Genomic DNA, 230,686 nt, shown 5'->3' with positions numbered 1-230,686 from the left:
TTATCAAAAGTAAAATTACCTGTTTTTGCAGTTAGTTTAGGAGCTGTAGAGTCAATTCTTTCTTATCCAGCAAAAATGTCACATGCAGCACTGTCGCAAGAAGCTCGTGATGAAAGAGGAATCTCTAATTCATTACTTCGGTTATCAGTCGGTCTTGAAAATGTTAACGATTTAATATCCGATTTTGAAAATGCCCTTTCTTATGTAGAAGAACCTGTAAATGCATAGAGAAAAAGAAGATATGAGATTAGGTTTTCATATCTTCTTTTTCTGCGTTTTAGTTATATTCATTTGAATTTCTTCTTTTCTTATAGTCCATAAAAAAATAAAAGTATATCATCTATTTCTAAATAATGGATTAATTGATATATTAAGAAATAAAAAGGGGTGAAAATAATGGATATTTGTTCAGATATTTTAATCGTTATCGATTTACAAAATGGCGTATGTTATAGCGAGGAGCATTTATTTGATTTACAGAACTTACTAACAAAAGTAAATAAAAGAATTTATTCATACAGAAAATTAAATAAACCAATCCTTTTTGTTCAACATTGTGATGATGATTTAGTACCCGAGAAAGAACTTTGGGCTATTCATACCGATTTAGATGTTCAAGAACAAGATTTTTTTGTAAGAAAAACACATGCAAATTCATTTTATAAAACAAACTTAAAAGAAATTTTAGATCAATTATCTGTAAATTGCATTGAATTTTGTGGCGCCCAAACAGAGTACTGTATGGATGCTACGATTAAGTTTGCCCACGGACTAGGATACGAAAACTTTATGGTACAGAAAACAACCTCTACGTTGAATAATCCTTTTATGTCCGCAAAAGAGACAATTGATTTTTATGAGAACATATGGAATCACAGGTTTTTAACGTTGCTAAAAGATGAATTTTAGAATAAATGACTAATGACTTGATCATCCTAAGATTTATCAGCTGTAAGCAAATATTTCATTATCACCATAAAGAAGCGAATTACATTCAGCTTCTTTTCTTTTAACCTGTTTTATATTCTATATATATCATTATAATTCCTTTGTCATATTATTTTAAAAATTTCGTATATTCATTTGAAAGAATAAGAAAATCATGATAAAATTGTGTTACAAATATATCTATATCTTTCAATTTTTAAAACGCATCGAAATTTTCACCCAAAAATGTCATTTTACAAAAACATGCTAATTTACCTATTTTATTTACATCAGGGTCTCTTTTCTTACAATTTCTTTACTTTAGGACTTTTTTTCTGCAACAACTATTTTCTTTTCTTTAAATTTTTGGTATGTATAGTATGGTATAATAGCTCACACGGAGGTGGAAAAGAACATGTTAGAAACCTTTCAAAAAGAATTAGAACTATATGAAAGTAATGCAGAATTATTAAAAGTGCTAGCTCATCCTGTTCGTTTATGTATCGTAAAAGGATTAATCGAGCGCGGTCCAAGCAACGTTTCTACAATGTATACTGGCTTAAACATGCCACAATCTACAATTTCACAGCATTTAGCAAAATTAAAAAGCGCTAAAATCGTTTCTAGTGAAAGAAAAGGATTGGAAATTTATTACAAAGTAGAGAATGAAACAATCATTCAACTCGTTCGCGTATTATTAGGTTAGGGACTAATAATCGAAGAAAAAGAACGTATTCTATATTTTTCATCTCATATCTTTAATATAAATATATATCATGAGAGGAAATATATAATACTACATAAGTCGTATTAAAAAACAAGACACAGTATATACTGTGTCTTGTTTTTTATATTGTTACATACCGATCCAAATGTAAATGTTGCATATCTTTTGTATGTATAACAACATCAAATGCACTCCCTACTCCTCCATTCAAAATCATAGAACGAACGGCTCGATTTTGTTTTTGCGTTTCAGAAAAAGGATTCATATCTTGATGGCTCGTAAGCTGTTCTAATATCCCTGCAGCTAACAAGAACTCAGATTGTTTCTTATGCCATACTGCACTCATTCCTTGCATACTAAACATCTCCTTTAGCTCGTCCCAATGAATATGAGTAGTAAGATCCATTTCACCTGGATGCGCTAGTGGGTTACGTATTAGCTTATGCTGATAATACCCTCGCAAACTTCCTTCACGGTGTGCTGGATGCATCCATTCTTCTTTTGTGTATCCGTAATCAACTGTAATACATATACCTTTTTGAAACCATTTCGCAATTTCTTTTATATACTCCTCCATCACAATTGGTACTTCAAAACGTTGCCCTTCAGCAATATGAATATTATATTTTAATAAATAGCGACCAATTCTTTTATCTAACGGCCTACATACTTCTGAAAGGTTTCCTTCCTCTGTATATGTAATACGTACTTCATACAACATACCATTTCTTTTCTCAATTATTTCAACAGGAAATGCATCAAACAACTCATTCGAAAAAAGAATTCCCTCGAAAGAATCTCCCATTTCACTATAGGAGGTATAGTACGATACATTAGAAAATGAGCCAAGGTGCTCCTGCTGTAATTTTCTATGAAAGGGGCTCACTTCAATCATTGAATAGTTTAAATCAATAAAGGTTTTTGGAGATACTTGCTTCCATTCTTGTAAAACATCATAGGCAAACTTCCCTGTTCCTCCGCCAATTTCACAAATATTCGGAGCAACTTCACCATTTTCAACAAGACGAATAAAAAGTTTAGCAAAAGTTTTTGCAAACACAGAGGATACGTTGCTACTTGTAAAAAAATCCCCTTGTCTTCCAATCTTTTCACGTTCTTTCATATAATATCCATGACCTTCTGTATACAATACAAGGTTCATATACGTACTATATGAAATTGAATAATCCTTTTCTTTCCCCATCCATTCTCTTAAAATGAGCTCCATTCCCATAATGACTCCTTATTGTAAAAACGGATTATTTTCTTTTTCAAAGCCAATGCTTGTTTCTGGACCATGTCCACATAAAACCGCTGTTTCATCTGGTAATACAAATAATTTCTCTTCAATACTTCCAATTAATTCAGCGAAACTTCCACCAGGTAAATCTGTTCTTCCAATGCTCATTTGGAACAATACATCTCCTGAGAATACAGCATTCGCCTCTTTACTATAATAAGAAATACTTCCTGGAGAATGTCCTGGTGTCTCAAAAATTTCAAAATTAAATGATCCAATTGTTAATGTACCTTCTGCATCAATAATATGATCCGCTGGTTTTGCTGTAATACTGCGGTTCATCATAAAAATTTGAGAGCCGTTTACAGTTGCATCTCCTAACCAATCTGCTTCTTCTTTATGTACGTACACAGGAATATGAAAAGCGTCTCTTACCGCATCAACAGCACCGATATGATCAAAGTGAGCATGTGTTAATAAAACAGCCAATGGTTTTAATTGTTCTTCTTGTACATATGTAACGAGCTTTTCACCTTCATGACCAGGGTCAAAGATAATGCACTCTTTTTGATCGTTCATTAAAATATAAGCATTTGTTTGTAATGGGCCTAACGGCATTTGTATCCATTTCATATGAAAATCTCCTCCAGTTATTAAACTTACTTTTAATGATACAACATTTCTTTCTCTGAGGAAAAGAAAGGATGCTATCTCGACAATCATTTTTAAAACATGTACAATATAAAAGAGTAAATATTCCAAAAACTCATAATAAGAAATGGGTAGACAGAGGAGGATATTGTATGGGCCTTGTTATTATTTTTACACTTGTCACTCTGTTAGCTGTATTTGCTACGCTTAGAACACTTCGTGAAAAAAACTTTTTCGCGAGCGGCTTTGCAATTGCAACTGTACTCGTTTTCGGATGGTTTACAATCATGACTGTTCTATATAACGGGTATCCACCAGCAGCTTAATTCGTTTACACTTTATTCTTCATCGAGATTTCACACAAAAAGAGGAAGGGCTCCCCCTTCCTCTTTTCATATTTCACAACTTATATCATCTTCGCTTCGTATTTGTGCTTTTTTACAAGCCAAGCTCCTCCGATAACACCTGCATCATTACCAAGTGTTGCAATAGCTAACTTCGTGCTCTTTACAGCACGTGAGAAAGCATATTGCTCGAAATAGCGTTGAATTGGTTCTAATAGCGCATCTCCAGCTTTAGACACGCCTCCACCAATAACAATTTTCTCTGGGTTCAATGTACTAGAAAGGTTCGCTACAGCTAATCCTAAATAAGAGGCTACTTTTTCTACTACTTCACCTGCTAATTCATCACCTTGTCCAAGTGCTTCAAAGACATCTTTTGATGTAATACGTCCTTCTTCAGCTAACATAGAACGCAACATGCTCTCTTTATTAGTCTCTTGTATTTTTTGCATAGCAACACGTACAATACCTGTCGCAGATGCTACTGTTTCTAAGCAACCAGACTTTCCGCAATTACATGGGAAAGCATTTTCTGTAACGACTGTAATATGTCCAATCTCACCAGCAGCACCACTCACGCCGTGTACAATCTCACCATTGGCGATTACACCACCACCAACGCCCGTACCAAGTGTCATACAGATTAAATCTTTTGCACCTTCACCAGCACCTTTCCACATTTCACCAAGCGCTGCTAAGTTTGCATCATTATCAATAACAACAGGTAATCCTGTTTCTACTTCTAATAAATCTTTTAGCGGATAGTTTTTCCATCCTAAATTAACCGCTTCATAAATCATTCCAGACGCCACATGTACAGGACCAGGAGCTCCCATACCAATACCAATTAACTTGCTCTTCAATTCGCCTAATTCTTCTAGCTTTTTATCAATTGCTTTCGCAACATCAAGTGTAATATGTTTTCCTTGCTCACCTGTATTCGTAGGGATTTCCCACTTATGTAAAATTTCACCGTATACATTAATAAATGCTAATTTAATCGTTGTACCACCAAGGTCAACACCAACTAACCATTTCTCTTCCATGTTGCTTACCTACCTTTATCTAATTCTTATTTAGCTCTTTTTGAATTTCTTGCTTCAATAAAAATAAAGCTGTTTGATAGTCTTGTGGATCGATTAGCTGTGATTGATTTAATTCACGCAATTCATCTTGCATTAATTGTAAATCAGCAATTCGATCTCCCGTATAAATAATCGTACCAAATTTCTTTAGCAATTGCTGAATATCATAAATAGATACCATTTCATCACCCTCTATGCTCACTTACTATAAAAAATTATAATAAGAAAACGTTCACATATTTTATTATAATCAAGAAGAAAAAGTCTCGTCAATTTTTATTTGTCTATACAAGCTTATTTGTAAGCATTGTTCCTTTTTCTGTAATAATTTTTTCTATATTTTTATCAAATGGCTCTACCGGAATGTGTTTTACCATTTGAAAATCATACGCTAATGATAGCGTTTTCCCTTTATAATGCACGAGATAACGATCATAATAGCCACCGCCGTACCCAATTCGCTCTCCTCGTTCTGTATAAGCTACGCCTGGGACAATTTGAAGATCAATTTCATCCATATTCACTTCTTCCGTAAGCCCGGGAATCGGTTCACGTAAATTCATATACACCGTTTCTAATTGATCAAAATTATTAATTTGCCGGAAAGACATCGTTCTTGTTCCTTTATTACACTTAGGAACTACAACTTTCTTTCCTTCTTCCCAAGCTTTTTCGATAATAGGATATGTATTCACTTCATTTTCCATTGAAAGAGTAATTCCAATTGTTTTAGCTTCAACCCACTCTTTTTCCGCATACAACGAAAATGCAATCTGTTCTGATAAAGTTGTATACTGTTCTTCTGATAAAGAATTCATGTGTTCTATTATTTGTTTACGCAAACGTACTTTCTCTGCTTTCACACACTCTCCCCCTTACAGTGACACTTTACTCTATGCTGATAGTGTATCACTTTTAACATAGGAATCGAATAAAAAAAAGAAACAGTAGGAAAATATTCCTACTGCTTACTTTGTTTCACGGTGTAACGTAGACTTCTTGTCACGCTTGCAATACTTTTTAAGCTCGATACGCTCAGCGTTGTTACGTTTATTTTTCTTTGAGATATAGTTACGATCTCCGCATTCTGTACATGCTAGAGTAATATTCACACGCATTCTTATTTCCCTCCAGTACTAATAACTTAAATCAGACTATACTATAATACCACTTTTAAAATAAAAATTCTACACCTTTTGATATTGTCTAATTTTTTCTATAAGATTTTTCATGTTTTCCCTTGCTATTACTGGGTTTCTAGCATGTGAATACACCAAAAATTTTGGTTGTTTTGTGTCAGAAACGATATAAGACCACTCTTTTTCAGTATATTTGAACTGTACTCCTTCAAATATACCTTCTCCCTTCCTTTCTATATCATCCAATAATTTCCTCATAATTTCCCCTTTTTCATTCCATGAACATACCACTTCATCATAAAGTAAATAGAGCGGAGGTGATTGCTCCACTATGCTGAGAAACGTTTTTCCTTGCAATGCTATTAGCTCAAATAATTTTCCAATCCGATATAAAATATCTCGCTTCCACCTTACTTGAAACGCCTTTCTTTCATCCTGCGTATAAAATAGAAGATAACATTCCCCTAACTTCAAAGACATTGGGTAAATATTTCCTGTCGATTCGAGTAAGAAATCTGGAATATCTACCTCTTCCAAATCTGTACCTTGGTAAATATTACTATGTTTATCGTATAACTCGAAATGATTTCCTTGCTCAGAAAATATAAGAGCCATATTCGCTTTACTTGATTTCATCAAAGCTTTCACATGATCTTTTTGTTCGCTTGCATAAATCCATGTAACTGTACAACCAAGTCTTTGCAGAAAGAGCATAAGTAAATGTTGCAACGTATCATTTCTCTTATTAATAAGAAGATGAAACTTCTGCATCTGTATTTTCTCGATATCAATATGCTCCAATATAACTTCTATATACTCATTCATAGAAACATGAACCAGCTTATTACGCCCCATTTCTTTCTCCATCACGTAATAAAACAATTCGGACATATATACTTGTTCTATCTCTTTTTGCTGCTTATACGTTAACGGCATGCCAGCTTGACCGTATAACTTTATAACAATCTCATTCTCATTCTCCACTTGAATGAAAACACCACCTGCACATTGCAAATGATGAACACTATATTGAAAAAGTGACTCGTTCATTTCTTTACATTCCATCGTATGAATCCCTATACCATGAATAGCATGTAAAAATAAATTTTTATAAGAGGTTGTTTCTATATTTTCTTGACTTCCAATTAATATACTTTCTCCTTTTTTAAAAAGAGAACCATACGCCATCGCAATCTTCACGATAAACTGGGGAGTAATTTCAACATTCCCTCTTCCTACAATGCGGCTTTTTTGTAACCACCCTGCACTCATTTCACTCTCTTGAATACCAGCCGCTCCTACTATCGAATGACTATCAATCGCCTTATAAGGCCATACTTTTCCTTTTTGCTTAATTACCGTACTTCTCCCGATATGACAGTGATCCGCTACAACGCTTTTTTGAAACAGTGTAACATCATCTTCAACTATTGTACGCTCTCCTATTGTCGTTTCTAATAGTTCACAATACTTCCCAATGTGGGCATTCGCAAAAACAATACTTTTTTGAAGATGAGAATAACTTGAAACGATACTATTTTTCCCAATAATAGAATATGGCTCAATTACAGCTCCTGTACCAATCTTTACTCCTTCTCCAATAAAAGAGGGGCCATGAATTTTCGTCCCTTTACCAATCGTCACCCCTTCTCCCATCCATACCATCGGTAATACTTCCGTATAAGGAATAGGTACTTGTAACTTTTTCGTTAACAAATCAAATTGTGCTTGTCGATATTGATTAAATGTGCCGATATCTAACCAATAACCTTCTGACAAATATGCGAATAATACATTTTTGTTTGCCAATAACGGAAACACATCATGACTGAAATCACAAAATTGTCTAGGCGGTATGTAAGAAAAGATTTCTGGCTCCATAATATATATGCCTGTATTCACAACATTAGATACTACCTCATTCCAGCCCGGCTTTTCTATATATCGTGTAACCTCCTGGTCTTTATTTATTACAACCAATCCAAATGAGAGCGGATTTTCTACTTCTTTCACAAACATTGTTACCATTCTTTTCTTTTGTTCATGAAACCTAATTCCTTCTGATAATTGAAAGTCAGTTAATGCATCCCCGCTTATCACAACAAATGTTTCATCTAAAAATTGTTCTGCTTGTTTAATACTCCCTGCTGTGCCAAGCGGAGGAGAGTCTTCAAAATAATACAAGTTAACTCCCCATTTACTACCGTCACCAAAATATTGCTTAATGGTCGTACTCATATATTGAACAGTAATTGCAATTTCACGAATACCATGCTGGCGTAATAACTCAATATTATATTCTAAAACTGGTTTTTCTAATAATGGTAACATCGGCTTTGGAGTATTACATGTTAATGGTCTAAGGCGTCTTCCTTTTCCTCCAGCTAAAATAACCCCCTTCATATACTTCAGCCTCCACTTATATAATGTTCAGTAACTTCATATACCATATGTATATTCCCTATCCCACATGAACTAGCAGCATAAACTTGATTAGTTAAACAAATCCTCATTTAGAAGACCATATAATTAAATTTCTCACCTATAAAAACGTACATTTCAAACAACAAGAAAGCGCTTACTATTAATTGTTAAATAATACTTATTAACGACCAACATATATACTAATTTTCCCATTACATTATGATACATCTTATCATCATAAACTAAAGGAAACAACGAGCTTTTTTTGTCATGTTTTGACTAAAAAAAGTAGGTGATTTCCCATCACCTACTTTAATTCCTACTCATTCAATAAATAATGCTTTCCTTTTACTAAATAAAAGACATTTTCAGCAATATTTGTAATATGATCTGCTACACGCTCAATATATCTCGCGACAAATGATAATTGTGTAATTTGCGTAATTGCTTCTGGTTGTTCTGGAACCGAAGATATAAACTCACGAATTGCTTTTCCATATATTTCATCAACGGAATCATCCATTTCAGCAATTTGTTTCGCAAAAGTTAAATTTTCTTGTTCATATGCTTCTAACGCTAAATGCAACATCTCATTTGCAACCGCAAACATTTCATCCAGGTTGTGCAAACTAACAGCCACTTCTTTTTCCCCAAGACGAATTGTAGCCTTTGCAATATTAACAGCATGATCTGCAATACGCTCTAAATCTGTCGCTGTTTTAATTGAAATAAAAATCCTTCTTAAGTCACTTGCTACAGGTTGCTGCTTCGTAATGAGCATAAGCGCAAGATCGTTTATTTCCTCTTCTAAATTATCCATGCGGTAATCACCATCAATGACCTCTAACGCTTTCTCTACATCCCTTGTATGCAGACCTTCCATAGCAATCAATAAAGCCGCATTTGCTAATTCTCCAAGCTCGATCACCTTTTGCTGTAACGCTTTTAAATCACCTTGAAACTGTTCTCTTACCATTTTTCTTCCCCCTCAATATTATGTGCCATTATATAAAAGTGAAACTTTAATCAACCCTCATCAATCGGGATTTGATAGGCAGCAAGATCCCCTCCCTAACTTCTTTGCTTTCGCTAAATTTTAAGGTGGGGGTCTTACTGCCCGCAAATAGCGGGGTAAATCTCCTACATAGCCTCTTGCGCTTGTAATAAACCTTAAGATAAGGAGAAGTATTAGTTCTCTATTAACAGTAAGATAAAATAAGAAATGCCCTCTGTTAAGAGGGCATTTGCTCTTAGCTTTGAAACGATATCAACCAAAGCGACCTGTAATATAATCTTCTGTACGCTTATCTGAAGGAGTCGTAAATAATTTGTTTGTATCTGTATACTCCACAACTTCCCCGCTTAAGAAGAAAGCTGTTTTGTCTGAAATACGCGCTGCTTGTTGCATATTATGCGTTACGATAACAATACTAAAATCTTTCTTTAGCTCTTGAATTAATTCTTCTACTTTTAATGTTGAAATTGGGTCTAATGCCGATGTTGGCTCATCCATTAAAATAACGTCTGGCTCAATAGCTAAGCAGCGTGCGATGCATAGACGCTGTTGCTGTCCACCAGATAAACCGTATGCATTATCGTGCAAACGATCTTTTAACTCATCCCAAATCGCTGCTCCACGTAAACTTTTTTCAACAATTTCATCTAATGTCTTTTTGTCACGAATACCATGGATTTTTGGACCGTATGCTACATTCTCATAAATAGATTTTGGAAATGGATTTGGCTTTTGGAACACCATTCCTACATGCGTTCTTAATTCTTCAACTGGATATGATTTATCAAATATATTGCGTTCTCTATATTCAATTACACCTGTAGTTCGAACAATCGGTACTAATTCTACCATGCGATTTAATGTTTTTAAGTAAGTTGATTTACCACAGCCACTTGGACCGATAATGGCTGTAACTTCATTCTCATGAATACTTAAATTAATATCTTTTAAAGCATGGTCTTCCCCATACCATAAATTTAAGTTTTTCGTATCAAATACTACCTTCTTTGGCGCAGTCTCGATTTTCTCTTCGTTTTTCACCTGTACATTTACTACTGTTGCTACCATTTGAATTCCCCTTTCATCCACTTCCAACTTATTTTCGATTTCGTAACCATAAAACAAATATATTAATAAATAGCAACAAACCTAACAAAACAATCATCCCAGCTGCTGCTACATACTGAAATTCTTCTTGTGGCCTACTCATCCAATTAAAAATTTGAATTGGTAGAACTGTAAATCTATCAAACATACTAAATGGAACATAATTTGCAAACGCAAGTGCCCCAATAACTAATAGTGGTGCAGCTTCTCCAATTGCTCTTGATATCGCTAACGTACAGCCCGTTATAATCCCTGGGAAAGCATATGGCAATACAATTTGATACATCGTTTGCCACTTCGTAGCACCTAATCCGTAAGAACCCTCTAATAATACACTTGGTACTGATCGAATTGCTTCTTGACTCGCCACAACAACTGTTGGTAAAACGAGTAAACTCATCGTCAGCGCTGCTGCAACTATACTCTCTCCTAAATGAAGAGCATATACAAAAATAGTTAAACCAAGCAATCCAAATACAACGGATGGTACTCCTGCTAACGTTTGATTATTAATCTCTATTATTTTTTTAAATAGAGATTCCTTCGCATATTGCTCTAAATAAAGTGCTGTTCCAACTCCAAATATAAAAGAAACAGGTATAACAATACTCATAAATAATATTGTCCCTGACAAAGCTGCAGCAATACCAGCTTCTTTCGGATTACGTGAAGCGAAATTTGTAAAGAAATCTATTGAAAGATAACTTATACCTTTTTCAACAATTTGAAACAGTAACAAAAACAAAATTACGATTGAAAATAAAATTGCTATATAAAATAACAATTTGTAAATTCGATCTTTTAAAAAGCGTGATGCCATGTTTTTTTGTATTTTTTTATGATTCAACATTCGCATATTATGTCATCCTCCTAAAACGGCGCATAATAGACTGCGAAATGATGTTCATAATAAAGGTAAACAAAAATAACGTTGCACCTACAGCATACATGCTGTAATACGTAATCGTTCCATGCGGAGCATCACCTAAACTTACTTGCACAATATAGGCTGTTAACGTTTGAATTGAATGTGTCGGATCAAGCGATACATTTGGTGTGGATCCTGCTGCAATTACAACAATCATCGTTTCACCAATTGCACGAGAAGCCGCTAATATAATTGCTGCCATAATCCCTGTAAAAGCGGACGGAAACACCACTTGTTTTACCATTTCAAACCGCGTCGCTCCGAGTGCTAATGAAGCTTCTTTCGTCCCTTTCGCCACAGCTCTCATCGCGTCTTCAGATAGAGATGCAACGGTAGGCATCATCATAAATCCGATAACGATTCCTGGACTAATCGCATTAAAAAACTGTAAATCTGGTATAAGCCTTTGTAAAAGCGGCGTAACAATTGTTAATGCAAAAAAACCATATACAATTGTCGGGATACCTGCTAATAGCTCTAACATCGGCTTTAATATTTTCCGTGCACTATTTGAAGCATATTCGCTTAAAAATACGGCACACGCTAAACCGATAGGAATTGCTACAAACATAGCAATTGCAGTTATAAGGAACGTTCCACATATGAGTGGTAATATACCGAATTTAGGGTCTTCAAAAAATGGTAACCATTCTTTCTCCGTCAAAAAGGAGTATAATGATATTTTTTGAAAAAACATGATTGTTTCATTAGAGAGCGTAAAAACAATTCCAAGTGTCGTCACAATAGAAACGCTAGCAATTATTTTTAGTAATAAAGGCACTATTCGATTGATTCGCTGCGTTTTTTTTCTTTGTTTTGTATTTCTTTCAATCAAATGTTGTACAGAAAATGTAATTTGACTTTTGTCATTATGAGCCAAAGATGAAAACCCCTTTCCACCCTGACATTACCTTTTTATTTCTGTTAACATACGCAGCTGTTCATTGTATTTTTCTTTTCGTAATTTTACATACCCGACCTCTTCAGCGAGGTTACCGACATGCTGAATCATAAACTCAACATAGTTTGCTACATTCATTTTATTTCGGATAGATGCATTATTCACATAAGCAAGTAGCGGCCTAGATAACGGCTTATACTTACCTGATTGAATGGTCTCTTTCGTCGGAAATACACCATTTACTTTTATTGCTTTCACCTTATCTCGATTAGCCATATAATAAGCATATCCTACAAAAGCAATGGCATGTTTATCATTCATTACCCCTTGCATAATAACTTGATCATCTTCAGACAAAGAGACTTTTTTTATAATGCGATGATTTTGTAAGATGACATTTTGAAAATAATCATACGTACCAGAGTCTACGCCTGGTGCATAAAACTTCACTTGTTCACGTGGCCATGTTGAATGAATTTGTGACCATCGCTTCTCTCTTCCATCTTCACTCCAAAGTAGTCGTAACTCGTCTACTGACATATCGTCTACCCATGTATTATGGCGATTCACAACAATCGTAAGACCGTCGTTAGCAACCTCAAAAGGTGTGAACTGAATAGAGTTTTTCTTCATTTCATTTTTCTCGACTTGTTTCATTACTCTCGAAGCATTATTTATATCTACTTCTCCTTTACTGAAACGATTAAATCCTCCCCCAGTTCCAGAAATACTGATGGAAATTTTCACGTCTGGATGCACCTTTGTATATTCCTCCGCTACTGCTTCTATAATAGGAAAAACCGTTGAGGATCCATCAACTCTCACTTCTCCCGTATCATTTAAAGCAAATGCAGTAGACATTTCAAAACAGAGGAACCATATTGATAATACGAAAATCTTAATCGGTGTACGCATCCATTTCACGTGTTCTTCCTCCTAGAAGTAACCGGAAATAACAGGATTACAGATATAAGAATACTGCTAAACTATTAATTCGGTTTTAATTGTTTGTAAAAGTTTTGTAAAGTTCCACAAAAATCAACATACGATACAATTTTAATTCAGTAGTAGCTATTCATTTCCTCTGATGATTTCCCTATAAAATATTTATCCCCTATCCCACCATATACAAGTATCATTTATAGGGCCGCGTTTTTTCAATGTTGTATACTTGTCCACATTTATTACACGATATGCATAAACCATAAAAAAAAGCACACTATCTTTTCATATAGTGTGCTTTTTTACAACTTTTTTATTCATCATCTTGATCTTTGTTTTTATTGTCTTTATCATCTTTTGGAGCTTCACCATTTACTTCTTTGTTTTTCAAATCAAAGTAAGCGTCCATAATTTCACGACCAATATATCCATTAATACCAGTCTTATCATCATGTACCCATGGAACGACAACAGAGAATGCTACTTCTGGATCTTCAAGTGGCGCATAACCTACTAATGTTAAGTTATATGTTTCCACACGTTCACCTTTTGCATTTCTACCAATCTCTTTATCTCCACCATACACAGTTTGAGCTGTACCAGTTTTCCCAGCAGCTTTATATTTTGCACCTGTAAAGTACTTTGTAGCTGTACCACCTGAATCATTATACACTTGTCTAAATCCTTCTTGAACGCGTTTAATTTGCGATTCCGGCATATCAATACGATTTAATACTTTCGGTTCCATAGATTGAACAACTTTCCCAACTTCATCTGGTTTCACTGCCGGTTGACGAATTTCTTTTACAACTTGTGGTTGCATACGATATCCGCCATTGGCAATCGTCGAAATATATTGCGCTAATTGAAGCGGTGTATACGTATCATACTGTCCAATTGATAAATCTAGTAAGAAACCTGGTTGACTACTTCTACCCATCTGACCAGCAGATTCATTCGGTAAATCAATTCCTGTTTTTACACCAAGTCCAAACTGTCCGAAATAATAACGCATCGTATCAAATGCTTTTTGAGGTATATCTAACGTACCACCTCTCACATACTGAACACCGGCGATATTCATCGCTGTTTTAAACATATAAACGTTAGAAGACATTTTTAAAGCTGTAAGGTCATTAATATATCCCATCGTTTTCCAAGACGACTTCGTAGGTGTACCTTTTAATTTAATTGGTTCATCCAATTGTACTGCCCCTGGTTGAATCGCACCAGTTTGATATCCAGTAAGTACTGTTGCACCTTTTACAGTTGATCCCATCGGATAAGAACTTGTCATGGTACCTAATGCAAAGTCATTTACTTTCGTTTGGCCATCTTCGTTAACTAATTGTTTCCCCGCCATAGATAAAACTTCACCATTTTTTGGGTTCATCATTACAACAAATGCGCGATCTAAAAGAGGTTCGCTTCCTTTAAACCTCATTAAATTCTTCGCAAGAATATCTTCCACGCGCTTTTGTAATTCCATATCAATTGTTAAGTTCAGGTCATTACCACTTTGTCCTTTTGATACATTAATCGTTTCTAAAATATTACCGTTTTTATCTGTAACATTTCTAACTTCTGCTTTCGTACCGTGCAGACTATCTTCATACTGTTGTTCAAGATAACTTTTTCCTACTCGGTCATTTCGATTGTAATCACGAACAAGATAGTAATCTAGTCTTTCTCTCGGTAAGCCTTCATCAGATGTCGACACCCCACCAAGTACACTTCGGAATAAATCATCGTACGTATATTTTCGCTCCCAATCAACATTCGTATCTACACCTGGTAATGCTGCTAGGTTTTCACTAATAATCGAATATTCCTTTTCTGTAGCATCCTTTTTAATAACTTGAGGTGTCATTGCATATCCGCCGTCCATCTTACTCTTAATCGCTAGTATTTCTAGATCTTTTGCGGATAATTGATTAATCTCTTCTTCTGTTACACGACTTCGCTGACGCTCGTCTAATTCTTTATCATCAATTTTTTTATCTTTAAACTCTTGACGATCTTTATTCGTAATTTTTTCTTTAGCTTCCTCTTTATGCATAGCAAGCCAATAATCTTTTTTATCGCGATCTGTTAATTTATCTGTCGGTACTTCAATCAAATCTGCTAGCTTTTTCGCTGTTTCTAAGCGATCCTCTGCAGTTGATCCCTTCATTTTTGTAAATGTAATAGTACGAATGGCTGCATTATCTACTACAGGTCGCCCATAACGGTCAAATATTTTCCCACGCGGTACAGGATTACTTATCGTTGAGTTTTCTTTCTTCTCCACTTCATTCTTATATTCTTCACCGCGAACAATTTGTACATATCCGAGCCTTACAATAACCGCGGAGAACATTAAAAACACGCAGAAAAACAACACGTTTAATCGAAAAGGAACGTGGGTCTTTTTCTTATTTTGCTTCTGCTTCTTGCTCATACAAACCCCCTCTACCAACAGCTATGTAATGTGAAAGGGACACCCTCATACAGGTGTCCTCACTGCTGTCTTACATCTTTTTCTATTCTAGCATAAAACAAACGAGAAGTTAACCTTCTGGTTCAGTTTGGTTTTGCGCGTTCTCTTGCGTTACAACACTTGTTTTACTCGCATTTCCCTCATCATATTTGACATTTTTAACTGCAAAATAAATAAGAAAATGTCCAGCACCTAAAATACATAATAAGTAAGGTAAACTTTTTTCAGGTGGAAAGAATAGTACAGCACATAAAAAACTTAAAATGGAACAGATTCTTCCGGCGTTTAACCATAACTCCCGAACAACGACATATTCCACACGCCATTCTCTCGCATTTTTCGCTCTACCAATTACGTCATATGTCATTGATCCGTACGGAACAAGTAAAATAGGATATGCAATCGCAATACATGCCGCATAAATAAGTAATTTCGTGTATGTAACATTGAAAATAACTAAAAAGACGACAGCATATAAAATAATGCCCCCAAGTAAAATTGCTTTTTTTCGCCACTCCTTCTTTAACATACGAGCAACTAAGTAATAACATACAAAGGATACAGCAGAGTTCACTAAACTGTATTTCCCTAATGCGAACTCACTATTAGTTGCTAAATAAACATATACTGAAATGACAAAAATAAACGTCCCTTCTCTCAATCCTTGGAAAAAATGAGCTCGTGTAATCTTTCCCCAATTTTTATCAATCCGTCGTTCTTTCAATACTTGCACGATTTCATAACGCCCTTCACATTCTCTTTTAGATAAAAAGAAGCTTAAGACGACAGCAATTGCAAATAGAACTAATGAAAGAAAGAATATAACAGTATAGCCACTCCATTTCTCCATACGTGAAATTGTGTATCCTGCTGCTATTGGTCCAATCATCCCAGAGAAGGATGTAAGAAGTCCAAGAAACCCATTAAAGAAATCTCTTGTTTCTGGTTCTGTAATTTCAAATGTCAATAAGTTAAAAGCCAACCAGTAAAAACCGTATCCTACTCCTAAAAGAGCCCCCATTAATAGAATATACTGAGAAGCACTTTTCCCTGCTACTAAGACAACGATAAAAAAAATTGCGAGCGTTCCTACCCCTATTCGTAATAAAATCGAGCGATCGATACGTTTCGCTAATTTCCCCCCTACAAGAAATGTGAGAGGCTGTAATACCACGCTGGCTAAATTATACAAGCCAAGATTCACATAATTTTGTGTTTGTTTCCATAAATAAATATTTACAAACGTATTCGATAAAGAAATTGCGAGCGTGTATAAACCTCCTATAAGGAGCAATAACACTAAATCCCGATTCACTTCAACGTCACCAATTATATGTTTCCATTTCATACACAACTCTCCTTTACTTCATGTTCTAGTCTTCCAAAGACAAGCCCAATTATGTAAAAGGAAAGCATAGAAAAAAGCTAGGGGCTCTCCCCTAGCTTTTTCTATATTTGTTACAATTATTTTGCTTCTTGGTAACGTTTTTCAGCAGCGTTCCAATCTACAACGTTCCAGAATGCACCGATGTAGTCTGGACGACGGTTTTGGTAGTTTAAGTAGTAAGCATGCTCCCAAACATCTAAACCGATAACTGGCGTTTTACCTTCAGTTAAAGGAGAATCTTGGTTTGGAGTGCTTGTTACTTCTAACTCACCATTGTTTACTACTAACCAAGCCCAACCAGAACCGAAGCGAGTTGCGCCAGCTTTTGCGAATTCTTCTTTGAATGCATCGAAGCTACCGAATTTTGCTTCAATTGCAGTTGCAAGTTCACCTACAGGTTGTCCTCCGCCGTTTGGAGATAGGATTGTCCAGAAGAATGTATGGTTAGCATGTCCGCCACCATTGTTACGTACTGCTGTACGGATTGCTTCTGGTACTTCGTTTAAGTTTGCAACTAATTCTTCTACGCTTTTGTCAGCTAATTCTGCATGACCTTCTAAAGCAGCGTTTAAGTTTGTAATGTACGTGTTGTGATGTTTTGTATGATGGATGTTCATTGTTTCTTTGTCAAAGTGAGGCTCTAAAGCATCATACGCATAAGGTAAATTTGGTAATTCGTGTTTTGCCATTGTTATATTCCTCCCAGTTTATGTATTGCCACTTAAGTGACATACAACTTCATTCTACCCTAATTGCCATAGGGTGCAAACAAATAAATCACATTGTCTTGCTATCATTAAAGTAGCAAAATTCCCACTTCTTTTCAATTAAAATGCTCATATATTCCGTAAAAAAAGCTTCCTTCTACAAGGAAGCTTCCTGCTAACATAATAAACATGTGAAATGGATATGGACCCTGTAGGACTCGAACCTACGACCGGACGGTTATGAGCCGTCTGCTCTAACCAGCTGAGCTAAGGGTCCACAATTATGTATGTAACAACATATCAAATAAAGGAATTCCTATCGGATATGCTCTTTAAGAAATGTAAGATAAATTTACCATATAGAAAAGAAAAGTGTCAATTGTATTTTTCTTATTTAAAAGAAGAAAGTTAATAAAAGAAATTTAGTTATCTCCACTATATGTAAATATAATATATCTTGAGATTCTCTAGATTACTACGTTACAATGATTTTATACATACATAAAGGAAGTGAATCTATGTCCATATTTACCCAATTCGTAAAAAGCATATACTCGCCTAAAGATATGGCGCTATTCCGTTTTCAAAAAATCGGTAAAACCATTTTGTATATTATGCTACTTTGCTTAATTACTACTATTCCAAGAACTTTTTTGTACGGTAGTTTTATCCAAGATGGTGTAAGCATGGTAAATCAAGTCATCGATAAAGATTTACCTGATTTTAAAATTGAAAATGGCGAACTAAAAGCCGATATTGATCAACCTATTGAAAAAGAAGAAGGAAATGCACTTTTCGTATTTGATCCAAATTCAACAGACCTAGAAAAATATCAAAATAAAACAGGTTTATTTGTTTTAAAAGATAAAGTAGTCTCTATGGGAAATGGTCAAATACAAACATATTCTTATAACGATTTGTTAGGTGCATCTCTTGAGAAAAAAGATCTACAAGAATTTATTTCTTTATTCGATAATATTTATCCGATTTTATTATTTGTTATTGGATTCTTAGTGTACCTATTCCAATTATTCATTACTTTTGTAGGCGTGACTTTACTTGCGTTCATCGGTTCTGCTATGAGCGGTCAACGTAAACTATCCTATAAACAAGTTTGGACACTAACTGCATACAGCTACACAATTCCAACAATCTTCTTTATGATTATGGACGCATGTAAAATTGTCGTACCTGGATCAACATTCATCTATATCGCAGTTGTTTTAATTGTTCTGTACTTAACGATTAAAGAAGTTCCAAAACCGAAAGAAAAATAAGAACGAAAAAAATGCCTAAATAGGCATTTTTTTTTTTGGACAAGCATATATTCCTAGCAAAGGAGTGAAGAATATGAAAAGATTAGGTATATTCCTATTCGTGCTTGTTCTCGGTTATATATTTTATTACGATATAAAAATCGGTACTTTACCGATGTTAAGTTCATATAAAAAAACAACTGCTGCTCAAACGATTAAAAAAGAAAACACAGACAGTCAACAAAATAAAGAGAACAAAACAGAAAAAGAAACAGATGTATCTTATAAAACAATTGAAGTAAAAACTGGTGAGACAGTTCTTTCTATTACAGAACAAATTAACAAGAAAAAAATTCCTTCCATAGAAAAAGTCATTGACGACTTTAAACAATTAAATAAAAGTACATCTGCTACAAAAATACAAATTGGAAAGTCTTATAAATTCCCCTTATATCAATAAGCTATCACTTAATCCTTGTCAATTACATAAAGGCGCTGATACAATAGTAAAAGTGAAACCGAGTACTTCGGTTTCTATAGCCCTATATCACGTATACTATCATTGATATGAGGGACTAAATAAGAAACTTCTTTTATAAGGAGAGCGATCTATTCGTGAATGAAATGACTCATCGTACAAAAACACGTCCAGTTAAAGTCGGTAATTTAACAATCGGCGGTAATAATGAATTAATTATACAAAGTATGACAACAACAAAAACACATGATGTTGAAGCAACAGTTGCTGAAATTAAGCGTTTAGAAGAAGCCGGCTGTCAAGTCGTCCGCGTTGCCGTTCCAGATGAACGCGCAGCAGATGCTATTGCTGATATAAAAAAACAAATCAACATTCCACTTGTTGCTGATATTCATTTTGATTATCGCCTTGCTTTAAAAGCAATTGAAGGTGGCATTGATAAAGTACGTATCAATCCAGGTAACATTGGTCGTCGCCATAAAGTAGAAGCTGTTGTAAATGCAGCAAAAGAGCGCGGTATTCCAATCCGTATTGGTGTAAACGCTGGTTCATTAGAGCGTCACATTTTAGAAAAGTACGGGTACCCAACTGCAGATGGTATGGTTGAGAGTGCGCTACATCATATTAAAATTTTAGAGGACTTAGATTTTCACGATATTATCGTATCTATGAAAGCCTCTGATGTTAACTTAGCAATTGAAGCATACGAGAAAGCTGCTCGTGCTTTTGATTATCCATTACATTTAGGTATTACAGAGTCCGGAACATTGTTTGCCGGAACTGTAAAAAGTGCTGCTGGTCTTGGAGCAATCTTAAATAAAGGCATCGGAAATACACTACGTATTTCATTAAGTGCTGATCCAGTTGAAGAAGTAAAAGTTGCTCGTGAACTATTAAAATCATTCGGTCTTGCGTCTAACGCAGCAACACTTATCTCTTGTCCAACTTGTGGTCGTATTGAAATTGATTTAATTAGCATCGCTAACGAAGTGGAAGAATACATCTCTACACTTCAAGTACCAATTAAAGTTGCAGTACTTGGTTGCGCTGTAAATGGTCCTGGTGAAGCTCGTGAAGCTGATATCGGTATTGCCGGTGCACGTGGAGAGGGATTATTATTCCGTAAAGGGCAAGTCGTTCGTAAAGTACCAGAAGAAACAATGGTAGAAGAACTGAAAAAAGAGATCGACGTAATTGCTGCTGAAATGGCTGCTGAGCGAGAAAAAGAAAAAGAGACACAAGAACAATAAAAAGAAGGTTGCCACAATATTTGTGAGCAACCTTCTTTTCTACGTAAAAAAGCTCGTCAGTTTAACCGACGAGCTTTTACTTTGCACATTTTGGACAACGACCATATATTTCAAACTTATGACCCGTTACTTCATAACCGGTAAAATCTTTATTCATAAAATCCATTGGGCAGGAAGTAATCTCTTTCGTTCCCCCACAATCCAAACAAATAAAATGATGATGATGTTCCATAATAGAACAAGTAAAACGAAAATGTTTTTCACCATTTAATTCCGTTTGTTCTAAAACACCAATCTCAGCAAAAACTGTTAAGTTACGATAAATCGTATCAAAACTAAGCCCTGGATAATCGTCCTTCATATGCTCTAAAACGTCTTTCGCAGTTAAATAACGATTATGTGCTGCAAATAATCTGAGCATCTCTTCTCTTTTTCCAGTATGTTTGTATCCTTTTTCTTTCATTAGGCGTAAAGCTTCTGTTAGATTCATACCTATCCCTACTTTATGCAGTTTTTTTCTTCTTCCATAAAATCGCACCGATTAAAATAAGAACTGCTATCATAACAATTGTACCACCTGGCGCTAGATCAAGTTGATACGAAGCAAACATTCCACCAATTACTGCAATTTCACCGAATAAAATGGAAAAGAAAATTGTTTGTTTAAATCCTTTAGCAATACGAATACTTGCTGCAACTGGTAACGTCATTAATGATGATACAAGAAGAACCCCCACTACACGCATTGATACTGCAATGACAAGAGCAACTAATATAATGAAAATAAAGTGAATCCATTTCGCTCTTAAACCAGTTGATACTGCGTATTCCTCATCAAATGATAATAGAAACAGCTCTTTATATAATAAAATAATTGTCGCAACAACAACAATTGCTACAATACCAATAATAATTAAATCTGTACTTGTTACAGCACTGACACTACCAAATAAATAACTAAATAAGTCTGTGTTAAATCCATTTGCAAGTGAAATGAAAATAACTCCAACCCCCATCCCTGCCGAAAGGATAATTGGAATTGCTAATTCTTGATAGTGCTTATATACAGTTCGTAACTTTTCGATTAGTAGCGCTCCACCAATCGAGAAAATCATCCCCATATATAAGGGGTTTAAAAACCCACCTGTAAAAATGGTTTTTTCAAGTAATAAACTTGCTGCAATACCCGATAACGTCACGTGACTTAATGCATCCGCAATAAGAGATAAACGACGAATAACAACAAACACACCAATTAGCGGTGCAACAAGTCCAATTAAAATACCTGCGTATAAAGAATTACGTAAAAAGTCATATTGTAAAAAATCTTGTATCATTATATCCTCCCGTGATGCTCATGTTCGTGTTCTAAACGATGAACATGATGTCCATATAAGACGGACATTTCTGCATCTTCTAACTCTCGGAACTTCTCTACATTTCCATGGAAATGTAGATGTTGGTTTAGGCATGCAACATGTGTTACTTTTTCAGTAACAGCTCCCATATCATGAGTAACAAGAATTAATGTGATCCCGAGCCTTTTGTTTAAATCCTCTAATATTTCGTAAAAACTTTCCACATTTTTTACATCGATTCCAACAGTAGGCTCGTCCAAAATAAGCAATTCAGGATCACTAACGAGCGCACGAGCAATAAATACACGCTGTTGCTGTCCACCAGAAAGCTCTCCAATGTTACGACCTTGAAACTCACTCATCCCTACATCAGCAATTGCTTTTTCTACCTTTTTCTTATCCTCTTTTGTGAAAAAGCGAAAAAGCCCTTTTTTCGAAACAAGTCCCATTGACACAACTTCAGAAACAGTTGCTGGAAAACCAGAATTGAAACTATTTGCCTTTTGGGATACATAACCAACTTTGTTCCATTCCTTAAACTTCTTACTATCAACGCCAAACACGCGAATGCTTCCTTCTTTTGGCTTTAAAACACCTAATAAACACTTAAGTAGAGTTGATTTACCTGAACCATTCGGTCCCACTAAACCTAAAAAAGCTCCCTTCGGAACTTGCAAATTAATATTTTCTAACACATTCCGATCTTCGTATCGGAATGTTAAACCTTCAATTTCTAATATATTATTCATAGCATCTCACCTATTTTAATTCAGAATGATTCCGATTTATATCTATTTGAATTATAGTACAGCTTATTATAGTTGTAAACCAATCTGCCTAAAATATATCTATTTTTTCAAGAAACCCTACTATTATAACAAAAAGCAGAGAAAAATTCTCTGCTTTCGAAAAATATTCCTATAAACTTTTTAGTGAATAGCCGATTTAAACTTACCACCATTTGTCTCTTGCGTGCTCATAATCGTAACAAACGCATTTTCATCAATTTCATGCACAATTGATTTTAACTTCGTCACTTCTAGACGCGTTACAACTGCATAAATAACTTCTTTTTCTTTATCCGTGTAACCACCTTTCGCTACAAGCTTTGTAGTTCCACGGCCAAGACGATGCAAAATCGCGTTTGATACTTCCTCATATTGATCAGATACAATTAAAACCGCCTTCGTTTCATCTAGCCCTTGAATTACTGTATCGATTGTTTTAAATGCGATATAGTACGTCATAACAGAATACATCGCTTGTTCCACACCAAACACAAATGCTGCCCATGCAAAAATAAATAAGTTCACAAACATTACGAATTCACCAACAGAGAACGGTAATTTCTTCGTTAATAAAATCCCCATAATTTCAGTTCCATCTAGCGATCCACCATGACGAATTACAAGTCCTACACCAAGACCTAAAATAAGACCACCAAACACTGTCGCTAAAATAGGTTCTGTTGTAAATGGTGGTACCGCATGTAACGTTGACTCAATGAAAGCTAACGCTACAATACCAAATGTCGAAGATAACATAAATGTTTTTCCAATTTGCTTATAACCGGAATACATAAATGGGATATTGAGAACAACGACTAAAGTAGAAAAACTTAACCACCAAATGTTAGGAGTAAGATAATCTAATATAAGAGAAATACCAATAATTCCACCATCAATAATTTTATTTGGCATTAAAAATAGTTCAATTGCTACCGCCGCGCATGCTGCTCCAAAAATAATCATAACTAAACGATAAATGAGATGAATAACACTTTCTTTTCGATGTTGCTTTTGCTCCATAAGTCCTCCCTTTACTCTTTTTCTGTAGTTTTGTCCTTATATTATAACATACGCTTCTTTTCCTCATGAAAAAAGAAACTCCATACGAATATGTACAAGCTATATGCTCATATATTTCGATAGAAGAACGCGTGAAGGAGGATAATAAGATGAACCTCATTAAACAAATTGTTAATAAAAAATTAAATCATATTTCTACAAAAGAGTTATTAAAATATAGCAAAGAATATGAAGTTCCCATTACAGCCGCACAAGCTGATCAAATCGTTTTACTTATGAAGGGTAAAAATATTAATATCTACGATAACAACGAGCGACTAGAGCTCTTAAAACAAATCGCAAAAGTAACTTCCCCTGCCACTGCCCAACAAGTAAATACATTATTTCAGCAACTACTAAAATAAGGAGGGGATTTCCCCCTCCTTATTGCGCTTTAATTTTTTCAAGAAGCCCTTCATCAAAAGTGCCGTTTTTCAGCATTTCGATTTCCAATTTGTATGGTGGCTTCTTATCTTTTTTATCTTCCCCTACATACGGTGTTTCAAGAATTTTTGGTACATGCATTAACTGTGGATGATGTACAATGTGATGCAATGCTTTATACCCAATGTGACCAAATCCAATGTTTTCATGACGGTCTTTTCCTGCTCCGCGTACATTTTTACTATCATTAATATGAAGTACTTGTAAACGATCTATACCAACGATCTTATCAAATTCGTTTAATACGCCGTCAAAGTCATTTACAATATCATATCCTGCATCATGCGTATGACATGTATCAAAGCATACAGATAGCTTTTCATTATATTTTACACCATCAATAATTTTTGCAATTTCTTCAAAGCTACGACCGCATTCTGTTCCTTTTCCTGCCATCGTCTCTAACGCAATGTTAACCGTCTGTTCTGGCGTTAATACTTCATTAAGCCCTTTAATAATTTGTTGAATACCAGCATCTGCTCCAGCACCAACGTGCGCTCCTGGGTGAAGAACAATTTGTTTCGCTACACCTAATGCCGATGTTCTTTCAATTTCCATGCGAAGAAAGTCTACTCCTAATTGGAATGTTTCTGGCTTCGTCGTATTCCCAACATTAATAATATAAGGGGCATGGACGATAATTTCCTCAATTCCGTTCAGCTCCATATGTTTTCTTCCTGCTTCTATGTTCAATTCTTCAATTGGTTTTCTTCGTGTATTTTGCGGTGCACCTGTATAAATCATAAACGTTGTTGCACCGTATGAAACAGCCTCTTCACTTGCTGCTAATAACATTTTCTTACCACTCATGGAAACATGAGATCCAATCTTTAACATACAATCACCTCTTCAATATACAATAGATATAATGATAGCATAATTTGTAGAAATATGTAGTGAATTGTTTGTTCACAAAAGATGCACTACACAAATTTATATGACTATTTATACAGACTATACTTTCCATTTAAATTAGCTGGATTAAGTGAAACTTTAATCAATACTTTTCTATCCATATTGATTACACCTCCCACAAATAGCGGGATAAAAAAAAGATAAGGGAAACCCCTTATCTTTTTTTATTGCCATATTTTTTCTTCACTTTGTCACGTTCTGTTGCAAGTTTACGTTTATAGTTTGGTTTTACTTTTTTTGGTTTTTTAATAACTTTCGTTGCCATAACATCAAGTTCGTCATTTGGTTTTTTACGGCTCTTACGACGACGACGCTCACCTAAATCGGCCCACTCATCTCCGCGTAAATCTACATGCTTGAACTCAATATGACGTTGTTTTTCTAAACTATCTAACGCTTCTTCGTTTGCTGGATCATATATCGTCACTGCAATACCAGAATGCCCCGCACGTGCTGTTCTTCCAACGCGGTGAACGAAGAAATCTAAATCTGATGGTAGCTCATAGTTAATAACATGGCTAATCCCTTCAATATCAATACCACGTGCTGCTAAATCAGTCGCAACAATATATTGGAATTCAAGGTCACGAATTTGTTTCATCATTTTTTTACGATCACGTGGTGATAAATCCCCGTGAATTCGTCCAACTTTTAAGCCACGTTCCATTAATCCATCAGCAACTTGGTCTGCCATCTTTTTCGTATTCGTGAAAACAACTGCTAAATACGGTTTAAATTGAAGTAGCATTTTATGCACTAAATCAATTTTATTACGATGTTTAGAAGGCACTAAATAGTGTTCAATGTTTCCAGCTGCAACTTGTTTTGGATTGATATGAATATGCTCTGGATTCTCCATATACTTCTTCAGAAACGGTTTTAGTTTTTGAGGAATTGTTGCAGAGAAAACTAACATTTGCAAGTTTTTAGGCATGCGTGCTGCAATTTTATCTACATCATGAATGAATCCCATATCAAGCATTAAGTCTGCTTCATCGACAATAATCGTATTTGCTTTATGAACAAATAATGCTTGCTCTTCTACTAAATCTTTAATACGTCCTGGTGTTCCAACTACGATATGAGGTTGTTTTTTCAACTTTTCAATTGAGCGTTGTTTATCAGTTCCACCAATTAAACAACGTGCTGTAATCATTTGGTCTTCCGCACAAAACTTTGTTAACTTCACGATTTCTTCGTAAATTTGTTGTGCTAACTCACGAGTAGGCGCTGTAATAACAAGTTGTACTTCTTCACGACTTGCATTAATTCTGTTTAATGTAGGAAGTAAGTATGCATGTGTTTTCCCAGAACCTGTTTGGGATTGTCCAATTACACTTACACCTTTTTTCACGACCGGGAAAATTTTCTGCTGAATTCCTGTCGGCTCTGTAAAGCGTAGTTCACGAACTGCATCTATTAAAAATGGTTTAAAATCATACTGTGTAAAAGTTTGTTGTGTCATAAGTTACACCTTCTTTCTAAAATTTCTACTGCGCGCACAAATCAGTCAAGTCTACATTATATCGAAATCTACAAGTAAAATCCATCTTTAGTTTAGGTTTTCACTTCAAAAACTAACCTTCTTCCCTTTTATTGCATATTGTATGTGTATATACCTAACTGAAGAAAGGAGGATTTCTCACATGTTTCCGAAATCCCCTACAAGGCAAATGTATCCGAATCCAGGGCAGCAACCTTATACACCATATCCAATTCCACAACTACCACCAATGGCACAAAAAAAGAAAGGTTTTCTTGCTAAGCTTTTTAAAAAACACGATCCAACCGAGCCTTTTATGCAAATGGTTCCACCTTACCGACAAATGGAAGGGCAACTGATGATGCATCAGCAACCACCACCGCCGCCACAATATCAACAGCAATATCAGCAGCAATACCAGCAACAATATCAGCAGCAACATCCACAATATCAACCATACATGCAGCAACATCCTGAGCAAATGATACCGCCTCAAATGTATGAATCAAATGAAACGCGCGGCGGCGCAACTACAGCTGCCGCAACAGCAAGCAGTGGCATCGGCAGTTTCTTTTCGAACTTAATTTCGAATCCTACTAATATGATAAACAACATCGAAAAAGTATCCCAAGTCGTTCAATCTGTAGGTCCTGTCGTCGAACAGTATGGTCCTATTATGCGTAGTCTACCAAGCATTGTTAAAATCCTCACCTCTGGAAAAAGTACGGAAGAAAATCAAACGGAAAATGTAACAGAGCCAGTTGAGGTAGAAAGTCCGCCTCCTGCACCTCAAAAAAAGAAACGAAAACGAAAGAAAATAGTGATTGAACCTGTAATAGAAAAAGAGTTACCGAAAGAACCAGTTCAACAAACAGCAACAAAACCAAAACTATATGTGTAACAATCCTTTGTTTTCTATCCACTCCTCCTTTATAATGTAAAAGACTATGCACAAAAGTATCCCTTGTTTAGAAGGAGAGGATTACTCATATGAAAATTGTTAAAATTTCCCCTCGTGGTTATTGCTACGGTGTTGTCGATGCAATGGTAATTGCACGTAACGCTGCATTAGATAAATCATTGCCGAGACCCATTTATATTTTAGGTATGATTGTTCACAATAAACATGTTACAGACGCTTTTGAAGAAGATGGAATCATCACATTAGACGGTCCAAGTCGCTTAGAAATTTTAGATAAAATTGATTCTGGTACTGTTATTTTCACAGCACACGGTGTTTCTCCAGAAGTTAAACAACGCGCAAAAGAAAAAGGTTTAACAACAATCGATGCCACTTGCCCAGATGTTACCAAGACGCATGACCTTATCGAAGCTAAGAAAGCGGAAGGGTATCATGTCATTTATATCGGTAAAAAAAATCATCCAGAGCCAGAAGGCGCAGTTGGTATTGCACCTGACATCGTTCACCTTATCGAAAGAGCCGATGATTTAAAAACATTAGAAATTCCAACAGATAAAATTTTAGTAACGAATCAAACAACGATGAGTCAATGGGATGTTCAACATTTAATGGAGGACATTCAAAAAAAATTCCCAACAGCAGAATTCCATAAAGAAATTTGTTTAGCTACTCAAGTTCGCCAAGAAGCTGTCGCTAAACAAGCTGATGTTGCAGACTTAACAATTGTTGTTGGTGATCCGAAAAGTAACAATTCAAATCGCTTAGCACAAGTATCACAAGAAATCGCGGGTACAAAAGCATATCGAGTTGCTGATGTAAGCGAAATTCAATTAGAGTGGCTACAAGGTGTAGAAAACGTAGCTGTTACAGCAGGTGCTTCTACTCCAACGCCGATTACAAAAGAAGTTATCGCGTTCTTAGAGCAATATGACCCAATGAATCCAACAACGTGGGAGAGAGTTAGAAAAGTACCACTTCAAAAGATATTACCTCGCGTAAAGGTGAAGAAAGAACAATAATAAAAACCGTTGCCCTAATGGAGCAACGGTTTTTATTTTTCTTATACAAATGTGAATGGATCTGTATGTAACTGCGAAGCATGAATTTGAACATTTAATTTCTTTGCATCCACTTTTTCTTGCAGTTGCTTTTGTACACCTTGTTTCATTACTTTTTCAACATTATGTCCTGGGTCAACTATATTTAAACCGAGCATCATCGCATCATGAGCAACATGATAGTACATGTCACCAGTTACATATACATCTGCTCCTTTAAATTTCGCTTGGTTTATATATTTATTACCATCTCCACCAAGTACAGCTACTTTACGCACTTTATCATCTAACTTACCGACAACTCTTGCCCCATTCACGTCTAATGATTGTTTCACATGTTCTGCAAATTGACCAAGCGTCATTTCTTCTTGTAAGTATCCTATTTTCCCCAGGCCTAACGTTTCACCTTTATTATCAAGCGGGTACACATCGTATGCTACTTCTTCATATGGATGTGCCGTTACCATTGCTTTAATCACTTTCCGCTGTAATGAAACTGGAATAATCGTTTCGATTCGTACTTCTTCTACACGTTCTAACTGTCCAGTTTCCCCGATATAAGGGTTTGTCCCCTCTTGAGGTACAAATGTGCCTGTACCCTCGCTACTAAACGTACAGTGGCTATAATTGCCGATATGACCAGCACCTGCGTCTCCTAATGCTTTCCTTACTTCTTCTGCATGAGTGACTGGCACAAACACAACAACTTTTTTCATTTCTTCTGCATATGTCGGTGCTAGAACTTCTGTATTTTGCAATCCTAACGCCTCAGCAAGTAAATCATTTACCCCGCCCTTAGCAACATCCACATTTGTATGCGCTGCATAGATTGCAATATCATTTTTAATACACTTTTCAATAATTTTCCCATACGCCTTATCTGTATGAATTGCTTTTAACGGGTTAAAAATTAAAGGATGATGAGCAATAATGACATTTGCCCCTAATTGAATTGCTTCATCCACAACTTCTTCCGTTACATCTAACGCAATCAATACGTGCTGCACGGGTTTATTAAGCGCTCCAATCTGCAGGCCAATCTTATCTCCTTCCATCGCCAAATGCTTCGGATACATACTTTCAAATAAAGAAATAATTTCATGGCCGTTTGGAATTTTACTCATGATAAAACCTCCCCTATCATTTTCATTTTCGCTTCTACTTCCCCACGCTTCGCTTTTGTTTCTTCAGAATCAGCCGCACGTTCCAACTGTTTTAAAATATTTTGGAAGTTTTTTAATTCTCCTTCCCATTTTTCAACGAAAGCCTCACTTTTTTCTTTTATTAAAAATGGTCCCATAAACAATTCAGCTTGTTTATTTTCAGAGTAAGGCGCTACAACATTTCCTCGCTCCCCTACTAAAATTTCGTAAATTTTCCCATCTTCTTTTACGATTTTTTCATGGATAAGCTCCCAACCATTCTCAATAAACCATTCACGAATATGATGCGCTGCAATATTCGGCTGTAAAATTAAACGTGTTACACCTTCTAATTTTTCTTTACCACTTTCTAAAATGTCACGAATTAACGCTCCGCCCATTCCAGCAACCGTAATTACATCTACTTCTCCTGGCGCTATAACAGCTAATCCATTCCCTTTACGCACATCTACTTTATCTTGTAAACCACTTTCAGCTACAGTTGCTTGCGCAGAGCGAAATGGTCCATCTACAACCTCTCCTGCAACTGCTTTTGTAGCAATATTATTTATAATTGTATAACACGGTAAATACGCATGATCCGATCCAATATCAGCAACTGTAGATCCTACTGGTATTTCACGTACAACTTCTTCTAATCGTTTTGAAAGCTTTACTTCATTCATGTATTTCCATTACTCCTTCTCTTGTCAGTCTGTCTCCATGATAATGAATTTATAGTAGTTGTTGCAAGCCCATAACAACAATTCACCGCTCTATCATTCATCGTATTTTAGAAAATATAGAAAAACAAGCCCTTTGCATAAGCAAAAGGCTTGTCATACGGAACTTTATTTTTTCTTCGATAACCAATCAGCTACTTTAGCGGCTTGATCAGCTGGAACTATATTGGCAGGCATATTGCCTTTTCCTTTCGAAAGAATTTCTTTAATTTCATCCTTTGAAAGTTTCCCACCAATTTTTTGTAAGTTAGGTCCAACTGCCCCTTGTAACTGATCACCATGGCAGCTCGTACAGCTTTGCTTCACAATATCCTCTGGCTTTGATGCTGTTTGTGCTGGCTTCCCGCCATTTTTTGCATCAGCTAACTCTTTAGATTTATTTAGCCCCTGAAATGAAAATACAAACATAACGATAATACCCAATGCTGCAATAAGAGCGAACGGAATCAGCGGATTACGTTTCATATCTCTTCTCCCCCCTCTATACCCCTAAATAGTTAGATGATTCAGTCATTTCCATTGTACTTGAAAACGCTCTATCAGAAAAGAGTAAACTACCACTTGTTAAAAATATTCCATAAATTCAGTTTATTGTTTTTTATTGTCATATCGCTTATTATTTCGATAATTATTAACGTTTCTCATCATATTTTTCGCTTTTCTACATATATTTTTGTATATAATAAACAAAATTAATCGAAAAATCGAAAAATGAGCATTTGCAAATCAAAAGACAATTCTGTAAAATAAATTACAAGAAATTGTAATCGTTGCCGATAGCTAAATTTTAACAAAAATTAACAAAATAAAAAAGTTTACTTCACAAAGGTGAAGTAAACTTAAAAAATAACCTATTCTAAGAAATCCTTAAGACGCTTACTACGGCTTGGATGTCTTAATTTGCGAAGTGCTTTTGCTTCAATTTGACGAATACGCTCTCTCGTTACGCCGAATACTTTCCCAACTTCTTCAAGCGTACGAGTTCGTCCATCATCTAAACCGAAACGAAGACGTAGAACATTTTCTTCACGATCTGTTAGCGTATCTAACACATCTTCTAATTGTTCTTTTAGCAATTCATAGGCCGCATGGTCCGCAGGCGATGTTGCTTCTTGGTCTTCAATAAAGTCACCTAAATGGGAGTCATCTTCTTCACCAATTGGTGTTTCAAGAGAAACTGGCTCCTGTGCAATTTTTAAGATTTCACGTACTTTTTCTGGAGCAAGATCCATTTCTTCACCAATCTCTTCAGGAGACGGTTCACGACCTAAATCTTGTAATAATTGACGTTGTACACGAATTAACTTATTAATCGTTTCAACCATATGAACTGGAATACGAATTGTTCGTGCTTGGTCTGCAATGGCACGTGTAATAGCTTGGCGAATCCACCAAGTTGCATACGTACTAAATTTGAAACCTTTACGATAATCGAACTTTTCAACAGCTTTAATTAGACCCATATTACCTTCTTGAATTAAGTCTAAGAAAAGCATACCACGGCCTACATAGCGCTTTGCAATACTTACTACAAGACGTAAGTTTGCTTCTGCAAGACGACGTTTCGCTTCTTCATCGCCTTCTTCAATACGCGTTGCAAGTCGAATTTCTTCTTCTGCAGATAGTAAGTCTACACGACCAATTTCTTTTAAATACATACGAACAGGATCGTTGATTTTAACCCCAGGTGGTACACTTAAATCATTGAGGTCAAACTCTTCTTCTGTTTTTGTAATTTGGCGATTATTAGGGCCTTCTTCGTTGTCATTATCACCAACTAAATCAATGCCTTGTTCACCTAAATATTCATAGTATTCATCCATTTGATCGGATTCAATTTCAAATCCATTCATGCGTTCTGCAATCTCTTCATATGTAAGAACGCCACGTTTTTTTCCGAGCTCAGTGAGTTGTTCTTTCACTTGCTCAAGGGTCATTTCAGTTTCAATTTGTTTAGAACGAGCTGGTTTGTCAGCCATCTGTTCCCCTCCTTACGCGAGATACAAACATTCATTATACTAAAACTTTATCAAAAAAGCTATTTTCTCGCTTTTTGATTTTGTAAATATGCTACATAATATTTAGCAGCCTCTACAGGATCTGTTTTTTCCATTTGTTTCACTTTAAAGATGATCTCCATCTTTTCAAGTTTTTCCTGATGCCGTCTAAGCGTCTCCAAATGGCCTTGCAACACTTCTTCTGTGTATTCTGGATTAATAAATTCATCCGTCGAAATATCAGTGATAATATTTTTCAACTTTTCATCAGAGAGCCAACTTAAAAATGTTCCGACTGAAGGTTCATTTCCCTTTTCATAATATGCGTATAGTTCATATAAAATCCCTTTATGTTCTTCTGTATGAAAATCTTCTATATGGGATTCCATACGAACAGCTACTTCTGCACTTTGCAACATATGGTAAATAATTTCTCTTTCCGCTCTTTCAAAACCTGTTAACTTCGGTTTTGTTTGAACGACTTGAGACGGTTTAGCAACCTGCTTTATTTGTTTTTGCTGTACCTTTTGTTCTTTGCGATATTGGTGCAATTGGTTCAAAAGTGTTTCCATTGAATACGAAAATTCTTGCGATAATGACTTCAAATATGACTCTGCCTGCATCGCATCTTGTAACAACGATAACTCTTTTAAAACACTCTTCACATATTCTTCTTTGCCAGACTCATCTTGCAAATTTTTCCCTAAACGCAAATAATTTATTTTAAAACCAACAAAACTCACACTTGATTTCACAAGATTTTCAAAAGCAGTAGTCCCATATTGTTGCACATATTCATCAGGATCAAGCTTATCTGGCAAGGATGTGACTTTCACTTGGCAACCAACTTTTAGCAATAATTGCCCTGCTTTCATCGTCGCTTCTCGCCCTGCTTTATCACCATCATAGCAAAGAACAACAGTTTCAACGTTACGTCGCAGAAGTTTTGCTTGTTCTTCAGTTAAAGCTGTTCCCATTGTCGCAACAGCTTCTTCCACACCACTTTTTACCGCAGCTAGTACATCGGCATATCCTTCAAAAAGAACCACTTGCCCACGCTTTCTAATAAACGGTCTTGCTTGGTGGAAGTTATACAACAATTTACTTTTGTGAAAAATCGGTGTTTCAGGGCTATTTAAATATTTCGGAGTGTCATCTCCTAACGCCCTTCCACTAAACGCTATCACCTTACCTTGTAACGTATAGATCGGGAACATAACTCTTCCACGGAAGCGATCATAATGACTACCATCCTTCTCACTTCTTATTAGAAGGCCAGCTTGTTCCATACTAGACAGCGATAAACCTCTTTTTTGTAAAATTTTCGTCGCTGCATCCCAAGTAGGTGATGCATAACCAATTTCAAACTTCTCAATCATCTCTTTCGTAATACCACGGTTTAATAAATATGAAAGTGCTTCATTTCCCTCTTCCGTATTTACTAATAAATGATGATAATACTTTTTCAATAATTCATGAGCTTGTTGCATGATGACAGTGTCATCAGATATGTCTTCTTGTTGTCCTTGCCCTGATGTATACTCTGCAACCGCAATTCCATTTCTTTCGCCTAGCTTTTGAACAGCCTCGGTAAAAGCCAGTCCTTCCATTTTCATTAGAAAGGAAAATACATTTCCACCTTCTCCACATCCGAAGCAATGAAAAATTTGCTTATCAGATGAAACAGAGAATGAAGGAGAATTCTCACCATGAAATGGACAAAGGCCGAAATAGTTACGCCCCTGTTTTCTAAGTTGAACGTATTCACCAATGACTTCTACAATATCGGATGATGTCCGAATCTGTTCAACAACTTCTTCGGGAATTCTGTTCCCCATAACTCCATCTCCGTGTCGTATTTTGTATTCGATATAAATTAAAAAATTCCTTTATAATTCGACAATATTTTTCTAAACTTGTTAGAAAGTGTTGCCGATTACATTGTATAAACGATTTTAAACCTTTCCTATAGGTCCTTTATCTGCATAAATCGCATATACATACTTGCTATATAAAATTGTATACATTTGCTCATCTGTTACAAATGTATCTCTTAGAAACAATACATACACACCTTTTTATAAGAAGAGTAGCAAGCCACATATACTGTTTGATCTTGAGATTTGTAACTTTTTCATGTTGATCCATATAACGATCAACTCCATTTTGTTCAGTATCTACAAAGATCCAATTGCCTTGCTATTTCCTTAAAGGATGAGCATATGATGCGACAAACAAAATTCCGACATGAAATTCCGCTCCAACTTGCACAATTTCAGCCTTCACGGGATATACATCTACACCAACTAATATGTTGTCAATGCTTTGCATATTTCTGTATTCTACATCCCTTCTGTGAATCCTTCCATAATGTGCGTTTTCTTGTATAGATTTTGTCGATTTAACGTAATTACATGTCTTTTTCGTAAATCCTATCCCTAGTTTATTCTGAAAAATTAAAGTCTAAACGTAAAATATAGGTTTTTATCACAATTTTTTATTATAATATATTTTCTTCAACTACGCTACATATCCCTTTATTTTTTCATCTTACATTTCAGGATGACAAACTCACACCTTGAATATACTAAAAGACAAAGGAGTATAAGTATAACCATTACACTACAATCTATTACAAAATCCATAGGTACCATATTTCACACGAGCGAAAAAAGCACATTCACCTTTGGTAAATGTGCTAAAACATTTTTTGGTTTTGCACTGCATTCACAATAATATTTGCTGTTTCTTCAATTGCTTTATTCGATACATCGATTACTTGACAATTTATTTTACTAATTACTTCCTCAAAGTGATCAATTTCTTCTTGAATACGATTAATATTTGCATATGTTGCTCCATCACTTAATCCAAGTGATTTTAATCGTTCTTTTCGAATATGATTTAACTTATCTGGCGTAATTTTCAAACCGAAACATTTTTCTTTTGCCACTTGATATAGTTCTTCAGGTGGATCAACTTCTGGCACGAGTGGTACATTCGCAACTTTCAAGCGTTTATTATGAGCTAAATATTGGGAAAGTGGTGTTTTTGATGTACGCGAAACACCAATCAACACGATATCCGCTTTTAAAATACCTCGTGCATCTCTGCCGTCATCATACTTCACAGCAAACTCAATCGCTTCAATCTTTTTAAAGTATTCTTCATCTAACCTACGGACAACGCCTGGCTCATATCTCGGCACTTGCCCCGTAATTTCTTCAATTTGATCAATAAGAGGGCCGATAATATCGTATGCCTCTACCCCTTCTTTTGCAGCCTCTGTTACTAAATATTTGCGCATATCAGGCTTAACTAACGTAAAACATATAAGTGCTTGATTACTCTTAGCAATCGAAATCACTTCTTTTAGTGTCCCTGTATCTTCTACATATGGTACACGTCTAATATCAGGAGCAAACGGGAATTGCCCCATTGCTGCTCGAACAACCAAATCAGCCGTTTCCCCTACAGAGTCAGATACGACATATACGATTTTATTATCCATTACATTACCTCACTTTAAACAAATTACACTTATTCGTTATTTACTAAATTTACAAACGCACGTGTAATATTTGTTTTTGTAATTCGCCCAATCACTTCTAAACCTTGTTTCGTATCTTTTACAACTGGCATTGCATCAATCTGTCTTTCTATTAATTCCATCGCAATATCATATAAAGAATCCTCTCTACGACACATCGCAATGTTTGGCATCCTTGTCATGATAATATTAACCGGAAGAGAGGTTAAATCCTGCTTTCCTAAGCTCGCTCTTAATAAATCTTTACGAGACACAACACCAACTAATAGAGTCATCTGATCTACAACGAACAATGTACCAACGTCCTCTAAAAACATCGTACAAATTGCATCGTATACGGAAACATTTTTATCAATTACAACCGGTCTAGATTGATAATCTTGTACTTTAATTTTCTTAACAGCTTCAGATAATAGCTGCCCCCCAGTTTTACCCGTATAAAAATAACCTACGCGTGGACGTGCTTCTAAATAACCAGCCATCGTTAAAATTGCTAAGTCTGGTCTTAGCGTCGCACGTGTTAGACCCAATTGCGCTGCAATTGATTCCCCTGTAATAGGACCGTGATCTTTTACAATCTGAATGATATGTTCTTGCCGTTTATTCAGCTCTATGATAATCACCACCTTTAATGCACAACGAAAAAAGTTATACTATCTCTTAAATATTATATACTAAATATGCTATTCGAAAAAGAAAGTATGTAAAAAGGACCGTATACGGCCCAAAATTATATTTGAAACTTATCAAGTTGTTCTAAAAAACGTCTTGATTTCAAATAAATTCCGCAATATTCATCATAATATGTATTCAATACTAAACGCATTTGTTTTTTTGTGCTATCCTTTACCGATACATTTCCGAGCCTATGTAAATCGAAATGGAAGAAAAGACGTAATAATTTATGAACAGCTTCTCCTACCGGTATACGATACGGGTCTTGCTCTGCATGACGTGAGCACAGAAAACCGCCTTCCCTAACGGAGAAGGCGACAAAGTCTGTTTCTTGATGACAAATCGCACATGTATCAAAGTACGGGCGCATCCCTAATACCGGAAGCATTTTCGTTTGATAAATTAATGATAATACTTCTGGATCAACACCCTCACACATATAATGCAACGTTTGATATAACATTTCAAATAAATACGGATTATGTTTTTTATCTTCTGTTGCTTTATCAGTTAATTCAACAATAAATGATGCATAAGCAGTTAAAAATATGTCCTCGCGAATTTCTTTCATAGTTGAAATAATCTCGCCTTGTTGCAATGTTCCAAGCCCAGATCCCATTTGAATAAGAAACTGGCCATGTGTCATTAATTGCGACACAGATGCTAATCGGCTTTTCGGTTTTTTTGCCCCTCTTGCCATTGCACTTACCTTACCAAGTTCTCTTGAGAATATTGTAACAATCTTGTTCGTTTCTCCGTAATCTGTCGTACGGATAACGATGCCCTCAACTTTTTGAAACATGTTCGTCACCATCCAAGGTTTGAACAAAACGGGTCAAGAAATTGGAGAGTCTAGATGCGCTAGCTCCTCTTCATGTTGATCCATCTCATCGTTTACGTCTTTTTCCATTTCTTTCAAAAGCAAGTACGTTTCAATGCTTCCTGTTTTGGAGAAAAACTTCCAGGTAAAATCTAGCATAAGAATCCACCTTTCTCAATAAGCGTAGCCTATAAACCAATTTCCTTTGTTGTTATTAAATTGACCCATTTTGTCCATTTTCATGTGAGAAAAATTTTTCCTAATTTATCAAAGTTCATAAAAACCAATAATCAGTGGATGAACCAACCATCCACTGATTACAGCTTGACTCTATTTTAGTACTCATCCTCGCGGAAACCTAGGTCACGAAGCTGAGACATTTTATTACGCCAATCTTTTTGCACTTTTACCCATACTTCTAAAAATACTTTAGAACCAAGTAGCGCTTCAATATCAAAACGAGCTCGCTTACCAACTTCTTTTAACATTTTCCCTTGTTTTCCGATGATGATTCCTTTTTGTGATGCACGTTCAACAACAATCGTTGCATTTATATAAACTGCCCCGCCCTCACGCTTTTGAATCGCATCGATAACAACAGCCACAGAATGCGGCACTTCTTCACGTGTTAAATGTAGTACTTTCTCACGAATAAGCTCTGCAATAATAAATCTCTCCGGATGATCCGTTACTTGATTATCTGGATAGTATTGTGGTCCTTCTGGTAAATACTTTTTAATTGTTCCAATTAAAGCGTCCACATTATTACCGTCTAACGCAGAAATTGGTACAATTTCTGCAAACTCATGTAGTTTACGATATTGATCAATTAACTCTAGTAATTGCTCTGGATGAAGTTGGTCAATTTTATTAATTACTAAAAATACTGGTTGTTTCGTTTCTTTTAACTTCTCGATGATGAATTCTTCACCACGACCAAAGCCTTCGACAGCATTAACCATAAACAGAACGATATCAACTTCTTTTAATGTCGTTTGCGCCATCTTCACCATGAAGTCGCCTAGTTTATGTTTAGGTTTATGTATTCCTGGTGTATCAATGAAAATAACTTGTGCATCATTTTCTGTATATACACCTTGAATTTTATTACGAGTCGTTTGTGGCTTATCACTCATAATAGCAATTTTCTGGCCGATAATACGATTTAAAAATGTAGATTTCCCAACATTCGGTCTGCCAATAATAGAGACAAAACCTGATTTATAACCTTTTCTATTCATGTAAATCCTCCGCTAAAAATGCTCCTGGTAACAATTCTCCGACTGTCGTCTCTTGAACGTCACCATGTAAATTTGTTAAGTATACTTTCGTATCCTGTTTACATAATTCTACCATAACTTGTCGACATGCTCCACAAGGAGGTACTGGGCGCTTTGTATCTGCTACAACCGCAATGGCTACAAATTCTTTATCTCCTTCAGAAACCGCCTTAAATAAAGCTGTTCTTTCAGCACAATTACATAAGCCATATGATGCATTCTCAACATTACATCCACGATATACTTTTCCATCGCGCGTTAATAGTGCTGCACCTACTTGAAATTTAGAATATGGTACGTACGCTTGTTTACGCGCTTCGATTGCTTCTAGAATTAATTGTTTACTATTCATATTCCCGCATCCTTCCTGTTCACAGCTATGAAGAGGTACACTCTCTCATTAAAGCCCCTTACGGCACTTCCAAAGCTTAATAAAAGCTTCGGAATGCAACTATACCATATACGGTAAAAAGATAATAGCACCAATTATAACAGCTATAATTGCAAACAATAAAACCGCTCCTGCCGCAACATCCTTTGCAATTTTTGCAAATGGATGAATATCTGCAGTCGCTAAATCTACTGTTTTTTCCACAGCCGTATTTACCATTTCTAAACTCATTACACTCCCTATTACAATAAGTAATATCATCCACTCTGTTCTCGTAATATGGAAATAAAAGCCGCAGCATATAACAATGACTGCGGCTAAATAATGGATTTTCATATTTCGCTCATGACGAAAACAAAAGAATATACCAGCTATAGCATATCCAAAACTATCTATAAGTTTTCCTTTTTTCATCGTCCTAATCCAAAAGCTTCTAAAATTTCTTTTTGTCTTCCGAACATTTCTTTTTCATCTTCTTCTGTCATGTGATCATAACCAAGTAAATGTAAAAAGCCATGTAATGCCAAAAATCCAAGTTCACGATCGAAAGAATGTCCGTACTCTTCAGCTTGCTCTTTCGCCCTTGGAATAGAGATAATAAGATCACCTAACATGCGTGGCATCTCTGCACCAACAATCTCCATTTCTCCTTCTCCCATTTCTTCCATCGCAAAGGATATTACATCTGTAGGTTGATCTTTATCTCGGTAATCACGATTAATTTCTCTAATGCGCTCATTATCTACAAATGTCACCGATACCTCCGCACCATCCTCGATATTTTCCATTTGAGCTGCTTTTTCTAACACTTCACGAATTAAACTCATATACGCTTCTTTTACTTCTTCTGTTTCATCAATAAAATCAATTAACAAACTCATTCTTTCTCCTTTTCTTCCGGAAGTTCCGGATATGTAATACGCGAATGGAAAATACCATTTAACGTTTCACACAACGTTTTTCCAACGATTTGTAGTTCCTTAAACGTCAAATCACATTCACTAAATTGACCGTCTTGTAGTCGATCTTTAATAATACTTTGCACCAAATTATTAATTTGTTCTGGCGTTGGGTGATTCATAGAACGTACCGCAGCTTCTACACTATCAGCAATACCAACAATTGCCGATTCTTTCGAAGTTGCTTTTGAACCTGGATAACGGAACATCTCTTCTGTATATTTTTCTTTATCTTCTTTAATAGCTTTATAATAAAAATATTTCAGTAACGTTGTACCGTGATGTTGCCCAGCGATATCAATAATTTCTTGTGGAATATGATATTCTTCGAGCATTCTTACTCCATCCGTTACGTGAGCAATTATAATATCTTTACTCGTTACAGGATCTAATTTATCATGCGGGTTTTCAATTCCCATTTGGTTTTCAATAAAAAATTGCGGTTGTACTGTTTTTCCTACATCATGATAATATGCCCCTACACGCGCTAATACACCATTTGCCCCGACTGCTTCACAAGCAGCCTCAGAAAGATTCGCTACCATTACACTATGATGATATGTCCCTGGCGCTTCTAACAAAATTCTGCGTAAAAGCGGATGATTTGGACTTGATAGTTCCATAAGCTTCATGCTTGATACGATTCCAAGTCCACTTTCTAAATATGGTAAAATCCCCATAGCCAAAACGGATGATATAATCCCTGAAAGTGAAGCCATTAATAATTGCGTACCAATTTCAAGAGGCGAAAAATTCCCATTACGTAATAATAAGAGCGCCGCCAATACGACTACATTTAATACAGAAACGAGTATACCAGCTTGTAAAATCATTGTACGACGATTTTTTTCTCGCAAGAAAATACTAACCGATAATGAACTTAACAATACGTAAATCCCTACACTATAATTTAATGTACTCGTTACTCCTTCATTAAACATAATACTTCCGCATACAGAAAAAATCATACTCGTTAAAAAGACAAATCGATCACCAATCATTAGTTTTACAAGTATTGTTCCCATCGCAACTGGGACAACATATGCAATCCCCGCGTATTCAAGTTTTTGAAACAAACTAATGATTTTCATTAAGACGATTGTGATAGACAAAATTGTAATATACGCTAAAACATACGGTCTATCTTCTCTTTTTCTCTTTAAAAATAATTCAAATTGTTTATGCATAAAGTATAGTAACACACCAATGAGTACCGCTAATCCAACATAAGGTTGAAAGCCGTTCCCTTTTTCTAACAAACCAACTAATTTCAACTGATTATACACATCACTTGAAATTGTTTCACCTTCTCTAACAAGAACTTGTCCTTGAAGAATATAAACAGGTGGAACTAAATCTTCCTCTGCTTTTCTCTTCTCTTTCGTTAAGATCGGGTCATAAAAATAGTTTGCTGAAATTGCATATCTTCCTAGCGCCTTAATTGACTCTTTTAAACCATTATCAACATTAACACTATTCATCTCACTTACATATCGTTCTTTCGCATCTTTCAATTCGTCCATTTTAATATGCTCAGTCATGATACTATTAATCGCTGTGACCGCAGCATCTTTCGCTAATACTAATTGGCTCGAATCTGCATTAATCAAACTTAGTAAGTTTGAATCAGATAATTCTTTCGTTAAGTCAGCGGGTAGTTTCTTTTTTAACTTCTCCACTTTCTCAGCATCAGTCATCTTTTTTTGATCATCCGGTCCAACAGCTTTAATCTCTTGCACCACTTCATCCACTTTAGCAAAGACGTCATTCACAATATCAACTTTGTTTTGTTTATACTCACTTTTATATGTATATTGATCTTCAACTTTTGTAGCGGCTTCTTTTTTCTTTTTATCCGTTGTAACTTTATCTTCAATTTTTATAGGAGAATGGATTGTCTTTTTCGCAATAGAATACATATTAACATCTAATTGCTCTGGTTTTACATTATTCATAAGCGCAAAAAACAGCACTGCTCCTAATACAACGTAAGAAATCCAACTTAGTTTTTTCGAATGTTGTAAATTACGAAACCACTTAGAAATTTCTTGAGATCTTGACATGATTTCAATACCTTCTCCTCTCCAGAAATAAAGTGAAACTATTTATAGCTTTCATTTCTTCTACCAAACGATACTTTGAGGCAACATTTTATACACTAGTACCTATAGTTTATTTTCCTTATCTTTCATGATAGTAAAAAATATGACGTTCGCCAACCTTATCATACAAAAAGAAATGATCCTGACAAATAGGATCATTCCATTTTATCATATGCCTCAATAATACGTTGCACCAATGGATGTCTCACAACGTCCGTTTGTTCTAATGTAATAAATGACAGACCTGATACACCAGATAAAATATTAGCAGCTATAGATAGCCCTGATTTTACCCCTTTTGGCAAGTCTACTTGTGAAGGGTCCCCTGTAATAACCATTTTAGAACTAAAACCTAATCTTGTTAAAAACATTTTTATTTGAGCACCCGTTGTATTTTGAGCCTCATCTAAAATAACAAATGAATCATCAAGCGTACGCCCCCTCATATAAGCAAGTGGCGCGATTTCAATTACTCCTCGCTCCATCATACGCTGCGTATATTCTTGTCCAAGAATATCATGTAAGGCATCATATAATGGGCGTAAGTATGGATCTACCTTCTCTTTCAAATCCCCTGGTAAAAAACCTAAATTTTCTCCAGCTTCTACAGCAGGTCTTGTTAAAATAATTTTCTTTACATACCCTTGTTTTAAAGCCCTCACAGCCATTACTACAGCTAAGTATGTTTTTCCAGTTCCTGCAGGCCCTATCCCAAAGACAATATCATTCTTCTTCATCGCATGAATATATCGTCTTTGCCCCATTGTTTTTACACGAATGGATTTACCTTTTGCAGTCTTGAAAATTTCTTCTTCATATAACTCTTCAAATTGAGCAATTTTCCCTTGTTGTGCAAGCTGAATTGCATACGCAACATCTCTCTCTGAAATTGATATACTTTTACGAATTACAACAAGTAATTGCTGTAAGATTTTTTCTACGAGTGTCACCGTTTCAACTGCCCCAGATACATGAACAGTTTCTCCTCTAGTTACGATCGATACATTCAGTTCTCGTTCAATTACTTTTAAATGTGCATCATTGACTCCAAAAAGAGCGATTGCTTCGTTAGTATTTTCCAATTGTTGGTTCATTTCTACTAATTGTTCTGCCATTACTCAGTCTCCTTGAATATCGGATTCGGATATTGGTTGTGGCTCTGCAATATTTTCAACCACAGTATAATGCAATGTGACCTTTAGTTGACCCGCCTCAACCTCTTTACTCAAAATCTTATCACTTACAATCATAGCATGTTCATCCAATTTTTTCTTTAGTTCTTTTTCGGCCATCTCTTTCGCTACTTTCAGCGCTTGCTTTTCTGTATATTCTCGATTCGCTTCTTCCTCTTCTCTCACAACATCTTTTTCATATGCAATCGGCAGTGTAAAACCAAATAATTTCACATCATGCTTTACACTTTCAGTACGAGAGCGTTTATACTTATCATGCTGAAATCCCCATATTTTTATTTTCATATCCCCAAATTTAAGAAAATGTTCATTGTATACATTACCAGTATACACTTGGAATTGCGTCTTTAACGGGACATCCACCTTAGATGTATACCACGTTTCTCCATACACAATACCTTTCGCTGAAACAATCGTCGGACTTTCCTCATTACCATATATTCCTGATACGAGAATCTGCCCTTTTTCTACATGATCATTTTTCAGTACAACCGGCTTTCCAACTTCTACGAACGTCTTTGTAATAATCGCTTCTTTTTTTGCTACTAAATTTTGCGGCCTTTGTTCCTTTTCTTTCTTCGGTTCGTTTTTTTCAACAATTTTAAAATGATACGTCGTTCCTCTTACTTCTAGTCCCGCCCAAGTAATGGCATTAATATTATCTGTCAAATGGCGTTGTACATCTTCTACATTCGGCATTTGAAATTGTAGTTTCCCTTTTTTAATACCCATTTTATCCAATTCTTTCATCAATATATATTCCGTTTCAGGTTTTGCTCCTGTAATTTCAATTTTCCAAACCATATTTGACATTGCAATCACACCAAAAAAGAAAATTAAAAAACCAATTAAAAATCCACTATTTTTAATTAAACGCTTATTCCAAAAAGGAAAACCATAACGTCCAATAAAATATAATTTACATTCATTTTTTCTATAAATTGGTTTTATTTTTTTCACATCGCGTAACAACATACAAAAAACTAACGTTTCATCAGCTATCTTTTTAACATCCCAAACTAATAAATTCCTCCGTACACATTCATTAACAAACCGTTCCGCTCCTCTACCTTCAATTCGCACTTTTACATATCCAAGCCACTTTATAAACCATTTATTTTTCATTTACCACCTTCACTACCTTTCTAAAAGTAGATATACTACTTTTTATTTGAAACATTAAAATAGCTCGTACTAAAATGAAACCGAGTAAAACTGTAATCAGTCTCTATCAACGGAACTTTTACAGGATAAAGAAGAAAAACTTCACAAATGGAAGTTTCACTTCAATCACCTTTTTTTTCATTTTCTAAAAATGTTACTTGCTCAATTATCCCTTCGAGCAAAAGCTCTTCTGGAAGAATCGTTTTAATAACAAAGGATTGTCCTTTAATTAATAATTGACCGTGTTTTAAAAGCAATCGTACTTCTTTATCTGAAAACACTAATAACCCCCGATGATTTTCTATATAAATATGTATTTGCCCAACAAGAGTAATCCGAGGTAGATCCATTAATACATCCACTGGTAGGTCTACTTGTTTTGTCAACCAATTTTTCATTTGTTCTAATTTCTTCATCTCGAAAGACCCCCTCTCATCCCATATATATGTATTTCTTCACAAGTGCCTATCGTGTTATAACGACTTCACTAACATAACTATATTCTGTAAGAGTTCATATCATGTTAATTAAAACAGTCGCTATATGAAATCATATTTGTCAGGACAATGATGGATCAAAGGATGTTACCTTTAATAATAGAAGTATTAATACAAGAATATGCGCCCCTACAGGATATCAGTACAAGTTACATTAAGAAATTGAGCCTAGCGAGAAGTTAGAAACTTGAAAAAAACTGTTACAATTCGTTCTGGATGTGACATACTGACCATAGAATAAGTAGTTGTCATTTATTGGACAAATGAGATAAAGTGAAACTTTAATCCCCCCTCACCAATCGGGCTGCCCGTTAATGAGGGATAAAATCAAAAAAAAGAAAATTTCTCCACTCTGAATGTTACGTTGTAAGTAAGAATATTTTATAGATGGTTGTTATATGAATTTCAAAAAATATTAGGGTTCATTAAAAAATGAATTAATAAACGAGGAAATACGAAAGTAAATTGGCTTTAGTCAAGAAATTTCGAATGTTATAAAACAAATTATCGACAGTAATATCCGGCCATTTTATGCAACTGATGCAAAATCTAAAATAGTTAGAATCTCTTTCGTTACCTTTGAGGATTATGCTGAAGAGCAAGCTATAAAACTTCAATCTGATTTTCAGAAGGTTCGGTACTTAGCTTTTATTTGCGAAAGAAGTTTTAGTCAAGGAAGTAAGAATAGGTGTAGAATCGGAATTATACAAGGAAATAATAAATTGAAACTTTAACTAGAGGGGTTTCTATCACTTATAGAAACCCTTTTTAAACAATATAGCGTTTCTCCTTAATAAGAACAATAAAAAAACGTCTCATACGAAATGAGACGTTTTTTTACGCTAATAGCTGGATAACCAGCTTATTCACAAGTGATCCGTCTGTTTTACCTTTTACTTTCGGCATAACAGCAGTCATCACCTTACCCATATCTGCTTTAGAAGTCGCACCAACTTCAGAAATAACTTGCTTGATTACATCAACTAGTTCTTCTTCAGTTAATTGCTCTGGCAAATATGCGCTTAAAATCTGAATTTCACTTTGCAGTTTATTAACAAGGTCTTCACGACCAGCTTTTTTAAATTCAAGGAGGGAGTCCTTATACTGTTTTACTTCACGAGCTAAAACTGTTATTTCCTCTTCTTCAGTAAGAGTATGTTGCAGTTTAATACCTTCATTTTGTAAAGCAGCCTTAACCATACGAATAACGGTTAATTTTTCTTTTTGTTTATTCTTCATCGCTTGTTTCATATCATCGTTTAAACGACCGAGAAGACTCATAACTTACACCCTCTCTTAGAATTTACGCTTTCTTGCCGCTTCAGATTTCTTCTTACGTTTTACACTTGGTTTTTCATAAAACTCGCGCTTTCTTGCTTCAGCAAGTGTACCAGTTTTAGAAACCGATCTTTTAAAACGGCGAAGTGCATCCTCCAAAGACTCGTTTTTACGAACGACTGTTTTTGACATTCTCTTTCCCTCCCTCCGAAACATCACACTTACATACTAACTTCAGCATGCAAAAAGAAACACTTCTTCAGCATGTCTTTTACGATTATAATACATTTTATCACTTCAGGTCAACTATTTGGCAGAATAAAAGAAGAATAGAAGCATTTCCTTTTCAAAAGTTATGCAAATAGCTAGTATCCTTTACTGATGAAGACAACTATATTTTTATCATTTCATCTTTTTTCATACAGGGATGCATGAAACGCCTCCCCACCTTATAGTACTTAACCGCTTCAAACAAAGAAAGCATGCAAACCGTTTCCGGTTGCACGCTCTTTTTATGCGCTAGCTGATTCTTTTTTTACATCATCTTCAAGAACACGAACAAATTGCGCTTCGTTATATGGATAACCAGCTTTCGTAATTTTCACTTTCACTAGCTTACCAATTAATTCTTCTGATCCTTCAAATACAATTTTCAAGTAGTTATCTGTATAACCTACATATAAGCCTTCACGGTCGCCCTCTTTAAATTGCTCTTCCGGAATGATTTCAAGCACTTCACCTTCAAACGCTGATGCGTACTCTTTCGCTAATTGATTAGATAGCTCAATTAAACGATGAACACGATCGTTCTTCACATCTTCAGGAACTTGATCTTCCATGCGTGCTGCAGGTGTTCCTGTACGTTTTGAGTAAGGGAACACATGTAACTCAGAGAAGCGGTTCTCTTTAATGAAATTGTATGTTTCCATGAATTCTTCTTCTGTTTCACCTGGGAAACCAACGATTACGTCAGATGTAATCGCAAGGCCTGGTAACGCTTCTTTCAAACGATCTAAACGCTCTTGGAAGAACTCCATCGTATATTTACGACGCATACGTTTTAATACAGTATTAGAACCAGATTGCAACGGAATATGCAAGTGGCGTACAACTACTTCAGATTTATCTAACACTTCAATTACTTCATCTGAAATTTGACTCGCTTCAATAGAAGAAATACGAAGACGTTTTAATCCGTCTACTTCCGCTTCCATATCACGAAGTAATCCAGCTAAGTTATAATCTTTTATGTCTTCGCCGTATCCACCTGTATGAATACCCGTTAATACGATTTCTTTATAGCCTGCATCCACTAATTGTTGTGCTTGTTTAATAACTTCTTTTCCATCACGAGAACGCATTAAACCACGCGCCCAAGGAATGATACAGAATGTACAGAAGTTATTGCAACCCTCTTGTATTTTTAAAGACGCACGTGTACGATCCGTGAAATAAGGTACATCAAGTTCTTCGTACACACGTGTTTTCATAATATTACGGACAGCATTAATTGGTTGACGCTCTTTACGGAATTCTTCGATGTAACCTAACATCTTTTCACGATCCTGTGTACCAACTACAATATCTACACCCGGAATCGCCATAATTTCAGCTGGAGATGTTTGTGCATAACATCCCGTTACGCAAATAACTGCATCTGGATTTTGACGCACAGCACGTCTGATTACTTGACGGCTTTTTTTGTCCCCAGTATTCGTTACTGTACATGTGTTAATAACATATACATCAGCTTTCTTTTCATATTCTGTTCTTTCATAACCACCTTGTTTAAACAATTGCCAAATGGCTTCTGTTTCATAGTGGTTTACTTTACAACCTAACGTATGGAACGCAACAGTTGACATTGATCATCACCCCATCAATTCAAAATGATACGAAGCAGCACTTAACGCGTATAACGGCGCCGTTTCTGTTCTTAAAATTCTTGGTCCTAAACTACATGGTACAAATTTATGTTCACGAAGCGCTGTAATCTCTTCCTCAGCTAAACCGCCTTCTGGGCCAAATACAATCAATAGCTTTTGACCTGGTTTCATTGTCGTTAAAGCTTTCGCAAAATTAGATTTCTCACCTTGTTTTGCTTCCTCTTCGTAAGCAACAAGGCAAACATCATACTCACCACTCATTGAAAGCAATTGCTTAAATGATGCCGGAGCATGTACTTCTGGAATTTCACTTCTATGTGATTGTTCCGCAGCTTCTTTCACAATTTTTCTTAAACGCTCAACTTTTTTATCAGCTTTTTTCGCATCCCATTTTACGATAGAGCGAGATGCTTGAAATGGTAAGAATGCAGCTGCCCCAAGCTCAGTTCCTTTTTGAAAAATTAACTCTAGCTTGTCTCCTTTTGGCAGTCCACTTGCAATCGTCACGAAAACAGGAAGTTCACTTGACGCCTCTACCCATTCTACAATAGCCGTATTAATAAATTCACTGGTAATTTCATCAATTGAACATACTGCTGTTTTTCCGTTTACACAGCAATAAATATGATCACCAGCTGACATACGCATCACTCTTGCGATATGATGTACGTCATCACCTACAATGCGAATACTTGTCTCATTTACATATTTCTCTTCTACAAAATAACGTTGCATATAATCACCTTAGTAGAGTTTCGTTCCTTTCGTAAGTCAACACTTACGAAAAGAACGAAACGTTATCATTTTTCATATAACAAACGGCAAGTCTCTCACCTTATAGTGAGAGACTCCCCTTTTCATTATAGACTAAAATCTATATTACGCATTTCGTGCAATAATTGCTACCCAATCTTCCATTCGTAACACTTCTTCAATTGTAAATCCAGCTTGTTCTAACGCCTCAGAAATTACTTTTTCCTTCGCAGCAATAATGCCCGATGTAATAAATAATCCACCTGACTTCACAACTCTTGCTGCATCTTCAGGGAATAATAGAATAATTTCTGCTAATAAGTTAGCTACGATTAAATCAACAGGACCTTCAATGCCTTCTAAAAGACTATTTTGTCCAACAGACACGATATCATCTGTTTTATTTAAACGTACATTCATTTCTGCACTTTCAACCGCAACCGGATCTAAATCATATGCTTGAACAGAAGACGCACCTAATTTTGCAGCCGCAATACTAAGTACACCAGAACCTGTTCCTACATCAATAATAGTGTCACCTGGCTGTACTGTTTTTTCTAAAGCACGGATACACATCGTTGTTGTTGGATGAGTTCCTGTACCAAACGCCATACCCGGGTCTAATTCAATGATTTTTTCATCAGGAGAAGATGGTGTATATTCTTCCCAAGTCGGTACGATTGTGAATGTATCAGAAATTTGTACTGGATGGTAATATTTTTTCCAAGCAGTAGCCCAATCTTCTTCATTGACTTCGTTAACGGTAATATTTCCAGTACCAATTTCGATGTCGTAAGATGGAAGCACATCAATAGATGATTTTACACCTGCAATCGTTTCATGTAAAGAATCCGTTTGCGGGAAATACGCTTTTATTAATACACCTTCCGCCGGATATTCATCTGGGTTCAATGCATAAATTTCACCATATTGTTGCTCGCGCTCTTTCGTTAACTCCGCTGGATCCTCAATCGCAACTCCACTAGCACCAGCTTCATGTAAAATATGAGAGACAGCTTCTACTGCTTCTTCTGTTGTATGAATACTAATTTCTGACCATTTCACAATTTACCAACTCCATTTTTTATTTCCATTATTCCCCTTTGAAAGCACGTTTAAGCTTTCCGAATAAACTATCATCCTGCTCTTCTTGTCCTGCAAATTCACGTAATAAATCTTTTTGCTGCGAAGTCAATTTCGTCGGTACAACAACACGAACGACTACATATTGATCTCCTTGGCCGTATCCACGTACGTTCGGAGCACCTTTTCCTTTTAAGCGGAATTCTGTTCCAGTTTGTGTTCCTGCTGGAATTTTCAGCTTCACTTTACCATGAACAGTAGGAACTTCCACTTCATCACCAAGCGCCATTTGCGCAAATGTTAATGGCATTTCGCAAATAATGTGATCTCCTTCACGCTCGAAGAATTCATGATTTCTTACATGAACGACAACATATAAGTCTCCTGCTGGTCCGCCATTTACGCCGGCTTCACCTTTTCCAGACACACGAATTTGTTGACCATTATCGATACCCGCTGGAATTTTAACATTGATTTTTTTACGTTTACGAACTTTACCTGAACCGTGACATGTCGTACATTTTTCTTTAATAATTTGTCCAGTTCCTGAACAATGACCACAAGCTTGACGATTTACGATACGACCAAACGGTGTGTTTTGTTCTACACTCACTTGACCAGAGCCTGAACAATGTTTACATGTTTCTTTTGAAGTTCCTGGTTTTGCTCCACTACCTTTACAAGTATCACATGGATCTTCTACTGGAATTTCCACATTTAATTCCTTACCAAAAATAGCTTCTTCAAAATCTAAAGTGACTTGATATTGTAAGTCAGCACCTTGGCGCGGAGCATTTGGATCACGACGTCTGCCGCCGCCACCGCCAAAGAAAGAACTAAATATATCTTCAAAACCGAAGCCACCGCCGAAGTCTCCTCCGCCGCCAAATCCACCGAATCCTTGATTTGCACCAGCATGACCAAATTGATCGTACTGTGCACGCTTTTGATCATCACTTAACACTTCGTATGCTTCTTGTACTTCTTTAAACTTTTCAATTGCATTTTCTTCTTTGCTTACGTCTGGATGGTATTTTTTAGCCAAACGACGATACGCTTTTTTAATTTCATCTGTTGAAGCGCCCTTGCTAAGTCCAAGGACCTCATAATAGTCTCGTTTACTCATAAATTTACAACCCCCGAATCTTTCACATAAACGTAATTTTAACACCGAAAGAAAGTGCTTTGCAACAAAGTTTCCTCACTTACAGTATGCAAAGCGAAAAACTTAAGATCCTCACACATCGCTTCTCATTCGTGAAAAAAGCCAAAGTCAAGGCACGCTTGACTTTGACTTTTTGTCATCTTACTTATTATGTTTACAGTTGAATTACTTGTCTTCTTTTACTTCTTCAAACTCAGCGTCAACTACATTGTCTTTCTTTGCGCCAGCATCTTGTGCACCTTGCGCACCTTCTGCTTGACCAGCAGCTGCTTGAGCCTGCTCGTATAATTTAACAGTTAATTGTTGTACGATTTCTTGTAAGGCATCTTTTTTCGCACGAATTTCTTCAAGCTCGTTTTTCTCAATTGCAGCTTGTAATGCTTCTTTCGCTTCTGTTGCTTTTGCAACTTCAGCTGCATCTACTTTACCTTCTAAATCTTTTACAACTTTGTCTGTTTGGAATACAAGTTGGTCAGCTTCGTTACGAAGTTCAACTTCTTCCTTACGTTTTTGGTCAGCGTCAGCATTTGCTTCCGCTTCTTGTACCATACGTTCTACTTCTTCATCAGAAAGACCTGAAGAAGATTGGATTGTAATAGCTTGCTCTTTGCTTGTTCCTAAGTCTTTCGCACGTACGTTAACGATACCGTTCGCATCAATATCGAATGTTACTTCGATTTGTGGAATACCACGTGGTGCTGGTGGAAGGTCAGTTAATTGGAAACGACCTAACGTTTTGTTGTCAGCCGACATTGGACGCTCACCTTGTAATACGTGAATGTCTACTGCTGGTTGATTATCAGCAGCTGTCGAGAATACTTGTGACTTACTTGTTGGAATTGTAGTGTTACGCTCGATTAATTTCGTGAACACGCCACCCATAGTTTCAATACCTAAAGAAAGTGGAGTTACGTCTAATAATAGAACGCCTTCTACATCACCAGTAAGTACGCCACCTTGAACTGCAGCACCTAATGCTACAACTTCATCAGGGTTTACACCTTTATATGGCTCTTTACCAGTTTCACGTTTAATAGCTTCTTGTACAGCTGGGATACGAGTAGATCCACCAACAAGAATAACTTTATCTAATTCGCTTGGAGCAAAACCAGCGTCTTTTAATGCACGACGAGTTGGCTCTAATGTTCTTTCAACAAGACCTGCTGAAAGCTCTTCGAATTTCGCTCTTGTTAACGTTAATTCTAAGTGTAATGGACCAGCAGCTCCAGCACTAATGAATGGTAATGAAATTTGAGTTTGTGTTACACCAGAAAGATCTTTTTTCGCTTTTTCAGCTGCATCTTTCAAGCGTTGAAGCGCCATTTTATCTTGGCTTAAATCAATGTTATTTTCTTTTTTGAACTCAGCTACTAAGTGATCGATGATAACTTGGTCAAAGTCATCGCCACCAAGACGGTTGTCACCAGCAGTTGAAATAACTTCGAATGTACCGTCTGCTAACTCAAGGATAGATACGTCAAATGTACCGCCACCTAAGTCATATACTAAGATTTTTTGTTCTTCGTCTTGTTTTTCTAAACCGTAAGCAAGTGCTGCTGCTGTTGGCTCGTTAATGATACGCTCAACTTCTAAACCAGCGATACGACCAGCATCTTTCGTTGCTTGACGCTCTGCATCGTTGAAGTATGCAGGTACTGTAATAACAGCTTTCGTTACTGTTTCACCTAAGTATGCTTCAGCAGAAGCTTTTAAGTTTTGTAAAATGATTGCAGAAATTTCTTGAGGTGTATACTCTTTACCTTCAACTTCTACTTTGTAGTCTGTACCCATATGACGTTTAACAGACATGATTGTATTTGGGTTTGTAATTGCTTGGCGCTTTGCAACTTCCCCAACTTGACGTTCTTCATTTTTGAAAGCTACAACAGAAGGTGTTGTACGGTTTCCTTCTGGATTTGGGATAACCTTTGGTTCTCCACCTTCCATAACAGCTACACAAGAGTTTGTTGTACCTAAGTCAATACCGATAATTTTACTCATGGCGAATCCTCCTAGTTTTATGTAAATTATTGATTTACTTTTACCATTGATGGGCGAATCACACGGTCTTTTAGTTTATAACCTTTTTGGAATTCTTCCACAACCGCGTTTGATTCAAATTCACTATCTTCCACTTGCATAATAGCTTGGTGTTCATTAGGATCAAACTGTTTACCAACAGCTTCAATCACTTCCACACCTTCTTTAGTCAGCGCTTCTAACAATTGACGATGCACCATTTCCATACCTTGTAACAAGGATTTCGTTTGCTCATCAGTCGCTTCCACTTGCATTGCTCTTTCAAAATTATCAAGAGCTGGCAAGATGTCTGAAACTAGACTTTGTGCTCTATATTTTTCAGCAGCCTGTTTATCCATTTGGACACGGCGCTTATAATTTTCAAAATCAGCTTGTAGACGTAATGTGCGACCTTCCGTTTCCGTTAGTTTCGCTTGTAGCTCATCTACTTTTTCTTGTAAAAGAGCAGCCTCACTTTTTTCTTCTACAGTTTCTTCACTGTTTTCTGGCGTGACAGCTTCTTCAACTTGCGCTTCTTTTACTTCTTCTACCACTTGTTCGTTACGCTCTTCCACAATATTCACCTCCTTAAAAGGTATTAGGTATCATGCATAGCATGATTACCTAAGCATTATATATTACACACAGCAATGAAAATTTCATCACTTGAGCGAATGTATTACTCTCATTTACTTTTTAAGTCCATCAGTAAATTGTCTCGTAAATAACTGTAACAAACTAATTACACGAGAATATTGCATTCTCGTAGGACCTAAAATAGCAATTGTTCCAAGTTGCTCTTCGCCGATCGAATATGTTGCAGAAATTAAACTACAATCCTCCATAGCCGTCGAAGAGTTTTCCCTACCAATTTTCACTTGAATCCCGACTTGTTTATGACGCAAAATGTCATAAAATTCGGCTTCATTATCAATCATGGTAAGTAAAGATCTAACCTTTTGAATGTCATGGAACTCTGGCTGCGAAAGCATATTTGCTTTTCCTCCAAAGTATATCTTTTCCGATAACGGAACTTGAAATGTACCATCCAACATTTTTATTGCACTATCGTAATTATGAACATACCCACGTAAAACTGTAACAATCTCCTTAAAGATTTTATTATGAAGTTCTTCCATCGGTACGCCAGATAGCTTTTCATTTAAAATATTAACCATTTTTTCTAAATCTGATAAATCAACAGATTCCGGAACGGTAATCGTTTTACTTTGTACATGCCCTGTATCGGTTACAATAATAGCGACAGCAGTTTGACGATCAAGCGGCACAATTTGTACATTTTTAAGTTTATTTGTACTTAACTTCGGTCCAAGAACAATGGCCGTATAATTCGTAAGTTCTGATAAAATTTGAGCAGATTGTTGTGCAATTTTTTCCGCTTCAAAAATTCTTTCAGCAAATAAATCTTTAATTTGTACAATTTCAGCGTTCGGTAAGTTTTGCGGCGCTAAAAGATGGTCTACATAAAATCGGTAGCCTTTCTCAGAAGGAACACGTCCAGAAGAACTGTGCGTTTTTTCAATAAAACCTAATTCTTCTAAGTCCGCCATTTCATTTCGAATAGTAGCTGAACTAAATGTAATTTCATCTTTTTTAGCCAACGTTCTAGACCCAACGGGCTGCGCTGATCCAATAAAGTCATCAATAATTGTTTGTAAAATTAAGAGCTGACGTTCCGTAAGCATCTCATCATCACCTCTGTTAGCACTCTTTGTCTTTGAGTGCTAAATCTATTAATAACTTACCAAAATTGACATTCAATTGTCAACGGAAACGTCACGAAATAATGAAACTTTTTCACGCCTATGGAACATTTAATTAGTCAATCAAAAATGATTGGAATACTTCATTCCCTAATAATTTTCCTTTTCGCGTTAAACGCACATGTCCATCTTCCTCTTCAAGCAATCCCTGCTCTTGGTTGCTTTGTAACTGCTTCGCGAAAACTTGATCCATCTCTACATTAAATTTATTGCGGAACGCCGTTTTAGAAACACCTTTTGTTTTTCGAAGCCCTAAGAACAGCTCTTCTTCCATTCTTTCTTTCTCCGTCACTTTGTGAACATCTAAATACGGAAATCCTGTTTCATCAATTTTATTAAAATATTGCTTCAGCGGACCTACATTTTGAATACGTTCCCCGTTCACATAACTATGAGCTCCAGCTCCAAATCCATAATACTCTTCATTATTCCAGTATGTGAGATTATGTCTACTTTTATTGTCACCTTTTGAGAAATTACTAATTTCATACTGGTTATAACCGTGTTTCTCCATTTCATCCATTACTATTTCATACATTTTCGCTTCATGGTCTTCACCCGGAAGACGCAATTTCCCTTTGTTCATTAAGTTATAAAACACTGTTTTAGGTTCCACAATTAATGAGTATGCAGAGAAATGTTGTACACCAAGCGTAAAAGCAATATCTAATGTTTCTTTTACATCTTCTATCGTCTGTCCTGGCAAAGCATAAATAATATCTACATTAATATTTTTAAATCCTACTTCCTGTGCTTCTCGAATCGCGAGGAATGCATCTTCCCTCGTATGCTTGCGCCCGATTTTCTCAAGCAGTTCATCACGGAACGTTTGCACACCAAAACTAATTCGATTCACTCCACCTTCTAGCAGTACATTCAACTTCTCTTTCGGCAGATCTCCTGGATTCGCTTCAAATGTTAATTCACAATTTGGGGCGAACGGACGCAAATGACGATTAATAATCTCGAGTAATTTTTTTGTCTGTTCCATATTTAACGCTGTCGGAGTTCCCCCGCCCACAAAAATCGTTTTTATACTATCAAACGGAACTTTTTGAACCGTATTTATTATTTCCTTCTCTAAATAATCTAAATATTGATCAACCGGTTGGCGTTCAATAAACACTTTATTAAAATCACAATAGTGACAAATGTGCTGACAAAACGGAATATGAATATATGCAGCTTGTACCAAATATAACTCCTACCTTTCTAAAAAGAAAACCTCCGCACTCCGGAGGGTTCTCTACTTCTCTAACGTATTACGAATTTGTTCCATTCGCATTTTTCCCCAATCATACATCATTTCAACGATCGGTAAAAGCGACATGCCTAGTTCCGTCATATAATACTCAACGCGAGGAGGAATTTCGGGATATACTGTCCGATCAACAATTCCATCTTCCATTAACTCTTTTAATTGGTTCGACAAAACTTTATGAGAAATGCTTGGGAATAACCGTTGTAATTCACTGAAACGATGTGGTCCTTCCACACCAAGGTGCCACAGTATCACAACTTTCCACTTTCCACTAATAATAGAAAGCGTCAATTCCTTTTCACAATTAAAATTACCATTTTGTATTTTATCTTGAATATCTTTTCGAATATTTTCGGACATTAACAATCTCCTAACTCTATATGAACTAAAAAGCTCTCTCATTATTGTAAATGAGAGCTGCTCAGATGTCTAAAAAGTAATTATACAGAAAAAAGAAGCCGCACAAACGACTTCTTTTTTATTTCAAATATTAGTTGTCATCCATTTTCAGTACAGCCATAAATGCCTCTTGCGGTACTTCTACAGAACCAACAGACTTCATACGTTTTTTACCTTCTTTTTGCTTATCAAGAAGTTTACGCTTACGAGAAATGTCACCGCCGTAACATTTTGCAAGTACGTTTTTACGCATCGCTTTAATTGTAGAACGTGCTACAACTTTATTTCCGATAGTCGCCTGAATTGGCACTTCAAATTGTTGTCTCGGAATTAATTCTTTTAATTTCTCTACGATTACTTTACCACGGTCATACGCTGAATCACGGTGTACGATAAATGATAAAGCATCCACTTGTTCATTATTTAAAAGAATATCCATTTTCACAAGTTTAGATGGTTTATAGCCAATTAACTCGTAGTCAAACGATGCATACCCTTTCGTATTTGATTTCAATTGATCGAAGAAGTCATATACGATTTCTGATAACGGGATTTCATATGTTAATGTAACACGCGTTTCATCTAAATATTGCATATCAATAAACGTTCCACGTTTACCTTGGCAAATCTCCATTACAGCTCCAACATAGTCATTCGGAACCATAATTGAAGCCTTCACAAACGGCTCTTCTACACGATCGATAGACTGTGGATCTGGCATATTAGATGGGTTATCAACAATAACATCTTCACCGTTAGTTAAATAAACTTTATAAATAACGCTTGGCGCTGTTGTAATTAAGTCAATCTTAAATTCACGTTCAATACGTTCTTGAATGATTTCCATGTGAAGAAGCCCTAAGAAACCACAACGGAAACCAAATCCTAGCGCTTGAGATGTTTCTGGTTCAAACTCAAGAGCAGAATCGTTTAACTCTAATTTTTCTAATGCATCACGTAAATCGTTATAACGAGCAGAGTCAATTGGATACAGACCACAGAATACCATCGGGTTTAACTTACGGTAACCTGCTAACGGCTCTGCAGCTGGACGTTTCGCATGTGTAATCGTATCACCAACACGTGTGTCACCAACATTTTTAATCGATGCTGCTAAGAAACCTACATCACCTACTGTTAACTCGTCACGTTGCGTAGTTTTCGGTGTAAATACACCTACTTCTGTTACTTCAAATTCTTTACCCGTTGCCATCATACGTACTTTATCGCCAACTTTTACTGTTCCATTTACAACACGGATATAAGCAATTACACCGCGGTACGGATCATATAAAGAGTCGAAAATCATACATTGTAATGGCTCTTCTGAATCACCCGACGGAGCTGGTACTTTTTCAACAATTTGTTCTAAAATTTCTTCAATACCAATTCCAGCTTTCGCAGAAGCAAGTACCGCTTCTGATGCATCTAAACCAATTACATCTTCTACCTCTTGACGTACACGTTCTGGATCCGCACTTGGTAAGTCGATTTTATTAATAACTGGTAAAATTTCCAAATTGTTATCAAGCGCTAAGTATACGTTTGCTAACGTTTGCGCTTCAATACCTTGCGCTGCATCTACTACAAGAATCGCGCCTTCACAAGCCGCTAAACTACGAGATACTTCGTACGTAAAGTCGACATGTCCTGGTGTATCAATTAAATGAAGAATATACTCTTCACCATCTTTTGCTTTATAGTTTAATTGTACTGCGTTTAATTTGATTGTAATACCACGCTCACGCTCTAAATCCATAGAGTCAAGCAACTGAGCTTTCATTTCGCGTTGTGTTAACGCGTTTGTTTTCTCTAAAATACGGTCTGCTAACGTTGATTTTCCGTGGTCAATATGAGCAATAATAGAGAAATTACGAATTTTGGACTGTCTTTTTGCTCTTTCTTCTTTATTCATCTATGTTCTCAACTCCTAATAGTCTCGCCAATATACACTAGCACTGATTATATCAATAGAGCAACAAAGATTCAATGAAAACTCGTGCTGCTTACGATACAAATCATTCTATCTATATCTTATGCGAATAAACCATAAGAGACAAACCCTTTTCAAATTTTAAAACGGCTGTCTTACAAATCAGTAAAACAACCGCCTCCCATGTTACTCTTAGCTAAAAATTCCTTTTATTTTCCCAACAACTATATCCGTCCCGAACTTCGTCATTTCATAAGCTACACTTGCTACCGCCATCCCAATTCCTTCTACAACATTAAAACTTCTTAAACGTTCTAATTGCTGTTGTTTTTCTGAGGCCGAAAACGAGCTACCCAAAATTTCTGATTCAGCACCTGTACTTTCTGTCCCTGTCATATGAGCTATTTGTTCATATGACAATTGCTGATAGCCTTTCATACTTTTCAAACCATGATTAGCAAGTGCCACTCCTGCTATCATCATAAGTAAACATAAAGCTACACTACATATACACAAAAGCGCAAAGCGACTCAAACCATAATCATCTGTTCCCCTCAATGTGTATATGCTCCCGTATTATCTTGATCAATTTGATGATGTAGCGCTGCATTTAAACCACTCGCTATTACATTCGCCATATCCTCAATAAAAGTATCTACTTCTTTTGGGGTTACCATTAAATTATGACCAAGAGGAGATAGCACTTCATAAATCAGCCTTCTTTTTTCTTCTTCTTCCAACGTACCAACAGCACCTAAAAACATATTTCTGCTCTTTTCATCCGGCATATCTTCTTCTGTTAATTTTTTCTTTTCTCCAAATGAAAATCCCGCTGGTAACAAAGATCGTGAAGGTTTATTTCCTTCTTTCATCTCTCGACCAAAATGTTTCAAAATAAAATCAATCGTATCACTTGTAATCGAAACAGCATCGACCACAGTCGGAACACCAATTGCGATAACAGGGATACCTAATGTGTCTTTACTTAGTTCTTTACGTTTATTCCCAACCCCTGATCCAGGATGGATTCCAGTATCAGAAATTTGTATCGTGCTATTTACTCGTTCAATAGAACGAGCAGCTAATGCATCAATTGCAATTACAAAGTCCGGGTTCGTCTTCTCAATAATTCCATAAATAACATCGCTCGTTTCGATTCCTGTAATCCCCATTACCCCCGGCCGAATTGCACTAACAGGCCTAAATCCTTCTTCTACACTTTCAGGCTGCAATTGAAACAAATGTCTCGTTACTAATACATTTTCTACAACTATCGGTCCAAGAGCATCTGGTGTTACATTCCAATTCCCAAGACCTACAATTAAACAGCTTGCTTCTTTTGTAACTCCAACCTCTTCTAAGAAACAAGAAAATTCTTTTGCAAAAATACGCTCCACTTTTTGTTGAAGTTCTGTATCTTGCTGACGTATCCCTTGTACTTCAAGTGTTAAATAATTTCCAGGTTTTTTCCCCATCGCTTCAGAGGCAGCTTCATCAATCGTTACTTTTGTAATTATAGTACCTTCTTCTTCTCTCTCTTTTACAATAACTCCCTGTATCCCTTTTTGTTCTTCTTGGCTTTCTTGCAACATTTGATGAGCTTCTACAGCAAGGTCAGTTCTAATGCTATATTTACTTAAATCTAATGGTTCTTTCATCGTATCTCCTCCGTAATTCATAGTAAATATCGTTAGATTTCCCAAAGTTATATAAGGTCATTCTTTCCTTTACGTGAAATTTCATGGATATACTATTGCAATTCTCTTCACCGTTTGATAGAATATCACTTGTTCTATGTAAGAATCGAGTCATTCGATTGCACCAGGGAGGTGAAAAGTATGGCAAACATCAAATCTGCTATCAAACGCGCTAAACTTAGCGAAGAGCGTCGTGCACATAACGCTTCTATCAAGTCTGACATGCGTTCTGCTGTTAAAACTGTAGAAGCTTTAGTTACTAATAACGATCTTGAAAATGCTAAAGAAGCTTTCAAAACTGCTTCTAAAAAACTTGACAAAGCAGCTCGTAAAGGTCTTATCCACCAAAACGCTGCAGCTCGTCAAAAATCTCGCTTAGCGAAACAAGTAAACGCGTAAGGCGTTTAAAAAACGATCCATTTGGATCGTTTTTTTATATACAAAAAAGTTCATGCACTAAGTGCATGAACTTTTTTGTGTCATCACATATGATTTAATCGCATTAAGAAAAATTCGAGCACAAGCTTCTTATCCATCTTTCCCGTCTTCATACTATAATCAGCTTCCGCTAATTCTATAATCACTTTTTTTAATTCTTCAAAAGAGAAAAACTTCGTTTGATTCATTGCTAACTTTACACGATACGGATGTACACCAATATGAGACGCAATTTGATTTTGTCCATAACCACGTTGCTGTAGCTCTTTCACTTGATACAACAAGCGGAATTGACTCACTAATAACGCAAGCAATTTAATCGGCTCTTCCTGCTGCGTAAATAATCCATCCAAAATTTGCATTGCACCTGCAATATCTTTTTTCACCACTTTTTCTGTCAAAGCAAATACATTTTGCTCAACTGATTTTGGCACAAGCTCTGCAACAAGTTTCGTCGTAATCTCTCCGCCCATACCAACGTATAACGTTAACTTGTCCATTTCCTTCGCCAACATCGTTACATTACTTCCCACAAGCTCTAGCAACAAACTAACAGCCGCGTTATCAATATGCACATGCACTTCATCTGCACGAGCAACAATCCACTTCTGAACATCCTGTACTTGCATCGCATTCGCTTCTACTACATCTGCTGTTTTCTTTAATAGTTTTGTAATTTTTTTTCGCTCATCAAGTTTTTCGTAAGGCGCAACAAAAACAAGAATAGAAAATGGAGAAGGTTCACCAATGTATTCTTCTAAAATTTTTATATTTTGCTCTAACTTTTCTTTTTGCGAAGTCAAAAATAGCGGTGATTTTATTAACAGTACTTTTCGTTCTCCGAAGAAAGGAAGCGTACGCGCATCCTCAACCACATCTTCTAAATACGCTTCTTCTAAATCGTATGTCACAACATTAAACTCTCGATCTTCTTCTTCAAGTGCTTCTGTCGTAATAAGCTTTATCGTTTCATTTATAAAAAAAGCTTCCGTTCCATATATTAAATATAACGGAGCAAACTGTTTCTTTTTAATTTTTTTATGTATATCACTCATACTTTTTCCTACTCCCTAACTTGGCAATATATATTTATACTAATGCCCTAGCTTTTGTTTTACAAGTACAAAGGAACAGGCTTTATAACCCGTCCCTTTATTTATATTAAACGCCACGCAATAAGCCCCGGGTTTCTTATTGGTGTGCGGTAATCACCTTCCCTTTATTATTCGCAATAAAAATTTGAGTATAAGTGCCAACTGTTAACATGCTTGGAAACGAAAAACTCACATTACTTCATGATTTACAAGTAACAAAAAAGCTCGTTTTCTCTTCATATGGAAATTGTAGATTTTTTTCTGACAATATTTTATACTAAAGTGGAATGTTGGGGAGGGATTCTAAATGAATGATTTTGAACAAAACGTTCAAAGTAAACGCAATGACGCTATTGATTCAGGGGTAGGATTTATCGTCTCATTTGGTTTTTTCGCAACACTTTTCATCATTGCAACTGTTATTAAATTTATCGGTTCTTAAAGACTGCCACTTCATGGCAGTCTTCTCTTTTTCATCTATTATGTGTTTTATCATATGTGATTTTACTTTTAAAGGTTCCATTTTCCCCTTTAAAAACATAGGAAATAGCACCTTGCTTGTCCGTGCGCCATATCGCACTCCCCATCTTCTCAAAACGCTCTATCACTTCTTTATGCGGGTGTCCATACCTATTCTGCTTACCAACAGATATAATCGCTACACGAGGCTGTATGACGTTCAAAAAAGGCTCTATAGATGACGTATTACTCCCATGATGAGCAACTTTTAAAACATCCACTTGTAAATCTGGATATGCCTCTACTAAAATCTTTTCCCCTTCTTCTTCCAAATCGCCTGTAAATAGCCACTTCAACCCTCCAAATTTTGCCCATATTACAATTGAAGCGTTATTTTCGCTTTTTTCTTTTCCTTTTGGAGCTAAAACGAAAAATTCCGCTTCATTTACACTCCAACTCTCCCCTTCCCCCACTTCAGTTATTTTCATTTCCTTTTCTAATGCCCGTTTCTTGACTACTTTTTCTAATACTGCATCTTTTCCCTTTCGGCCAAATACCACTTCTTTTACAGGTATATATGATAATAATTCTTGCGCAGCACCTATATGATCTGCATCTCCATGCGTTACGATTAATTTATCAATTGTTTTAATACCTTCTTTTTGTAAAAAGGGTATTAAAACATCATTTCCAACAGAAAATTCATGCTTTTTTTGTTGCCATTCTTCCTTATTTACACGAAGCGTTCCACCTGTATCAATAAGATAAATCCCTTTATCATACGGAAGGCGAATTAATATTGCATCACCTTGTCCAACATCAATAAATGTTACACTTCCGCTGCCTCTAAAATATGGATATATATAATGACATGTGCTAATAAAAAGAAATACACTCGCAACTATACAAACTATTTTTTTCGGCGCTCTCCGTTCCCAAACCATCAATATACTGACAATACTGGCGCAATATACAGCTACAAGATTGAAGGGCGTTTCCCCGAAGATAAGCTGGGTAAATGGTAAACTTTCACAATAACTTAGAAAATCATTAGACATACTCAAGCCTATTGATAATACATCGGCAAATCCTTTTGCGAGAAACGGGACAATTGGCATACACAGTAAAATAATAATGCTACATGGTAATACAATGATAGATAAAAACGGAACGTATAAGAGATTGAGGAGAATGCTATATGGAGAAAAATAACCAAAGTGATATAACAAAATCGGAGTACTAACGAGCTGTGAAATGATAGAAATATAAATAGAATTTCGGATTATTCCGTTGCTACTCTCTAACAATAACGGAGCAGACAAAAGTAAAGCGAAGCTACCTACAAAAGAAAACTGAAATCCAATATTAAAAACAAGATAAGGGTCATATATAAGCATGCATATAGCTGTTACACTTAAAGCATCTAAACTAGATAAACGAATCGAGCACATAAAAGCAATCAACATCAAAACTCCTGTTATAGAAGCTCTTATAACAGAGGGTGACGCCCCTGCTAAAACCATATACAAAGGAATACAAACGATAAGGCAAATTGTTGCTACCTCCCTTGTCACACCGCTTCTTAGCAAAATAAAATATACTATCACCATTAACATTACAATGTGTGAACCTGAAATTGCTAACAAATGTACAAGACCAAATTGTTGATATTGCTCTTCCACTTCAAACGTCATTTGTTGTCTATCACCAAATAGTAATGCATTCATAAAAGCACCTGATTGCTCTGGAAACATTTCTGTAACTTTCGAGATTGCTTGTTGCCTCAAAAGAAGAATCCATTGCGTGAGCGACAGTGATGTTTTATAGCATTCAGAAATATATGTAGCCTCAAATGTGAAATGAATATGTTGTTTGTATAAATAATCACGGTAATTAAAACCATGAAAATTCCGAGCTGTTTCCGGTTCTTTCCTCTCACCCTCGAATACACATGATATCCCTGCGTATAATTGTTGCATTTTTTTCTTTTCCAAGACTGATTTGATTCTATAACTTAACTGCACTATATTTTTATTCTGATCTTCAAATTGAAAAGATAGGCGATCCCCATTAACAAGCGGTGCATTTTGTATAACCCCTCTTGTAACTCCATAGGACTCCCCTAGAGGCTTATTCCACGTTTGAACATAGGAAGTGTACATGGCGCTACTAAAGCACGCTACAATACAAAAAATGAAGGTTTTACGCGAAGTGCGATATAAACAGAAGAAAACATTTAAAAAGAGGCAAAAAACTATCAATAAAAGTGACGAGGAAAAGGCAATTGCAACCCCTATTATAAATGAGATTGCAACATACCCCCATTGTTCCTGCAACTTATACTCACTCCTTATAGCATCATTTTTGCTTTCGTGAATACATGCTGTAATTCTTCCATTGATAAATTATCTTTTTCTAAAGACGCAAATAATTCTTTCAACTCTGTATAACGTTTTTGCTCCTCTAATGCAGCAATATCATATTCTAGCGGAACGTGCTTCACTGTTACGTTCGCTTGTTCAAATAACTCTATGGCGTATGGATGATTTTTATAATCCTGCGCATAATAAACCGCTGTAATACCACTTTGAATAATTGCCTTACAACATTGTAAACAAGGGAAATGCGTAACGTAAATTTCTGCTTCCTCTGTTTTCGCACCAAACTTGGCACATTGTAATAAAGCATTCATTTCGGCATGAATTGTCCGAACACAATGATTATCGATTACGTAACAACCATCATCTATACAATGTACGCCACCTTTAATTGAACCATTATACCCACCAGCAATAATTCGTTTATCGCGAACGATCGTCGCTCCTACCGCAAGCCTTGTACATGTACTACGCAAAGATAGTAGATGGCTTTGCGTCATAAAATATTGATCCCATGAAATTCGTTCCATATTTTTCACCTACTTTTTTGTCTACTTGTAGTGTAGCGAAAGAAGAAAAACTTCGTCAATCTTTTACGGAATAATAATTTGATCTTTTATCTTTTCAAGAGACTTCGCACCAATCCCATCAATCTCTAATAAATCTTCTATTTTCTGAAACGGACCATGTTCTTCTCGATATTTCAAAATACTTTCTGCCTTTCGAGAGCCAATCCCTGTAATTTTTTCTAGTTGTTCTTTCGCCGCTGTATTTATTCGAATCTTACCATCTTCCTTAGAAGAAGTAAGCACCCCTTGTTCTGACTCATTTTTACTCGGTATATAAAGAAGCATTTGATCTTGTACAATTTGTGCTAAATTCACTTTTTTCATATCTACTTCTGATAAAAAACCACCAGCCTTTTGAACCGCATCCTTTACGCGATCTCCTTCCTTCATTTCATATACCCCTTCTTTACTGACCGCTCCTTTCACATCAATTATAATTGTTCTTTTCTGTTCCTTTGTATCCGATATTTTCGGTTTACCCTTTTTTTCTATCTCCTTCTCTTGTACATTCATTGTAATAGGCATTCGTTCTACACTCTGATTCGTTTTCCAAAAAACAAGAAAAAGTAAAGTTCCAATAATAGCTACTAAACCTAACCACTTTTTCGGAAAATCCCACATCATTTTACACCTCTAATCATAAATTTATAACATCATTCATATTGTTTAGGAGAAAGCTGTTACGAAGGAGGGATGAAACTTTGAACATAGGAATTATAGGGACAGGAAACATGGGGAATATACTAATCGATGCATTTTTAGAAACCCGTGCTGTCAAACCTTCGTGCCTTACAATCATTAATCGGACGCCTGCAAAAGCATATCATATAAAAGAAAAATACCCTTCTGTTCATATAGCAAAAACAATCCCGGAAGTAATCGAACAATCACAACTTATTTTTATTTGTGTCAAGCCGATAGATATATACCCTATCCTAAAAAAATACGCTGAACATTTTTCTGATGAAACGTGCTTAGTTTCTATTACAAGTCCAATATCTCCATCACAATTAGAGACTCTCGTACCTTGCCACGTCGCGCGTATCATTCCAAGTATCACAAATCGCGCGCTCTCTGGCGCCTCACTATTTACATTTGGAGATAATTGCTCTGAAGAATGGCAACAAAAACTACTTCGTCTATTCAAAAACATTTCTACACCTCTTGTAATAAAAGAAGATATAACGCGCGTTTCATCTGATATAGCAAGTTGCGGTCCTGCTTTCTTTAGTTATTTACTACAACGCTTCATTAACGCTGCTGTAGATAAAACAAATATTACACACGAAGAGGCTACTACTTTAGTAAGTGAAATGGTCGTGGGGATGGGGAAATTACTTGAAAAAGAAATCTTCACATTACCTACCTTACAAGAAAAGGTTTGCGTGAAAGGCGGCGTTACTGGGGAAGGCATTCGGGTTTTAGAAGAGCACGTTGGAGATATGTTCCATAAGTTAATCGAGCGAACACATGAAAAATTTGATGAAGATTTAGAATGCGTTGATCAGCAATTCAATAAACACACATAATAAATACGTCATTTTCATTCCAAATCCTTTTTATAAATACTTACTTTTTTACAATACATTTTCACTTCAACTACTATTCCCACACTTTACGCATACAATCTTCAGATTATGCTAGAACTAAAAATACATTTTCTTTATAAAACAAAAGCAACCTTCTCGGTTGCTTTTGTTTTATCCGTTTTTCTTCGCCATGAAGAAAATACGCTCTGTTTGTTCTGTAACTTCAAGTCGCTCAAAATCACCTGTTACACGAAGCACTGTAAAACCTGCTTCTTCAAGCCATTTCGTTAACTCTTCCACTTGATATGCACGTTGCACGTGACATTCGTCAAACCGATGGTACACATCTTCTTCCGGATCTTGAACAAAGAATGTTAAATCATGCTCTACACTATTTGATTCTTCACCAGGGAAGCAATTCCAAATAAGAGATATTTCTTCTCCATTCACTGTATACGTTTCATTTTGAAATACATGATGTATTTTATATAAAGAATGTACATCAAATAAAAACAAACCATCTTGACGTAAATGATGAAATACTCTTCTAAATGTTTCTTGTACTCCATCTTCTTGCAATACATAATTTAATGAATCACAAAAGATGGTTACACAATCAAACTCACCTGGAACATCAAGCTCTCGCATGTCTTGTTGATAAAAAGGAATAAAGTATCCCTCTCCTCCTAGTTTTTGCTGAGCGACTGTTAACATTTCTTCTGAAAGATCGACACCTATTAAATCGTAACCCTTTTGCACAAGCGGCAGGGTTACATTACCTGTACCGCATGCTACATCAAGAATTTTTGCCTCTTTCATATCTGCCTGCTGTAAACTTTCCTCTGTAAATTCCACCCATTTATCATAAGGGACATCATTCATTAGTTCGTCGTACAACAATGCAAATTGTTCGTATTTCATTGGCCTAACTCTTCTGTAATATCTTCACGTGGCACATCGCCCCATAGACGCTCTAAATTATAGTGATTACGCTCATCTTTATGGAATACATGAGCAACTACATCTCCAAGATCAACTAATACCCAACGTGCTTCGTCAAACCCTTCCATACGTTGTACGTCGATTTGGAACTCATGTGCTTTTGATTTAATTTCACGTGCAATTGCTTGCACTTGTTTGTCTGAATTCCCGTGACAAATAATGAAATAATCTGCAATTGGTGAAATACCTTGCATATTTAGGACAACCATATCTTCTGCTCTCTTATCATCAGCTGCTTTTGCCGCTAATACTAATAAATCTTTATCGTTCATTTACTCATTTCCTCCTTGATAACTGCATTGTATGTTTGGAATGTTAATGGATAAATCGTCTGATCTTTTTCCATTAAAAATTGAATTGTTCTCTTTAACGCAAATAATAAAGCTTGATTTATATCCGCATATGCGAGTTTACGAGCCTCTTCCACTCCTGGAAACTTTCGCCCAGGTTCAATGTAATCAGCTACATAAATCACTTTATCTAACATCGTCATATTCTCATGACCACTTGTATGATATGTAATAGCTTGCAAAATTTCAGAATCCGTAATGCCTACTTCTTTTTCTACTAAGTATGCCCCAACAGGTGCATGCCATAACTCTTTGTTATAGCAAAGTAAATCTTTCGGCAAATCTTCACGTTTAATAATCTCTTCCATCTCTGAAATTGCTCTACATTTCGCATAATCATGGAATATAGCTGCCATCTCTGCTTTTTTTTCGTCCACACCGTATAACTTAGCAAGCTCAATCGCTGTCTCCATTACACCAATTGTGTGTATATAACGTTTTTCATGCATTTGTTGTTTGACAATATGCAGTGCATTCTCACGATTCATACAACCCATTCCTCTCGATATATACCTGTACTTTTTCGGGAAGTAAATATTTACACGTTTTCTTCTCCTTATATCTCTCACGTAATAAGGATGAAGAAACTGCAAATTCCGGAATTTCCACTGTAGTAATCTTATATGGTGTATGCAATGTATACCCAGGTCTTGCAACTCCAACAAACGTTACAAGATTAAGTAAAGCTTCAATGTTATACCACTTCGGTAAATACTCAACCATATCCCCACCAATAATAAAGTGAAACTGCACATCCGGATACTTCTTCGTCAATTGTAACATAGTGTCATACGTATAAGATGGGCCCTTCCTACTTAGCTCTTCTAAACAAATAGAAAAGTGCTCTTCTGCCTCAGTCGCGAGCTCTAACATATGTAAACGACTTTCTACACTTGTAATATTCCGCCCTTGTTTATGTGGCGGAATCTGGTTTGGCAAGAACCATACTTCTTCCAAGTTCAAAGCGTGATATACTTCATTTGCAATTAGCAAATGTCCATAGTGAGGCGGATCAAATGTACCGCCAATGATGCCAATTTTTCTCAAAAGAAACGCCCCTTCCTTTTACATACAGCAACTCTCCTCGGTTAGGAATGAAGAGAGTTGCTATTAATAAAAGTTCAATTGGTTTCGCTCTCTACATCATTACGCATAAACGATAAAAATAGCGCATGCTAGTCTTTTTATCGAGGAAGCTTAATTTGTTTATTTTCTCTTGATTCTTTGTATAAAACGATTGTGCTTCCAATTACTTGAACGATTTCAGCACGTGCACCTTTTGCAAGTTCTTCCGCAACCTCACGGCGATCAAATTCACAGTTTTGTAATACACTTACTTTAAATAACTCACGAGCTTCTAAAGTATCTGCGATTTGTTTAATCATATTTTCATTTACTCCGCCTTTTCCTACTTGAAAAATTGGTGTTAAATGATGTGCTTGTGCACGTAAAAATCTTTTTTGTTTTCCTGTTAACATATATGTTAGCCTCCAAGCTTTTCTATAACTAATTGTTTCATTCTCTCGATATTTGGCGTGCGTCCTGTCCACATTTCAAATGCAAGTGCTCCTTGATAAACAAACATATCAATACCATTTTGAATGATTGCACCTTGCTCTTTTGCCTCACATAAAATTTTCGTTTCAAATGGATTATAAATTATATCTGATACAATCGTTCCTTTTTTTAACGAACAAATTTGTAATGGCGTATGTTCTACGTGTGGATGCATACCTATCGTTGTCGTCTGAATGATAATATCATAATTTCCTTGTTCTTCTGTCGCTTTTTCTAATGACAAAGCAACAGAATTAACATCGGCCGTACGTGCAGCAATAAGTTCCTTTGCCTTATCTACTGTACGATTGGCTACATCAATCTCTTTTACACCTACATCAGCAAGAGAAAAATAAATAGCTCGGCTAGCACCACCTGAACCAAGTAACAAAATACGTTTCCCTTGAAGTGGTTCATTACTAATTGACTGCAGCGCTCGAACAAAACCAATCCCGTCTGTGTTATAGCCAATTAATCTTCCATCCTTATGAACCACTGTATTTACTGCACCGATTTTCCTTGCCAATGGGTCAATCTCATCCAAATACTCCATAATAGCAACCTTGTGCGGAGTTGTTACATTAAATCCTGAAATACCTAATGCTTTTAAACCTCTTACTGCTTCCCCTAGCAATTCCTCTTCAACAAGGAACGCATGATAATGGGCATCCATATTCAAGTGTTCAAATGCATCGTTATGCATAACGGGTGATAATGAATGTCCAATTGGATTTCCGATTACACCATATAATTGTTTCATAAATCCCTCTCCATATTAAATTAAAGATTTACGTAGTGAAACACTTACTCCTTTTGGTACGTGTGCAACAATTTTTGCTCCTGGTTCGTTCACAGTAACCCATCCTAATCCAGAGAATACAACATCTGTTTTAGGTTCACGAATATTAAATTCGTATTTCACTAGCTCAGGCATATTTGCTAATTCTTCTGGCGTTGGTGGGCTTAGTAAATCCCCAGCATGATTTTTATATAATTCATCTGCTTTCTCAAGCTTTGTACGATGGATTGTTAAGCGATTCGAGAAGTGACAAGTAAATGCACGACGACCACCACTTACATAATCAAAACGTGCCAATCCACTAAAGAATAACGTTTGTTCTTCATTTAATTGGAATACCATCGGCTTAATTTCTTTTGTTGGTGTAATAAGCTTTAAGCTTTGCTTTCCAACATAATGAGCCATTTGGTGGTGGTTAATAATACCTGGCGTATCATATAAAGAAGACTCTTCGTCCAATGGAATATCAATTAAATCCAGTGTTGTTCCTGGGAAATGAGATGTTGTAATTACATTTTCAGTCTCATCACTAAATTCTTTAATCATACGATTAATAAATGTCGATTTCCCTACATTCGTACATCCAACAACATAAACATCTTTGCCGCCGCGATAATACTCAATAGCATCTGCTAGTTCAGCAATTCCTTGTCCCTTCGCTGCACTAATTAAAAAGACATCTTCTGGTTTTAATCCTAGCTGCTTTGCACTATAGCGCATCCAATGTTTTACTTTATCATGTTTTACTGACTTTGGAATTAAATCAGCTTTATTTCCAACAAGTAATACTTTATTATTCCCTACGAAACGATGTAAGCCAGGTAACCAGCTACCATTAAAATCAAAAATATCTACAATTTTGACTACTAATGCATCTGATTTTCCAATTCCATTTAAAATGCGTAGGAAGTCATCATCTGTTAACGATACATCTTGAATTTCATTGTAATGCTTCAAGCGAAAACAACGTTGACAAATGACTTGTTCTTTCTCTAAAGATGAGGCAGGAGCATACCCCACTTCGTTTTTATTTTCTGTTTGAATTTCTACACCGCAACCAATACATTTAATTGTTTCAGTCAAACTTTATTCCTCCCAGTTAATTAAACCTTTTTTCTTCATATTTTTCATAATTCTTCGTTCAATTTTTCGATTAAAGCGCGTTACTAATCCGTCCGTTTGTGCTACCGGTACAACTAAAATTGTATGAAGGCCTACTCGGTTTCCACCAAGCACGTCAGTCAGTAACTGATCTCCAATTACTACAACTTCATCTGGCTGCAAACGCATCTCTTGTATCGCACGCTTAAATGCGCGAACAAATGGTTTACGTGCACTATGAATAAATGGAATACCTAATGGATCAGCAAAATCTTTCACACGTTGCTCATTATTATTTGAAACGACCGTTACTTGAATGCCTTGCTCTTTCATTTCCAAGAACCATTTTTCAAGTTGCGGCGTTGCATTGGGACGATCCCATTCAATTAAAGTGTTATCTAAGTCAGTAATAACGCCTTTAATCCCACGTTTTTTTAAATCTTCTGGTTGAACATGATATACATTTTTCACATATTCATTTGGTAAAAATAGTTTCAATTTCTTTCACCTCTTTGAGGATTTTTCATAAAATTTTTCGACAACATTTTTCGATATATAACCTGTGGATAAAATTGTACACATTTTCCACATTAATTTTTCAGTTAATTTGGAATTTACTAACAAACTATACACACTTTATCCACCTAGGTATGTGGATAACCACTCGTTTGTGACTGTCATATTTTTTTGGTACATTAAATGCATCAACGAATCAATCCTTATATTATTAGGAGGTGACTCACCTTGAAAACAAAACATATGGAACAGTTATCCACTGAGTTACTCACTGAGTCTTATTATAAAGCAAAAGAACTAAAATTAAATCCCGACTTCATTTTACTTATAAAACAAGAAATCATTAGACGCTCATTAGAGGACAAGCTTGTCAAATCATCTTGATTACATATAAAGTGAAAGTTTAATCAGCCCTTACCAATCAAACAGTTAAAGGATAAATTATTAGATGCCCTGTAAAAAGAGCCATCCTACGATGGCTCTCGAATAAACAAGTACTCCCATCTAGGGGATTTCATCATTAAGTATCTTTGCCCATAACTCTTACTTACGGTTATAAAAGCTTTTCTTTATTTATGAGCTAAGCGAGTAGCTATTTTTTCACCAAGACGAAGCTCTTGTCCACTCTTTAATTCCTGCACTACTTCTATCATATCTTTTTCAAACAATAACACAACTGTTGAACCAAATGTAAAGTATGCCATTTCTTCACCTTTTTGAACAGTGTCTCTCTCATGCAAAAGCTCAATACTATTAACAAACATAGCACCTACTTTTACAAGAGCCATATGCTCGCCATCACTGCTTACTTCTGTAACAGAACGATAATTTTTTGACAGTGGTTCTTTCCCGTATTCCATACCAGCTGCATTTACCGGATATGATTTTCTACCGAGTACAAATCTTTCAGTCACAGAACCAGAAAGCGGACTATGAATGCGATGATAATGACTTGGACTCAAATAAATTACCATATATGTACCGCCTGCATATCGCGTTGCACGTTCTTCATTACCTAGCATATCCACGATTGAATAGCGCTTTCCTTTAATATCAAATGTTTTTGTATCCTCAATAGGACCATGATCTGCAAAAACACCATCAACAGGACTAACGATACTCGATGCATCTGTATCAATACTACGCTTTCCTTCTTTTAGCTTACGCGTAAATAATTCATGCAATGTTCTATATTCCTTCAAACCCTTTTCCATCTCATCTTGATTAATTTGAAAAACTTTCGCGTACGATGGAATAATGATAGAGCTCAAACGAGATTGTGCAAATTTACGTAATATATAAGAAGTAAAGCGACCATTTGTAAGTTCTATCATAAGTCGATATAATGTACGTCGCAAATTGCGAAACCCCCTAATCAGTCTATAACTTTAGTTTTCCCTTCTTTTCTTTCTATATCATATGTAAAATTGGTTCTTATTCCCACATATCATATAAAGCAGCCTTATTATATATACAGAAAACTAAGTATGGTATTATTCTTAAATTATTTAGCACCTTCTAATATTACAGATAGAATCCGTCATTTTCAACAGTGAACATGTATTTCTTCTTAGCATAACGCGTTTTCTTTTCTTATTTACAATAAGAAAAGCAGCCCATTTTAAATATGGCTGCTTCTAATACACTTTACTCTTTCGCTTTTTTCTCTTTCTCTGCCCTTACAAACTCGTGGAACATTTTCATTAAAGCACGCTTTTCAATCCGTGATACGTAGCTTCTAGAAATACCAAGCGCCTTAGCGATTTCCCGCTGTGTTTTCTCCTTATCTAGCCCAAGTCCAAAACGTTTCACAATCACTTCTTTTTCTCTTTCGTCTAAAATATCGATATACTCTTTAATTTTTTCTAACTCCATACTAAGTTGAATCATATCAATTACATCTTCAGACTCTGATTTTAATATATCAATAAGCGATATTTCATTGCCCTCTTTATCTTGCCCGATCGGATCATGAAGTGAAACATCTTTTTTCGTTTTCTTTAGTACACGTAAATGCATCAAAATTTCATTTTCAATACAGCGTGCTGCATACGTCGCAAGCTTCGTTCCCTTTCCTGCAGAATAGCTCTCGATCGCTTTAATGAGCCCGATCGTACCAATTGAAATTAAATCTTCTGCATCTTCTCCTGTGTTCTCAAATTTTTTAACGATATGAGCTACAAGCCGTAAATTATGTTCAATTAAAAGATTTCTCGCTTGAGCATCACCTTGCTCCATTAACTCTAAGTACTTTCTCTCATCATCTGATGATAACGGCTGCGGGAACGCATTGTTCTTCACATAAGAAACAAAGACAAACACTTCTCGAACCATATATCCAATTGCGGCGAATAGACTCAAACCTTTCACCTCCGCCAAAATAGTGGTCTTTATTATGTGTATGTGGGCGTGAGGTTGTTTGTGTCTGTACAGTTTATTTATAAAACTCAACACTTCTAACATTTAAAATATTTTATCGTTATATTATAATTAAATAAAATTGTTATTTATATATGAATATGCTATTAAAGGGGACACTATTCATGATTACATTAGAACGATTATTAAATGTAACAATTTATTTAGGGGTATTTTTACTTTTCATTTCGTTCATTACTTTTGTTATTAAAAGAGGGCCTGATTTATTATTTTTTCAATTTGGAATTTCTTTATTTTTTGGAGCTCAAATTATAACTGGAATAAAATTTTTTCATAACTATGGTTTCTCCTTTCACTCAAAACTAGAACTACTTATCTTTATTTTCTATGTAATTGGAATTATTACATGTATACTATTATTCTTTCACTTTCAAAATCCGTATCGAATTTTTTTATTAATCTGTAGTTGTTTATTTTTAACTGGATCCAATTATTACTTTAAAGAAACATTAAATTTTAGTAAAAAAATTCCAAAGCAAAACAAAACTTTTTTAAGTACACAAGAAGACTCTTTTCCAAAAGAAGTTCGTAAATTTTCAGAGGATTACAACAACATAATAAGAAATGATTTTTATGAAATACCGATGATTCCTACTGAATTACAGATTACAAGCAAAAAAGATTCTTCCCATAGTACATCTTACTTAGTTGAACTTCATAATAGCGAAAATGAAATTACTGATGACTCTGTACAATTAACTCCATCAGACCGTTTTTATGTGCTGTTAAATAAACAAAAAACAAAAATATCAAAAATAGTATATGAAGGGCAGAATTTTTTCACATTTACAGTCACACTAAAGGCTCTTAATTTACAGCAAGAACCAGAAATTCATAATATGTTTTTAGAAATAGATAAACGTAGAGCGATGAATCTTCTTAATTTTGAAATTAAAGCCCATACTAAAGAATGGAAAGTAATATTTAAAAGTGATAGTTCTCATTCCAATCTTCCTATCACATTTACTTTTGAAAAACGAACAGGCAAAGTATAAAAATAAAAAGAGTTATTTTCTTTGAAAAATAACTCTTTTTATTTTACTTACTCCAAATCTTTCTCCCTGCTTGGGCATCAATATAACGAATTTCCCGCCTACAATTAAAAGGTTCTTTATGTTTTTCATCTGTCGTTTGTTTGTAAAGTAGTTTGTATTTCGTTTCCTCTGCATCATGATCTAAAAACCATTCTAATTTAACTCGGATAGCCTCTCTGTATATTTCTAACGCTTTTTCTTTAGTTACTTTTGGTGTTATTTCATATGTGAGCAATTCTTTTATAAAGTTGCTAGACTCCCCCGAGTAGTGCATAACAGCACCATTTTCTGCATTGATGTTAATCATAAATTGGTTATACTCTGCCGGAATATCATTTATATATACAGAAAAGATAAATCTTTCAATCCCATCTTCTGCTTCTTCACGTTCCTCCCAAAGACGCAGATATTGTGTGATATCTGGAATAACTCGTTCTAAAAATTGAAGTGCTTTTTGTAAACATTCCTCTCTAGACAGTATTTGCTTTACTTCTTTATCATCTGTCAGTTTTATAAAACCAGTTAATTCATTGGTTAATTTATCAATTTTAACGCTAACTAAATTATTATATTTCAACATCGGTAAATGCTTTTTAAAGAATTCATTCATTAAATATGGATCCTTTTCTTCTTTCTGTTTTTGTAATTCCTCTTTCGGAACAAATTTCATCCTTATTTCATCATCATTTTCTGTCTCATCTACTTTTGTAAAACCTTCTTTATTCCAGTCAAATAATTCGAATACGTCACCTCGTTCGTTACCTTTTTTCGATTTTTCAACAGCTACAGCCGAAGGTAATTTATAATGATCTAGTCCAAATAAATCTTTACCTGTACTTGCATCAATAAACGCATGACTAAGCTCTGGTTCATATACAAGCTGGTACCCTTTTACTTCTTCCCCGCTTTTATACTCACATGAAGAGTATGTTAAATCTACAAATACAAGTCTCATATCTTGTCTAGCTTTCAAATTTTCTAAAACGATATTCTCCTCAACAATTTCACTTGGCCATAACGGTTTTTTCTCTATAGCTTTTTGTCCATTGTAATGAAAATGCACAACATTACCTGAAGGGTGCACTCGCACAACGCACCCTGTATTCGGCAATGGATAGCTATTCACTTCTTGCATATAATTTACTTCTTTCCAACCGCGCCTGTCGTCCTTAACCGTTACATATGTATAGAATTCATATCCTTCTTTTGTATATTTTTTCAAGAACGCATTTGCAATCTCTCTTGCCTTCTTCTCCTCTATCGCTTCCTTGCCACTTGAAAAAGAATTTTCATCATCTATCCTAAATTCAATTAAATTACCAGTATGTCTATTTAATGTAATTTGTATCTGTTTCTCCTCATCATCTTTATGTGCCCACCACAATAAATGATACGGGTCATCAACCCCTTCTTGATCATCTACAACAAGCCTATAATCACCTGGAATATCAATAATATGAGCCACTCGCTCTTTTCTCTCTTTATCTTTTTGATTCATTATTCCCCTCCTCAATCTTACAATTTAAGGTAATTATAACAAAGAAAACTAAAATTTATTAACAAAAAAGACTAGAGATATCTCTAGTCTTCTACTTCGTTTCACGATGTAACGTTACTCGCTTTAACCGTGGACAATATTTTTTTAATTCGATGCGTTCTGGATTGTTTCGTTTATTTTTTTTAGAAATGTAATTACGATCACCGCACTCCGTACAAGCTAATGTAATATTTACACGCATATTTAATTCTCCTTTCTTTCAAAAATCGCAACTAAAACGTAATGATTACGATTTGTATATTATAAAACTTCATTCTATTTGTCAATTGCAAAAACAAGAAGATTCCATTTAGAATCCCCTTGTTTTTATAGTTAAATAAATTTTCTCCCGCATTAACGGGCAGTAAGACCCCCACTGATTAAAAGTTTCACTTTATTAAAACGATTCGTATGTAACAAACTCACTAATCGGCTTTCGATATCCTCGTGGGCGAGTTTTAGTCGTATCACTTTTTCCTATCGTAATCATTAAAACAGGTACTATATGCTCCGGCATATTCAATTCACTTTGTACTGCTTTTTCATCGAAACCAATCATTGGACATGTATCATAGCCATAATATTTAGCTGCGTACATAAAAGTCATCGCGCTTAACGAAGCATTTCTAATCGCTTCATCCTCCATGAAACGCTCTCCTTTTCCTTCATATAAACCTTTCGTTTGCCTAATTGTATCTTCATATTCACATTCATCAATCATTTTTAAAACTTTCATACCGAAGTAAATATTTTCAACATTTTGGTATGCTTTTTTATCACCACAAACGAGCACTACCGCTGATGCACTCGATATTTTATATTGACCAAAAGCTAATTCTTTTAATCTTTCTTTTCGCTCTTGATCACGAATTACAACATAATGTGTGTGCTGCAAATTATAGCAAGATGGAGAAAGCTTAGTTAACTCAAATATTTTTTTAAAATCCTCATCAGGGATTTCTATACCTTGTATAAATTTCATTGCAGAACGTCTAGCAATTGCTAATTCTTCAAAGTTCACCATATATCCTCCTCGATAACTGTAAATTTAAATATACATTAATTTATACAAATAGATAAATCAAATAAAAACACTTTAAATCCGAATAATAATTATGATTAACAGCAAAAAAGACAAAAAGCTGAAACAATTAGTTCATACGAAATTCACACGAATCTATTACTATAGAAACTGTACATAGTGAACTTATTAACAATCACGTTTATTTATATAAAATCTTACTCGAAAGGAGTTGAAAGTATGAAAACTAAATATCGCTTTATGATCTCATCATTTGCTGCTTGCGCTTATATGATTTGGTATTTAGTATAATAACGACCTCACTTGCAAATAGGAAAAGGTGTGTATATAAATGGAATATAATCAATCAACAGTTAACTACTGGAAAGCTTTTGTATTACCATATACATTTGCTTTAGAAGAGTTAAAAACTAAATTTGAAATTATGAACCGGGAAGCTCAATTTCTAGAGGATTACAACCCGTTTGAACATATAAAAACAAGACTAAAACAACCTGAAAGTATTATTAAAAAACTAGAGCGCAAAAACTTATTACCAACAGTTGAAAATGCTCAAACACATTTACAAGATATTATTGGTATTCGTATTACATGTTGCTTCGTAGAAGATATCTATCATTTGAAAGAAGTCATTCAAAAACGCGAAGATATGGAAGTCATAGAAGTAAAAGATTATATCGCTAACCCAAAACGAAACGGATATAAAAGTTTACACATGATCATTAAATACCCTTTGTCACTAAATTCTGGTACAAAAGATGTATTTGCAGAAATTCAGTTACGTACACTGGCAATGGACTTTTGGGCAAGTTTAGAACACAAACTTTATTATAAATATGAAGGAAAAATACCGGAGTATTTAAAAGATGAACTACATGATGCAGCAATGAAAGCTGAAGATCTGGATAATAAAATGGCCACAATTCGTCAAGATATTGATGATATTGAGGCATGTTCAAATCAAATTATGCTACCACTATAAAAAAAGGTTCTCGCCAATGAGAACCTTTTTTATATCATTTTTTGGAAGTACGACTCCACACTTATTAAAGTTTCACGTTATTTTTTCTCTATTGTTCGAACCTCTTCAATCTTCCATTTACCCTCTTCTTTTCCAAGGGCATACTGTACTTTCTTTTGAAAAGTAATACTGTCGTCTACTTCCTTTTCTTTCGTTTCAACAATAACATACCCTACTTTACTAACATTCATATCTATATGTTCCAATTCAATTTTCTTATTTCCCTTTTGAAATGCGGCTTCTTTTTGTGTTTTTAAGTCTTCAGCACTAGGCATCTTCTTTGAAAATAACTCCATATGTTCTGCAAGATTTTTTTCATTGGTCGTTCGCACAAATGTATGAATAATATCTTGAATAGATTTCTCTTCTTCTTTTGTTATTTGTACCTTTTCCTCAGTTTTTTTAGTAGTAGATTTTTGTGCTACATTATTCTCTTCTTGTTGACATCCAACTAGTAATACTACAAATGCTAGAAGGAATCTTAATTTCGCAAATATTTTTTTCATATTTCCAACTCCTAAAAAGAAAAGCGAGGCAGTTCGCCTCACTTTCGCTCTTAATTAGCGTCTTCCTTTATTCGGATCACCACCGCCAACAATATCAAAGACACGTTTCGCTATATTTGTATTCTCTTGAACGCCAGAGAACAAGTATTTACCTGGACCAAATGCATACACATTCACATCTTCCCCTGTATGTCCACCTGTTGTCCAGCCTGTAACCGAGCGCTTATTGAAAATATCTTCAATTGCATTATCAATCTTTGTTACATCTTTTGACGGAGCTATATCATTTACAGCTTGAATTTCTTCTGGAGTTAATTGTAAATCAATATACTTTTTCAATGTTTCTTCTACATTTGCACCTTTTGCAATCTCATTTGCCATAAAGTCTGGTGTGCGTTTTGCAGCTTTAATTGGATCTACTTTAAAGTTATACTCGCCATTGGCACCTAAAGATAAGCCACCAGTAGCATGATCTGCCGTTGCAACAACTAACGTATTTTTATCTTTTTTCGCAAACTCAATCGCTGCTTTGAAAGCTTTTTCGAAGTCTTCCATTTCACTCATTGCACCAACAATATCATTATCATGTCCAGCCCAGTCGATTTGACTTCCTTCCACCATTAAGAAGAAACCATTTTTATTTTTGTTCAAACGCTCAATTGCTGCATTAGTCATTTCTTCTAATGAAGGTGTTTTCTCATTGCGGTCAATCATTTTATCTAATCCACCTGGTGCAAATAAACCAAGAATTTGATCATTTTTATCATTTAACAATTGATCTCGATCCGTTACATAGCTATAACCAGATTTCTTAAACTCTTCTGTAAGATTACGATCTTTTCTAACAAAGTTCTTTACGCCGCCGCCAAGCATAACATCTACCTTATGCTTCCCTTTAATTTTCTCATCAAAATAATCATTTGCAATTGCATCCATATTTTTACGGCTAATGTCATGCGCACCGAAAGCAGCTGGTGTTGCATGTGTAATTTCAGAAGTTGCAACGAGTCCCGTTGATTTCCCTTTTTCTTTCGCTTGCTCAAGAACTGTTTTCACTTCCGCTTTATCATTATCAACTGCAATTGCAGCATTATATGTTTTAATTCCTGCTGACATAGCTGTTGCTGCCGATGCAGAGTCTGTAATATTTTCATGTTCATCTTCTGGGTATGTTTTTTGTGTTCCTACAAGATGCTTATCAAATTCTGTAGATTCCATTTCAAAGGTTTTTGGATTATCTTTCATATAACGGTGAGCCGTCATATATGAAGGACCCATACCATCCCCAATTAATACGATAACATTTTTAATCTTTGCATTGCTTCCGTTCTCATCTGCATTAACCTCACTAGAACGAGTAAAATTCCATGTTGCTACCGAAGTAACTGCTAATGATGCCACAACTGCAAATGGCCATGCTTTTTTCACAAACTTTTTCACTGTCTTATCCCCCTAATTAGGTTATTCATTTCCCACTATCAAATTTAATGGAAGACTATTAAGAGAAAATTAGCTGTATGTAAATTTTTTGTTAACTTATGTAAATATCAGTTATAATTTGTATAAGTTTGTCTTTTTGTATCAATCATTCCGCCCTTTACAATTTAAATATAAACAAGTTGGATTTCATTTAACGTAAATCTCTTTTTTTACATTTTGACTCTATGTTTATGAAAATAAATAGAAATGCGGTGAGCCTTTATGAAAATAGTAAAGCTAAATGAATCTTTTATTTTTGAATTACTTAATCTTTGCAAATCTGTTGGATGGTTACACGATGAAATTTTTATGAAAAAACAATTCGAAATGTATCTTTCTATCGGCACACTTGTAGGTTACATTCATGAAAACAAACTCATTGCGACTGGAGGAGTATTTCCCTTTACAAGTAACTTCGCTTCCATTGGTATGTTAATCGTTCACCCTAATTTTCAAGGACGCGGAATAGGGCGCATGTTGCTAAATCATTGCTTGGAACAAATTCATCCAAAACAACCCATTGCACTTATTGCGACAAAAGCTGGCGAACCTCTATACACATCATGCGGATTTCAAACAGCAACAACGATTCATCGTTTTGAAAAGCAAACTATTAAGACGTACCCTTCTCACTTACAACAAGTACAAGAAGAAGACCTTATATCTGTTACTTCTCTGGATCAAATTGCAACTGGTATGAATCGTTCTCTACTTTACTCTTTGCTATTACCAAGGGCCGTACACTCTTTTAAAATTGAAAGAAATAACTGTATAGAAGCTTTTTCATTATGCATACAAAAGGGCAATATATTATGTATCAATCCACTTATCGCCAAGCAAGAAGAAGATGCTATCCAATTATTAAAAAAGATATGTGAATGTTGGAATGGTATAGTACGAATTGATGTTCCACACTCACAATTTACATTTCGTCAATTTCTTCAAACAGAAAATTTCCAAGAAACGCTCCTTTCACCTCTTATGATAAAAAATGGTAGCCAACTTCCTGGAAATCGTAATATGCTATTTGCTATGATAGATACAGCGTTATGTTAGAAAGGAGACACCTAATTGAAGCGATTTAGCTATTTTATGGTAGGTTGTCTTACTCTTACACTATTAGTAGGATGTAGTGCAGCAGAAAAGCCAGTAGAACAAGTAAAACAAGTTAAAAATACAATTACAGCGAAACTAGCTACCGAGGAAAAAATGGTAGAAATAGATGGTCAAACCATTTACTTTAAAAAGATTGGTAATGAAAAACCACCTTTACTTATGATTCATGGCTTTGGAGGGTCATCAGATGGTTTTCAAAAGATTTACTCCGATTTAGCAAAAGATCATACAATTATTTCTGTAGATGCTTTAGGATTCGGGCGCTCATCTAAGCCAATGGATTTTTATTATTCTTTTCCAACTCATGCAAATTTGTATTATAAATTAATGAAAAAACTAGGGTATGATTCATTCGCAATACTGGGGCATTCCATGGGGGGAGAAATTTCTCTAAATTTAACATATTTATATCCTGAAGCAGTTACTCACCTTATTTTAACTGATGCTACAGGTGGCCCTCATACATTCGTTAATAAACAAGGCTCACCAAAACCACAATTGTCGACTGATTTAAATGCCGTTTCTTCTATTACAGATTATGATGAAAGCAAAGTGAAATTCAAACGTAATGATGAAGAGCATTATAATAAAATGAAATTATGGCCTAGACGTCTTAAAATTAATGCAAATGAAATAAAACAGCCAACTTTAATTATATGGGGCAGAAATGATAGTAGCGTTTCCTGGAAAGAAGGAGAAACGTATCATCAATTCTTAAAAAATAGCACTTTACATATTATTGAAAAAGGTTATCATGCACCATTTCGCCAAGAACCACAAGAATTTGTCGGGTATGTAAAAGATTTCTTTAAGAACAATCCGATTAAAGTTGAAAAATAACATAAACGGGTATCTCAAAATGAGATACCCGTTTTCATATATTAAGCAGCTTGCTTTTGGCGTTTTGGAGTTTTTGATCCTAATACTTTCGGGATAACGAAGCCATCCATTCCAAATTTCCCAGCGTTCATACCGGAAACAAGAACAAACATAGATAAGATAACCATCTCAGGGTTCACACCAATTGACCCACTAAACATATAGGAAAAGTTCATTACAAGACCAAAAAAGACCGCTGTTTTTGTTAAACAGCCTACAATTAAACCAATTCCGACTAAAATTTCTCCCCATGTTACAAGTGTATTAAACAAATCTACATTTGGAATTGCAAATTCTTGTAAGAATGATGCCCACCAAGATTGAACAGCCGGTTGTGCACCTTTAGATTTTTCAATTGCCCCTTGCAAATAACCTGTTGCATCGAATCCTTTTCCTTGTAGTTTACCGATTCCAGCCATTAACCATGTGTAACCAAGATATACTCGAATTACTGCTAATGCAAAAGAAACTGCTTTGTTTTCTCTTAAAAATTGAATAACCATATCTTCCTCCTAAAGTTGTAATTAAGTTAGTTACAGATAATATAATAACATTAGTTACTTATTTTTCAAACGTTAATTATGAATAATCTGTGACATGCGTATGAAACATTAAAAACTAACGTTTATATAGTAACTTTTATTACCTGTAAAAACTTGAACATATCATACCACAAGTGATAACCATTTTCATTGAAAAAAATGTAAAAAAAATGTGAGTTAAATGTGAAACACGTTTATTCGAATATAGAATAAACGTGTTTCACACTAATTATAGAATCGAAATGTATGTGTCTCCTCATCAATTAAACTCGCTTCTTGAAACGCTTCTTCTAACGTTTTCCCATGGTTAATAACCCCATAAAATAAGCGTATAGTAAACATAAGTGCTGCATTTCCATCTACATAATCAATCGATCCAATATATGATTTCGCACCACTATGTAAAAAAGATTTTGCTAGATTTTGCTCCCCTAACGTACACCCGCTATTTACAATATGTGTATTATGCAATTTTGCATATTTATAAATTTCTTCTGTACCAAAATACCCTCTCGGTTCATCTTGTTCATATACTTCTTCGCCTAACTCTTCTATGACAAACTTCCCTTCTTCACCATGAAAGCAAAAAATAATATAATTAATATTGTTAAATAAGTTCTTTCCAGAAAGAACTTCCACAAAATCTTTCGGTCTACCAATCCAATATGTCACAACCCTTGCACCAAAATATTCAAGAGATGCTCGAATTGATTGCGCTTCTAAATCCGAATTAAAACCAACTACTAATGCAATATTCAACATACAACCCCCATCCTATAATCAGCCCTTATCAATCAGAATTTTATGGGATAAATCCATTTCATATATGCCCGTTTCTTTCAAAAAATCTGATCTAGTTAAAACGACTTTCTGTAAATATTGCCTATATGCTGTAATTGTTCCATCGTGAGATACAATGCAAATTCTTTCAGCACCCAGTTCATAACACCAAAGAAGAAATTCATCTACTATTTGCTGAAAACTATTCTCTGAAATAGTGTTTATACCTTCCTTCCATAACTGATTATTTGAGCTTTTCTCTATCGAAAAATGCGGAAATAACTTTGTTATCATTCCCTGATCTACTATATAATCGCACGGTAATGTTTTCGCTCCTTCTCGATAAGGAAAAATACGTGGGGATACATATGGATGGACTAGTTTTTGACAAGCAACTTTCGCACTCCATATTGTCGCCGTTTGCAAAGTTCTAAGTGTAGGACTAACAATTAATATATCCGCTTCTTGTAATGATATATCACGTTGAAGTAATTTAGCTTGAGCCTTTCCTACTCTCGTCAATGGTGGGTCAAACACTTGTAAACTTTCTGGTAAATCCGTTGTATGTTCACCTTCACCATGCCGAACAAAAACGATTTTCATATTCAGCCTCCTCTTACTATAAAATCCTCACACATATTTCTTCCCTATTGCATTCTTTATTCCTGCTGTATAAAAACCGATATGTAAAAAACATTTGACACTAATATTTGTAAAATATTACAATATTACATGTAAAATACTTTTTACACCGAAAGGAGAATTACATATATGAAATGGATAATTGTCTTTATTGGAATGATTGTATGGGGATATATAAACGGCTTCTTTAGTAGTGATCAAACTGCTAATCCCTGGATTACAGATGATGAACGTGAAACAAAAATTAAACAAAAAGCAATTACGGCAAGCTGGTCCGGTGTTTTTATGTTTTGTACCATTAGCCTCTTAAATAAATGGTTAGGTTTAAGCACAAACGATAAATCACCGTACTTACCAGACCCTATCGCAGCTATTTTAAAGGAAAATGTAGAGTTACAAGTTTTACTCATGCTATTTGTTATGTATGGAATATTTTACTTACATTATCGAAGAAAATTAAGTGCCTAACTTCTAACTCATGATTATCCTCCTAAATGGTTATAGTAATTAGGACGAAATGAAAGGAGCGATAGAAAAATGAGTAACTCGAATGAATTTTTAGATACACTACATGAAAAACAAGCAAAAGATGAACAAAATAGAAAGCGCCAAGGGAACGGAAACCCAGCGAAAAAAAAGCCAAATAAAACGCATAAATAACAATAAAAAACTGCCTAAAATGATCTTTTAGGCAGTTTTTTATTGTTATTTCACCGAGATGACATTTTCCCAATTCCATTTCTCATAATACCACGCTGGTACATCTATATTTTCAATCCACTTCTTTTCCTGTTTCCCATCTTTATGAGCAAGCCATACATCCGCTTTCTTACGGTCTGAACGTATCCAAATTAATTGATTACTCTTCTTCATGAAGATCGGGTGGTAATCCCCTTGCTTGTTCTTTTTCTTTGTGATTTGATGCTGTGCATTACTTGTACTATCGACCTCATACAAAGATGGTAGTGGCCTTTTTTCTGGTGGAGTTTCTATCCCTGCCTCCTTTGCTCGTGAAACGATAATTACTCTATCGTTCTTCCATACAAAATCCCAATCAACATATCCTTTCGGCGTAAATATGTTCTGCTGAAGTGCTGGCAATTCCTTTACTTTTAAATGCTTATTTTCTAATGCAACTCTTCCGCTCCCTTCAATATAAGCTAATATATTTTTTGATGGTGCCCATTGAAACCATTGTGCGTTTAGTAACATTTGATCTACTTTTTCAAACCGACTGCCATCTGCACGAACTAAGCAAAGCGTATTACTATCAGCTGACCATGAAGCTGTCGGTACTGCTAAAAATGAAATCCACTTTTGATCTGGTGACCACTTAAAGCCACTTGCTACTAGCGCTAGGAAATCATCATGTTCATTTGGCAATGCATACAAATGCTTCATTTTGTGAGGATTCATATGTGCATCTTTTTGCACTTCATATAGCTGAGCCCCTGTCCATCCTGTTGGAAGTAAGTGCGCTTCAGAGGATACAAGAAAGTTCTTTCCATCGGGGTACCATGCATAATCCCCTACACCAGCCGATACATTTTCAAAATCTGCATTCTTTTTTTCTACATCAAATGTATTTAATGTACCTGTAAATATAAATGCAATTATATTTTCTGTTGGTGACCATTGATAATTCGATGCTTCTGAGTGAAACGGCGTAACTTTCTTTCCATCTTTCAGCCGATATAACTCAAGAATATTTTGTTTCTTCCCTTTTACATATGCCAGCCATTCTCCATCATGTGACCACTTTGGCCCTGTTATGTTCTCTCCTTTTGTAAGTTGTTTTTCTTTCCCCTCAACTTTAATCCAAAGGTTATGATGACGAATAAAAGCAACTTTCACACTATTATTTTCTGCGCTAGTAATAGTGATAGAACACAAAAACATAAACAACACTACACTACCACTTACTATTAGCCTTTTCATACCATCACTCCATTTCCCTCATAGCATTCCTCACTTTCTTCCTACAATATGTGAAAAATATCGATTCGACATAATCAGAAAAAATTTCCCAAGAAATTTTCAATTCATAGAGGATTGGTATGAATTATGTCGAAAGTATAGTTTAGCCAACATTTATATTTATAAGTTATAACTAAAATGTAAGATTTAATTTCTGAATATTGGCACTTTTTATTAGGGGGAGTATCAATGAAAAAAACTACATCTACACTATTAAGCATGGCGCTTGTCTTTTCTAGTTTTGGAGCTTTAAGCGCTCATGCTGAATCACTACAAAAGGAGAAGCAATTTAGTCCACAATTAAAAACAACGATTGAACAGTGGGGAGAACATAAAATTGCTCAAAATGTTGAAACGAAAACAACAAAAGAAATATCAGTAATTGTAGAATTGCAACATGCACCTCTCGCTGCTCAAAGTAATATTCAGCATGCTCCAGATTTACAAAATAGTAATGCTCAGTCTTATCATGCTGAGCTAAAAAAAGCACAAGAAGATACGACTAAGAAAATAAAAGAAAAAGCACCTGGTGCAAAAATTAAAGAAGTGTATAATACGTTATTTTCCGGATTCTCTATTTCAGTTCCTGGAGATCAAATTACCTCTCTTGCCTCTTTACCTGAAGTAAAAGCAGTCTATCCGAACTTAACATATAAATTGCATGAAACATCAAAAAGTACTACTAACGAAGAAGCACCAAATATCGGTGGACCGACAATCGGTGCACCTGAAGCGTGGAATTTAAAAGATCCATCTGGCAAACCGCTTGATGGAAAAGGCATGAAAGTAGCCATTATCGACTCTGGCGTAGACTATACACACCCTGACTTAAAGGCAAATTATATCGGTGGATATGACACGGTTGATGAAGATAGCGATCCAATGGATGGTAACGTACATGGTACTCATGTAGCTGGAATTATTGCGGGTAATGGAAAAATTAAAGGCGTTGCTCCAAACGCTTCTATTCTAGCCTATCGTGTAATGAATGACGGTGGAACTGGTACAACAGATGATATTATCCAAGGGATTGAGCGAGCGATTCAAGATGGTGCGGATGTGTTAAACCTCTCCCTTGGGCAAGATTTAAATGTACCTGATCAGCCTGTAACATTAACGTTAGAACGAGCAGCGAAACTTGGTGTTACTACTGTCGTTTCAAATGGAAATGACGGACCAAAACCTTGGTCTGTTGATGCTCCCGGTAACGCAAGTAGTGTCATTTCTGTTGGAGCATCTACGGTTTCTATCCCGTTTCCAACATTCCAAGTAGCTGGTTCCAGCAAAACATATCAAGGGTTACCGTTATCAAAATCCGATTTTCCAATAGGAAATGATTCCCCTCTTGTATATGTTGGTTATGGCAATCCAAGTGATTATGCAAAACAAGATGTGAAAGGGAAATTCGCACTTATTTTACAAGGTACTTCTAGTACATTAGTAAAAGCAGAACAAGCGAAGCAAGCTGGGGCACTTGGTGTGTTATTAATCTCTAACGAAAAAGAAATTAATATGATGCCGGAATATTTTTCACGTGAACATCTGGCTATCCCGGTAATGCAATTATCAAATACAAATGGGGAAGAATTAAAAACTTTAATCACAAAACGAAAGAAAAATATAAAAATTGGACAACCAAAGCAAACAGAACTTATCGGTAACTTTAGTTCAAGAGGACCATCACAAGGAAGTTGGCTAATAAAGCCTGATGTTGTTGCACCTGGAGTACAAATTACTAGTACAGTACCGCGAGGCGGCTATGAATCGCATAACGGAACAAGTATGGCTGCTCCGCAAGTAGCTGGAGCGGTTGCCCTCTTGCGTCAAATGCATCCGGATTGGACGACAGAACAATTGAAAGCGGCTCTTGCTAACAATGCAAAAATATTACATGATGTCAATGAAAATACATACCCTGTTATGGCACAAGGATCTGGTTTAATTAACATTCCGAAAGCAGCTCAAACAAATGTATTAGTAAAACCTAACAATGTCAGCTTTGGTCTTATTAAGCCAAATAGCGGAAAAGTAAAACTGACGCAAAATGTTACATTACAAAACCTTTCTAGTAAAAAGAAAAGTTTTTCAACTCGTGTGGAATTACTAGATGCCAACACAAAAACAAAAGTAAAAGCTTCTGTCCCTTCATCGATTAGCATACAACCGAATAGTAGTACCGAAAAACCATTTACTATCACGGTAGATAGCTCACTACCACAAGGTGTGTATACTGGAAATGTATATGTAAAAGAACAAGGGGCAAAAGAAGAAATTCGAATTCCATTCACATTTAGTATCGATCCTAAAGATTATAAACGTATCGATGGACTTGAAATTATTAATTCTACTTTTAGCCCAAATGGCGACCACGTACTAGATGATAATCTCATCAACTACTATTTAGTTGCGCCTGTGGATGATGTAACATTACATGCAAATTTAGTTACGAAAGAACGTGTAACGTATCAAGGGATTATCCATCAAGCTAAAAATGCAACTCCTGGATACAAACCTTTCAAATGGAATGGTACAAAAGCAGATGGCACTCCTTTAGCTGACGGGCTATATCAAATCGAAGCAGTTGCTTCTAATTCTGGTGGAGAAACAAAACAAACAGCTGCTGTATTTCTTGATCGAACTGCACCTAAGTTAACACACGAAGTTGACCAAGAAAATCTCGTAATTAGAGGAAAAGTTGATGATATTCTACTAGATTGGATGTCAGAATCTGGTTGGATAGCACCCGGTATTCCAGTGAGAATGCAATATGAAATTAACGGAAATGGTGTATGGGAACAGGCATTCCTGAACCCTTGGGAGAAAAGCTATGACATTTATTTCGATCGCACTCAATTACACGAAGAAAAAAATACTATTCACATTGTAGCAACTGATGCAGCTGGCAATACCTCTAATTTAACTGTTAATTTAGAAGTGAAATAAAGTGAAGCCTTAATCAGTAGAGATTTTGTTCATCCCCACTGATTATTAGCCTTCACCAATCGGGGGTTACGGGCAGTTATTCTCCCACCGAATTTTGAGGTAGGAATTTTACTGCTCATTAACACGGGATAAAAAAATTTTGTTGACAATTTTTTTAATATAGTTTTATAATACGAAACATAGTTTAGTTTAACGAATTATATATCGGCTTTGAAGGAATGCTAGTAGCGACTTATATCACTGTCCCAGAGAACTGATGGTTGGTGCGAATCAGTACATATACAAGCGTGAATTACAATTCTGGAGCTTCTTTCCCGTAATGCTTTTTATGCATGAAGAGAAAGACGGATCTTTCCGTTATCGTAAAGTGAGTGGTAAACAATTAGTTGTTTACAAATAGGGTGGTACCGCGATTTTTATCGTCCCTATCGGATTTTCCGATAGGGACTTTTTTGCATCCATCCTCTTACACAATTTCATATATACGCGTTGAAAGAATCGCAGTAGTATCTTATATCCCTGTTACAGAGAGCTAATGGTCGGTGGAAATTAGCACATATATAAGTATGAATTACAATTCTGGAGCTTCTTTTTCGTAGTGCTTTTATGCATGAAGGAAAAGACGGAATTTTTCCGTTATCATTAATTGAGATGTAAGTATATTTTCACTTACAAATAGGGTGGTACCGCGATTCTTTCGCCCCTATCGGATTTTCCGATAGGGGCTTTTTCTATTTATCACAGAAACATATGTTAAATAATTCCGAATCTTATGATAAAATTTTATAAGCGCTTACAAAAAATGAAAGGGGGTGATACAAGCTATACGAAATCGATATTCAATTTTATTGAAAAAAAGGAGGATGTCTAAATGACAAAGAAAACAGAAATTCCATCGCATTTAAAACCATTTGTATCCGCACAACATTATGATCAATACACACCGGTGAATCACGCTGTGTGGCGTTACATTATGAGACAAAATCATAGCTTCTTAAAAGACGTTGCTCATCCAGCCTATGTGAACGGACTACAATCATCTGGTATTAATATAGATGCAATTCCAAAAGTAGAAGAAATGAATGAGTGTTTGGCACCAAGCGGCTGGGGCGCTGTAACAATTGACGGACTTATTCCTGGCGTAGCATTCTTCGATTTTCAAGGACACGGATTACTACCGATTGCAACAGATATCCGGAAAGTAGAAAATATCGAGTACACACCAGCTCCAGATATCGTACATGAAGCCGCAGGACACGCACCGATTTTACTTGATCCTACATATGCAAAATATGTGAAACGTTTTGGGCAAATTGGTGCAAAAGCTTTCTCTACAAAAGAAGAACATGATGCATTTGAAGCTGTTCGTACATTAACGATAGTAAAAGAAAGCCCTACTTCTACTCCTGATGAAGTTAAGGCTGCTGAAAATGCTGTAATTGAAAAACAAAAGTTAGTTTCTGGTTTATCGGAAGCTGAACAAATTTCACGTCTTTTCTGGTGGACAGTAGAATATGGATTGATCGGAAATATAGATGATCCAAAGATATATGGTGCTGGTCTCCTTTCTTCTGTTGGCGAAAGCAAACATTGCTTAACAGACGCTGTAGAAAAGGTTCCATTTTCTATCGAAGCATGTACAGGGACAACTTATGACGTAACAAAAATGCAACCACAACTATTTGTTTGTGAATCCTTTGAAGAATTAACAGATGCGCTTGAAACATTTTCTAAAACAATGGCCTTTAAAACAGGTGGAAAAGAAGGTTTAGAAAAAGCAATTCGCTCTGAGAACTATGCAACAGCTGAGCTAAATAGTGGATTACAAATTACAGGTACATTTAGCGAGACAATTGAAAACGATGCAGGTGAATTAATTTACATGCGAACAAATTCGCCAACGGCATTAGCGCTTCATAATAAACAGTTAGCGAATCATTCTACTTCTGTACACAGTGACGGATTTGGAACACCGATTGGATTACTTACTGAAAATATTGCATTAGAAAATTGTACAGACGAACAACTACAATCATTAGGAATTAAAATTGGAACTATCGCTGAGTTTACTTTTGCAAGTGGTATTCATGTAAAAGGAACAGTAACAGATATTGTGAAAAATGATAAGAAAATTGCTCTTATTTCCTTTATCGATTGCACAGTTACTTATAACGCCCGCGTTTTATTTGATGCTTCATGGGGCGCATTTGATATGGCTGTTGGCTCACAAATCACTTCAGTATTCCCAGGTGCCGCAGATGCAGCAGCATTTTTCCCAATGGATGAAGAAGTTCAAGAAATTCCTGCTCCGCTTGTACTGAATGAACTCGAGCGTATGTATCAAACAGTTCGAGATATTCGAAGTGAGGGGATTTTACACGACGCGCATATCGATCAATTAGTAGCAATCCAAGAAGTATTAAATAAATTTTATGCGAAAGAATGGTTGCTGCGCCTTGAAGTATTAGAGTTACTTTTAGAGCATAACAAAGGGCATGAAACATCTGCAGCATTACTACATCAACTTTCTACTTTCACAACTGACGAAGCTGTAACACGCCTTATTAACAATGGTCTTGCGTTACTTCCAATAAAGGATGTGAAAAATGATGCTAAGATTAACTGAAGAAGAAGTTCACGAGGAATTATTGAAGGTAGATAAATGGATGGTAAAAGATGAGAAATGGATTGAACGAAAATATATGTTTTCCGACTACTTAAAAGGAGTCGAATTTGTCTCTGAAGCCGCCAAACTATCAGAAGAACATAATCACCATCCATTTATCCTTATCCAGTATAAAGCAGTTATTATTACTTTGTCATCTTGGAATGCAAAAGGGTTAACGAAACTAGATTTTGAGCTTGCAAAACAATTTGATGAACTATTTTTACAAAACGAAAATGCAATTATAAGAAAATAAAAAAGAGAAGCCTTTTTAGGCTTCTCCTTTTATTTGGAAATGGATACAATGTCCAAATGGATCCTCGACTTGTAATATTCCATCTTTGTACGTAGCAATCTTACCAATATTTTTTAAGCTTTCACATACTTGCTCTTTTTGTTTTTCATCCGCTAATACAATTGTGAAATATTTCAAACCAACAGAACCTGGCATTTGCGGTGGTACCCCTTCACCTTGCCATGTATTTAAACCGATATGGTGATGATAGCCACCTGCTGATACGAACAACGCTCCATTACGAGCTGGGATTGTTACTTCAAAACCAAGACCATCAACATAGAAACGTTTCGCTTCCTCTAAATCAGCTACATGGAAATGAATATGCCCCATCACAGTACCAGCTGGAAATCCACTCCATGTACTTCCTTGCTGCAATAATTCTTCACCAGCTAACGGGTTACTAACAAATGGGAGCTCTCCATTCTCATCACGCCAAACTTCTTTTTGTCGATCATGATAAATTTCAATCCCGTTTCCATCTGGATCAGCTAAATAAAGAGCTTCACTAAAGTAATGATCGGCCCCGCCATGTAGTGGATATACCATTTCTACAAGATGACGAAGAACATTCGCTAAATCCTGCCTACTTGGTAATAAAATTGCGTAATGATATAACCCTGTTCTTCCTCTTTGCTTCGGAAAAGCTTCTTTCTTTTCTTCAATGATAAGAAGTGGTTCATCATTTTCATTCCCAAATGTAACGACTGCTTTTTCTTCTTTTAGCACCTTCATACTTAGTACTTCCGTATAAAACTCTAGTGATTTCTTTACATTAGATACGTATAAATGAACAACATCCAGTGTTGTATCGGGATGAAGTTGAAAACTCATCTTGTTAGCCCCCCATTTAAATTAGTTCTTCTTTGACATTTTTTCTTTTAAGAAATTATCTACAAAACCATCAGCTTTTGCAACAAATAAGTATGCACCCATTGCTAATAATGCAAGTTCTAATTCGAAACCAGGATTTTTTCCATCTCCCAATAAACCAGCTGACCATTTCACTTTTACGATTGCTCCAACCATAACAAGTGCAAATAATAATCCAATATATCTTACACCTAAACCTAGAATTAATAATAGGCCTCCAACTAATTCAAATGTTGCTACACCGTATGCAAGTCCTCCTGGTAAACCAATGCTTGTAAACCACCCTGCAATATTGTCAATTCCTGATTGGAATTTTGTTAAACCGTGCATGAAGAATGTTACCCCTAACACGATACGAATAATTAAGTTACCAATATGTTGATTCATTTCTTTCTCTCCTTTATAGTTTTCTTATACAAAACTTTTATTCACATTACAAAACATACACTAATTTTTTTTATTCGTCAATTCATTTTCACTGGGAAAAAATATATTTTTTTTGCTATGATACAAATAGTTGTTTACAAAAAGGAGCTTGATTTTATGAATATTGGTTCTGCAATACGTGAAATTCGTCAACGTAGAGGCATAACAATCGCACAAATTTGTGAGGGAACAGGTCTTTCTAAAGGATTTATGAGTCAGGTTGAAAATAATAAAACATCACCATCTATCTCAACTTTAGAAACGATCTCCAATTTTTTAAACGTTCCCCTTCCCTATTTATTGTTAGAGCAAAAAGATCGATTAAAAATTGTCAAAAAAGAAGAACGGAAATACAGTGTATACGGCAAAGATGAGCAAAGAATTGAACATGTTGCGGAGCAAGGGGGCCTTCGCCTATCTTTAGTAGAAATCCCTACTGGATTCCCGAAAGAAAACTCACCAAATGCCCATGAAGGGGAAGAATGTCACCTTGTATTACGCGGAAAACTAGAAGTTCAGCACGGTGAAGATATTGCAATTGTAGAAGAAGGTGATTCTTTCTCATGGAATGCATGCGTTCCTCATATTGTTCGTAATATAGGAGAAGAAACTGCATTACTACTCATCTCTAGTTATGCGGAAAATCGAAAACGTGTTTACTAAATAATAAAAAAGAAGCCTGCTAAACAGGCTTCTTTTTTATCCCCTTATAATTCCATAACTTGTCCCCACTAGTACAGTCTTTTCGTGTTGATTGCGATAAACTGACTCGATTGAAACTTTTTTATAGCCTTCCATTTGCTCAACATTTGTTAAAGTTAATTCACAAGTGATTGTATCTCCTGTGAAAACTGGTCTAATAAACTCACTTACTAATTCTCTTGCTATGTAATGTAATTCTTCGCCTACTTTCGTTCCAATGCTAGCAGTCAATAAACCATGGACCATTAATCTTCCATTTTCATCATATTCCACATGGTGTCTACCTTTATCTCCGGTAATATTTGCAAATTCAAACACCTCTTCCTCAGTAAATCTTCTTTCATATTTAAATACATCCCCAACTTTTATACTCATTTTTATCCCCCTAATAATAAACAGAATTTTCTTTTATTTTATCATAAAATGTGCCTCAATCCATTCTCTATTATCAAATCCTCAAAATTACCTCGCTAAACTTTTACTTTTCATTCATTTATCGGTGACCATCTCTTTTCGCGACTTGATATCCATAATACGCACATGTTCCATTTCTCGATAGCTCTCTAACTTCAAATCCACAGCTTCTATAAAAATCAAAATTGTTCGCAGAAGTATGTGCAAACCAGTCACCATGTGGTAGCTTTTGCAAACAAAGAGCGACAAGTTTCTTACCTAATCCCTTCCCTCTATATTCACATTTCACAACTAAATTTACTATGTTCGCGACCATGATTCCATCAGAAATGACTCTAACCATGGCAATCATCTCTTCTTCATCCCAAATTGTGAATGCCCATGTTGAATTTTCAAATGCTATCGTGAATTTTTCAATTTGCCAAGAAGGGATATTATCATTGCTCCAACCGGCATCTTCGAATAAAGTCTTAATTGCATATGCAGGTACACCATTCGTCCCCTCACGAATAATAAGTCCATTATGATAAATGTACATGTAATCCCCCCTTTATTTTTATATACCATTCTTCAAAAAATGCAATTAACCTTTTTTCATCCAACGCGCCTAATGGAATAAACGAGAACATCCATCCCATGAAATGAAGTTGTTTTCTCATAACTAAGCCCCGTTTTTCTAGCAACAAAGATTGAGGCGGGGTGGTCCGGATTAATAAGAGAAATCAATTTATTCATTCGTAACGCTTGGAAGCCATAGTCTCGAAATGCTGCCGCTGCTTCTCTCGCATAGCCTTTTCCCCAATACTGAGGTAATAACCAATAACCAATTTCAATTTCCTCTTTTCCATCTATCTGCTGCTTTACTAATCCTGCATGACCAATCCGTATCCCCGTTTCCTTTTCAATTAATACAAATAAACCGAGGCCGTTTTTATAGCTAGGAATTACCCACTCTTCCAAACTTTTTTTACATTGCATATATGTTTTTAAATTCCCATTTCCAATATAGCGCATTACTTTTTCGTTTCCCCATAGTGAAGCGTAGAACTGTAAATCATCCATTGTATATTTACGAATTTGTAAACGGTCTGTATGAAACATTCCTTCACTCCTTTCTACTAATTTCTTCTTAATTTCACAATCATATTTTGTATGCACAATAAGTGTTACCATTTATTATAAATGAATCAACCACATAACACAGAATATTCAATCTTATAGAAACAAAAAAAGCAGTAGACAAATATTGTCCACTGCATCCATATCATAACTAGCATAAAGAAAACTACAATTGAGGGGGGTGTAGGATTTTCAAATATACTAGATACTTATCCCGTTCTAACGGGCGGTAAACTTTCCAATTGTTTCAAGTGAAAAGTTTACCGCACATAAGAACTTCCTTCGTTCATTAAGATAGTATTGCTAAATAATCATATACACGCTTAGATTTCTCTCCACCCATTCGTGCATGTTGAAGAAGAGAAATACCATGAGGACCAGATGCGCGCAATGCTTCTGGTTGAGCTACTAAAATAGCTTGTACAACTTCTAATTCACCAAGCATAGCTGCTGCAAAAATATCCATCCGAGCACCCTTTTCTAGTAAATAAAGAGCAATATCTTTACGACCTACATGTGCCGATGCGCCTAACGCACTTTCCCAATCTGATCCACCCCAATTATAAGAGGCGTGAAGTAAGCTTGGTGATTCAACCAATAGCTCTTGTACTTTCTCTAAATCCCCGTGAGCTGCCATAACAAATTCTCTTACTAATTCAATGGTAATACGCTCTTCTGTTTGCATCGCTCTTCTCCCCTTTTAGAAATTCGTTTCGGTGTAAAAAAAGGCTTGTCACTTCCCTGAAAAATATCTACATCTATGCCAAATACATGTTGAAACATTTCATGGCATAGTACTTCTTCTGGTATACCATCATACTGAATTTTTCCTCGCTTTAATACAAGTAAACGATCGCTATATTGAGCAGCTTGGTTAATGTCATGTAAAACCATTATAATTGTCATTCCAAACTCCTCATTTAATCGTTTCACAAGTTCCATTACTTCCAACTGGTGAACGATATCTAAAAAGGTTGTTGGTTCATCCAATAATAAGACATTTGTACGTTGCGCTAGCGTCATCGCAATCCAAGCACGTTGCCGTTCCCCTCCTGATAAAGAATGTAAAAGACGATATTCATACCCTTCAAGATTTGTAACAGATAATGCCCAATCAACAATTTCTTCATCTTCTTTATTTAAGTGGCTACTCCATGATTTATGTGGACCTCTTCCGAACTCAATTAGTTCTTTCACTGTTAAATCTAATTGATGATCATGCATTTGTGGTAACATTGCTAATTGCTTCGCTACATCAGCACTCTTCATCATATGAATATTTTTCCCATCTAAAATGATGTCCCCTTCGCTTTGTTTCAGTAGCCTTGCTATTAAACGAAGCAAAGTAGATTTTCCCGATCCATTCGGACCAATTAAACTAACGATTTCTCCAGCCTTAATATGTACATTCATATTTTGCATTTGAAATCTTTCAGAGTGTGCGTAAAACACTTTGTTAACGGAAATCACTTTGTTTTCCTCCTCTATGAATTAAATATAAGAAGAACGGACCACCTAAGAAGGACAGTAAAATACCAACAGGCAATTCGATTGGGTCAAACCAACTTCGAGCTATTGCATCCGCAAAAACAAGTAATACCCCGCCGCCAAGGCATGATAAAGGTAGCAAATATCTATAATCATTTCCAACTAATAAACGTAGCATATGTGGTACGACAAGACCGACAAATCCAATAAGACCAGACACACTTACTGCAATTCCAGCTAATAATGTACTTACTACGATTAAATAAAACCGACTTTTTTCCACGTTATGTCCTAATAACTTTGCCATTTCATCTCCAAGCATTAACACTCGAATATGCTTAATACCAAAGAAAGCTAATATAATGGCGAATATTGCATAATAAATAATCATATTTAAATGTGCCCAACTTACACCACCAATACCACCCGCTAGCCACGGTAACACCGATTGTACTTTGTCACTATGTAATAACATTAATGCTGACGTTGCTGCACCAATTAATGCATTGATCGACACCCCTACTAAGACGATTCTTGAAGGTGGTGCCCCTTTTTGCCATGATAAAGCATAAATAACCATCGCTGTTATGAAAGCTCCTAAAAACGCCCCTAGTGGTAAAAAAGCTAGATGCTGTGGGAATAAAATCATGATGACAATTGCTACAAGGCCTGCCCCAGATGAAACTCCGATAATACCAGGATCTGCAAGAGGGTTTCTCATAACTCCTTGTAGCAGTGTACCAGATGCAGCTAAACATGTTCCTACTATAAACCCAATGAGCACTCTCGGTATGCGAAGATCCCATACAATTCGATGAACTGTCGAACCTTCATCTTGTATACCCGTTAGAATATCTCGTACAGAAAAGGATAAACTTCCTGCGAAAAGACCGTAAAAGAGACCTAGGATTGTTAATACAACTAAAGTAACTGCTATTATCCATCTTTTTTTCGCAAAAGGATGTTCCTTTTCTCTTACTACTTCACTACTTTCCATAGTATCATTTCCTTACATCTTGTATACTTTTATACATAAAGTCCATCGCTTCTGTAACTTTTGTACCAGGATTAGATCCAAATAAATCAGGTGGCAAAATAACTACGCGGTTTTGTTTTACTGCCTCTAAATTTTTCCACGCTTCATTTTTCATCATTTCGCCTTCGAATGCTTTTTTCACACTTTTTGGATCTCCGTGTGTAATTAAATAAATCACATCTGGATTCGCCTCAATAATACGTTCTACACTTAGCTGTGCATATTGCGGATATTCTTTCGTTTCTGGAAAATCAGAAGCAATATTTTTTCCGCCTGTTTTTTCTAAAATATCACCTGATAAAGATGTTGGTAATGCCGCTAAATAAGTTCCTGGTGCGCCATACACTAGCAATGCTTTCGCATCGCTCTTTTTCTCATATTTCTTCATTTGATCATTCATTTTTTGATTAATTTCTTTTGCTTTATCTTCTTTCTTCATTACCGTTCCATATAATTCAATATTTTTTTGAATATCTTGTACAGAATTCGCAGAAGAAATGATAACTTGCGTTCCTTGTCCTTCAACCGTTGGCACATTCTTTTGGAATCCATTGTTAGCAACAAGTACATCGGGCTTTAAACTAGCAATTTGCTCAAAATTCGGTTGATGTGCATTCCCAATTACTTGTGCTTTCTTTAGCTCATCTGGAAGAGTTAATTTCGTATCCGGGCGACCTACTATTTTTCCACCTAAAGCATGAATAATATCCATATCCCCCATACTTAATGTTGCAAAACTTTCTGGCACTTTATCGAATGTTACCTTTCTTCCTGATAGGTCGGTAATTTCGATTTTCTCTTTTCCTTTTTCTGTTTTGGTTGCAGACGCTTTTTCGTCCCCTTTGGCACTGCAACCTATTAACAAGAAAAAAATAGATAAAATCGCTGTAAATAGCGTAATAGATTTTTTCATTCCTTCACCTCTAATTGATAATGATAATCATTAACTACTATTCTACTTTAATTGATAAGGATTATCATTGTCAACACGAAACGCATATATTTTCCTACAAAAAAACAAAAAGCGCGACAAAAAGATTTTTTCTTTTCGCTGCGCTCTAGTTAACAATATTATTCACATTCATTTTCCTCTAGCTGGTCACGCATCACTTTCACACGCTGAAAGAAAAAGAACGATAAGCTTAAAAATATAACGATGCTCCCCATCATAACAAAAAATTGGATTGTCTCTTTTGCTCCACTCGGAATCAATAAGCCAACCATTAACAATGTACTTACAGCGAGAAGCATTTGTCCAAACCGAGTATAATCTTCTATTTTTCCTTTTAATTCTTTCATTATATTCTCACTCCTCCATTTCACTGTATCATATTCTATGAAACTGAAAGACCAGTAAATACAGCCATTCTGGGAGATGTTTTCCAATAAAAAAAGAGCCGCTTTTACTGCGGCTCTTTTTTTATCATTATTCACCTTTATATGCTTCCATATAAATTTCTTTCAGCTCTGAAATAAGCGGTAACTTTGGATTAGCAGTTGTACATTGATCTTCAAAAGCTCTTTCTGCTAATACTCCAACAACCTCTTCAAATTGCTCTTTATCGACTCCTTGTCCCGCAATACTCATATTAATATTTAAGCTTTTTCCAAGCTCAATAATTGCTTGGACGAGTGATTCCACTCCTTCTGCTGCCGAACTTGCTGGAAGCCCGAGCATTCTCGCTATATGTGCATATCTTTCATCTGCCACAAAGTGCTCATATTTTGGGAACAATGCGTGTTTTCTTGGCTTAATAGCATTATAGCGGACTACGTGCGGCATTAGAATGGCATTTGCGCGTCCGTGCGGAATATGGAATTCTGGTCCAATCTTATGTGCTAAGCTGTGATTAATACCGAGGAAAGCATTTGCAAATGCCATCCCTGCAATTGCAGAAGCGTTATGCATTTTTTCTCTTGCTTCTTCATCATTTCCATCTTTATATGCTCTCGGTAAATATTTGAATACGAGATCAATAGCTTTTAATGCTAATCCATCTGTATAGTCATTTGCCATAACAGACACATACGCCTCAATTGCATGTGTTAAAACATCCATACCAGTATCTGCTGTTACATGTGGTGGTACTGTCATTACAAATTGTGGATCAACAATTGCTACATCTGGTGTTAATTCATAATCTGCGAGCGGATACTTTATATTATTTTTCTTATCTGTAATAACCGCAAATGGTGTCACTTCTGATCCCGTTCCTGATGTCGTTGGAATCGCAACAAACTGCGCCTTATTTCCTAATTCCGGATATTTACATGTACGTTTTCTTATATCTAAAAATTTCTGTTTAATACCATAGAATGTCGTTTCTGGATGCTCATAGAATAACCACATTCCTTTTGCTGCATCCATAGCTGAACCACCACCAAGTGCGATAATTACATCTGGCTTAAAGCTTTTCATCATTTCCGCACCTTTGAAAACAGTTTCATCTGATGGATCTGGTTCGACCTCAAAGAAAACTTCAACTTTCACATCATTTGCATTCTTGTTTAAATAGTGCGCGACTGTATCGACATAGCCATGTTCAACCATTCCGGGGTCCGTTACAATAAATGCACGTGAAATGTTAGGCATATTTGCTAAATAAGTTGTAGCATGTTTTTCAAAATAAATTTTTGGTGGCAGTTTGAACCACTGCATATTCTTTTTTCTATTTGCCAGCCTTTTTATATTTAATAAATGAGTCGCTGTTACATTTTGGGAAACTGAATTCTTTCCGTATGAACCACAACCAAGTGTAAGTGATGGAATAAATCCATTATATATATCCCCTATTCCACCTTGTGATGAAGGTGCATTTACAATGAGACGGCAAGCTTTCATACGTAACCCAAATTGCTTTTGCACATCTTTATTTGTAGAATGGATAACTGCTGAATGTCCTAAACCACCGAGGTTCAACATTTCTTCGCAATATGTAAATCCTTCTTCTAATGAATTTGCCTTCACACAAGCTAATACTGGACTCAGTTTCTCACGGGATAACGGATATGCTGCTCCGATACCTTGAATTTCAGCTACAAGCATTTTTGTATGTCCAGGAACAGTGATCCCAACTAAATCGGCAATATACTGTGCTGATTTCCCTACAATATCACTATTTACTGCACATGTATTTTCATTTATAACGAGCTTTTCTAATTTTTTTCTTTCTTCTTCTGTTACAAAGTAACAACTGTTTTCAATCATTTCTGTTTTAACATCATCATAAATTTCTTTATCGACAATGATTGCTTGTTCCGATGCACAAATCATACCGTTATCAAATGTTTTTGATAAAATTAAATCATTAACAGCTCGTTTTACATGTGCTGATTTTTCTATATAACACGGTACATTACCAGGACCAACGCCTAACGCTGGTTTTCCAGTAGAGTAAGCTGATTTCACCATACCAGCGCCTCCAGTTGCTAGAACGAGTGCTACACCATCATGGTTCATCAATTGTTTCGTCGCTTCAACAGACGGTCTTTCAATCCATTGAATACAGTGTTTTGGTGCACCAGCTTTCATCGCTGCATCATATACGGTTTTCGCTGCTGCCACAGAACATTTTTGTGCGGAAGGATGAAATGCGAAAATAATTGGATTTCTTGTTTTTATCGCAATTAACGCTTTAAACATTGTTGTCGACGTTGGATTCGTTACTGGTGTTACTCCAGCTACTACACCGACAGGTTCCGCGATTTCTATTATTTCTTCATGAGGATCTTCGTGAATAATCCCTACCGTTTTATCTTGCTTTATACTATGCCAAATATATTCAGTGGCAAAAATATTTTTAATGCATTTGTCTTCATATACACCACGGCCAGTTTCTTCAACTGCCAATTTTGCTAGCGGCATATGTTGATCAACACCTGCTAATGCCATTTCATGAACAATGTTGTCAATTTCCTCTTGTGTAAAACTTTCTAATGCTTGTAAAGCTTGTTGACCATTATTTACTAGCGTATCAATCATCTTTTTTACTTCCTGCATTTCATTTACAACTTTCTCTTTGACTACCATGTGAATTTCCTCCTATTCTACTATTACGGTCCTTATATGTCCCTGTAGGTCAAAATAAGTCCCAATTAACACAAAAAAATAGAGATGCTTTCCTACATGAATTTCATTGTTTGTGAAAAGTTTCACAAGTTTGTTCGTGAGTAACGTTTCCTGAATTCAATATACATGAAATCATTTCGTTTGTGTATGTCTATTTTGTGAAATGTTTCACAAAAAGACGTAATAAAAAAACGCACTGCTAATATAGAGCAGTGCATTTTTTATTATGCTAGCGCTTGTGCTAAATCTTCAATTAAATCTTCACCATCTTCAATACCGACAGAAATACGAATTAATGTATCTGTAATTCCTAATTCTTTGCGGCGATCAGCTGGGATTGATGCATGTGTCATTTGAGATGGAATAGAAATTAAACTTTCTACCGCTCCTAAGCTTTCAGCAAGTGTAAAGTATTGTAGTTTCTCAAGTACTTTATTTAATGTTTCTTCACTATCTACATCAAATGAGATAATAGCACCAAACCCGTTTGCTTGTTCTGTTGCTAATTCGTGATTTTGATGTGATTCAAGACCTGGGTAATATACTTTATTTACTTTTGGATGATTATTTAAGAACTCAGCAATAGCACGTGAATTCGTTTCATGTTCTTCCATACGAATTCCTAATGTTTTTAAACCGCGAAGTAGTAAGAAGCTATCTTGTGGCCCAAGAATACCTCCTGTTGAGTTTTGTACAAAGTGAAGATCTTCTGCTAGTTGTGGGCTATTTACAACTACTAAACCTGCAACTACATCACTATGACCTCCTAAATATTTCGTTGCACTATGAAGCACAATATCTGCTCCTAAAGAAATCGGCGACTGCCAATATGGCGTCATGAATGTGTTATCAATAATTGTTAATAGGTCTTTCTCTTTAGCAAGAGTAGATATTTTCTTAATATCAGTAATTTTTAGTAGTGGGTTCGTTGGTGTTTCCACATAAATTGCTTTCGTATTTGGACGAATCGCTTCTTCAACTTCCTCTAAGTTTGTTGTATCTACAAATGTATGCTCAATACCGAAACGGTTTAATACTTTCGTAATAACGCGGTATGTTCCGCCATAAACATCATCTGTTAAAATAACGTGGTCACCTTTTGAGAACAACATAATTGTCGCTGTAATAGCAGCCATTCCTGAACCAAATGCAAATCCAGCATGCCCATTTTCTAATACAGCAATCATTTCTTCTAAAGCTGCACGTGTTGGGTTACCTGTACGTGAATATTCATATCCTTGATGCTTACCAACTGCTTCTTGTTTGTACGTACTTGTTTGATAAATCGGTACGTTTACAGATCCAGTTGAAGGTTCTCCTATGCGAATACCATGAATTAACTTTGTCTTTGCTCTCATTTTTCATTCCCATCCTTTGTATATGTCTTTACTTAAATAGCGCTCACTGCTATCAGGAAAAATCGTTACAATATTTGTACCTGGTGCTGCCTTCTCTGCCTCCAGTAAGCTCGCATGAAATGCTGCTCCTGAAGAGCTCCCAACGAGAAGTCCTTCTTTTTGCGCTAATTCTTTCACTCGTAAAAATGCATTTCGATCAGAAATCGTATGAATTTCATCAAAATAAGATGTCTTCAAAAATGGCGGGATAAATTCCAGTCCAATTCCTTCGGTCTCATGTGAACCAGCCTTACCACCATTTAAAATAGATCCTTCTGGCTCTACGATAACTGTTTTAATATCTATATTTTTTTCTTTCAAATAAGATGCAGTCCCCATAAACGTACCGCCAGTTCCTGCTCCAGCAACAAATATGTTAATCTCTCCATTCAATGCGTCCCACAGTTCAGGTCCTAGTGTTTTAAAATATGCACGAGGATTTGCCTCATTTGCGAACTGACTTGGAGAGTATGAATTCGGTAGTTCATTTACTAACTCTTTTGCTTTAGCAATTGCACCGGTCATTCCTTGCTCAGTCGGTGTATGCACGACCGTTGCACCTAGTGCTTTCATTAATTCTTGTTTTTCAATACTAAATTTCTCTGGTACACAAACAATAACACGTAAATCATGTTCTAATGCTGCAAGTGCCAGTCCAATACCAGTATTCCCAGCAGTCGGTTCAATAATTGTTCCACCCCGGGTAACAAGCCCTTTTTCTAGCGCATCTTCGATTAATTCTCTTCCTAAACGATCCTTAACGCTTCCGCCTGGGTTATAAAATTCAAGCTTTGCAAATAAACGGACTCCTTTCGGAAGTGAAAAACGAGTAATTTCTACAATTGGTGTATGACCAATTAACTCATGAACTCCACGATATACATTCATCGTGTTCTCCCCCTTGTTTGCCAATAAAGAAAAGGCAACTGTATGTATTTTCTTTATATGAGACAGTTGCCTTTTTGTTACATTACTTTAACTCTTCTAACACTTTTACGATAAAGTTTGTAGAATGAAGAGCTGCTTGATCTAAAAACTGATCAAATGAAACATTTGATTCTTTACCAGCAATATCAGAAAGTGCGCGAATGATAACAAACGGAATTTCATATTGGTGGCATACTTGTGCAACAGCTGCTGCTTCCATTTCTACCGCATAAAGATTTTCAAATTTATCACGAATGGCTGCAACGCGGTTCGGATCACTCATAAATGAATCACCTGTTGCAATCATACCTTTTACAACTTGAATATTTTCTTCAGCCTGCATACATTTCTCAGCTAATGCAACTAACGCCTCATCAGCTTTAAATCCAGGCGGCATTCCTGGTACTTGACCATATTCATAGTTAAATGCTGTTACATCTACGTCATGGTGACGAACTTCAGTGGAAATAACTACATCACCAACGTTTAGAGAATGATGGAATCCACCAGCTGAACCAGTATTAATTACTTTTTCAGGCTTATATTTTTCTAATAAAATTGTCGTTGACATCGCTGCGTTTACTTTACCAATACCAGACTTTAACAAGATTACTTCATGCCCTGCTAATAGCCCTTTCGTAAATTCACAACCTGCAACCGTTTCTGTCTCTGCTTGTTCTAATTTATCACGTAAAATACGTACTTCTTCTTCCATTGCTCCAATTACAGCAATTCTCAATCTAATCCCTCTTTCTATTGCTTAGTTGCCTCCATTACCCAAACGAAATGATTTAATCTCGTGAACGTTACATGGAAGCCATTGTTTTCAAAAATAGTCTGCATAACTGGAATACGTGTATAGTATTCCGTTTGCAAATCGTTTGCTAACTGGTGGAAACCTCTTTGTTTTGCTGTTTCAACAGTTTTATCATATGCATCTTGATCTGCAAATATCGTATCAGCAAACACTATTTTACCACCTTTGTTTAGCAATTGACTATACTTCGCAATCGCTACATTTTTTTCATCATCTGTTAAATGATGAAATGCATAGGTGCTTACAATGGTATCAATTGAATTTGGAACTTCAAACGAAAGAAAATCACCGTCTGTAATTGAAAATTCTTTTGGCAATTTCTCTTTTGCAATCATGCGCATTTCACGCGACGGTTCTATACCGTAAACTGTGCGGCCAGCAAGTAATAATTTATTTGTTAAATTACCTGTACCGACACCAAATTCTAATACATTACCAAATGACTTGTTAACTACATCCTCTAGAATGTCCTCATAATGGGCGAAAACTTCTTTATATTGTATATCTTCGCCTTGTACAAATGAGTCGTACGTATGAGCCCACTCATCAAATAAACCATTAAATTCTGTACCCATAAAAATTCCCCTTTTTCTTATCGGTTTTATCAGTATGATATTCCCTCTTTCTAAAAATGTCAATTGAAATGTACATGGTATTTCCTTCTTTTCTTTGTTACACTATAGTTGATTACATAGGAGAGGGGCCGTCTTCATGTCATTTACCTTTGAAATGTTAGAAGATAAAGTAGAGTTTTTTGAAGCGGGAGACTTAGCTTCTTTAGAACGAAAAATTAGTGAACAAATTGATAATAATAAAGCACTTATGCTTGAAGTTCATCACATCTCACATCAAATGGTTATGGATCCTGAAAGCAAAAGACCGTATTATAGCGCGGTTGTTCATTTTAAATTAAAGAAATTGCGTTAACAAAAAAGAGAAGCTCCTAAGGAGCCTCTCTTTTTTAGTTTAGAGTTTGAACAAGTACTGGTTTCCAGCCCTCATTGTCTACCCAATCAATATTTACATAATATCTTTTCCCACTTTGCTTATCTTGAACATCACCATAAGCTTTGCTCTTTCCAGTTTTGTCTCTTCCAACAAAATGGAATACTAATTGCTCTTTCGGTACTTCAACACCTGCAGCAATTGCACTTTGCATCTCATTCCAATCTGATGAACCCTGTTTAAACGTCATCGCTGGTGATGAACCTTGTTCTGTTCCCACAGCTTTCCAAGAAGGTTTTGTATACGCCTCTTTTGCCTTAGATACAGTTTTCTCAGCTGATACTTTCTCGTTAGCTTTCGCTTCTTCTTCAGCTTTTTTCTGTTCTTCTTCAGCCTTTAGCTTCTCTTCTTCAGCTTTTTTCTTAGCTTCTGCTTGCTCTTGTTCTTTTTCTTTTTTCTTAGCAGATTCTTTATCTTCTGATTTTCCAGCTTTCTCATTCTTTGTTGTTTGTTGAGAGACTTTCTTATCAGTAGAAGATGCTTGCTCTTTCGTACTAGGAACGAACAATTGATATGCTACAATAGCTACTAATAGTAATACAATAGCGATTGCAATATTTAAAACACCGTTTTGACGACGTTTTTGTTGTTTCTGTTGGAATCTTGATCCTCCTGCCATTCTCCAAACCTCCATGCAGTTTTTCCTAATTGCTATTGTAACATTAAATCTAGAAAGGTTGAACATTTACAATGATATTTTCATGAAATGAAGACATTTCACTATAAATTGCAAGATTACTTTTCATTCTCCAATTGATAGATTGCTCCTACCATATCTTTAAAAATAGGTGTAACTTTATTCACTTTGCTATCAGTCTCTAGATCAACAACAACTAAAGCATATCTTGGATTCTCATACGGAAAATAACCTGCAAACCAGCGATTCACCCTCGTCCCTTTCCCTGTTTGCGCTGTCCCGGATTTTCCAGCGACACTTAGTGGCAACGAACGGAATGCCGTTCCTGTTCCTTTCTCCCTTGTTACAACGCCTCTTAATAACTCTTGTAATGTTTTCACTGTTTCATACGAAAGCTGTTTTCCATTTAACGTATGGCTCTCAAATGTAAAAAAATCCGCTCCATTTTTATATACTATTTTTTCAACTGCTTTCACTTCCATCTTTTCTCCATTCCTTGCAATCGTCGCCATCATATTTGCAATTGCTAGAGGTGATATACGTACATCTTTCTGTCCAATTGCTGTTTGTTCTACCGCTTTTTTACTCTTTTTATTTTCTTCATTCCCCCAAATAGTAGTACCCTTTTCTTCTGGCATTTGCTCAAAATGAGGTGTATGAAATACAGAACCTTTCCATCCAACCTTTTCATTTGCTCCTAAAGCTGCTACGTATGTTTCTAGCACCGTCTTATCCTTTTGTAATAGCTCGTTACCTAACTCGGAAAATGTCCTGTTACAGCTCCTAGCAAAGCTCTCTTTAAAGTTAAGTGTACCCATCCTAACTTGCGGGTCGTTTTCACCATATAAATCTTTGTTACAGTTAAATGTCCGATTAAACAAATTTACTTTTTGATCAATGACTGCAGCTGCAACTACTGTTTTAAAAACAGAGCCTGGAAAATGTGGCGTTAACATTTGATTTTCAAGTGTAGTTTTATATAAATTCTCATCCCTTACTTGTAAAGACGGCTTACTAGCCATCGCTAATATTTCATTTGTCTTTACATCAAGTAATACTAGTCCCCCCTTCTTTATTTCATTCGCTTCAATCACTTCTTCTGCTTTTTGCTGCAACTCTTTATGTAAAGTAGTTTGAATCCTAACTGGATAAAATGGATTTCCTGGTGAAGTGTATTTCGCTTGCTTTCCGAAAATTGGTTCTCCTTGCCGATCTACTTGATATAATACTTTTGCCTCTCCATCAGTCAATAGAAATTCATCAAATGATTGCTGTAATCCTGAAATACCTATCGGCGTTTGTTTTGAGATTCTTTTCAATTCTCCATATCGCTTTTGAAACTCCCTTTCGTTCTCCCCTACATCACCAATTAAATGATTTATCTCTCCAGTTTGTTTTAATCGCACTTCAGCTGCTACAATACCTAATACATGTAATTCATTTACCTTCTCCATCTGCTCTCGTGTCACTCGAAATGGAGCAGTTTCTCCTTGTAGTGTAAATGCATTTTTATTATTTTTCATTTGTCTTCTAATCTCTTGTCTCGACACACCAATGATATGCGCGATTTTCTCTAACATGTCATTTTTTATTTGTAAAAATGGAAAAATAATTAAAACAGGATATTTTTCCTCACCTATTTTTTTACCATTACGATCTATAAACTGCCCACGTCCATCGTCTACTGTAATGGATTGTGTGCGTTGCGTAACACTTTTTTCAATTAAATTTATTTTGCGATCAGTAAATGATTCTGTATCTATAATTTGAATTTGGATTAAACGACAAAGCAATACAAACATAACGCTCATAAAACAAATTAAAACAATTGTAATTCTCCGTTTTATTTTCATAAAAAACACCTCGTCTATTGTAGTTTAGACGAGGTACTATTTTATTTATACAATCTCCAAAACAAAAACAGATATTATATAAGGCTATTATTGTTTCTTTGGCTTCTCTAAAAATTTCATAAGAAGCGATCTAAATTCAGTTTCATTCACTCCAGTGTTTTTAGCAACTTCAATTACAGTGGTTGTTACATTAGCCGCTATTTTTAAATAATCCTTACTAAGATTATCCATTTCATTTCTTTTTTCTTTTGCATTCTCAACTGTTACAGAATCAATACAAGTAATCATCTTATCTACAATATGTAAATAATTATTTTGTGCATCTATTATTTTTTGAATATCATCTTTATTACTTACTTTCGATTGTTTTAAATATGTATATGCTTGATTCACTTCATCTTTTAAAATTTTATCATTATTCTTCGCCTGTTCTTGTAACATATTCTTCATATCATCTATTGTTTTTTGATCCATCGAATCTCGCAATAAATAATCTGGATTCCCAATTGCGTAATCATACTTAATCGTTACATCTTGAAATATTTTCATGACAATTGCTAATTGATACGCTACATCAAAATCATTAAATTCCTTTTTATCTTGTGGATTTTCTAAGGCTTTTGAACTCTCAGTTGCTTTAATATCCTTTTTTTCTTCTTGCTTCACTTTTTCTCCCTTTGATGATGTAGTTTCTTCATTCGTTCCGCATGCAGCAAGTCCTAATATGGAGATACTACAAACCAATCCTGTAAAGATTTTATGTTTCATAATTAGCCCCTTTTCCCTTTTAAAACCTATGGTCTCTAATTATGATATCAAAGCTTAAAGTGTTTTTTTGACATTTTTTGTCGAATCACTCTAAGGTTTACACAATTTTTTTCTATAGAATGAAAAAAAGATTCTCCCGATAGGAGAATCTTTTTTTTATTTTACAGAGACAATCTCTACTTGCATTTCTCCGCCTGGTGTTTGGATTGTTACTTTCTCACCAATTTGCTTACCTAATAAGCTTTTTGCGATTGGAGAATCGTTAGAAATTCTTCCTTCGAATGGATCAGCTTCCGCGCTACCTACGATTGTATACGCTTCTTCATCTCCGTTTGGTAATTCTTTAAATGTTACTGTTTTACCTAATGTAACAACAGTAGATACTTCGCCAGTATCTTTAATGATAACTGCGTTACGAATCATATTTTCTAATTGTGTAATACGTCCTTCTACGAACGCTTGCTCATCTTTCGCTGCATCGTACTCAGAGTTCTCAGAAAGATCCCCGAAGCTACGTGCGATTTTAATACGTTCTACTACTTCTTTACGTCTTACTGTTTTTAATTGCTCAAGTTCGTTCTCTAGTTTTTGCTTACCCTCTTGCGTCATAGGGTATGTTTTTTCTGTTGACATATTTTCCACTCCTTTTATATACCAATCCCCTGAAAAAAAGAGGAGTTCCATATGAAAACTCCTCCGCTTCCATTGTTAGCGGAGGTTTCTAGTACCCTTGCACTAGCGGAGTTGTCACATACAACCCCGTATTTCCAATTCTTCTTTATATAAAGAAGATATGTATGGAAAGTTGATATAAATATGCCCTCACCTATATATAGATGAGGTTGCATGTTTCATTGTATTCGATAAGAAGGGAAAAAATCCCTTCCTACCGTATATCTTTTACTATGCTATTACAAATTTACTTTTTGTTCAAGAATTGTTGCAATTTTTGTCACCATAATATCAATTGCAACGTGGTTTTGTCCACCTTCAGGGATAATAATATCCGCAAATTTCTTAGAAGGCTCAATAAATTGATTGTGCATTGGACGTACAACATTTACGTACTGATCAATAACTGAATCCATCGTACGACCGCGCTCTTTAATATCACGTTGCATGCGGCGCAGAATACGAAGGTCAGCATCCGTATCAACGAATAATTTAATGTCCATTAACTCGCAAAGACGTGGGTCTTCTAAAATAAGAATTCCTTCTAAAATAATTACATCTTTCGGCTCAACCGGAATAATTTCTTCTGAACGCGTATGCAATGTATAGTCATATACAGGCTTATCAATTTGCTCATATGCAAGCAACTGCTGCAAATGTTCAATTAACAGATCATTATCAAACGCAAGCGGATGATCATAATTTGTTTTTAAACGCTCTTCCATTGGTAAATGGCTTTGATCTTTGTAATAATAATCTTGCTCTAAGATTAAAATAGAATGACCTTTAAAATGGTCAAAAATCGCTTTCGTTACACTCGTTTTACCTGATCCCGAACCACCAGCAATTCCAATTACAACAGGCTTATTCGTCCCCATTCGACTATCACTCTTTCTTATTGAAGTATGCTTTTGCGCATCATATTATTCACATACACTCGTTGATCCACTTTGAATTTCACGATTTGCAACGGATGTCTCGCTGCATCTAATTCGTTTCCATCCTCATCCCAAATTTTCTCCACCGTTTGCGTAAAGTTTTCTATTTCTGGTCCAAAGAACTCCACTTCATGTCCTGGTTTGAAATGATTACGTTGCTCAATCGTTACGATGCCCGTTTCTTCATTATAATCTAACACTAAACCAGCAAAATCATACGTTGTTTTCTTACTATGATTTCCAAACATTTGCTCTTGATGTCCTGGAACCCCTTCAAAGAATGCAGGAGCTGTATCACGATTTGCACATTTATCAAGCTCATCTAACCATTCTTGTTTAAACTCAAAGTTATCTGGATCCGCACAATACGCATCAATTACTTTACGATATACAGTTGCTACAGTCGCTACGTAATGGATTGATTTCATACGTCCTTCTACCTTTAAGCTATCGATTCCGATTTCAATCATTTTTGGAATTGATAAAATTAAATTTAAATCTTTTGGACTCATCGCAAAGTGAGCATCTCCTTCTTGGAATAGAGGAAGCTCTTTTGCATCTTTATGTTGTGATACTGTTTGAACTAAATCATAATCCCAGCGGCAAGATTGGCAACAACCACCACGATTAGAATCACGCGCTGTCATATGGTTACTTAATGTACATCTTCCTGAATATGCGATACACATTGCACCATGGACGAACGCTTCAATTTCAATATCCACTTTTTCTTTAATTTCTTTCATTTCTTCATAGCTTGCTTCACGAGCTAATACAAGACGATGTAAACCTTCTTCTTTCCAATACTGTGCTGCTTTCCAGTTGGATAGTGATTGCTGTGTGCTTAAATGCACCTCAACAGAAGGCGCTACGCGTTTACAAGTCTCAATGATAAGCGGATCAGCAACGATAATTCCCGTTACGCCAGCTTTTTCAATCCCTTTTAAATATTCCTCTAGCCCGTCCATATTTTCATTATGTGCAAAGATATTTGTTGTTACGTATATTTTTGCTCCATACTTCTTTGCAAACTCAACGCCTTCTGCCATTTCTTCTAGCGTAAAGTTACCTGCATTCGAACGAAGACCAAATTCTTGTCCACCTAAATATACAGCATCTGCCCCGTAATGGATAGCTACTTTTAATTTTTCTAAGTTACCCGCAGGGATTAACAGTTCAGGTTTCTTCACAATAACACGTTTGCCATCGATCACTCGTGAAATTTCTTGTACAGTCATTTCCTACACCCTCCTCGTTTAGTAAACCGTTTCTTTAAAGAAGAATCCTGTATCTAACGGACGATTTACTGGTTGCATTTCTTCTATTTCTTTATATAGATCATCTTTCACGTCATAATATGCATCACGATCTTCTACGCATAAATCAATCGCTTGACGATATTTCTTCGTTACTTCAATAATGTATTCAGAGCTTTTTAGTACACCGTCGATTTTTAAGCTATCAACTTCAGCATCGATTAGTTCCTCTAATTCATCGATGAAACAAATGTCGTTCGGACTCATAATGTGAGTACCATTTTCATCTTCATAAATTGGATATTTATTGTTACGCTCTGGGTCATATAAGAACATATTCTCTTCATATTTTTTCTTTTCAATGTCAAGATTACGTCCTTGATACTCAAAGTAGTTTCCTACTAATGAACGCTTCGATTGGAACATACAAGTCATACCGTGAATTTGTACTTCCAGTTCCACTTCAGCATTTTCTTTTAAATCAACAATTTCATCTAAGCTAAGCTCACGAGCTAATACAGCACGCTTTGATCCTCTTTGTCCCCAGTAATTACAAGTGAACCAGTTTGTTGCTGTCGTTTCTGTATTCCAGTGCAACTGCATATTTGGTGCTACTTCACGAACAGCCATTAATACCGCTGGATCTCCGAAAACAATTGCATCTACATTTACTTCGTTTAAAAATGAAACGTAATCTGTTAATTCTTCTACTTTATCGTTGTGGAACATAGCGTTCATGGCTACGTATACTTTCACAACATTTTCATGTGCAATCTTTACAGTTTGTTTTACATCTTCACGTGAAAACTCCCCTGCTAAACGTAAACCAAACTTTTGCTCACCGATCATTACCGCATCTGCTCCTGCTTTCGCAAGTTGTTCGATATCCGCCACCGCTCTTGGCGTTACTAACAATTCAGGTTTCTTCATACCTTGGTCACCCTCTCTTTTTACTAACAGCTACTCCATCACCAATTGGGAAAATCGTTGTATCATATCCTTCATGGTTCATAAGCCACTCATTGTACGTCTTAATACGACGGATTAAACCACGTGTACGTCTGTTTTCAATTTTCTCTTTTGTCGTTACAAGACCGTGGTACATAACATTATCTGAAATAATTACGCCACCAGGATTTAATAACGGTTCATATAAGTCAAAAAAGCGACGATACTGTCCTTTTGCTGCATCAATAAAAATAACGTCAAATGTCCCGTGTTCTTTTACTTGTTCACCTGTCTCTAACGCATCACCGTAAATAACTGAAATACGATCTGTTACTGGGGAACGTTCTATATATTCAAGTGCTTTTTCATATCGCTCACGATTGCGCTCAACTGTCACAATACGTGAATTTGGAATAGCTTGCATCATACGAATACTAGAATAACCGATTGCTGTTCCAAGTTCTAAAATGCTTTTCGGTCCAATTAAACGTAAAAATTGCAGCATAAATTCCATTCCAAGTCGATCCATAATCGGCACATGATTTTCTGTTGCATATTCTTCCATTTCAAGAATTAATTTATCTTTCGGATCAATAAATGATAATAGGTACTCGTTAACTGCATCCTCCATAAATGGTCCTCCTTATTTACATGGAGAAGTGCCTCTATGACGTCTTTTCACACATAGAATGCAATAAAAATACAAGCCAGCTTTATCCTTAGCTTGTACGTCCCGTTTTGATATTAAAAACGATTCTTCTGCCAGTTTTTAACCCGATATATTTTACCACAAAAAAGAGGGATGTGCGACTTTTTTCGCTATCCCTCCCCATTTCACTATTTTTTCGTAATGTATTTTTGCTTTAATGCATTATGCTCTTCTAATGTTTTCGCATAGTACACTTCACCACTTGGTGCAGCTAAGAAATAATAATAATCTGTTTGCGCAGGTTCTAACGCAGCTTCTACTGAATGTTTACCAGAGTTTGCGATCGGCCCTACCGGTAATCCTTTTACAACATACGTATTGTACGGTGAGTTGACCTTTAAATCTTCGTATAATACACGTTGTTTATGCTTTCCAAGTGCATATAATACCGTTGGATCCGTTTGAAGCGGCATACCTTTTGCTAAACGATTATAAAAGACACTAGAGATCTTTTGACGATCTGTAAAACCAGTTGCCTCTTCTTCAATAAGTGAAGATAATGTTAAAAGCTGATGAACATCCCAATTCTTCGCTTTCATTTTCGCCTCATTTTGAACAATGATTGCATTTGTTTTCTCAAGCATTGGAATTACAATTTCTTCTAACGTCGTATCTTTCTTATAAAACGAATACGTTGCAGGATATAAATAACCTTCTAATGGGTATTTAATATTGCTATCAAAGATTTTATCCGTTAATAACTTCGGATACTTTTGCTGCATTTTTTGAATAAATGCTTTATCGTTTAATTGACGCGTAACATCATCTTTATTCCACTTTAGTTCTGTCGCAATCGTTTCTGCAATTTCAGTTACTTGCGCCCCTTCTTTAATCGTCACTTTATAAAGAGCCGGACGATGCACATTGCCAGATGACATTTGTTCGATCACATCTTCAGCATTCATTGAAGGATTTAATAAATATGTACCTGCTTGTAAACTTTTCGATTTAGCCTTTGTATAAAAACTAAAAACTGTACCGTTTTTTACAGCGCCTTTTTCTTCTAAAATTTCTCCAATTTTACTTGTAGATGATCCTTTCGGAATTTCTACTTCAATCTCTTTTTTATTCCCGCTATCAACTGGTCCTAATGCGGATGAAATATACGCATAGACTGAACCACAAACTAAAAGCAGTGCAATAATCGAAAATAAAAAGATGCGTCTACGCTTCTTTTTCACTTGATTCTCTATCAAAACATTTCCTCCTTACTTAATTGTAGACCGTATGTACACCTTTCTATACAGCACGATGTAAAAACGCTAAAAATTCACTTATCTTTTTTAATTGACACTTTATTTTTCTACAATCCGTCTCATTATACTACAAAGACTTACACAGTTTCGACAAAAAATCTTTCATTTTACATATAAATACAAAAAAAGATGGACTGTATGTCGTCCATCTTTTCAGTACTTATTATTCAGCTTCTTGCTCATCAGCTAGAGTGTTGAACATTTCTTGTACCATTTCCCACTCTTCTTCAGATTCGATTGGAAGTAAAGTTCCGCCCTCTTCTTCATTTTGCTCATAAGCCATTGCATCATAAATTTGGTCTCCATCTTCGTCTACTTCACCGATTGGAGAGAAGACTACGTATGATTTTTTTCCAAATTTTTCAGCGTCAAAAGTGAAAATAATTTCACATAAATGTTCGTTACCTTTTTCGTCTACAATTGTAATTTGATTTTCTTCCATTTTGGTCACCTCTTATTTACTATCTAAAAATCCTTGTAAGATTACGACTGCAGCCATCTTATCAATTACTTGCTTTCGCTTCTTACGGCTTACATCGGCTGAAATGAGCAGACGTTCCGCTGCCATTGTTGACAAACGCTCGTCCCACATTACAACGTCTAATTGTAACAGCTCTCGTAGGTTTTCTGCAAATTGTTGGCACGCTTCACCACGCGGGCCAATTGTACCATTCATATTTTTAGGTAAACCTACTACTATCTTGTCCACATTGTACTGCTTTACTAACTCAGAAATACGATCAAAACCAAAGTGACCTCGTTCTTCGTTAATCTTAATTGTTTCTAATCCTTGTGCTGTCCAGCCCATTTCGTCGCTAATTGCAACTCCGACTGTTTTTGTACCTACATCTAAACCTAATATCCGCATAAACTACTCCTCACGATGATGTTTCAAGTAAGACTTCACAAGCTCTTCAATTAACTCATCACGTTCAAGCTTGCGAATGATGCTACGTGCATCTTTATGGCGAGGTATGTATGCTGGGTCTCCACTTAATAAGTAACCAACGATTTGGTTAATCGGATTATAGCCTTTTTCTTGAAGTGCATCATACACAGTTAAAAGTACATCATTTACATGGACACTCTGTTTTTCATCTTGAATGCTAAACTTCATTGTTTTATCAAAACCGTCCATTTCAAGCACCTCACTTATATAGTAAGTATAGGGAGAAGAACTTCTCCTCTCCCTACCATTGTACACTACTATCTCTTTATTTTGAAACAGATTTAACGTACTCTTGTACAAATGCTAAAGCTTCTTCGACTTGAGCTGGGTTTTTACCGCCTGCTTGTGCCATATCAGGACGGCCGCCACCGCCACCGCCGCAACGAGAAGCTACTTCTTTCACAAGTTTACCAGCATGGTAACCTTGGCTAATTAAGTCTTTCGTTACACCTGCTAGGATGTTTACTTTATCGTCATTAACAGACGCTAATACAACAACTGCTGACTCTAATTTATTTTTCAGATCATCCATCATCGTACGTAAGTTATTCATATCTGCAACATTTACTTTCGCTGCTAATACATTCACACCATCAACTGTCATTACAGAATCAGTTAAGTTTCCAGCTTCGATATTGCTTAATTTCGCAGCAAGAGATTCATTTTCTTTTTGCAGTTGTTTCACTTCAGCAAATAGACCATCAACTCTTGTTAAAATATCTTTCGGATTTGTTTTCATTTTTCCTGCTGCTTCTTTTAATAAACCTACTTGATCGTTCATTAATTCGTATGCAGACTTACCAGTTACTGCTTCAATACGACGAGTTCCTGCACCGATACCAGACTCAGCAACGATTTTGAAAATACCGATAGAAGCTGTGTTATCAACGTGACAACCGCCGCAAAGCTCTAAGCTGTAATCGCCAACTTGTACAACGCGTACAACATCACCGTATTTTTCACCGAATAATGCCATTGCACCCATTTCTTTCGCTTCTTCGATTGCTTTTTGAGAAATCTCAACATCAATACTTTCCCAAATTTTCTCGTTTACCATACGCTCAATTTTTTCTAATTCGTCAGCTTGTACTTGACCGAAGTGAGAGAAGTCAAAGCGTAGACGTTCAGAAGTTACAAGAGAACCTGCTTGGTTAACGTGTGTTCCAAGTACGTCTTTTAATGCTTGGTGTAGTAAATGAGTTGCTGTATGATTTTTTACAACGCTACTACGATTTTTCGTATCGATAATAGCTTTTACAGCCGCATCTTTCGTTAATGTTCCTTCTTCGACAACAACTTTATGCAAGTTTTGGCCGTTTGGTGCTTTTTGTACGTCTTTTACAAGAACTTTCACGCCATCAGCAAGAAGGTAACCACGGTCTGCAATTTGTCCACCGCTCTCAGCATAGAATGGTGTTACATCAAGAATTAACTGTCCTTCTTCACCAGCTTGTAAGCTGTCTGTGTATTCGCCATTTTTCACAAGTGCAACAACGTTACTTTCTGTTGCAACTGTACCGTAACCAACGAATTCGCTCGCTACTTTAATTTCTCCAAAGACACCACCTTGAACTTGCATAGAATCAACGTCTTGACGAGCAGCACGTGCACGCTCACGTTGTTTTTCCATTTCATTTTCAAAGCCTTCATGATCAACTGTCATGCCAGCTTCTTCTGCATATTCTTCTGTTAATTCAATTGGGAAACCGTATGTGTCATATAGACGGAACGCATCTACTCCAGAAATAACAGTTGTTTTTTCTTCTTTTGCTTTTGCAATTACTTCAGCTAAAATCGCTTCACCATCATGAAGTGTTTCATGGAAACGCTCTTCTTCGTTCTTCACAACTTTCGCAATGAAATCTTTCTTTTCAAGTACTTCTGGATAGAAGTCTTTCATTACTTCTCCAACAACCGGTACTAATTCAAACATAAATGGACGATTGATGTTTAATTTCTTCGAATAACGAACAGCGCGGCGTAATAAACGACGTAATACATAACCACGGCCTTCGTTAGATGGAAGAGCACCGTCACCAACAGCGAATGTTACTGTACGGATATGGTCAGCAATTACTTTGAATGCCATATCTTTTTCTAAATCGCCATTACGATATTTTTCACCAGAAATTGTTTCTGTTGCACCAATCATCGGCATGAATAGGTCTGTATCGAAGTTTGTAGGCACATCTTGAACGATAGATGTCATACGCTCTAGACCCATCCCTGTATCGATATTTTTCTTAGGAAGTGGTGTATATGAACCGTCTGGATTATGGTTAAATTGAGAGAATACAAGGTTCCATACTTCTAAGTAACGCTCGTTTTCTCCGCCTGGATATAATTCTGGGTCACTAAAGTCATTACCGTAAGCTTCTCCACGGTCATAGAAAATCTCTGTATTTGGTCCACTTGGTCCTTCACCGATATCCCAGAAGTTTTCTTCTAAGCGAATAATACGCTCTTTTGGAACGCCCATTTTCTCATTCCAAATTGTGAATGCTTCTTCATCTTCTGGATGGATTGTAACTGATAGTAATTCTTTATCGAATCCGATCCATTTGTCGCTCGTTAAGAATTCCCAAGCCCATGTAATTGCTTCTTCTTTGAAGTAATCACCAATTGAGAAATTTCCTAACATTTCAAAGAATGTATGGTGACGAGCTGTTTTCCCTACGTTTTCAATATCGTTTGTACGAATTGATTTTTGAGCATTTGTAATACGTGGATTTTGTGGGATTACACGTCCATCAAAATATTTTTTTAATGTAGCTACACCACTATTAATCCATAGAAGAGATGGATCTTCATGCGGAACTAGTGATGCACTAGGTTCTACTGCATGTCCTTTTTCTTGGAAAAAGTCTAAAAACATTTGACGAATTTGTGCGCCTGTTAGTTGTTTCATTGTATTTTCCTCCTTAAATATAAAAAACTCCCGTCCCTATAAAAGGGACGAGAGTTAACTCGCGATACCACCCTAATTATGAATTGATTACAATAACAATCAATTCATCACCTCATGGTGCCGTAACGTGGCAAGACGGCAGTGATTAGCTGCTCTCAGGATTAGCTTTCTGTTACCCTTCATTTAAAGCTTCTTTCAGCCATATGGAAGCTTCTCTCTATAAATGGACTGTAACGTACTTGTTCCGTCATTGATTTAATGTATTATATGACTAAATATAATAGAATTCTCTTAAGTTTGTCAATGTAGATAATCATTTATATTGGATTAATTACTTATTAATCATAAGTATTCTACTATTCATTCTTAACAGCCTTTTCATATAGTATGCATTTATTAATAAATCGGAATCTCCTTATAAGAATAATTTATATAATTTTCTAAATATTACCTTTTTGTTATAATTAAATTATTGTTAATAAAATAAAGGAGCGATCACAATGACAACCTTACTTAGCAAAGCTAAAAACATATTAGCGACTGACGAAACGATATTATTTTACGCAGCATGTTCATTAGACATATTTATTTATCGTTCCGTCGCAAGGCCAGGATTGCTAATTTTAACGAACAAAAGGCTATTCTTTTATGGGCCAGATGCAAGTAAGAATCCAATATTTGAAGAGTACTCTTTCGCAAAAATTTCTAATCTAAAAGAACAAAAGCGTCTTTTCAACAATCAAATTGTATTTATGTATGATAACGAATGGAAAAAAATAAAACATATTCAAACAAATGATGTGAGCTCCCTCGTTCAAAAGATACACGAGCAGCTTTCTAAATAAATATATGATTAGCCCTCTATTTCTTACATAGAGGGCTTCTATACTTACACATCTTCTTTTTTCAAGAGCGGTCTCACATGAACAATGACAGTACGAATAACTGCTAAAATCGGAACCGATATTAGCAACCCTACAATCCCAGCTACCTCTCCCCCAACTAGTAAGGCAAGCATAATAATAACGGGATGCATACGAAGTGACTTACCAACGATGTAAGGCGATAAAATGTTACTCTCCACAAATTGCAAAATCGCAATTGTGATCCCCGCCTTAATAAGTAAACTCGTTGATACTGTTGCTGCAATCATTAACGTCGGGATTGCTCCTAAAATAGGACCGAAGTACGGGATTATATCCGTTACCCCAATAATAATGCCAAGCAATAATGGATATTTCATACCGATAAACCAAAAAGAAAGAGCTGATACTCCCCCTAATACTAAACAAACAAATAACTGTCCTCGAATATAACTTCCAAGTGATTTATCAATTTCTTTCGCAAGCATTTGCCCCGTACCTCGCCATTTACTTGGGACTAGTTTCCAAAAGATATGATAAAACTCACCATAATCTTTTAATATGTAAAATACAATGAACGGTATTAAGAAAATAATGAGCAATGAATCGAGTACACCACGAGCTGTACTCATCACTTTATTTAAAAGCGCTTGAATCTTCGTTTCCACACCCACAAAAAGTTGTTTCACCTTTTCATGAATGAACGAAGGGAAATTCGCCGTTTGTTCTGTAACGCCATCCATCCACGAATCGTACATTTTTGTAAACTGCGGAAATTGTTCATTAATCTCTTGTAACTGTTTAATAACGACTGGTGTTCCTTTATAAATCCCATAACCAATTCCGCCAAAGAAAAGGATATAAATGAGCAAAATGGCAAGTGTACGGGGCATCCCTTCCTTATGAATTTTTTCAATTAAAGGGTGCAATAAATACGCAATAAAACACGCGATAAGAAACGGCGTGATTGCTACTTTAAATACAAAAATAATCGGTGCCCATAGCGGCTTAATTTTTAAAAAGACGAGCAGACAAAGAAAAACAAGTAACAATAATCCTAAACGATATATCCAAATGATTTTAAGATTCTTCACATGAAAAACCTCCTCCACCTTTATTTTGAAAATAAATGGGGTAGGTTATGTGCGAAACTTTTAAAATCTTTTCATACGGACCATACTGTTTTTTAAAGACGTACATATAAATAACATAACAAGGACAACCACCCCTGAGAATACAGCATGAATTAATATAATCAGGAGGGCTAATTATGGTTTTATTTATGCTTGGATTATCAGCACTTTTTATGATTCTTGAATGGATTTGTATCGGGTTCGGTATTTGGAAGGGGTTCTTTATTCATTCCTCACGTAAAGAAAAAGCGAAGCAATTATGGCAGTATGGAATACTTGGCGTTGGCTGCTACGGTCTATCTTATCTTTTCTCAGAGATCGGACTTTTTTATTTGCATATGGGTGCATAAAAAAACTCCCTTGTCTACAAGGGAGTTTTTCACTTTATCGAAATGATTATAAGTAAGACTTAATCATCTTACGTGCTTTTTTCATATTGCGTTTTGAAAATACATCTTGCTTACGAGCATATTGATATGCTGCAGCTCCAACACCTAATGCGATTAATGAATTGCGTAGATTCAAAGTAAATCCCCCTTTTCGTTATCCGATCGTTCTTTCATTCTCATCAAATAAATCATCAAGAGAGCTTAGTGAACCATCTTCCTCAACTTGATGCGTATGGATTTTCCCCTTTGAAACCGATAATTCGATATAACAATTCCAGCAATAAAATTGGTTGACACCTATTTTTCCAATGTCTTTCCCTTTGCAATTTGGACAAATAAACATATGGCTTTCATCTCCTTACAGTCTCCCAGATTCTATTCGCCATTATGTCCAAACTGCATTCATTTATACATTTTACTGGAGCCTTTCAACGCTATGCGTTTGAAAGTTTCACTATATAATTTCACCTTGTTACATGAAATCATACGGTGAAATGTTTTCCACGTCCATTTCCTCGCCATTAACTGTGACCATCTGTACTTCTCCTTGTGATTCTTGCAAGCGACTAGCTAAGGTTGTTTGACGCATTGCATCATCAAGGCGATTTACACCAGATTGGAAAGCTGCTTCCTCTCCGCAAATAATAAGGAACTTCTTACTTCTTGTAATGCCCGTGTAAATTAAATTACGACGTAACATACGGTTGTAACTTTTCACGATTGGCATAATAACAATCGGAAATTCACTACCTTGTGATTTATGAATGGAACAACAATATGCATGCGTAATTTGATTTAAATCGGGCTTCGTATACGTTACCTCAATTCCATCAAATGAAACGATAATCATATCTTGTTGCTCAACGTTTTCTTTCGCATAAAACACCGAAACAATTTCCCCAATATCACCATTAAACACTTGGCTCTCCGGCTGATTCACGAGTTGCAGTACTTTATCGCCTCTTCGGTACACAACATCACCGTAAGCAATTTCTTTACTCTTTTCCCTCTTCGGATTAAATACTTGTTGCAGCGCTTCGTTTAATACATTAATACCAGCAGGCCCGCGGTACATCGGTGCTAATACTTGTACATCTCTTGCGCTAAAGCCTTTTGTTTTAGCATTTTCACAAACTTTTTTCACAACCTCAACAATTTGAGCTCCTGTACAGCCGATAAATGAACGATCTTTTTGATTTTGTGCTAAATCTGGTGGTAGAGTTCCATTTTTTATCGCATGGGCAAGTTGAATCACTGATGAGCCTTCCGCTTGACGATAAATTTCAGTAAGCTTCACTGTCGGAACTGCGCCTGCATTTAATAAATCTTTTAATACTTGTCCAGGTCCTACAGATGGCAACTGATCTTCATCACCTACAACGATAACTTGAATGTTCGTCGGCAACGACTTAAATAGCTGATTTGCAAGCCAAATATCAACCATTGAAAATTCATCGATAATAAGGAGCTTACCTTGGACAGGATCCGTTTCATTACGCTGGAAAGATCCTTCTGGCGTCCAACCAAGTAAACGGTGAATTGTGCAAGCTGGAAGTCCTGTCGATTCACTCATCCGCTTCGCTGCTCTTCCTGTTGGAGCTGTTAATAGTATTGGAAATGGATTATCATCACTGTATTCATTCGGATTTAACGATAACCCGTGTAGTGATGCATACATTTCAACAATCCCTTTAATAACTGTTGTTTTCCCTGTTCCTGGTCCACCTGTCAATAACATCATCGGTTTATGAAGTGCCGTTTGAATTGCTTCTTGCTGAAACGGTGCATATTGTACGTTCAGTTGTTCTTCAATTTCACCTAACGTTTTTAACACTTCTGCTTCTGGAAATGAAGGTGTTTCTTCTTGATTCATAAGCCTGCGAATAGACTTTACAACACCTTTCTCAGAGTAGAATAACGTTGCTAAATACACTCGTTCTTCTTCTATGATGACTTTCCCTTCACTTTGCATCGTTTCAATACAACCTATAATATCTTCCTCAGTCACTCTTCCTTCTTGATTGTTTAAAAGTGACATCGTTTCTCTTACAAGTTGATCTTTCCTCATATAAACGTGACCAAGTTGTAATGAGACATTCTCTAATGTGTAAAAACATCCTGCGCGTACACGGTCGTCATGATTACCCGATATCCCTAACGCACGCCCTATATCATCCGCTCTTCCAAAACCAATCCCGTCCACTTCTTCGATAAGTTGATACGGATTATTACGAATCACTTCTAATGTCATCTCTTTATATTGCTGGTAAATCTTAATAGAAAGTTTCGTTCCAAAACCGTAGCCATTTAAAAAGCTCATTACTTTCTCTAGCCCTTGATGTTCAACAATTGTCTCATATATTTCCTGAGCCTTTTGTTTATTAACAACACCATTTAATGCCTCAGGGTCATCCATAATTTTAGAAATAGCATGTTCTCCGAGATGGTCCACAATTTTTTCAGCTGTACGCTTTCCTATCCCTTTAAATAAATCACTCGCTAAATATTGCACCATACCTGCTTTTGTTTGCGGCAATTCTTTTTTAAATGTTTCAACCATATATTGTTTTCCATACTTTGGATGGTCCTTAAAATGACCTGTCAATGTAAACACTTCATCTTCATGCATGCGGGGAAAATGACCGTTTATCATTACTTTCTTTTCGTCATACGTTTCATTCGTTTCAATGACTTTCATACTGACAACGGAATAGAGGTTTTCTTCGTTGTGGAAAATGGTATGAAGAACTTGCGCTTTTATAAACTTTTTCTCTTCCTCAAACAAATCCATTGCATGTTGATTTCCCATTTTTCCTCTCCTTTCCGGTATTTTCACTTTAATGAGCAGTACATCCCCCACCTTTTTAGATGAGGGATAACTACCCATTAAACTATATTTTTATCTTATTCAGCTTCTTGCTCTAATAAACGAACGCCATTACCCGCTAAAAAGTGATCTGGCTGAATTTCAATTGCTTTCTTAAATAAAGCGAGAGCCTTCTCATTATTTTCCTCAAATACGTACGCAACACCTAAATTGTAATACGCATCTGCATGCTCCTCATCCATTTCTAATACCTTTTCAAAATAAGGTTTCGCCTCTTGAACGTGTTCTAATCGCGCGAAGCAAAGTCCGCACTGGAATACAGCTTCTACATCGTTTTCATCTAATTCTGTTGCTCTTTGTAAGAATGGTAGTGCAAGACGATCATTTCCAAGCTGTACATGTGTGATACCTAACATAAATGTTACATCAGCTGATTGTAATCCAGCTTGCATTGCTTGTTCAAATACAGCTTTCGCTTCAGTAAATTGCTCTTGGCCATAATATACATTTCCTAAACCATAATAGGCTGCTGCAGATTTATCATCTAACTCTAGTGCACGTTTATAAAATAAAATCGCTCGCTCGCTATCACCTAATACGTCTAATAAATTTGCAAAATTAATGTACCCAAGCGCATCTTTCGGATTTTCTTCGATTGCTTCTGTAAAATTTTTAGCTGCTTCTTCCCAGTTTCCTTCTTGCATATATTGAATACCTGTTTCAAGTTTGTTTGACATGTCCTTCACCTCTACAACAAATTATAACAAAGAATGTATTTTCCAAGCGAACGAAAATTCGCTTTATGTAAAAGAAACCTCTAACCGCTAATCGGCAGAGGCTTCTCATTTATCCTAAATAATCCAATTTCTTACCACTACGGTACACTTCATCAATTGTAGCACCGCCTAAGCACTCATCTCCATCATAGAAAACGACTGCTTGTCCTGGTGTAATTGCACGAATTGGCTCATCACAAAGAATACGAACTGTATTTTCATCAACGATTTGAACCGTTACTTTATTGTCTTCTTGACGATAACGGAATTTCGCCGTGCACTTAAATTCTGTTTCTTTTTCTTTGTTACTTACCCATCCTACATTCGTAGCAATAACTTCATCACCATATAGAAGTTCGTTATGGAATCCTTGATCAACATATAAAATGTTTTCTTTTAGATTTTTCCCAACAGCAAACCATGGATCACCATTACCACCAATTCCAAGGCCATGACGTTGTCCAATTGTATAATACATTAAACCGTCATGCTTCCCTTTCACTTCACCAGATAATGTTTGCATTACACCTGGTTGTGCCGGTAAGTAGTTACTTAAGAAATCTTTAAAGTTACGCTCACCAATGAAGCAAATACCTGTACTATCTTTTTTCGCCGCTGTCGCTAAGCCAGCTTCTTTCGCCATTTCACGAATTTGCGGTTTCTTTAATTCACCTAATGGGAACATTGTTTTTGATAATTGCTCTTGGCTTAATTGATTTAAGAAATATGTTTGATCTTTATTGTCATCAACACCGCGAAGCATTTTATATTCGCCGTCCATATAAGCAACGCGTGCATAATGGCCTGTTGCCACATAATCCGCACCAAGCGCAATTGCATGCTCTAAAAATGCTTTAAATTTAATTTCTTTATTACACATTACATCTGGGTTTGGTGTACGACCAGCTCGGTACTCATCTAAGAAGTACGTAAATACTTTATCCCAGTATTGTTTTTCAAAGTTTACTGCATAATACGGAATACCAATTTGGTTACACACTTCAATTACATCATTGTAATCTTCTGTTGCTGTGCAGACACCATTCTCATCTGTATCATCCCAGTTTTTCATAAAAATTCCGATTACATCATAACCTTGCTCTTTTAATAAAAGTGCTGCTACAGATGAATCGACGCCACCGGACATTCCGATGACAACGCGTGTTTCGTGAGGTAGTTTGTTCATCATGTCACCTCCCATGCTAATTTTGTGTTAATCGCTTCACGATTTTCACTGTTTCGTACGCCGCTTTTTCAATTTGCTCTTTCGTATTTCCAAGTCCAAAACTAAAGCGTACGGATGAACGTATTTGATCGGAGTCTTTTCCAAACATCGCTACTAATACATGTGATGGATCAATCGAACCAGCTGTACAAGCAGAACCACTTGATACTGCAATGCCAGCTAAGTCTAAGTTCACAAGGAAAGGTTCAATGTTCATTCCTGTAAAACTTACATTAAGTACATGCGGTAAGCGATGTTCTAAGTTTCCGTTTACCTCGAAAGTAATGCCTTCATTTTTGAAGACAGATACCATTATATCTTTAAACTCTTCATATTGGGCATTTTTTTGCTCACGAGTTTTTTCAGCTATAAGAATTGCATACTGAAGCCCAGCAATACTAGGCACATTTTCCGTACCAGCACGGCGTTTTCTTTCTTGCTCTCCGCCTATTAATAACGGTTCAAATTTCACATTTGCACCAGCGTATAAGAAACCTACACCTTTTGGCCCGTTAATTTTATGAGCTGAAATTGATAATAAATCAATACCAAACTCTTTCACATTAATTTCTACTAAACCGTAAGCTTGTACCGCATCTGTATGGAAATACGCTTGATGCTCTTTTAACAGCTTTCCTATTTCCACAATCGGTTGCATCGTCCCTACTTCATTATTCCCAAACATAACAGATACAAGAATCGTCTCTTCTGTTAATGCCTTTTGTATGTCAGAAACTTGAATGCGCCCTGTTTCATCGACAGGTAAATATGTCACTTCAAACCCTTCACGCTCTAACAATTCGCACGTATGCAAAATCGCATGATGTTCAATTTGCGTCGTTATAATGTGGTTACCTTTATGACGGTTCGCACGTGCTACACCGATAAGCGCTAAATTATCAGCTTCTGTACCACCGCTCGTAAATATAATTTCATTCGGATTCGCATGAATGCTGCGTGCACACACTCTTCTCGCCTCATCTACTGTGTGACGAGTTTGACGTCCATAAAAGTGAATACTAGACGGGTTCCCGAATATTTCTGTCATATATGGAATCATCTTTTCGACCACTTCTGGGTGAGTCGGAGATGTCGCAGCATGATCTAAGTAAATGCGTTCCATTAAATCTCCTTCTTTCCAAATCGTTTCACAAGGAATTAAATGTAAAACATATAGCCCCCGTGATTTTCTTCCTCATAACGTACTAAATCTTCTAACGTTGTACTATCTAACACTTCTTGCACCGCATCACGAACACGCATCCATAACTGGCGCTGCGCTGGCTCTTCTTCTTCTATCATTTCTACAACACTAATCGGTCCCTCTAATACACGGATTACATCCCCAGCTGTAATGTTAGCCGGTTGATCAGATAATACATATCCGCCATATGCCCCGCGCGTACTCTTTACAAGACGAGCGTTACGAAGTGGTGAAATTAATTGCTCTAAGTAATGCTCGGATAAGTCATGCGCCTGCGCAATTGATTTTAATGAAATCGGACCTTCACCAAACTTTTTTGCAAGATCAATCATAATTGTTAAGCCATAGCGGCCTTTCGTTGAAATTTTCATCTATTTTGCACCTCTTTTCAAATTTTCACTTCTATTGGTTATATCTTATTTATAAAAAGAACACAATTTAAAATCCTATGAAATTATAGCATAATATAGTATTATAAGAAATTTCAACTTGTGTATCAAAATGATAACATAAAATCACATTGAAAAACTCGGGAATTATTACAATTGAAAGAAAAATGAAAATATTATCCTTTATTTTTCCCATAAAACAGCATCCTATTTCAAATTTCGTAGAAAAAAATGATACGATAGAACGAGATTATATATTAAGGGAGACGGTCCAAATGAAACAACCACTCGCACATCGAATGCGCCCTATAAATATTCAAGAAATTATTGGGCAACAACATTTAGTTGGTGAAGGAAAGATTTTATGGCGAATGGTCCAAGCCAATCATTTTCAATCTATGATTTTATACGGTCCTCCAGGTACAGGAAAAACATCCATTGCCAGTGCAATTGCTGGAAGTACCGGTACCCCGTTTCGTCTATTGAATGCTGTTACTCACAATAAAAAAGATATGGAAGTTGTCGTACAAGAAGCGAAGATGCATCGACACCTCGTTTTAATTTTAGATGAAGTTCACCGTCTAGATAAAGCAAAGCAAGACTTTCTATTACCTCACTTAGAAAGCGGACTTCTTACTTTAATTGGCGCAACGACAAGTAATCCATTCCATGCAATAAACTCCGCTATTCGAAGCAGGTGTCAAATTTTCGAATTACACGCACTAACAGAAGATGATATTTTAATTGGGTTAAAAAGAGCTTTAGAAGATAAAGAAAAAGGCCTTGGAGAATATGCTGTAACGGTAACAGATGAAGCACTACATCACTTTGCAAACGCCTCTGGTGGTGATATGCGTTCTGCTTATAACGCACTTGAGCTTGCTGTATTATCTAGCTTTACTACAGACGATCAAGCGGCTGAAATCACACTCGAGATTGCAGAAGAATGCTTACAAAAAAAGAGCTTCGTTCACGACAAAGGCGGCGATGCTCATTATGACGTATTATCAGCATTTCAAAAATCAGTGCGCGGAAGTGATGTAAATGCAGCGCTCCATTATTTAGCACGCCTTATTGAAGCAGGTGATTTACAAAGTATTGGCAGACGCCTTCTTATTATGGCTTATGAAGATATTGGACTTGCTAGCCCACAAGCTGGACCACGTACACTAGCTGCAATTGAATCAGCTGAACGAGTTGGATTCCCAGAAGCACGCATCCCACTTGCAAATGCCGTTATCGAGCTATGCTTATCACCAAAATCAAATTCAGCTTATAAAGCACTTGATGCTGCATTACACGATTTACGCAACGGTCAAACAGGTGACATTCCAAGCCATTTAAAAGATAGTCATTACAAAGGCGCAGAATCACTTGGAAGAGGCATTGGATATTTATATCCACACGACCATCCAAACGGCTGGGTAAGGCAACAATACTTACCTGATAAAATAAAAAACAAGCAATATTATAAACCGAAAACGACAGGGAAATTTGAGCAAGCACTTTCTACTGTTTATGAAAGATTACAAACTTCGAATAAAACGAAAAATAAAGGGTAACATAAACGAAAACGTCACCATTATGGAGGCTTCGCTTATGAAAACACGTCAAGATGCATGGACAAAAGAAGATGATCTCCTTTTAGCAGAAACTGTTTTACGACATATTCGCAGCGGAAGTACACAAATAAAAGCATTTGATGAAGTCGGCGATACGTTGAACCGGACTTCAGCAGCTTGCGGCTTTAGATGGAATGCTGAAGTAAGGCCGAATTACGAAGATGCTGTGCAGCTTGCGAAGAAACAACGTAAAGAATTAAAGCGCTCTGAAGCTAAAATAGAAAAAAATCAGTTCACGAAAACGAAACAACTCGTAATCGATGCTGAGTTTTCTGAAGATATTACGCCAAGTAAACAAGAACTTACGATGCAAAATGTCATCTCATTTTTGCAAAACTTGGAGCATAATAACCCTTCACTCGCAAAGTTGCAAACTGAAAATGATGTATTACAAGCTCAGCTCACTTCTCTGCAAAAAACGAATCATGAACTTGAAACGAAATTAGCGGTACTCACAAAAAAACAACAAGCAATCGAAGAAGATTACGCGATGCTTGTTCGAATTATGGATCGTGCTCGAAAACTTGTTTCGGTCGAAGAGCAAGAAGAGCAAATTGCCCCGATTTTCAAAACCGATCAAAACGGGAATTTAGATATTATTTATTCTGCTGAGAATTAAAAACAGGGATGTCACTTTTTTGACTGAGTGACATCCCTGTTTGTTTTCGGTAAATCATATATATACATGTCGGTAAATGAAATTATATCAACGATTTAATAAAGGATATCGATTTAACGACAAAGATTGACAATAACATTCCTCCTTTTCATACAAGGAAACTCCTAAAACGGATTAGATATTTTTTACTAAAATGTTATTATAAACATATAATTTTAAAGGGAGCTGGTTACTATTTCTTTAATAGTCTTCAAAATAACACTCGGTGTTCTCATCCTAACTTTGGCTCTTTTCACCATTAACAGTTTAAAAAAGACGTCCGCCTATACATCAGATAAATATGATCATTACTTACTAGCGTTCCTTACATTTGAACTAGTAGTAATGCAAATATCCATATTTCTTTAATACATAAAAAAAAAGCATATATCCAAAATGGATATATGCTTTTCTTTTATTCTTGCCCTACACGTTTCACTTCTACATTTTTAATACGTTCACGTACAACGTGACTTGCCATAATTAAGCCTGCCACAGATGGTACGAATGCATTTGATGAAGGCGGTAATTTCGCTTTACGAATTTTTGCATTTTCGTCTGGTACGATTTCTTTACGTACTTCTTCACGAATTACGATTGGGTTTTCGTCAGAGAAGACAACTTTTACACCTTTTTTAATACCCTCTTTACGAAGCTTCGTACGAATTACTTTCGCAATCGGATCTGTGTGTGTTTTAGAAATGTCCGCAATACGGAAACGAGTTGGGTCCATTTTATTTGCTGCACCCATACTGGAGATAATTTTAATTTTACGACGTAAACATTGTTTAATTAAATGAATTTTGAACGTAATCGTATCAGATGCATCCACTACGAAATCCAAACCGTGCTTAAAGAACTCTTCATATGTTTCATCTGTATAAAACATTTCAAGTCCAATTACTTCACACTCTGGGTTAATGTCTGCGATACGCTCTTTCATTAATTCTACTTTTGAACGTCCTACAGTAGATACTAAAGCGTGAATTTGACGGTTTACGTTTGTAATATCTACAACGTCTTTATCAACTAATACAAGACGTCCAACGCCAGAACGTGCTAACGCTTCAGCTGCAAAAGAGCCTACGCCGCCAATTCCTAAAATACCGACTGTACTATTTTTTAATATTTCAAGTCCTTCTTTACCGAAGGCTAATTCATTACGTGAAAATTGATGTAACATTCAGCTCTACACTCCTATTACAAAAATGGTCTACCATGTATTCTAGCGTTTTTCCGACTATTTGTATAGAAAAAGTTATAGAATTCCTAAAAATACATATTTCGAAAATGAAAACATAGACCAGAATTTCATTTCTTCCTAAATACACGTTTAAAAAGGAGGATTTAGAGAACCGAGCAGATCGAGGCGCTGAAGCCAGGAGGAGCGCAGTGTAGAAAAATACTACTCGAGCACCGGACTGGCGAAGCAACGATGAGATGCGACAGTTATCTAAACCGGACTTTTTAAACAACCTCTCAAAAAAAGTCTAGACGGTTATAGTATAACCATCTAGACCCTATTCTTACTTCTCTTCTTTTAAGCTTAATTTTAAGTTTAACTCTTCAAGCTGTGCTTCTGCAACTGGGCTTGGAGCTTCTGTTAATAAGCAGCTTGCGCTTGCTGTTTTTGGGAATGCAATTGTATCACGAAGGTTCGTACGGCCTGCAAGTAACATAACAAGACGATCTAAACCTAATGCGATTCCGCCGTGTGGTGGTGTACCGTATTCGAATGCTTCTAATAAGAACCCGAATTGCTCTTGCGCTTCTTCTTGTGAGAATCCAAGTGCTTTGAACATTTTTTCTTGTACGTCACGCTCGTAAATACGAAGTGATCCACCACCAAGCTCATAACCGTTTAATACAAGGTCATATGCTTGTGCACGTGCTTTTTCTGGTGCTGTTTCTAGTAACTCAACGTCTTCACGGAATGGCATTGTGAATGGGTGGTGAGCTGCGAAGTAACGATCTGCATCTTCATCGTACTCAAGAAGTGGCCAATCCGTTACCCATAGGAAATTATATTTACTTTCGTCAATTAACTCAAGCTCTTTACCTAGACGTAAGCGAAGTGCACCTAAGCTATCTGCAACAACGCTCTTCTTATCTGCTACGAATAGTAATAAGTCGCCAGCAGTAGCCTCTAATGTGCTCATTAACACATTTGCATCTTCTTCACTGAAGAATTTCGCAATCGGTCCTTTTAAGCCATCTTCTTCAACTTTAAGCCAAGCTAGACCTTTTGCACCGTATACTTTCACGAATTCAGTTAATGCATCGATGTCTTTACGAGAATATTTACTTGCAGCACCTTTTGCATTAATTGCTTTTACTTGTCCGCCGCTTTCTACAGCACTTGTAAACACTTTAAAGCCACAACCTGCTGCAAACTCAGATAAGTCTGTTAGTTCCATTTCAAAGCGTGTATCTGGCTTATCAGAACCGTAGCGAGCCATTGCATCAGCATATTTCATACGAGGGAATGGTGCACTAACTTCTACACCTTTTGCATCCTTCATAACTTTCGTCATCATACGCTCCATCATATCTAAAATTTCATCTTGTGTTAAGAATGAAGCTTCGATATCGATTTGCGTGAATTCCGGTTGACGATCCGCACGTAAATCTTCATCACGGAAACAACGTGCTACTTGATAGTAACGCTCAAATCCGCCGACCATAAGAAGCTGTTTAAATAACTGTGGTGACTGCGGTAGTGCATAGAATTCACCATCATGCACACGACTTGGCACTAAATAGTCACGAGCTCCTTCTGGCGTGCTTTTCGTTAAAATTGGTGTTTCTACTTCTAAGAACTCTTCTGTGTCTAAGAAGTTACGAATTGTTTTCGTTACGTCATGACGCATTTTGAATGTGTTAAACATTACTGGACGACGTAAGTCTAAATAACGATATTTTAAACGCACATCTTCTGATGCATCTGTATCATCAGCAATGATGATTGGCGTTGTTTTCGCTGCATTTAGTACATTTACTTTTGTTGCTTGTACTTCAATACGACCAGTTGCCATATTGTCATTAATTGCGCCTTCACCACGTTCAACAACTGTACCTTCTACGTGTAATACGTATTCGCTACGAATTGTTTCTGCTACTTCTAACGCTTCTTTTGATGTTTCTGGGTTAAATACAACTTGCACGATACCTGTACGGTCACGTAAGTCGATAAAGATTAATCCACCTAAGTCACGGCGTTTTTGTACCCAACCTTTTAATTGAACTGTTTGTCCAACAGCTTCTACTGTTACTTTTCCACATGCATGTGTTCTTTCAGCCACTGTAAGTTCCCCCTATATTAATTTCTCTGCTACGTATGAAGCAAATACATCTAACGCTACTTCTTCTTGTTCACCTGTTGCCATATCTTTTAAGTTAATGATGCCTTTATCTAGCTCATCTTCTCCTAATACAGCTACAAATTTCGCCTTTAGACGATCTGCTGATTTAAATTGTGCTTTCATTTTGCGATCTAAATAATCTTTTTCAACTGACAATCCAGCTTTACGAAGATCGAACGCAACTTTTGCAGCATGGTCTTTCGCTTTTTCGCCAAGCGCCACAACGTAACAATCAATGCTATGTTCAAGTGGTAATTCAATGTTTTCAGCTTTTAGCGCCATAATTAAACGTTCAATACTCATTGCAAAACCGATACCTGGCATTTCTGGTCCACCGATTTCTTGTACAAGTCCGTTATAACGGCCACCACCGCTTAATGTAGTGATCGCACCGAAACCTTCTGCCTCACTCATAATTTCAAAAACAGTGTGTTGGTAGTAGTCTAAACCACGCACTAAGTTCGGATCTTTTTCAAACGGAACATCCATCATCGTTAATAGTTCTTGAACTTTGTCGTAGTATATTGCTGAATCTTCGTTTAAGTATTCTGTAATAGATGGTGCTGTTCCCATTAATTCATGGTTACGGTCCTTCTTACAGTCTAAAATTCGAAGTGGATTCTTTTCTAAGCGAGATTGACAGTCAGAACAGAATTCGCCGATACGTGGCTCAAAGTGTGCGATTAATGCATCACGGTGTGCTTGACGGCTCGCTGCGTCACCTAAACTGTTTAATACAACTTTAATATTTTTTAAGCCCATGCCGCGGTAAAATTCAACAGCAAGTGCAATTACTTCTGCATCAATTGCAGGGTCATTACTGCCGATTGCTTCGATACCGAATTGTACGAATTGACGATAGCGACCTGCTTGTGGTCTTTCATAACGGAACATTTGACCGATATAGTATAATTTCGTTGGTTGTGTTGCATCACCAAACATTTTATTTTCAACGTAAGAACGTACAACAGGTGCAGTACCTTCTGGACGTAATGTTAAGCTACGCTCTCCACGATCTTGGAATGAGTACATTTCTTTTTGTACGATATCTGTCGTATCACCAACACCGCGTAAAAATAGCTCAGTGTGCTCAAAAATTGGTGTACGAATTTCTTTATAATTGTAACGACGGCAAATTTCGCGTGCTTGCCCTTCGATATACTGCCATAACTCAACAGTGCCTGGAAGAATATCTTGCGTTCCGCGTGGGATTTGAATAGACATATTCAGTTCCTCCTCAAATTGTTTTAATCTTAATAAAAATAAAAAAACTCCCGCCTCTACTGTTTGAACAGTAGGGACGAGAGTATTATACCCGTGGTGCCACCCTAATTGAAGCACTTATGCTTCCACTTTTTTAATAACGCTTAAATATGCGTTCATCCCTACTAAGCGTATATGCCGTTCAAGTTGAAACCTCTAGAGTGTCATTCAATCAGTCATCATGTAGAAATGTTTTCAGCCTAAGACATTCCTTCTCTTTCCATGTGTGTCTCATTTACTCTTCTCTATCAACGGTTATATTCATATGTAAATATAAAATTACTATACGTTTGTTAAGTAGGATTGTCAAGTGCTCTAAGAACGTTCAATCTGCTTCTTTAAACGCTTTACATCTTGAAGAGAAATCCCAAACTCGGAAGCAAGCTCCATTGAAGTATTGTTTTGCTCTTTTGAAATAAAATCATGAAAATTCACGTTAAATAGTTGATTTGCACCATTTGTAACAGAATGCCCTTTTTCATTCATACGCATACGTATATCCCTCACATTCAATATGGATGTTTTACTTTTTATTGTTCCATATTGATGAAAGAGTTATACATAACCAAAACTGCTATTAATTCCAAATAAATGAACAAAACATACAACAATGTATAAAAAAGAGAGGATTATATAACCCTCTCTTTTTTATCAACACTATTTACTTTCTACAATTAAGGTCACCGGACCATCATTGATTAAAGAAACATCCATCATTGCTCCGAACTTCCCTGTTTCCACATGTAATCCTTGTTTACGAACTTCTTCATTAAAGAAATCGTATAAACGCTCTGCATAATCAGGTTTCGCAGCATCCATAAAGTTTGGACGTCTTCCCTTGCGGCAATCTCCGTATAATGTGAATTGCGAAATAGATAGAACTTGTCCTTCTACATCAAGTACAGAATGATTCATCTTTCCGCTCTCATCTTCAAAAATACGTAAGTTTGCAATTTTTTCCGCAATGTAAGTTGCATCTTTTTCTGTATCTTCGTGCGTAATGCCAACTAGTAATGTTAAACCGAACGGAATTTGTCCTACGATCTCACCGTCTACTGTGACAGACGCTTTCTTTGATCGTTGCAAAACAACTCTCATCTTTCTACACTCCCTATTAATGCATCATGCGTCGTACTGCATAAATTTCTGGAACGCGTTTAATGCGTTCTACTACTTTTTTCAAGTGTTGTAAGTTACGAATCGAGATTGACATATTAATTGTTGCCATCTTATTACGGTCACTTCTACCAGAAACAGCTGAAATGTATGTTTTCGTCTCTGTAACAGCTTGCAGTACTTCATTTAATAAACCGCGGCGATCGTAACCTGAAATTTCAATATCAACGTTATACTCTATTTCTTTTTCAGGGCTACCTTCCCACTCAACTTCTAATAAACGTTCTATCGCTTCTTCTGTATGAACATTTACACAATCACGGCGGTGAATCGATACACCTCGGCCTTTCGTAATATACCCAACGATATCATCACCCGGAACTGGGTTACAGCATTTCGATAAACGGATTAATAAATTATCAGCACCGCTTACCTTTACACCAGAATCCCATTTTCGAATTTTCATCGGTTTACGAACTTCTTTAACTTCAACAATTTCTTCTTCTTCGCGTTGCTTGCGGAACTTGTCCATTAGTCGCGTAACAATTTGCGAAGCTGTAATTCCGCTATATCCAACTGCTGCAAACATATCTTCTTCATTTGCAAAGTTAAATTTCTCAGCGACGCGTTTTAAGTTATCAGGCGCTAATACTTCTTTCATCTCATACTCTAGACCACGTACTTCCTTTTCAACAAGTTCACGGCCTTTTTCAATATTTTCGTCTCTACGTTGTTTCTTAAAGAATTGACGAATTTTATTTTTCGCATGAGATGTTTGAGCAAGTTTTACCCAATCTTGACTTGGGCCATATGAATGTTTCGACGTTAAAATTTCAATGATATCACCGGTTTTTAATTTATAATCCAGCGTTACCATTTTCCCGTTTACTTTTGCACCAATTGTTTTATTCCCAATTTCCGAATGGACACGATACGCGAAATCAATTGGAACCGATCCAAGTGGTAATTCCATTACATCGCCTTTCGGTGTAAAGACGAATACCATGTCAGAGAATAAATCAATTTTTAATGACTCCATAAATTCTTCTGCATTAGAAGCTTCATTTTGCCATTCTAATATTTGACGGAACCACGTGAGTTTCTTCTCTAATGTACCTGTTGTTTCTGCTGTTTTTCCTTCTTTGTATGCCCAGTGTGCCGCGATCCCGAATTCTGCAATTTCGTGCATTTCTTTCGTACGAATTTGCACTTCAAGTGGATCACCTTTCGGTCCAATTACAGTCGTATGAAGAGATTGATATAGATTTGCTTTTGGCATTGCAATATAATCTTTAAAACGACCTGGCATCGGCTTCCAGCACGTATGAATAATTCCAAGCACTGCATAACAATCTTTGATACTATTTACAACAACACGTACAGCTAATAAATCGTAAATTTCATTGAACTGTTTATTTTGCAGTGCCATTTTACGATAAATACTGTAAATATGTTTCGGTCTTCCAGAGATCTCAGGTTGAATTGCAACTTCTTTTAATTTCTCACGAATACCAGTCATTACTTCGTCTAAGTATTCTTCACGTTCTGCACGTTTACGCTTCATTAAATTTACAATACGATAATATTGTTGTGGATTTAAATAGCGAAGTGACGTATCCTCTAGCTCCCATTTAATAGTACTAATTCCGAGTCTATGTGCTAAAGGTGCAAAGATTTCTAGCGTTTCATTCGCTATGCGACGCTGCTTCTCTTGAGGCAAATGTTTCAATGTACGCATGTTATGAAGACGATCAGCTAGTTTAATTAAAATAACTCGAATATCTTGAGCCATTGCAATAAACATTTTGCGATGGTTTTCTGCTTGTTGTTGTTCGTGAGATTTATATTTGATCTTCCCAAGCTTCGTAACACCATCAACAAGCATAGCAATTTCTTTGTTAAATTCCCGTTCAATATCTTCTAACGTAATCTCTGTATCTTCCACTACATCATGTAAGAAACCTGCTGATACCGTAGCTGGATCCATGTGTAAATCAACTAAAATACCTGCAACTTGAATTGGATGAATAATATACGGTTCACCCGATTTTCTGTATTGTTCGCTATGCGCATCGCGTGCATATTCATAGGCACGTGCTACTAGCTCAATATCTTCATCCACTAAATATTGACTTGCTTTCTCGAGTACCTGTTCAGCTGTTAGTACCTGCTCATTTGCCATCGAATCACCTTTTATTGAAAATTGACTTTATCTTTATTTAATAGAATAAATTATATTCTATCATTATAACCCAATGATTGTGAATTGTGAAAAGGAAAAGATTTTACTAACATTTCACCATGATTTTTTGTTCAATTATACAAAAGTACCCGCTCCTCTCCAAGAGATTCACGGGTACTTTTTATCACCGTAGTTTTACCTATATAGTGATTAGTATTTTTCTAATACTAATACATCGTAACCATCTAACATTTTACGACCATCTAAGTAAGTAAGCTCTACTAAGAATGCAATCCCTGCTACAACTCCGCCAAGTTCTTCAACTAGCTTAATTGTCGCTTCAATAGTTCCACCTGTAGCTAATAGGTCATCTGTAATTAATACGCGTTGACCTGGCTTAATTGCATCTTTATGGATTGTTAAAACATCTTTACCATATTCTTTACCGTAGTCAACTGTAATTACTTCACGTGGTAATTTTCCTAATTTACGAACTGGCGCAAATCCTACTTCTAACGCATAAGAAACTGGGCAACCGATAATGAAACCACGAGCTTCTGGTCCTACTACAACATCGATATCTCTTTCTTTTGCGTATTCAACGATTGCATCTGTTGCTGCTTTGTATGCTTTACCGTCATTCATTAAAGGTGTAATGTCTTTAAACACAATACCTTCTTTCGGATAATCCGGTACAATTGCGATATGTTGCTTGAAATCCATATTTCTGAATCCTCCTCAGATCTAAAAGGTTTGTAAATACAAATCCTTTACCCTAACTGTTCTACTTCTTTATGATTACGAATCGTTTCAAACCATGTATATAGTTGCTGATATGTGCTATAAACCAATTCTTTTTCTAATTGTAAGTGGTTCATTTTCTCACGATATGTGTTCGATTCAATTAAATCACGCTTTTGTTTTTTGTCTGCCATAAAAATGACGCCATCTTTTATTGTAACAAATTCTAACTCAAAAAACACCTGTGTCATAAAATTTACTGTATCTTTTGACCAACCTTTATGACGACATAGTTGTTCTCCATATTGTCTTAAAGAAAATGGTGTTTTTTGGCTTAAGAAAGAATAGTACCATTTAAAGTGTTCTCTCGTCGGAACTGTACTAAATAAGTGGTTATTCTCTTGATAAAATAGCGTATAAATTCGCGCTGGGAATCCTGCCTTAAATAACTCACGTAATTCATCGGTTCCTTTTGGTAAATCAAGTAACACGATATATTGATCATCTAAATGCGTTACTTCTGAAGCATGCATGAGCTTTTCTTTATAGCTCTCTAAAGAAAATTTATTCAATACCTCTTCAGAAAAATACACCATTGTTATTTTTTCTTTCGGAAGTTCTGCTAAATTTGCTTCTGCATTACGCATACTACGCCAATCAAATAATTGCCACGCCTCTACAGCAATATCTTGTACCATTAGTTGTGGCTTCTTAAAATTATTCCATTCATTGATGGATGCTTCTCCTATTACAGATACTTTTGCAACTGGAGAGATTTCTTTCGCATATGCACCAAAACCAAATCCAATTGTATCCAGTGTTGCTTGTCCATCACGAAGAGCCATTTTTAAATGAGAACCATCTGATCCGATTGCGCGAATGCTTTCTAACTCTGCATCTTTTACTGCAATACGTGGTTTCGGATTTCCAATACCAAACGGGGCTAGTTTTTGCATATCTTCAATTGCCGCTAGCGTTACATCCTCTACTTTGCAAAAAACATCAACTGCTGTAATTGGAATAAAATCTTCTTCTGTTAAAATCGCATCTGCTTGTTCATTTAATCGGCGACGTAATTCATCTACATCATTCATATGTAGCGTCATTCCCGCTGCCATCGGATGCCCTCCGAAGTGTGGCAATAACTCTCTACAATCTGATAAGTTTGCAAACAAATCAAATCCTGCAATACTACGTGCTGAGCCTTTTGCTGTTTCTTTTATAGGATCGATGCTTAATACAATCGTCGGACGATAAAAACGTTCAACTAATTTAGAAGCAACAATTCCAATTACCCCTGGGTTCCAGCCTTCTTTTGCAAGTACTAATACTTTGTTTTCTTCTGGCGGGAATTTATTTTCAACTTCAGCGATAGCTTCTTCTGTAATTTGCTTTACAATATCTTTTCGCAGTTTGTTCAGCTCATCAATTTCTTCGGCCAACTCTTTCGCTTCCTCTGGATCATCTGATAATAAAAGGTGTACAGCCGGCGCAGCATCTTCTAAACGCCCAACCGCATTAATACGAGGTGCAATTGAGAAGCCAATACTCTCTTCTGTAATTTCACTTTGCGAAACGTTAGCAACTTTAAACAATGCCTTCAAACCAATATTTCTCGTCATACGCATATGTTTTAAACCGCGTTTCACTAGCAACCTATTTTCACCATGAAGTGATACTAAATCGGCTACTGTACCGATTACTGCAATCTCTAATAAATGTTCTGGTACACGGCCTAATAGTGCATGCGCAACTTTAAACGCAACACCTACACCAGCTAAATAGTGAAACGGATATACGCCACCTTCTAATTTCGGATGTATAATCGCAAGCGCTTCTGGCAATTCTGGCGGTGGCTCATGGTGATCTGTAATAATTAGATCTATTCCAAGCTCTTTCGCTACATTCGCTTCATGTACTGCTGCGATGCCAGTGTCGACAGTAATAATCAGTGAGAAACCTGCACTATGCGCCCAACGAAATGCTTCTTCGTTCGGTCCATACCCTTCTGTAAAACGATTTGGAATGTAAAATTCTACTTCTGCACCTAATTCTTGAAGAGCAAGATATAAAACCGTCGTACTACTTACTCCGTCCGCATCGTAATCACCAAATATTAATATTTGCTCTCCATTTTGAATCGCCTTATTTACACGTTCTACCGTTCTATCCATTCCTTCTAATAAAAATGGATCATGAAATTCTTGATTTTCTGTATTTAAAAAATCTAAAATCTTATCTTCTGTATCTAGTCCTCTACCGAGGAATAATGAAACGACAAGTGGCGATAACTGTAATTTACTTGCTAATTCACTCACTCGCTCGTCATTATATTCTTTTTCTTTCCAACGCGTCTTCGGTTGTAACACGAAATCACCCCTTAACCTGTTCATTATACAAGACAGATTAAGGGGTGACAATATAATGCAAACTACGATGCAATATCTATATACTAAAATGTTAATGATGTTTAATTTGGAGAATACGGATTTATATGTACGAATACATTTTGTACATTATCTTGTTTCATAAGTATTTCTTTCACATGTTTTCCAATACGGTGTCCTTCTTCTACGGTAATGTATGGATCTACAGACACTTTAATATCGACAATAACATAATGACCATGCTCCCGTGCATATAAAGAACCAATTTTTTTCACACCATCTACTTGAAGAACGGCCTCTCTAAGCGGAATAACATCCTCCTCATGAAGAACATGGTCAAGCGTTGCATGAATTGCTTCCGCTCCAATGCTCCATGCCATTTTTACAACAAGAAGTGAAACAACTAATCCTGCAATCGGATCAGCATATACGAGCCAGTCTATACCAAACTTACCACCGATTATAGCTGCACAAATACCGATTAAAGCTGCAATTGAAGAAAATACATCCGAACGGTGCTCATATGCATTTGCAATAATTGCATCACTGTTTACTCTTTTCCCTAATCGGAATTTATATTGAAACATTCCTTCTTTCACGACGATTGAAAGAACAACAGCAAATATCGTAATTCCTTTCGGCGGTTCTAGTTCTTGCGAAAAAGCTTTTATAGACGAAATCGCGATTTCAAGTCCCACAATAAATAATAATACCGCAACAATAATCGCTGAAATCGATTCCGCTTTACCATGACCATACGGATGATCCTCATCAGGTGGCTGCTTTGCCGCTCGCAGTCCAAAAAGTACAGCTAGCGAACCTATTACATCTGATGCAGAATGCACGGCATCCGCTAATAACGCTTTACTGTTCCCAATATAACCAATTACCGCCTTTACAATCGCTAATATAATATTACCAACGATCCCGACAATAGCACCAAACTCGGCCTGTTTAAAACGTTCATCTTTTTCCATAATTAAAATCCCTTCTTTTCTTAACCTATCTTTTTATTTTAACAAAAACAGCGATAACACCACCACTTTCTTCCATCTTCTTTCTGTTAAAAAGTTGCTATCTTATTGTATCCACAAACGAAAAAAGAGATGCCTCATAAAGAGACATCATCTTTTCTATACTTGCGGTTCAGATTCTACTTTCTCAACCTTCTTCTTGTTTTTTCCCTTTTTCAAACGACGGTTTTCAAGCATTAACCAAATTTGAGAGGCAACGAAAACAGAAGAGTACGTACCTACAATTAATCCAACAAGTAACGCAAACGAGAAGTTACGTAGTGACTCACTACCGAAGATAAGCAGTGCAATTACTGGGAATAACACTGTTAATACGGTGTTAATCGAGCGACCAAGCGTTTGGCGAATACTTGCATTTACGATTTCTTCTAGATCTTTTATATCGCGCACTCGTTTTTTCTGTTTGTATAATTCACGGTTTCTATCAAATGTAACAATCGAGTCATTAATAGAATAACCGATGATTGTTAACACTGCAGCGATAAACGTTAAGTCTACCTCTAATTGGAAAATACTAAACATAACAACCATAACGAAAGCGTCATGTAATAATGCAAGCACTGCAGATAACGCATACGTAAATCGGAATCGAATACTTACGTATAAAATGATAACCGCAGAAGCAATCAGTACAGCGATAAATGCATTTCGTGCAATTTCTTTACCGATTGTCGGTGAAACTGTACTGATGTTTGGATCTGTACCATATTTATCGTGGAAGAATGTTTTTGTTTTCGCAATTTCATCTTTTGATAAAACACCTAATGTACGAACTGCGAAACCTTTATTGTCATCTCCAGTCGGTACAATATTTTCTTCCTTCACATCAATGTTCAATTCTTTAAAATCTTTATGAACATCAGACACCGTAACAGCTTGTTTTGATTGCAAGTCAATACGTGTACCACTCGCAAAGTCAATACCAAGATTCAATTTGAAAATTGGTAAGATAATTGCACCCGCAATTACAACTACAATCGAGAAGATAAGGAATTTATGACCGATATTTACGAAGTTAATACGATCAAATCTCGTTGGCGGATGTACTACACCTTTTGTTAATGGAATAATATCCTTTTGTTTCACACCAAAATATCCTGGTTTTTTATCAAAGTAACGGCTCTTTACAAGTAAACCTAGTAAGAAACGAGTACCGAATACGTTCGTAATAAAACCAACTAAAATACTTACGATTAAACTTGTTGCGAATCCTTTTACAGAGCTATTACCATAAACGAATAACACACCAGCTGCCGCAAGAGTTGTAACGTTTGCATCTAGAATTGTTGCTAATGAACGATGGTTACCAGCGCGGAATGCCGACATCATGGACTTACCAATTTTCAACTCTTCTTTCAGTCTCTCGTACGTAATAATATTCGCATCAACTGCGATACCTACTCCGAGCACTAACGCCGCAATACCTGGCAACGTAAGAACTGCATGCATCCAGTTAAAGACAAGTAATGTAACGAAAATGTATAAACCTAACATAATAACCGCTACAAGTCCTGGTAAACGGTAGAATACAAGCATAAATAAGAAAATAAGAGCGATACCAATCGCACTAGCGAAAATCGTTTGCTCTAACGCTTGTTGACCAAACTTCGCTCCAACAGATGTTGAATACATTTCTTTTAAATCAACAGGAAGTGCACCTGCATTTAATAAAGATGAAAGTTGTTTCGCACTTTCAACTGTGAAGTTTCCACCTACGATAGATACTTCAGCTTGGTTAAATACTTGGTTTACTGTTGCTGCTGATAAGAACTTCGGATTCGGTTTTGCAGATTCTGCTTTGTACGAATCTTTTCCTTCTTCAAAATCAAGCCAAATTACCATTAAATTCGTTGGTGGTGGCATTTTTGAAATTTTTTCAGTTACTTCACGGAATTTTTCAGCGCTCTTTAGTGTAAGACCTACGCTCGCACGGCCTTGCTCATCAAATGTTTGCTTCGCTCCGCCGCCTTTTAAATCCGTTCCGTCCATAAGAAGATTATCATCTACATCACGGAATGTTAATTTCGCTTGTGTTGATAACATTTCACGTGCTTTTTGCTGATCTTGTACACCAGCAAGCTGTACACGAATTCGATCTTGCCCTTCGATTTGAATGTTCGGCTCACTTACACCGAGAACATTGACACGATTCTCAAGAGCACCTACTGTACTTACAAGTACGTCTCGATCGATTTTGTCCCCTTTTTTGGCTGGTTTTACTTCATACAGAATTTCAAAACCACCGCGAAGGTCTAGTCCTAGACTAATTCCTTTTGCTATGTCTTTTCCTGCCGCACCAATTACTCCACCGATTAATAAAACGATGAGGAAAAAGGCGGCAATTCTCGTACCACGCTTTGCCATATGTACCCTCTTTCCGCTACTAACACTTTAAATAAATCTCTTACGATTCACTTTTACACGTGTGCATACGTCTAGTTAGTAGACTTCCTTTCTATAATTTTGCTAGCTCATCACTAGCTGTGCCGGTACGTTTTCACGATACCTGCACTTTCATTATTTGTTTTCTCTCTTCACTACCTCCTTTATATATGATCTTAGACATAATTATTTCCTGATTATCAATACCTATCATTATACTGCAAAAGGAAGAACAAACCAATTGCAGTCGGTTATTTATTTTCATATTCATCAAATGACCAAAGTGGCGCTTGATATGCTTCAACAGTTAAATATGTCATATATTCATTAGCACTTACTGTTAATACGTCATTAACTAATTCATACAATCTAACATCGCTGTCTATCTTCTTCCACTTTTTCACTTTAAGAAACTTCCAAATGTCATCATCTGTCACTCTGTCGTAGCCGAACATTTGAAACTCTTCTACTTTACTTTCTAAAACGACTTGTAACTGTCCGCGGTATGATTCTACCAAAGCCTCTCTATCTAACATCTATAACATCTCCTTCTTATTTCGCACGAAAAGTCGCTTTTATTCCCGCTCTAATGGACAGCAATAACTACTTTCAAGAGCACTATCATATTTCACTCTCTTAAATGCTTGTCATTCTTGTCTCGTACGTGCATATAAATTATTGTAAATCATTCCATTGATTTTGAGAAGGTAGGAGAAGAACATGACGAGACAAAGCTTTTTAAAAGGCGCATTTATTTTAATGATAGCCGGCTTTATTACAAAAATACTCGGCTTTATCAACCGCATAGTAATGGCACGTATTTTGGGAGAAGAAGGCGTTGGTCTTTATATGATGGCCGTTCCTACATTCATTTTAGCAATTACATTGACACAAATTGGTCTTCCTGTCGCAATCGCAAAATTTGTAGCAGAAGCGGAAGCTGTGAACGATAAACAAAGAGTTAAAAAAATATTAACCGTATCACTAGCTGTTACATCCGTTATTAGTATCATTTTAACAATCGGAATTATGTTCCTCACACCTATTTTAGCAAAAACATTATTAACCGACGAAAGAACGTACTATCCATTAATGGCCATTTTGCCCGTTGTTCCTGTTATTGCTGTTTCTTCTGTTTTGCGTGGTTATTTTCAAGGGAAACAAAACATGAAACCTAGCGCTTATGCGCAAGTTCTAGAACAAGTCGTCCGCATTACCATTATTGCTATATGCATTCAATTATTTTTACCTTACGGCATAGAATACGCTGCAGCCGGCGCTATGTTATCAGCTGTTCTCGGTGAAGTTGCATCGTTATTATTTTTACTCACGTTATTTCAGCGAGAAAAACATTTATCAATACGCTCTGGATTTTTTACTACTGTAAAGGAAAGCAAAGGGACATTTTATTCTCTGATGGATATTGCCCTTCCAACTACAGGAAGTCGTTTAATCGGCTCCGTTTCATATTTTTTTGAACCTATTGTCGTTATGCAAAGCTTAGCAATTGCTGGTGTCGCTGCTTCTGTTGCAACTCAGCAATACGGTATATTAAACGGTTATGCATTCCCGCTTCTATCACTACCCGCCTTTATTACATACGCTCTCTCTACAGCGCTCGTCCCTTCTATTAGTGAAGCAATGGCAAAAAGACAACATAAATTAGTGGAGCACCGTTTACAACAAGCACTTCGAATTTCATTAATTACCGGCGGATGGTCTGTCGTTATATTATACGTATTCGCTTCTCCTGTTTTAACTCTTATGTATGGGTCAGACAGTGCAACAGCATTCATTCAACTTCTTGCGCCTTGCTTTTTATTTCATTATTTCCAAAGTCCACTTACCTCTGTTTTGCAAGCTTTAAACTTAGCAAGAGCTGCAATGATGAATACATTTATTGGTGCCATCGTGAAATTAATCGTTATTTTTGTACTAGCATCAAGGCCAGAATTTCAAATGATGGGGGTTGCTCTCGCTATTGCTGCAAATATTGTAACAGTAACATTTCTTCACTACGCTACTGTTTTAAAAAAGATTACATTTACCATTTACGCAAAAGACTATATTTTCGGCGGACTTGCCATCGGTATCGCAGGCGCCTTCGGTTTTTATCTTCATAAATATATTATTTTCTCTCATGCCCTTGGCATACAAACATTATGGGAAATCACTTTAACAACAATTGTTTATATCGTACTTCTCTTCACTTTCAAACTCATTCGAAAAGAAGAGTTAAGTCGTCTCCCTATCATTCGTAAACTTTCATTTTTGAAATAAGGTGAAACTTTAATCAGTGGGGTAATCTCCACTGATTATTAGTTACACTAATCATTCTTACTCTTTCAAAGAATAAGTCTCTAATTTTCTTTTAAATCAACAAAAAATTTTCCGTTTTGAAAACTACAATATAAAATTTGTGTTACATCGTTATAACCTAAGTTTTTTAATTTCTCAATAAGCCATGCATCTGTATGTTCAATCATTTGTAAATGACTAGATTGAATTTCTCCATCAATAATAAGAGGAAGCGTAAACTGCAATGTATCTTGTTTATTTTTTTGTTTTTGAAAGACAGATAACTTCCCAGACGGTTCCAAAATAGCATATTCTACATCCCGAATATCTCCAACTCCTTGTTCCCTTAATTGCATCATTAAATCATCTATATTATAACGTTGCTTTCTCATCTTCTTTTCATCAATCTTTCCCGCGTTTACAAGAATAGCCGGCTCACCTTCTATTAAATGCCGAAAGCGTTGATACTTTAGGGAAATGACTGACAAAATAATTTGGATGCACATAAGAAAAGTCATCGGAACTAATTGATGCCAAAGTGATTTATCGGTATTTTCAATTGCCACTACAGCCATTTCTCCAAGCATAATAAATACGACTAAATCTAATACACTTAGCTCTCCTATCTCACGTTTACCCATAAGACGAAAAATAATTAAGATGATGATATACAAAAGCATTGTCCGTCCAATTATTGATATCCATTCCATTTCTACATCTCCTTTTTTACGTATAGACTCCCCTATAAAAAAGAAACTAGTCTAACTTAGACAAAAGGAAAATATGCTTGTATTAAAAAGGGGGAATGCATAAATGGATGGAACGAAAAAATTATCAACTGCAATTGGCTTCGGTATTATTACACTACTAATTCTCGCATCTATTACTAGCATGATTATGGCTCTTTTATTAAAGTTTACGAATATAAACGAAGGGACATTAACCGTTACTATTTTTATACTCGCTCTTTTATCTATGCTTATGTCTGGATTTACTGCCGGCAAAAAGGCTCAAGGAAAAGGTTGGCTAGTAGGTCTCACAACAGGTCTCACGTTCACTATACTCGTTTTTCTAGTTAACTATTTAGGCTTTTCTCAAACTTTATCGAACTCACAATTACTTTATCAATTAGCATTAATGGGGGCGAGTACACTCGGTGGTATTTTCGGTGTAAATATGTCAAAGCAAGGTAACTAAAAAAGGCCCTGCATATTTCATGCAGGGCCTTCCAAATTAGTTTTTCACAACTTCACGAATCGCATTGCGATCGAACGTTAAGTGTGAACCACCAGATTTAATAACAATTTTCGTCTCATCTACTGATTCGATTGTACCGTGTAAACCACCGATTGTTACGATAGCATCACCTTTTGCTAACTCACTTTGCATTTGAGCAACTGCTTTTTGACGTTTTTGTTGCGGGCGAATTAATAAGAAATAGAAAATCGCAAACATCGCAACGATCATAACGATATTCATCATACCTGCATTCATCTTTTGTTCCTCCTTTTAAATTATGTATTAGAAGTTTTTAGCATTCGGTTTATTAAAGCCATACTGTTCAAAGAACTCTTCGCGGAAATCGCCAAGACGGTCTTCACGAATAGCTTGTCTCACCTGCTCCATTAAGTTTAACAGAAAATGAAGGTTGTGATAAGACGTTAAACGAATTCCGAACGTTTCATCACATTTCATTAAGTGACGAATGTACGCACGAGAGTAGTTTTTACATGTGTAGCAATCACAGTTTGGATCAAGCGGACCGAAGTCTCTTGCGAATTTCGCATTTTTTACAACGAGGCGACCTTCACTTGTCATACATGTACCATTTCGAGCGATACGAGTTGGAAGTACGCAGTCAAACATATCAATACCACGAATTGCGCCATCGATTAACGAGTCAGGAGAACCTACACCCATTAAGTAACGAGGCTTATTATCTGGAAGAAGTGGTGTTGTAAACTCAAGTACACGGTTCATAATATCTTTCGGTTCACCTACAGATAAACCACCTACAGCGTAACCAGGGAAGTCCATTGAAACAAGATCTTTCGCACTTTGACGACGAAGCTCTTCGTACTCTCCCCCCTGTACAATACCGAATAAACCTTGATCTTGCGGACGTTCATGCGCTTTTAAGCAACGTTCTGCCCAGCGGCTCGTACGCTCTACAGATTTCTTCATATATTCAAAAGTAGCTGGGAATGGTGGACACTCATCAAATGCCATCATAATATCTGAACCTAATGCATTTTGGATTTCCATCGCTTTTTCTGGTGATAAGAATAATTTATCTCCATTTAAGTGATTGCGGAAGTGAACGCCTTCCTCTTCAATACGACGGAAGTCACTTAAACTGAATACTTGGAAACCACCAGAGTCTGTTAAGATTGCACGATCCCAGTTCATAAATTTATGCAAACCGCCTGCTTCACGAATAATTTCATGACCTGGACGTAGCCATAAATGATACGTATTACTTAAAATAATGCCAGAATCCATTGCTTTTAATTCTTCTGGTGACATTGTCTTAACTGTTGCAAGTGTACCAACTGGCATAAATGTTGGTGTATCAAATGAACCGTGCGGCGTATGCACACGACCTAAACGGGCACCCGTTTGTTTACATGTCTTAATAAATTCATAACGAATTGCTGTCATAACTTACTCCTTTTATTTGTTTCTCATTTTAGCGTGAGATGCAACGAACATTGCATCACCGAAGCTAAAGAAACGATATTTTTCTTTTACTGCTTCATTATAAGCATGAAGTACATTATCTCTATTTGCAAATGCACTTACAAGCATAATTAATGTTGATTTCGGTAAATGGAAGTTTGTAATTAAACCATCAATTGCTTTAAATTCATATCCCGGATACATGAAAATATCTGTCCATCCAGAAGCGGCGCAAAGCTTACCTTCATGATCTGTTGCAATTGTTTCTAACGTACGAGTTGATGTCGTACCTACAGTAATAATACGTCCACCATTCTCTTTCACACGATTTAATAATGCCGCTGTCTCTTCAGACATATGATAATATTCTGCGTGCATATGGTGTTCTTCAATCGTGTCTGCAGAAACTGGTCTAAATGTTCCAAGTCCTACGTGAAGTGTAATGAATGCTAACTGAACGCCTTTTTGCTTTAACTTCTCAAGTAACTCTTCTGTAAAGTGAAGTCCCGCAGTCGGCGCTGCTGCTGAACCGATTTCTTTCGCATATACTGTTTGATAGCGATCGCGATCTTCTAGCGTCTCTTTAATATATGGAGGAAGTGGCATTTCCCCAAGTTCATCTAAAATTTCATAGAAGATGCCGTCATATGAAAATTCAAGCTGACGTCCACCTTGATCTGCAGTTCCTGTGCAAGTTGCTTTTAATTTCCCTTCGCCAAAAGAGATAACAGTTCCTTCTTTTACACGTTTCGCTGGCTTTACAAGCGTTTCCCACTTATCACCTTCTTCTTGTTTTAAAAGAAGTACTTCAATGTGCGCGCCTGTATCTTCTTTCACACCGTGCAAACGAGCAGGCATAACTTTCGTTTCATTTAAAACTAAGCAATCCCCCTCATGTAAGTAAGAAAGAATATCCGTAAAATGTTTATGCTCAATATCACCTGTTTCACGGTCTAACACCATTAATCTTGATGTTTCACGCTCTTCTAACGGGACTTGTGCAATAAGTTCTTCTGGTAAATGAAAATCAAACAGATTTATATCCATAGCTATATCCACCTATTTCTTATTTAAATCGATTTATTATATACATAATAAAAGATAATACAATACTTAACACAATACATGTAATGATAGGAAAATAAAAGGTAACGTTTCCTTTTTTCACAAAAATATCGCCTGGAAGCCTTCCAATGAACTTCCAAGCTAATCCAACAACGATGAGTAAGATCCCGGCTGTAATAAGCAGCTTTGGCATCTCCGTCATACTTTTGGTATCTCCATTCCGAAATGTTCATACGCAAGCGGCGTTACAATTCGGCCCCTCGGCGTTCGTTGTAAAAAGCCAATTTGTAATAAATACGGCTCATACACATCTTCAATCGTATGAGATTCTTCTCCAATTGTTGCTGAAACCGTTTCTAATCCAACTGGACCGCCACGGAATTTCTCAATAATACCAAGCAGTAATTTATGATCAATATGATCTAGACCTAATTTATCTACTTGCAGTAGCTCTAATGCCATTTGTGTAATTTCCATCGTAACCGTTCCATTACCACGAACTTGTGCGAAATCACGTACACGTCTTAAAAGACGATTCGCAATACGAGGTGTACCACGAGCACGTCTTGCAATTTCTAATGCAGCTAACGAATCGATTTCAACTTCAAATACTTCTGCTGTACGTTCAACAATCGCAGAAAGCTGATCTACTGTGTAGTACTCTAACCTTGAAAGTACACCGAAGCGGTCACGCAGCGGTGCCGATAATGCTCCAGCACGTGTTGTTGCTCCAACTAATGTAAATGGCGGTAAATCTAGGCGTACAGAACGTGCTGAAGGCCCTTTTCCAATTACAATATCAAGGCAAAAGTCTTCCATCGCAGGATACAATACTTCTTCAATTGATCTATGCAAACGATGAATTTCATCAATAAATAATACATCACCTGGCTGAAGCGCTGTTAATACAGCAGCTAAATCTCCTGGTCTTTCAATTGCGGGACCTGAAGTTGTTCTAACATTAACGCCCATCTCATTGGCAATAATATTCGCAAGCGTCGTTTTACCAAGACCTGGTGGTCCATATAAAAGCACGTGATCTAACGTTTCTTCACGCATTTTCGCCGCTTCAATAAATACTTCTAAATTATGTTTCGCTTTATCTTGGCCAATATACTGACGGAGCGTCTGTGGCCGTAATGAATATTCTAAATCCGCATCTTCATATGCAGATTCCCCTGAAAGGAGACGTTCGTCCATTATACTCACCTCTTACCATTTAGTAAAAGACTAAGTGCCTTTTTAATATACTGATCCGTCGTTAATGCTTCTTTTAATAACTCTGGTACAACACGAGAAACTTCGCGTTCTGCGTATCCAAGTGCGCGCAGAGCTTCCAGTGCCTCATCAAGCTCAGCTGATGAACCTTTATTCTCATCAAAACGTTCTGTGTCTGAGAATAAATCAACAAATGCATCTGGTACGACATCTGCTAGTTTTCCTTTTAAATCTAAAATCATTTGGCGTGCTGTTTTCTTTCCGACGCCTGGGAATTTCACTAAAAACTTCTCATCTTCATGCTCAATCGCTTGAACGACCTGTCCTGTTTGACCAGAAGCTAAAATTGCAAGAGCGCCTTTTGGCCCAATGCCAGACACGCCTAACAACTTTGTAAATAATAAACGCTCTTCACGTGTTTTAAAACCGTAAAGTGCCATAATATCTTCTCTCACATAATGATATGTATAGACACGGATTTCTTGCTTACTTCTTTGAAATACATACGGATTTGGTGTGAAAATTTGATAACCAATTCCATTATGATCAATTACGACATATTCCGGCCCTACATACTCCACGTAACCTGTAACATATTCAAACAAAATACGATCTCTCCCTCTTAAATCATGTATTCCATTTTAACATATTTAATGATAGAAAAGCGAGACTGCCCCAACAAATGTTCTCCACTTGAAACTTCTGTTATTTTCCATTGACAGAAAGGTTAAAGCACCTTAATATACAGAAGTCGATAATGATTATCAATACTAATTAAAGGGGTTACATCAGGATGAAACGTAAGCTATTTATTTTATTTACTATTATGCTTGTTGTTCTTTCTATCGTTGGCTGTTCTTCTCAAAAAGAAGAATCGAAAGCAAAAGAACAACCGAAAACAAAAGTTGTAAAACATGCTAAAGGTGAAGCTACAATTCCAGTAAATCCAAAGAGAATTGTTGACTTATCTGGATCAACAGAAGAACTATTACTTCTTGGACATAAACCTGTTGGTACAGCAAATACATATAAAGATAAAATCCAAAATCACTTAACAGACAAGTTAGATGGAGTAAAAGCAGTAGGTTGGTACTGGGCACCTAAAGTTGATTTAGAAGCTGTTACTGCTTTAAAACCAGACTTAATTATTTTAAACAACCGTCAATTAAAAATTTATGATCAACTAGAAAAGGTTGCACCTACAGTTGTTCTAGAAACAAACTTAGAAGACTGGCGTGGTAAGTTTAAAGAAGTAGGTAAGCTATTTGACGAAGAGAAGAAAGCAGACAAATGGATTGCAGACTACGATAAGAAAGCAGACTCTTTATCTAAAAAAATTAAAGAGAAAACAAAAGATGAGAACTTTATGTTCGTTGCAGTTACACCACAAAACTTCCGTGTATACGGTAGCTTCGGATACGGTGACATCATCTTTAATGACTTAAAACTTCCAGCAACAAAAGGTACGGATTTAAAACAAACGATGGCGCAAGTATCACTAGAAGGTCTAGTTGCATTCCAGCCTGACCAAATGTTTATTGTAAACTTCGGCGGCGAAGCTGATAAAGTTTACGAAGACTACAAAAACAGTGCCGTTTGGAAAGACAATAAAGCAGTTAAAAATAATCACGTATATGAAGTATCAAATGAAGTCTTCAATACGAAAGCATTCAATCCAATCGGAAAAGATATGCTAATTGATGAAATCGCAAAAGAAATTTTAGCTAAAAATAAATAAGAAAAAAAGCAGCTCACCATGAGCTGCTTTTTTTCTTACTTTGAACTGCGTATTGCTTCATTTTTTCAATCGTCTTCACAAAACCTTCTTTTGATTTAATACGAATGCCACGTTTCAATTTCGCACGTTCATAGCTCTCAAGCTTTTTCATATCAATTTGAAAGAAAGAATGGATCGCATTATCATTTTTTGGCACACCTTTGAAAATTTGTAATATCCCTTCCTCTGAAACACCAAAATACCCGCTCGTTTTCAATAACGGAGAAATATCATCAACTTTCTTTTGCAATACAATTTGTACATCATCACGATCAACGAGCTGCCATTCTTTATACTGCTGTAAAAACTTTTCTAAATCCGTCACTTTTTCTGTAAGTATTTCTTCGCTTACTTCGCCATCAACATACATACGCTCTAATAAAATTGTAACCTCAGGTTCTTTTTTCGTCACTTCTGGTACTGGCCCTTCCGCCTTCACATTCGTTTCATAAACGAAACAAAACATCATAACGAAAGCTTGCATCGCAATCAGTATCCATTTCATTTCCGTTCACCTCTTTTAGGCAAGATCATACTTTCATTAGTAGTTTTTCCGGAAATGGGGGTTTTATCCATATTACATTTCTTTCGAAAATATAAAAAATGCAGATAAGGATTCACCTCATCTGCATGTATCATTTACTTTTATATAAAATGAAAGACGCCTGCAAAGCAGGCGTCTTGATGCGTTTACGGCGAGAGACCAGGCGACCACATTCGCGTGTTTAGCACTTAAGCATATCTCTCGTCTTACGTAAATTAGCTCATCGCTTTGCTAATATAACATTAATAAAGTATAAGTGCAACATGTTTATAAAAATATTTTATTTCCTCTTTCATCCAAATAAATCAAACGCAAATTATAAATTGATAAATGCAATATATATATTACAATAAACATAACAGCGAAATCATCATAAACGGGAGATAGATATTATGAAACAAATAAAGGATGAACGTCTCATTCTGCAAACGTTAAAAAACATACGTATTGTCTTTCTTTTTCAATCACTTGGTATAATCGGTGTTTTAGGCTATATCGGATTCACTGAAGGAATAGATCAAATTACGAAATCTCCATTATGGCTAGTATTTATTCTTACGAGTATGATCCTTAGTTATTTACAGTTAAGTGTTTCAATCGATGTAGAAGAAGGCGAAAAGGAAATAAAGTTAACTCCTTATTATAAACTTGTCTTCCGCTCCCTTATTGTAGGAATCGTTATGGCTATTATTTATATCATTTTCAATCCAGAAAGACCTCTATTTGAAGCTATTTTAACAGATAGTATTCTTTTCATCTGCTTTTTAGTTTCTTATTCCGTTAGTTATTTTATTAAAAAACGTCGTTTACAAGACAACGATGAATAAAGAGGAAGGGCTCCCCCTTCCTCTTTTGTTTTGCTATCGCACTGTACCAGTTAAACCGTAACGAATGTCTCGGAACATATTCACTATGTCACGATTAAAATCGTTTGTAACTGTACCGTTACGTAGACGCGTACTCATTGCATCGACACGAGTAAACATATCATTTCTTACAGAAACATATACGTTTCTGTTTCCAACTTCATTTGCAACAGCTTGACGAATTTCGTTCGCCATCGCCGTTTCATTTGTCACTGTGTTACGTGGTTTTACCGCAATCGCTACATCGTTTCCATATACAACTGTAGACACACGGTCTACGTTATTCATACGTTTCACACGATTTGTTATTCTTTCAGCTGTTTTACCATCATTGTTAATGTATGAATTGTTCATTGTAATATTACGAGTTGGATGCGGATTAGCAATTTGTCCATTGTAATTTACATCACGGTAATAATTGTATCCTGTATCGTTACGACCATTTCTATATGTTACATAATCTGTATAACGATCATTACGCGTCACATTATCACGATACTGATGTGTATCATTATAAGATGTACGCTCGTAATTGTAGTTACGTCCATCCATTGCATTGTTTTTTGGTGTACCACATGCAGCTAATGCACTAGTAACTAACAAAGAAGCAGCAATCACTTTTACTTTCGTATTCAATACAAAAACCCCCTCTGTTAGAATGAGCTTCTCTACTGAAAAGCTCCCTCTTATGATGAGTAACAGAGAAGGTTTTTACACTGTTAATATTTCACTGGGAATTTTCTAGCACTTCATAAAAAAACTGCCTTTTCTTAATTAACAGGACTGCAAAAAAGGCGGGAATACTCCCGCCTTTTTAAACTTCTTCTTCGTCCTCTTCTTCTGAAACGGGCTCTCCAAATACATTTGGTGGATCTGGTTGATAATACATCGTTCCTGGCTGTGGTGCATATGCAGACTGAGTTGGTTGATAATATAAAGGATTCGCATATTGCGGACCGCCTGGTTGTGGACTATATAGTCTACTTTCTCCTCCGCATCCACAATCTTCCTCACCCTGCACAAGCGGCGGCATGTTATTATCCATTGGCATCATATTCGGGTTTGGCATAGACGTATGTTGCGGTCCAAACGGCGCTCCTTGCTGATATGGCATTTGATATGGATTTGGTTGTTGATAATACGGATTCGGCGGCATCATGGGCATTTGATAGGGCATCATATTTGGTGGTTGATTGTTATCCATAATCGGCATCATATTCGGCATTTGATTGTTATCCATAATTGGCATTATATTCGGCATTTGATTGTTATCCATGATTGGCATCATATTCGGCATTTGATTGTTATCCATAATTGGCATCATATTCGGCATTTGATTGTTATCCATGATTGGCATCATATTCGGCATTTGGTTATTATCCATAATTGGCATTATATTCGGCATTTGATTGTTATCCATAATTGGCATCATATTCGGCATTTGATTGTTATCCATGATTGGCATCATATTCGGTGGTTGATTGTTATCCATAATTGGCATCATATTCGGCATTTGATTGTTATCCATAATTGGCATTATATTCGGTGGTTGGTTGTTATCCATGATCGGCATTATATTTGGCATTTGAATATTTGGCGGTATGACTTGTGGAATAACTACATTTTCTTTCGATACATTTGGCGATACTATATTTCCTACATTCTCTTTCTTCACTTGTGGTGACACTATATTTCCTACATTCTCTTTCTTCACTTGTGGTGACACTATATTCCCTACATTTTCTTTTTTCACTTGCGGCGACACTATATTTCCTACATTTTCTTTTTTCACTTGCGGCGACACTATATTTCCTACATTTTCTTTTTTCACTTGTGGTGACACTATATTCCCTACATTCTCTTTCTTCACTTGCGGCGACACTATATTTCCTACATTTTCTTTTTTCACTTGTGGTGACACTATATTCCCTACATTCTCTTTCTTCACTTGCGGCGACACTATATTTCCTACATTTTCTTTTTTCACTTGCGGTGACACTATATTCCCTACATTTTCTTTTTTCACTTGCGGCGATATTATATTATTTTTTTTCGTTTGCGAAGAAATGATATTGTTAGGTTTCATTTTACTAATTTGAGGAGCAATTAACTCGCTTCCTTTTTTTATTACATCTGAAATTTTATATTCTTTTTTCGGTTTTATTGGTGGTTGTGGCGGCTGCGGTAATACATTTACCGAAAACTTCGTGTTTTCTTTTTCCGCCGGTTTTTGTTTTTCTATCACAGGTGGTTTTTGAATAACAGACGGTTTTTCTTTTTGAATTGGCTGTTCTTTTTGCACCTCTTTTTGCGGTTTCACCTGTACTTCTTTTTGCGGCTTTACCTGCATCTCCTTCTGTGGTTTCACCTGTACTTCTTTTTGTGGCTTTACTTGCATCTCTTTCTGCGGTTTTACTTGCACTTCTTTTTGTGTTTGTTGCATAGCTGGCTGCTGTGTAATTGGTGCTGATTGATACGTAACTTCTTCTTCATCTTCTATTCCAAGCGGAGTTGGTGTTGCTGCAAATTCTTTTTGCTGCACTTCTTTTACGTATTGCTTTGGAGGTGCTGAACCTGCTCCAGCCTGTTGTTTCATATGAACACTCTTTGATGGCACTTTAATTTTCATACCTGGCATAATTAAATCTGGATTACTAAGTTGTGTATTTGTTTTTTTCAACGTATCAAAATCCACTCCGTACTTTTTCGCAATTTTCCAAAGGGTATCCCCTTTTTGCACGATATGAATTTTCAAATTTTCCCCCTCCTGTATAACTTATCTATAAGTAACAAATCTCATGAAGTAACTCTTTCTAAATAACATTAACTTCTTTTCACTTTTATCACTTCTTCGATTTTCAATATCATTCGAAGTGGAATAAGCATAAAGAACCACAATGATTTCTTCAAAACAATGTATGCCCATTTCGTTCTCGTTATGATTATATGTATGAAAAAAAGCAACGGGAATACCGTTGCTTTACACACGCTCTAACATACGATTTAATGCAAGAACTGCTTCTGCCGTTACTTGTTTGTCTACGCTAATAACGTTAATTTCTTCTCCTCTTTCTATCGTTTCAAGTGTCCATAATAAGTGAGGCAGATCAATTCGATTCATCGTTAAGCACGGACACATAAATGGATTAAGCGAAACAATTTCTTTATCTGGATGTTGCTGAATAATTCGATTCACTAAATTCATTTCTGTACCAATCGCCCATTGGCTACCAGATGGCGCTGATTCAATCATATCAATAATATATTTCGTTGAGCCTGCATAATCTGAAGCAGCTACAACTTCATAGCAACATTCTGGATGTACAATAATATTCATATCCGGATGATTTTTTCGTACACTCTCAATATTCTTCATTGTAAAATTTTGATGAACAGAACAATGTCCTTTCCATAAAATCACTTGAATTTCTTCTATATCCCCATCGTACTCTAATAAATCTGTGTGTGGGTCCCATACTGCCATTTTATCTAACGGGATACCTAGATCGTACGCTGTATTTCTCCCTAAATGTTGGTCTGGTAAAAAGACGAGACGTTCTTTTTGAGTAAACGCCCAAGATACCATTTGCTTTGCATTAGAAGAAGTTACTGTTGCTCCTCCGTTACGACCACAAAACGCTTTAATTGCAGCTGTAGAGTTCACATATGTTAACGGAATCATCGTATCTCCAAATAATTTAGTGAGCTCTGTCCATGCTCTTTCTGTTTGTTCAATATCTGCCATATCCGCCATCGAACAACCTGCACGCATATCTGGTAAGATGACAACTTGATCATCTGTCGTCAACATATCTGCTGTTTCCGCCATAAAGTGTACCCCGCAAAACACAATGTATTTTGCGTCTTTATTGCTCGCTGCAACTTGCGCAAGTTGAAGTGAATCCCCTGCTGCATCTGAAAATTGTACCACTTCATCTTTTTGATAATGATGCCCTGGAATGAATAACATTTTCCCCATTTTCTCTTTAATTTCACGAACACGCTTTTCCATATCTTCCGTTGACATTGTGTAATAACGCTCTGGTAACATCGTTTCAATCGGCTGTACTTTTTCTAAAATACTCATATACGTTTCTCCCCCTCTAAGCCACTTTCCTTACTCTTCAATATTGAAACTAATATCAAGTGCTTTCACTGAATGTGTTAACGCTCCAAGTGAAATATAATCTACCCCTGTTTTTCCGTATTTCGATAAATCTTCAATTGTGATGCCCCCTGAAGCTTCCGTAACGATGGCACTTGGTACAATCTTTGAAAACTCCCGGATTTCATCTGGCGTACGATTATCGAACATAATAATATCCGCACCAGCAGCGACAGCCTCTCTCACCTGTTCCTCAGTTTCTGTTTCCACTTCTACCTTCACCATATGTCCTAACTTTTCTTTTACTGATGTAACAGCTTTTGTAATAGAACCAGCAAAAGCAATATGATTGTCTTTAATCATGACACCATCATATAAACCGAAGCGATGATTAAATCCACCGCCGCACACGACTGCATACTTATCAAACATACGTAGTCCTGGCATCGTTTTTCGCGTATCACAAATGCGAGTATGACTACTATCTAAAGCAAGAACCGCTTTACGCGTCATCGTCGCTATTCCACTCATACGCTGAATAACGTTTAATATAACGCGCTCTGCTGTTAATAACGATGCGATTGGACCTTGCACTGTTGCAATAATTTCTCCTTTTTCTACAAGATCCCCATCTTTTTTATGAAGCTCTATTTCAATTCTCTCATCAATTAATTTAAATCCTGATTCAATTACTAAACATCCTGCAAAGACCCCTGTATCCTTCGCAAGAAACGTTCCTTTCGAGAGCAAGTTATCTGGAAAAATAAGCTGAGATGTTACATCTCTTTCTCCTATATCTTCTAAAAAAAATCGGTTTAATGCTTCTTTAACTTTTATCGTGTTCATAAAGCCCCTCTTCCCCTCATCACACAAGTTGTAGTTTTCTCTTTACTCGAACAATCTCTTTCTTTCCTATATTTCTATCTGGATAATCACTCCGGTAATGCCCGCCAATACTTTCTTCTCTTTGCAAGGCTGACACAACTATAAGCTCACAAACCGTTAACATATTAATAAGCGTTATCTCTTCATTCGTAAGAACATCATGTTGTAATATCATATTTCGAACACCATACTTACTAAACCATCTCTTCGCATAAGATAAACTTTGCTCTGTTCGCACAATCCCAACATATTTCATCATGCATTTTTGTATTTCTTCTTTCGTCGGTAAATGATTCAGAACGATAAACTTTTCTTCCTTTTCAGCTAGCATGTTCACCTTTTCTTTTGTCTCTCTAGATAAAATGTGTCGTCCGATTCTTTTTCCAAACACAAGACCTTCTAATAATGAATTACTCGCTAATCTATTTGCACCATGAACTCCGTTACAAGCTACTTCACCGACTGCGTATAAGTTCGGAATAGACGTCTCTCCATCACAGTTCGTTTTCACGCCGCCCATGTGAAAATGAGTACCAGGCACGACTGGAATAAGTTTTTTATTTATATCGACTCCATTTGTTTTACATATCGATGACACGGTCGGAAAGCGTTGTTCAAAGTTTTGAATCATTTCGATGTTTAAGTACACTTTTTCACCCGCAAGTAGCTGTTCATGAATAGCCCGTGCGACTACATCACGAGGTGCTAGATCCTGTTCGGAATGTATATCCATCATAAAACGCTGCCCTTTTCCATTTATAAGGACAGCTCCTTCTCCGCGAACAGCTTCGGACACGAGGCCGGAACAACGCCCACCCGCGTATAACATCGTCGGATGAAATTGTATAAACTCTAAATCTACAAGCTCTCCGCCTGCACGGTACACCATTGCAAGTCCATCGCCTGTAATCGTCTCATCATTAGAAGTAAAGGCGTATAAACCGCCAATACCCCCTGAAGCTAACACCGTACAATCTGCATTGTAACGTTTCAATTCTCCTTTATTGTTGCGAGTTAAAGCCCCCACACATTTATCTTTTTCTATAATAAAATCGAGCACCATTTCCTGTTCCACTACCGTAACGTATGGAGCTACTTCTTGAATAAGATGCTCTAATAAATTCTTTCCTGTTGCATCGCCACCTGCATGTAAAATACGACGTTTTCGATGCGCTCCTTCTTTTCCAAGATGAGGACCTGTTTCATCTCCATCAAATTTCATTCCTCTTTCAATAAGGTTATTAATTTCTTTCGGTCCCTCCTCGACTAAATAACGGACCACTTCTTCATTGTTATAATGACACCCTGCTACTAATGTATCTTCAAAATGATCATTAGGATTGTCATATGTAGCTACCGCTGCGGCAATTCCACCTTGAGCTAAATGTGTATTATTATTACGTTTCGTCTCCTTTGTGATAATAATCACATTCTTTTCGTGACAAATCTCTTTTGCAACACGAAGTGCCGCAACACCACTTCCAATAATTAAGACATCTGCACTTGGCATAATTGTTGCCTCCTACTTTACACTTTTCAACTGTCTTGACACCTATATTTACATAGTTTTAAAATAATGACAAGAGTTTTTTTATAATTCTTATTTTCACTACCATTTAAAAAGTAAAAGAACTGTAACTCTTACTAGAGAGAGGAACTTACATGATGATATATCTTGACTATGCAGCTACTACACCTATGAGCGAGGAAGCGTTACAAACATATATGAAAGCAGCGTCGCAATACTTCGGAAATGAACAAAGTTTACATGATATTGGAGGAACAGCTGCTTCTTTATTACAAGTTTGCCGAAAAACATTTGCGGAAATGATTGGAGGAAAAGAACAAGGAGTATTTTTCACAAGTGGCGGATCGGAATCAAACTATCTTGCGATTCAATCACTTCTAAATGCCCGAACTAAGAAGCATATTATTACGACACCTATGGAACATGCATCCATTCGAAGTTATTTTCAATCTCTAAAATCAAAAGGCTATACGATCACTGAAATTCCTGTTGATAAAAGCGGACTCCTTTGTTTAGTAGATTTAGAGGCAGCTATTACAGAAGATACTGTGCTAGCAAGTATACAGCATGGAAACTCTGAAATCGGAACCGTTCAAAACATTACAGAAATCGGGGCACTTTTAAAAAAATATAATGTTTTATTTCATACAGATTGTGTGCAAACGTTTGGTAAACTGCCTATCCATGTTTTTGAGATGGGCATTGATAGTCTTTCTGTTTCAGCACATAAAATATACGGACCAAAAGGTGTCGGCGCTTGCTACATAAATCCGCAATCTCGCTGGGAGCAAGTATTTCCGGGAACTTCTCACGAAAAAGGATTTCGCCCAGGTACAGTGAACGTTCCCGGCATCGCATCTTTTTTAACAGCTGCTGAAAATATATTAAAAACTCAATGGGAAGAAAGTTTACGTTTTAAAGAGTTACGCTCCTACTTTTTAGGGCAAATACAAACACTTCCGCTAGAAATTGAAGTAGAAGGTCATTCTACTTCTTGTTTACCACATATTGTTGGGGTTACAATAAAAGGAATAGAAGGTCAATATACTATGCTAGAATGTAATCGCCATGGTATCGCTATTTCCACCGGAAGTGCTTGCCAAGTCGGTAAACAAGAACCTTCGAAAACTATGCTTGCAATTGGAAAAACGTATGAAGAGGCCAAACAATATGTCCGCTTCTCTTTCGGACAACAAACAACGAAAGATCAAATTGATACTACTATTCATGCACTACACACAATTGGAAATCAATTTTATAGAGGTGTTAAATCATAATGAAACAAAATGACCAAAAAAAGATTTTAGGCGAAGAAAGACGACAGCTTATCCTTCAGTGGCTTCTCGCTGCAAATGAGCCGTTATCTGGGAATGAACTATCGAAGAAGACAAACGTAAGTAGACAAGTTATCGTGCAAGATATTTCCTTGCTTAAAGCACGAAACGAACCAATTATTGCGACTGCCCAAGGCTATTTATATTTAAAACCACAAGAGAAACAACAAGCTTTTGAACGCGTAATCGTATGCCAGCACAAACCAGCAGAAGTACGTCAAGAACTTACAATGCTTGTTGACCATGGCGTTACGATTAAAGATGTAAAAGTTGAGCATCCTGTATACGGTGACTTAACAGCATCCATCATGGTAAGCAATCGCTTTGATGTAGAGCAATATTTACAAAAAATCGAAAACACAAATGCTTCCTATCTTTCACAACTAACAGATGGTATTCACTTACATACAATTGAGGCAGATTCTAAAGAAAAGTTAGATGCTGCTTGTGAGGCGTTAGATAAAGCAGGATTTCTCGTTTATTAATGTAAGGCACAGAGTTTTTATCATTCTCTGTGCTTTTTTAATGCTATAATATTGTAATCAATCGTAAAGGAGATCAAATATGGGAATTGAACTCGTTCACTTTAGCATTGGCAAACCGAAACAAATGAAATATGGCGAAGATAAAGAAATGATAACAGGTATATGTAAAGACCCTACAGAAGAGGCCTTTCTCTCAAAAGACGGATTTCGTGGTGATGACGTAGCGGATTTAAAACATCACGGCGGTCCTGATCGTGCTGTTTGTGTGTACCCACACGAGCATTACGCACTATGGGAAGAGGAATTTCAAACTACGCTTCCAGCTTCCACATTTGGCGAAAACATTACCGTAACAAATATGTTAGAGCGTGATGTTTGCATCGGAGATACATATCAACTAGGTGAAACAATCATTCAAGTGACACAAGCAAGAGTACCTTGTAGCACAATTTCAAAACGTCTTGGCATCCCTGGCATACTGCCACGCATTGTAGCAACTGGATTTACAGGCTACCTATGCCGCGTTCTTCAAGAAGGTACTGTACGTAAAGATTCTAAAATTACATTACTAGAACGTCAACCGAGCAATGTTTCTGTCTTGTTCTCTAACGAAATTTATTTTCATAATAGAAAAGATAAAGATGGTATTGAAAAAATTCTTGCCGTTCCAGAACTAGCTGATATTTGGCGTGGTCAGTTAGAAGATCGTCTTGCGAAGTTAAAATAAAGAATCACACCAGGTAAAACAGTATTGAGTCCATCATACCAGATGGACTCTTTTTATTTTCTCTTCCTTCACGTCCAAACATATAAAAATATATTTCATATTATATATGGACAACCTTTAATTCTTATATGTGAAGGGAGTGATTAATTATAGCGGATTACTTCTTAAAAAATGGAAAAAAATATTATAAGAAAAATGATCGTCCATGTAATTCTTCAAATTCAGATTCAAATAACTGTTTTATACAGAACTATACTATTTTCGGTACGGGAAATACCCCTCAAGATCTTGATATAACAACTGGAATTCCTCGAACTGTATTTGAAAACTTCACTAAAAATCATAATAAGACACTTATTAAATTTAGTTTCAGTCCTGCATTTGCAACAACGATTAGATTAACAATCGCAAGATTAAACCATCGCTCTCCACTTACATTTACCTTAACACCAGGAGATATTAAAACATTTTTAGTAGAAGATGTTGAGAGTATTACTTTCTCAGATACTGTAGCTCCATCTACACTCAATCTATTAATACAACAAACGAATTGTATTTGCTGCAGTAATTCGAACAATGATGAATCCTATTATTATAATAGTTGTAATGATGCGTACTAAAAACCCGACAAAAGAGTTATCTATTCCTAACAGAAGCCGTCCTAAATATCTTTTAGGACGGCTTCTTTATTTTGCTAGCTTAATTAATCACTTACTTCAATAGAATCGATAGCTTACTCTACCTCAAACCGAGAAACAGCTTTTCATTTCAAACAACTTTAACAACAGCTCCCCTCTACAACCAATAAGAAGAATAACTCCCCAGCACAGTAACAGAAAAACCGAGTGCTTCAAGTTCCATCGTTACGCCTGGCAATAATACGTCATCGTATGCTTTATCAACATCGATTAAGAAAAAGTAATTTCCAAGACCTGTTTTCATCGGACGCGATTCGATTTTTGATAAGTTTAATTTTCTCCATGCGAAAGCTGATAACACTTGATATAGGGCACCTGCATAATCTGCAGGTAACGTTATCATAAGCGTCGTTTTCTCTCCGCGATTCTCTCCGTTATTCGGGAGTACTGCTTTCTTTTTCTTATGGAGTACCAAGAAACGTGTGTGATTATTTTTATGCGTATGAATACTACGTCTCACAATTGTTAATCCGTATTTTTCTGCAGCCGCTTCATTTGCAATAGCGGCAATTTTCTCTTCAGGATGTTCTTTCACATATTGCGCAGCAGCACTTGTAGATGTCATATCTCGAACAGTTACTCCTTTTAATTCTTCATTTAAAAATTTATGGCACTGTGCAATGGCATGCGGATGAGAATGCACTGCATATACTTCATCCCACACTTCTGCATACTCCGGATGTACAAGTAAATGCTGCTGAATTGGTACTGTAATTTCTCCTACAATGGAAAGCGGCTGCTCATGTACAAGGTAATCAACCGTTATATTCACTGAACCTTCTATTGCATTTTCTAACGGTACAACTGCGAAGTCTACATTTTCATTTGCAGCTGCATCTATACAATCTGGAATCGTTCGATACGGTACATGCTCTGCTTCCGGAAAAAAACGACTCACCGCCATATTTGTAAATGTTGCTTCTGGTCCTAAATATCCTACTCGAATCATCGTCTTTTCCCCTCTTTTTCATTTTCTTACTGTTATACCATACTTTTTTATATTCTTCTATGTAAATTTCGAATATTTAAAAAAGACTAGCATTCGCTAGTCTAAATGTTTCTTATATTCTCTTTGAGCGAAGAAGAAATAAATGATACATGCTGCGATATAAAACAGAATGAACAAACCTACTTTTCTTAATGATCCATCCATAAAAAGCGTATTATGAAACGTATATAACGCAACTGCACTATGCATACTCCCTACTATAATTGGCGCAAAAAATAGCATACATAATTGCCAACGAGAAATTTTCCATACTTCTTCCTTCGTCATTCCAAGTTTAGAGAGTGCACCATACTGCTTTCGGTCCGATGCAATATTATGGAACCATTTAAAATACACGATACTACATGAAGTAAGAAAGAATAATATACTAATAAATGAGCCTACAAATAGAGTAATATCACCGCCTTCTTTCATATTTACATACAACTCCATATTGCTTCGAAATGCATTATTATTATCTTGTTTCATATGTTTCCGTAAATCTTCATTTAATTTCTTCGTCTTTTCGATATTTGGTAATGTGTAGCCTCTATATATCATTGTTTCAGAATCAGGAACCTGATTTGCTATACTATCAAAATCTTCATCATTCATAACAAAGAACAGACCATTAATGTACGAAGGGTGATGGTTAAATTGAACCCCTTCTTTCTGACCGTTAAATACGAATTGATATGGTTGATTCATTACTTGCAATTGAATCTCTTTTTGATTATATACATTCGAATTATTGTATTTATTATAATAAACGAGTGTCACTGTACCTTTTTTAGGACGATACGTTTTCTGTTTTTGTTTCCTTGCTTCTTGGTTATATTCACTTTCTTTTATAAGCGGTACTATTGTTGTTTCTCCTTTACTAGACTGAAAGGATGCATACACTCCAACAAAACTCATATATTGAAAATCGTCATACCCATATTGATGCAGTAATTTTTCAACCACACCTTCCTCAAAGACTTCATGAGTAGAAATACCTTTTTCTATGTACGAAAACGAGTGTCCCCCTCCAGTTCGCCACATATCTTGCATGCTAGAAAAATATAAGAACACCGTACCTGTTGCTGTAACTACAAACGTCGTTGCCATAGACATCAGAAAGAAAAAGCGACCATTTTCCTTCATTCGATGTGACAATTGATTCACTATAAATAAATACGGATATGTATACATAATCTTTTTATTTCGCTTTATTATTTCTAACATTTGGGTAGCTCCATGTGTAAAAGAAAAGTACGTTCCAAAAAAGACAAGTATAGACACAGGGAAAAAGTATATCGCTATCGTAGCCATCGTCACTTGTAGCGCCAATGCATACCCGCCCACTAAACAAGCAAAACCGAATAAACAGAGCCACTTTGATGTTTTCTTCTCTTTTTTATCTGTTCGAAATTCTTTCAATAACCGAATGATTTTTATATTCCATATACGTAAAGCACTTATAAAAGATAACAAAATAAAAACGACCATATATGTAATAAATGTTACACCAATCGCCCTTACGTCAAATATGACAGGGAGTTCTTTCGGAAGCCCCAGTAACATACTAAATACCATAAAAAAGAGTTTTAAAAATATCATACCAAGCCCAATACCGAAAATATTCGCGAAGACCCCGATTAAAATTTGCTCGGTCATAATCACTCCTATTACGTTAGACTTCGTTGCTCCCATTAACATATATAACCCTAATTCTTTCTTACGTGCTTCTATGAAAATAGAAGTAGAGTACAAAATAAATATGACGAAAAAAGAAATGATTATAACATTACATATAATAAGTCCCCAGCGTACGTTTTGATACCACATCGTCTCTTGCATATATGGATGCACAATGACAGACATATATGCGTAAGAAGCAAATATTGCAAAACAACTACTTAAGAAAAACACTTTATAATTACGCCAATTTCCTTTTATATTTTGCAGCGCTAGTTGCCGAATGTTCATCTATCGTCCTCCTGTAACTTACTACATAGGCAAAAAGCTAGAGGTTCCCCTAGCTTTTTACGTGTTTTAAATATCCTCTTTGCGCGATCATAAAGTAAATGGCAGAAGCTAAAATGTATGCTCCAATTACAAGCGCACCTGATTTCCACAAATTAATATAAAGCATTTTTCCTAACGTATGAAGAGCAAATCCACTATGAATGGAACCGATTAAAATTGGGATAAAGAAGATAACTCCCATTTGTCGAATCGCAATTTTGCGAATTTCTTTATCTGTCATACCAATTCTCTTTAACGATTTAAATTGAATACGATCTTGTTCTTTATCGTTAAACCATTTAAAGTATGTCATACTACAAGCGAAGAAGAAGAACAGTACCGCTACGAAGAAACCGATGAACATTGTAATTGCTCCACCTTCTCTTATATCCTTATACGCAAACACTGAATTTCTCAATTCCCCTTGCTTTTCTGGTACAATTTCATTTTTCAAATCTAATACAAGGTTTTCTGTACTTTTCCAATCCTCAATATAATAACCGTAATATTTTGTCTTTTCTTCATCTGGTACGAGTGTTGCATATTTCTCAAAATCTTGATCATTTACAATGAGATATTCACTATCATTAAAAACAGAATACTGCGTTGGATTATTTAATTGAACAGACTGCTTTTGTCCATTAATTGTAAATTCATACGGTTTCGTACGATCTATCTTCATCAGTTCATTTGACATATCAACCATAACCATCGTTGCACTACCTGGTGCATTATGAACTTCTGTAGGTTGCTCTCTCTTTTGTTTGCGCACTTCTGCATTATATTCTTTTTCTGAAATAATCGTCATCGGTACTTCATGTTCACTATTAAACAACGTTATTTTCTGTGTTGCTGGTAGTTTAACGTATGTTACTTTTCGCGCATCTTCAAACCCGTGTCTCTTCACAAGCTCCTGTACCTTTTCTTCATTAATAAGGTTATGCGTATTTAACCCCTTTTCCTCATATGAAATAGCATGTGGTGTAAGTTCTACCGTTTTCGCACTCATATTTTCAAAATATACGTACAGTGTACCCACCGCTGAAGATACTACCGCCGTAATGATAGAAATTACAAATAGAAAACGAGCATTATCTTTCATTTTATAAATAAGGTTGCTAAGGACGAACATATTTGGGTACGTATAAAAAGATTGCTTTCTTTTTTGTAATGCTTTTAATACAACTGTACTACCTTGTGTAAATAGTAAATATGTTCCGCCAATTGTCAGTCCTACCACCGGTAAAAAGAGGAGGAGGAAATTCAGAAACGTTACTTGGAAGCTAAGTACATATGCAACAATAATACATCCTATACCAACTACACATAACCATGTAAATGCAAACGGCTCTACTTTTTGCTTTCTTGCCTCTCTTAATAAATCAATAATTTGCAAGCGTCCTACTGTCCAAACACTAAACAATGATAGGATTAAAAATAGAATAAAGTATACACCAGCTGTAATAAGAACTGCTTTACTATTCCAAACAAGTGGAAGCGTCTTATCTATTTTTAATAATACGCTTAACGCTTGAAAAAATAATTTTGAACAAAGCATTCCAACCCCAATGCCAACTACAATTGCAATACTACCTAACATCAGTTGCTCTAATATAATCATTCGGCCGAGCTGCGATTTCGTTCCGCCTATTAATGTTAGTAGACCAAACTCTTTTTTTCTTGCTCGTAAAAACGTTGAATTTGCATATAAAATAAAGAGTGCCGAGAAGATGACCACAATATAATTCATCGATTCTAATCCTTTTGTGATCATCTTTCTCATACTAATATTACCGCTTACGACATCTGGATGATAAATAAAAGAAGCATACATGAAAAATACGACAATCGATAAACAACTACTTATAAGAAACGCTTTATAGTTACGCCAATTTCCTTTTACGTTATTAAGCGCGAGCTGGCGAAAGTTCATGATATTCTCCTCCTAGCATCGCAAGTACGTCCAGAATTTCTTGGAAAAAGGCTTGTTTCGTTCTTCCTTTATGTATTTCCGAGAAAATTTCTCCATCGCGTATGAAAAGGATACGTTCACAATAACTAGCCGCTACTGGATCGTGCGTAACCATTGCAATCGTTACTTTCTTTTGCTCGTGTAAATCTTGCAGAGCGCCCATTAGCGATTTCGCTGACTTTGAGTCTAAGTTTCCAGTTGGTTCATCTGCTAAAATTAACGTCGGTTCATGAATGATTGCTCTCGCTGCTGCTGCACGTTGTTGTTGTCCCCCAGATACTTCGTATACTTTTTTATTTAAAATTTCTTCGATGTTTAAAAACTTCGCAATTTCCAGTACTTTCGCATCAATTTCATTTACAGATTTCTTCGCCATTACAAGTGGTAAAATAATGTTTTCTTTAATGGATAACGTATCAAGTAAATTAAAATCTTGGAAGATGAAACCTAAATGTGTACGGCGAAACTCCGCTAATTTTGCAGCACGCATTTGATTAATTTCTTCACCATTTACAAGCACATGACCTGAAGTTTGCTTATCAATTGTTGCTAATAAATTTAAAAGCGTCGTTTTCCCACTTCCTGAAGGACCCATAATCCCTACAAATTCGCCTTCTTCTATTTTAAAATTTATATCGTTTAAAGCAGTCGTCGCTACTGAACCTTTTGATTGGTACACCTTCGTTAATCCTTTTACTTCAAGAACACTCATTTCTAATCCCCCTACGTGTTTTCTTCTTACATTTACTATAAGAAAAATAAGAAAAAGAAACGAGTGATTTCCCTTACAAAACGTTTTGTTATCTTACAGTTTTGTCATTTTTCTCATCAATGTATGATATTCTTCATCTTTTGCAAATTGGAACGTGAATGTTGTCCCTTCTCCTTCAGCCGATTGGACATACATTCCATGATGTAAATTATCGCAAATTTCCTTCGTAATATATAAGCCCATCCCAGTCGCTTCTCTCGTTTTACGTCCATTTATTCCCGTAAAAAATGGATCAAATATGCGCTTTACGTCTTGCTCTGGAATACCAATTCCATTGTCCTTAATATGTAATAACACCTTTTGATTTTTCTCTTCAATTTGAAATTGAATTTCTTTTTTCTCTGCCGCTGAAATTTTTGTATACTTGATTGCGTTTACAACAATTTGACCTATAGCAATACTCAGCCATTTTCTATCAGATGCAACCATACAAGTATCTTCTTCAAACATCACTTTCGGAAATACAGACGATTGAATAAAGGATTTCCGATTTTCATTAATAATCCCTCGCACGACATCTATAACATTTACTACTTCTACCTTATAATCTTTCGCAAACTGCTCTAGTCTTGCCATATGTAACGCTAAATCTAAACCATTTAGTATACGGTTATTTTCTTCACGAATACTTTCAACTGTTGCCCTTGCCTCACGATGCTCTTTGCCAAACTTTTGCAGCAATAATTCAATAACAGATACTGGTGTTTTCATTTGGTGAATCCATTGGTTCATAAATATCATTTGCTGTTGCTCTTTCGCATGCTGTTTATGAACTTCATTCATATATTGCTGTCTTAATAACGTAAAAGATTCAACGACCATTTCTTGCTCTGATGTATAAGATTCATCAATAAGTAAAGAGTCATGTAATGTATTTCCACCAGTAACATACTTTTCGATCCTCTTTAAAAACACACTCCGTTTTCGGTAATCGTAAATGAGGTATACAGTAAACACAACTGTTCCTAATAAAAGTCCATATAACCACGTACTCCAATCAATGGATTTCTTTTCTAAAAGACTTTGCAGCTGTAAAACGAGCCCAAATAAACAAAGGCTAACAATATAAGAAAGAATTAAAGAAAAGCGGTCCATAAGGTAATTTTTAACCTTCATGCCCTTCGCCCCACTCCGTAAAAAGCGCATAACCATATCCACGTTTCGTTACAATTGCATTTTTAATGCCTAACTCCTCTAGTTTCTTCCTTACACGCTTTACATTTACGGTTAATGTATTATCATCCACAAATGCTACTTCATCCCATAGAGCTTCTAACAGTTCTTCGCGCGTTACATATTGATTCACCTGTTTCATTAAACACTCTAATAAGTAAAACTCATTTTTTGTCAGTTCAGTTTGTTGTCCTTGCCACTCAACAATATGCTGAGACGGGAATAACAACAGTCCATTTACACCTAAACAATCACTCTCAGCGGCAGAAGCATACTCTCCGTAACCACGGCGAAGTGCACTCTTCACCTTTGCCATTACGATATCTAAATGGAATGGCTTCGTAATATAATCATCGCCGCCATTTTCAATCGCCATTACTTGATCCATTTCTCCTGTTCTTGCAGAAACAAAAATAATTGGTGCATTCGATACAGTACGAATTTGACGACACCAATAAAAACCGTCAAAGTACGGTAAATTAATATCAAGTAACACGAGATGAGGATTCACTTTTACAAACTCATCTTTTATTTGACGTAAATCACTTGCTCTAAATGATTGATAGCCATATCTTTCTAAATGCTCTTCTAATATTCCCGCGATTTTCTCATCATCTTCTACAATTAATATTTTATACATGTTCATTTTCTCCCCATAAAAAAATTCTTCTAAAACCACTCCCCTTTTTATTATAAATTGAAAATTTAATTAGTGGGGATTTTTTCCTATATAAATCCGATTTTTACGATATAAAAAAAGACTGCCGTATTTCGGCAGTCTTAATCGATAAATTCAAATTCATATTCAAGAATTTTTACAATATCTCCGTCTTTCGCACCACGTGCACGAAGCGCTTCATCAATACCCATTCCGCGCATTTGACGAGCGAAACGACGTATAGATTCATCACGTGAGAAGTCTGTCATTTTGAATGTCTTCTCAATATCGTAACCAGAGATAACAAACGTGCCATCACTTTCACGTGTAATTTCAAATTTAACACCTTCAGTATCAAATTTGTACATTACACTTGTATCAGACTCATCCGCAACTTCATGTATTGGGAATTCTGGTGTTGTTTCTATTAAGTTCGCTACTTCAAACAGTAAGTCACGAACACCTTGTCTTGTTACAGCTGAGATTGGGAAGATTTTTACTTCGTCTCCCACTTTCTCTTTAAATGCTTGTAAGTTTTCTTCTGCATCTGGCATATCCATTTTGTTTGCAACAACAACTTGTGGACGCTCAGTTAAGCGAAGATTGTATTCTTTTAATTCATTATTAATCGTTACGTAATCTTCATATGGATCACGGCCTTCTAAACCAGACATATCAATAACATGCACGATTACACGTGTACGCTCAATATGACGTAAGAATTGGTGTCCAAGTCCGACGCCAGCATGTGCGCCTTCAATTAGTCCTGGAAGGTCAGCCATAACGAAGCTGCGGTTATCACCCGTTTCAACAACACCAAGATTTGGAACGATTGTTGTGAAATGATACTCTGCAATTTTCGGACGCGCTGATGATACAACAGATAATAATGTAGATTTACCTACACTTGGGAATCCAACAAGTCCAACGTCTGCTAGTACTTTAAGTTCTAGAATAACATCACGCTCTTGACCTGGTTCCCCGTTCTCAGCGATTTCTGGCGCTGGGTTCGTAGCTGTTGCAAAACGTGAGTTACCACGGCCACCGCGGCCACCTTTTGCAATTACAGCAGTTTGCCCATGCGTTACTAAATCGGCAAGAATTTGACCAGTTTTTTCATCTTTTACTACTGTTCCTGGCGGAACCTTTACAAGTAAATCTTCAGACTTACGTCCGTGCTGACCTTTACTCATTCCGTGCTGACCGCGATCAGCTTTGAAATGACGTTGGTAGCGGAAGTCCATTAATGTACGTAAGCCTTCCTCAACTACGAAAACAACATCTGCACCTTTACCACCGTCGCCACCTGCTGGGCCACCTTTTGGTACATACTTCTCACGACGATACGCAACCATACCATTACCACCGTCGCCGCCTTTTACATATATCTTGACCTGATCTACAAACATTATTTCACCACACTTTTTTCAATTGGTTGTAATATAACTGAGACTTCTTCGTCTCGCACTGTATAAGAAATGGAATACCATTTATTGTTTTGGATCGCAAGCCAATTCTGTAGTTCTTCTACACTCGTTAGCTTACCACGAAAATCAAAAAAGAAACGAGCATTATCCGCGTCACATTCAATTGTGATACAAACATAATTTTCAACATATACGTCTAAACTATGCTGAAGCATCGAGAAAAATTGATTCGTCCATGTACATACAGTCTCATCTAAGTGAGATAAGTTATGTAATTTCCCTAATACTTCGTACTCCAATAAGCACGGCTGCTGTTTCCAATTATATGTTAAAATCCACTCTGAAAATAAAGGCATTGATAGCCCCATCAGATTGGATTCTTGTCTCGCTTCTTGGACAAAACGATCGATGAGACTATGAATTTCTTCCACTTTTCCAAGGGAAAGGTTTCCTTTCACCATCTGCATACGATTGAGCCAATCATGTCTTGAATGGCGCAATGCATCTATAATTGTCCATTTTTCATTCATTTAGATACCCCTTAATATAGAAAAACTCTAACCTGCACTCAGGTTAGAGTTTTCCGTGAGTTCTTATGCTTCTTGAGCAACAGGATATACGCTCACTTGTTTGCGGTCACGACCAAGACGCTCAAAGCGTACTACGCCGTCAACTTTCGCGTATAAAGTGTCATCGCCACCACGACCAACGTTAACACCTGGATAAATTTTTGTACCGCGTTGACGGTAAAGAATTGAACCACCTGTAACCGTTTGACCATCTGCGCGTTTAGCACCAAGACGTTTTGACTGAGAGTCACGACCGTTCTTTGTACTACCTACACCTTTCTTAGATGCGAAAAACTGAAGATCTAATCTTAACATACGTTACACCTCCTGCACTTTTTCTATTAAACGGATATACTTTCCGTAATCAAGTTCGATCGTCTTAAGCGAAACAACTAATCCTTCTAAAAGCGTTTGTGCTTTTTCTGCTGTATGAACGTCTAAATCATTAGGCAATTCATACGTTAAGAATCCGCCATCACTTCCGAGTTCAATAGTTGCTTGCACATTACAAAGTTCTTCCACTGCATTTATAGAACCAAACACAACCGCTGTAGTTCCAGCACAGACAAGGTCTTGTCCATGTGGCGCATAATCGGCATGTCCAGTCATTTTAAATGATTGGATACTTCCTAATTTCGTGCGACTTATCGTAATTTTAATCATGTTAACCAGAATTAAGCGTTGATAGCTTCAACAACTAGCTTAGTGTAAGGTTGACGATGACCTTGTTTCTTACGATTGTTCTTTTTCGCTTTGTATTTGAAAACGATAATTTTCTTAGCGCGACCTTGTTTTTCAACTTTCGCAGTAACTGTTGCACCTTCTACAACTGGGCTACCAACTTTAACGTTTTCGCCACCAACGAAAAGAACTTTGTCAAAAGTAACAGTTTCACCAGCTTCAACATCTAATTTTTCAATGTAGATTGCTTGACCAGCTTCAACTTTAATTTGTTTTCCACCTGTTTCGATAATTGCGTACATACTTGCACCTCCTCTTAATTACTAAGACTCGCCAAAAACGAGGTAGACATAAATGCCTTTAGGGAACCTGTCTTGTGCGGTTGTAGCATATAGCCGTTTAGGTGCTATAAACTATAACATAAAGATGTTATCATGAATCATAGACGGTTGTCAATAAATGTTCTGCTAACTATTTTTTCCGCTCTACAATTTCTTTTTTACTTCCAAAACGAACGATAGCATACTTTTCGATATTATCATCTTTGAAATAAATTTCAAATGGAATATTTTTTTGTAATTCTTTTTGCAAAAACTGTTTTTGCAGTTCTTTAGGCGCAGCGATTAATACCGCTTCATCTTCTATATTGCCATATGTGATTAGTTCTCTCTCTAACTCATACGCAATTGTTTCATGCGACATCACATAACCCGTCGCTTTGCAAGGTACACACTCTTTTAATAATACGTCCCGTAAAGAATGCTTTTTACGTTTACGTGTCATTTCCAAAATCCCTAGCTCCGTAAAGCCGAGCACCCTTGTATATGTGCGGTCATCTTGCATAGCAGCTATAAGACATTCTCTTACCTTTTCTTTATCTTCTCTTTTTTTCATATTAATAAAATCAATTAATATCATACCACCAATATCACGAAGTCTTAATTGGCGTGCAATTTCTTCAGCTGCCATCTCATTTGTGCGAAGTACTGTATCTTGTAAATTTTGTTTTCCCGTAAACTTGCCCGTATTCACATCAATTACAGTCATCGTCTCCATTTGTTCTACAATTAAATAAGCACCATTTGGAAGCCACACAATTTTTTGAAGTGCTTTCTCAATTTCACGCTCTATTCCAAAATGGTTAAACATCGAAGACTTTTCATTATAAAAAGATACTTTTTCTTTTCCAACTTTGTCTTCTAATTCTTTTACTATACTTCTTGTATCTACAACTACTTTTTCAATGGTTTCAATTGGATTCTCTTGAAATACACGATCTAAAAAGGTCGCCGGTCGATGAAGTAATAACGGCGCCTTTCCTTGGCCCTCTTTTCTTTTTAACTCTTCATACAACTGTTGTAACTCTTGCATTTCAGCTTGTATTTCTTCAATTGCTCCTTTTTCAGAAGCAGAACGGAAAATGTATCCCCCCATTCCCTCTATTTCAATTTGGAGTAACTGTTGTCTTCTTTTATTATTTTTTATTTTTCGAGAAACAGCGCGCATCTCATCAAACGGCATATAAACGACATATTTCCCGGTAAATTCTATATTCGCTGTCAATTTAGGCCCTTTCGTATCAATTGCCTCTTTTACAACTTGTACGAGTATCGCTTGCCCTTCATGTATACGATAAGAAGATGGTACATCATCGTATGAAAGGTAAGCATGTTTTTCTAAACCGATGTTTACAAAAGCTGCATTCATTCCAGCAATTGTTCTTACGACACGTCCAACATAAATATGCCCAACAATCTCTTGCTCTTCATTACGTTTCCATAAAAACTCAACAATTTTTTTCTTCTCTTCAATTGCAACCCGCTTTTCCGAACCAGCGTAATTCACATATAACGTTTTCAAAATTATTTCCTCACTTTATAATCTTCTTTGCTTTTACAATAATAAAAGGTTAGTGCTATCGTCAACACTAACCGATTAATTCTTCAACTGATGAAGTTGTTCGTTTTTCAGTAAAATATGCATAGAGCAATTCATTTTCATCCAATGTGTAATGCTCTTTATATTTTCCACGGACGATAATAGAATGCTTATATCCTCTACGAAATTTTGTGAAGATCGTATATAAACGATCTTCCGTTTGCACTTCAATAGGTGCAATCTTTTCGATTCCTCTTTTGTTTCCATAATAACGTTCTAATAAAAAACGCATAAATGCATACCGTCTTTGTTTCCACTCTTGATATAATGACACTGCTAAAAATATGAGTAGTACCCACATCATAATATTGTTACTATTCCAGAGTAACTGCCATCCTAATATTACACCAAAAAAAACACATGACAATTGCATCATCTTTTCATGTGCTTGTAAATAAGGGAAACGATATGATAATACATTAAACAATACTTTCCCGCCATCTAACGGCCAAATAGGGAGTAAATTAAATGCTAAAATAATTATATTATTCCACATAAAGAAATAATATAAATCTGTATTCAGCCAACCGGCTTCGAACAACATGTAACCTACCAGCATCATCCAAACATGTTGAATCGGTCCTGCAATTACGACAACAAGTTCCTCTTTCAATGACTTATTACCATGTTCCTCAAGCTCGGCAACGCCACCAAACGGCAAAAGCTGAATTCTTTTTATACGCCAATTATAGTGTGCTGCTGCAAAAGCATGCCCAAGTTCATGAATAAGAACAATACAAAATAACAGTAGTAACTCTTTAAAACGCGCAGTAAAAATACCAATGACAATAATAACCCAAAATAATGGATGCACGGAAATTTTCGTTAAAACGTCCCTATATTTAATCAAATGATATCACCTGGATCGGATCAATAAATTTTTCATTCTTTTTTATCGCGAAATAAAACTTTCCATTTTTATCATTTGTATCATTACTCACCGTTCCAATTTTTTGTTTCTTTGAAACGTAATCATATAATTTCACTGACATATCGTTTAAGTTTGCATACCATGACTCCGTACCATCTGCATGTTGAATTTGAACTGTATTTCCAAGTTCCTCTTTCTTGCCTGCAAAAACAACTAACCCTTCATTTACTGACTCCACTTTTGCATTTGTAGCTGTTTGGACAAATACACCTTGGCCATTTTTTTGAAACCCTTGCATTACCTTTCCAGAAGCAGGAATTGCATAATCTTTTTGCTGAATACTTCCTTCTTTTTTCTCGTTCGGCGAATAGAATACGAGTGGTTTTCCAAATTGCTTTTCGTACCATTTCGCTACAGTAGCAAACTGAAATTCCTCTTTCATCACTTTTTCTGTAACAGCTTTAGCTCCATTGAATGAAGAAGGAGCATTCTTATATAAAATAGCAACCGAAAGAACTAATATTGCTGATAATAAAACTTTGAAGAAAAAGACTTCCTTTCGAAATAAAGGATGCATTTCCTTTTCTCCATCTTCAATAAATACCGCTTCACTATCAAAATTCCCTCCGTTAAAATACTGCTCTTCCTCCATCCTTTCTTGCTCGGCCTTCCTTTTTGCAATCCGCTTTTTAATTTCTTCTACGCGTCTATTCTTCATACTGTCTCCTTTCTTTCGTTAAGCTAATTTCATTAGAAACAGTTGTATACAGTTTGTACATATGTATGAGCTAAGAAAGAAAGATATTCGTGTGAAGAAAAAAGAAAGCACCTCGCATATGTGCGAAGTGCTCTTAACGGATTCCAAAGAAGTTTTTCACCTTTGCAAATACCGATACCTTTTCTTGTTCAAATGCTTGTAATGGTACATTCTCACCTAACAAGCGTCTTGCAATATTACGATAAGCCAACGCTGCTTTTCCGCTTGGTTGCAACGCCACAGGTTCACCTGTATTTGTAGCTCGAATAACTTCATCGTCATCTTCGACAACACCAAGAAGCTCGATTGACAATGTACGTACAATTTCATCAACATCTAACATATCCTGTTCATGAAGCATATGACTACGTACACGGTTAATAACAAGTTTCGGTGGTTCAATATCCTCTTTTTCTAAAAGCCCAATAATACGATCCGCATCGCGCATTGAGGATACTTCTGGAGTCGTAACAACGATTGCTTTATCCGCACCAGCTACCGCATTTTTAAATCCCTGCTCAATCCCCGCAGGACAATCGATTAATATGTAATCATAATCTTGACGTAATACTTGTATTAATTCATCCATTTGTTCAGGTGTTACCGCTGATTTATCACTCGTTTGTGCTGCAGGTAATAAATAAAGATCATCAAAACGTTTGTCTTTAATAAGAGCCTGAGGTAAACGGCAACGCCCTTCAACGACATCAACAAGATCAAATACAATACGATTTTCCAGCCCCATTACTACGTCTAAATTTCGAAGACCGATATCTGTGTCAATTAAGCACACTTTCTTTCCAGATAACGCTAGGGCCGTACCAATGTTCGCAGATGTAGTAGTTTTACCTACTCCGCCTTTTCCAGATGTAATTACTATTGCCTCTCCCACAGCTATACAATTCCCCTTTCTAACTTTGTTAAATTAGGTCTAAGATGAGTGAGAAGTTGCAGGCGATCGACAACAATGTGATTGTTCTCATTAATATACGCACATTCTGCCGCCTCCGCTCCGTCTTCTTTCTCTTCCGGAGCCCGCATTGCCACATCACTAATTCGAAGTTGCATCGGGTTCATAACAGATGCAGCGATTACAGCATCCGAATCCCCATAATACCCAGCATGTGCAATTCCTCTTAATGATCCTACGACAAAAATATTCCCCCCAGCGATAACCGTTCCGCCTGGATTAACATCTCCAATTAACAACAAATTTCCTTTTACATGTAAAACTTGTCCAGAGCGAACAATTTTGGAAATAGGGACAATTTCTGTTTCTTCTTTCCAAGCTATTGCTTCTGCTTTAGTGATAACATCACTTTCAATTGAATCCACAACAAGATTCTTTTTATTACGAATTAACGTACGAATCTCTTCTTGTTGGACTTCTGTTAAATAACGATTTCCTACTTTCACATGCACTTCAATTAGAGAGCGTCCATCACCATCGTAGTAATGTGTAGAAAGTTTTTCGTCTAATTCCACCAATAATTCTGAGAATGAACAACAATCATCTAAATGAAGCGTTATCCCATCTTTTGTCCCTTTTATCGTTACATTTTGTTGCTTTTTTTCTTCCACTAAAGTTCACCCCACCGATTCAATTCGACATAAAATTAGAAAATCCTTTTTTCTTTTTCTTCCATCGCTTTTGAAAGACGCACTATATATCGTCTCAGTGGGAAACAAACTATCAATAAGAAAATAGCATTTAACAATAAAGTAGAAAGGAGACGATCTGTGAAAAAGACATACGCTGGCATATGAGTACGTCCTAATAAAGTTAAGAATCCATACACATAATACTCTAGTGCTACAACACTAGCTAATATGATAGAAACAACAATAAATAAATTCAATTGTAGTACTTTCATCACACTATATACTAAATAAGCTAAAATCGGATAAGCAAAAATATATATCCCGACAAGTTCTGTGTATACGGTATCAAATAAGAAGCCAAATAATAGTCCGTAATAAATCCCTTGGACCGGACTATAATACACTGTAATAAAACATAATACGATTATAAAGAAATGCGGTGCTGCTATGCTGTCTTTCCAAAACACATCCGTTGGAACAACAGTAGCAAACATATTTTCAAATAGAAACACAAAAAGGAGCAAAAGAGGAAGAGCTGCTCTTTTTAATATCTTCATCATCTCTTCTTCTCCTCCTATTCTAATGGCGCTGAAGGTGTTGCACGTTTAGCAACCGTAATATGCTCTACGTCATTTAAATCAGCGGCAGGTTTTACATAAGCTGTTTTTGTTAAGCCATATGCATCCGGCTGAACTTCAACGATTTTTCCAATTACAAGACCTTTCGGGAAAATATCACCCAGTCCAGATGTTACAACTAGTTGATCTTTCTCTACCGGTGCATCAGAGCCAATCTTTGTGAAAAGAAGTAATTGCTTTTCTTTGTCATAACCTTCAATCAATCCAAAGATTTTCTCTTGCCCTTGTACAATGGCAGAAACGCGATTTGTTCGGCTCATAGAACTTAGTAATTCTACTGATGATGTAAACTGAGATACACTTTTCACTCTTCCAACTAACCCTTGTGAAGTTACTACAGCCATATCTTTTTTAATTCCTTGCTGTGCCCCTTTATCAATTCCAATTAAATCGTACCATTTATCTGGATTACGAGAAACAACAGTAGCTGGAATTTCAGTATACCCGCTATTTAACTCTTTTTTACCAGTTAGCTCTTGTAGCTTCTTGTTATCATCTTCTAATTGTTTTACTTTCCCTGATAGACCTGCATAATTATCTAATTTTGCTTTTAATTCTTTATTCTCTTCATACGTGCGCTTTACATCCTCTACATTTTCGAAGAATCCAGCTACGTATTTCGCTGGCTTTTGGAATACACGTTCTACAACACCGACAGTATCTTTAACAAACTGCTCTGGCCATGTTAAACTGTTCCGTTCTTTCAATGAGATTCCAATCAATGCCACGAGAAGAATAATACTAACCAACAAAACAATTAATCTTTTGTTTAAGAAAAACTGTGGCACGTTCACACCCTCTTAATTTCACTGATTTTTATTTTGCAATATTATCGAGCAGCAGTTTTGAAAAGATCGATATTGTCTAACGCTTTACCTGTTCCAATTGCTACGCAATCTAATGGATCTTCTGCAACAAGAACTGGCATTTTCGTTTCTTCACTAATTACTTTATCTAAATTACGTAGTAATGCCCCGCCACCTGTTAATACGATACCGCGGTCCATAATATCAGCCGCTAATTCAGGTGGAGTTTTTTCTAACGTATTTTTAACTGATTCTACAATCGCATCTACTGTATCTTTTAATGCATCTGCAATTTCTTCTGGCTGAATTAGTACTGTTTTTGGTAAACCACTTACTAAATCACGACCGCGAATTTCCATAGGCTCGATACCTTCGGGCTCGCCTGCAGAACCAATTTCTAATTTTAATGCTTCAGCTGTTCTTTCACCGATCATTAAGTTATAGCTTTTCTTAATGTACTGAATGATTGAATCGTCCATATCATCACCAGCAACACGGACTGACTGGCTTGTTACAATACCACCTAGAGAAATAATTGCAACTTCTGTTGTACCACCACCGATATCAACAACCATACTACCAGTTGGTTCCCAAACAGGTAAGTTTGCACCAATTGCTGCTGCAAATGGCTCTTCGATAGGATAAGCATCACGAGCACCCGCTTGACGAGTCGCATCGATTACTGCACGTCTTTCTACAGCTGTAATACCAGATGGTACACATACCATTACATACGGCTTACGTGAGAAGAAACCGTTTGATTTTTGAGCTTGTTGAATGTAATATTTCATCATTGTTGCGGTTGTTTCGTAATCAGCAATTACACCGTCTTTCATCGGGCGAAGTGCCACAACGTTCCCTGGTGTACGACCAATCATTTGTTTTGCGTCGCTACCTACAGCAACGATTTGTTTCGTATCAGTTTGTAACGCCACTACTGAAGGTTCACGTAAAACTACACCTTTTCCTTTTACATATACAAGCGTGTTCGCAGTTCCTAAGTCTATTCCAAGATCGCGAGTAAATCCACCAAATCCAAACATATTATTTATCTTCCTTTCTTGTTTTCACGGACTCATTTTTTCTTAATTTATATTATAAAAACAGTACGTTTTTTATATCTTTATCCTTTTTGTAGATAAATTTCTACAAAAAACTCATAAATCACATTATAAAACAAAATAAGTAAAAAGCATAGTCTTAAATATGACCTTTTTCCTTTAAACTCACGAATTTATGGTCACCTATTATAATATGATCAAGCACTTCAATTCCGATAATCTGGCCGCATTCTACTAAGCGTTTTGTTACTTCAATATCTTCACGGCTCGGCGTGGGATCTCCTGAGGGATGGTTATGAAGACATATGATAGAGGCTGCTGCACGACGGAAGGCTTCTTTAAAAACTTCCCTCGGGTGTACAATTGACGTGTTTAAACTTCCAATAAAGATCGTTTGCCTATGTATAACTTGATTTTTTGTATTTAAATATAAACAAACAAAATGCTCTTGTTGTAAAAAACGCATTTCTTCCATCATGTATTTCGCACAATCTTCTGGACTTCGAATACTATATCTATTTTGATATTCTAAACGTACCATTCTTCTGCCTAGTTCAAAGGCTGCCATAAGTTGCGATGCCTTTGAAATCCCAATACCATGTATACTAATTAGCTCTTCTAATGTTGCATCTTTCAACATACGTAAGCCATCAAATTGGTGTAAAATTTTATCTGACAACTTTAAAACTGTTTCTTCTTTAGAACCTGTTCTGAGTAACACTGCGAGAAGCTCTCGATTGGATAAACTTCCAGCACCTTCTAACAATAAACGCTCCCGTGGCTGTTCTTCTCTTACAACATCACGAATACCGTTCATCTCTCCACCCCTTTATTTGTTCTCTCAAAGAAAACCCCATGCAATTTTACGCATGGGTTACATCAATATCAAATTGTTTTAATTCCCGAACGAGGCGTGCGATCGGTAAGCCAACTACACTATAGTAGTCCCCTTGAATATTTTGAACGAAAATAGATCCTTTACCTTGAATCCCATAACTACCGGCTTTATCAAGAGGTTCTTTCGACGCGACGTATGTATCAATTTCCTCTTCTGTTAACTCCCAAAATGTAACTTCTGTACGCTCATAAAAAGTAACCGTTTTTTCTTTTGCTATAATCGCAACACCTGTATACACTTCATGTGTTTTCCCTGATAGTAATTGTAACATCTCTTTCGCCTCATCCTCATTAGAAGGCTTACCAAGAATACGCGACTCATATGTAACAATTGTATCTGCACCTAACACAATGTGATCACTATTATTTTCTGCCACCGCTGATGCTTTTTGCAAGGCAAGCGACATTACAATATCAGAAGGCGATGAATATGCACCAATTGTTTCCTCTACTTCACTTACAACGATTTCAAATGGCACACTAGCTAACTCAAGTAATTCCTTCCTCCGAGGTGATCCTGAAGCTAAAATTATTTTTCTCATATTTTCTCCTTCCTTTCTCACATGAAGCAGAACAATTTATATTAATCGTATCAAAGGAATAGTTTGCCCACAAATGAAAGAAATATTAATTTCTCTAACTAAAATAAAACTTCTTTATTGCATACGATTATATTCCCGTCATAGAGAAAGCACTTTGCTCTAAATTCAAAAGAAAAGAAAGAAGTACATGTACTTCTTTCTTACTCATTTTATTATCCTATCATTTCACTTTCTACGAAACAATTTTTTCATACGAGAGTAAACCATCAATAATAACTTGATTTAATTTCGCCAAAGATTCCTTATCCACCTTCCCATCTTTTACTGTTTGTACAGCTACCGACGTATACATATACAGTTTCTTTGCTTCTTCTCGTTTCATACTTTCCCCTTCTTTTTCAACCTTTTTCCATTCTTTTTCAATTGCTTCTATATCTTTTTGGCTGCTTTTTCCACCAACTTGTACGCTAGAAGCATATTTTGCTAAATGAGTGTATAATGGCTGCACTTTTGTTAAAAATGTCCCTACTTCTTTATCATCTTTCAGCAATGCTTTATCTGTTATATCCCAGCTCTTTTTTAAAACGGAGACACCATCATTTTTATACTTAGTCATTAATTGATTTATAGACTGTTCATCGCTAGCAATACCAACAACTATTGCATACTTATCACCGCTCGGTCTCAAAGCACCAATGCCCCCATTGCCTTTCCATTCTTCAAGAGCTGCCTGTCCCTTTTCTTCAGAAGAATAAAGCCCCCCTTGAACAAAAAATAATTTCATCGGATCCAATGACGTTCCTGCCTGTGCTTTTTGTTTTTCTTCTTTCGGTGCTGGTGTTTGTTCTGCCGTTCCACCCACCTTTGATTCTCCATTTCCAGTCGGCCTTGAAGCTGTCACTTCACTTCCTCCTGTCGTTCCTTGTCCAGTAAGTAAATGAAGCATCCCCATTCCAAAAGCTGTACCGATAATGATTGCAGTTGCAACGATTACAATTAATGTATTACTCCACTTCTTTCGGTATTTTTCCACAGACATTGATTTCGCTTTTTGAAACGGAACAACATTTTTCGGTCGTTCACTTTCTACTACCATCCATTCAAATTCATCTTTCTTTTTTTCCTCATACTTCGCTTCTGTTCCATTCACTTTCACTGAGATCGTTCGTGATTGCTTGTCCATACACTCACACCTCACCTCTTATCGTTGTCCGCATCATATCATATTCATTTCATAAAAAAACGAGATATTTGTCAGAGGAATTCGCCAAATAACCCTATATATTTATCTTATATGTATGCATTTGACTTCATTTGTAGAACAAAAAAACTAGATAGCAAAGACTATCTAGTTTTTCTCGCGAATATATTTTCGTACTTCAGAAATGAAATAAAGAGAACCTGTTATGATAAAAACATCATTTTCTGCTATCTTTTCAACTTTTGTATCAATTGCCTCTTTCCAATTTTCAAAAACTAATTTTGATTCTTTCTGTGAATATGATGCAAGCTTGTCAGCAGAAATAGCACGATCAAAGGCGAATGTTGTAAAAATAATTTCATCTGCAATGGTTTCTAATTGGCCTACCATGTTATGTAATTGTTTATCACCAAGGGCAGTAAATAACACTATTACATTTTTATCTTTGTAATGCGCTTCTACTGTTTTCACAAGGCTTTCGATACCTTCTGGATTATGAGCACCATCTATAATAATATCCGGGTTACTTTGTAGCTTTTCAAAGCGCCCAATCCAATATGCTTCCAGTAATCCCGTTCTTATTTCCTCTTCCTCAATTAAAAATGATAAATATGTTTTTACATACATTACTGCCATAAGTGCTAACGCTGCATTTCCTACTTGATGAATGCCTTTCATTGAGATTTGCAAATCTTCAAATGCGGAAAAAGGACAAGTAAAATCAAACTGTTCCCCATCTTCATTAGACTGTTTATGTAACGCTGTAAAATGCTTGCTAAGTTCGTATAAGTTTGCATGATTTTCCTTTGCAACATTTTGAATGACTTGCAAAGCTTCTTCATCTTGTACACCAGTAATTACCGGCACGCCAGACTTAATAATCCCTGCCTTTTCATATGCAATTTCCCCTAGTGTATTTCCTAAAATATGCATATGATCGTGACCGATATTCGTAATAATCGTGAGAACAGGGTGTATGACATTGGTAGAGTCAAAACGTCCACCAAGCCCTGTTTCAAATAAAACAACATCACAGAAATTGACTTTACCGAAATAGCAAATCGCCATAACAGTAATAATTTCAAACTCTGTCGCTTCCCCTAAATCCGTTTCATCTAGTTTTTCCACGACTGGTTTTACCATCTTTACAAGTTCAGTAATCTCTTCGTCTGCAATTGGTGTTCCATTCACACTAATGCGTTCATTAAATGATTCGATGTAAGGAGAGGTAAACGTTCCTACCTTATATTTCGCGCCTTCTAACATGTAACGCATATATGTTAACGTTGAACCTTTTCCATTTGTACCAGCAAGATGAACACATTTTATATGACGCTCTGGATTTCCAAGTTCTTCTAACATCCATCTCATTCTTTCTAATCCTGGCTTAATTCCAAATTTCAATCGGCTATGGATCCACCCTATCGCTTCTTCGTATGTATGTATCACGTATGTTTTTCCCCTTTCAAAAGACAACTTTCATAGTTCTATTATACGCAAAGAAAAGAGACTCACCAATATAGTGAGTCTCTAAAAACATTTTTACTTTTCAAGATCTGCTAGACGTTGACGAACTGCTTCGCGTTTTTCTAGGTAATCTTGCTCTTTCGCACGCTCTCCTTCAATAACCGCTGCAGGAGCTTTCGCTACGAAACCTTGGTTAGAAAGTTTCTTCTGTACACGTTCTACTTCTTTATCGAACTTCTCAAGTTCTTTCTCAAGACGAGCTCTCTCTTCATCAAGATTGATAAGATCAGCTAACGGTAAGAATAACTCTGCACCTGATACGATTGCAGTCATTGCTTTTTCTGGCGCTTGTAAGTCCGTTTGAATTGTTAATTCGCTTGGGTTACAGAAACGCTCAATGTAAGAGCTGTTTTTCGTAAGTTGAGCAAGTACAGCCTCATCTTTTGCTTTAATTTGCATTTGAACTTTTTTGCTCATTGGCGTATTTACTTCTGCACGGATGTTACGAACAGAGCGAATGATATCAACTAGAAGGTGCATTTCTGCCGCAGCTTCCGTATCTTGTAAATCTTCGCGAACTGTTGGCCACGCAGCTACTGTAATAGACTCGCCTTCATGCGGTAAATGTTGCCAAATTTTCTCTGTTACGAATGGCATGAATGGGTGTAATAGACGCATTGTTTGATCTAATACGTAAGCTAAAATAGAACGAGTTGTTTTCTTAGCTGCTTCATCTTCACCGTATAGTGGAAGTTTCGCCATTTCAATATACCAATCACAGAAATCGTCCCAAATGAAGTTGTATAATGAACGACCAGCTTCACCGAACTCATATTTATCCATGTTACGTGTTACGCTTTCGATTGTTTCGTTTAAGCGAGTTAAGATCCACTTATCTGCTACTGATTTTTCACCAGTTAAATCGATTTCTTCATACTTCATATCATCCATGTTCATTAATACGAAACGTGATGCGTTCCAAATTTTATTAATGAAGTTCCAAGTAGATTCTACTTTTTCCATGCTGAAACGTAAATCTTGACCTGGTGCACTTCCTGTTGATAAGAAGAAACGCATTGCATCTGCACCGTACTTCTCGATAACATCCATTGGATCAATACCGTTACCAAGAGATTTACTCATTTTACGACCTTGCTCATCACGAACTAAACCGTGAATTAATACATCTTTAAATGGACGCTCTCCTGTAAACTCTAAACCTTGGAAAATCATACGAGATACCCAGAAGAAGATGATATCATAACCCGTTACTAGTGCATCTGTTGAATAGTAACGTTTGAAGTCTGCTGAATCTTCATTTGGCCAACCAAGTGTTGAAAATGGCCATAACGCTGAACTGAACCATGTATCAAGTACGTCATTATCTTGATTCCAGTTTTCAATATCTGCTGGTGCTTCTGTACCTACGTATACTTCACCAGTTTCTTTATGGTACCAAGCTGGAATACGGTGTCCCCACCATAATTGACGAGAAATACACCAATCATGAATATTTTCCATCCAGCGTAAATATGTGTTTTCAAAACGCTCTGGTACGAACGTTACTTTTTCTTCTTCTTTTTGTTGAAGCGCTACTGCTTTTTCAGCAAGTGGAGCCATTTTTACGAACCATTGTGTTGATAAATAAGGCTCAACAACTGCACCGCTACGCTCACTATGACCTACTGAATGCATATGTGGCTCGATTTCTACTAATACGCCAGCTTCTTGTAAGTCTTTCACTAATTCTTTACGGCATTCGAAACGATCCATACCGTTATACTTACCAGCTTTTTCGTTCATTGTTCCATCTTCGTTCATTACTAAAATGCGTGGTAAGTCATGACGGTTACCTACTTCAAAGTCATTCGGGTCATGAGCTGGTGTAATTTTTACAACGCCCGTTCCGAAATCTTTTTCTACGTACTCATCAGCAATAATCGGAATCTCACGGCCTACGATTGGAAGTGTAACTGTTTTTCCGATTAAATGTTTGTAACGATCGTCTTCGGGATGAACTGCTACTGCTGTATCACCAAGCATCGTTTCTGGACGAGTTGTCGCAAGACGAATGTGACCAGAACCATCTGTTAACGGATAGTTCATATGGTAGAATGCACCTTGAACTTCTTTATGAATTACTTCAATATCAGAAAGAGCTGTGCGTGTTGCTGGATCCCAGTTGATGATATATTCACCACGGTAAATTAAGCCTTTTTCGTATAATTGAACGAATACTTTATTAACCGCATCTGATAAACCTTTGTCTAATGTGAAGCGTTCACGAGAATAGTCTAGTCCTAAACCAACTTTTCCCCATTGTTGACGAATGTGAGAAGCGTATTCTTCTTTCCACTCCCAAGCTTTTTCAAGGAATTTTTCACGGCCAAGATCGTAACGTGAAATACCTTCTTCACGAAGTTTTCCTTCTACTTTCGCTTGTGTTGCGATACCAGCATGGTCCATTCCTGGAAGCCATAGCACATCGTATCCTTGCATACGCTTCGTACGAGTTAAAATATCTTGAAGAGTTGTATCCCAAGCATGACCTAAGTGTAACTTACCAGTTACGTTCGGAGGTGGAATTACAATTGTATATGGCTGTTTCTTCTCGTCTCCTGTTGCTTCAAAATATTTGCCTTCAAGCCACCATTGATAAAGGCCTTCTTCAACGGACATATGATCATATTTAGTTGGTAAATTCTTTTCCGTGTTTGACATTATTTTCCCTCCTTAAAATAAAAAATGTCCCTCATCCAAAAAGGACGAGGGACATCGCGGTACCACCTTTATTTACAAACAAATTCATAATTTGCTTATACTCTTAATTTGATAACGGACAAATCCGTCTTTTCCTAATAAGAACTATTCCGTTCAGAAAAGATGCTCCAGGGCTACCTTCTAACATAACTATCTAGAGAATCTCCCAGCTAATGATTCTCCTCTCTGAAGACGTTTCATGTTATACTCTTCCCCTTCAAGGCATTTATATGATTGTTAATTATTATATACAATAGTGTAAAAAACGAAACCTTATTCGTCAAGATAAATTTAAAACTACAGCTTTTCGTGCAAAAAAAAGAAGATAAGTAGAATCCTCTACTTATCTTCTTTCCCCCGCTATTTGCGGGCAGTAAGACCTCCACCTCAAAACTCAGCTGAATCAAAGAAGTTAGATGGGAGCCCTGGTGCCCGTAAACGCCCAATTGGTGAAGGCTAATCATCAGCGGGGAATGCCTTTACTTTATCCGTTCCCTTGCTGGGCAGCTTGTAATTGTGACAGGAAATATTCTATATTGCTAACGAGCCAATGCGATTGTTGCAAACTCTTTACTCCGCGCAGTTCATTTTCCTCGTTGCGATTATCTCTTCTTTTCTTATAGGACTGGATTTGCCGAATAAATTGCGATGGATACGTCATATACGCAAACATAAGTAGTTGCTCTTCTTTCGTAAAAGGGAAATTTTTTTGATACATTTGAAACCATTCAAACCGATCACTTCTTGCGATTGGATATGTGTTTAAAGACCGTGAATAAAAACCTACTATATCTTGCACAGGCGTTGCAAACTTCGATTTTTCTAAACTAATAAAATAGCCATTCCGCTCATAGTCAAATAAAAAATGATTAAGTGACACATTACCATGCACAAAAGTAATACGCGTTTTCTCTTTTTCTTTCATCGCATCGTTCCACTCATTTAATTGCTTCGTTGCAAATTCACGCGCTCTCATTACATGATGATAGTACGTACAATATTGCAATTCAAACGGGGACATATACCATTTTGATTCAGATTCTACGAGAAACTCTTCTAACATCTCACCATCATTTTCCCAACGATCGGATATACTTGTATAATGTTTTTCTAAATCTTCTTCCGTATACGTTTCTTCCTTCACAGTTTTTTGATGCAACGTTCCAAGTGTCTGAAACATTTTATGGTATTGATCATTGTCCTCACCGTTTCCTTCTGCACGTTCTAACCAAGGCATTAAATAATAATTATACGTCCCGTCACTTAAAATATAACTTCCATCCGTCGCATGATATATAGGTACATAATTTGAAAAACCTTTCTCCTTCAAATATTGAATATGATGCAGAAAGTTATTCCGCTCTAACTTTCTGCCTTCTATTTTCTTGAGTGCATATGGACCTTGATTCGTATAAATTTTCATTACATTTCCGTGCTCTTCCATATGCTGCGTATCCAATCTATATTGCCTCACGATAGGTTCATAGTGATTTCGCAACTCAATATCCATACGAATAACCCTTTCTATTCAAAACATAGCCTCTAAGAAAGGAAGTGAGTGAAAACACTCACTTCCTTATTTCGTCTTTACCCTTGAAACGGGAATATAAATAATTTGCCCCGTATTTAAAAATATATCTTCTGTTTGATTAACACGGTATAAATTCTGTACAGACGTTTCATAACGGTCTGCAATAGATTCAATTGTATCTCCTTCTTGCACGAAATACATTCTTAACTTTGTAAATTCTTCTTCCGGTTCTTTCGTAAATAGTTTTGTTAAATAAAGCGCATTTTCATCTCGCTGTGAGTACTCTTCTTCTTGTTCTTCCTGCTTTTTCGCTTTTTCTTTCTTGAAATCTTTTCGTCCGAACAGTTCAAATTGCGGCGTTGTTTCTTGCCCCTCTTCACGTTCCACAAATTCATGTTCTTCTATTTTCTCTTCTTCTAATTCCTGCTCTTTTCTTTCCTCTAATTGGAACGGTTCAAATGCGTAATCTTCCCACTCATCTGACTCCTTATATGCCGGTTCTTCTACATGCGGCACCGGTCTATTTTCATCCTCTTGCGCTGAATCTTCTTCTAACTCAGCATACACCGTTTCTTCCTCTTCAACTTCATCCTCGCTTCTCTCTTCATCACACAAACCGGTAATAGATATATCCGCTAATAATTGTAAGCAACCATTTTCCTTTAATTCATAATCAAATTCCTCGATTGATACATATAGCTCTTCAATTACTTTCACTCGATTTCTCGGAATTGATATTTCAAGTGGAAAGGAATGTACAAGTTCATTAACCCCATCTTCTCTTGTTTCTACATAATCAATTGACTTTGCTGGCGATAGTTCTCTTAATGAATACGCCGAATCATCTTTTCGTGCAACATACTCTCCCGTTAAATCTAATTGTCCTCTCACGATTACTTCATGATCAAGCTCTTCTATCTCAACGTCTGGATCTAACGAAATTGACAAAAGTTCTTCGACTTCCTGTCCTTTTTGGAACCACACAGATTCTTTTAATGAAAATCGTAATGAATGATCTGCAGCCACTTCTTTTCCCCCTCCCAAACTATATGTCATTACAGATTTATGTGCAGAAAGCTTACTTTATGAATAAAAAAAATCGCTCCCCTTATGGAGAGCGATTTTCTCTAATACATTACGCTTTTAATTTTGACATTGCAATTTCAGCTGCTGCAATCGTCGCTTCAATATCTGCATCACTATGTGCTGTCGATAAGAATAAACCTTCGAATTGAGATGGCGGTAAGAATACACCTTGTTCTACCATTTCACGATAGTAAGCCGCAAAGAATTCTAAGTTTGAAGATTTTGCTGCATCGTAATTAATAACGGGTTCATCTGTAAAGAAAATACCAATCATAGAGCCTGCACGGTTAATATGGTGCGGAATGCCATGTTTTTCAGCTGCTTTACGTAATCCAGCTTCTAACATTTCAGCTTTACGCTCAAATTCTACATATGATTCTGGCGTTAACTGTACTAACGTTTCATAACCTGCCGCCATTGCAAGTGGGTTACCTGATAAAGTACCAGCTTGGTAAATCGGTCCGCTTGGCGCAACTTGGCGCATAATTTCCGCTTTACCACCGTATGCTCCTACCGGTAAACCACCACCGATTACTTTACCTAAGCATGTTAAATCAGGCGTTACGCCATAATAACCTTGGCCACAATTATAAGCTACTCGGAACCCTGTCATTACTTCATCAAAAATAAGCAATGCACCGTTTTGTTCTGTTACTTCACGAAGACCTTCTAAAAATCCAGGCTGCGGAGGAACAACCCCCATATTTCCTGCTACTGGTTCTACAATTACACAAGCAATATCATCACCGAATTGTTCAAACGCGTATTTTACGCTTTCTAAATCGTTATAAGCTACTGTAATCGTATTTTTCGCTACACCTTCTGGTACACCAGGACTATCTGGTAAACCTAAAGTCGCCACACCAGAACCAGCTTTAATTAATAACGAATCACCATGACCGTGGTAACAACCGATAAATTTCAAGATTTTATTACGACCTGTATAACCACGAGCTAAACGTAGTGCACTCATTGTCGCTTCCGTTCCAGAGTTAACCATACGCACAATCTCAATTGATGGCACGCGCTCAATAACAAGTTTTGCTAATTTATTTTCAATTTCTGTTGGTGCACCGAAGCTTGTACCTCTTTCAGCAACAGATTTTAACGCTTCTACAACACGATCATTTGCATGACCATGAATTAAAGGACCCCATGATAATACGTAGTCGATGTATTCATTCCCATCGATATCATATACTTTAGAGCCTTTTCCACGCTCCATAAACAACGGATTCATCCCAACAGACTTAAAGGCACGAACCGGGCTATTTACGCCACCAGGCATTAAGTCTTGCGCCTCTTCAAACGCTGCAATTGACTTATCAAACTTTTTCATTATTTAGCGCCTCCTTCTTGTAACCATCTTGCTGCATCTTTTGCATGATACGTAATAATTAAATCTGCTCCTGCACGTTTCATACTAATTAATTTTTCAAGAACAACTTCTTTTTCATTAATCCAACCATTTTGCGCTGCCGCTTTAATCATCGAATATTCACCACTTACATTATAAGCGACAACTGGTAAATTAAAGTTATTTTTCACATCACGAACGATATCTAAGTAAGAAAGAGCTGGTTTTACGATTAAGAAATCTGCACCTTCCATTACATCTGATTCTGCTTCACGGAATGCTTCCATACGGTTTGCCGGATCCATTTGATATGTTTTACGGTCACCAAATTGCGGTGCACCGTGCGCAGCATCACGGAATGGTCCATAAAATGCTGATGAATATTTCACAGCGTACGACATAACTGGCACGTGTCCAAAACCATTTTCGTCTAATGCATGGCGAATTGCTGTTACAAAGCCGTCCATCATGTTTGATGGCGCAATAATGTCCGCTCCTGCTTTCGCTTGACTTACAGCTGTTTTCGCAAGAACTGCAAGAGACTCGTCATTTAAAATAATACCATCTTCAATTACACCGCAATGACCATGGCTTGTAAATTGACATAAACATGTGTCTGCAACTACTACTAGCTCAGGGAAATCACCTTTAATTTGCTGAATAGCACGTTGTACAATTCCATGATCACAATATGCTGATGATCCAACTTCATCCTTTTCAGCAGGTAAACCAAATACAATAACAGAACGAATACCTAAATCAACAACTTCTTGCATTTCAGCTTGCAATAAATCTAAAGACATTTGATATACGCCTGGCATAGAAGGAACTTCATTACGAACATTTTCACCTTCTAATACAAAAATAGGGTAAATAAAATCTTCCGTATGTAAAAACGTTTCACGCACAAGCGCACGCATGCCCCCGCTTTGTCTTAAACGACGATGACGATTAAATTGTAAAGAGTTCATAGATTTCTATCCCCATTCTTTCATTTTATAGATTCACAAACACATTGTAGTAATGCTTCTACAGTGTACTCTTTCGGCACAATAACAGACGGAAAATAAAGACTTGCCTCTTTTTCCGTAATAGGTCCTATACAAGCAATTGTACATTTTTTTGTCCATTCTCTCCAGTTTGTACCCTCAAGTAAACGAACAAAACTAGTAACAGTTGAAGGGCTCGTAAATGTAATAATGTCTACTTTCCCTAACTTCAATGCCGCTATAAGCTCTTGCTTTTTTTCTATATTCACTTTCGTACCGTATACGGTTAGCTCATCTAGAGAAACACCAATTTCCCGAAGTGCAACCGGAATTACCTCTCTTGCTAAATTCCCTTTCGGAAATAAAATACGTTCATTTCCACTTAATTCTTTTAGAAACTCTTCTGCAAATGCTTCTGCAACAAATGAAGTCGGAACAAAATGAACTTGATAGCCCCTTTTTTCTAACTCTAATTTTGTTTTCACACCTACCGCAGCGATTTTAATGGTTAGTGGTAGTTTCTTTTTTAAACTATCTAGAAAAAAAGCTACACCATTTCTGCTCGTAAAAATAACCCAGTCGTATGAATGTAGCTGCTCTTCAATATGTTGAATTTGCCTATGAGACATACCTTCCATACGCAAAAGCGGAATTTCCAATGGAATTCCGCTCTTTTCTTTCACTGCTACACTCATTTGTTTCGCTTGATGCTGGGCACGTGTAATCAATACCGTTTTTCCAGCGAGAGCGTTCATATTTATTGTTGCTCCTTATTTGCAGCAAGAATGAGTTCTTGGGCGCCTTGCTTAATTAAACGGTCCGCGGCCTCTAATCCTACTTCCTCAGGATTAGTACCCACTACTGTCTCTTTTAATAAAACAGAGCCATCCATAGAGCCAACAAGAGCTGTTAATTCGATTGCATCGTTCTCTGTAAGGGTTGCATATCCAGCAATTGGAACTTGGCATCCACCTTCAAGTTTATGAAGAAATACTCGCTCCGCTGCCACTGTTCTTTCTGTTATCGTATCATTAATATGCGCTAACAATTGCAATAAATCCTTATCATCCTCACGACACTCAATCGCTAATGCACCTTGTCCTACAGCAGGTACACATAACGTTTCATCTAAATGTTCTGTAATAACTTCATCATCCCAGCCCATTCTTTGTAATCCAGCTGTCGCTAAAATAATCGCATCGTAATCTTCTTCTTTTAATTTACGTAAACGTGTATCGATATTCCCGCGAATCCACTTAACTTGTAAATCTGGTCTCGCAGCGAGTAGCTGTGCACTACGTCTTAAACTACTCGTACCTAAAATAGCACCTTCCGCTAACTCTTTAAACGATGCTCCATTTTTTGAGATAAAAGCATCACGAGGGTCAACACGCTTTGGTGTACAACCAATCATTAAACCTTCTGGAAGTACGGCTGGCATATCTTTCATACTATGTACAGCCATATCGATTTCTTTCGTAAGTAGCGCGTGTTCAATCTCTTTTACAAACAAGCCTTTGCCGCCTACTTTTGAAAGAGTAACATCTAAAATAACATCACCTTTTGTGACAATTTCTTTCACTTCAAATTCATATGGTAGACCTAGGGCTTTTAACTGATCAATAAACCAGTTTGTTTGCGTTAATGCTAGTTTACTCTTTCGTGATCCTACAATAATTTTGCGCATAATTCTCTCTCCTCATTATAAATACCAAAAGTGGAAATTGGATAAACTGCTTAATAGAAAAATGTTTACTAGCATTACGAGAAACGATCCGATATTCCACTGTACAATTTTCTTACCTTGCAACACATCTGCCGCTCGTAAATATAAACCTGTGCAATACACAAATAGAACGACAAAAGATCCGATTACTTTCGTATCATACCAATGGAAATTATCCAATTTTGTATATCCCCATATACATCCTAATAAAATTGCTAGTAAGAAAAATGGAACAGAAAATAAATTTAATCCGTAAGACATAGATTCTAGCTTCGGTAAATTCCCTAACCTTCTTAATCTCGCATTCCATTTTTTCTTTTTTAATAGGCGATATTGTAATAAGTACATAATAGAAAAAATAAACGATACAGTAAACGTTGCGTAAGAAATAATTGCCATACCGACATGCACGTATACAAGTTCTGAAACTAATTGTTCCGCAAGTACTGGCGACATCTTTCCGAGCGGTGTAAAAATAGAAAAAGCGCTTACGCCAAATGCAACAACATTTGTAAAAAAGACTAAAAAGTCGATTCTCATAAATCGATTAATGACTAACGACATCGTAATCAATAACCAAACATAAAAATAAATCCCTGATAATAAAGTTAAAATTGGATTCGTTTCTGAATCTGTAGCCCTAAGCAACATAAAAATAGACTGCAGGACCCATACAATCGCAAGTAACCAAAAAGCAAATCGGTTCGCCTTTCGGTTACTTTGGAAATAATCTATAAAATATAAACTAATGCTACAAGCATATAAAATAATTGCAATATGATAAATAATACTGTTATTTAAAAAACTCATCCGATCATCCTTCCAAATTATAAAGATGGAACGGATGGTGTCCACACTTTTTTATGTTCTACTTCTTCCGCACAACTCTCTACGTCTTCCGTTTCTAAATCGAAAATCTTCGCAAATAACGCTAATTTTTCGCTCGCTCCCTCTTCAGCAGCTATTTCTTTCGCTACTAAAATTGGGTCTTTTAATAATTGATTAATAATACTTTTCGTATGCTTACTAATGACTTTTTTCTCACGATCACTAAGGTTTGGTATTTTTCGCTCTAGGCTTACCATCGTTTCACTTTGAATTGCAAGTGCCTTATCACGAAGAGCTGATATTAATGGAACAACACCAAGTGTACTTAACCACGTTTTAAATAGAACAATTTCCTCTTCAATCATAAATTGAATTTTCTCTGCTTCTTTCAAACGCTCAGCACGGTTTGCCTCCACTACTCCTTGTAAATCATCAATATCATACAAGAAAGAACCTTCTAGCTCATCAATCGCTGGATCAATATCACGTGGCACTGCAATGTCAACCATAAACAAAGGGCGACCAGAGCGCATTTTCTCTACCTTTGTCATCATCTCTTTCGTAATGACATACTCCGATGCACCAGTTGAACTAATTAAAATATCTGCTTCTAATAATGCACATTGTAATTCGCTTAATGATTTTGCATGTCCCATATATTTCTCAGCCATTACTTCTGCTTTCGAAAGCGTCCTATTCATAACTGTTACTTTACGAGCACCACTTCCATATAAGTTTTGCAGTGCAAGTTCGCCCATTTTACCAGCACCAAGAATAAGCACATGACAATCTGTTAACTCGCCAAATATTTTCTTTCCAAGCTCAACAGCAGCATAACTAACAGACATCGCACTTTCCCCGATTGTTGTTTCTGAGTGGGCACGTTTTGCTAATGTAATGACTTGCTTAAACAATTCATTAAAAATTGTGCCTGTTGCTTTAACTTGTTGCGCTTCTAAAAAGCTATCTTTTATTTGACCTAAAATCTGCGTTTCTCCGACTACCATAGAATCTAAACCGCACGTTACGCGGAATAAATGATCTATTGCACCATCTTGTTCAAAAATAGTTAAATATGGCGCGACTTCTTCTATTTCAAGCTGAAACCAATCAGCTAAAAACTTCTTAATATAATACCGTCCCGTGTGTAATTGATCGACAACAGCATAAATCTCAGTGCGATTACAAGTTGATACAATGACATTCTCTAACACGCTCTTTTGATTTTGTAATGTAGTCATCGCTCGCTCTAGTTCTGCTGCCTGAAATGTGAGTTTCTCACGAAATTCTACAGGGGCTGTTCGATAATTTACACTAACAACAAGAATATGCACGCAGCATGTCCCCCTTCACCCGTTTTATCACTTTATCTACTATCATAATACAACTTTCCTCTTATGAATCTGACAATCGTGTGAACAACTGATTATTTTTTAATTATTCTCCGTATGTAATAAAGGAGATTCAGTAACACTAATAAAAAAAACTTCTACTTTATAATGATTATAAATTAATAACTCTATTTGTACGTTACCAAAAAAAGCCCTCATAATCAAGTGATGGAAACTATTCCATATAAATTATAACATCATCTTCCCTATCTTCTTTCATCATGAAGGAAAATATGTATGATTGTTCCAAAATGTAACAAAGACTTTCTCAATACAATGTATTTGACATTGTATTTCTTTTTCGTTATATTGGTTTTATAAAATTAAATTGTGCACAACTTAATTAGAAGGGAGTTATTTATGACAGAAGACTCTTTGCATCTAGATAACCAACTTTGTTTTTCTATTTACGCCTGCTCTAGAGAGGTTACTCGTTTTTATCGACCTTATTTAGAAGAAATGGGTATTACGTATCCCCAGTACATTACTTTACTCGTACTATGGGAGCAAGATGGACTAACAGTAAAAGAAATTGGAGAACGTCTATTTTTAGATTCTGGTACGTTAACACCTATGTTAAAACGCATGGAATCATTAAAACTTGTAAAACGTGTTCGTTCCAAAGAAGACGAGCGAAAAGTTTGTATTGAATTAACAGAACAAGGCAAAGATTTAAAGGAAAAGGCTTGTTCATTACCGACAACGATGGCTACAAACTTAGGAATTACAGAGCAAGAATATCGCTCTTTATTAATTCAACTAAATAAACTAATTGACACAATGAAAACAATTAATGATGGAAAAGGGGAATAAATATGGATAAATTATATACTGCTTCAGTAACAGCAACAGGTGGAAGAAATGGGAAAGTAGTTTCAGATGATGGCATATTAAATCTTGATGTAAAAATGCCGAAAGCACTAGGTGGTGCAGGCGGAGAAGCAACAAATCCAGAACAACTATTTGCAGCTGGTTATGCAGCTTGTTTCGATAGTGCATTACAACTTGTCATTCGTACAAAACGTGTGAAAGTAGAAAGTACAGAAGTAACTGCTCACGTTTCTATCGGAAAAGATACAGATGGTGGTTTCGGTCTATCTGCTGTACTTGATGTACATGTAGCTGGCGTTTCACATAGCGAAGCACAAGAACTTGTAGAAGCGGCTCACGGTGTATGTCCTTATTCGAAAGCAACACGAGGAAATATTGAAGTTACATTAAACGTACGCTAAAAAATTTAGCAAAACAAAAACGCGCGACATTCGTCACGCGTTTTTTGTTTTTGTAAATTTATGAATTGCTTTCCACGCTTCTTCTTTTCCAAGTCCTGTTTCAGAAGAGAATAGAACAATTTCATCGCCAATTTCAACAGCAAGTGTTTCTTTTACAACTTTTAAATGCTTTTGCCATTTCCCTTTCGGAATTTTATCGGCTTTCGTCGCAATAATAATTGTTGGGATTTCATAATGCTTTAAGAAATCATACATCATCACGTCATCACTTGTTGGTTGGTGACGTAAATCAACTACTAATACAGCTGCGTCTAATTGCTCACGAGTTGTAAAGTACGTTTCAATCATTTTCCCCCATGCAGCGCGCTCCGATTTAGATACTTTTGCATATCCATAACCTGGAACGTCAACAAAGTGCATCATCTCATTGATTAAGAAAAAGTTCAGCGTTTGCGTTTTTCCTGGTTTAGAAGAAATACGCACTAACTTTTTACGATTTAAAATTTTATTAATAAAGGAAGACTTCCCCACATTTGAACGACCTGCTAATGCAATTTCTGGTAAATCACTGTCTGGATATTGTTCTGGTTTAACAGCACTAATTACAATATCTGCTTTTGTTACTTTCATTGTTTCACTCCTACTAATGCGTGCTCCAATACTTCATCTAAATGAGATGCAAGCACAAACGTAAGGTTTTCTTTTACGCTCTCTGGAATATCATCTAAATCTTTCTCGTTTTCTGCTGGCAAAATAATTTTTGTTAAGCCTGCGCGGTGAGCACTTAATGTTTTTTCTTTTAAACCACCAATTGGTAATACACGACCACGAAGTGTAATTTCACCTGTCATACCCACTTCTTTACTTACAGGAATACCTGTTAGCGCAGAAATAAGTGCCGTTGCCATCGTAATACCTGCTGACGGTCCGTCTTTTGGAACTGCTCCTTCTGGAACGTGAATATGAATATCATTTTTCTCATGGAAATTCGGATCGATCTGAAGCTCTTCTGCACGAGAACGTATATAACTAAACGCAGCTTGTGCTGATTCTTTCATAACATCCCCAAGTTTCCCTGTTAAAATTAGTTTCCCTTTTCCTGGCGCTACAGAAACTTCAATGGCAAGTGTATCGCCGCCTGCTGCTGTGTAAGCTAGACCTGTTGCCATACCAACTTGGTCTGTTTTTTCAGCTTGCCCATAACGGAATATGTGTTTACCAAGTAAATCAACAATCTTTTTCTCTGTCACAACGATACGTTTACGTTCTGCTGTAACGATAATCTTCGCTACTTTACGGCAAACTTTTGCAATTTGGCGCTCTAGCGTACGAACACCAGCCTCACGTGTATAATAACGAATAATCTCAAGAAGCGCTTCATCACGCACTTGTAAATTACCTTTTCGTAAGCCATGTTCTTTTAATTGTTTCGGCAACAAATGCTCACGAGCAATGTGTACTTTTTCAAGTTCTGTATAGCCAGCAATCGAAATGATTTCCATACGGTCAAGTAATGGACCTGGAATACTTGAAAGTGTATTAGCAGTTGCTACAAACATAACTTTTGATAGATCATATGGTTCTTCAATGTAATGATCACTGAAGTTATGGTTTTGTTCTGGATCTAATACTTCAAGTAATGCCGCTGATGGATCTCCACGGAAATCGTTAGACATTTTATCAATCTCATCTAATAAGAAGACTGGATTAACTGTTTTCGCCTTTTTCATACCTTGAATAATGCGTCCTGGCATTGCTCCAACATATGTACGACGGTGACCACGAATTTCAGATTCATCACGCACACCACCAAGAGATACACGGACGAAGTTACGATTCAATGATGTTGCAATTGAACGCGCTAACGAAGTTTTGCCGACCCCAGGAGGGCCTACTAAACAAAGGATAGGTCCTTTTAATGAATTCGTTAACTTCTGTACAGCTAAATATTCAAGTACACGCTCTTTCACTTTTTCAAGACCGTAATGATCGTTATTTAAAATCTCTTCCGAATGAGCAAGGTCAATTATATCTTCTGTTGCCTCTGTCCACGGAAGCGCTAATAACCAATCAATATAATTGCGAATAACACCACTCTCCGCAGAACTTGCTGGTAACTTTTCATAACGATCTAATTCTTTCAGGGCAGCCTTCATTGTTTCTTCCGGCATTCCTGACTGTTCAATTTTCTCACGAAGTTCTTCTACTTCTCCGCCCTTGCCTTCTTTGTCGCCAAGTTCAGTTTGAATCGCCTTCATTTGCTCACGTAAGAAATATTCTTTTTGCGTGCGCTCCATGGAACGTTTCACTTTTTGCCCAATTTTCTTTTCTAGGCTAAGTAACTCTTGTTCATCTTGAATAATTGAAATAAGTGTTTGTAATCGTTCTTTTACAGATACAATCTCTAAAATCTCTTGTTTCTGCTTCGTTTTAATCGGCAAGTGAGAAGCAATTAAATCAGCTAATCTCCCTGGTTCTTCCACATCAGCTACCGTTGCAAAAGTTTCATTTGAAACTTTTTTCGAAACTTTAATATATTGTTCGAAATGCTCCAGTAACGTACGCATAAAAGCTTTCTCTTCTAAATCATCTTCTACTTCTTCAGTTACCTTTTTAATAGACACTTGTACTACATTTTCTTCTTCGATAAACTCTATTACTTCTGCTCTATGTAAACCTTCCACAAGGACACGAAGCGTACCGTTCGGCAATTTTAACATTTGCTTCACTTTCGCCACTGTACCTACACTATATATGTCATCTTCTTTCGGATCATCGATATTCATTTCTTTTTGCATTGCTAAAAAGATGATATTTTCATCCATTGCCGCCTGCTCTAGTGCTTGTATCGATTTATCACGTCCTACATCAAGATGCAAAACCATCGTTGGATATACGAGAACGCCTCTTAATGGTAGGAGGGGCACGATTCTTTCGTTCGTATTCATACTAGACATAGCACCTCCATAATAAATTAAACTCCTGTTCAACTATTTTATATTACAATACACCTAGATGCAATTGCTGAGATTCCGCGCAATTGTAAATAGCTTGTTTTTCTACCTCACGAAAAGAAAAAGACTCCGATTAAGCATACAAACTTAAACGAAGTCTGGCAAATTTTATTATTGTTTATTTTTACATAGATTGTGCATCTGTTTCGTCTACGTGAGTATGTACATCTAGCTCTCTATGCATATTTTCTTGCATAAACGTTAACTCAAATACTTCTTTTAACTTACGAACAGGAATAATTTCAATTCCCTTGATCGTATACAAAAATGGTTGCATATTTTCAGCAGGAATAATGACTTTCTTAGCTCCCGCTTTTTTCGCAGCTTTTATTTTTGCGTATACGCCACCAATAGGCTTTACTTCTCCGTGTATACTTATTTCACCTGTCATCGCTACTTCATTATTTACATACGTGCGGTGCACCGCAGAATATACACCTGTTGCCATAGCGATTCCTGCAGAAGGGCCATCAATTGGGATACCCCCTGGAAAGTTAATATGTATATCGTATCCTTCTGGCAACACATCTAAAGAACGAAGTACTGTTAATACATTATCAACAGAGCCTTTCGCCATACTTTTACGACGAATCGATTTCGTTTGACTACCAATACTTTCTTCTTCCACAATTCCGGTAACATTTACCGATCCTTTATCTTTCGCCGGAATTGCTGTTACTTCAATTTCTAATAACGCACCTGTATTTGGTCCGTATACAGCAAGACCATTTACAAGACCAATCCTTGGAATCGGATAAATGCGCTTTTCATATTTCGGTGTAAGCTGACTTGAGTGAACAACCCACTCTATATCTTCATCCTTAATGAAAGAACGTTCTTCATTTATCGCCATACCCGCAGAGATTTGCACGAGATTAATCGCTTCTCGTCCATTCCTTGCATACATCCCAATCATCTCAATACCATTTTCACCTATTTGCATTTCCACTTTTTCCGCGGCATTTTTCGCTACTTTTTGAATTTCTTCCGTATCTAATTCACGGAAAAATACTTCTAAGCAACGTGACCGAATGGCAGGAGGAATTTCCTCTGGCGAACGTGTCGTTGCTCCAACTAAGCGAAAATCTGCCGGTAAGCCTTTTTGGAAAATATCATGTATATATGTTGGGATCATTGTATTTTCTTCACTATAGTACGCACTTTCTAAAAATACTTTTCGATCTTCTAACACCTTTAACATTTTGTTCATTTGAATCGGATGGAGCTCGCCAATCTCATCAATAAACAAAATACCACCATGTGCATCTGTTACAGCCCCTTTTTTCGGTTGCGGAATACCTGCTTGCCCCATCGCCCCAGCACCTTGATAAATCGGATCATGCACCGAACCAATTAAAGGGTCTGCGATACCACGTTCATCAAACCGAGCTGTTGTCGCATCAAGTTCAATAAATGTTGCATTCGTACGAAATGGAGATTTAGGATTTCGTTTCGCTTCTTCTAATACAAGACGTGCTGCCGCTGTTTTCCCAACACCTGGTGGGCCATATATGATTACATGTTGCGGATTCGGACCACAAAGAGCCGCTTTTAACGACTTAATCCCGTCCTCTTGCCCTACAATATCTAAAAAGGTTGTAGGACGCACCTTTTCTGCTAGCGGCTCTGTTAAAGAAATCTCACGCATTTTACGAAGTTGTTCTAATTCTTTTTTCGATTCTCGATCAATTGAAACTTTTTGTGTTCGTTGATTTCGAAGTAAATGCCAGAAATACAATCCGACAATTACACCAAAAACAAGTTGAACAACTAAAAATATATTTGTCCAGCTCATTATTTATTTCCTCCCGCAATATTTTATCTCTTAGTATTTCCGCGGAGGAACGTAGCTAAACATAAAGAAAAACAGCAATTATAAAAATTGCTGTTTCCCTTTCGCATTATGCAGATGTTTTTGTATCAAGTACAGTACCGTCTTGTAACACCAATTTTGGCGGCTCATTATCAGCTACTGTTTCTTTTGTAAGAATACACTTCTCGATATCTTTACGAGATGGAAGTTCGAACATTACATCAAGCATTAAGCCTTCAATAATAGAACGAAGTCCACGAGCACCCGTTTTACGTTCAATTGCTTTTTTCGCAATTTCGATTAGTGCACCTTCTTCAAACTCTAACTCAACATCGTCAAGCTCCAATAGTTTTTGGAATTGCTTAACAAGTGCATTTTTCGGTTTCGTTAAAATATCAACAAGAGCATCTTCATCAAGTGGCTCTAGGTTCGCAATAACTGGAAGACGACCGATAAACTCTGGAATTAAACCAAATCTTAAAAGATCCTCTGGTAATACGTGAGATAAAACATGCTTCTCATTTACATCAGCATTTTTCTTCTCAGAACCAAATCCAATTACTTTTTCACCAAGGCGACGTTTAATAATCGGCTCAATGCCATCAAACGCTCCACCACAAATAAATAAGATGTTCGTTGTATCAATTTGAATAAACTCTTGGTGCGGATGCTTACGACCACCTTGAGGTGGAACGCTTGCTACAGTACCTTCTAAAATTTTCAGAAGTGCCTGTTGCACACCTTCACCAGATACATCACGTGTAATTGATGGATTTTCGGACTTACGTGCCACTTTATCAATCTCATCAATATAAATGATTCCTTTTTCCGCTTTCTCTACATCATAATCAGCTGCTTGAATTAATTTTAGTAAGATATTTTCTACATCTTCACCAACATATCCAGCTTCTGTTAAAGATGTTGCGTCCGCGATTGCAAATGGAACATTTAGAATACGCGCTAACGTTTGTGCAAGTAATGTTTTACCACTACCTGTTGGCCCGATAAGTGCGATATTACTCTTCGCTAATTCTACATCATCAATTTTGCTGTTAGAATTAATTCGTTTGTAATGGTTATATACCGCTACCGCTAGTGCTTTTTTCGCGCTATCTTGCCCGATGACATACTCATCTAAGATTTCACGAATTTCTACCGGTTTCGGTACATCTTTGAATTCTACTTCTTCGTCCTTCGCAAGCTCCTCTTGTACAATTTCAGTACAAAGTTCGATACACTCGTCACAAATGTAAACACCTGGACCTGCCACTAACTTTCGAACTTGCGTTTGTGTTTTACCACAGAAAGAACATTTTAATTGCCCTTTTTCATCATTAAATTTAAACATATTTTCACACCCCTTACAAAGTGCTAACCTCTTGCCTTCGTATGTACACGATAAATGTATCGTATGTAAATACATATTATGTCACTACGTGGCGAGAAATACAAATAATATGACTAGTTATGTACAAATAAAAAATTTTTAAAACTTTTGAAATATGTATATTCGACTTGTAAAGGAACTTTTCCTTCTCCATCGAAAAGTTTTATAAATATATTTCTATATTTATAAAACAAGGCACGATTTTAATCGTGCCTTGTTATTTTATTATGCAGCGTTTTCTACTAAGAAATCTACAGCTTTACGCACTTTAAGATCTTCAGCTAAAGCGTCTACGCTTCCAAGAGCTTGCTTGATAGCGTCTACTGGCATACCGTACATTTCAGCCATTTTTTCAACTTCTGCAGTTACTTCTTCTTCAGTAACTTCGATGTTTTCAGCTTCAATGATAGCTTCAAGAACAAGATTGATTCTTACACGTTTTTGTGCATCTTCTTTCATTTGCTCTTTTAATTTGTCAGCGTCAGTACCTGTGAATTGGTAGTAAAGCTCAAGGTTCATACCTTGTTGGCTTAAACGTTGCTCGAATTCACGAACCATACGATCTAACTCAGTGTTGATCATAGCTTCTGGAATTTCGATTTCAGCGTTAGCAGCAGCTAATTCTACTACTTCGTCACGTACTTTGTGCTCAGCTTCGTGCTTTTTGCCTTCTTCTAAGTTTGTGCGAAGTTTTGCTTTTAATTCATCAAGAGTTGCAACCGCTTCGTCTGCTTCTTTAGCGAACTCGTCGTTTAACTCAGGAAGTTCTTTTGTTTTGATTTCATGAATTGTTACTTTGAATGTTGCTGGTTTGCCAGCTAATTCAGCAGCATGGTACTCTTCTGGGAATGATACTTCAACGTCTTTAGACTCACCAGATTTAAGACCGATTACTTGCTCTTCGAAACCTGGGATGAATGTACCAGAACCGATTGCTAGAGAGTAGTTTTCGCCTTTTCCGCCTTCAAATGCTTCGCCATCAACGAAACCTTCGAAGTCGATTACAGCTGTATCACCGTTTTCAACAGTTCCTTCTTCTTTAACAACTAGTTCAGCTTGACGCTCTTGTAAAGATTTTAATTCGTTCTCTACATCTTCGTCAGTTACAGTTGTTTCAACTTTTTCTACTGCTAAACCTTTGTACTCACCTAATTTAACTTCAGGTTTCACTGTAACTTTTGCAGTGAAGATAAGGTTAGCATTTTTTTCGAACTTCTCGATGTCGATTTCAGGATGATCAACTGGGAAGATACCAGCTTCTTCAATCGCTTCACCGTATGCTTTTGGTAAAATGATATCTAAAGCATCTTGGTATAAAGATTCAATACCAAAGCGTTGTTCGAATAATGGACGAGGCATTTTCCCTTTACGGAAACCTGGTACGTTAATTGTTTTTACTACTTTTTTGAACGCAGCGTCGATAGAGTTGTTTACTTCTTTAGCATCAACTTCGATTGTTAAAACGCCAACGTTACCTTCTAATTTTTCCCATTTTGTAGACATTTATTCTTTCCCTCCAACTATAATAATGTATGCACATACCTCTATAGATTAAGATCTTCATTATCTCTTTTTTGAAATAACAAATACACAAATAATCCTCTAGCAAAAGCTTTCAGATATAATGTTCCAATCTACTAATTGCCCAGAAGACAACTACGGTATATTTTGTTCGAGAATAATATGAAACATATTAAGTAAGAGAATTACACTTCTCTTCTCTTACAAACAGGCAGTTTTCTGCCTTTTGCAACCCTTACATTATAACATAGAATATGCTCGTTTCAAGAACTGAACGATTCTTTTTCATAATTATACGGGCAAATATCCTTCTCTTTCAACACGTAATAACCATTGATAGGCAATATGAAACTCTTCCAATTCGATATTGTATGCTGCCATAAGCTCTTCTTCATCAATAGCCAATCCGAAACGCTTTCTTCCAATTCTCTCTAAAACAGCTGACCAAATCTCTTCTTTATCCATTAATAGAGCGAATGGGAAAATGCTAATTTGCAATTCTTTCCAATATGTAACCATCGCTTCAAATATATCGGGATAATTTTGCTCTAATCGACTTGATAATTTATGTATAATGTTATTGGATTGCTCCTCATTATGACCTGTAAATGCTGGAATTACCTTAATCGTATTCCCAAACTTTTCTACCTCTATTTCCTCTTCTACCTGACTTTCTATCATTTTATACAAAATAGAAGTTTTCAAATAGGGGTGTTGCTCTTCGTCTATTAAAAATTTCTTTAAAACAGGTAATGCAAGATCTAAGTCTTTTAACGAAAGTCGCTGAATCGCTCTTAGCTTCTGTCCAAAGTTTTCTCCAAAAATTTCATTAGTAAACTCATCCAACTCAAAATTTGAATCCACTAGCGATGCGTCTCCCTCATTTAGCATACCTTCTGCAAATAAAGCAAGCTGCGCTAATTTTTCCTTTTGATCAGGCATTATATCTTTCGTTTGTAAAACCTTTTCAACAGTTTCAATAACACCTTCATAATCATTTGTTTGAACTAAAATAGTCACGTACGTTTCAAGAATATCACCAAATAAGACAACTCCTGTTTTAAGCAACTGTTCACATTTGTCTTTCGCTTCTTCCATACGTTTTAATTCGAGTAAACAAATAACTGAAGCTAATTCCGTTTGTTCCGTTTCCGCATTATACTGACGTAATATTTCAAAGCAGCGCAATGCATCTTCGAACTTCCGCTCTTTCAGCGCTAAAAAACCTTCATCAATATAGCGCTCTGATAGTTGTGGAAACAATACGACCGTATTTTCTTTTTTATCCATACGTCCGCCTCTTTTTCTTGATTTTAATTATGTTCAAAGTAAATATATCAAATGCGTAATGAGAACACAACATCCCAAAACTATTTGTTTGAAATATGAAAATATTTAATTTTTACATTCCAATACAAATAAATCTCTACTAAAAATTAAAATTGTACAAGTAAAAATCCCCAGCAACAAACGCAGAGGATTCATCATTAATGGAAAGCTTTTATAATTGTGGGGTATATTACAAGGGTAATAATTTGGAGAACAATAATTGCCATAACAATCATGCTAAAATAGAAGATTGGTTTACTTCGCTTCATTAAAAACATAATAATAAGCATCGTACAAGCAAACAAACTTAAGAAGAACAAACTTGTTGTCGAACTAAGTATACCACTTGGGACAAAGAACAATAACACTACACTACAAGTACCTATAATTCCAAATAACCATTCCATTCATTCACTCATTCCCTTTCCCTCTCATGGCTGTTTTCTCTAAGCAATCAAATGTTTCACAACATCAACTACATACGTTAATTTCTCATACGCTACAAATCCAAAAGCAACCGTCAAGCCCGTTACAACTAATCCTTTCATCATTTCTGCCTCCTCGTTTTATCGTTGTTATCTTCATTATAAAAGATTAGCAATTTCTTACCATCGAACTACCTTACAGTTACCTTACAGAATTGTAAGATTTCAAAAAGAGATTGAAAAAAACCTCATATCGCTTGAGGTGCTTTCACGGAATTTATTTATAATCACTTGCAAAATTAACTTTTTTCTCTTGGTTATTTTTCGGAGAATCCACTCTTAAACTAATAGATTTACTAAATAATTTAGGATCAAAATAATTATTCATTACTTTTCTTAACTTACCTTCAGATATTTTCGTATTACAAGAAAACAAAGGATGAAGATCATGTTAATATATTTTTGTACAATTAAGACTTTAATTTACAAGGGGGATTATATATGTTTAAAAAAATGGCCGCAGATGTATTAGGACTAAGCGATGTAGGTTCTGTTATTACACCTAAAGACTATGATAAGGTCGATGCCGATGATTATGTAATGCATGAAGATGGGGAGAAAATTTACTTTCTAATTAAATCGAAATCAGATGAATATTGCTTCACAAACAAAGGGTTAATTCACTTAGACGGTACAAGCGCAACAAGTAAAAAACGTACACTACGCCGCTTTAGCTATAGTAAATATCAAATTAAAAACGTAGCGCTTGAAACTGCGGGAACGATTGATTTAGATGTAGAAATTAAGTTTCAAATGGGCGATGAGCATTACTCAATTGATGTTCATAAAAAACATATTGAAGAATTAAAAGATTTATATAAGGCTTTACTTAAAATCGAAGAAATTTCATACGACAACGATATTACATTACAATATGCACACAAAAGTTTAGATATGGCATCTAACGCTTTCAGCCGTATTTCAAACGCACAAGTAAATTTAGCAGAACAGTTTAAAGAAATAAACGAAATCGCTTTTAACTGGCTCGTTGATACGAAGAAACAATATAATGTGAAAGATTATGGTTTTGTATTTGAGAAGTTTATTAATAACTAAACAGAAAACCTTGTTATCAAAAGATAACAAGGTTTTTGTAGCGTACCAGGAGAAATTCGAGCTCCCGCTTCGTCTTTAACCAAAATATATAAACGCTAGTATAATTCGTTTATTGAATCGTTCATTGTTTCGGTTAACTGACCATTTGTTAAAATTCTGCCTTATTATATACCTTATCGTCAAGATGAAGCTTTTTCCTATTATAATGTCTCTATTTCTAAATCTACTTCTAATTCTAGAGCTTCGTCACATGCTTTAAATAACATTTCAAACATGTCTTTACCACCACTTGTGTAAAAGTAGTTAGATAGATCTGTTATATTTGTTGAAGATTTATCTCTCCATGGTAGTTGCTTAGATAAACCTTCAATGTCCCACACTACTTCTGATGGTGAGAATAGTTTTAATTTTTCACGAGCTTCTTTCGCTTCCTCAATCGCCTTTAGGATATTTTGAAGTGTTAACCTTCCATCTTTATAAAGTATTTTATAAGAAGATTATATTATGTCTGGTTATTTCACTGTGCCCAATATTTGAAATTACTAACAGGGAGAATGAATGCAATTAGTTACATAATTGAAAATAAAATTTTTACACAAATGTTGAGAAATATTGAAATTCAATTTCCATCAAATTCTATTCTTGCTATCATTATTTATAAGAATATTCAAAAAGGGGTGGGATTTCATGGACGTTCTAATAAAGGGGAATGAACAAATTTCAAAACTACTTAACAGATGGTATCAAGAAATACGTTCACGTAATATAGATAATGCCCATTGTTTAAAAGAAGAAATTAATTCGATCATTCACACTAACGAAGCAGACCCAAAATTGTTACTCTACTATTACCTTTTAGATTTCGGTTATAAATATTTAGTGGATAATTTAAGTATTTCAAAAAATAGCTTTGATAAAATTGAATCTTTTAATATTCCCACAGATAACTTTTTATCTTACTACTACCATTTTTATAAGGCTATTCATTCTAACGCAATCGGTAATTATAGCCTTGCTAAAGAACATTATGATACAGCAGAAATTTTACTTAAACACATTCCTGATGAACTTGAAAAAGCAGAATTTCATTATAACTTAGCAACATATCATTATCATATTTATCAAGCACTTTTAGCCATTAAGCACAGTACAAAAGCTAGGGACATATTTTCTAAACATGAAAGCTATGAATTAAAAACAGCCTATTGCGATAATTTATTAGGATTAGCTTGTACGCATTTAAGAGAATTTGAACTAGCTGAAGAATACTTTGTTACTGCAATGAACACATTCCAAAAGCAAAAAAATGAGAAAGCAATCTTACTAGTTCGCCATAATTTAGGCTTAATGTATGCGAGTCAAAACCTCTCTATTTCGGCAATTCGATACCTTTCAGAAGTTGTCGAAAAGAAACCTCATAATTATAAAGCTATTTTTGTTAAAGCCAAGGAACACGTCAAGCTAGATGAAGAAGAAATTGCATCTCAACTCATTGAAAAAGGTTTAACTATCTGCAATGAATTAGGAAATCAAGAATATCAATACCGCTTTACAATTCTAAGAAAAATTAATAAAAAAGTTACTGCCGAAAAATTAGAACAAGCTGTGCTAGCAGGAATGAACTACTTTAAAAACGAAAGATTATGGGAGTATGTCCAAGAATACGCGGAAGCAGTCGCAGTCCAATTTCATAACGAAGGAAACTTTGAACAAGGAAGTAAATATTTCTATTTAAGTTATGAAGCTAAAAAAGAAATTTTTAAAAAGGAGGCGTTAAAGTGAAGAAAGTATTATTAGGAATGCTATTGATTACACTTGTAACAATAGGCACACATACCTCAGTTAATACTCAAACAATTATTAATATTATACAAAGTTTAGCTGATGGTGATACAGGTTGATTTATTAAAAACATAGGACGCTTACCTATTCTTAGGACAGCGTTCTTTTTTATCTAACTTTAACTTTGAAAGGGTTAAACAACGAAAATGTTTAGCGGACTAACAATAGAGACAATAGGCAAGTTTGCACCTGTATTCACTACAATTATAGCCACCTTACTTATACCAGCTGTATTATATAGTGTTAATCAATTTGTAATAGCGGCAACAACTAAGGAAATTGATAAATTGTATTTAAATAAAGCCACACTAGTAAAATTGAATTTTTGGAATGTAATTTTATTTACACTGTTAGGTGCTATTTTATATCTATTTGCTGCTGTGTTTTTAACTTTGGATTATATGATAACCTTAATAAAACTTGGCGTAACAACGAAAAAGTTTGGTACATCGGAGGAGCTTTAATTATTAGTGTTATTCTATTAGTTGTACTATATTTTCTGTTTTGGTTTTCTCTGCATAAAAACAAGAAGTTTAATATTATTCTTAAAGTTTTAATTTCCCTTCAAATCATAAGTAGTGTAATTATTTTTTCCTATCTCATTACTATTCAAATTTTTAGGAAATGGAATTATGAGATGATACCTTCCATAGTACTTCTTATTTTAATTTTGGCATGTATACAAACCCCAATGAATAACCTAACAAGAAATAAGAAACCTTCACAATATATTATTACTATAGTAGCCGAAGAAAAATTAGAAACTTTAATCCACGGTTACACAATTGATGAAAAACGAACGGTTTGTTTTGTAGAAGGCATAAAATCCGATGAGGTTTTTTATGTATGTGATTTTTCATCAAAGTTTTTTTGAAGCATACAAAAAAATCTGAAGAACATGTGACTGCTAATCCAGCAACATCTGCCAACCCCCCCCAATTGTTAGACACAACTAACAATTGGGGGGTATTTTTTATTTAACGCACAATTATCTCGAGCGCTTTACCGATTGTTAGGTTGAACGTATAACGATTTTCTGCGGTCTCTTTCTTTCGCTGATCACTTTTCAATCTATCCCCCAAAATATTCGATAAGTTCTCACTAATCGTTAAAGAATCACATTTTTTGACAAAAAAGCCCCCTAACTCGTTAGCGACCGCACATTGTACGATTCAACTTACGAATTAGAGAGCTTATATATTGCGGACTTTGACGTCACCGCAAAAGGTTTTGTTAGCGTCCCAGGAGAGATTCGAACTCCCGCTCCGCCCATTTCCGTACTATTTTATATATTTTGATCGCAGTCTTAATATATCTTCTCCTTCGCGAATGCCTGCCGATCCCTTCCTCACATTTTTTACGACAGTCCAATTCGGGTTAGTTTCATCACCGATGTTCTGTACTGTAAAATTGCCATCACCATATTTTCGGTGGCCTTCTGCCAATTTCTCCGTTAAATCATTCTCATTTGATCTCGCCATCTTTGCGCCATCTCCCTTTTTTATACGACCTTCTTAAACCATCTAACCAATCACAGGTCCAGTCAATTGGAGATTCTCGTTTTCCGCTTCTATTAATTGTAACACACTACCGGGAATAAGTTCCGATAACTGCTGCTGAATTGTACTAGAATGGTAAAGAGTTTTATAATATTGTAAGTAAACAATTAAGAGAATCTGGATATGGATTTGAGTTCCATCATAAACCTATTGATTCTTTAAATTAAATAAGAGGAATAGGGCGCATAAATGGCGCTCTTTTTATTTAAGAAAAAGAAGTACATATGCAACTACTTAATATCAAAGGAAAGGTCGCAAATATCAAGAATGAACTACACCTATAACCCAAACATCAAATTTTAGACAAACAAAAAACCTTGTTATCAAAAGATAACAAGGTTTTTTTAGCGTCCCAGGAGAGATTCGAACTCCCGACCGTACGCTTAGAAGGCGTATGCTCTATCCGGCTGAGCTACTGGGACATGGAGCGGGTGAAGAGAATCGAACTCTCGACCAGAGCTTGGAAGGCTCTTGTTTTACCACTAAACTACACCCGCATATGTTATTTTCTTTTCTTCGTTAGCGCCGTTGCCCTATCGACAATATTTATTATATGTATAACCACACATAAAGTCAACACCTTTTTTAAAAGAGGATAAATTTTCTTATCCTCTTTTAAAAACTGCCTGTTCAACTAGTTGTCCGTCTAACGTTTCAAAACGAACTTCCATTTGATTTTCATCCATTTCTAATAAAGCAAATGTCTTTTCTACACGCTGACGTGGTAATAAAATACTGCCTGGATTAATAAATAAAACGCCCTCGATTAATTCCGCACCTAATACGTGAGAATGTCCGAAGCATGCAACTTGCGCTCCCACTTCTTCAGCATGGTACGCTAGCGTTTGTAATGTCATTTTCACATTATGGCGATGTCCATGCACAACTAAGAAGCGAATTCCATCTACATCAGTTACAATTTCATCTTGAAAGTTAGCATAATCACAGTTTCCTTTTACAACATGGAAACCTTGCAGTTCTTCATGAGCAGATGTTAGCTCTGAATCACCGCAATGAATCATGATATTTACTTTCCCTTCATACTTCTCTTTCAACTGCTGTAATTCCTTCACAGAGCTATGACTATCGCTTACGATTAAAGCTTTCATCATTCTCTCTCCCTTATTCTCCTAAAAACCATTCCGGGATTTTTTCTTCTAACTTACGAAGAGCACGTCCGCGGTGACTAATAGCATTTTTTTCATCTGAACTTAATTCCGCCATTGCTTTTTTGTACTCTTCCACATAAAAGATCGGATCGTATCCAAAGCCATTTTCTCCGCGGCGTTGTTCTAAAATAAATCCTTCACATGTCCCGTTTACAATGACAGGCTTTTTATCACCTTCAGGGAAAGCTACTGCTAATGCACAGTAGAAGCGAGCTTTACGCTTATCAAACGGTATTTCATTTAATTCTTGTAAAACTTTATCAATATTCGCTTGATCATCTTTTGGCTCTCCAGCAAAACGAGCTGAATACACGCCTGGTTTCCCGTTTAACGCATCTACAATAAGACCTGAATCATCCGCAATTACAATTGCATTCAACTGTCTACTCAAACTATCCGCTTTTAAGATCGCATTTTCTTCAAATGTTTCACCAGTTTCTTCGACTTCTTCAATATGAGGAAAATCGTGTAATGATTTCACTTCTAAATCAAATCGCTCAAATAACTCGGCAAATTCACGTACTTTCCCCATATTTTTTGTCGCTACAACAACTTGTTTCATACTTTCCACCTCTACTCTATATGAGATACGATGTCACCTAACGCTTCTTTTTGCATATCAATCAGTTGGAAAATGCCTTGTTCTGCTGCATCAAGTAATTCATTTAACTGCGCTCTACTAAACGTCGCTTCTTCTCCAGTTCCTTGCACTTCAACGAACTGACCTTTTCCAGTCATAATTACATTCATATCAACGTCTGCTTTAGAATCTTCTGCATAGTTTAAATCTAAAACAACACCTTGCTCTTCAACAATTCCTACTGATGTTGCTGCTAAATAATCTTTTACTGGAATTTTAGATACTTTTTCTGCTTGTAATAATTTCTCGAAAGCTAATACCATCGCTACATATGCACCTGTAATAGAAGCTGTTCTCGTTCCACCATCTGCTTGGATGACATCACAGTCAATCCAAACTGTTCTCTCGCCAAGCGCTTCTAAATCAACTACCGCACGTAATGCTCGTCCTATTAAGCGCTGGATTTCCATTGTACGTCCTGTTACTTTCCCTTTGCTTGACTCCCTAATTGTACGTTGTTCTGTCGCACGTGGAATCATCGCATATTCAGCTGTTACCCAGCCCTTTCCTTCTCCACGCATAAATGGCGGGACACGCTCTTCAATTGTCGCTGAGCAAATTACCTTTGTATCCCCAACCTCAATTAACACTGATCCTTCTGGATGTTTTAAATAATTCGTATGAATATGTATATGGCGTAATTCTGTTTTCTCTCTACCATCTACTCGCATAAAAATAACCTCCTCATAACTACTTGTTAGTATAGCCAAATTTAAATGTATGATATGTATACAATAAAAGAAGAGGAACCCAAAAAGCAATTCCTCTTTCTTACTTAAGTATATCAAATTATTGACGATTAAAAACTACCTGTATTCACGTTTTCTGGACGATCTACAGGTTTTATTAACTTTCCGCCCTTTTCATCTATAAGATTTGCTTTTCCATTCACTTCAATAGAAATATTTTTCACACCTTTCTTTTCTGTTAAAGATAAAACTAACGACTTCAATACGTAATTTGAGATCATATTTTTATCTGGGTTTACAAATATATTTTCATTAAAGTTTAATGTAAGATTTCCGTCTTGTAATTTCGGATTCGTAATAAGCTTAACGCCTGGATTAAAATCATTCAGGAGCGATTGATGGATCGGACCTTTTACAAGTTCATCTATAATTGTTGCATAGTCATTTTCTTTACCTTCTGCAACGCGGCGTGTAACTGGTACGTAGTATTGCTGTTTATTATTATTTTGCGCCATAAAATACAGTGTGACTGGTTTTGTATTTGTTACATCTGTTACTTGTTCATCATCGAAGTTAATACCATTTGCACGGCTCACTCCTTCACCAAGCGGTGTACCACCAACAGGCATTTTTGCCAATTTCTCACCATTTATTTGGAACTGCACTTGTTTTATCTCTGTAAATTGCGTCAACGTCCAAGCTATAGATTCAACGATTTGACGCTCTTCTTCTTTCGCATAGTTTTTCATTTCTTTAGAGAAATCAATAACTGCCGTTCCGTCCTTTTTCAAATCTAAGGTCATTGTTGTATTCGCCGGAATGACTGCACGAAACCCATTTGGTAATAAATTCGTTACCGGTCCATCTTTCACAAGGTATTCTAACGTTTGCTTCACAGTCTCATTCGCTTTCGGAGTAGGTATAGCTAACGTTTGTGGTACAACATAACCATTTTTATCAACAAGGTATAGTTCTCTATTTACCATTTGCCCTTGCTTATCTTTTTTAGCTACTTCTTTCTTCCCACCCTCTGTATACGTAACTTGTTTTGGCGGATCAATTTGTTCAGTTGCTTTCTCTTGATTTATAAAGCCACACCCTGTTAGTAAAACAGCGCTCACAGTAGCACCAACAACCCATTTAAAAGTGGATTTAGGCATGCCATTCCCCCCTAAAATCTAAGTTTGTACTATTATGTATACGAACTGTTTCACGTTTTAGAACAAGCTGTGCCTCTTATAAATTGAAACTTTAATCAGCAGGGGTCTTACTACCCAGCAAATAGCAAGATAAAACAAAAGCTCCTGATTTCTCAGGAGCTCACTTATATAAATTCTACTATTATTCTTTTTCTAAATGAATATGCTTCACATTTTCAATCGGTTGACCAAACCATTTTGATGCAATTTCTTTAAACAAGCCTATTTTTCCTGTTGTTAAGAAGAGATGATCGCTTTGTTCTTCTCCTTCATTCAACATTTTACTATGATATAAGATTGTACTTACTTCACGTGCTGTTTCATCACCAGAACTAATTAGTTGCACTTTATCTCCCATTACTTTTTTAATAACAGGTCCTAAAATCGGATAATGTGTACAACCTAATATAAGTGTATCAATATCGGTACTTTTCAGTGGTTGCAGCGTTTCTCTTACAACTTCATACGCCATTTCACTTTCGAAATTCCCACTCTCTACAAGTTCAACGAAAGGTGGACAAGCTAAACTTTCTACCATAACACGGTTATTAATAGACTTTAACGCCTCTTCGTATGCACCACTTTTCACCGTTCCAATCGTTCCAATAATCCCAACGTGATACGTGTTTGTCACTTTTAAAGCTGTACGTGATCCTGGGTGAATAACTCCTACTACTGGAATTGGTAATTGTTTTTGCATCTCTTCTAATACAACTGCAGTTGCTGTATTACACGCAATAACTAACATTTTAATATTTAAATCTAGTAAATGCTCCGTCATTTCCCACGTAAATTGACGTACTTCTTCTCGAGAACGTGGACCATAAGGACAACGTGCTGTATCTCCTAAATATATGATACGCTCTTTCGGCAACTGACGAATTAATTCCTTCGCTACTGTTAAACCGCCAACTCCTGAATCGATAACACCGATTGCTCTATTCAACTTCATCACCCGTTTTCTCATTCATCATCTTTTATGTTTATCATTATATTTTACACACTTTAAGTTCGCTCACTTCAAATGCTTCTGTATGAAAATTTTCATTTGCCCATGTATAGACTAGGACCTTTTTTATTTTGCTCCTTTTTTTCGTAATTTGCAAGATAGAAAAATAACCGACCTTCTATAAGAAAGTCGGTTTCTTCTATATAAAGTGCATATTCATTGCTCCATCTTTTTTTGAAAAGAAGACATTCCCATTAATAAGAAGAAATGAGCAGAAATTAAAATGACGATAATTTATTTACAGCCCTTTTTATAGCCTTACCTATTTCCACGCTAGACTGTGGATTTTGTCCTGTAATTAAATGACCATCTACTACTACATGCGGCGTAAAATTGGGGGCTACATAAAACAAAGCTCCTTCTTCTTTCAACTTACTTTCTAGCAAAAACGGAACGCGCTTTTCTAAATGTACAGCTCTTTCTTCATCGTTTGTATAACCTGTTATACGCTTACCCGCAACAAAAAACGAGCCATCCTGATTTTTCACACCGACTAAGGAGCTTACTCCGTGACAAACAGCCGCTACAATCCGGTTATTGTTATACATATTCTCAATCAAATTTGCTACATATGGATTACCTGGAAAATCTACAATCGCCCCGTGCCCACCACCAAATAAAACCGCATCATAATCCGAAAAATGAACATTTGAAATCGGCCTCGTATTTTGCAATAAAGAAGCTACATGCTTGAATTCGCGAGGTATACCATTCGGAATAGACACTCTATCTATAGGTACTCTCCCACCTTTTATTGACACAATATCAACATCAAACTTAGCCTTTTTAAATACATGATAAGGAGCTGCGAGCTCTTCCAGCCACAAACCAGTCGGGTGTCCATTCATATCATGAGCACTTGTTGAAACTAACAGTATCCTTTTCAACATATCCCCTCCTTATTACCTATTTATGTATGGAGTGTTCTTATCATTCATATAGCAAGTGAAGCAAACAAAAAATAGCCGACTTTTATATAAAAGTCGGCTGCTTTCTTATAATTCGAGCTCTCCCATACGAAGAAGCTCCACAACTGCTTGTGAACGTCCTTTAACCCCTAGCTTTTGCATTGCGTTTGAGATGTGGTTGCGAACTGTCTTTTCACTTATAAAAAGTTCACCTGCAATTTCCTTCGTTGTTTTATCTTGAACCAGCAATTCAAATACTTCTCTCTCTCTCTTTGTGAGTAAAGGTTTAGATTGATACGCTTTTTCCTTCAACTGGTATAACCCTCCTTGCTTAAGCCAGAGCTGTGTATGTGTAAGTTGGGTGTTTATTTAGTCAAGATATTGTATGAACGAAATGTGCAGGTGGTGAATGAAAATGGGCTTTATTTCCTATGTTATTTTAGACTTTTATACAGTGCGTACACTCTTTTTATCCACTTACTTTCCAACGCGCCATATTTGTTCTAGCAATATACTTACAACCGTACCTACAAATAAACCATTACCGAATATATATTGCATAACAGACGGCAAGGATTGGAGTGCTCCAGACGGTAAAAACATAACGCCGCTGCCAAATAATACTGCAACGCCTAAAATCGTTACATTCCTTTCACTCATCGGCACTTGTTTTATATTATTAAATCCAATTCCAATTAACTGTACGAACGAAGCCATTAAAACAGCCGATGCCACAGCTGATGGTAAAGATGCTAAGTAACGAATAATACTTGGAAAAAGAGACATTACGACTAGTAACGCACATGCCATTAAGAACGATCGTATATACTTTTGTTTTGTTAAACGTATAAATCCTGCCGTTGCTGGTAACGGAACGACACCTACAGTTGAAAATACAGAAGAGATGAGATGTGAAATCCCCCCAACCCATGTTCCATCTTTCAACTGTTTTTGTTCAATAGTCGCTTTATGAATAGTTGCTTGATTAATTGCTATAATAGCTGCCACCGTATTCGAAACTAAAATACATACCATAACGAAACTTGATACAGCCATACCTGTATTCCATTTTGGAAGTCCCCAAGCAAATATATGTGGAAGTTGCACAAAATGAGTTACTTGAGATGGGATTGTCACTTTTCCTGCAATGAGAAAAATAATCCACCCACTAATTAATCCTATTAAAACTGCATAACTTTTGACAAAGCCTTTTCCAAAATTAGATAGTATAATAACGAACAGAAATATACTAAACGCGATCATTGCTGTAAATCCGTCGATTTGAGAAATAGTAGCTGTAATTCCTAACATTCCTTTTAAAAATACACCACTTAATTGTAAACATAATAAAAGTAAAAACGTCCCTGTCACAAGCGGCGTAAATAAAAATAAAATACGTCCTATAAAACCAGTTACTCCTAATCCTATTAAAATAACACCGGAGATTATCATTCCTAATTCTAAAATTTGCAGTGTACTATGTAATTGATCCTGTCCGGCCGTTGCATAAGCAAGTACGGTAAATACACCAACCCAAGATCCAGCCGGCCCATCCGCAATTGGCAGTCTATGCCCAAGCCACCCTTGTAAAAAAGAAGATATACCAACTACAAAAAACGTACGCTGCATTAAATAAAATATTTCTTCCGTCGTAAGATGAAATAATCCGCCAACGACAATTGGTAGTGCGATTGAATTTGCTAATAAAAATATAAACCATTGCAAAGTTCCCATAATATGATTTTGGTTATGTTGATTGTCCAATTTTTTCATCCCTTCTAGCTTTCCTATAAAAATATATTGTAAGAATAAAAAAGAAGAGTTCTATACTCACCATTAGAACCCTCCTCAAAATATTTAAACGATTCTTCTACACAAGATTATTTAATTCCACCTCATTTAAACTTCCAACAACAATATTTCCTTTATACACGACTAAACGTTTTTCTGTTTGACGCGCTACTGCTTCAGCAGCGCATGTCGCATTCGTCAAAACAAAGCTCGCTTCATCCCCTACATTCGGCCATACTCGCTTCCCTTCATTATTTAACGTTTCTTTTCCTCCTGTAATAAAGCGGAGTGCTTTTCCTAAAGACCTTTCGTCACTCCACCCAAAACGCTCTGCTAATCGATTCGCCTTTTGAAGCATATCACCTGTTCCAAACGGTGACCAATGATCTGTAATGCTATCATTGCCTAATGCAACTTTAACACCTTTTTTATCTAATAACGGAATTGGGATTACTTGTTTACCAATTGGCACTGTTGAAGTAATATCAATATTTACATTTGCGAGTCTTTCTGCCACTTCTTCAGCCTCTTTATCAGTAACACCACCAAGTCCAAGTGCATGACTAATCGTTACACGGCCTTGCCATCCTGCTTCTTCTGTTAAACTTGCCAATCTCTTCATCGTAAACGTTCCAAGATTATTCGCATCGTGCAAATGAATATCAACATCCGCATTAAATTCTACTGCGATATCCATAATTGTATGTAATGACTTTTCAATGTCATTATCTACTGTAGCTGGATCTACTCCTCCGACTAGATGAGCACCCATACGCATCGCATCTTTCACGAGTTGCACAGAATCACTGCGCAATAATCCATGTTGCGGAAACGCAACAATTCTACTAGACACTCGATTTTTATATGTTTCTAATGCCGCTAACGTCGCCTCCAGATTACCAAGCCCAATAATCGGATCGACATTACAATGCGTTCTAATATTCGTTGCACCATTTTGCAGTAGTAACTCTAGCATATTTTCCGCTCTATTTCGGGCAGTCGCTAATTGCTTTGGTAAAATTTTTTCTTCTTCATTAAAACGTGTAAAAATACTTTCTGCTGGCATACAAGCTTTCCATGGGCCACTATAATATGTTTTATCAATGTGAATGTGCATCTCTTTGAAAGCTGGCAACATTAATAAGTTCTTAGCATCAAAAGTTACTATATCTTCCTCTTGAACAATCCCTTTTATAATTTTTTTAATTCGACCATCTTCAATAAGTAAACTGCATAATTCTGTTTCTGTTTGTGAAATTCTCTCTTCTTCATATGTATATCCTGATTCAAGCATTACGTTAGTCAACCAATATACTGTCATCTCTATTTCCCCACCCTTTATTAAAAATCACCTCATAACTACAAGTTTAATATCCACTGAAAATTAAGACAATTAATACGATCACTTCTCACAAAAAAATGTAATACAACCCCATAGTCTTCTCATAAATTTCCATATAGAATAAAAGTATGCAGTTTGATATAAAAAGGAGTTGATTGGAATATGTCAAAAAAGTTATGTAAATCCGAAACTGATAAAATGCTATTTGGTATATGTGGTGGTTTAGGAGAATATTTTGATATTAGCTCTACTCTTATTCGTATCATTTGGGTTATTGCTGTTTTATGTTTTGGGACAGGATTTTTAGTTTATTTCATTTGTTTATTACTTATGCCACGTTCGTACTAACGGCATTATTTCACATACTTAAGAAGAGCAAATCACCTATAGAATCCTATAGGTGATTTTTTCATGAAGAATATTTCATCGTTAAATGTAATACCGCCACTTCTTCTTCTTCATTTTTATAAATATGCTTCTTATTCGCTTCAAATTGAATGGAATCAAACTCATTTAATTCGTATACATCATTCTCCACTTGAATAGACACTTTCCCTTTCATTACCGTTACAAGCTCAATCGCACCTTCATGATGAGCTTCTGGCTCATATATACTATTTGATCGTAAACAAGCACGGTGCATTTCCATCCCTGTTTCTTTCGTATAACGGAACATCGTTTCTAAATGCCACGCTTGTCCTTCATCTACTGCAAATCCTTCTCCACAGCGCGCAACAGCTACAGGTTCTCCAACAACCATTAATCTGGATAAAGGAATTGATAACCCTTTCGTTATTTTCCAAATGACAGCTAGTGTCGGATTTGTTTCCCCTCTTTCGATCTTTCCTAATGTTAATTTACTAACTCCTGTTTTATGGGCTAATTCTTCTAAACTTAATTTCTGTTCATTTCGAATTTGTCTCAATAACTGTCCAACTTGTTGAATGACTTCTTTCGTTTGCATATCTTCATTTTCTTTCATATATAAAACCACCTTAAAATATAAAATAGTTTACTTTTAATGAATAAAAGTATATCATACTATACATAATTATTTATTTCCGAAAGGAGTGCTATACTTCATGCGCGCAATTTTATTAGGTCTTTTATCATCGGCCTTTTTTTCTGCAACCTTTATTATTAATAGAGCAATGAATGTATCTGGAACGAGCTGGGCTTGGACAGCTTCCTTCCGTTTTTTATTTGCTCTTCCTATTTTATTCCTTATCGTTTTATTTCGCAAAAACTTTAGGGGATTATGGGAAGAGTTAAAAAAACATCCATTGGCATGGATCGGATGGGGTTCTGTTGCCGGTATTGGTTTTTATTCTTTATTAAGTTTCGCAGCTGTCTTTTCTCCAGCTTGGCTCGTTGCTGGAACTTGGCAAGTTACGATTTTAGCTGGTTTACTACTATCACCACTATTTTTCGTGAAAATAGAAACAAAATCAGGTACGAAACTTGTGCGTGGAAAAATTCCACTTCGTAGCTTATATGTTGCATTATTTATTTTACTTGGTGTAATTTGTATGCAAGCAACTGCCGCAGGCCATATTACAATGACTCAGTTCATTTCAGGTTTTTTACCTGTCGTATTAGCCGCTTTCTTATATCCGTTCGGTAACCGAAAAATGATGGAGCTTGTTGGTGGACGCCTTGATACGTTCCAACGTGTATTAGGAATGGCAATTGGAAGTCTTCCTATAACAATTTTGCTTGGTATATACGGATTTTCTACTACTGGCATTCCAACATCCAACCAAATGCTTCAAGGATTTTTGTTAGCATTATGTTCCGGCGTTATTGCAACGATGACATTTTTCTTTGCTACTGACTTAGCAAAAGATAACCTCGCTCTACTTGGAGCTGTTGAAGCAACACAAGCTGGAACGATGGTCTTTACCGTACTTGGAGAAATCATTTTCTTAAATGGTTCACTCCCTGGAGGACTTTCTCTCATCGGAATGATTATTATCATGTTAGGAATGGTTGCAAATAGTATTTTAAACCGTTCTGTTCCAGTCGTTAAACAGAAAAAATCGGCATAAAAAAAGGGTATGGTTCTATAGAGATGAACCATACTCTTTTTTATTGTCCCCCTATTTCGCCTTATCAGAATAGTATTTCATTGGCTGTTTATACTAAAACTTATGTTATAATACGTTTCATGCGCATTAATAGGAGGTAAATTATGTTAAAAAAAGCAATCGCTGAATTTATTGGTACATTTGTACTTGTATTATTCGGAACTGGAGTAGCTGTCACTGGCGGCGGAATTGAAGGAATTGGAACATTAGGAATCGCTATGGCTTTCGGCTTATCTATTGTAGCTATGGCATATAGCATCGGAACAATTTCTGGATGTCACATTAACCCAGCAGTATCAGTAGCTATGTTCATCAACAAACGAATGAACGCTATGGAACTTTGTTATTATGTATTAGCTCAAATTTTAGGTGGTTTATTAGGAACTGCAACGTTAGTAACAATTTTAAAATCTGCTAAAACACCTTTAGATAATTTAGGACAAAATGGTTTCGGAACTCTTGGTTTATCTGGAGCATTTTTAGTTGAGTTCATTTTAACTTTCGTATTTATTTTAGTTATCGTTGCTGTAACAGGTAAAAAAGGAAGTTCTTCTTTAGCTGGACTAGTAATTGGTTTCACATTAGTTTTAATTCACTTATTAGGAATTCCGTTAACTGGAACATCTGTTAACCCAGCTCGTAGTATCGCACCAGCTTTATTTGTTGGTGGAGAAGCACTTTCTCAACTATGGGTATTCATCGTAGCACCAATTCTTGGTGGTATCTTCGCAGCTATCGTAGGTAAATTCATTTTAAATACTGAAAAATAGAATTTTCAATATTTCTGAATAAAAAAAGGCGAGCCCTCATTATGAGGAAGCTCGCTTTTTTTATTCTTTCATTTTAGACTTTAAATTTGTAACTAATTGATCTACCGTTACATTTGCAAGTACGTTTTCCATCGCTTCTTGCGCTTGCATTAAAATAATTTCTAATACTGATTGAATATTAGCTCCTACTGGACATTCAATGTTGGGATTTTCATGGAAGGAAAATAGCTGTCCTTCTTCTACAACTTCCACTGCTTTATATACATCAAGTAATGTAATTTCTTCTAAATCTCGAGCAAGTGTCGTACCACCTTTACCAGCTTGTACATCAACAAGTCCTGCTCTCTTCAACATTCCTGTAATGCGACGAATCACAACTGGATTTGTATTCACACTACCGGCAATCCATTCAGAGGTACAGCGAGAGTTTCGATCTATCGCAAGTAATGTCAGCATATGAACACCTACTGTAAAACGACTACTAATCCCCATCTGCACACCCTCCTTTTTATTCATTCTATTAAAAGACGACTCTTATCATTATATACTATTTTTAATTTATACATAAAGAAAAAGCATGATTTCAATAGGAAATCATGCTTTTCTCTCATTATTGACGCTTTATAAATTTCGCTAAATCTTTAAATTTCACTTTATCTGAGTAATTCATTACGCCGTTTACGTAAATGCGACTTGTAACAGCATTTAATACCGCAATTGTCGCCAATAAGACTGCTAATGTTATCGTAATTTCTAGCATACCTGCTTCACCAGCTACAATACGTGAGAAGGTAACCATCGGTGTAAAAAATGGAACGTAAGAACTTACAACGACGATAGTACTATTCGGATCACTTAATGATTTAATACTAATAAAGAATGCAGCCATAATTAAAATCATTACCGGGAAAGATACCGCTTGTAAATCCTCCGTCTTAGACACGACAGCTCCAGCAGCAGCATACATCATCGCATAAAGTAAATATCCCGTAATGAAATAAACAAGAAACATGCTGATAACCTTTGCATCTAATTTCGTAAAGTCAATTGGAATACCAAATAGTGAGGCACTTTCTAAATCGACCCAACCTAACAAATATGGAATAAGATAACCACACGCCAATATGACAAGTTGCAATAACGCCGTTGAAACAACCGCTAAAATTTTCGCATACATCATCGTAAGAGGCTTCACTTTCGGAAGCATTACTTCCATTACACGTGACGCCTTTTCAGATGCAATATTCATTGCGATTGTATTTCCGAACGCTACAATAAACATATATAAAGCAAATGTAAAGAAATAGGCAATTCCGAAAGAAGATGTACGATCTTTTATCGCTTCTTGCTTTACTTGAATTTCTGTTTGTAATTGCTGTGCAATTTCTGTTGAAACATTATTTTTGGCAATCGTCACCATCGTATATTGTTGCTTTAAATATCCTGCCATAATTGCAGAAGTTGCTTGGCTTGGAAATCCATTATACATATATGTAATCGATGGAGCCCCATCCTTTTCCGTCACATGGAATAGACCATCTAAATCGCCTTCTTCTACTTGCTTATGCAGTTTATCAAAATCATCCTTTGAACCAATTGTTATTTTTGCTGATGGCAATAGCTTATTTAGCTCATCTTTTTGTACTTTATATGTGGAACTCTCTACTACAACTGCAATTTTATCTTTATCCTTATTTTTATCATCGCCTGAAGTAAAATGATTAAATGCAAAAATCCCAAACACAACTAAAAATAAAATCGCACTCGTAATTAATGATTTTTTAGATAAAAATGCTTCCCTAAAATAAAATGAAAATACGTGAGAAAATTTACGCATCGTTATTTCGCCCTCTCTACAAAGATTTCGTTTAACGTCGGCTCTAACATTTTGAATTGTCGTAAGCTAACACCTTGCTCTTGCAACTGTTGCAAAATCTTGAGAGCTTCCGCATCGTCTTGTACTTTCACATAAAGAAGGCCTTGTTGTTTTTCATACGATACATGTATAGCTTCTAATCCCTTTTCATTCTCTACTGTATCTTCAATCGTTAAATTACGGAAACCGTATTCTTTCTTAATATCACTTAGCTGTCCTTTTACGACTGCTTCACCTTTTTTCAAAATACATACATGTTGGCAAAAAGCCTCTACTTGTTCCATACGATGACTTGATAAAATAATCGTCTTTCCGCTCTGTACTTGTTCTTCAATAATACTAGCTAACATCCCAGCATTAACTGGATCGAGGCCGCTGAATGGTTCATCTAAAATGAGAAGTTCCGGATTATGAAGAAGAGCAGCAATTAATTGGATTTTTTGCTGATTCCCTTTTGAAAGCTCTCCAGCCGTTTTAAATTTATATTCTGGTATCGCTAAACGCTCTAACCAGTGATCAATAGCGTGATCCACTTCTTTCTTCGACATTCCTTCTAATCTACCAAAATATCGCAGCTGATCTATTACTCTACTTTTTGTATATAAACCTCTTTCTTCTGGTAAATACCCAATTGTTACACCACTATTTCCAAATGCTTTTCCATCCCATGTAATCGAACCTTCATTAGGCGTTAATAATCCGAGGAGCATTTTGATTGTTGTTGTTTTCCCTGCACCATTTCGTCCAAGTAACCCTAGTACTTCACCTTTTGGTAACGAAATTTGCAAACCGTTAACTGCTTTTGATTCCCCAAATTGTTTCGTTAAGTTTTGAATTTGTAAACTCAAGTATAAAGCCTCCCCTTTAGTATCATTCGTACTCTCTTTCAAAGACTATGTTTATTCAAGACAAAATATAGCACCGCGCTTCATCCTCTTATATGTAAACATCGTCATGAATCCATCATTTGTTCTATTTAGTTAAAATTGTAAATAACAAAGTTCTTTTTGTCAATTATAATTGTCATTACGACAATAAAAATTGTCAAAACAACTATTATTATTTTGCTCATCTTTCTAATATAGGACATACTACTATATATACAAAAGACAATATGCAAATGTTCATATAAAAATATTATATTTTAATATATAATATAAAATGATTTTCTAACATCAAGGAGGATACATATGAAGATGAAAAGGGGCATTACCACTTTATTATCTGTAGCGGTTCTATCTACATCACTTGTAGCATGTTCAGGAACACCAGAGAAAACAGTGGCAAAAGAAGAGAAAGTAAAATTAACAGAACAACAATTAATGGCTGATTTATGGTATCAAACAGCCGGTGAAACGAAAGCACTTTACTACCAAGGGTACAACATTGGTCAATTAAAGCTTGATGCAATTCTTGCAAAAGGGACAGAGAAAAAACCTGCTATCGTGCTTGATTTAGACGAAACTGTTTTAGATAACAGTCCTCATCAAGCAATGAGCGTAAAAACAGGCAAAGGCTATCCTTACAAATGGGATGATTGGATTAACAAAGCTGAGGCTGAAGCCCTTCCAGGTGCAATTGATTTCTTAAAATATACAGAGTCTAAAGGTGTAGATATTTACTACATCTCAAATCGTAAAACGAATCAACTAGATGCAACAATTAAAAATCTTGAGCGTGTAGGTGCTCCTCAAGCAACGAAAGAACATATATTACTACAAGATCCGAAAGAAAAAGGAAAAGAAAAACGCCGTGAACTCGTTTCTCAAACCCATGATATTGTCTTATTCTTCGGTGATAACTTATCTGATTTCACAGGTTTTGATGGAAAATCTGTAAAAGATCGTAACCAAACAGTAGCAGATTC

The 230,686-nt window shown here is 36.2% G+C and carries 237 protein-coding genes, 3 tRNA genes and 6 other annotated features (2 of these 246 cut by a window edge); of the genes, 47 read left to right on the top strand and 193 right to left on the bottom strand.

Going from position 1 to position 230,686, the window contains the following annotated elements:
• The 3 genes from metC to AU379_RS03070 form a co-directional block, all read left to right on the top strand.
• Positions 1-228, top strand: the 3' portion of a protein-coding gene (gene metC, locus AU379_RS03080) for a cystathionine beta-lyase (RefSeq protein ID WP_061138951.1). The gene continues 936 nt to the left of window position 1, outside the view; only the last 228 of its 1,164 coding nucleotides appear in the window; the start codon falls outside the window, past its left edge; its stop codon occupies positions 226-228.
• Positions 229-396: 168 nt separating this feature from the next.
• Positions 397-909 carry a cysteine hydrolase family protein gene (locus AU379_RS03075; protein WP_000350341.1) on the top strand — a complete coding sequence of 171 codons (513 nt, stop codon included), beginning with the start codon at positions 397-399 and terminating at the stop codon, positions 907-909.
• Between the two features lie 433 nt (positions 910-1,342).
• Positions 1,343-1,633, top strand: a complete 291-nt coding sequence (locus AU379_RS03070) for a metalloregulator ArsR/SmtB family transcription factor (RefSeq protein WP_000894377.1) — start codon at positions 1,343-1,345, stop codon at positions 1,631-1,633.
• Positions 1,634-1,775: 142 nt separating this feature from the next.
• On the opposite strand, the gene AU379_RS03065 is transcribed toward AU379_RS03070, so the two are convergent.
• A complete protein-coding gene (locus tag AU379_RS03065; protein ID WP_000525144.1) occupies positions 1,776-2,888 on the bottom strand; it encodes an SAM-dependent methyltransferase in 1,113 nt (370 codons plus the stop codon).
• Between the two features lie 9 nt (positions 2,889-2,897).
• Positions 2,898-3,527 (bottom strand): MBL fold metallo-hydrolase, encoded by a 630-nt coding sequence (locus AU379_RS03060; RefSeq protein WP_000871237.1) that lies wholly within the window; start codon positions 3,525-3,527, stop codon positions 2,898-2,900.
• A gap of 170 nt (positions 3,528-3,697) precedes the next feature.
• Between AU379_RS03060 and AU379_RS28325 the strand changes: the two genes are divergently transcribed.
• Complete coding sequence (locus AU379_RS28325) at positions 3,698-3,871, top strand: DUF2759 domain-containing protein (protein WP_000524852.1); 174 nt, start codon at positions 3,698-3,700, stop codon at positions 3,869-3,871.
• Between the two features lie 80 nt (positions 3,872-3,951).
• Here the strand turns inward: AU379_RS28325 and glcK are convergent, their stop codons facing one another.
• The 14 genes from glcK to AU379_RS02990 all read right to left on the bottom strand — a co-directional run bounded on the left by glcK (position 3,952) and on the right by AU379_RS02990 (position 18,280).
• The gene (glcK, locus tag AU379_RS03055) at positions 3,952-4,935 is read right to left on the bottom strand and encodes a glucokinase (protein ID WP_000391701.1); all 984 of its coding nucleotides are present in this window, start codon (positions 4,933-4,935) and stop codon (positions 3,952-3,954) included.
• Between the two features lie 19 nt (positions 4,936-4,954).
• Positions 4,955-5,155 carry a YqgQ family protein gene (locus tag AU379_RS03050; RefSeq protein ID WP_000253699.1) on the bottom strand — a complete coding sequence of 67 codons (201 nt, stop codon included), beginning with the start codon at positions 5,153-5,155 and terminating at the stop codon, positions 4,955-4,957.
• Positions 5,156-5,258: 103 nt separating this feature from the next.
• Positions 5,259-5,837, bottom strand: coding sequence for a 5-formyltetrahydrofolate cyclo-ligase (locus AU379_RS03045; RefSeq protein WP_000642746.1), 579 nt, complete (start codon positions 5,835-5,837; stop codon positions 5,259-5,261).
• 105 nt (positions 5,838-5,942) lie between these two features.
• Entirely contained in the window at positions 5,943-6,092 is a 150-nt protein-coding gene (gene rpmG / locus AU379_RS03040) for a 50S ribosomal protein L33 (protein ID WP_001265616.1), read from the bottom strand.
• Between the two features lie 69 nt (positions 6,093-6,161).
• Positions 6,162-8,516 carry a sugar phosphate nucleotidyltransferase gene (locus tag AU379_RS03035; protein ID WP_000679333.1) on the bottom strand — a complete coding sequence of 785 codons (2,355 nt, stop codon included), beginning with the start codon at positions 8,514-8,516 and terminating at the stop codon, positions 6,162-6,164.
• A 340-nt stretch (positions 8,517-8,856) separates the two neighbouring features.
• Positions 8,857-9,513, bottom strand: a complete 657-nt coding sequence (phoU, locus tag AU379_RS03030) for a phosphate signaling complex protein PhoU (RefSeq protein ID WP_000251240.1) — start codon at positions 9,511-9,513, stop codon at positions 8,857-8,859.
• 291 nt (positions 9,514-9,804) lie between these two features.
• Positions 9,805-10,620, bottom strand: a complete 816-nt coding sequence (pstB, locus tag AU379_RS03025; protein ID WP_000226681.1) for a phosphate ABC transporter ATP-binding protein — start codon at positions 10,618-10,620, stop codon at positions 9,805-9,807.
• A gap of 28 nt (positions 10,621-10,648) precedes the next feature.
• Positions 10,649-11,515, bottom strand: a complete 867-nt coding sequence (gene pstA, locus AU379_RS03020; protein ID WP_001242557.1) for a phosphate ABC transporter permease PstA — start codon at positions 11,513-11,515, stop codon at positions 10,649-10,651.
• 1 nt (position 11,516) lies between these two features.
• A complete protein-coding gene (gene pstC, locus AU379_RS03015; protein WP_000940912.1) occupies positions 11,517-12,467 on the bottom strand; it encodes a phosphate ABC transporter permease subunit PstC in 951 nt (316 codons plus the stop codon).
• A 27-nt stretch (positions 12,468-12,494) separates the two neighbouring features.
• Positions 12,495-13,412, bottom strand: coding sequence for a PstS family phosphate ABC transporter substrate-binding protein (locus AU379_RS03010; RefSeq protein ID WP_061138950.1), 918 nt, complete (start codon positions 13,410-13,412; stop codon positions 12,495-12,497).
• Positions 13,413-13,743: 331 nt separating this feature from the next.
• Positions 13,744-15,870 (bottom strand): penicillin-binding protein 2, encoded by a 2,127-nt coding sequence (locus AU379_RS03005; RefSeq protein WP_061138949.1) that lies wholly within the window; start codon positions 15,868-15,870, stop codon positions 13,744-13,746.
• A gap of 109 nt (positions 15,871-15,979) precedes the next feature.
• Positions 15,980-17,257 (bottom strand): MFS transporter, encoded by a 1,278-nt coding sequence (locus tag AU379_RS03000; protein ID WP_000871385.1) that lies wholly within the window; start codon positions 17,255-17,257, stop codon positions 15,980-15,982.
• A gap of 116 nt (positions 17,258-17,373) precedes the next feature.
• Positions 17,374-17,985, bottom strand: a complete 612-nt coding sequence (gene sodA, locus AU379_RS02995) for a superoxide dismutase [Mn] (protein ID WP_001052031.1) — start codon at positions 17,983-17,985, stop codon at positions 17,374-17,376.
• A 221-nt stretch (positions 17,986-18,206) separates the two neighbouring features.
• Positions 18,207-18,280, bottom strand: a tRNA-Ile gene (locus AU379_RS02990).
• 241 nt (positions 18,281-18,521) lie between these two features.
• Between AU379_RS02990 and yqgB the strand changes: the two genes are divergently transcribed.
• The 3 genes from yqgB (at position 18,522) to ispG (ending at position 20,987) form a co-directional block, all read left to right on the top strand.
• Complete coding sequence (yqgB, locus tag AU379_RS02985; protein ID WP_000021899.1) at positions 18,522-19,280, top strand: protein YqgB; 759 nt, start codon at positions 18,522-18,524, stop codon at positions 19,278-19,280.
• Between the two features lie 73 nt (positions 19,281-19,353).
• Positions 19,354-19,719, top strand: coding sequence for a protein YqfZ (yqfZ, locus tag AU379_RS02980; protein WP_000825416.1), 366 nt, complete (start codon positions 19,354-19,356; stop codon positions 19,717-19,719).
• A 164-nt stretch (positions 19,720-19,883) separates the two neighbouring features.
• Entirely contained in the window at positions 19,884-20,987 is a 1,104-nt protein-coding gene (ispG, locus tag AU379_RS02975) for a flavodoxin-dependent (E)-4-hydroxy-3-methylbut-2-enyl-diphosphate synthase (RefSeq protein WP_153577907.1), read from the top strand.
• Between the two features lie 76 nt (positions 20,988-21,063).
• Here ispG and AU379_RS02970 read toward each other — a convergent pair whose 3' ends face one another.
• The 4 genes from AU379_RS02970 to AU379_RS02955 all read right to left on the bottom strand — a co-directional run bounded on the left by AU379_RS02970 (position 21,064) and on the right by AU379_RS02955 (position 24,153).
• On the bottom strand, positions 21,064-21,477 hold the full coding sequence (locus tag AU379_RS02970) for a Fur family transcriptional regulator (RefSeq protein ID WP_001054516.1): 414 nt from the start codon (positions 21,475-21,477) through the stop codon (positions 21,064-21,066).
• A 13-nt stretch (positions 21,478-21,490) separates the two neighbouring features.
• Positions 21,491-22,324, bottom strand: coding sequence for a metal ABC transporter permease (locus AU379_RS02965; RefSeq protein ID WP_000613815.1), 834 nt, complete (start codon positions 22,322-22,324; stop codon positions 21,491-21,493).
• Positions 22,324-23,094, bottom strand: a complete 771-nt coding sequence (locus AU379_RS02960; protein ID WP_001059662.1) for a metal ABC transporter ATP-binding protein — start codon at positions 23,092-23,094, stop codon at positions 22,324-22,326. Before AU379_RS02960 ends, AU379_RS02965 begins: the two co-directional genes overlap by 1 nt.
• A 180-nt stretch (positions 23,095-23,274) precedes the next feature.
• Positions 23,275-24,153: a YitT family protein gene (locus AU379_RS02955; protein WP_000435963.1), complete on the bottom strand. Its 879-nt coding sequence runs from the start codon at positions 24,151-24,153 to the stop codon at positions 23,275-23,277.
• A 149-nt stretch (positions 24,154-24,302) separates the two neighbouring features.
• On the opposite strand from AU379_RS02955, the gene AU379_RS02950 reads away from it, so the two are divergent.
• Positions 24,303-24,557: a DUF2624 domain-containing protein gene (locus tag AU379_RS02950; RefSeq protein WP_001048954.1), complete on the top strand. Its 255-nt coding sequence runs from the start codon at positions 24,303-24,305 to the stop codon at positions 24,555-24,557.
• Positions 24,558-24,576: 19 nt separating this feature from the next.
• Here the strand turns inward: AU379_RS02950 and AU379_RS02945 are convergent, their stop codons facing one another.
• On the bottom strand, positions 24,577-25,473 hold the full coding sequence (locus AU379_RS02945; RefSeq protein ID WP_000912460.1) for a deoxyribonuclease IV: 897 nt from the start codon (positions 25,471-25,473) through the stop codon (positions 24,577-24,579).
• Positions 25,474-25,705: 232 nt separating this feature from the next.
• Positions 25,706-27,016, bottom strand: a complete 1,311-nt coding sequence (locus tag AU379_RS02940; protein WP_000194015.1) for a DEAD/DEAH box helicase — start codon at positions 27,014-27,016, stop codon at positions 25,706-25,708.
• A gap of 181 nt (positions 27,017-27,197) precedes the next feature.
• Here AU379_RS02940 and AU379_RS02935 point away from each other — a divergent pair, with 181 nt between their 5' ends.
• Both AU379_RS02935 and AU379_RS02930 read left to right on the top strand, forming a co-directional pair.
• Positions 27,198-27,935 (top strand): YqfQ family protein, encoded by a 738-nt coding sequence (locus tag AU379_RS02935; RefSeq protein ID WP_000484162.1) that lies wholly within the window; start codon positions 27,198-27,200, stop codon positions 27,933-27,935.
• Between the two features lie 89 nt (positions 27,936-28,024).
• On the top strand, positions 28,025-28,975 hold the full coding sequence (locus AU379_RS02930; RefSeq protein WP_000706660.1) for a 4-hydroxy-3-methylbut-2-enyl diphosphate reductase: 951 nt from the start codon (positions 28,025-28,027) through the stop codon (positions 28,973-28,975).
• 41 nt (positions 28,976-29,016) lie between these two features.
• On the opposite strand, the gene AU379_RS02925 is transcribed toward AU379_RS02930, so the two are convergent.
• The 32 genes from AU379_RS02925 to gpr all read right to left on the bottom strand — a co-directional run bounded on the left by AU379_RS02925 (position 29,017) and on the right by gpr (position 60,746).
• Positions 29,017-30,138 (bottom strand): Nif3-like dinuclear metal center hexameric protein, encoded by a 1,122-nt coding sequence (locus tag AU379_RS02925; protein WP_000036221.1) that lies wholly within the window; start codon positions 30,136-30,138, stop codon positions 29,017-29,019.
• A complete protein-coding gene (locus AU379_RS02920; RefSeq protein WP_001006544.1) occupies positions 30,135-30,842 on the bottom strand; it encodes a tRNA (adenine(22)-N(1))-methyltransferase TrmK in 708 nt (235 codons plus the stop codon). The genes AU379_RS02925 and AU379_RS02920 overlap by 4 nt, the downstream gene beginning before the upstream one ends.
• Positions 30,843-31,007: 165 nt before the next feature.
• Positions 31,008-31,364, bottom strand: coding sequence for a cytochrome c550 (gene cccA, locus AU379_RS02915; protein WP_000828141.1), 357 nt, complete (start codon positions 31,362-31,364; stop codon positions 31,008-31,010).
• 386 nt (positions 31,365-31,750) lie between these two features.
• Positions 31,751-32,878, bottom strand: a complete 1,128-nt coding sequence (gene rpoD, locus AU379_RS02910) for an RNA polymerase sigma factor RpoD (protein ID WP_000764066.1) — start codon at positions 32,876-32,878, stop codon at positions 31,751-31,753.
• A gap of 59 nt (positions 32,879-32,937) precedes the next feature.
• Complete coding sequence (gene dnaG, locus AU379_RS02905) at positions 32,938-34,734, bottom strand: DNA primase (protein ID WP_000528224.1); 1,797 nt, start codon at positions 34,732-34,734, stop codon at positions 32,938-32,940.
• 361 nt (positions 34,735-35,095) lie between these two features.
• Complete coding sequence (locus AU379_RS31110; RefSeq protein ID WP_002000855.1) at positions 35,096-35,227, bottom strand: hypothetical protein; 132 nt, start codon at positions 35,225-35,227, stop codon at positions 35,096-35,098.
• Between the two features lie 367 nt (positions 35,228-35,594).
• Entirely contained in the window at positions 35,595-36,407 is an 813-nt protein-coding gene (locus AU379_RS02900) for a pyruvate, water dikinase regulatory protein (RefSeq protein ID WP_000368936.1), read from the bottom strand.
• A 29-nt stretch (positions 36,408-36,436) separates the two neighbouring features.
• Positions 36,437-37,069 carry a helix-turn-helix transcriptional regulator gene (locus AU379_RS02895; protein WP_000583756.1) on the bottom strand — a complete coding sequence of 211 codons (633 nt, stop codon included), beginning with the start codon at positions 37,067-37,069 and terminating at the stop codon, positions 36,437-36,439.
• Positions 37,070-37,176: 107 nt separating this feature from the next.
• Positions 37,177-37,923, bottom strand: coding sequence for a DNA repair protein RecO (gene recO, locus AU379_RS02890; RefSeq protein WP_000487013.1), 747 nt, complete (start codon positions 37,921-37,923; stop codon positions 37,177-37,179).
• A 33-nt stretch (positions 37,924-37,956) separates the two neighbouring features.
• The gene (locus tag AU379_RS02885) at positions 37,957-38,100 is read right to left on the bottom strand and encodes a YqzL family protein (protein ID WP_000883924.1); all 144 of its coding nucleotides are present in this window, start codon (positions 38,098-38,100) and stop codon (positions 37,957-37,959) included.
• A gap of 176 nt (positions 38,101-38,276) precedes the next feature.
• Positions 38,277-39,182: a GTPase Era gene (gene era / locus AU379_RS02880; RefSeq protein WP_001080229.1), complete on the bottom strand. Its 906-nt coding sequence runs from the start codon at positions 39,180-39,182 to the stop codon at positions 38,277-38,279.
• Complete coding sequence (locus tag AU379_RS02875) at positions 39,175-39,573, bottom strand: cytidine deaminase (protein WP_001086282.1); 399 nt, start codon at positions 39,571-39,573, stop codon at positions 39,175-39,177. The genes era and AU379_RS02875 overlap by 8 nt, the downstream gene beginning before the upstream one ends.
• A 99-nt stretch (positions 39,574-39,672) precedes the next feature.
• Positions 39,673-40,026, bottom strand: coding sequence for a diacylglycerol kinase family protein (locus tag AU379_RS02870; protein ID WP_000715469.1), 354 nt, complete (start codon positions 40,024-40,026; stop codon positions 39,673-39,675).
• Entirely contained in the window at positions 40,023-40,493 is a 471-nt protein-coding gene (ybeY, locus tag AU379_RS02865) for an rRNA maturation RNase YbeY (protein WP_000054679.1), read from the bottom strand. The genes AU379_RS02870 and ybeY overlap by 4 nt, the downstream gene beginning before the upstream one ends.
• A complete protein-coding gene (locus AU379_RS02860; protein ID WP_000091514.1) occupies positions 40,490-42,634 on the bottom strand; it encodes an HD family phosphohydrolase in 2,145 nt (714 codons plus the stop codon). The genes ybeY and AU379_RS02860 overlap by 4 nt, the downstream gene beginning before the upstream one ends.
• A gap of 194 nt (positions 42,635-42,828) precedes the next feature.
• Positions 42,829-43,788 (bottom strand): PhoH family protein, encoded by a 960-nt coding sequence (locus tag AU379_RS02855; protein ID WP_000840520.1) that lies wholly within the window; start codon positions 43,786-43,788, stop codon positions 42,829-42,831.
• Between the two features lie 3 nt (positions 43,789-43,791).
• Complete coding sequence (gene yqfD, locus AU379_RS02850; protein WP_061138948.1) at positions 43,792-44,991, bottom strand: sporulation protein YqfD; 1,200 nt, start codon at positions 44,989-44,991, stop codon at positions 43,792-43,794.
• A gap of 161 nt (positions 44,992-45,152) precedes the next feature.
• Positions 45,153-45,446, bottom strand: coding sequence for a sporulation protein YqfC (gene yqfC, locus AU379_RS02845; protein WP_000732269.1), 294 nt, complete (start codon positions 45,444-45,446; stop codon positions 45,153-45,155).
• A gap of 918 nt (positions 45,447-46,364) precedes the next feature.
• Positions 46,365-46,808, bottom strand: coding sequence for a GatB/YqeY domain-containing protein (locus AU379_RS02840; RefSeq protein ID WP_000054562.1), 444 nt, complete (start codon positions 46,806-46,808; stop codon positions 46,365-46,367).
• Between the two features lie 15 nt (positions 46,809-46,823).
• Positions 46,824-46,997 carry a 30S ribosomal protein S21 gene (gene rpsU, locus AU379_RS02835; protein WP_000048061.1) on the bottom strand — a complete coding sequence of 58 codons (174 nt, stop codon included), beginning with the start codon at positions 46,995-46,997 and terminating at the stop codon, positions 46,824-46,826.
• 320 nt (positions 46,998-47,317) lie between these two features.
• Complete coding sequence (gene mtaB / locus AU379_RS02830) at positions 47,318-48,670, bottom strand: tRNA (N(6)-L-threonylcarbamoyladenosine(37)-C(2))-methylthiotransferase MtaB (protein ID WP_000108676.1); 1,353 nt, start codon at positions 48,668-48,670, stop codon at positions 47,318-47,320.
• A gap of 6 nt (positions 48,671-48,676) precedes the next feature.
• On the bottom strand, positions 48,677-49,426 hold the full coding sequence (locus tag AU379_RS02825; RefSeq protein WP_001190159.1) for a 16S rRNA (uracil(1498)-N(3))-methyltransferase: 750 nt from the start codon (positions 49,424-49,426) through the stop codon (positions 48,677-48,679).
• 144 nt (positions 49,427-49,570) lie between these two features.
• Positions 49,571-50,509 (bottom strand): 50S ribosomal protein L11 methyltransferase, encoded by a 939-nt coding sequence (gene prmA, locus AU379_RS02820; RefSeq protein ID WP_000872103.1) that lies wholly within the window; start codon positions 50,507-50,509, stop codon positions 49,571-49,573.
• A 28-nt stretch (positions 50,510-50,537) separates the two neighbouring features.
• Positions 50,538-51,653 (bottom strand): chaperone protein DnaJ, encoded by a 1,116-nt coding sequence (gene dnaJ, locus AU379_RS02815; protein WP_000043947.1) that lies wholly within the window; start codon positions 51,651-51,653, stop codon positions 50,538-50,540.
• Positions 51,654-51,857: 204 nt separating this feature from the next.
• Positions 51,858-53,693: a chaperone protein DnaK gene (gene dnaK / locus AU379_RS02810; RefSeq protein ID WP_000034706.1), complete on the bottom strand. Its 1,836-nt coding sequence runs from the start codon at positions 53,691-53,693 to the stop codon at positions 51,858-51,860.
• A gap of 26 nt (positions 53,694-53,719) precedes the next feature.
• Positions 53,720-54,286 carry a nucleotide exchange factor GrpE gene (grpE, locus tag AU379_RS02805; protein WP_000392711.1) on the bottom strand — a complete coding sequence of 189 codons (567 nt, stop codon included), beginning with the start codon at positions 54,284-54,286 and terminating at the stop codon, positions 53,720-53,722.
• Positions 54,287-54,400: 114 nt separating this feature from the next.
• Entirely contained in the window at positions 54,401-55,417 is a 1,017-nt protein-coding gene (gene hrcA, locus AU379_RS02800) for a heat-inducible transcriptional repressor HrcA (RefSeq protein ID WP_000954941.1), read from the bottom strand.
• A gap of 133 nt (positions 55,418-55,550) precedes the next feature.
• The gene (gene hemW / locus AU379_RS02795; RefSeq protein ID WP_000249427.1) at positions 55,551-56,690 is read right to left on the bottom strand and encodes a radical SAM family heme chaperone HemW; all 1,140 of its coding nucleotides are present in this window, start codon (positions 56,688-56,690) and stop codon (positions 55,551-55,553) included.
• 51 nt (positions 56,691-56,741) lie between these two features.
• Positions 56,742-57,116 (bottom strand): helix-turn-helix domain-containing protein, encoded by a 375-nt coding sequence (locus AU379_RS02790; RefSeq protein ID WP_001293539.1) that lies wholly within the window; start codon positions 57,114-57,116, stop codon positions 56,742-56,744.
• Positions 57,117-57,246: 130 nt separating this feature from the next.
• Positions 57,247-59,070 (bottom strand): elongation factor 4, encoded by a 1,824-nt coding sequence (gene lepA, locus AU379_RS02785; RefSeq protein ID WP_001030951.1) that lies wholly within the window; start codon positions 59,068-59,070, stop codon positions 57,247-57,249.
• A 210-nt stretch (positions 59,071-59,280) separates the two neighbouring features.
• Entirely contained in the window at positions 59,281-59,646 is a 366-nt protein-coding gene (locus AU379_RS02780; protein WP_001215034.1) for a YqxA family protein, read from the bottom strand.
• Positions 59,643-60,746 carry a GPR endopeptidase gene (gene gpr / locus AU379_RS02775; RefSeq protein ID WP_000662616.1) on the bottom strand — a complete coding sequence of 368 codons (1,104 nt, stop codon included), beginning with the start codon at positions 60,744-60,746 and terminating at the stop codon, positions 59,643-59,645. Before gpr ends, AU379_RS02780 begins: the two co-directional genes overlap by 4 nt.
• A 180-nt stretch (positions 60,747-60,926) precedes the next feature.
• On the opposite strand from gpr, the gene rpsT reads away from it, so the two are divergent.
• Entirely contained in the window at positions 60,927-61,184 is a 258-nt protein-coding gene (gene rpsT, locus AU379_RS02770) for a 30S ribosomal protein S20 (RefSeq protein WP_001274011.1), read from the top strand.
• Positions 61,185-61,267: 83 nt separating this feature from the next.
• Here rpsT and holA read toward each other — a convergent pair whose 3' ends face one another.
• A complete protein-coding gene (gene holA, locus AU379_RS02765) occupies positions 61,268-62,278 on the bottom strand; it encodes a DNA polymerase III subunit delta (protein ID WP_001279908.1) in 1,011 nt (336 codons plus the stop codon).
• Between the two features lie 346 nt (positions 62,279-62,624).
• On the opposite strand from holA, the gene AU379_RS02760 reads away from it, so the two are divergent.
• Positions 62,625-62,759 carry a YqzM family protein gene (locus AU379_RS02760; RefSeq protein ID WP_000997609.1) on the top strand — a complete coding sequence of 45 codons (135 nt, stop codon included), beginning with the start codon at positions 62,625-62,627 and terminating at the stop codon, positions 62,757-62,759.
• Positions 62,760-62,790: 31 nt separating this feature from the next.
• Here AU379_RS02760 and AU379_RS02755 read toward each other — a convergent pair whose 3' ends face one another.
• From AU379_RS02755 to AU379_RS02745, 3 genes are all read right to left on the bottom strand, one after another.
• Complete coding sequence (locus AU379_RS02755; RefSeq protein WP_061138947.1) at positions 62,791-65,112, bottom strand: DNA internalization-related competence protein ComEC/Rec2; 2,322 nt, start codon at positions 65,110-65,112, stop codon at positions 62,791-62,793.
• 14 nt (positions 65,113-65,126) lie between these two features.
• Complete coding sequence (locus tag AU379_RS02750; protein ID WP_000439773.1) at positions 65,127-65,684, bottom strand: ComE operon protein 2; 558 nt, start codon at positions 65,682-65,684, stop codon at positions 65,127-65,129.
• A 63-nt stretch (positions 65,685-65,747) separates the two neighbouring features.
• On the bottom strand, positions 65,748-66,347 hold the full coding sequence (locus AU379_RS02745; RefSeq protein WP_000989932.1) for a helix-hairpin-helix domain-containing protein: 600 nt from the start codon (positions 66,345-66,347) through the stop codon (positions 65,748-65,750).
• Between the two features lie 77 nt (positions 66,348-66,424).
• Between AU379_RS02745 and comER the strand changes: the two genes are divergently transcribed.
• Positions 66,425-67,252 (top strand): late competence protein ComER, encoded by an 828-nt coding sequence (gene comER, locus AU379_RS02740; RefSeq protein WP_001020556.1) that lies wholly within the window; start codon positions 66,425-66,427, stop codon positions 67,250-67,252.
• Between the two features lie 171 nt (positions 67,253-67,423).
• Here the strand turns inward: comER and AU379_RS02735 are convergent, their stop codons facing one another.
• The 8 genes from AU379_RS02735 to AU379_RS02700 form a co-directional block, all read right to left on the bottom strand.
• A complete protein-coding gene (locus AU379_RS02735; protein WP_000873069.1) occupies positions 67,424-68,173 on the bottom strand; it encodes a class I SAM-dependent methyltransferase in 750 nt (249 codons plus the stop codon).
• Complete coding sequence (rsfS, locus tag AU379_RS02730; RefSeq protein WP_000998173.1) at positions 68,170-68,526, bottom strand: ribosome silencing factor; 357 nt, start codon at positions 68,524-68,526, stop codon at positions 68,170-68,172. Before rsfS ends, AU379_RS02735 begins: the two co-directional genes overlap by 4 nt.
• Entirely contained in the window at positions 68,523-69,092 is a 570-nt protein-coding gene (gene yqeK / locus AU379_RS02725; RefSeq protein WP_001078475.1) for a bis(5'-nucleosyl)-tetraphosphatase (symmetrical) YqeK, read from the bottom strand. The genes rsfS and yqeK overlap by 4 nt, the downstream gene beginning before the upstream one ends.
• A complete protein-coding gene (gene nadD, locus AU379_RS02720; RefSeq protein WP_001226048.1) occupies positions 69,082-69,651 on the bottom strand; it encodes a nicotinate-nucleotide adenylyltransferase in 570 nt (189 codons plus the stop codon). The genes yqeK and nadD overlap by 11 nt, the downstream gene beginning before the upstream one ends.
• 137 nt (positions 69,652-69,788) lie before the next feature.
• On the bottom strand, positions 69,789-70,082 hold the full coding sequence (gene yhbY / locus AU379_RS02715; RefSeq protein ID WP_000955224.1) for a ribosome assembly RNA-binding protein YhbY: 294 nt from the start codon (positions 70,080-70,082) through the stop codon (positions 69,789-69,791).
• Between the two features lie 5 nt (positions 70,083-70,087).
• Positions 70,088-70,921, bottom strand: a complete 834-nt coding sequence (gene aroE / locus AU379_RS02710; protein WP_000812076.1) for a shikimate dehydrogenase — start codon at positions 70,919-70,921, stop codon at positions 70,088-70,090.
• Positions 70,922-70,936: 15 nt separating this feature from the next.
• The gene (gene yqeH / locus AU379_RS02705; RefSeq protein WP_000140799.1) at positions 70,937-72,043 is read right to left on the bottom strand and encodes a ribosome biogenesis GTPase YqeH; all 1,107 of its coding nucleotides are present in this window, start codon (positions 72,041-72,043) and stop codon (positions 70,937-70,939) included.
• A 3-nt stretch (positions 72,044-72,046) separates the two neighbouring features.
• On the bottom strand, positions 72,047-72,559 hold the full coding sequence (locus AU379_RS02700; RefSeq protein WP_000765314.1) for a YqeG family HAD IIIA-type phosphatase: 513 nt from the start codon (positions 72,557-72,559) through the stop codon (positions 72,047-72,049).
• Between the two features lie 246 nt (positions 72,560-72,805).
• Here AU379_RS02700 and AU379_RS02695 point away from each other — a divergent pair, with 246 nt between their 5' ends.
• The gene (locus tag AU379_RS02695) at positions 72,806-72,961 is read left to right on the top strand and encodes a sporulation histidine kinase inhibitor Sda (RefSeq protein ID WP_000850094.1); all 156 of its coding nucleotides are present in this window, start codon (positions 72,806-72,808) and stop codon (positions 72,959-72,961) included.
• Positions 72,962-73,146: 185 nt separating this feature from the next.
• Here the strand turns inward: AU379_RS02695 and AU379_RS02690 are convergent, their stop codons facing one another.
• Both AU379_RS02690 and sigK read right to left on the bottom strand, forming a co-directional pair.
• Positions 73,147-73,935, bottom strand: a complete 789-nt coding sequence (locus tag AU379_RS02690) for a phosphatidylserine decarboxylase (RefSeq protein WP_001255000.1) — start codon at positions 73,933-73,935, stop codon at positions 73,147-73,149.
• Positions 73,936-74,224: 289 nt separating this feature from the next.
• Positions 74,225-74,938, bottom strand: a complete 714-nt coding sequence (gene sigK / locus AU379_RS02685) for an RNA polymerase sporulation sigma factor SigK (protein WP_000051382.1) — start codon at positions 74,936-74,938, stop codon at positions 74,225-74,227.
• Between the two features lie 152 nt (positions 74,939-75,090).
• Here sigK and AU379_RS02680 point away from each other — a divergent pair, with 152 nt between their 5' ends.
• Complete coding sequence (locus AU379_RS02680) at positions 75,091-76,011, top strand: hypothetical protein (protein WP_002005744.1); 921 nt, start codon at positions 75,091-75,093, stop codon at positions 76,009-76,011.
• A gap of 43 nt (positions 76,012-76,054) precedes the next feature.
• Here AU379_RS02680 and AU379_RS02675 read toward each other — a convergent pair whose 3' ends face one another.
• The 3 genes from AU379_RS02675 to AU379_RS02665 all read right to left on the bottom strand — a co-directional run bounded on the left by AU379_RS02675 (position 76,055) and on the right by AU379_RS02665 (position 78,611).
• Positions 76,055-77,548, bottom strand: coding sequence for a YcdB/YcdC domain-containing protein (locus AU379_RS02675; RefSeq protein ID WP_061138946.1), 1,494 nt, complete (start codon positions 77,546-77,548; stop codon positions 76,055-76,057).
• 91 nt (positions 77,549-77,639) lie between these two features.
• On the bottom strand, positions 77,640-77,789 hold the full coding sequence (rpmG, locus tag AU379_RS02670; protein WP_001265617.1) for a 50S ribosomal protein L33: 150 nt from the start codon (positions 77,787-77,789) through the stop codon (positions 77,640-77,642).
• 195 nt (positions 77,790-77,984) lie between these two features.
• Positions 77,985-78,611: a nitroreductase family protein gene (locus AU379_RS02665; RefSeq protein ID WP_000245976.1), complete on the bottom strand. Its 627-nt coding sequence runs from the start codon at positions 78,609-78,611 to the stop codon at positions 77,985-77,987.
• Between the two features lie 349 nt (positions 78,612-78,960).
• Here AU379_RS02665 and AU379_RS02660 point away from each other — a divergent pair, with 349 nt between their 5' ends.
• Complete coding sequence (locus AU379_RS02660; protein WP_000456219.1) at positions 78,961-79,611, top strand: GTP pyrophosphokinase family protein; 651 nt, start codon at positions 78,961-78,963, stop codon at positions 79,609-79,611.
• A gap of 77 nt (positions 79,612-79,688) precedes the next feature.
• Here AU379_RS02660 and AU379_RS02655 read toward each other — a convergent pair whose 3' ends face one another.
• On the bottom strand, positions 79,689-80,156 hold the full coding sequence (locus AU379_RS02655; RefSeq protein WP_061138945.1) for a hypothetical protein: 468 nt from the start codon (positions 80,154-80,156) through the stop codon (positions 79,689-79,691).
• Between the two features lie 54 nt (positions 80,157-80,210).
• Complete coding sequence (locus AU379_RS02650) at positions 80,211-81,596, bottom strand: alkaline phosphatase (RefSeq protein ID WP_000714912.1); 1,386 nt, start codon at positions 81,594-81,596, stop codon at positions 80,211-80,213.
• Positions 81,597-81,857: 261 nt separating this feature from the next.
• Here AU379_RS02650 and AU379_RS02645 point away from each other — a divergent pair, with 261 nt between their 5' ends.
• Positions 81,858-82,691, top strand: coding sequence for a GNAT family N-acetyltransferase (locus AU379_RS02645; RefSeq protein WP_000706696.1), 834 nt, complete (start codon positions 81,858-81,860; stop codon positions 82,689-82,691).
• A 15-nt stretch (positions 82,692-82,706) separates the two neighbouring features.
• Positions 82,707-83,591, top strand: a complete 885-nt coding sequence (locus tag AU379_RS02640; protein WP_000819810.1) for an alpha/beta hydrolase — start codon at positions 82,707-82,709, stop codon at positions 83,589-83,591.
• 41 nt (positions 83,592-83,632) lie between these two features.
• Here the strand turns inward: AU379_RS02640 and AU379_RS02635 are convergent, their stop codons facing one another.
• The 3 genes from AU379_RS02635 to AU379_RS02625 form a co-directional block, all read right to left on the bottom strand.
• Complete coding sequence (locus AU379_RS02635) at positions 83,633-84,133, bottom strand: DoxX family protein (RefSeq protein WP_000236592.1); 501 nt, start codon at positions 84,131-84,133, stop codon at positions 83,633-83,635.
• Between the two features lie 264 nt (positions 84,134-84,397).
• A complete protein-coding gene (locus AU379_RS02630; protein WP_000931927.1) occupies positions 84,398-84,934 on the bottom strand; it encodes a hypothetical protein in 537 nt (178 codons plus the stop codon).
• Between the two features lie 18 nt (positions 84,935-84,952).
• Entirely contained in the window at positions 84,953-85,555 is a 603-nt protein-coding gene (locus AU379_RS02625) for a histidine phosphatase family protein (protein WP_000706246.1), read from the bottom strand.
• Positions 85,556-85,723: 168 nt separating this feature from the next.
• Here AU379_RS02625 and AU379_RS02620 point away from each other — a divergent pair, with 168 nt between their 5' ends.
• Together AU379_RS02620 and AU379_RS02615 are read left to right on the top strand one after the other, a co-directional pair.
• The gene (locus tag AU379_RS02620; RefSeq protein WP_000871153.1) at positions 85,724-86,062 is read left to right on the top strand and encodes a hypothetical protein; all 339 of its coding nucleotides are present in this window, start codon (positions 85,724-85,726) and stop codon (positions 86,060-86,062) included.
• A gap of 69 nt (positions 86,063-86,131) precedes the next feature.
• Positions 86,132-86,254: a DUF4023 domain-containing protein gene (locus AU379_RS02615; RefSeq protein ID WP_000071866.1), complete on the top strand. Its 123-nt coding sequence runs from the start codon at positions 86,132-86,134 to the stop codon at positions 86,252-86,254.
• Positions 86,255-86,299: 45 nt separating this feature from the next.
• Here AU379_RS02615 and AU379_RS02610 read toward each other — a convergent pair whose 3' ends face one another.
• Entirely contained in the window at positions 86,300-87,532 is a 1,233-nt protein-coding gene (locus AU379_RS02610) for a PD40 domain-containing protein (RefSeq protein WP_000825724.1), read from the bottom strand.
• A 228-nt stretch (positions 87,533-87,760) separates the two neighbouring features.
• Here AU379_RS02610 and AU379_RS02605 point away from each other — a divergent pair, with 228 nt between their 5' ends.
• From AU379_RS02605 to AU379_RS02595, 3 genes are all read left to right on the top strand, one after another.
• Positions 87,761-90,514 (top strand): S8 family serine peptidase, encoded by a 2,754-nt coding sequence (locus AU379_RS02605; RefSeq protein WP_000754161.1) that lies wholly within the window; start codon positions 87,761-87,763, stop codon positions 90,512-90,514.
• A gap of 201 nt (positions 90,515-90,715) precedes the next feature.
• Positions 90,716-90,944, top strand: a binding site (T-box leader).
• Between the two features lie 50 nt (positions 90,945-90,994).
• Positions 90,995-91,222: a binding site (T-box leader), on the top strand.
• A gap of 163 nt (positions 91,223-91,385) precedes the next feature.
• Positions 91,386-93,140, top strand: a complete 1,755-nt coding sequence (locus AU379_RS02600; RefSeq protein WP_061138944.1) for an aromatic amino acid hydroxylase — start codon at positions 91,386-91,388, stop codon at positions 93,138-93,140.
• Entirely contained in the window at positions 93,121-93,435 is a 315-nt protein-coding gene (locus AU379_RS02595) for a 4a-hydroxytetrahydrobiopterin dehydratase (protein ID WP_000979538.1), read from the top strand. Before AU379_RS02600 ends, AU379_RS02595 begins: the two co-directional genes overlap by 20 nt.
• Before the next feature lie 15 nt (positions 93,436-93,450).
• Here the strand turns inward: AU379_RS02595 and AU379_RS02590 are convergent, their stop codons facing one another.
• A complete protein-coding gene (locus tag AU379_RS02590) occupies positions 93,451-94,308 on the bottom strand; it encodes a VOC family protein (protein WP_000009844.1) in 858 nt (285 codons plus the stop codon).
• A 21-nt stretch (positions 94,309-94,329) separates the two neighbouring features.
• Positions 94,330-94,734 carry a DoxX family protein gene (locus AU379_RS02585; protein ID WP_001071553.1) on the bottom strand — a complete coding sequence of 135 codons (405 nt, stop codon included), beginning with the start codon at positions 94,732-94,734 and terminating at the stop codon, positions 94,330-94,332.
• Positions 94,735-94,890: 156 nt separating this feature from the next.
• Here AU379_RS02585 and AU379_RS02580 point away from each other — a divergent pair, with 156 nt between their 5' ends.
• Positions 94,891-95,436, top strand: coding sequence for an XRE family transcriptional regulator (locus tag AU379_RS02580; RefSeq protein WP_001020693.1), 546 nt, complete (start codon positions 94,891-94,893; stop codon positions 95,434-95,436).
• Positions 95,437-95,472: 36 nt separating this feature from the next.
• Here AU379_RS02580 and AU379_RS02575 read toward each other — a convergent pair whose 3' ends face one another.
• The 13 genes from AU379_RS02575 to AU379_RS02515 form a co-directional block, all read right to left on the bottom strand.
• On the bottom strand, positions 95,473-95,850 hold the full coding sequence (locus AU379_RS02575; RefSeq protein ID WP_000025015.1) for a MaoC/PaaZ C-terminal domain-containing protein: 378 nt from the start codon (positions 95,848-95,850) through the stop codon (positions 95,473-95,475).
• Between the two features lie 118 nt (positions 95,851-95,968).
• Complete coding sequence (locus AU379_RS02570) at positions 95,969-96,427, bottom strand: GNAT family N-acetyltransferase (RefSeq protein ID WP_000276114.1); 459 nt, start codon at positions 96,425-96,427, stop codon at positions 95,969-95,971.
• Positions 96,428-96,483: 56 nt separating this feature from the next.
• Positions 96,484-97,062, bottom strand: a complete 579-nt coding sequence (locus AU379_RS02565) for a GNAT family N-acetyltransferase (protein ID WP_000258037.1) — start codon at positions 97,060-97,062, stop codon at positions 96,484-96,486.
• Between the two features lie 235 nt (positions 97,063-97,297).
• Positions 97,298-97,693 carry an ankyrin repeat domain-containing protein gene (locus AU379_RS02560; protein WP_001192763.1) on the bottom strand — a complete coding sequence of 132 codons (396 nt, stop codon included), beginning with the start codon at positions 97,691-97,693 and terminating at the stop codon, positions 97,298-97,300.
• Positions 97,660-98,478, bottom strand: a complete 819-nt coding sequence (locus tag AU379_RS02555) for an ABC transporter ATP-binding protein (protein WP_000626525.1) — start codon at positions 98,476-98,478, stop codon at positions 97,660-97,662. The genes AU379_RS02560 and AU379_RS02555 overlap by 34 nt, the downstream gene beginning before the upstream one ends.
• Positions 98,465-99,493, bottom strand: a complete 1,029-nt coding sequence (locus AU379_RS02550; RefSeq protein WP_002000971.1) for an iron ABC transporter permease — start codon at positions 99,491-99,493, stop codon at positions 98,465-98,467. The genes AU379_RS02555 and AU379_RS02550 overlap by 14 nt, the downstream gene beginning before the upstream one ends.
• A gap of 4 nt (positions 99,494-99,497) precedes the next feature.
• Positions 99,498-100,445, bottom strand: a complete 948-nt coding sequence (locus tag AU379_RS02545; RefSeq protein ID WP_000748453.1) for an ABC transporter substrate-binding protein — start codon at positions 100,443-100,445, stop codon at positions 99,498-99,500.
• A gap of 158 nt (positions 100,446-100,603) precedes the next feature.
• Positions 100,604-100,831, bottom strand: coding sequence for a YrhC family protein (locus AU379_RS02540; protein ID WP_000661265.1), 228 nt, complete (start codon positions 100,829-100,831; stop codon positions 100,604-100,606).
• Between the two features lie 127 nt (positions 100,832-100,958).
• On the bottom strand, positions 100,959-103,562 hold the full coding sequence (adhE, locus tag AU379_RS02535; RefSeq protein WP_000260503.1) for a bifunctional acetaldehyde-CoA/alcohol dehydrogenase: 2,604 nt from the start codon (positions 103,560-103,562) through the stop codon (positions 100,959-100,961).
• 263 nt (positions 103,563-103,825) lie between these two features.
• A complete protein-coding gene (locus AU379_RS02530) occupies positions 103,826-104,959 on the bottom strand; it encodes a bifunctional cystathionine gamma-lyase/homocysteine desulfhydrase (RefSeq protein ID WP_001201908.1) in 1,134 nt (377 codons plus the stop codon).
• A 3-nt stretch (positions 104,960-104,962) separates the two neighbouring features.
• Complete coding sequence (locus tag AU379_RS02525; RefSeq protein ID WP_001103882.1) at positions 104,963-105,886, bottom strand: O-acetylserine dependent cystathionine beta-synthase; 924 nt, start codon at positions 105,884-105,886, stop codon at positions 104,963-104,965.
• 82 nt (positions 105,887-105,968) lie between these two features.
• Positions 105,969-106,664 (bottom strand): 5'-methylthioadenosine/S-adenosylhomocysteine nucleosidase, encoded by a 696-nt coding sequence (gene mtnN, locus AU379_RS02520; protein ID WP_001217024.1) that lies wholly within the window; start codon positions 106,662-106,664, stop codon positions 105,969-105,971.
• 14 nt (positions 106,665-106,678) lie between these two features.
• Positions 106,679-107,317, bottom strand: coding sequence for a class I SAM-dependent methyltransferase (locus AU379_RS02515; protein WP_000536315.1), 639 nt, complete (start codon positions 107,315-107,317; stop codon positions 106,679-106,681).
• A 136-nt stretch (positions 107,318-107,453) separates the two neighbouring features.
• On the opposite strand from AU379_RS02515, the gene AU379_RS02510 reads away from it, so the two are divergent.
• On the top strand, positions 107,454-107,669 hold the full coding sequence (locus AU379_RS02510) for a YrzA family protein (protein WP_000010984.1): 216 nt from the start codon (positions 107,454-107,456) through the stop codon (positions 107,667-107,669).
• Between the two features lie 34 nt (positions 107,670-107,703).
• On the opposite strand, the gene AU379_RS02505 is transcribed toward AU379_RS02510, so the two are convergent.
• The 13 genes from AU379_RS02505 to alaS form a co-directional block, all read right to left on the bottom strand.
• On the bottom strand, positions 107,704-108,366 hold the full coding sequence (locus AU379_RS02505; protein WP_000897099.1) for a YrrS family protein: 663 nt from the start codon (positions 108,364-108,366) through the stop codon (positions 107,704-107,706).
• Between the two features lie 116 nt (positions 108,367-108,482).
• A complete protein-coding gene (locus tag AU379_RS02500; protein ID WP_061138943.1) occupies positions 108,483-110,237 on the bottom strand; it encodes a penicillin-binding protein 2 in 1,755 nt (584 codons plus the stop codon).
• 87 nt (positions 110,238-110,324) lie between these two features.
• Positions 110,325-111,005, bottom strand: coding sequence for a hypothetical protein (locus AU379_RS02495; protein WP_000680878.1), 681 nt, complete (start codon positions 111,003-111,005; stop codon positions 110,325-110,327).
• A 156-nt stretch (positions 111,006-111,161) separates the two neighbouring features.
• Positions 111,162-111,638, bottom strand: coding sequence for a transcription elongation factor GreA (greA, locus tag AU379_RS02490; protein ID WP_000102591.1), 477 nt, complete (start codon positions 111,636-111,638; stop codon positions 111,162-111,164).
• A gap of 278 nt (positions 111,639-111,916) precedes the next feature.
• The gene (gene udk, locus AU379_RS02485; protein WP_000537078.1) at positions 111,917-112,555 is read right to left on the bottom strand and encodes a uridine kinase; all 639 of its coding nucleotides are present in this window, start codon (positions 112,553-112,555) and stop codon (positions 111,917-111,919) included.
• Positions 112,556-112,572: 17 nt separating this feature from the next.
• Positions 112,573-113,853, bottom strand: a complete 1,281-nt coding sequence (locus AU379_RS02480) for a U32 family peptidase (RefSeq protein WP_000217974.1) — start codon at positions 113,851-113,853, stop codon at positions 112,573-112,575.
• A gap of 18 nt (positions 113,854-113,871) precedes the next feature.
• A complete protein-coding gene (locus tag AU379_RS02475; protein WP_061138942.1) occupies positions 113,872-114,801 on the bottom strand; it encodes a peptidase U32 family protein in 930 nt (309 codons plus the stop codon).
• Between the two features lie 7 nt (positions 114,802-114,808).
• Positions 114,809-115,450, bottom strand: a complete 642-nt coding sequence (locus AU379_RS02470) for an O-methyltransferase (RefSeq protein WP_000389102.1) — start codon at positions 115,448-115,450, stop codon at positions 114,809-114,811.
• Between the two features lie 206 nt (positions 115,451-115,656).
• On the bottom strand, positions 115,657-116,724 hold the full coding sequence (mltG, locus tag AU379_RS02465) for an endolytic transglycosylase MltG (RefSeq protein ID WP_000572137.1): 1,068 nt from the start codon (positions 116,722-116,724) through the stop codon (positions 115,657-115,659).
• A 223-nt stretch (positions 116,725-116,947) separates the two neighbouring features.
• Positions 116,948-117,226 carry a DUF1292 domain-containing protein gene (locus AU379_RS02460; protein WP_000392247.1) on the bottom strand — a complete coding sequence of 93 codons (279 nt, stop codon included), beginning with the start codon at positions 117,224-117,226 and terminating at the stop codon, positions 116,948-116,950.
• A 12-nt stretch (positions 117,227-117,238) separates the two neighbouring features.
• On the bottom strand, positions 117,239-117,652 hold the full coding sequence (gene ruvX / locus AU379_RS02455) for a Holliday junction resolvase RuvX (protein WP_001221193.1): 414 nt from the start codon (positions 117,650-117,652) through the stop codon (positions 117,239-117,241).
• A 3-nt stretch (positions 117,653-117,655) separates the two neighbouring features.
• Positions 117,656-117,922 (bottom strand): IreB family regulatory phosphoprotein, encoded by a 267-nt coding sequence (locus AU379_RS02450; protein ID WP_000348590.1) that lies wholly within the window; start codon positions 117,920-117,922, stop codon positions 117,656-117,658.
• Between the two features lie 76 nt (positions 117,923-117,998).
• Positions 117,999-120,641, bottom strand: coding sequence for an alanine--tRNA ligase (gene alaS, locus AU379_RS02445; protein WP_061138941.1), 2,643 nt, complete (start codon positions 120,639-120,641; stop codon positions 117,999-118,001).
• Between the two features lie 40 nt (positions 120,642-120,681).
• Positions 120,682-120,901, bottom strand: a binding site (T-box leader).
• A gap of 240 nt (positions 120,902-121,141) precedes the next feature.
• Between alaS and AU379_RS02440 the strand changes: the two genes are divergently transcribed.
• Entirely contained in the window at positions 121,142-121,486 is a 345-nt protein-coding gene (locus tag AU379_RS02440) for a PH domain-containing protein (RefSeq protein WP_061138940.1), read from the top strand.
• Positions 121,487-121,530: 44 nt separating this feature from the next.
• Here AU379_RS02440 and AU379_RS02435 read toward each other — a convergent pair whose 3' ends face one another.
• The gene (locus AU379_RS02435) at positions 121,531-122,598 is read right to left on the bottom strand and encodes an AI-2E family transporter (protein WP_000793128.1); all 1,068 of its coding nucleotides are present in this window, start codon (positions 122,596-122,598) and stop codon (positions 121,531-121,533) included.
• Between the two features lie 176 nt (positions 122,599-122,774).
• Between AU379_RS02435 and AU379_RS02430 the strand changes: the two genes are divergently transcribed.
• Positions 122,775-122,987: a hypothetical protein gene (locus tag AU379_RS02430; protein WP_000242535.1), complete on the top strand. Its 213-nt coding sequence runs from the start codon at positions 122,775-122,777 to the stop codon at positions 122,985-122,987.
• A 46-nt stretch (positions 122,988-123,033) separates the two neighbouring features.
• Here the strand turns inward: AU379_RS02430 and AU379_RS02425 are convergent, their stop codons facing one another.
• The 7 genes from AU379_RS02425 to AU379_RS02395 all read right to left on the bottom strand — a co-directional run bounded on the left by AU379_RS02425 (position 123,034) and on the right by AU379_RS02395 (position 129,429).
• Entirely contained in the window at positions 123,034-123,162 is a 129-nt protein-coding gene (locus AU379_RS02425) for a YrzQ family protein (RefSeq protein ID WP_001053553.1), read from the bottom strand.
• Between the two features lie 18 nt (positions 123,163-123,180).
• Positions 123,181-123,369 carry a hypothetical protein gene (locus tag AU379_RS02420; RefSeq protein WP_000469281.1) on the bottom strand — a complete coding sequence of 63 codons (189 nt, stop codon included), beginning with the start codon at positions 123,367-123,369 and terminating at the stop codon, positions 123,181-123,183.
• A gap of 129 nt (positions 123,370-123,498) precedes the next feature.
• On the bottom strand, positions 123,499-125,835 hold the full coding sequence (locus AU379_RS02415; RefSeq protein ID WP_000528086.1) for an ATP-dependent RecD-like DNA helicase: 2,337 nt from the start codon (positions 125,833-125,835) through the stop codon (positions 123,499-123,501).
• A gap of 95 nt (positions 125,836-125,930) precedes the next feature.
• The gene (locus tag AU379_RS02410; protein WP_000066407.1) at positions 125,931-126,590 is read right to left on the bottom strand and encodes a tetratricopeptide repeat protein; all 660 of its coding nucleotides are present in this window, start codon (positions 126,588-126,590) and stop codon (positions 125,931-125,933) included.
• 109 nt (positions 126,591-126,699) lie between these two features.
• Positions 126,700-127,815 carry a tRNA 2-thiouridine(34) synthase MnmA gene (gene mnmA, locus AU379_RS02405; protein ID WP_001038010.1) on the bottom strand — a complete coding sequence of 372 codons (1,116 nt, stop codon included), beginning with the start codon at positions 127,813-127,815 and terminating at the stop codon, positions 126,700-126,702.
• 16 nt (positions 127,816-127,831) lie between these two features.
• Entirely contained in the window at positions 127,832-128,977 is a 1,146-nt protein-coding gene (locus AU379_RS02400) for a cysteine desulfurase family protein (protein ID WP_000439893.1), read from the bottom strand.
• A gap of 35 nt (positions 128,978-129,012) precedes the next feature.
• A complete protein-coding gene (locus AU379_RS02395) occupies positions 129,013-129,429 on the bottom strand; it encodes an Rrf2 family transcriptional regulator (RefSeq protein WP_000704116.1) in 417 nt (138 codons plus the stop codon).
• A 293-nt stretch (positions 129,430-129,722) separates the two neighbouring features.
• On the opposite strand from AU379_RS02395, the gene AU379_RS02390 reads away from it, so the two are divergent.
• Both AU379_RS02390 and AU379_RS02385 read left to right on the top strand, forming a co-directional pair.
• Positions 129,723-131,009 carry a replication-associated recombination protein A gene (locus tag AU379_RS02390; RefSeq protein ID WP_000812902.1) on the top strand — a complete coding sequence of 429 codons (1,287 nt, stop codon included), beginning with the start codon at positions 129,723-129,725 and terminating at the stop codon, positions 131,007-131,009.
• A 37-nt stretch (positions 131,010-131,046) separates the two neighbouring features.
• A complete protein-coding gene (locus AU379_RS02385) occupies positions 131,047-131,688 on the top strand; it encodes an RsfA family transcriptional regulator (protein WP_000857722.1) in 642 nt (213 codons plus the stop codon).
• A gap of 454 nt (positions 131,689-132,142) precedes the next feature.
• Here AU379_RS02385 and AU379_RS02380 read toward each other — a convergent pair whose 3' ends face one another.
• The 11 genes from AU379_RS02380 to AU379_RS02330 form a co-directional block, all read right to left on the bottom strand.
• Positions 132,143-132,910, bottom strand: coding sequence for a tRNA threonylcarbamoyladenosine dehydratase (locus tag AU379_RS02380; RefSeq protein WP_000903177.1), 768 nt, complete (start codon positions 132,908-132,910; stop codon positions 132,143-132,145).
• 343 nt (positions 132,911-133,253) lie between these two features.
• Positions 133,254-135,029 (bottom strand): aspartate--tRNA ligase, encoded by a 1,776-nt coding sequence (gene aspS / locus AU379_RS02375; RefSeq protein WP_000840905.1) that lies wholly within the window; start codon positions 135,027-135,029, stop codon positions 133,254-133,256.
• 12 nt (positions 135,030-135,041) lie between these two features.
• A complete protein-coding gene (hisS, locus tag AU379_RS02370; protein ID WP_000027081.1) occupies positions 135,042-136,313 on the bottom strand; it encodes a histidine--tRNA ligase in 1,272 nt (423 codons plus the stop codon).
• Between the two features lie 69 nt (positions 136,314-136,382).
• Positions 136,383-136,613 (bottom strand) — a binding site (T-box leader).
• A gap of 54 nt (positions 136,614-136,667) precedes the next feature.
• Positions 136,668-136,844 carry a hypothetical protein gene (locus AU379_RS30460; protein WP_001242605.1) on the bottom strand — a complete coding sequence of 59 codons (177 nt, stop codon included), beginning with the start codon at positions 136,842-136,844 and terminating at the stop codon, positions 136,668-136,670.
• Positions 136,845-137,009: 165 nt separating this feature from the next.
• Positions 137,010-137,450: a D-tyrosyl-tRNA(Tyr) deacylase gene (locus tag AU379_RS02360; RefSeq protein ID WP_001266965.1), complete on the bottom strand. Its 441-nt coding sequence runs from the start codon at positions 137,448-137,450 to the stop codon at positions 137,010-137,012.
• Between the two features lie 16 nt (positions 137,451-137,466).
• Entirely contained in the window at positions 137,467-139,650 is a 2,184-nt protein-coding gene (gene relA / locus AU379_RS02355) for a GTP diphosphokinase (protein WP_061138939.1), read from the bottom strand.
• Positions 139,651-139,860: 210 nt separating this feature from the next.
• A complete protein-coding gene (locus AU379_RS02350; RefSeq protein ID WP_000346215.1) occupies positions 139,861-140,373 on the bottom strand; it encodes an adenine phosphoribosyltransferase in 513 nt (170 codons plus the stop codon).
• 47 nt (positions 140,374-140,420) lie between these two features.
• A complete protein-coding gene (gene recJ, locus AU379_RS02345; protein WP_000941237.1) occupies positions 140,421-142,760 on the bottom strand; it encodes a single-stranded-DNA-specific exonuclease RecJ in 2,340 nt (779 codons plus the stop codon).
• 101 nt (positions 142,761-142,861) lie between these two features.
• Positions 142,862-143,755: a cation diffusion facilitator family transporter gene (locus AU379_RS02340; RefSeq protein ID WP_000409741.1), complete on the bottom strand. Its 894-nt coding sequence runs from the start codon at positions 143,753-143,755 to the stop codon at positions 142,862-142,864.
• Between the two features lie 156 nt (positions 143,756-143,911).
• On the bottom strand, positions 143,912-146,176 hold the full coding sequence (secDF, locus tag AU379_RS02335; protein ID WP_001119065.1) for a protein translocase subunit SecDF: 2,265 nt from the start codon (positions 146,174-146,176) through the stop codon (positions 143,912-143,914).
• Between the two features lie 269 nt (positions 146,177-146,445).
• Positions 146,446-146,730 carry a post-transcriptional regulator gene (locus AU379_RS02330; protein ID WP_000886978.1) on the bottom strand — a complete coding sequence of 95 codons (285 nt, stop codon included), beginning with the start codon at positions 146,728-146,730 and terminating at the stop codon, positions 146,446-146,448.
• A gap of 184 nt (positions 146,731-146,914) precedes the next feature.
• On the opposite strand from AU379_RS02330, the gene spoVB reads away from it, so the two are divergent.
• Positions 146,915-148,474: a stage V sporulation protein B gene (spoVB, locus tag AU379_RS02325; protein WP_000198300.1), complete on the top strand. Its 1,560-nt coding sequence runs from the start codon at positions 146,915-146,917 to the stop codon at positions 148,472-148,474.
• Between the two features lie 80 nt (positions 148,475-148,554).
• Here spoVB and AU379_RS02320 read toward each other — a convergent pair whose 3' ends face one another.
• Positions 148,555-149,202: a DUF421 domain-containing protein gene (locus AU379_RS02320; protein ID WP_000454816.1), complete on the bottom strand. Its 648-nt coding sequence runs from the start codon at positions 149,200-149,202 to the stop codon at positions 148,555-148,557.
• A gap of 103 nt (positions 149,203-149,305) precedes the next feature.
• Here AU379_RS02320 and AU379_RS02315 point away from each other — a divergent pair, with 103 nt between their 5' ends.
• Positions 149,306-149,689: a TIGR04086 family membrane protein gene (locus AU379_RS02315; RefSeq protein WP_061138938.1), complete on the top strand. Its 384-nt coding sequence runs from the start codon at positions 149,306-149,308 to the stop codon at positions 149,687-149,689.
• A gap of 36 nt (positions 149,690-149,725) precedes the next feature.
• Here the strand turns inward: AU379_RS02315 and yajC are convergent, their stop codons facing one another.
• Genes yajC through ruvA form a run of 6 tightly spaced genes read right to left on the bottom strand, consistent with a single transcriptional unit; the run spans position 149,726 to position 154,059 of the window.
• The gene (gene yajC, locus AU379_RS02310; RefSeq protein ID WP_000991115.1) at positions 149,726-149,986 is read right to left on the bottom strand and encodes a preprotein translocase subunit YajC; all 261 of its coding nucleotides are present in this window, start codon (positions 149,984-149,986) and stop codon (positions 149,726-149,728) included.
• Positions 149,987-150,013: 27 nt separating this feature from the next.
• Positions 150,014-151,153, bottom strand: coding sequence for a tRNA guanosine(34) transglycosylase Tgt (gene tgt / locus AU379_RS02305; RefSeq protein WP_000125365.1), 1,140 nt, complete (start codon positions 151,151-151,153; stop codon positions 150,014-150,016).
• Positions 151,154-151,165: 12 nt separating this feature from the next.
• On the bottom strand, positions 151,166-152,218 hold the full coding sequence (gene queA / locus AU379_RS02300) for a tRNA preQ1(34) S-adenosylmethionine ribosyltransferase-isomerase QueA (RefSeq protein WP_000354034.1): 1,053 nt from the start codon (positions 152,216-152,218) through the stop codon (positions 151,166-151,168).
• Positions 152,219-152,237: 19 nt separating this feature from the next.
• Positions 152,238-152,438 (bottom strand): DUF2905 domain-containing protein, encoded by a 201-nt coding sequence (locus tag AU379_RS02295; RefSeq protein ID WP_000138162.1) that lies wholly within the window; start codon positions 152,436-152,438, stop codon positions 152,238-152,240.
• Positions 152,435-153,436, bottom strand: a complete 1,002-nt coding sequence (gene ruvB, locus AU379_RS02290) for a Holliday junction branch migration DNA helicase RuvB (protein ID WP_000344449.1) — start codon at positions 153,434-153,436, stop codon at positions 152,435-152,437. The genes AU379_RS02295 and ruvB overlap by 4 nt, the downstream gene beginning before the upstream one ends.
• Before the next feature lie 5 nt (positions 153,437-153,441).
• Positions 153,442-154,059, bottom strand: a complete 618-nt coding sequence (gene ruvA, locus AU379_RS02285; protein ID WP_000464513.1) for a Holliday junction DNA helicase RuvA — start codon at positions 154,057-154,059, stop codon at positions 153,442-153,444.
• Positions 154,060-154,247: 188 nt separating this feature from the next.
• On the opposite strand from ruvA, the gene AU379_RS02280 reads away from it, so the two are divergent.
• Positions 154,248-155,192 carry an iron-hydroxamate ABC transporter substrate-binding protein gene (locus tag AU379_RS02280; RefSeq protein WP_000823606.1) on the top strand — a complete coding sequence of 315 codons (945 nt, stop codon included), beginning with the start codon at positions 154,248-154,250 and terminating at the stop codon, positions 155,190-155,192.
• A 13-nt stretch (positions 155,193-155,205) separates the two neighbouring features.
• Here AU379_RS02280 and AU379_RS02275 read toward each other — a convergent pair whose 3' ends face one another.
• A complete protein-coding gene (locus AU379_RS02275) occupies positions 155,206-155,736 on the bottom strand; it encodes a BofC C-terminal domain-containing protein (protein ID WP_000871174.1) in 531 nt (176 codons plus the stop codon).
• A 431-nt stretch (positions 155,737-156,167) separates the two neighbouring features.
• Between AU379_RS02275 and AU379_RS02270 the strand changes: the two genes are divergently transcribed.
• Positions 156,168-156,602 carry a hypothetical protein gene (locus AU379_RS02270; protein WP_061138937.1) on the top strand — a complete coding sequence of 145 codons (435 nt, stop codon included), beginning with the start codon at positions 156,168-156,170 and terminating at the stop codon, positions 156,600-156,602.
• Positions 156,603-156,635: 33 nt separating this feature from the next.
• Here the strand turns inward: AU379_RS02270 and AU379_RS02265 are convergent, their stop codons facing one another.
• From AU379_RS02265 to nadB, 5 genes are all read right to left on the bottom strand, one after another.
• A complete protein-coding gene (locus AU379_RS02265) occupies positions 156,636-157,277 on the bottom strand; it encodes a YhcN/YlaJ family sporulation lipoprotein (RefSeq protein WP_001093542.1) in 642 nt (213 codons plus the stop codon).
• A gap of 178 nt (positions 157,278-157,455) precedes the next feature.
• Positions 157,456-159,396 (bottom strand): spore coat assembly protein ExsA, encoded by a 1,941-nt coding sequence (exsA, locus tag AU379_RS02260; RefSeq protein WP_061138936.1) that lies wholly within the window; start codon positions 159,394-159,396, stop codon positions 157,456-157,458.
• Positions 159,397-159,621: 225 nt separating this feature from the next.
• Complete coding sequence (gene nadA, locus AU379_RS02255) at positions 159,622-160,728, bottom strand: quinolinate synthase NadA (RefSeq protein WP_000025305.1); 1,107 nt, start codon at positions 160,726-160,728, stop codon at positions 159,622-159,624.
• Between the two features lie 30 nt (positions 160,729-160,758).
• Positions 160,759-161,592, bottom strand: coding sequence for a carboxylating nicotinate-nucleotide diphosphorylase (nadC, locus tag AU379_RS02250; protein WP_001092207.1), 834 nt, complete (start codon positions 161,590-161,592; stop codon positions 160,759-160,761).
• Between the two features lie 19 nt (positions 161,593-161,611).
• Entirely contained in the window at positions 161,612-163,141 is a 1,530-nt protein-coding gene (nadB, locus tag AU379_RS02245; protein WP_001138536.1) for an L-aspartate oxidase, read from the bottom strand.
• A 152-nt stretch (positions 163,142-163,293) separates the two neighbouring features.
• Between nadB and AU379_RS02240 the strand changes: the two genes are divergently transcribed.
• From AU379_RS02240 to AU379_RS30840, 4 genes are all read left to right on the top strand, one after another.
• Positions 163,294-164,436 carry an IscS subfamily cysteine desulfurase gene (locus AU379_RS02240; RefSeq protein WP_000973759.1) on the top strand — a complete coding sequence of 381 codons (1,143 nt, stop codon included), beginning with the start codon at positions 163,294-163,296 and terminating at the stop codon, positions 164,434-164,436.
• A complete protein-coding gene (locus AU379_RS02235; RefSeq protein ID WP_000812240.1) occupies positions 164,436-164,978 on the top strand; it encodes a transcription repressor NadR in 543 nt (180 codons plus the stop codon). Before AU379_RS02240 ends, AU379_RS02235 begins: the two co-directional genes overlap by 1 nt.
• A 79-nt stretch (positions 164,979-165,057) precedes the next feature.
• Positions 165,058-165,705: an MOSC domain-containing protein gene (locus AU379_RS02230; RefSeq protein WP_000510668.1), complete on the top strand. Its 648-nt coding sequence runs from the start codon at positions 165,058-165,060 to the stop codon at positions 165,703-165,705.
• A 149-nt stretch (positions 165,706-165,854) separates the two neighbouring features.
• Positions 165,855-166,325 carry a hypothetical protein gene (locus tag AU379_RS30840; RefSeq protein ID WP_000796370.1) on the top strand — a complete coding sequence of 157 codons (471 nt, stop codon included), beginning with the start codon at positions 165,855-165,857 and terminating at the stop codon, positions 166,323-166,325.
• 175 nt (positions 166,326-166,500) lie between these two features.
• Here AU379_RS30840 and pheA read toward each other — a convergent pair whose 3' ends face one another.
• The 32 genes from pheA to hemA all read right to left on the bottom strand — a co-directional run bounded on the left by pheA (position 166,501) and on the right by hemA (position 200,044).
• On the bottom strand, positions 166,501-167,352 hold the full coding sequence (gene pheA / locus AU379_RS02220; protein WP_000621698.1) for a prephenate dehydratase: 852 nt from the start codon (positions 167,350-167,352) through the stop codon (positions 166,501-166,503).
• A gap of 96 nt (positions 167,353-167,448) precedes the next feature.
• Positions 167,449-169,362 (bottom strand): ABC transporter permease, encoded by a 1,914-nt coding sequence (locus AU379_RS02215; protein WP_061138934.1) that lies wholly within the window; start codon positions 169,360-169,362, stop codon positions 167,449-167,451.
• Positions 169,363-169,411: 49 nt separating this feature from the next.
• A complete protein-coding gene (locus AU379_RS02210) occupies positions 169,412-171,334 on the bottom strand; it encodes an ABC transporter permease (protein ID WP_030028252.1) in 1,923 nt (640 codons plus the stop codon).
• On the bottom strand, positions 171,309-172,085 hold the full coding sequence (locus AU379_RS02205; RefSeq protein ID WP_000114529.1) for an ABC transporter ATP-binding protein: 777 nt from the start codon (positions 172,083-172,085) through the stop codon (positions 171,309-171,311). The genes AU379_RS02210 and AU379_RS02205 overlap by 26 nt, the downstream gene beginning before the upstream one ends.
• A 93-nt stretch (positions 172,086-172,178) precedes the next feature.
• Positions 172,179-173,261: a HAMP domain-containing histidine kinase gene (locus AU379_RS02200; RefSeq protein WP_000865401.1), complete on the bottom strand. Its 1,083-nt coding sequence runs from the start codon at positions 173,259-173,261 to the stop codon at positions 172,179-172,181.
• Positions 173,251-173,958, bottom strand: a complete 708-nt coding sequence (locus tag AU379_RS02195; RefSeq protein ID WP_001986640.1) for a response regulator transcription factor — start codon at positions 173,956-173,958, stop codon at positions 173,251-173,253. The genes AU379_RS02200 and AU379_RS02195 overlap by 11 nt, the downstream gene beginning before the upstream one ends.
• Before the next feature lie 140 nt (positions 173,959-174,098).
• The gene (gene obgE, locus AU379_RS02190) at positions 174,099-175,385 is read right to left on the bottom strand and encodes a GTPase ObgE (protein WP_000497127.1); all 1,287 of its coding nucleotides are present in this window, start codon (positions 175,383-175,385) and stop codon (positions 174,099-174,101) included.
• Complete coding sequence (locus tag AU379_RS02185) at positions 175,385-175,933, bottom strand: sporulation initiation phosphotransferase B (protein WP_001003583.1); 549 nt, start codon at positions 175,931-175,933, stop codon at positions 175,385-175,387. Before AU379_RS02185 ends, obgE begins: the two co-directional genes overlap by 1 nt.
• A 63-nt stretch (positions 175,934-175,996) precedes the next feature.
• Entirely contained in the window at positions 175,997-176,287 is a 291-nt protein-coding gene (rpmA, locus tag AU379_RS02180; RefSeq protein WP_000944958.1) for a 50S ribosomal protein L27, read from the bottom strand.
• 3 nt (positions 176,288-176,290) lie between these two features.
• On the bottom strand, positions 176,291-176,635 hold the full coding sequence (locus AU379_RS02175; protein ID WP_002001054.1) for a ribosomal-processing cysteine protease Prp: 345 nt from the start codon (positions 176,633-176,635) through the stop codon (positions 176,291-176,293).
• Positions 176,636-176,646: 11 nt separating this feature from the next.
• Entirely contained in the window at positions 176,647-176,955 is a 309-nt protein-coding gene (gene rplU, locus AU379_RS02170) for a 50S ribosomal protein L21 (RefSeq protein ID WP_000270907.1), read from the bottom strand.
• A gap of 14 nt (positions 176,956-176,969) precedes the next feature.
• Positions 176,970-177,047 (bottom strand) — a sequence feature (ribosomal protein L21 leader region).
• Between the two features lie 77 nt (positions 177,048-177,124).
• A complete protein-coding gene (locus AU379_RS02165; protein WP_044584879.1) occupies positions 177,125-178,513 on the bottom strand; it encodes an Rne/Rng family ribonuclease in 1,389 nt (462 codons plus the stop codon).
• Between the two features lie 67 nt (positions 178,514-178,580).
• Positions 178,581-179,441: a stage IV sporulation intramembrane metalloprotease SpoIVFB gene (gene spoIVFB / locus AU379_RS02160; protein WP_000599054.1), complete on the bottom strand. Its 861-nt coding sequence runs from the start codon at positions 179,439-179,441 to the stop codon at positions 178,581-178,583.
• Positions 179,434-180,180 (bottom strand): stage IV sporulation protein SpoIVFA, encoded by a 747-nt coding sequence (gene spoIVFA / locus AU379_RS02155; protein ID WP_000797471.1) that lies wholly within the window; start codon positions 180,178-180,180, stop codon positions 179,434-179,436. The genes spoIVFB and spoIVFA overlap by 8 nt, the downstream gene beginning before the upstream one ends.
• A 133-nt stretch (positions 180,181-180,313) precedes the next feature.
• On the bottom strand, positions 180,314-181,111 hold the full coding sequence (minD, locus tag AU379_RS02150) for a septum site-determining protein MinD (protein ID WP_000503309.1): 798 nt from the start codon (positions 181,109-181,111) through the stop codon (positions 180,314-180,316).
• Positions 181,112-181,113: 2 nt separating this feature from the next.
• Positions 181,114-181,800: a septum site-determining protein MinC gene (minC, locus tag AU379_RS02145; RefSeq protein ID WP_000391525.1), complete on the bottom strand. Its 687-nt coding sequence runs from the start codon at positions 181,798-181,800 to the stop codon at positions 181,114-181,116.
• 35 nt (positions 181,801-181,835) lie between these two features.
• Positions 181,836-182,381 (bottom strand): rod shape-determining protein MreD, encoded by a 546-nt coding sequence (mreD, locus tag AU379_RS02140; RefSeq protein ID WP_000975766.1) that lies wholly within the window; start codon positions 182,379-182,381, stop codon positions 181,836-181,838.
• Between the two features lie 14 nt (positions 182,382-182,395).
• Positions 182,396-183,247, bottom strand: coding sequence for a rod shape-determining protein MreC (gene mreC / locus AU379_RS02135; RefSeq protein WP_001135488.1), 852 nt, complete (start codon positions 183,245-183,247; stop codon positions 182,396-182,398).
• A gap of 41 nt (positions 183,248-183,288) precedes the next feature.
• Positions 183,289-184,308 (bottom strand): cell shape-determining protein MreB, encoded by a 1,020-nt coding sequence (gene mreB, locus AU379_RS02130; RefSeq protein ID WP_000466736.1) that lies wholly within the window; start codon positions 184,306-184,308, stop codon positions 183,289-183,291.
• A gap of 157 nt (positions 184,309-184,465) precedes the next feature.
• Positions 184,466-185,143 carry a DNA repair protein RadC gene (gene radC / locus AU379_RS02125; RefSeq protein WP_001013391.1) on the bottom strand — a complete coding sequence of 226 codons (678 nt, stop codon included), beginning with the start codon at positions 185,141-185,143 and terminating at the stop codon, positions 184,466-184,468.
• A gap of 46 nt (positions 185,144-185,189) precedes the next feature.
• Complete coding sequence (locus AU379_RS02120) at positions 185,190-185,765, bottom strand: Maf family protein (RefSeq protein WP_001226291.1); 576 nt, start codon at positions 185,763-185,765, stop codon at positions 185,190-185,192.
• Positions 185,766-185,997: 232 nt separating this feature from the next.
• Complete coding sequence (locus AU379_RS02115; RefSeq protein WP_000361011.1) at positions 185,998-186,948, bottom strand: hypothetical protein; 951 nt, start codon at positions 186,946-186,948, stop codon at positions 185,998-186,000.
• Positions 186,949-187,113: 165 nt separating this feature from the next.
• Positions 187,114-188,415: a bifunctional tetrahydrofolate synthase/dihydrofolate synthase gene (gene folC, locus AU379_RS02110; RefSeq protein ID WP_000582067.1), complete on the bottom strand. Its 1,302-nt coding sequence runs from the start codon at positions 188,413-188,415 to the stop codon at positions 187,114-187,116.
• Between the two features lie 93 nt (positions 188,416-188,508).
• On the bottom strand, positions 188,509-191,154 hold the full coding sequence (locus tag AU379_RS02105) for a valine--tRNA ligase (RefSeq protein ID WP_000072250.1): 2,646 nt from the start codon (positions 191,152-191,154) through the stop codon (positions 188,509-188,511).
• 37 nt (positions 191,155-191,191) lie between these two features.
• Positions 191,192-191,423, bottom strand: a binding site (T-box leader).
• Between the two features lie 254 nt (positions 191,424-191,677).
• Positions 191,678-192,703: a spore coat protein YsxE gene (gene ysxE / locus AU379_RS02100; protein WP_000350658.1), complete on the bottom strand. Its 1,026-nt coding sequence runs from the start codon at positions 192,701-192,703 to the stop codon at positions 191,678-191,680.
• Positions 192,704-192,769: 66 nt separating this feature from the next.
• Positions 192,770-193,780, bottom strand: coding sequence for a stage VI sporulation protein D (spoVID, locus tag AU379_RS02095; RefSeq protein ID WP_114556467.1), 1,011 nt, complete (start codon positions 193,778-193,780; stop codon positions 192,770-192,772).
• Between the two features lie 79 nt (positions 193,781-193,859).
• Positions 193,860-195,149 carry a glutamate-1-semialdehyde 2,1-aminomutase gene (gene hemL, locus AU379_RS02090; RefSeq protein ID WP_000712943.1) on the bottom strand — a complete coding sequence of 430 codons (1,290 nt, stop codon included), beginning with the start codon at positions 195,147-195,149 and terminating at the stop codon, positions 193,860-193,862.
• The gene (hemB, locus tag AU379_RS02085; protein ID WP_001087065.1) at positions 195,149-196,138 is read right to left on the bottom strand and encodes a porphobilinogen synthase; all 990 of its coding nucleotides are present in this window, start codon (positions 196,136-196,138) and stop codon (positions 195,149-195,151) included. The genes hemL and hemB overlap by 1 nt, the downstream gene beginning before the upstream one ends.
• A 20-nt stretch (positions 196,139-196,158) precedes the next feature.
• Positions 196,159-196,911: a uroporphyrinogen-III synthase gene (gene hemD, locus AU379_RS02080; RefSeq protein ID WP_000992348.1), complete on the bottom strand. Its 753-nt coding sequence runs from the start codon at positions 196,909-196,911 to the stop codon at positions 196,159-196,161.
• Positions 196,912-196,913: 2 nt separating this feature from the next.
• Positions 196,914-197,843 (bottom strand): hydroxymethylbilane synthase, encoded by a 930-nt coding sequence (hemC, locus tag AU379_RS02075; protein ID WP_001226402.1) that lies wholly within the window; start codon positions 197,841-197,843, stop codon positions 196,914-196,916.
• 15 nt (positions 197,844-197,858) lie between these two features.
• Positions 197,859-198,692 carry a cytochrome c biogenesis protein CcsA gene (gene ccsA, locus AU379_RS02070; RefSeq protein ID WP_000008991.1) on the bottom strand — a complete coding sequence of 278 codons (834 nt, stop codon included), beginning with the start codon at positions 198,690-198,692 and terminating at the stop codon, positions 197,859-197,861.
• A gap of 17 nt (positions 198,693-198,709) precedes the next feature.
• Positions 198,710-200,044, bottom strand: coding sequence for a glutamyl-tRNA reductase (gene hemA / locus AU379_RS02065; RefSeq protein ID WP_000547867.1), 1,335 nt, complete (start codon positions 200,042-200,044; stop codon positions 198,710-198,712).
• Between the two features lie 417 nt (positions 200,045-200,461).
• On the opposite strand from hemA, the gene AU379_RS02060 reads away from it, so the two are divergent.
• Both AU379_RS02060 and AU379_RS02055 read left to right on the top strand, forming a co-directional pair.
• On the top strand, positions 200,462-200,914 hold the full coding sequence (locus tag AU379_RS02060) for a MarR family transcriptional regulator (protein WP_000133916.1): 453 nt from the start codon (positions 200,462-200,464) through the stop codon (positions 200,912-200,914).
• A 2-nt stretch (positions 200,915-200,916) separates the two neighbouring features.
• On the top strand, positions 200,917-201,333 hold the full coding sequence (locus AU379_RS02055; RefSeq protein WP_000359781.1) for an organic hydroperoxide resistance protein: 417 nt from the start codon (positions 200,917-200,919) through the stop codon (positions 201,331-201,333).
• 33 nt (positions 201,334-201,366) lie between these two features.
• Here the strand turns inward: AU379_RS02055 and ysxC are convergent, their stop codons facing one another.
• The 7 genes from ysxC to AU379_RS28280 all read right to left on the bottom strand — a co-directional run bounded on the left by ysxC (position 201,367) and on the right by AU379_RS28280 (position 210,804).
• The gene (gene ysxC, locus AU379_RS02050; protein WP_000869116.1) at positions 201,367-201,963 is read right to left on the bottom strand and encodes a ribosome biogenesis GTP-binding protein YsxC; all 597 of its coding nucleotides are present in this window, start codon (positions 201,961-201,963) and stop codon (positions 201,367-201,369) included.
• Positions 201,960-204,290 carry an endopeptidase La gene (gene lon / locus AU379_RS02045; protein WP_061138933.1) on the bottom strand — a complete coding sequence of 777 codons (2,331 nt, stop codon included), beginning with the start codon at positions 204,288-204,290 and terminating at the stop codon, positions 201,960-201,962. Before lon ends, ysxC begins: the two co-directional genes overlap by 4 nt.
• Before the next feature lie 181 nt (positions 204,291-204,471).
• Positions 204,472-206,142, bottom strand: a complete 1,671-nt coding sequence (gene lonB / locus AU379_RS02040) for an ATP-dependent protease LonB (RefSeq protein ID WP_000119179.1) — start codon at positions 206,140-206,142, stop codon at positions 204,472-204,474.
• A gap of 106 nt (positions 206,143-206,248) precedes the next feature.
• Complete coding sequence (gene clpX, locus AU379_RS02035) at positions 206,249-207,508, bottom strand: ATP-dependent protease ATP-binding subunit ClpX (protein ID WP_000472289.1); 1,260 nt, start codon at positions 207,506-207,508, stop codon at positions 206,249-206,251.
• Positions 207,509-207,772: 264 nt separating this feature from the next.
• Entirely contained in the window at positions 207,773-209,050 is a 1,278-nt protein-coding gene (tig, locus tag AU379_RS02030) for a trigger factor (RefSeq protein WP_000105215.1), read from the bottom strand.
• A gap of 309 nt (positions 209,051-209,359) precedes the next feature.
• A complete protein-coding gene (locus tag AU379_RS02025) occupies positions 209,360-210,358 on the bottom strand; it encodes a hypothetical protein (RefSeq protein ID WP_000358274.1) in 999 nt (332 codons plus the stop codon).
• Positions 210,359-210,555: 197 nt separating this feature from the next.
• Positions 210,556-210,804, bottom strand: a complete 249-nt coding sequence (locus tag AU379_RS28280; protein WP_001983650.1) for a hypothetical protein — start codon at positions 210,802-210,804, stop codon at positions 210,556-210,558.
• 519 nt (positions 210,805-211,323) lie between these two features.
• On the opposite strand from AU379_RS28280, the gene AU379_RS02020 reads away from it, so the two are divergent.
• Positions 211,324-211,938, top strand: coding sequence for a PH domain-containing protein (locus AU379_RS02020; protein ID WP_000473867.1), 615 nt, complete (start codon positions 211,324-211,326; stop codon positions 211,936-211,938).
• Between the two features lie 200 nt (positions 211,939-212,138).
• Here the strand turns inward: AU379_RS02020 and AU379_RS02015 are convergent, their stop codons facing one another.
• The gene (locus AU379_RS02015; protein WP_087944812.1) at positions 212,139-212,423 is read right to left on the bottom strand and encodes an Imm70 family immunity protein; all 285 of its coding nucleotides are present in this window, start codon (positions 212,421-212,423) and stop codon (positions 212,139-212,141) included.
• Between the two features lie 202 nt (positions 212,424-212,625).
• On the opposite strand from AU379_RS02015, the gene AU379_RS02010 reads away from it, so the two are divergent.
• The 3 genes from AU379_RS02010 to AU379_RS30835 all read left to right on the top strand — a co-directional run bounded on the left by AU379_RS02010 (position 212,626) and on the right by AU379_RS30835 (position 214,244).
• Positions 212,626-213,720 carry a tetratricopeptide repeat protein gene (locus tag AU379_RS02010; RefSeq protein ID WP_000382781.1) on the top strand — a complete coding sequence of 365 codons (1,095 nt, stop codon included), beginning with the start codon at positions 212,626-212,628 and terminating at the stop codon, positions 213,718-213,720.
• The gene (locus AU379_RS31105; protein ID WP_269769370.1) at positions 213,717-213,839 is read left to right on the top strand and encodes a hypothetical protein; all 123 of its coding nucleotides are present in this window, start codon (positions 213,717-213,719) and stop codon (positions 213,837-213,839) included. Before AU379_RS02010 ends, AU379_RS31105 begins: the two co-directional genes overlap by 4 nt.
• An 87-nt stretch (positions 213,840-213,926) precedes the next feature.
• Positions 213,927-214,244, top strand: coding sequence for a hypothetical protein (locus AU379_RS30835; protein ID WP_033697427.1), 318 nt, complete (start codon positions 213,927-213,929; stop codon positions 214,242-214,244).
• Positions 214,245-215,060: 816 nt separating this feature from the next.
• Here AU379_RS30835 and AU379_RS01995 read toward each other — a convergent pair.
• From AU379_RS01995 to AU379_RS01940, 12 genes are all read right to left on the bottom strand, one after another.
• Positions 215,061-215,261, bottom strand: a complete 201-nt coding sequence (locus AU379_RS01995) for a hypothetical protein (RefSeq protein ID WP_000124460.1) — start codon at positions 215,259-215,261, stop codon at positions 215,061-215,063.
• 426 nt (positions 215,262-215,687) lie between these two features.
• Positions 215,688-215,761, bottom strand: a tRNA-Arg gene (locus AU379_RS01990).
• Between the two features lies 1 nt (position 215,762).
• A tRNA-Gly gene (locus tag AU379_RS01985) sits at positions 215,763-215,836 on the bottom strand.
• A 108-nt stretch (positions 215,837-215,944) separates the two neighbouring features.
• A complete protein-coding gene (locus AU379_RS01980) occupies positions 215,945-216,448 on the bottom strand; it encodes a metallophosphoesterase (RefSeq protein ID WP_000645518.1) in 504 nt (167 codons plus the stop codon).
• 13 nt (positions 216,449-216,461) lie between these two features.
• A complete protein-coding gene (locus AU379_RS01975; protein WP_000815939.1) occupies positions 216,462-217,070 on the bottom strand; it encodes an XTP/dITP diphosphatase in 609 nt (202 codons plus the stop codon).
• An 11-nt stretch (positions 217,071-217,081) separates the two neighbouring features.
• Positions 217,082-217,819, bottom strand: a complete 738-nt coding sequence (rph, locus tag AU379_RS01970; protein ID WP_001261765.1) for a ribonuclease PH — start codon at positions 217,817-217,819, stop codon at positions 217,082-217,084.
• A gap of 128 nt (positions 217,820-217,947) precedes the next feature.
• A complete protein-coding gene (gerM, locus tag AU379_RS01965) occupies positions 217,948-218,997 on the bottom strand; it encodes a spore germination protein GerM (RefSeq protein ID WP_001126750.1) in 1,050 nt (349 codons plus the stop codon).
• Between the two features lie 181 nt (positions 218,998-219,178).
• Complete coding sequence (racE, locus tag AU379_RS01960; RefSeq protein ID WP_000774005.1) at positions 219,179-219,988, bottom strand: glutamate racemase; 810 nt, start codon at positions 219,986-219,988, stop codon at positions 219,179-219,181.
• 275 nt (positions 219,989-220,263) lie between these two features.
• Positions 220,264-220,935, bottom strand: a complete 672-nt coding sequence (locus AU379_RS01955; protein ID WP_061138931.1) for a type 1 glutamine amidotransferase domain-containing protein — start codon at positions 220,933-220,935, stop codon at positions 220,264-220,266.
• 105 nt (positions 220,936-221,040) lie between these two features.
• Positions 221,041-221,265 carry a spore germination transcription factor GerE gene (gerE, locus tag AU379_RS01950; RefSeq protein WP_000659484.1) on the bottom strand — a complete coding sequence of 75 codons (225 nt, stop codon included), beginning with the start codon at positions 221,263-221,265 and terminating at the stop codon, positions 221,041-221,043.
• 165 nt (positions 221,266-221,430) lie between these two features.
• Entirely contained in the window at positions 221,431-222,726 is a 1,296-nt protein-coding gene (locus tag AU379_RS01945; RefSeq protein ID WP_000732141.1) for a purine/pyrimidine permease, read from the bottom strand.
• Positions 222,727-222,823: 97 nt separating this feature from the next.
• On the bottom strand, positions 222,824-224,065 hold the full coding sequence (locus AU379_RS01940; RefSeq protein ID WP_000219569.1) for an amidohydrolase family protein: 1,242 nt from the start codon (positions 224,063-224,065) through the stop codon (positions 222,824-222,826).
• A gap of 183 nt (positions 224,066-224,248) precedes the next feature.
• Here AU379_RS01940 and AU379_RS01935 point away from each other — a divergent pair, with 183 nt between their 5' ends.
• The gene (locus AU379_RS01935) at positions 224,249-224,434 is read left to right on the top strand and encodes a PspC domain-containing protein (RefSeq protein WP_000038411.1); all 186 of its coding nucleotides are present in this window, start codon (positions 224,249-224,251) and stop codon (positions 224,432-224,434) included.
• A gap of 61 nt (positions 224,435-224,495) precedes the next feature.
• Here the strand turns inward: AU379_RS01935 and AU379_RS01930 are convergent, their stop codons facing one another.
• A complete protein-coding gene (locus AU379_RS01930; RefSeq protein WP_000661924.1) occupies positions 224,496-225,068 on the bottom strand; it encodes an XRE family transcriptional regulator in 573 nt (190 codons plus the stop codon).
• A gap of 100 nt (positions 225,069-225,168) precedes the next feature.
• Between AU379_RS01930 and AU379_RS01925 the strand changes: the two genes are divergently transcribed.
• Positions 225,169-226,134: a multidrug resistance efflux transporter family protein gene (locus AU379_RS01925; RefSeq protein ID WP_001201630.1), complete on the top strand. Its 966-nt coding sequence runs from the start codon at positions 225,169-225,171 to the stop codon at positions 226,132-226,134.
• A 143-nt stretch (positions 226,135-226,277) separates the two neighbouring features.
• Positions 226,278-226,943: an aquaporin gene (locus tag AU379_RS01920; RefSeq protein ID WP_000913213.1), complete on the top strand. Its 666-nt coding sequence runs from the start codon at positions 226,278-226,280 to the stop codon at positions 226,941-226,943.
• Between the two features lie 60 nt (positions 226,944-227,003).
• Here the strand turns inward: AU379_RS01920 and AU379_RS01915 are convergent, their stop codons facing one another.
• The 3 genes from AU379_RS01915 to AU379_RS01905 all read right to left on the bottom strand — a co-directional run bounded on the left by AU379_RS01915 (position 227,004) and on the right by AU379_RS01905 (position 229,667).
• On the bottom strand, positions 227,004-227,435 hold the full coding sequence (locus tag AU379_RS01915; protein WP_000512998.1) for an Rrf2 family transcriptional regulator: 432 nt from the start codon (positions 227,433-227,435) through the stop codon (positions 227,004-227,006).
• A gap of 118 nt (positions 227,436-227,553) precedes the next feature.
• Positions 227,554-228,780, bottom strand: coding sequence for an ABC transporter permease (locus tag AU379_RS01910; protein ID WP_001224977.1), 1,227 nt, complete (start codon positions 228,778-228,780; stop codon positions 227,554-227,556).
• Positions 228,781-228,782: 2 nt separating this feature from the next.
• A complete protein-coding gene (locus AU379_RS01905) occupies positions 228,783-229,667 on the bottom strand; it encodes an ATP-binding cassette domain-containing protein (RefSeq protein ID WP_000058117.1) in 885 nt (294 codons plus the stop codon).
• Between the two features lie 342 nt (positions 229,668-230,009).
• Between AU379_RS01905 and AU379_RS01900 the strand changes: the two genes are divergently transcribed.
• On the top strand, positions 230,010-230,686 hold the 5' portion of the coding sequence (locus tag AU379_RS01900; RefSeq protein WP_000782768.1) for a 5'-nucleotidase, lipoprotein e(P4) family. Its footprint extends 151 nt past the window's final position; 677 of the gene's 828 nt are visible here — the first part of the coding sequence; the start codon lies at positions 230,010-230,012; its stop codon lies off the right edge, out of view.

It is taken from the genome of Bacillus sp. JH7, assembly GCF_001563515.1.
Classification (GTDB): domain Bacteria; phylum Bacillota; class Bacilli; order Bacillales; family Bacillaceae_G; genus Bacillus_A; species Bacillus_A cereus.
The sequence above is the reverse complement of the archived record's forward strand: the minus strand, read 5'-3'. Positions and strand labels throughout refer to the sequence as shown.

Coding starts and splice junctions, on each gene's coding strand:
- AU379_RS03075 (WP_000350341.1), top strand. CDS start 397: ATGGATATTTGTTCAGATATTTTAATCGTTATCGATTTACAAAATGGC.
- AU379_RS03070 (WP_000894377.1), top strand. CDS start 1,343: ATGTTAGAAACCTTTCAAAAAGAATTAGAACTATATGAAAGTAATGCA.
- AU379_RS03065 (WP_000525144.1), bottom strand. CDS start 2,888: ATGGGAATGGAGCTCATTTTAAGAGAATGGATGGGGAAAGAAAAGGAT.
- AU379_RS03060 (WP_000871237.1), bottom strand. CDS start 3,527: ATGAAATGGATACAAATGCCGTTAGGCCCATTACAAACAAATGCTTAT.
- AU379_RS28325 (WP_000524852.1), top strand. CDS start 3,698: ATGGGCCTTGTTATTATTTTTACACTTGTCACTCTGTTAGCTGTATTT.
- glcK (WP_000391701.1), bottom strand. CDS start 4,935: ATGGAAGAGAAATGGTTAGTTGGTGTTGACCTTGGTGGTACAACGATT.
- AU379_RS03050 (WP_000253699.1), bottom strand. CDS start 5,155: ATGGTATCTATTTATGATATTCAGCAATTGCTAAAGAAATTTGGTACG.
- rpmG (WP_001265616.1), bottom strand. CDS start 6,092: ATGCGTGTGAATATTACTCTAGCATGTACAGAATGCGGAGATCGTAAC.
- AU379_RS03035 (WP_000679333.1), bottom strand. CDS start 8,516: ATGAAGGGGGTTATTTTAGCTGGAGGAAAAGGAAGACGCCTTAGACCA.
- phoU (WP_000251240.1), bottom strand. CDS start 9,513: ATGGTAAGAGAACAGTTTCAAGGTGATTTAAAAGCGTTACAGCAAAAG.
- pstB (WP_000226681.1), bottom strand. CDS start 10,620: ATGGTAGCAACAGTAGTAAATGTACAGGTGAAAAACGAAGAGAAAATC.
- pstA (WP_001242557.1), bottom strand. CDS start 11,515: ATGCGAATGTTGAATCATAAAAAAATACAAAAAAACATGGCATCACGC.
- AU379_RS03005 (WP_061138949.1), bottom strand. CDS start 15,870: ATGAGCAAGAAGCAGAAGCAAAATAAGAAAAAGACCCACGTTCCTTTT.
- AU379_RS03000 (WP_000871385.1), bottom strand. CDS start 17,257: ATGAAATGGAAACATATAATTGGTGACGTTGAAGTGAATCGGGATTTA.
- sodA (WP_001052031.1), bottom strand. CDS start 17,985: ATGGCAAAACACGAATTACCAAATTTACCTTATGCGTATGATGCTTTA.
- yqgB (WP_000021899.1), top strand. CDS start 18,522: ATGTCCATATTTACCCAATTCGTAAAAAGCATATACTCGCCTAAAGAT.
- yqfZ (WP_000825416.1), top strand. CDS start 19,354: ATGAAAAGATTAGGTATATTCCTATTCGTGCTTGTTCTCGGTTATATA.
- ispG (WP_153577907.1), top strand. CDS start 19,884: ATGACTCATCGTACAAAAACACGTCCAGTTAAAGTCGGTAATTTAACA.
- AU379_RS02970 (WP_001054516.1), bottom strand. CDS start 21,477: ATGAATCTAACAGAAGCTTTACGCCTAATGAAAGAAAAAGGATACAAA.
- AU379_RS02965 (WP_000613815.1), bottom strand. CDS start 22,324: ATGATACAAGATTTTTTACAATATGACTTTTTACGTAATTCTTTATAC.
- AU379_RS02960 (WP_001059662.1), bottom strand. CDS start 23,094: ATGAATAATATATTAGAAATTGAAGGTTTAACATTCCGATACGAAGAT.
- AU379_RS02955 (WP_000435963.1), bottom strand. CDS start 24,153: ATGGAGCAAAAGCAACATCGAAAAGAAAGTGTTATTCATCTCATTTAT.
- AU379_RS02950 (WP_001048954.1), top strand. CDS start 24,303: ATGAACCTCATTAAACAAATTGTTAATAAAAAATTAAATCATATTTCT.
- AU379_RS02945 (WP_000912460.1), bottom strand. CDS start 25,473: ATGTTAAAGATTGGATCTCATGTTTCCATGAGTGGTAAGAAAATGTTA.
- AU379_RS02940 (WP_000194015.1), bottom strand. CDS start 27,016: ATGACACAACAAACTTTTACACAGTATGATTTTAAACCATTTTTAATA.
- AU379_RS02935 (WP_000484162.1), top strand. CDS start 27,198: ATGTTTCCGAAATCCCCTACAAGGCAAATGTATCCGAATCCAGGGCAG.
- AU379_RS02930 (WP_000706660.1), top strand. CDS start 28,025: ATGAAAATTGTTAAAATTTCCCCTCGTGGTTATTGCTACGGTGTTGTC.
- AU379_RS02925 (WP_000036221.1), bottom strand. CDS start 30,138: ATGAGTAAAATTCCAAACGGCCATGAAATTATTTCTTTATTTGAAAGT.
- AU379_RS02920 (WP_001006544.1), bottom strand. CDS start 30,842: ATGAATGAAGTAAAGCTTTCAAAACGATTAGAAGAAGTTGTACGTGAA.
- cccA (WP_000828141.1), bottom strand. CDS start 31,364: ATGAAACGTAATCCGCTGATTCCGTTCGCTCTTATTGCAGCATTGGGT.
- rpoD (WP_000764066.1), bottom strand. CDS start 32,878: ATGGCTGACAAACCAGCTCGTTCTAAACAAATTGAAACTGAAATGACC.
- dnaG (WP_000528224.1), bottom strand. CDS start 34,734: ATGGGGAACAGAATTCCCGAAGAAGTTGTTGAACAGATTCGGACATCA.
- AU379_RS31110 (WP_002000855.1), bottom strand. CDS start 35,227: ATGCAAAGCATTGACAACATATTAGTTGGTGTAGATGTATATCCCGTG.
- AU379_RS02900 (WP_000368936.1), bottom strand. CDS start 36,407: ATGGATAATAAAATCGTATATGTCGTATCTGACTCTGTAGGGGAAACG.
- recO (WP_000487013.1), bottom strand. CDS start 37,923: ATGTTTCAAAAAGTTGAGGGCATCGTTATCCGTACGACAGATTACGGA.
- AU379_RS02885 (WP_000883924.1), bottom strand. CDS start 38,100: ATGCTAGATTTTACCTGGAAGTTTTTCTCCAAAACAGGAAGCATTGAA.
- era (WP_001080229.1), bottom strand. CDS start 39,182: ATGAATAGAAAAGGTTATAAATCAGGTTTTGTCTCTATTATTGGCAGA.
- AU379_RS02875 (WP_001086282.1), bottom strand. CDS start 39,573: ATGAATAGTAAACAATTAATTCTAGAAGCAATCGAAGCGCGTAAACAA.
- AU379_RS02870 (WP_000715469.1), bottom strand. CDS start 40,026: ATGAAAAAAGGAAAACTTATAGATAGTTTTGGATATGCTATAGCTGGT.
- ybeY (WP_000054679.1), bottom strand. CDS start 40,493: ATGAGTTTGTTAATTGATTTTATTGATGAAACAGAAGAAGTAAAAGAA.
- AU379_RS02860 (WP_000091514.1), bottom strand. CDS start 42,634: ATGTCAAGATCTCAAGAAATTTCTAAGTGGTTTCGTAATTTACAACAT.
- AU379_RS02855 (WP_000840520.1), bottom strand. CDS start 43,788: ATGGCAGAACAATTAGTAGAAATGAACCAACAATTGGAAAATACTAAC.
- yqfD (WP_061138948.1), bottom strand. CDS start 44,991: ATGAAAAATAAATGGTTTATAAAGTGGCTTGGATATGTAAAAGTGCGA.
- yqfC (WP_000732269.1), bottom strand. CDS start 45,446: ATGAAGAAATTAGAACAAATGAAAAATTGGTTGACAAAACAAGTAGAC.
- AU379_RS02840 (WP_000054562.1), bottom strand. CDS start 46,808: ATGAGTCTTCTCGGTCGTTTAAACGATGATATGAAACAAGCGATGAAG.
- rpsU (WP_000048061.1), bottom strand. CDS start 46,997: ATGTCAAAAACAGTCGTTCGTAAAAACGAGTCTTTGGAGGATGCACTT.
- mtaB (WP_000108676.1), bottom strand. CDS start 48,670: ATGTCAACTGTTGCGTTCCATACGTTAGGTTGTAAAGTAAACCACTAT.
- AU379_RS02825 (WP_001190159.1), bottom strand. CDS start 49,426: ATGCAACGTTATTTTGTAGAAGAGAAATATGTAAATGAGACAAGTATT.
- dnaJ (WP_000043947.1), bottom strand. CDS start 51,653: ATGAGTAAACGAGACTATTATGAGGTCCTTGGACTTAGCAAGGGCGCT.
- dnaK (WP_000034706.1), bottom strand. CDS start 53,693: ATGAGTAAAATTATCGGTATTGACTTAGGTACAACAAACTCTTGTGTA.
- hrcA (WP_000954941.1), bottom strand. CDS start 55,417: ATGCTTACGGAACGTCAGCTCTTAATTTTACAAACAATTATTGATGAC.
- AU379_RS02790 (WP_001293539.1), bottom strand. CDS start 57,116: ATGTCCGAAAATATTCGAAAAGATATTCAAGATAAAATACAAAATGGT.
- lepA (WP_001030951.1), bottom strand. CDS start 59,070: ATGAATAAAGAAGAAAGAGCAAAAAGACAGTCCAAAATTCGTAATTTC.
- gpr (WP_000662616.1), bottom strand. CDS start 60,746: ATGAAAGAACCATTAGATTTAAGTAAATATAGCATTAGAACTGACCTT.
- rpsT (WP_001274011.1), top strand. CDS start 60,927: ATGGCAAACATCAAATCTGCTATCAAACGCGCTAAACTTAGCGAAGAG.
- holA (WP_001279908.1), bottom strand. CDS start 62,278: ATGAGTGATATACATAAAAAAATTAAAAAGAAACAGTTTGCTCCGTTA.
- AU379_RS02760 (WP_000997609.1), top strand. CDS start 62,625: ATGAATGATTTTGAACAAAACGTTCAAAGTAAACGCAATGACGCTATT.
- AU379_RS02750 (WP_000439773.1), bottom strand. CDS start 65,684: ATGGAACGAATTTCATGGGATCAATATTTTATGACGCAAAGCCATCTA.
- AU379_RS02745 (WP_000989932.1), bottom strand. CDS start 66,347: ATGATGTGGGATTTTCCGAAAAAGTGGTTAGGTTTAGTAGCTATTATT.
- AU379_RS02735 (WP_000873069.1), bottom strand. CDS start 68,173: ATGAAATACGAACAATTTGCATTGTTGTACGACGAACTAATGAATGAT.
- rsfS (WP_000998173.1), bottom strand. CDS start 68,526: ATGAACGATAAAGATTTATTAGTATTAGCGGCAAAAGCAGCTGATGAT.
- yqeK (WP_001078475.1), bottom strand. CDS start 69,092: ATGAATCGTGAGAATGCACTGCATATTGTCAAACAACAAATGCATGAA.
- yhbY (WP_000955224.1), bottom strand. CDS start 70,082: ATGTTAACAGGAAAACAAAAAAGATTTTTACGTGCACAAGCACATCAT.
- aroE (WP_000812076.1), bottom strand. CDS start 70,921: ATGAAACAATTATATGGTGTAATCGGAAATCCAATTGGACATTCATTA.
- AU379_RS02680 (WP_002005744.1), top strand. CDS start 75,091: ATGAATATGCTATTAAAGGGGACACTATTCATGATTACATTAGAACGA.
- AU379_RS02675 (WP_061138946.1), bottom strand. CDS start 77,548: ATGAATCAAAAAGATAAAGAGAGAAAAGAGCGAGTGGCTCATATTATT.
- rpmG (WP_001265617.1), bottom strand. CDS start 77,789: ATGCGTGTAAATATTACATTAGCTTGTACGGAGTGCGGTGATCGTAAT.
- AU379_RS02665 (WP_000245976.1), bottom strand. CDS start 78,611: ATGGTGAACTTTGAAGAATTAGCAATTGCTAGACGTTCTGCAATGAAA.
- AU379_RS02660 (WP_000456219.1), top strand. CDS start 78,961: ATGGAATATAATCAATCAACAGTTAACTACTGGAAAGCTTTTGTATTA.
- AU379_RS02655 (WP_061138945.1), bottom strand. CDS start 80,156: ATGAAAAAAATATTTGCGAAATTAAGATTCCTTCTAGCATTTGTAGTA.
- AU379_RS02645 (WP_000706696.1), top strand. CDS start 81,858: ATGAAAATAGTAAAGCTAAATGAATCTTTTATTTTTGAATTACTTAAT.
- AU379_RS02635 (WP_000236592.1), bottom strand. CDS start 84,133: ATGGTTATTCAATTTTTAAGAGAAAACAAAGCAGTTTCTTTTGCATTA.
- AU379_RS02630 (WP_000931927.1), bottom strand. CDS start 84,934: ATGTTGAATATTGCATTAGTAGTTGGTTTTAATTCGGATTTAGAAGCG.
- AU379_RS02625 (WP_000706246.1), bottom strand. CDS start 85,555: ATGAAAATCGTTTTTGTTCGGCATGGTGAAGGTGAACATACAACGGAT.
- AU379_RS02620 (WP_000871153.1), top strand. CDS start 85,724: ATGAAATGGATAATTGTCTTTATTGGAATGATTGTATGGGGATATATA.
- AU379_RS02615 (WP_000071866.1), top strand. CDS start 86,132: ATGAGTAACTCGAATGAATTTTTAGATACACTACATGAAAAACAAGCA.
- AU379_RS02610 (WP_000825724.1), bottom strand. CDS start 87,532: ATGAAAAGGCTAATAGTAAGTGGTAGTGTAGTGTTGTTTATGTTTTTG.
- AU379_RS02605 (WP_000754161.1), top strand. CDS start 87,761: ATGAAAAAAACTACATCTACACTATTAAGCATGGCGCTTGTCTTTTCT.
- AU379_RS02600 (WP_061138944.1), top strand. CDS start 91,386: ATGACAAAGAAAACAGAAATTCCATCGCATTTAAAACCATTTGTATCC.
- AU379_RS02595 (WP_000979538.1), top strand. CDS start 93,121: ATGATGCTAAGATTAACTGAAGAAGAAGTTCACGAGGAATTATTGAAG.
- AU379_RS02590 (WP_000009844.1), bottom strand. CDS start 94,308: ATGAGTTTTCAACTTCATCCCGATACAACACTGGATGTTGTTCATTTA.
- AU379_RS02585 (WP_001071553.1), bottom strand. CDS start 94,734: ATGAATCAACATATTGGTAACTTAATTATTCGTATCGTGTTAGGGGTA.
- AU379_RS02580 (WP_001020693.1), top strand. CDS start 94,891: ATGAATATTGGTTCTGCAATACGTGAAATTCGTCAACGTAGAGGCATA.
- AU379_RS02575 (WP_000025015.1), bottom strand. CDS start 95,850: ATGAGTATAAAAGTTGGGGATGTATTTAAATATGAAAGAAGATTTACT.
- AU379_RS02570 (WP_000276114.1), bottom strand. CDS start 96,427: ATGTACATTTATCATAATGGACTTATTATTCGTGAGGGGACGAATGGT.
- AU379_RS02565 (WP_000258037.1), bottom strand. CDS start 97,062: ATGGTAACACTTATTGTGCATACAAAATATGATTGTGAAATTAAGAAG.
- AU379_RS02560 (WP_001192763.1), bottom strand. CDS start 97,693: ATGCAAACAGAAGAGCGTATTACCATTGAATTAGTAAGAGAATTTGTT.
- AU379_RS02550 (WP_002000971.1), bottom strand. CDS start 99,493: ATGGAAAGTAGTGAAGTAGTAAGAGAAAAGGAACATCCTTTTGCGAAA.
- AU379_RS02545 (WP_000748453.1), bottom strand. CDS start 100,445: ATGAAAAAATCTATTACGCTATTTACAGCGATTTTATCTATTTTTTTC.
- AU379_RS02540 (WP_000661265.1), bottom strand. CDS start 100,831: ATGAAAGAATTAAAAGGAAAAATAGAAGATTATACTCGGTTTGGACAA.
- adhE (WP_000260503.1), bottom strand. CDS start 103,562: ATGGTAGTCAAAGAGAAAGTTGTAAATGAAATGCAGGAAGTAAAAAAG.
- AU379_RS02530 (WP_001201908.1), bottom strand. CDS start 104,959: ATGAGAGCAAAGACAAAGTTAATTCATGGTATTCGCATAGGAGAACCT.
- AU379_RS02525 (WP_001103882.1), bottom strand. CDS start 105,886: ATGAATGTATATCGTGGAGTTCATGAGTTAATTGGTCATACACCAATT.
- AU379_RS02515 (WP_000536315.1), bottom strand. CDS start 107,317: ATGGGTACAGAATTTAATGGTTTATTTGATGAGTGGGCTCATACGTAC.
- AU379_RS02510 (WP_000010984.1), top strand. CDS start 107,454: ATGTCATTTACCTTTGAAATGTTAGAAGATAAAGTAGAGTTTTTTGAA.
- AU379_RS02505 (WP_000897099.1), bottom strand. CDS start 108,366: ATGGCAGGAGGATCAAGATTCCAACAGAAACAACAAAAACGTCGTCAA.
- AU379_RS02500 (WP_061138943.1), bottom strand. CDS start 110,237: ATGAAAATAAAACGGAGAATTACAATTGTTTTAATTTGTTTTATGAGC.
- AU379_RS02495 (WP_000680878.1), bottom strand. CDS start 111,005: ATGAAACATAAAATCTTTACAGGATTGGTTTGTAGTATCTCCATATTA.
- greA (WP_000102591.1), bottom strand. CDS start 111,638: ATGTCAACAGAAAAAACATACCCTATGACGCAAGAGGGTAAGCAAAAA.
- udk (WP_000537078.1), bottom strand. CDS start 112,555: ATGGGGACGAATAAGCCTGTTGTAATTGGAATTGCTGGTGGTTCGGGA.
- AU379_RS02480 (WP_000217974.1), bottom strand. CDS start 113,853: ATGACTGTACAAGAAATTTCACGAGTGATCGATGGCAAACGTGTTATT.
- AU379_RS02475 (WP_061138942.1), bottom strand. CDS start 114,801: ATGAAGAAACCTGAATTGTTAGTAACGCCAAGAGCGGTGGCGGATATC.
- AU379_RS02470 (WP_000389102.1), bottom strand. CDS start 115,450: ATGGAGGATGCAGTTAACGAGTACCTATTATCATTTATTGATCCGAAA.
- AU379_RS02460 (WP_000392247.1), bottom strand. CDS start 117,226: ATGGAAGAAAATCAAATTACAATTGTAGACGAAAAAGGTAACGAACAT.
- ruvX (WP_001221193.1), bottom strand. CDS start 117,652: ATGCGGATATTAGGTTTAGATGTAGGTACAAAAACAGTCGGAGTTGCA.
- AU379_RS02450 (WP_000348590.1), bottom strand. CDS start 117,922: ATGGACGGTTTTGATAAAACAATGAAGTTTAGCATTCAAGATGAAAAA.
- alaS (WP_061138941.1), bottom strand. CDS start 120,641: ATGAAACAACTAACAGGCGCACAAATTCGTCAAATGTTTTTAGACTTT.
- AU379_RS02440 (WP_061138940.1), top strand. CDS start 121,142: ATGACAACCTTACTTAGCAAAGCTAAAAACATATTAGCGACTGACGAA.
- AU379_RS02430 (WP_000242535.1), top strand. CDS start 122,775: ATGGTTTTATTTATGCTTGGATTATCAGCACTTTTTATGATTCTTGAA.
- AU379_RS02420 (WP_000469281.1), bottom strand. CDS start 123,369: ATGTTTATTTGTCCAAATTGCAAAGGGAAAGACATTGGAAAAATAGGT.
- AU379_RS02415 (WP_000528086.1), bottom strand. CDS start 125,835: ATGGGAAATCAACATGCAATGGATTTGTTTGAGGAAGAGAAAAAGTTT.
- AU379_RS02410 (WP_000066407.1), bottom strand. CDS start 126,590: ATGTCAAACAAACTTGAAACAGGTATTCAATATATGCAAGAAGGAAAC.
- mnmA (WP_001038010.1), bottom strand. CDS start 127,815: ATGAACAAACTACCTCACGAAACACGCGTTGTCATCGGAATGTCCGGT.
- AU379_RS02400 (WP_000439893.1), bottom strand. CDS start 128,977: ATGGAACGCATTTACTTAGATCATGCTGCGACATCTCCGACTCACCCA.
- AU379_RS02395 (WP_000704116.1), bottom strand. CDS start 129,429: ATGAAAATTTCAACGAAAGGCCGCTATGGCTTAACAATTATGATTGAT.
- AU379_RS02390 (WP_000812902.1), top strand. CDS start 129,723: ATGAAACAACCACTCGCACATCGAATGCGCCCTATAAATATTCAAGAA.
- AU379_RS02385 (WP_000857722.1), top strand. CDS start 131,047: ATGAAAACACGTCAAGATGCATGGACAAAAGAAGATGATCTCCTTTTA.
- AU379_RS02380 (WP_000903177.1), bottom strand. CDS start 132,910: ATGTTACATCAATTTTCACGTAATGAATTAGCCTTCGGTAAAGAAGGA.
- hisS (WP_000027081.1), bottom strand. CDS start 136,313: ATGTCTATTCAAATCCCACGCGGAACGCAAGATATTCTTCCAGGCACT.
- AU379_RS30460 (WP_001242605.1), bottom strand. CDS start 136,844: ATGCGTATGAATGAAAAAGGGCATTCTGTTACAAATGGTGCAAATCAA.
- AU379_RS02360 (WP_001266965.1), bottom strand. CDS start 137,450: ATGAGAGTTGTTTTGCAACGATCAAAGAAAGCGTCTGTCACAGTAGAC.
- relA (WP_061138939.1), bottom strand. CDS start 139,650: ATGGCAAATGAGCAGGTACTAACAGCTGAACAGGTACTCGAGAAAGCA.
- AU379_RS02350 (WP_000346215.1), bottom strand. CDS start 140,373: ATGGATTTCAAGCAACATATCGCAATTGTACCGGATTATCCGAAAGAA.
- AU379_RS02340 (WP_000409741.1), bottom strand. CDS start 143,755: ATGGAAAAAGATGAACGTTTTAAACAGGCCGAGTTTGGTGCTATTGTC.
- secDF (WP_001119065.1), bottom strand. CDS start 146,176: ATGGCAAAGCGTGGTACGAGAATTGCCGCCTTTTTCCTCATCGTTTTA.
- AU379_RS02330 (WP_000886978.1), bottom strand. CDS start 146,730: ATGTTAGATAGAGAGGCTTTGGTAGAATCATACCGCGGACAGTTACAA.
- spoVB (WP_000198300.1), top strand. CDS start 146,915: ATGACGAGACAAAGCTTTTTAAAAGGCGCATTTATTTTAATGATAGCC.
- AU379_RS02320 (WP_000454816.1), bottom strand. CDS start 149,202: ATGGAATGGATATCAATAATTGGACGGACAATGCTTTTGTATATCATC.
- AU379_RS02315 (WP_061138938.1), top strand. CDS start 149,306: ATGGATGGAACGAAAAAATTATCAACTGCAATTGGCTTCGGTATTATT.
- yajC (WP_000991115.1), bottom strand. CDS start 149,986: ATGAATGCAGGTATGATGAATATCGTTATGATCGTTGCGATGTTTGCG.
- tgt (WP_000125365.1), bottom strand. CDS start 151,153: ATGACAGCAATTCGTTATGAATTTATTAAGACATGTAAACAAACGGGT.
- queA (WP_000354034.1), bottom strand. CDS start 152,218: ATGGATATAAATCTGTTTGATTTTCATTTACCAGAAGAACTTATTGCA.
- AU379_RS02295 (WP_000138162.1), bottom strand. CDS start 152,438: ATGACGGAGATGCCAAAGCTGCTTATTACAGCCGGGATCTTACTCATC.
- ruvB (WP_000344449.1), bottom strand. CDS start 153,436: ATGGACGAACGTCTCCTTTCAGGGGAATCTGCATATGAAGATGCGGAT.
- AU379_RS02280 (WP_000823606.1), top strand. CDS start 154,248: ATGAAACGTAAGCTATTTATTTTATTTACTATTATGCTTGTTGTTCTT.
- AU379_RS02275 (WP_000871174.1), bottom strand. CDS start 155,736: ATGAAATGGATACTGATTGCGATGCAAGCTTTCGTTATGATGTTTTGT.
- AU379_RS02270 (WP_061138937.1), top strand. CDS start 156,168: ATGAAACAAATAAAGGATGAACGTCTCATTCTGCAAACGTTAAAAAAC.
- nadA (WP_000025305.1), bottom strand. CDS start 160,728: ATGAGTATTTTAGAAAAAGTACAGCCGATTGAAACGATGTTACCAGAG.
- nadC (WP_001092207.1), bottom strand. CDS start 161,592: ATGAACACGATAAAAGTTAAAGAAGCATTAAACCGATTTTTTTTAGAA.
- nadB (WP_001138536.1), bottom strand. CDS start 163,141: ATGCCAAGTGCAGATGTCTTAATTATTGGAAGTGGTGTTGCGGCACTT.
- AU379_RS02240 (WP_000973759.1), top strand. CDS start 163,294: ATGATGATATATCTTGACTATGCAGCTACTACACCTATGAGCGAGGAA.
- AU379_RS02235 (WP_000812240.1), top strand. CDS start 164,436: ATGAAACAAAATGACCAAAAAAAGATTTTAGGCGAAGAAAGACGACAG.
- AU379_RS02230 (WP_000510668.1), top strand. CDS start 165,058: ATGGGAATTGAACTCGTTCACTTTAGCATTGGCAAACCGAAACAAATG.
- pheA (WP_000621698.1), bottom strand. CDS start 167,352: ATGATTCGAGTAGGATATTTAGGACCAGAAGCAACATTTACAAATATG.
- AU379_RS02215 (WP_061138934.1), bottom strand. CDS start 169,362: ATGAACATTCGGCAACTAGCGCTGCAAAATATAAAAGGAAATTGGCGT.
- AU379_RS02210 (WP_030028252.1), bottom strand. CDS start 171,334: ATGAACTTTCGCCAGCTCGCGCTTAATAACGTAAAAGGAAATTGGCGT.
- AU379_RS02205 (WP_000114529.1), bottom strand. CDS start 172,085: ATGAGTGTTCTTGAAGTAAAAGGATTAACGAAGGTGTACCAATCAAAA.
- AU379_RS02200 (WP_000865401.1), bottom strand. CDS start 173,261: ATGAAGGTTAAAAATTACCTTATGGACCGCTTTTCTTTAATTCTTTCT.
- AU379_RS02195 (WP_001986640.1), bottom strand. CDS start 173,958: ATGTATAAAATATTAATTGTAGAAGATGATGAGAAAATCGCGGGAATA.
- obgE (WP_000497127.1), bottom strand. CDS start 175,385: ATGTTTGTAGATCAGGTCAAGATATATGTAAAAGGCGGCGACGGTGGT.
- AU379_RS02185 (WP_001003583.1), bottom strand. CDS start 175,933: ATGAATGAAAAATGGACAATTATAGATGCATTGCGCCATTCAAGACAT.
- rpmA (WP_000944958.1), bottom strand. CDS start 176,287: ATGTTAAGATTAGATCTTCAGTTTTTCGCATCTAAGAAAGGTGTAGGT.
- AU379_RS02175 (WP_002001054.1), bottom strand. CDS start 176,635: ATGATTAAAATTACGATAAGTCGCACGAAATTAGGAAGTATCCAATCA.
- rplU (WP_000270907.1), bottom strand. CDS start 176,955: ATGTACGCAATTATCGAAACAGGTGGAAAACAAATTAAAGTTGAAGCT.
- spoIVFA (WP_000797471.1), bottom strand. CDS start 180,180: ATGAAGAATAGACGCGTAGAAGAAATTAAAAAGCGGATTGCAAAAAGG.
- mreD (WP_000975766.1), bottom strand. CDS start 182,381: ATGATGAAGATATTAAAAAGAGCAGCTCTTCCTCTTTTGCTCCTTTTT.
- mreB (WP_000466736.1), bottom strand. CDS start 184,308: ATGTTTGGATTTGGTGGATTTACTCGCGATCTTGGAATAGACTTAGGA.
- radC (WP_001013391.1), bottom strand. CDS start 185,143: ATGAACGGTATTCGTGATGTTGTAAGAGAAGAACAGCCACGGGAGCGT.
- AU379_RS02120 (WP_001226291.1), bottom strand. CDS start 185,765: ATGAGAAAAATAATTTTAGCTTCAGGATCACCTCGGAGGAAGGAATTA.
- AU379_RS02115 (WP_000361011.1), bottom strand. CDS start 186,948: ATGGACAAGCAATCACGAACGATCTCAGTGAAAGTGAATGGAACAGAA.
- AU379_RS02105 (WP_000072250.1), bottom strand. CDS start 191,154: ATGTCAAACACGGAAAAGAATTTACCAACTAAATATGATCATATGTCC.
- ysxE (WP_000350658.1), bottom strand. CDS start 192,703: ATGGATATTGAGTTGCGAAATCACTATGAACCTATCGTGAGGCAATAT.
- spoVID (WP_114556467.1), bottom strand. CDS start 193,780: ATGACATATAGTTTGGGAGGGGGAAAAGAAGTGGCTGCAGATCATTCA.
- hemL (WP_000712943.1), bottom strand. CDS start 195,149: ATGAAAAAGTTTGATAAGTCAATTGCAGCGTTTGAAGAGGCGCAAGAC.
- hemB (WP_001087065.1), bottom strand. CDS start 196,138: ATGAACTCTTTACAATTTAATCGTCATCGTCGTTTAAGACAAAGCGGG.
- hemD (WP_000992348.1), bottom strand. CDS start 196,911: ATGAACGCTCTCGCTGGAAAAACGGTATTGATTACACGTGCCCAGCAT.
- hemC (WP_001226402.1), bottom strand. CDS start 197,843: ATGCGCAAAATTATTGTAGGATCACGAAAGAGTAAACTAGCATTAACG.
- ccsA (WP_000008991.1), bottom strand. CDS start 198,692: ATGAGTTTTTTAAATAACAGTATTATTTATCATATTGCAATTATTTTA.
- AU379_RS02060 (WP_000133916.1), top strand. CDS start 200,462: ATGACAGAAGACTCTTTGCATCTAGATAACCAACTTTGTTTTTCTATT.
- AU379_RS02055 (WP_000359781.1), top strand. CDS start 200,917: ATGGATAAATTATATACTGCTTCAGTAACAGCAACAGGTGGAAGAAAT.
- ysxC (WP_000869116.1), bottom strand. CDS start 201,963: ATGAAAGTAACAAAAGCAGATATTGTAATTAGTGCTGTTAAACCAGAA.
- lon (WP_061138933.1), bottom strand. CDS start 204,290: ATGTCTAGTATGAATACGAACGAAAGAATCGTGCCCCTCCTACCATTA.
- lonB (WP_000119179.1), bottom strand. CDS start 206,142: ATGAGCTGGACAAATATATTTTTAGTTGTTCAACTTGTTTTTGGTGTA.
- clpX (WP_000472289.1), bottom strand. CDS start 207,508: ATGTTTAAATTTAATGATGAAAAAGGGCAATTAAAATGTTCTTTCTGT.
- tig (WP_000105215.1), bottom strand. CDS start 209,050: ATGTCTACAAAATGGGAAAAATTAGAAGGTAACGTTGGCGTTTTAACA.
- AU379_RS02025 (WP_000358274.1), bottom strand. CDS start 210,358: ATGGATAAAAAAGAAAATACGGTCGTATTGTTTCCACAACTATCAGAG.
- AU379_RS28280 (WP_001983650.1), bottom strand. CDS start 210,804: ATGGAATGGTTATTTGGAATTATAGGTACTTGTAGTGTAGTGTTATTG.
- AU379_RS02020 (WP_000473867.1), top strand. CDS start 211,324: ATGTTTAAAAAAATGGCCGCAGATGTATTAGGACTAAGCGATGTAGGT.
- AU379_RS02010 (WP_000382781.1), top strand. CDS start 212,626: ATGGACGTTCTAATAAAGGGGAATGAACAAATTTCAAAACTACTTAAC.
- AU379_RS30835 (WP_033697427.1), top strand. CDS start 213,927: ATGTTTAGCGGACTAACAATAGAGACAATAGGCAAGTTTGCACCTGTA.
- AU379_RS01995 (WP_000124460.1), bottom strand. CDS start 215,261: ATGGCGAGATCAAATGAGAATGATTTAACGGAGAAATTGGCAGAAGGC.
- AU379_RS01980 (WP_000645518.1), bottom strand. CDS start 216,448: ATGAAAGCTTTAATCGTAAGCGATAGTCATAGCTCTGTGAAGGAATTA.
- AU379_RS01975 (WP_000815939.1), bottom strand. CDS start 217,070: ATGAAACAAGTTGTTGTAGCGACAAAAAATATGGGGAAAGTACGTGAA.
- rph (WP_001261765.1), bottom strand. CDS start 217,819: ATGCGAGTAGATGGTAGAGAGAAAACAGAATTACGCCATATACATATT.
- gerM (WP_001126750.1), bottom strand. CDS start 218,997: ATGCCTAAATCCACTTTTAAATGGGTTGTTGGTGCTACTGTGAGCGCT.
- racE (WP_000774005.1), bottom strand. CDS start 219,988: ATGAAGTTGAATAGAGCAATCGGTGTTATCGATTCAGGAGTTGGCGGT.
- AU379_RS01955 (WP_061138931.1), bottom strand. CDS start 220,935: ATGTTGAAAAGGATACTGTTAGTTTCAACAAGTGCTCATGATATGAAT.
- AU379_RS01945 (WP_000732141.1), bottom strand. CDS start 222,726: ATGAAAAAATTGGACAATCAACATAACCAAAATCATATTATGGGAACT.
- AU379_RS01940 (WP_000219569.1), bottom strand. CDS start 224,065: ATGACAGTATATTGGTTGACTAACGTAATGCTTGAATCAGGATATACA.
- AU379_RS01935 (WP_000038411.1), top strand. CDS start 224,249: ATGTCAAAAAAGTTATGTAAATCCGAAACTGATAAAATGCTATTTGGT.
- AU379_RS01930 (WP_000661924.1), bottom strand. CDS start 225,068: ATGAAAGAAAATGAAGATATGCAAACGAAAGAAGTCATTCAACAAGTT.
- AU379_RS01925 (WP_001201630.1), top strand. CDS start 225,169: ATGCGCGCAATTTTATTAGGTCTTTTATCATCGGCCTTTTTTTCTGCA.
- AU379_RS01920 (WP_000913213.1), top strand. CDS start 226,278: ATGTTAAAAAAAGCAATCGCTGAATTTATTGGTACATTTGTACTTGTA.
- AU379_RS01915 (WP_000512998.1), bottom strand. CDS start 227,435: ATGGGGATTAGTAGTCGTTTTACAGTAGGTGTTCATATGCTGACATTA.
- AU379_RS01910 (WP_001224977.1), bottom strand. CDS start 228,780: ATGCGTAAATTTTCTCACGTATTTTCATTTTATTTTAGGGAAGCATTT.